General features: G+C 69.9%; 137 protein-coding genes and 4 pseudogenes (1 of these 141 only partly in view). 80 read left to right on the forward strand and 61 right to left on the reverse strand.

Annotation, left to right across the window (positions count from 1 at the left end; translation table 11 throughout):
- On the reverse strand, nt 1-508 hold the 5' portion of the coding sequence (locus WMF45_RS12230) for a sigma-70 family RNA polymerase sigma factor (protein WP_437284702.1). 368 nt of this gene lie to the left of the window's left edge; 508 of the gene's 876 nt are visible here — the first part of the coding sequence; the start codon lies at nt 506-508; its stop codon lies off the left edge, out of view.
- Between the two features lie 260 nt (nt 509-768).
- Here WMF45_RS12230 and WMF45_RS12235 point away from each other — a divergent pair, with 260 nt between their 5' ends.
- The gene (locus tag WMF45_RS12235; protein ID WP_437717083.1) at nt 769-5,394 is read left to right on the forward strand and encodes an nSTAND1 domain-containing NTPase; all 4,626 of its coding nucleotides are present in this window, start codon (nt 769-771) and stop codon (nt 5,392-5,394) included.
- 393 nt (nt 5,395-5,787) lie between these two features.
- Here the strand turns inward: WMF45_RS12235 and WMF45_RS12240 are convergent, their stop codons facing one another.
- The gene (locus WMF45_RS12240) at nt 5,788-6,276 is read right to left on the reverse strand and encodes a hypothetical protein (RefSeq protein ID WP_437717084.1); all 489 of its coding nucleotides are present in this window, start codon (nt 6,274-6,276) and stop codon (nt 5,788-5,790) included.
- A gap of 698 nt (nt 6,277-6,974) precedes the next feature.
- The gene (locus tag WMF45_RS12245; RefSeq protein ID WP_437717085.1) at nt 6,975-7,124 is read right to left on the reverse strand and encodes a hypothetical protein; all 150 of its coding nucleotides are present in this window, start codon (nt 7,122-7,124) and stop codon (nt 6,975-6,977) included.
- A 685-nt stretch (nt 7,125-7,809) separates the two neighbouring features.
- Here WMF45_RS12245 and WMF45_RS12250 point away from each other — a divergent pair.
- Nucleotides 7,810-8,430: a hypothetical protein gene (locus WMF45_RS12250; protein WP_437717086.1), complete on the forward strand. Its 621-nt coding sequence runs from the start codon at nt 7,810-7,812 to the stop codon at nt 8,428-8,430.
- Between the two features lie 594 nt (nt 8,431-9,024).
- Here the strand turns inward: WMF45_RS12250 and WMF45_RS12255 are convergent.
- Complete coding sequence (locus WMF45_RS12255) at nt 9,025-12,054, reverse strand: glycoside hydrolase family 3 protein (RefSeq protein WP_437717087.1); 3,030 nt, start codon at nt 12,052-12,054, stop codon at nt 9,025-9,027.
- 194 nt (nt 12,055-12,248) lie between these two features.
- Between WMF45_RS12255 and WMF45_RS12260 the strand changes: the two genes are divergently transcribed.
- The 8 genes and pseudogenes from WMF45_RS12260 to WMF45_RS12295 form a co-directional block, all read left to right on the forward strand.
- Complete coding sequence (locus tag WMF45_RS12260; RefSeq protein WP_437717088.1) at nt 12,249-12,449, forward strand: hypothetical protein; 201 nt, start codon at nt 12,249-12,251, stop codon at nt 12,447-12,449.
- A gap of 651 nt (nt 12,450-13,100) precedes the next feature.
- Nucleotides 13,101-13,424, forward strand: a complete 324-nt coding sequence (locus WMF45_RS12265; RefSeq protein WP_437717089.1) for a hypothetical protein — start codon at nt 13,101-13,103, stop codon at nt 13,422-13,424.
- Nucleotides 13,425-13,729: 305 nt separating this feature from the next.
- Nucleotides 13,730-14,101, forward strand: a complete 372-nt coding sequence (locus tag WMF45_RS12270) for a hypothetical protein (protein ID WP_437717090.1) — start codon at nt 13,730-13,732, stop codon at nt 14,099-14,101.
- Nucleotides 14,102-14,360: 259 nt separating this feature from the next.
- The gene (locus tag WMF45_RS12275) at nt 14,361-16,187 is read left to right on the forward strand and encodes a hypothetical protein (RefSeq protein WP_437717091.1); all 1,827 of its coding nucleotides are present in this window, start codon (nt 14,361-14,363) and stop codon (nt 16,185-16,187) included.
- A 19-nt stretch (nt 16,188-16,206) separates the two neighbouring features.
- The gene (locus tag WMF45_RS12280; RefSeq protein WP_437717092.1) at nt 16,207-17,634 is read left to right on the forward strand and encodes a hypothetical protein; all 1,428 of its coding nucleotides are present in this window, start codon (nt 16,207-16,209) and stop codon (nt 17,632-17,634) included.
- A 14-nt stretch (nt 17,635-17,648) separates the two neighbouring features.
- The gene (locus WMF45_RS12285; protein WP_437717093.1) at nt 17,649-21,965 is read left to right on the forward strand and encodes a molybdopterin cofactor-binding domain-containing protein; all 4,317 of its coding nucleotides are present in this window, start codon (nt 17,649-17,651) and stop codon (nt 21,963-21,965) included.
- A 111-nt stretch (nt 21,966-22,076) separates the two neighbouring features.
- A complete protein-coding gene (locus WMF45_RS12290; protein ID WP_437717094.1) occupies nt 22,077-22,679 on the forward strand; it encodes an XdhC family protein in 603 nt (200 codons plus the stop codon).
- Nucleotides 22,676-22,822 (forward strand): annotated as a pseudogene (locus WMF45_RS12295) (aminotransferase class V-fold PLP-dependent enzyme); the annotation flags it as partial. The gene WMF45_RS12290 and the pseudogene WMF45_RS12295, both read left to right, overlap by 4 nt.
- Nucleotides 22,823-22,886: 64 nt before the next feature.
- Here WMF45_RS12295 and WMF45_RS12300 read toward each other — a convergent pair.
- The gene (locus WMF45_RS12300) at nt 22,887-23,147 is read right to left on the reverse strand and encodes a transposase (RefSeq protein WP_437719697.1); all 261 of its coding nucleotides are present in this window, start codon (nt 23,145-23,147) and stop codon (nt 22,887-22,889) included.
- A 378-nt stretch (nt 23,148-23,525) separates the two neighbouring features.
- Between WMF45_RS12300 and WMF45_RS12305 the strand changes: the two genes are divergently transcribed.
- From WMF45_RS12305 to WMF45_RS12330, 6 genes are all read left to right on the forward strand, one after another.
- Nucleotides 23,526-24,188: a lectin-like protein gene (locus tag WMF45_RS12305; protein WP_437717095.1), complete on the forward strand. Its 663-nt coding sequence runs from the start codon at nt 23,526-23,528 to the stop codon at nt 24,186-24,188.
- A gap of 131 nt (nt 24,189-24,319) precedes the next feature.
- Nucleotides 24,320-24,442, forward strand: coding sequence for a hypothetical protein (locus WMF45_RS12310; RefSeq protein ID WP_437717096.1), 123 nt, complete (start codon nt 24,320-24,322; stop codon nt 24,440-24,442).
- 388 nt (nt 24,443-24,830) lie between these two features.
- Complete coding sequence (locus tag WMF45_RS12315; RefSeq protein WP_437717097.1) at nt 24,831-25,541, forward strand: DUF3556 domain-containing protein; 711 nt, start codon at nt 24,831-24,833, stop codon at nt 25,539-25,541.
- The gene (locus tag WMF45_RS12320; protein WP_437717098.1) at nt 25,436-25,864 is read left to right on the forward strand and encodes a DUF3556 domain-containing protein; all 429 of its coding nucleotides are present in this window, start codon (nt 25,436-25,438) and stop codon (nt 25,862-25,864) included. Before WMF45_RS12315 ends, WMF45_RS12320 begins: the two co-directional genes overlap by 106 nt.
- A gap of 94 nt (nt 25,865-25,958) precedes the next feature.
- Nucleotides 25,959-26,948 (forward strand): AraC family transcriptional regulator ligand-binding domain-containing protein, encoded by a 990-nt coding sequence (locus WMF45_RS12325; RefSeq protein WP_437717099.1) that lies wholly within the window; start codon nt 25,959-25,961, stop codon nt 26,946-26,948.
- A gap of 31 nt (nt 26,949-26,979) precedes the next feature.
- Nucleotides 26,980-27,882, forward strand: a complete 903-nt coding sequence (locus WMF45_RS12330) for an SDR family NAD(P)-dependent oxidoreductase (protein ID WP_437717100.1) — start codon at nt 26,980-26,982, stop codon at nt 27,880-27,882.
- Between the two features lie 102 nt (nt 27,883-27,984).
- Here WMF45_RS12330 and WMF45_RS12335 read toward each other — a convergent pair whose 3' ends face one another.
- Nucleotides 27,985-28,971, reverse strand: a complete 987-nt coding sequence (locus tag WMF45_RS12335; RefSeq protein ID WP_437717101.1) for a LysR family transcriptional regulator — start codon at nt 28,969-28,971, stop codon at nt 27,985-27,987.
- A 187-nt stretch (nt 28,972-29,158) separates the two neighbouring features.
- Between WMF45_RS12335 and WMF45_RS12340 the strand changes: the two genes are divergently transcribed.
- The 3 genes from WMF45_RS12340 to WMF45_RS12350 all read left to right on the forward strand — a co-directional run bounded on the left by WMF45_RS12340 (nt 29,159) and on the right by WMF45_RS12350 (nt 31,858).
- Complete coding sequence (locus WMF45_RS12340) at nt 29,159-29,743, forward strand: malonic semialdehyde reductase (protein ID WP_437717102.1); 585 nt, start codon at nt 29,159-29,161, stop codon at nt 29,741-29,743.
- A gap of 244 nt (nt 29,744-29,987) precedes the next feature.
- On the forward strand, nt 29,988-30,620 hold the full coding sequence (locus WMF45_RS12345; protein ID WP_437717103.1) for a glutathione S-transferase family protein: 633 nt from the start codon (nt 29,988-29,990) through the stop codon (nt 30,618-30,620).
- Nucleotides 30,621-31,093: 473 nt separating this feature from the next.
- A complete protein-coding gene (locus WMF45_RS12350; protein WP_437717104.1) occupies nt 31,094-31,858 on the forward strand; it encodes a hypothetical protein in 765 nt (254 codons plus the stop codon).
- A gap of 744 nt (nt 31,859-32,602) precedes the next feature.
- On the opposite strand, the gene WMF45_RS12355 is transcribed toward WMF45_RS12350, so the two are convergent.
- Nucleotides 32,603-32,821, reverse strand: coding sequence for a hypothetical protein (locus tag WMF45_RS12355; RefSeq protein ID WP_437717105.1), 219 nt, complete (start codon nt 32,819-32,821; stop codon nt 32,603-32,605).
- 118 nt (nt 32,822-32,939) lie between these two features.
- Here WMF45_RS12355 and WMF45_RS12360 point away from each other — a divergent pair, with 118 nt between their 5' ends.
- Nucleotides 32,940-33,710, forward strand: coding sequence for an alpha/beta hydrolase family esterase (locus WMF45_RS12360; RefSeq protein ID WP_437717106.1), 771 nt, complete (start codon nt 32,940-32,942; stop codon nt 33,708-33,710).
- Nucleotides 33,711-33,865: 155 nt separating this feature from the next.
- Here WMF45_RS12360 and WMF45_RS12365 read toward each other — a convergent pair whose 3' ends face one another.
- Both WMF45_RS12365 and WMF45_RS12370 read right to left on the reverse strand, forming a co-directional pair.
- Complete coding sequence (locus WMF45_RS12365) at nt 33,866-36,952, reverse strand: hypothetical protein (protein ID WP_437717107.1); 3,087 nt, start codon at nt 36,950-36,952, stop codon at nt 33,866-33,868.
- Between the two features lie 177 nt (nt 36,953-37,129).
- Nucleotides 37,130-38,101: a LysR family transcriptional regulator gene (locus WMF45_RS12370; RefSeq protein ID WP_437717108.1), complete on the reverse strand. Its 972-nt coding sequence runs from the start codon at nt 38,099-38,101 to the stop codon at nt 37,130-37,132.
- A 42-nt stretch (nt 38,102-38,143) separates the two neighbouring features.
- Here WMF45_RS12370 and WMF45_RS12375 point away from each other — a divergent pair, with 42 nt between their 5' ends.
- Nucleotides 38,144-39,235 carry an SDR family oxidoreductase gene (locus WMF45_RS12375; protein WP_437717109.1) on the forward strand — a complete coding sequence of 364 codons (1,092 nt, stop codon included), beginning with the start codon at nt 38,144-38,146 and terminating at the stop codon, nt 39,233-39,235.
- A 362-nt stretch (nt 39,236-39,597) separates the two neighbouring features.
- Here the strand turns inward: WMF45_RS12375 and WMF45_RS12380 are convergent, their stop codons facing one another.
- The 5 genes from WMF45_RS12380 to WMF45_RS12400 all read right to left on the reverse strand — a co-directional run bounded on the left by WMF45_RS12380 (nt 39,598) and on the right by WMF45_RS12400 (nt 44,668).
- On the reverse strand, nt 39,598-39,885 hold the full coding sequence (locus tag WMF45_RS12380; protein WP_437717110.1) for a hypothetical protein: 288 nt from the start codon (nt 39,883-39,885) through the stop codon (nt 39,598-39,600).
- Between the two features lie 46 nt (nt 39,886-39,931).
- Complete coding sequence (locus WMF45_RS12385; RefSeq protein ID WP_437717111.1) at nt 39,932-40,570, reverse strand: CAP domain-containing protein; 639 nt, start codon at nt 40,568-40,570, stop codon at nt 39,932-39,934.
- Nucleotides 40,571-41,762: 1,192 nt separating this feature from the next.
- Nucleotides 41,763-42,179, reverse strand: a complete 417-nt coding sequence (locus WMF45_RS12390) for a hypothetical protein (RefSeq protein ID WP_437717112.1) — start codon at nt 42,177-42,179, stop codon at nt 41,763-41,765.
- Between the two features lie 153 nt (nt 42,180-42,332).
- Nucleotides 42,333-43,661: a hypothetical protein gene (locus WMF45_RS12395; protein WP_437717113.1), complete on the reverse strand. Its 1,329-nt coding sequence runs from the start codon at nt 43,659-43,661 to the stop codon at nt 42,333-42,335.
- A 326-nt stretch (nt 43,662-43,987) separates the two neighbouring features.
- On the reverse strand, nt 43,988-44,668 hold the full coding sequence (locus WMF45_RS12400) for a hypothetical protein (protein WP_437717114.1): 681 nt from the start codon (nt 44,666-44,668) through the stop codon (nt 43,988-43,990).
- Nucleotides 44,669-44,898: 230 nt separating this feature from the next.
- Here WMF45_RS12400 and WMF45_RS12405 point away from each other — a divergent pair, with 230 nt between their 5' ends.
- The 9 genes from WMF45_RS12405 (at nt 44,899) to WMF45_RS12445 (ending at nt 53,570) form a co-directional block, all read left to right on the forward strand.
- Nucleotides 44,899-45,621: an SAM-dependent methyltransferase gene (locus tag WMF45_RS12405; protein WP_437717115.1), complete on the forward strand. Its 723-nt coding sequence runs from the start codon at nt 44,899-44,901 to the stop codon at nt 45,619-45,621.
- A 302-nt stretch (nt 45,622-45,923) separates the two neighbouring features.
- Nucleotides 45,924-46,784 (forward strand): hypothetical protein, encoded by an 861-nt coding sequence (locus tag WMF45_RS12410; protein WP_437717116.1) that lies wholly within the window; start codon nt 45,924-45,926, stop codon nt 46,782-46,784.
- Between the two features lie 8 nt (nt 46,785-46,792).
- The gene (locus WMF45_RS12415; protein WP_437717117.1) at nt 46,793-47,077 is read left to right on the forward strand and encodes a hypothetical protein; all 285 of its coding nucleotides are present in this window, start codon (nt 46,793-46,795) and stop codon (nt 47,075-47,077) included.
- Nucleotides 47,078-47,106: 29 nt separating this feature from the next.
- Nucleotides 47,107-48,222, forward strand: coding sequence for a type III polyketide synthase (locus WMF45_RS12420; protein ID WP_437717118.1), 1,116 nt, complete (start codon nt 47,107-47,109; stop codon nt 48,220-48,222).
- Nucleotides 48,223-48,226: 4 nt separating this feature from the next.
- Nucleotides 48,227-48,952, forward strand: a complete 726-nt coding sequence (locus tag WMF45_RS12425; protein WP_437717119.1) for a methyltransferase domain-containing protein — start codon at nt 48,227-48,229, stop codon at nt 48,950-48,952.
- Entirely contained in the window at nt 48,949-50,112 is a 1,164-nt protein-coding gene (locus tag WMF45_RS12430; RefSeq protein WP_437717120.1) for an NAD(P)/FAD-dependent oxidoreductase, read from the forward strand. The genes WMF45_RS12425 and WMF45_RS12430 overlap by 4 nt, the downstream gene beginning before the upstream one ends.
- Nucleotides 50,113-50,300: 188 nt before the next feature.
- Entirely contained in the window at nt 50,301-50,993 is a 693-nt protein-coding gene (locus WMF45_RS12435; protein WP_437717121.1) for an RNA polymerase sigma factor, read from the forward strand.
- Nucleotides 50,990-52,231, forward strand: a complete 1,242-nt coding sequence (locus WMF45_RS12440) for a FecR domain-containing protein (protein ID WP_437717122.1) — start codon at nt 50,990-50,992, stop codon at nt 52,229-52,231. Before WMF45_RS12435 ends, WMF45_RS12440 begins: the two co-directional genes overlap by 4 nt.
- Before the next feature lie 157 nt (nt 52,232-52,388).
- Nucleotides 52,389-53,570, forward strand: coding sequence for a hypothetical protein (locus WMF45_RS12445; protein ID WP_437717123.1), 1,182 nt, complete (start codon nt 52,389-52,391; stop codon nt 53,568-53,570).
- Between the two features lie 274 nt (nt 53,571-53,844).
- Here WMF45_RS12445 and WMF45_RS12450 read toward each other — a convergent pair whose 3' ends face one another.
- Together WMF45_RS12450 and WMF45_RS12455 are read right to left on the reverse strand one after the other, a co-directional pair.
- Nucleotides 53,845-55,191 (reverse strand): endo-1,4-beta-xylanase, encoded by a 1,347-nt coding sequence (locus tag WMF45_RS12450; RefSeq protein ID WP_437717124.1) that lies wholly within the window; start codon nt 55,189-55,191, stop codon nt 53,845-53,847.
- A 378-nt stretch (nt 55,192-55,569) separates the two neighbouring features.
- Nucleotides 55,570-56,628: an L-type lectin-domain containing protein gene (locus tag WMF45_RS12455; RefSeq protein ID WP_437717125.1), complete on the reverse strand. Its 1,059-nt coding sequence runs from the start codon at nt 56,626-56,628 to the stop codon at nt 55,570-55,572.
- A gap of 333 nt (nt 56,629-56,961) precedes the next feature.
- On the opposite strand from WMF45_RS12455, the gene WMF45_RS12460 reads away from it, so the two are divergent.
- Nucleotides 56,962-57,660: an alpha/beta hydrolase family protein gene (locus tag WMF45_RS12460; protein ID WP_437717126.1), complete on the forward strand. Its 699-nt coding sequence runs from the start codon at nt 56,962-56,964 to the stop codon at nt 57,658-57,660.
- A gap of 196 nt (nt 57,661-57,856) precedes the next feature.
- Here WMF45_RS12460 and WMF45_RS12465 read toward each other — a convergent pair whose 3' ends face one another.
- Entirely contained in the window at nt 57,857-58,978 is a 1,122-nt protein-coding gene (locus tag WMF45_RS12465; protein ID WP_437717127.1) for a hypothetical protein, read from the reverse strand.
- 1,090 nt (nt 58,979-60,068) lie between these two features.
- Between WMF45_RS12465 and WMF45_RS12470 the strand changes: the two genes are divergently transcribed.
- From WMF45_RS12470 to WMF45_RS12490, 5 genes are all read left to right on the forward strand, one after another.
- On the forward strand, nt 60,069-60,482 hold the full coding sequence (locus WMF45_RS12470; protein WP_437717128.1) for a helix-turn-helix domain-containing protein: 414 nt from the start codon (nt 60,069-60,071) through the stop codon (nt 60,480-60,482).
- On the forward strand, nt 60,479-60,823 hold the full coding sequence (gene tnpB / locus WMF45_RS12475; RefSeq protein ID WP_437714117.1) for an IS66 family insertion sequence element accessory protein TnpB: 345 nt from the start codon (nt 60,479-60,481) through the stop codon (nt 60,821-60,823). The genes WMF45_RS12470 and tnpB overlap by 4 nt, the downstream gene beginning before the upstream one ends.
- Nucleotides 60,824-61,079: 256 nt before the next feature.
- Nucleotides 61,080-63,122 (forward strand): IS66 family transposase, encoded by a 2,043-nt coding sequence (gene tnpC, locus WMF45_RS12480; protein WP_437717129.1) that lies wholly within the window; start codon nt 61,080-61,082, stop codon nt 63,120-63,122.
- 707 nt (nt 63,123-63,829) lie between these two features.
- Complete coding sequence (locus WMF45_RS12485; protein WP_437717130.1) at nt 63,830-64,036, forward strand: hypothetical protein; 207 nt, start codon at nt 63,830-63,832, stop codon at nt 64,034-64,036.
- Between the two features lie 17 nt (nt 64,037-64,053).
- Nucleotides 64,054-64,908 (forward strand): hypothetical protein, encoded by an 855-nt coding sequence (locus tag WMF45_RS12490; RefSeq protein WP_437717131.1) that lies wholly within the window; start codon nt 64,054-64,056, stop codon nt 64,906-64,908.
- A gap of 10 nt (nt 64,909-64,918) precedes the next feature.
- Here the strand turns inward: WMF45_RS12490 and WMF45_RS12495 are convergent, their stop codons facing one another.
- From WMF45_RS12495 to WMF45_RS12525, 7 genes are all read right to left on the reverse strand, one after another.
- Nucleotides 64,919-65,563, reverse strand: a complete 645-nt coding sequence (locus WMF45_RS12495; RefSeq protein ID WP_437717132.1) for a hypothetical protein — start codon at nt 65,561-65,563, stop codon at nt 64,919-64,921.
- Between the two features lie 3 nt (nt 65,564-65,566).
- Entirely contained in the window at nt 65,567-66,253 is a 687-nt protein-coding gene (locus tag WMF45_RS12500; protein WP_437717133.1) for a hypothetical protein, read from the reverse strand.
- Nucleotides 66,250-69,606 carry a DNA methyltransferase gene (locus WMF45_RS12505; RefSeq protein ID WP_437717134.1) on the reverse strand — a complete coding sequence of 1,119 codons (3,357 nt, stop codon included), beginning with the start codon at nt 69,604-69,606 and terminating at the stop codon, nt 66,250-66,252. The genes WMF45_RS12500 and WMF45_RS12505 overlap by 4 nt, the downstream gene beginning before the upstream one ends.
- 65 nt (nt 69,607-69,671) lie before the next feature.
- Nucleotides 69,672-70,292, reverse strand: coding sequence for a glutathione S-transferase family protein (locus WMF45_RS12510; protein WP_437717135.1), 621 nt, complete (start codon nt 70,290-70,292; stop codon nt 69,672-69,674).
- Between the two features lie 216 nt (nt 70,293-70,508).
- A complete protein-coding gene (locus WMF45_RS12515; RefSeq protein WP_437717136.1) occupies nt 70,509-71,012 on the reverse strand; it encodes a hypothetical protein in 504 nt (167 codons plus the stop codon).
- A gap of 234 nt (nt 71,013-71,246) precedes the next feature.
- Nucleotides 71,247-72,383 carry a hypothetical protein gene (locus tag WMF45_RS12520; protein ID WP_437717137.1) on the reverse strand — a complete coding sequence of 379 codons (1,137 nt, stop codon included), beginning with the start codon at nt 72,381-72,383 and terminating at the stop codon, nt 71,247-71,249.
- Nucleotides 72,383-73,054, reverse strand: a complete 672-nt coding sequence (locus WMF45_RS12525) for a hypothetical protein (RefSeq protein WP_437717138.1) — start codon at nt 73,052-73,054, stop codon at nt 72,383-72,385. Before WMF45_RS12525 ends, WMF45_RS12520 begins: the two co-directional genes overlap by 1 nt.
- Nucleotides 73,055-73,403: 349 nt before the next feature.
- On the opposite strand from WMF45_RS12525, the gene WMF45_RS12530 reads away from it, so the two are divergent.
- The 13 genes and pseudogenes from WMF45_RS12530 (at nt 73,404) to WMF45_RS12590 (ending at nt 83,558) form a co-directional block, all read left to right on the forward strand.
- Nucleotides 73,404-73,997 (forward strand): class I SAM-dependent methyltransferase, encoded by a 594-nt coding sequence (locus WMF45_RS12530; RefSeq protein WP_437717139.1) that lies wholly within the window; start codon nt 73,404-73,406, stop codon nt 73,995-73,997.
- Nucleotides 73,942-74,487 (forward strand): hypothetical protein, encoded by a 546-nt coding sequence (locus tag WMF45_RS12535; RefSeq protein WP_437717140.1) that lies wholly within the window; start codon nt 73,942-73,944, stop codon nt 74,485-74,487. The genes WMF45_RS12530 and WMF45_RS12535 overlap by 56 nt, the downstream gene beginning before the upstream one ends.
- Nucleotides 74,488-74,517: 30 nt before the next feature.
- Nucleotides 74,518-74,625, forward strand: a pseudogene (locus tag WMF45_RS12540) (Imm8 family immunity protein); the annotation flags it as partial.
- 304 nt (nt 74,626-74,929) lie between these two features.
- A complete protein-coding gene (locus tag WMF45_RS12545; protein ID WP_437717141.1) occupies nt 74,930-75,307 on the forward strand; it encodes a hypothetical protein in 378 nt (125 codons plus the stop codon).
- 96 nt (nt 75,308-75,403) lie between these two features.
- Nucleotides 75,404-75,970 carry a hypothetical protein gene (locus tag WMF45_RS12550; protein ID WP_437717142.1) on the forward strand — a complete coding sequence of 189 codons (567 nt, stop codon included), beginning with the start codon at nt 75,404-75,406 and terminating at the stop codon, nt 75,968-75,970.
- A 111-nt stretch (nt 75,971-76,081) separates the two neighbouring features.
- Complete coding sequence (locus WMF45_RS12555; protein ID WP_437717143.1) at nt 76,082-76,267, forward strand: hypothetical protein; 186 nt, start codon at nt 76,082-76,084, stop codon at nt 76,265-76,267.
- On the forward strand, nt 76,267-77,403 hold the full coding sequence (locus tag WMF45_RS12560) for a hypothetical protein (protein WP_437717144.1): 1,137 nt from the start codon (nt 76,267-76,269) through the stop codon (nt 77,401-77,403). Before WMF45_RS12555 ends, WMF45_RS12560 begins: the two co-directional genes overlap by 1 nt.
- A gap of 233 nt (nt 77,404-77,636) precedes the next feature.
- Nucleotides 77,637-78,140, forward strand: a complete 504-nt coding sequence (locus WMF45_RS12565; RefSeq protein ID WP_437717145.1) for a hypothetical protein — start codon at nt 77,637-77,639, stop codon at nt 78,138-78,140.
- Nucleotides 78,141-78,441: 301 nt separating this feature from the next.
- On the forward strand, nt 78,442-79,524 hold the full coding sequence (locus tag WMF45_RS12570; RefSeq protein ID WP_437717146.1) for a hypothetical protein: 1,083 nt from the start codon (nt 78,442-78,444) through the stop codon (nt 79,522-79,524).
- Between the two features lie 32 nt (nt 79,525-79,556).
- Nucleotides 79,557-80,996: a protein kinase domain-containing protein gene (locus WMF45_RS12575; RefSeq protein WP_437717147.1), complete on the forward strand. Its 1,440-nt coding sequence runs from the start codon at nt 79,557-79,559 to the stop codon at nt 80,994-80,996.
- Nucleotides 80,997-81,020: 24 nt separating this feature from the next.
- Nucleotides 81,021-81,893, forward strand: coding sequence for a hypothetical protein (locus tag WMF45_RS12580; protein WP_437717148.1), 873 nt, complete (start codon nt 81,021-81,023; stop codon nt 81,891-81,893).
- A 92-nt stretch (nt 81,894-81,985) separates the two neighbouring features.
- Nucleotides 81,986-82,564, forward strand: a complete 579-nt coding sequence (locus WMF45_RS12585; protein ID WP_437717149.1) for a hypothetical protein — start codon at nt 81,986-81,988, stop codon at nt 82,562-82,564.
- Nucleotides 82,565-82,691: 127 nt separating this feature from the next.
- The gene (locus tag WMF45_RS12590) at nt 82,692-83,558 is read left to right on the forward strand and encodes a hypothetical protein (RefSeq protein ID WP_437717150.1); all 867 of its coding nucleotides are present in this window, start codon (nt 82,692-82,694) and stop codon (nt 83,556-83,558) included.
- 80 nt (nt 83,559-83,638) lie between these two features.
- Here WMF45_RS12590 and WMF45_RS12595 read toward each other — a convergent pair whose 3' ends face one another.
- A complete protein-coding gene (locus tag WMF45_RS12595; RefSeq protein ID WP_437717151.1) occupies nt 83,639-83,869 on the reverse strand; it encodes a hypothetical protein in 231 nt (76 codons plus the stop codon).
- 218 nt (nt 83,870-84,087) lie between these two features.
- Here WMF45_RS12595 and WMF45_RS12600 point away from each other — a divergent pair, with 218 nt between their 5' ends.
- The gene (locus WMF45_RS12600; RefSeq protein ID WP_437717152.1) at nt 84,088-84,573 is read left to right on the forward strand and encodes a hypothetical protein; all 486 of its coding nucleotides are present in this window, start codon (nt 84,088-84,090) and stop codon (nt 84,571-84,573) included.
- Nucleotides 84,574-84,582: 9 nt separating this feature from the next.
- Here WMF45_RS12600 and WMF45_RS12605 read toward each other — a convergent pair whose 3' ends face one another.
- From WMF45_RS12605 to WMF45_RS12670, 14 genes are all read right to left on the reverse strand, one after another.
- Nucleotides 84,583-84,993 (reverse strand): hypothetical protein, encoded by a 411-nt coding sequence (locus tag WMF45_RS12605; RefSeq protein WP_437717153.1) that lies wholly within the window; start codon nt 84,991-84,993, stop codon nt 84,583-84,585.
- Between the two features lie 490 nt (nt 84,994-85,483).
- The gene (locus WMF45_RS12610; protein ID WP_437717154.1) at nt 85,484-86,059 is read right to left on the reverse strand and encodes an RNA polymerase sigma factor; all 576 of its coding nucleotides are present in this window, start codon (nt 86,057-86,059) and stop codon (nt 85,484-85,486) included.
- A 14-nt stretch (nt 86,060-86,073) separates the two neighbouring features.
- The gene (locus WMF45_RS12615) at nt 86,074-87,045 is read right to left on the reverse strand and encodes a helix-turn-helix transcriptional regulator (RefSeq protein ID WP_437717155.1); all 972 of its coding nucleotides are present in this window, start codon (nt 87,043-87,045) and stop codon (nt 86,074-86,076) included.
- Between the two features lie 97 nt (nt 87,046-87,142).
- Complete coding sequence (locus tag WMF45_RS12620; RefSeq protein ID WP_437717156.1) at nt 87,143-87,940, reverse strand: integrase; 798 nt, start codon at nt 87,938-87,940, stop codon at nt 87,143-87,145.
- A 231-nt stretch (nt 87,941-88,171) separates the two neighbouring features.
- Nucleotides 88,172-88,984, reverse strand: a complete 813-nt coding sequence (locus tag WMF45_RS12625) for a tyrosine-type recombinase/integrase (RefSeq protein WP_437717157.1) — start codon at nt 88,982-88,984, stop codon at nt 88,172-88,174.
- A 264-nt stretch (nt 88,985-89,248) separates the two neighbouring features.
- On the reverse strand, nt 89,249-90,229 hold the full coding sequence (locus tag WMF45_RS12630) for a hypothetical protein (protein WP_437717158.1): 981 nt from the start codon (nt 90,227-90,229) through the stop codon (nt 89,249-89,251).
- Nucleotides 90,230-90,259: 30 nt separating this feature from the next.
- On the reverse strand, nt 90,260-90,838 hold the full coding sequence (locus WMF45_RS12635) for a chemotaxis protein CheW (protein ID WP_437717159.1): 579 nt from the start codon (nt 90,836-90,838) through the stop codon (nt 90,260-90,262).
- Nucleotides 90,835-92,601: a methyl-accepting chemotaxis protein gene (locus WMF45_RS12640; protein ID WP_437717160.1), complete on the reverse strand. Its 1,767-nt coding sequence runs from the start codon at nt 92,599-92,601 to the stop codon at nt 90,835-90,837. The genes WMF45_RS12635 and WMF45_RS12640 overlap by 4 nt, the downstream gene beginning before the upstream one ends.
- Nucleotides 92,598-94,316 carry a chemotaxis protein CheA gene (locus WMF45_RS12645; RefSeq protein ID WP_437719528.1) on the reverse strand — a complete coding sequence of 573 codons (1,719 nt, stop codon included), beginning with the start codon at nt 94,314-94,316 and terminating at the stop codon, nt 92,598-92,600. Before WMF45_RS12645 ends, WMF45_RS12640 begins: the two co-directional genes overlap by 4 nt.
- Nucleotides 94,317-94,321: 5 nt before the next feature.
- Entirely contained in the window at nt 94,322-94,846 is a 525-nt protein-coding gene (locus WMF45_RS12650; protein WP_437717161.1) for a chemotaxis protein CheD, read from the reverse strand.
- Nucleotides 94,843-95,520, reverse strand: a complete 678-nt coding sequence (locus WMF45_RS12655; RefSeq protein WP_437717162.1) for a GAF domain-containing protein — start codon at nt 95,518-95,520, stop codon at nt 94,843-94,845. The genes WMF45_RS12650 and WMF45_RS12655 overlap by 4 nt, the downstream gene beginning before the upstream one ends.
- An 85-nt stretch (nt 95,521-95,605) precedes the next feature.
- Entirely contained in the window at nt 95,606-95,974 is a 369-nt protein-coding gene (locus WMF45_RS12660) for a response regulator (RefSeq protein ID WP_437717163.1), read from the reverse strand.
- Nucleotides 95,975-96,446: 472 nt separating this feature from the next.
- The gene (locus WMF45_RS12665) at nt 96,447-97,463 is read right to left on the reverse strand and encodes a hypothetical protein (protein WP_437717164.1); all 1,017 of its coding nucleotides are present in this window, start codon (nt 97,461-97,463) and stop codon (nt 96,447-96,449) included.
- A 253-nt stretch (nt 97,464-97,716) separates the two neighbouring features.
- Nucleotides 97,717-98,190, reverse strand: a complete 474-nt coding sequence (locus WMF45_RS12670; protein WP_437717165.1) for a hypothetical protein — start codon at nt 98,188-98,190, stop codon at nt 97,717-97,719.
- A 269-nt stretch (nt 98,191-98,459) separates the two neighbouring features.
- Between WMF45_RS12670 and WMF45_RS12675 the strand changes: the two genes are divergently transcribed.
- From WMF45_RS12675 to WMF45_RS12690, 4 genes are all read left to right on the forward strand, one after another.
- The gene (locus tag WMF45_RS12675) at nt 98,460-99,977 is read left to right on the forward strand and encodes an isochorismatase family protein (RefSeq protein ID WP_437717166.1); all 1,518 of its coding nucleotides are present in this window, start codon (nt 98,460-98,462) and stop codon (nt 99,975-99,977) included.
- Nucleotides 99,974-100,690: a glutathione S-transferase family protein gene (locus WMF45_RS12680; protein WP_437717167.1), complete on the forward strand. Its 717-nt coding sequence runs from the start codon at nt 99,974-99,976 to the stop codon at nt 100,688-100,690. The genes WMF45_RS12675 and WMF45_RS12680 overlap by 4 nt, the downstream gene beginning before the upstream one ends.
- Nucleotides 100,691-100,852: 162 nt before the next feature.
- Nucleotides 100,853-101,167 (forward strand): hypothetical protein, encoded by a 315-nt coding sequence (locus WMF45_RS12685; RefSeq protein ID WP_437717168.1) that lies wholly within the window; start codon nt 100,853-100,855, stop codon nt 101,165-101,167.
- Between the two features lie 274 nt (nt 101,168-101,441).
- Nucleotides 101,442-102,935 (forward strand): vWA domain-containing protein, encoded by a 1,494-nt coding sequence (locus WMF45_RS12690; protein ID WP_437717169.1) that lies wholly within the window; start codon nt 101,442-101,444, stop codon nt 102,933-102,935.
- On the opposite strand, the gene WMF45_RS12695 is transcribed toward WMF45_RS12690, so the two are convergent.
- Nucleotides 102,911-103,645, reverse strand: a complete 735-nt coding sequence (locus WMF45_RS12695) for a CPBP family intramembrane glutamic endopeptidase (protein WP_437717170.1) — start codon at nt 103,643-103,645, stop codon at nt 102,911-102,913. The genes WMF45_RS12690 and WMF45_RS12695 overlap by 25 nt on opposite strands.
- A 242-nt stretch (nt 103,646-103,887) precedes the next feature.
- Between WMF45_RS12695 and WMF45_RS12700 the strand changes: the two genes are divergently transcribed.
- Entirely contained in the window at nt 103,888-106,560 is a 2,673-nt protein-coding gene (locus tag WMF45_RS12700) for a DNRLRE domain-containing protein (protein ID WP_437717171.1), read from the forward strand.
- 81 nt (nt 106,561-106,641) lie between these two features.
- Here WMF45_RS12700 and WMF45_RS12705 read toward each other — a convergent pair whose 3' ends face one another.
- On the reverse strand, nt 106,642-107,520 hold the full coding sequence (locus WMF45_RS12705; protein ID WP_437717172.1) for an alpha/beta fold hydrolase: 879 nt from the start codon (nt 107,518-107,520) through the stop codon (nt 106,642-106,644).
- Between the two features lie 88 nt (nt 107,521-107,608).
- Nucleotides 107,609-110,380, reverse strand: a complete 2,772-nt coding sequence (locus tag WMF45_RS12710; protein ID WP_437717173.1) for an MXAN_6577-like cysteine-rich protein — start codon at nt 110,378-110,380, stop codon at nt 107,609-107,611.
- A 176-nt stretch (nt 110,381-110,556) separates the two neighbouring features.
- Between WMF45_RS12710 and WMF45_RS12715 the strand changes: the two genes are divergently transcribed.
- Nucleotides 110,557-113,082, forward strand: coding sequence for a DUF3656 domain-containing U32 family peptidase (locus WMF45_RS12715; protein ID WP_437717174.1), 2,526 nt, complete (start codon nt 110,557-110,559; stop codon nt 113,080-113,082).
- Between the two features lie 44 nt (nt 113,083-113,126).
- Here WMF45_RS12715 and WMF45_RS12720 read toward each other — a convergent pair whose 3' ends face one another.
- Together WMF45_RS12720 and WMF45_RS12725 are read right to left on the reverse strand one after the other, a co-directional pair.
- Complete coding sequence (locus WMF45_RS12720; RefSeq protein WP_437717175.1) at nt 113,127-114,323, reverse strand: vWA domain-containing protein; 1,197 nt, start codon at nt 114,321-114,323, stop codon at nt 113,127-113,129.
- A gap of 97 nt (nt 114,324-114,420) precedes the next feature.
- The gene (locus WMF45_RS12725; RefSeq protein ID WP_437717176.1) at nt 114,421-114,762 is read right to left on the reverse strand and encodes a dienelactone hydrolase family protein; all 342 of its coding nucleotides are present in this window, start codon (nt 114,760-114,762) and stop codon (nt 114,421-114,423) included.
- Between the two features lie 681 nt (nt 114,763-115,443).
- Between WMF45_RS12725 and WMF45_RS12730 the strand changes: the two genes are divergently transcribed.
- The 5 genes from WMF45_RS12730 (at nt 115,444) to WMF45_RS12750 (ending at nt 121,207) form a co-directional block, all read left to right on the forward strand.
- Nucleotides 115,444-116,472, forward strand: a complete 1,029-nt coding sequence (locus WMF45_RS12730) for an ABC transporter substrate-binding protein (protein WP_437717177.1) — start codon at nt 115,444-115,446, stop codon at nt 116,470-116,472.
- Between the two features lie 97 nt (nt 116,473-116,569).
- Complete coding sequence (locus tag WMF45_RS12735; RefSeq protein WP_437717178.1) at nt 116,570-118,108, forward strand: sugar ABC transporter ATP-binding protein; 1,539 nt, start codon at nt 116,570-116,572, stop codon at nt 118,106-118,108.
- The gene (locus tag WMF45_RS12740) at nt 118,101-119,183 is read left to right on the forward strand and encodes an ABC transporter permease (RefSeq protein WP_437717179.1); all 1,083 of its coding nucleotides are present in this window, start codon (nt 118,101-118,103) and stop codon (nt 119,181-119,183) included. The genes WMF45_RS12735 and WMF45_RS12740 overlap by 8 nt, the downstream gene beginning before the upstream one ends.
- 2 nt (nt 119,184-119,185) lie before the next feature.
- Entirely contained in the window at nt 119,186-120,190 is a 1,005-nt protein-coding gene (locus WMF45_RS12745; protein WP_437717180.1) for an ABC transporter permease subunit, read from the forward strand.
- Between the two features lie 24 nt (nt 120,191-120,214).
- Complete coding sequence (locus tag WMF45_RS12750; RefSeq protein WP_437717181.1) at nt 120,215-121,207, forward strand: NAD-dependent epimerase/dehydratase family protein; 993 nt, start codon at nt 120,215-120,217, stop codon at nt 121,205-121,207.
- A gap of 88 nt (nt 121,208-121,295) precedes the next feature.
- Here the strand turns inward: WMF45_RS12750 and galK are convergent, their stop codons facing one another.
- The 4 genes from galK to WMF45_RS12770 form a co-directional block, all read right to left on the reverse strand.
- Nucleotides 121,296-122,417 (reverse strand): galactokinase, encoded by a 1,122-nt coding sequence (gene galK, locus WMF45_RS12755; protein WP_437717182.1) that lies wholly within the window; start codon nt 122,415-122,417, stop codon nt 121,296-121,298.
- A gap of 411 nt (nt 122,418-122,828) precedes the next feature.
- Nucleotides 122,829-125,837 (reverse strand): nSTAND1 domain-containing NTPase, encoded by a 3,009-nt coding sequence (locus WMF45_RS12760; protein WP_437717183.1) that lies wholly within the window; start codon nt 125,835-125,837, stop codon nt 122,829-122,831.
- A gap of 234 nt (nt 125,838-126,071) precedes the next feature.
- Nucleotides 126,072-126,896 carry a shikimate dehydrogenase gene (gene aroE, locus WMF45_RS12765; RefSeq protein WP_437719529.1) on the reverse strand — a complete coding sequence of 275 codons (825 nt, stop codon included), beginning with the start codon at nt 126,894-126,896 and terminating at the stop codon, nt 126,072-126,074.
- A gap of 171 nt (nt 126,897-127,067) precedes the next feature.
- Nucleotides 127,068-127,970 (reverse strand): bestrophin family protein, encoded by a 903-nt coding sequence (locus WMF45_RS12770; RefSeq protein WP_437717184.1) that lies wholly within the window; start codon nt 127,968-127,970, stop codon nt 127,068-127,070.
- A 364-nt stretch (nt 127,971-128,334) separates the two neighbouring features.
- Here WMF45_RS12770 and WMF45_RS12775 point away from each other — a divergent pair, with 364 nt between their 5' ends.
- Complete coding sequence (locus WMF45_RS12775; RefSeq protein ID WP_437719530.1) at nt 128,335-129,540, forward strand: metallophosphoesterase; 1,206 nt, start codon at nt 128,335-128,337, stop codon at nt 129,538-129,540.
- A gap of 33 nt (nt 129,541-129,573) precedes the next feature.
- Here WMF45_RS12775 and WMF45_RS12780 read toward each other — a convergent pair whose 3' ends face one another.
- The 3 genes from WMF45_RS12780 to WMF45_RS12790 form a co-directional block, all read right to left on the reverse strand.
- The gene (locus WMF45_RS12780; protein WP_437717185.1) at nt 129,574-131,349 is read right to left on the reverse strand and encodes an ATP-binding protein; all 1,776 of its coding nucleotides are present in this window, start codon (nt 131,347-131,349) and stop codon (nt 129,574-129,576) included.
- A gap of 110 nt (nt 131,350-131,459) precedes the next feature.
- Nucleotides 131,460-137,333, reverse strand: a complete 5,874-nt coding sequence (locus WMF45_RS12785; protein WP_437717186.1) for an AAA family ATPase — start codon at nt 137,331-137,333, stop codon at nt 131,460-131,462.
- Nucleotides 137,334-137,821: 488 nt separating this feature from the next.
- Complete coding sequence (locus WMF45_RS12790; RefSeq protein ID WP_437717187.1) at nt 137,822-138,088, reverse strand: hypothetical protein; 267 nt, start codon at nt 138,086-138,088, stop codon at nt 137,822-137,824.
- A gap of 318 nt (nt 138,089-138,406) precedes the next feature.
- On the opposite strand from WMF45_RS12790, the gene WMF45_RS12795 reads away from it, so the two are divergent.
- From WMF45_RS12795 to WMF45_RS12805, 3 genes are all read left to right on the forward strand, one after another.
- Nucleotides 138,407-140,779 carry a glycoside hydrolase family 9 protein gene (locus WMF45_RS12795; RefSeq protein WP_437717188.1) on the forward strand — a complete coding sequence of 791 codons (2,373 nt, stop codon included), beginning with the start codon at nt 138,407-138,409 and terminating at the stop codon, nt 140,777-140,779.
- 75 nt (nt 140,780-140,854) lie between these two features.
- Nucleotides 140,855-142,879 (forward strand): bifunctional serine/threonine-protein kinase/formylglycine-generating enzyme family protein, encoded by a 2,025-nt coding sequence (locus tag WMF45_RS12800; protein WP_437717189.1) that lies wholly within the window; start codon nt 140,855-140,857, stop codon nt 142,877-142,879.
- Between the two features lie 238 nt (nt 142,880-143,117).
- A complete protein-coding gene (locus WMF45_RS12805; protein WP_437717190.1) occupies nt 143,118-143,540 on the forward strand; it encodes a hypothetical protein in 423 nt (140 codons plus the stop codon).
- Between the two features lie 53 nt (nt 143,541-143,593).
- On the opposite strand, the gene WMF45_RS12810 is transcribed toward WMF45_RS12805, so the two are convergent.
- Nucleotides 143,594-144,199 (reverse strand): ATP-dependent Clp protease proteolytic subunit, encoded by a 606-nt coding sequence (locus WMF45_RS12810; RefSeq protein WP_437717191.1) that lies wholly within the window; start codon nt 144,197-144,199, stop codon nt 143,594-143,596.
- A 123-nt stretch (nt 144,200-144,322) separates the two neighbouring features.
- Here WMF45_RS12810 and WMF45_RS12815 point away from each other — a divergent pair, with 123 nt between their 5' ends.
- Nucleotides 144,323-145,243, forward strand: coding sequence for a helix-turn-helix domain-containing protein (locus tag WMF45_RS12815; RefSeq protein ID WP_437717192.1), 921 nt, complete (start codon nt 144,323-144,325; stop codon nt 145,241-145,243).
- Between the two features lie 270 nt (nt 145,244-145,513).
- Nucleotides 145,514-145,915, forward strand: a complete 402-nt coding sequence (locus WMF45_RS12820; RefSeq protein WP_437717193.1) for a YciI family protein — start codon at nt 145,514-145,516, stop codon at nt 145,913-145,915.
- Here the strand turns inward: WMF45_RS12820 and WMF45_RS12825 are convergent.
- A pseudogene (locus tag WMF45_RS12825) lies at nt 145,851-146,096 on the reverse strand (NAD(P)-binding domain-containing protein); the annotation flags it as partial. The gene WMF45_RS12820 and the pseudogene WMF45_RS12825 overlap by 65 nt on opposite strands.
- A 103-nt stretch (nt 146,097-146,199) precedes the next feature.
- Here WMF45_RS12825 and WMF45_RS12830 point away from each other — a divergent pair.
- Both WMF45_RS12830 and WMF45_RS12835 read left to right on the forward strand, forming a co-directional pair.
- On the forward strand, nt 146,200-147,342 hold the full coding sequence (locus WMF45_RS12830) for a glycoside hydrolase family 16 protein (protein WP_437717194.1): 1,143 nt from the start codon (nt 146,200-146,202) through the stop codon (nt 147,340-147,342).
- A gap of 387 nt (nt 147,343-147,729) precedes the next feature.
- The gene (locus WMF45_RS12835; protein WP_437719531.1) at nt 147,730-149,208 is read left to right on the forward strand and encodes an FAD-dependent monooxygenase; all 1,479 of its coding nucleotides are present in this window, start codon (nt 147,730-147,732) and stop codon (nt 149,206-149,208) included.
- Between the two features lie 119 nt (nt 149,209-149,327).
- On the opposite strand, the gene WMF45_RS12840 is transcribed toward WMF45_RS12835, so the two are convergent.
- Together WMF45_RS12840 and WMF45_RS12845 are read right to left on the reverse strand one after the other, a co-directional pair.
- A complete protein-coding gene (locus WMF45_RS12840) occupies nt 149,328-149,747 on the reverse strand; it encodes a hypothetical protein (protein WP_437717195.1) in 420 nt (139 codons plus the stop codon).
- A gap of 175 nt (nt 149,748-149,922) precedes the next feature.
- On the reverse strand, nt 149,923-150,378 hold the full coding sequence (locus WMF45_RS12845) for a hypothetical protein (protein ID WP_437717196.1): 456 nt from the start codon (nt 150,376-150,378) through the stop codon (nt 149,923-149,925).
- A gap of 925 nt (nt 150,379-151,303) precedes the next feature.
- Here WMF45_RS12845 and WMF45_RS12850 point away from each other — a divergent pair.
- The 4 genes from WMF45_RS12850 to WMF45_RS12865 all read left to right on the forward strand — a co-directional run bounded on the left by WMF45_RS12850 (nt 151,304) and on the right by WMF45_RS12865 (nt 155,538).
- Nucleotides 151,304-151,750 (forward strand): YciI family protein, encoded by a 447-nt coding sequence (locus WMF45_RS12850; protein WP_437717197.1) that lies wholly within the window; start codon nt 151,304-151,306, stop codon nt 151,748-151,750.
- Nucleotides 151,751-151,855: 105 nt separating this feature from the next.
- Nucleotides 151,856-152,584 (forward strand): 2OG-Fe dioxygenase family protein, encoded by a 729-nt coding sequence (locus tag WMF45_RS12855; RefSeq protein WP_437717198.1) that lies wholly within the window; start codon nt 151,856-151,858, stop codon nt 152,582-152,584.
- 425 nt (nt 152,585-153,009) lie between these two features.
- Nucleotides 153,010-154,644 carry a hypothetical protein gene (locus WMF45_RS12860; protein ID WP_437717199.1) on the forward strand — a complete coding sequence of 545 codons (1,635 nt, stop codon included), beginning with the start codon at nt 153,010-153,012 and terminating at the stop codon, nt 154,642-154,644.
- Nucleotides 154,645-155,160: 516 nt separating this feature from the next.
- Nucleotides 155,161-155,538, forward strand: coding sequence for a hypothetical protein (locus tag WMF45_RS12865; protein WP_437717200.1), 378 nt, complete (start codon nt 155,161-155,163; stop codon nt 155,536-155,538).
- 48 nt (nt 155,539-155,586) lie between these two features.
- Here the strand turns inward: WMF45_RS12865 and WMF45_RS12870 are convergent, their stop codons facing one another.
- Nucleotides 155,587-155,748, reverse strand: coding sequence for an ATP-dependent Clp protease proteolytic subunit (locus WMF45_RS12870; protein ID WP_437717201.1), 162 nt, complete (start codon nt 155,746-155,748; stop codon nt 155,587-155,589).
- A gap of 13 nt (nt 155,749-155,761) precedes the next feature.
- Nucleotides 155,762-155,971 (reverse strand): annotated as a pseudogene (locus WMF45_RS12875) (enoyl-CoA hydratase/isomerase family protein); the annotation flags it as partial.
- A 79-nt stretch (nt 155,972-156,050) separates the two neighbouring features.
- Between WMF45_RS12875 and WMF45_RS12880 the strand changes: the two are divergent.
- Nucleotides 156,051-157,886, forward strand: a complete 1,836-nt coding sequence (locus WMF45_RS12880; protein ID WP_437717202.1) for a CotH kinase family protein — start codon at nt 156,051-156,053, stop codon at nt 157,884-157,886.
- On the opposite strand, the gene WMF45_RS12885 is transcribed toward WMF45_RS12880, so the two are convergent.
- A complete protein-coding gene (locus WMF45_RS12885; protein ID WP_437717203.1) occupies nt 157,840-158,901 on the reverse strand; it encodes a LysR substrate-binding domain-containing protein in 1,062 nt (353 codons plus the stop codon). The two genes, WMF45_RS12880 and WMF45_RS12885, sit on opposite strands and share 47 nt — an antisense overlap.
- Before the next feature lie 286 nt (nt 158,902-159,187).
- On the opposite strand from WMF45_RS12885, the gene WMF45_RS12890 reads away from it, so the two are divergent.
- The 4 genes from WMF45_RS12890 (at nt 159,188) to WMF45_RS12905 (ending at nt 162,719) form a co-directional block, all read left to right on the forward strand.
- Nucleotides 159,188-159,643 (forward strand): DUF6640 family protein, encoded by a 456-nt coding sequence (locus WMF45_RS12890; RefSeq protein WP_437717204.1) that lies wholly within the window; start codon nt 159,188-159,190, stop codon nt 159,641-159,643.
- 16 nt (nt 159,644-159,659) lie between these two features.
- Nucleotides 159,660-160,292 carry a HupE/UreJ family protein gene (locus WMF45_RS12895; protein WP_437717205.1) on the forward strand — a complete coding sequence of 211 codons (633 nt, stop codon included), beginning with the start codon at nt 159,660-159,662 and terminating at the stop codon, nt 160,290-160,292.
- Between the two features lie 881 nt (nt 160,293-161,173).
- On the forward strand, nt 161,174-162,571 hold the full coding sequence (locus tag WMF45_RS12900; RefSeq protein ID WP_437717206.1) for a GH3 auxin-responsive promoter family protein: 1,398 nt from the start codon (nt 161,174-161,176) through the stop codon (nt 162,569-162,571).
- The gene (locus WMF45_RS12905) at nt 162,468-162,719 is read left to right on the forward strand and encodes a hypothetical protein (protein ID WP_437717207.1); all 252 of its coding nucleotides are present in this window, start codon (nt 162,468-162,470) and stop codon (nt 162,717-162,719) included. The genes WMF45_RS12900 and WMF45_RS12905 overlap by 104 nt, the downstream gene beginning before the upstream one ends.
- A gap of 282 nt (nt 162,720-163,001) precedes the next feature.
- Here the strand turns inward: WMF45_RS12905 and WMF45_RS12910 are convergent, their stop codons facing one another.
- On the reverse strand, nt 163,002-164,219 hold the full coding sequence (locus WMF45_RS12910; protein ID WP_437717208.1) for a poly(ethylene terephthalate) hydrolase family protein: 1,218 nt from the start codon (nt 164,217-164,219) through the stop codon (nt 163,002-163,004).
- Nucleotides 164,220-165,024: 805 nt separating this feature from the next.
- Here WMF45_RS12910 and WMF45_RS12915 point away from each other — a divergent pair.
- Both WMF45_RS12915 and WMF45_RS12920 read left to right on the forward strand, forming a co-directional pair.
- A complete protein-coding gene (locus WMF45_RS12915) occupies nt 165,025-165,210 on the forward strand; it encodes a hypothetical protein (RefSeq protein ID WP_437717209.1) in 186 nt (61 codons plus the stop codon).
- A gap of 82 nt (nt 165,211-165,292) precedes the next feature.
- Nucleotides 165,293-165,466, forward strand: a complete 174-nt coding sequence (locus WMF45_RS12920) for a hypothetical protein (protein WP_437717210.1) — start codon at nt 165,293-165,295, stop codon at nt 165,464-165,466.
- A gap of 813 nt (nt 165,467-166,279) precedes the next feature.
- Here the strand turns inward: WMF45_RS12920 and WMF45_RS12925 are convergent.
- A complete protein-coding gene (locus tag WMF45_RS12925; RefSeq protein WP_437717211.1) occupies nt 166,280-167,560 on the reverse strand; it encodes a sigma 54-interacting transcriptional regulator in 1,281 nt (426 codons plus the stop codon).
- A 119-nt stretch (nt 167,561-167,679) separates the two neighbouring features.
- Nucleotides 167,680-168,693: a hypothetical protein gene (locus WMF45_RS12930; RefSeq protein WP_437717212.1), complete on the reverse strand. Its 1,014-nt coding sequence runs from the start codon at nt 168,691-168,693 to the stop codon at nt 167,680-167,682.
- Between the last annotated feature and the right edge of the window lie 268 nt (nt 168,694-168,961).

A 168,961-nucleotide genomic window follows, 5' to 3' on the forward strand; every position in this document is an offset into this window, starting at 1 on the left:
TGCTCGCCATGTCCGCCTTGCGCCGCCGCAGGTTGATCGCGGTGCGTACCGCGATCACGCGCAGGAAAGTCCGGAGCGGCGCACGCCCCGCGTACCCGGCAATCTTCGGCGTGGCCGAGGGCGGCGCGCTGAAGAGGCCCTCGAGGACCACCTGCCGGAGGTCGTCGGCGAAGGCGGGCGACGGCTCGACGCGGGCCGCCGCGCGCGCGATCACCCCGGAGAACTCCCGCTCGAACGCGGCGTGCGCACCCGGTACCCCGAGGACGCAGGCGCACGCCAGGTAGACGTCCGCCGCGAGCGACGGAGGCGGCAGCGCGCCGCCCGCGGCCGAGCAACGCTCGCCGAGGTAGCGCGCCAGCGCGGTCGCCTCGACGGCGATGGCCGGGAAGGCCGCCTGCCCCGCCTCGAAGAGCGCCGCGATCGTCGCGCCGGGATCGGCCTCGGGCATCACCCCGCCCCCGCCGAGGCCCGCCGCGAACGCAGAGGAGAGACCGCTCGCTCGATCCACCTGCGGAGAATGGCTGATGTCGGCGCGGGCCGTCAAGAAGGCGTGTCGCCTGACAGCCCCGCTCCGTGTGGTAAGAGTCGGGCACCATCGAGCCGACGTCGGACTGCCCCACGGACAACCAGCTCGCAGAGTACGCCGCGTATCCGTCAGGTTTCGAAGCGATCGCGCACCACATCGACGGATGTGCGGTTTGCCGCGTCATCGTCGCTCGGCTGGCCGAGCTGGAGTTCAGCAGCGTGGCGGTGCCTCCGGGAGAATCCTTGCGTGGCGTCGCCGAGGGATCGCCGCCGGGGGAGGTCCTTCAGACCAGCGATCAGGACGACGCGACGGGCGCCCTCGGTCGCGCGCGGATCGCCACCGCAGCCCTGCGGTCGCGACCCCTGCACCCGGCGGTCGCGGCTCCGCAGGTGGACTCCACCCTCAAGCACTACGAGATCATCCGCAAGCTGGGCCAGGGTGGCATGGGCGTGGTCTACCTGGCCCGCGACACCAAGCTGGGCCGACTGGTCGCCGTCAAGGTCCTCCTCGAGTCCGACGGCCGGAGCGCCGAGCGCTTCCTCGCCGAGGCGCGGTCCACGGCGCGCTGCAAGCACGAGAACATCGTGGTGATCCACGATGTGGACGAGGTCGACCGCGTTCCTTACATGGTGCTCGAGCACCTGGAGGGCCGCACGCTGCGCGCCTTCCTGGTCGAGCGAGGAGGGCCGCTGCCGCTGAGCCTCGCGGTCGAGCTGATGCTCCCGGTGGTGCGCGCGCTGGGCTGCGCCCACGCGCTCGGGATCGTGCACCGTGACCTCAAGCCGGAGAATGTCTTCTTGACCGAGGCGGGGCCGATCAAGGTGCTCGACTTCGGTATCGCCAAGCAGCTCGACGCCGACGAGATCGAGCGGCTCGCGGCCCAGGGCGCGAATTCGCGCTGGCTACCGGCGTTGACGCAGGAAGGAGCGCTCGTCGGCACCGTCCCGTACATGGCGCCGGAGCAATGGCGGGCGGAGAAGGTCGATCCCAGGACGGATCTGTGGGCCGTGGGGATCATGCTCTTCGAGCTCTGCACCGGGACGCACCCGCTCGCGCCGTTCGCGGTGGGGCAACTCGGGCAGGTTCGGCGTCTCGACGTGCCCATGCCGCGCGCAAGCGACACGCGTCCCGACCTGGGCGCGCTGGGCGACGTGATCGATCGCTGCCTGAAGAAGCGCCCGGACGAGCGCTTCGGCGGAACCGAGGAGCTCATCGCGGCGCTCGAGCCCTTGCTGCCGGGCGCGAAGGCGCCGGCGCTCCGCGAGGACGAGAGCCCCTTTGCCGGGCTGGGCGCGTTCCAGGAGGTGGACGCCGGGCGCTTCTTTGGGCGCGATCACGACGTCGCCGCGCTCGTCGGACGTCTTCGCAGCCAGCCGCTCGTGATGGTTGCCGGGCCGTCCGGCGCGGGAAAATCGTCGTTCGTGCGCGCGGGCGTGATCCCGGCGCTGAAGCGCTCGGGCGAGCCCTGGGAGGCGTTCACGCGCAGGCCGGGGCGAAGGCCGCTCCACGCGCTCGCCGACCTGCTCGCGCAGATCGCGGCCACGCCGGTGACGACGGGAGCTCCACCCGACGCGTCGAGCTGGCACGCCTTCTCCTCGGCGAGCGATCCCGACGCGCTCATCGCGGCCCTGCGCGCCCAGCCCGGCCTCCTGGGCGCCCGGCTGCGCGCGCGTTGCCGCAGCCAGAGCGCCGAGCACAAGATTCTCGTCTTCGTCGATCAGCTCGAGGAGCTTTACACGCAGGGCATCGATCCGGCGGAGCGGGCCGCGTTCGTCGCGTGCCTGGAGGGCGTCGCCGACGACGCGTTGTCCCCGCTCCGCGTCGTGCTCTGCATGCGCTCGGACTTCCTCGACCGGCTGGCCGAAGATCGCCGGCTCATGACCGAGGTGACCCGCGGGCTCTGGTTCCTGCCGCCCCTCGACCCGAACGGCCTCGTGGCGGCGCTGATGCGGCCGGTCGAGGCTCTCGGCTATCGCTTCGAGACCGCCGAGATGACGCTAGCGATGCTCCGCGCCCTGGAGAGCGCGGCGAGCCCCCTGCCGCTCTTGCAGTTCACCGCGACCAAGCTGTGGGAGGCGCGCGATCGTGGGCGCCGGCTCCTGACGCAAGAGAGCTACGAGAAGCTCGGGGGTGTCGCGGGCGCGCTCTCCACCCATGCCGACGCGGTGCTCGCAGGTCTCTCGGGGATCGAGCAGAGCCTCTGCCGGGCGATCTTCCTCCGGCTGGTCTCACCCGAGCGGACGCGCGCCGTGGTGAGCTTGCCCGACCTGCGAGAGCTCGACGAACAGTTAGACGCCGTGGACCGGGTAGTCTTCCGCCTCTGCGAGGCGCGGCTGCTCTTGATCGAGACCGCCGAAGAGCGCGCGTTCCCGACGGTGGAGCTCGTGCACGAGTCGCTGATCGAGAGCTGGCCCAAGCTCGGGCGATGGCTGGACGACAACCAGGAGGCGGCGGAGTTCCTCGCCCGGGTGCGCCCCGCGGCCAAGCAATGGGAGGCGAGCGGCTGCACCGACGGCCTGCTCTGGCGAGGCGAGGCGGCGGAGGAAGCCCGGCGCTGGCAGAAGCGGCAGGGCCCGGCGGCGGGCGCGCAGCAGGGCGCGCGGGAGGCGCGCTACCTCGCGGCGGTGGTGGCGCTGGGGGAGCGGGAACGACGGAGGAGGAGGCAGGTCGTCGCGGTGCTGTTCGGTGCCCTGAGCCTGGTCGTGCTCCTGGTCTCCGCTCTGGCGGTCCAATCGAAGCGGGCGGCGGAGAGGGCCGAGGCGGAGAGGGCCGAGGCAGAGCGCAGCGCCGCGAGCGCCCGGAATGCCACGCGGATGGCCGCGGCCCGCGAGTGCCAGGGAGACCCTACCACGATGCTCGCGCTACTCCGCGAGATCGAGCCGGGCCCGGCGCCGCCGGGATGGGGCGAGCTTGCGCGGTGGGCACGGGGTGCAGGCGTCGCCACGATGGTGCTCCTCCACGAGGATTTGGCCTGGTCTGCCGCATTCAGCCCCGATGGCCAGCGCATCGTCTCCGCTTCGTGGGACAAGACGGTGCGCGTGTGGAACAGTGACGGCTCGGGACTGCCCCTCGTGCTCCGTGGTCATGAGGACCACGTCTTCGCGGCGGCGTTCAGCCCCGACGGCCAGCACATCGTCTCCGCGTCGGCAGATAAGACAGTGCGCGTGTGGAACGCTGACGGCTCGGGACTGCCCCTCGTGCTCCGTGGTCACGACGCTGTCGTCTATGCAGCAGCGTTTAGCCCTGACGGCCAGCGCATCGCCTCTGCGTCGTGGGACAAGACGGTGCGCGTGTGGAACAGTGACGGCTCGGGACTGCCCCTCGTGCTCCGTGGTCACGACGACCGCGTCGATGCGGCGGCATTCAGCCCCGACGGTCAGCGCATCGTCTCGGCGTCGATGGACAAGACAGTGCGCGTGTGGAACGCCGACGGTTCGGGCCAGCCCCTCGTGCTCCGTGGTCACGACGATTTCGTCCTTACGGCAGCGTGGAGCCCCGACGGCCGACGCATCGTCTCCGGGTCCGAAGACAGGACGATGCGCGTGTGGAACGCCGACGGCTCGGGCCAGCCCCTCGTGCTCCGTGGTCACGACGGTAGCGTCTATGGGGCGGCGTTTAGCCCCGACGGCCAGCGCATCGTCTCCGCGTCTTTTGACAAGACGGCGCGCGTGTGGAACGCCGACGGCTCGGGCCAGCCCCTCGTGTTCCGTGGTCACGCAGACCGCGTCCCTACGGCGGCGTGGAGCCCCGACGGCCAGCGTATCGTCTCCGCGTCCGAAGACAGGACGGTGCGCGTGTGGAACGCCGACGGCTCGGTCCGGCCCCTCGTGCTCCGTGGTCACAGCGACTGCGTCAACGCGGCGGCGTTCAGCCTCGATGGCCAGCGCATCGTCTCCGCCGCTTCTGACAGGACGGTGCGCGTGTGGAAGGCGGACGGCTTGGGCCAGCCCCTCGTGCTCCGTGGTTGCGACCATATCGTTTTTGGGGCGGCGTTCAGCCCCGACGGCCGGCGCATCGCCTCCGCGTCGTGGGACGGGACGGTGCGCGTGTGGAAGGCCGACGGCTCGGGCCAGCCCCTTGTGCTCCGTGGCCATGACGGTGGCGTCAATCCAGCGGCGTGGAGCCCTGACGGCCAGCGCATCGTCTCCGCGTCCGAAGACAGGACGGTGCGCGTGTGGAACGCCGATGGCTCGGGCCAGCCCCTCGTGCTCCGTGGTCACGACGCTGTCGTCTATGGGGCGGCGTGGAGCCCCGATGGCGGGCGCGTCGTCTCCGCGTCGAAAGACAAGACGGTGCGCGTGTGGAACGCCGATGGCTCGGGCCAGCCCCTCGTGCTCCGTGGTCACGACGGTGTCGTCTATAGCGCGGCGTGGAGCCCCGATGGCCAGCGCATCGTCTCCGCGTCCGAGGACAGGACGGTGCGCGTGTGGAAGGCCGACGGCTCGGGCCAGCCCCTCGTGCTCCTTGGACACGACGACCCCGTCTACGCGGCGGCGTTTAGCCCAGACGGCCAGCGCATCGTTTCCGCGTCGCAGGACAAGACTGTGCGCGTGTGGAAGGCCGACGGCACGGGACAACCCCTCGTGCTCCTTGGGCACGACGATGCCGTCAACACGGCGGTGTGGAGCCCCGATGGAAGGCGCATCGTCACGGCCTCGGACGACAAGACGGTGATCGTGTGGAGCGACCTCGAGCCGCTCTCGGGCGCCGACGACCCGAAGCTGTGGACCGCGACCAACTACTGCATGCCGCTCGACATCCGCCAGCGCCTGCTCGGCTTCCCGGAGGATCAGTCCCGCGCCGACCACGAGCGCTGCCAGCGTCGTGTCCGTGAGGTCCAGACGCAAGCCGCCTCGCCCGGGCGCTGATGGTCCGTGACCACCGACCGGCGTCCCCCCGGGCGCTCCGCAGGATGGCGAGCTCGTCTTCGAACTGTCGGACCCCGAGCCCGGACAGCACACGTCGGTCATCTCGAAGGCCAGGTACGACCTGACAGGCTGCCACATCGCCATCGAGATCGTCTCGGGCTTCAACCCCGGCTCGAACGCGTACGCGCACGTCTCGGCGGTCACCGAGGACGCTCAGTACATCGAGATGGGGTTCGCCGGGACGCGGCTCGAGCGCGGGGCAGGCTCCGCACACCGTCCTCCCGGTGCACAGGTGTCTTCCCGTGAATCGAGGATGCTGGACCGCCGCTCGTGGTTCCGTGCGGGAAGCGGTGTGTTGCCGGGGCGCGGACTGCTCTGCGCCCGCGGGGCCTGTCAGTCTGGACGGGTCGGCAGGCCTCCGGTGGCGCGCGTGCTGTTCGGACTCATGCTCTTCGTCTTCGGGCTCAACGGCTTTCTGGGCTTCATCCCGCCCCCCGCGGTGCCGGAGCGCGCGGCGGCGTTCCTGGATGCCCTGACGGCGATGGGGTACATGGTGCCGCTCATCAAGGGCGTGGAGGTCGCCGCCGGGGCGCTGTTGCTCGCGAACCGCTTCGTCCCGCTCGCGCTGGTGCTGAAGGCCACCAGCCGACCCTCTTCGCAGCGCTCGCACCGGGGCCGCACGAACCCGCGGCAGAGCAGACCGCAGTCGAGGTAGGCTTCGAGCTCCTTCTTCGCGTGCTTGGGTATCCGGACGGCGATTGCGCCGTCGTCGATGGCCCCGTACAGCGTCTCCACGTTGTCGCGCACGATCTCGTAGAGCGTCGTCTTCTCCGGACGACGGCGCTCGTAGACGACGCCCGTGGTACGAGCCGCGCTGGCCACACGGCGCCGACACGGCACGCCGCATGCCACGCGGTGAGGGCGCGTTTTCGCCGCGAATTTCGACAACCCGCCGGGCTATCGCCCATGGCGGAGCGGCGGGCCGGGGGGGGGCGGGCCGCGACGCTCGCTGCCGCGGCGGCGGAGGCGCTCGCCGAGCACCCGCCTCGCGCTCGATATGTCGGCGCGCGAGAACGCAGAGCCGCGCAGTGTTGCAGGAGGAGATCATCCGGCTGCAGCAGAGCCGGCTAGCGGAGCTGTCCACGCCGATGATCTCGATCACCGAGCAGGTGACGGTCATGCCTCTCATTGGGACCATGGATGAGCAGCGTGCCAGGCACGTTCTTGAATCTGCGCTCTCTGGCGCCGAGGCGCTTGGTGCGCGTGCCGCCTCCGTGCCGGCATGCAGGAGCCTGTTCGCCACTCGTTTTCCCTCCGCTCCCCGTGGCGTCCGCAGTTCCGCCATGGCGTCGCCATGCAGCATCGCGGCGAGAGGGTCGTCGCCTGCGCACGCCGCCGCGCTTGCCTCCCGGCACAGGCCTGCTGCTTGCCGGCATCACTTTCCGGATGCCTGCGGGGCGCTTCGGCACGCAACCGCCGCGCGCGGGCGATCCCAGTAGAGCCTGCGGGCACTGGCGAGCGGCAAGGCTCCGGTAGCGAGTCGACGCGAGCGGCGGGCTCGACGTTCGGCCCAGGCCTGCTCACCCCTCCGGTGCCACCGGCAGCCCGAGCAGCCGACCGAGCGCCTCGTGAACGAGCCGGGCCGCCACCTCATCCCCGAGGGCGACGGCGCGGCTCAGGGTGCTGGCGAGCGAGGCGACCACGGCCGCCCGAGGCGACGGATCAGTCACGGCGAGCTCCCCAGGCCCGGAGCTTGACCGCTGGGCCCGGGTTGGGCCGATACCTCCCCTGGGGGTGCGATCCGTCGTCACGCACTCTGCCGGCCCAAGGACGTGCGGATCTGCCGCCGCGTGAAATGCGACCGGCAGCATCCGCTGGTTGGGCCGCTTGGAGGAGAACAGCGGATCTGCGATTGAACGATGCATGCGATGCTGGCGCCGTTGGATGTGGCGATTGGTGGTATCAGAGTCATTCGATGCCGACCGAGCTGCCTGCGTCGAGCGGCGGTGCGCTCTCCGTACAGATCGATGCGCGTCGTCTCGCCAAGCTCTTGCGCGGTAGCCCTGTACGCCGCGCTCGCCGGCCGCGCCATCCGCGGCGCGATCACCCCGAACATCGCCGCGGTGCTGCGCGGCGAGAAGGCGGCAATCCTACCATGCGATTGCGGCTCGCCGTGTGCCGGTTCAGCGGTCTCCAGCGCGGACATCGCGGGGGCTGTCGCGACATGTCACGTGACATGTCACGGCTGCAGCGTGACATGTCACGTGACATGTCGTGGCTGATGCGTGACATGCGGGCACCCTCCGCGGCCGCAATCGACGCCGCGCAGAGCAGCCCCTGGGTGGCATAGGATGTGCAAAGCGCGGCCAAGCAGCGGAACGGATCAACGCAACGACGTCGAGAGGTGTGACTCCTATGCAGATGCACAGCCTGATCATGCGGTTGGGGACGGTGGCCTTCCTTGCTCTGGCGGCGTCCGGCTGCATCATGGCCGAGGGCGCAGAGCAAGCCGAGAGCGAGGCGCTCGACTCGGCAAGCGAAGCCCAGATCGACACTGGATACAAGGCGTGGCGGCTGTACACGGTGACCTTCTCGAACGGTCAGCCGCTGTTTCAGGTCCTCGCGATCGGCGGGACCAACGTGGGCAACTACCAGGCGAACACCGAGTACTTCTCCGTGACCACGGCGAACCTGCAATACCTCGGTCAGAGCAACGTGACCTTCAGCCACACGGATGGCTACGGCACGCCGCCGTCGCAGAGCGGCTCGCAGCAGTTCCAGATGCCCCTGTCCTCGTCCTGGACGTCGTTCTCGACCGACCCGGTGAGCGGGGGATACCGCTACGACAGCGGCGACGTGCACCTGCGCATCGGCACGGGCAACGGTAAGATCACCCGGCTGACCTGGTACCAGGCGATCCCGACAGGGCAGGGCCCGACCAACGTCACGCCGAGCGGGACGTTCACGACCGGCACCGGCGCCGTGACGGTCCCGAGCGGGAGCGCCGGATACTACGCTGACAGCACGATCCAGTGACGCCGAGGGGCCCTCGCGCGCCGTCCGGCCGTCGTGGCGGCCGGGATGGCCGCTGCAGGGGGCCCGAGCTCCCCGCCTATCCTGTCCCGCGCGGTCCTCCACCGACATGAGTGGAGCGATACCTCGACACGGCGGCCTCCACGCCTGATCTCGGGCTGCTCAGGACAGGGATCCCGAGATGCCGAACGCGCTCGGCAGCGGGGGCCATCGACGCCCGCGGTCCCACCCTTTCGGTTTGCTGCGCTACACTGCTTCGCGCTGCGATCCGGCTTCTTTTACCTACGCGCTACGCGCGCATCGCCGGGTACACCACCCGAGCGGCGGCGGCGCGCGGCAGCGACGCCGGCCGCGGGAGGCGCCCGGCACGCGCGGTGGCGGCCCGGCCGGCGCTCCAGGGGTGAAGCGGGGCGCCCGAAAGGCGCCCGGGAGCGGTGCTCAGCCGCGTCCGGTACATGAGAAACAGAGCGGCGGTCACCCGCACAGGAGACGGGCCCAGATCGGCGTTTTCGGCGCGGAAGCGCACTCCGGTGCGCTGAGCACCGAAAACGTCGAGATGGGCCCGTATCCGAAGCGGGTGACCGCCGCTCTAGAGGATCAGAACGTGCAGGTGGGGGTGGGGCCGGCGGTGAAGGGCTCCCAGCGGACGTCCTCGATCGCCACGTCCATCGGCGACTCCGAGTAGAGGAGGAAGGGCGTGTTGACGTTGGTGATGTCGAGCCCGTTGTTCGTCAGGCACTTCAGCGGGACGGAGACCTCGTGCCACTCCCCGTCCGCGATGGAGGTCAGCGTATTGGCGACGTTGATGTCGCCGAGGCAGGGATACACGCAGTGGGCTGACAGCGTGACCAGCGGGCCCTCGGGCGGAGCATCGACGCGCGCCCGGAAGACGATCGAGGTCTCCGAGTTGTAGTAAGGCGACAGATCGACCCCGGGCGCGCCCGCCGAGACCTGCGCGTAGATCTGGCCCGTCGCGCTCCAGGTCACCTGCTTGGCGCTGCCCTGGATCTCGCCGTCGATCGTGCTCACGCTGACCTCGCCGCCGGGCAGGGTGGCCCCCATGCCCACGTCGATGCCGCCCCAGTTCGAGGGGCCGCCGATGCGCAGCACGTAGTCGCCCTTGTCCTCGCCATCCACGAAGATCTCGAGCGGCTCGCTCGTGGTGCCGGCCGCCCCCGGGTCCGGGGCATCGCAGCCGTGGCCCGTGGAGACCTCGGGCAGATCGTCGCCGAGCGCGTCGGCGTCGGTGGTCACGAGGCCATAGCCATACGCGAAGAGCGGCTCCTCGCCGTCTCCCCTGTTGATGGACGTCTGGCAGTCGGCCGAGGGCCACGAGAACGACAGCTTGCCCTGGAACTCGTGATCGCCGAAGAGCACGTCGGCGACGCCGCCGCCCTCGCTGCCCGGCAGCCAGGCCGCCACGAACGCGTCTGACCGGTTGAGCTCCTTGTTGGTGTGGAGCGGGCGGCCCGACACGAACACCGTGACGATGGGCACACTCGGCGCCTGGGCGCGGATGGTCTCGATGACGGCGAGGTCCTCGGGGTAGAGGTTCGCGTGCTCGAGCGTCTCGAACTTGCCTATATCGCCCTGGCCCTCGGCGTAGGGCGTCTCGCCGATGACCACGATCGCGGCGTCGAAGGTGTCGGCCGCGGCGGTGCCGTCGGGGCTCAGGGTCGCAGCGCCGCTCAGCCCGGCGGCCGTGATCGTCTCCTCGATGCCGGCGTAGATGGACTGCGCGTTCGGGAAATCGGCGTTGGTGTTGCCGGTGCCCTGCCAGGTCAGCGTCCAGCCGCCGGACTGGTTCTGGATGTTGTTTGCGGTCTTGCCGGCCACGAGGACGTTCATCGACTTGCTGAGCGGCAGGACATCGCCCTTGTTCTTGAGCAGGACGAGCGACTTGCGCACGGCCTCGCGCGCCACGGCCCGGTGCTCAGGCGCGGCGAGGAGCGCGGCGTCGCCGGCGACCGACCGGGTCGACGGGGCGCCCTTGCTCGCCCTGGGGCCGAGGAGGCCGGCCCGCATCTTCACGCGCAGGATCCGGGTCACCGCGTCGTCGATGCGGGCCATCGGGATCTCGCCGCTCTCCGCCTGGGCGATGGTGTTCTCGATGAACGCCATCCAGTCGTTGGGCACCATGATCATGTCCACCCCGGCGTTGATCGCCGCGGCGCACCGCGCGTTGTTACAACCCGGGAGCTGGCCGTGCCCGTTCCAGTCGCCGACGACGAAGCCGGTGAAGCCGAGCTGGCCCTTGAGGATGTCGGTGAGCAGGTACTGATTGCCGTGCATCTTGTCGCCGTTCCAGCTGCTGAACGACGCCATCACGGTCTGCGCGCCCGCCGCGAGCGCGGAGAGGTAGCCCTGGGCGTGGATGTCGCGCAGAGCCTCCTCGGAGCAGACGGTGTTGCCCTGGTCCTTGCCCTGCTCGGTCCCGCCGTCGCCCATGAAGTGCTTGGCGGTCGCGACCACGTGCGCGCCGTTGAACAGGTCCGCGCTGTCCGCCGGCCGGCCCTGCAGGCCCCGGATCATCCGGCCCGCGTAGCTCCTCACGATCTCCGGATCCTCGGAGTAGCCCTCGTAGGAGCGGCCCCACCGATCGTCCCGCACCACGGCGAGCGTGGGGGCGAAGGCCCAGTCGAGCCCGGTGACGGCGACCTCGGCGGCGGTGATGGCGCCGATCTCCTCGATGAGATCGGGATCGTTCATGGCGCCGAGCCCGATGTTCTGCGGGAACAGCGTCGCGCCGATCACGTTGTTGTGGCCGTGCACCGCGTCCACGCCCCAGATGACGGGGATGCCGAGGTGCTCGCCGGGCGCGCCGCTCGTGTCGATGGAGGCCGCGTAATAGGCGTCCGCGAGGTCGACCCAGTCGGCCACGGTCGCGTGCTTGGAGCGGCCCGGCCAGGAGCCGCCGCCGTTCAGCACCGAGCCGATGTGGTACTCCCGGACCTGGTCCGGCGTGATCGCCAGGATCTCGGGCTGGACCATCTGGCCGACCTTCTGCGCCACGCTCATCTGCGCGAGCAGCTCGGCGATGGCGTCCTCGATCTCCGGGTCGAGCGCGATCTCGCTCGTCACCGTCGGCCATTCGACCGACGCGCTCTCGCCGCCCGCGCCGCCGCCACCGGCGGTGCCGGTGGTGGAGCCGGCGCCGGAGCCGCCTTCGCCGCCGCCGGCGGTGCCCGTGGAGCCGGCGCCGGAGCCGCCCGCGCCGCCGCTGCCGCCGGTGCCGGTGGTGGTGCCTGCGCCGGAGCCGCCCTCGCCGCCGCTACCGCCGGTGCCGGTGGTGGAGCCTGCGCCGGAGCCGCCCTCGCCGCCGCCGCCGGCGGTGCCGGTGGTGGAGCCTGCGCCGGAGCCGCCCTCGCCGCCGCCGCCGGCGGTGCCGGTGGTGGAGCCCGCGCCGGAGCCGCCGTCGCCGCCGCCGCCGGCGGTGCCGGTGGTGGAGCCCGCGCCGGAGCCGCCGTCGCCGCCGCCACCGGCGGTGCCGGTGGTGGAGCCTGCGCCGGAGCCGCCCGACCCTGTCGCGTCAGCCGGGGGATCCGTGGAGTCGTCCCCGCAGGCGGGAACAGGGATGGTCAGGGCTGCGACCAGCAGCCATCTACCGTATTGGTTACAATGCTTCATACCAGCGCCGGAGCATGGTCCCGGCGCAGTGGGGCGTCAAATTTATAGTCCCGCAGTCTGCTTCTATCAGGACCTCTGTCGGCCATCGCTCACGCCACACCTACACGCAGACCACGATTCATCGCTTCTCGGCGGACCAGGACTTCGGTATCCTCGATCCTCCTCCAGCCACCAAGGCAGCAAGGAAGAACGCCATGTCGCAACATTGGACGATCGCGGGCGCGCTGCTCGCCTTTGCGCTGCTCGACGCCGCCTGCGCCGACCCCGAGCAGGACGCTTCCTCCGGCGCGGCGAGCGGCGGTTCCACCTCGGTGAGCCTGCACGTGGTCTTCCTCGACGGGGCTTATCACGAAGACGGCACCGAGCTCGTGTGGAACGAACCAAGGGGCGGATGAAGCTCGTCGCCATGGTGACCGAGCCAAGGAACATCGCCCGCTTCCTCTCCGCGCTCGGCGAACCGACCGACGTCCCAGCACGCTCTCCCAGCGCCGACGCAGCGGCCGCCGTACTGGAAAAGCACCGTTGTGCGCCGCAAGGCGCCCGGGGACTCGGAGGCTGCGTCCCTCGAGGAAGCGACGCGTCTCCCAAAGACGCAGGCTCCCGGAGACGCCTGCCAACCCGGAAGCCTCAGCCATGCGGCCTGCTACTGTCTGCGCGACCTTGCTCGCCCGTCCGCTGCTGGCGTCAGGCCGAGCAGCCGACCGGTCGCCTTGTGGACGACGCGCGCCGTCTCCTTATCCCCCCAGGCGCAGGCGCAGGCGCGGCTCAGGGCGCCGTCTCGGCCTGGGCGCCGTCTCGGCCTCGGCGCCGACGGGGCCGAGGCCGAGACGGCCAGTAGGCAGGATCCCAAATCGCGCTCGGGCGCGGCCATCCCTGCCGGGGTGGAGCTCGGTTTCGTGGGGATGCGCTGCTCGAGGCGGCCGAATCCGCTCGGAAGGATTGAGCTACCCTCCACGAAGCCGCATCGAGCCGTAGGCATGGACGCTGGCATGACGGTTGCTCCTGTGGGACCACAGAACGCGATACAGGTCGCAAGGAGAGCCATCATGGGATCCGACAAGAATACCCCGGGAACTGTTTTGCTTTCGAACGACGATCTCTACTACTTGCTGTATCGAGCCGCGCAAGAGTCGAGTAGTTTGGACGGGTTCAACAACAACGTCACGAGTCTCCTCGACCAGAAACTGGGGTCAGGCGCCTACATTCTCACCCTCGCCGTCAGCCAGGGGGGGCAAAACGGAGTGCTCTACAAGAAAAACCCCAGGCTCGATAGCAGCTCCTCCTGGTCGGGAGATACCGGGAGTCTGCCAGGGTCCGTGAGCAATTACGGCGTCTATTGCTTCGTGGCGTGGGGCAGCGCTCCCGGATGAAGGCGCCCTTCTCGCCTGCGCGGCGACGATACAGCCGAAGCGCCTCCCGCGACGGCGCCAGAGCCATCTCCTGAGGCGGATGCGCTCCCGGCGAAAGGGAGCCCGCCCTCCGGCCGAGCCTGTCGTTCACCGTGTCCGAGGTGAGATGCACCGTTACGGCACCACGCCGCTCCCCTCGTCCGACGGCTGAATCCGCTTGGAAGGGTCTTCTCGAAAAAAGCCGCGCCGAACCGTAGAAGGGCGGCAGGTATCGTTGTTGCTTTGCTAGACGACAGAACGCGACGCGCGTCGCAAGGAGAGTCATCATGAATACGCCGATGAAAGCCCATTCCTCCGTCACGGAAGCGGTCAAGACCAGGACGCTCGAGCAAGTCGTCGCAGCGGGGAGATCCGGTGCGTTTGCGGGAGATGATCTCTACTGGATCTTGTATCGAGCAGCGACAGAGGCATCGGACACGAATGGGTTCTATTTCGGGATCATCAGTCTGCTCGACCAGGCTCTGGGGCAAAACGCCTACATTTTCGCCTGGACAATCAGCAAGAACGGATACAGTGGCTCTATCGCTAATACTAATCCCCGGCTCCCCAATGGCCTCCAGTGGGCTGGAGACGCCGGGGTCCTGCCAGGAGTCGTGAGCGCTTACGCCGTCTCTGTCTTCGTGTTCTGGGGCGGCTGAAGCGCGCAGATGCATCGCCGGGCCCCCGCCGCGGGGGGCTCGGATCTCGACTGTACATGATACACCTCTGGCACAGCGGTGATACAGTAAACAGGACCACGATTGGCGCTGGGACGCGACCATCCCTACCGAGATGGGGCTCGGTTTCGCGGGATGCGCTACACGAGGCCTCCGCCGGTTTAGCGCAGGGGCTTGGCATGCCTCCTGCGAAGAGCTCACCAAGACGCGGGTCATCCGACTCGCGCACGACGAGATTACAATGAACCGAAACAGACTCATGCATGGTTGGCGTATTTCAGGACACGTATTGGTGGGTGCGGGGGCGTTCTTCGTGATGTCGTGTAAAGGAGCCGAGACGCAGCGCCCGGCGGCATCGACCTCCGCGGCGGTCCAGGCGCCGCGCCCGGAGAGGAAAGACTCCTGCGAGACCCAGCCCTCGTACATCAACGTCGCGGCCTGCGCGCCGCCCACGGATGTCGCTGCAGGCGCGGACCTCAACCAGGCTGCCACCTTCGCCTGGCAGGAGTTCATCTCGCTCAACTGGCCCGCGGTGAAGCAAACCTTCACGTCAGGTACGCGCGGACAGCTCGATGCCAATGCCCGGCTCGACGCCATCAACGACAAGAATGGCACCACGCCCACGTGGATGACCTACCGCCACAAAATCGAGGTCTTCCCGGGTGGGGGCAACAAGGACGGCGTGAAGCCGTACAACTACGACGATAAGCCGCAATACATCTACGATTCGAGGAAGGTGGGGGGGGATGGCACGATTCCCTTGTGCGACGGCGGGGACCCCCAGAACCTCAAGGACACCGAGGGCGCGCTCTTCCTCAACGCGGACGAGGCCACCCAGATCGGGCAGAACTCCATGTTCGCGGGCGTCGTCGAGGCGGCGAAGGTCGACCCGAACGACCCCGCGGCGTCCCAGATCGTGTTCATGGTGAAGGCCAATCCCATTTACGTCAAGTACGTGCAGCAAACCGGCTGGTTCACGGGCATTCCAAGTGATATCGAGACGAAGACCATGCAGTACGTGCAGGACAAGAAGAAAGACCCCGAGGCGGGGAGCACGGACCTGGTCAGCCTCCCCCTCAATACCATTCTCACCAAGTCGGCTTGGCGCCGCGCGGTCCCGGGGGACGAGCAGACCCACCTGGTCAGGCCCTTGCGCCGGTACAAGCTGAACGGGTCGAACTACTGCTACGCGGTCAACTATTACACGCTGGTCGCGCTCCACATCATCCAGAAGACCAATTCGGCGCCGCAGTTCATCTATGCCTCCTTCGAGGCCGCCGACAACATCCTCACCCAGGACGGGCAACGGGTCGAGGACGACAGCGGCCGCATCACGAGCCAGGGCCAACCTGCCCGTTACCCCGCGATCACCTCCGTTCCCGCCACCGGCTGGAACAAGGCGTCGCGCCAGAGAATCACGGCGGCCTCCGACGTCTGCAAGCCCGGCTCGAGCCTCTACTACGAGAACAACCCCAAAAATAAGAACATCCCCCAGGCCAAGGTGTGCGTCCGCGCGCGGCTGTCCCCGATCCCCCAGACCATCATCCGTGCGAACGACGCGGCGCACCAAGCCTTGGACAGCTACGCCGAACAGAATGGCTCCCCCAAGAGCGTCCTCAGGTACTACAAGCTCGTGAACGTCCAGCATGTCCCCGCCACGAAGGAGGCCATGGCGGAGTACACAGGTGGCGGTGGTGTCGAGCCCGCGACCTACTACATGGCCAACATGGTCCTCGAGACCAGCCAGGTCTTGCAGCATTTCTCCGGCGGCTTCGCGGGCAACCCGGATCCGAACAGCTCGAATGACCCGGCCGACGGCACCATCACCGACTATGCGTACGGCGGCGATACGCCTCAGGTGGGGCCGAACCTCGCCGTCAACGGCACGAACTACCTCATGGGCGGCTGCATGGGTTGCCACGGCCAGGCCCAGAAGGAAGGTGGCGGGTTCAGCTTCGCGCTCGACGGGATCGCCAAGGGCTTCAGCGCCAAGCCCGAGTACCCTCGCGGACCGGGTAACCAAAACGGATTCGACGACTTCGCCGCCCGCTGGCAAAGGCGACGCTGATCACCGAGGTGCTCTTCCGATGAAAAATTACGCTTTCGCGTCCGTGCTCCTCACCATCGCGGCGGGGGTATCCCTCGGCGCCTGTGGGAATGGGAATCAAGCCGGCCCCAAAGTCGTCGACGGAAAGGGCGAGCCCGAGGAGCTCGCCACGGCAAGGTCGCTCGCCTTCCGGGACGCGGTCAAGGCTCCCCCCGTGGGCTGGTCGGGGCCCGTGTTCAAGCTGAGCCACGACTATCCGAAGGAAAAGCCCACGTGCGACTCGCCCTGGCTGCGCCGCAACGTGGATTTCAGCGGCAAGAGCTCCACGTGGAACGCGGATTGGCAGGGCTACGTGCAGGACATCGTCAATTACGTCAAAGAGGGCCAGGAGCCGAATCTCCCCGATGACCCCGGCTGGCGTATTCAGGTGTCCGGCCAAACCCGCTGGTTCAACGTCCCCTGGATGGCCTACGACGGCGAGCGGGGCCGCGAGTTCGTGCATGGCTTGACCAACGAGCTGTCGACCGCGGAAACGGCCTTCATCGGGCGAGGCAGCGGCAAGCACATCCTGCCGGGCGCCAGGAAGAGCGGCGGCGACGACCCGCTCTTCGAGACCTGGTCGATCGGCTACTACAATCCCTGCGGCGCGTGGTCGATCGGGCAGCAGTGGCCCGAGAGCGGCGCGCCGGCCACCTACGAGGAGAACGGGCGGCTCCTGGCTCGCGGCATGCCGTTCCCGGAGGGCACCGTCGTCGTCAAGCTGCTCAATACCACGGCGACCGAAAAGGACGTGCCCTACATGAAGGGCTCCACCAACTGGCAAGCCAACGGCCACAAGCAGACAGGGCCGCGCACCTACGCGACGTGCGAGCGCGAGGTGCGCGAGGTCCACCTCGTGCAAATGGACCTCGCGGTCGTCGACACGCGCTCGCCCACGCGCTGGGTCTACAGCACGCTCGTCTACGACGGCACCCTGCCCGGCGCCACGATCTGGGATCGCATGCGGCCGCTCGGCGTGCAGTGGGGCAACGACCCCCAGACCTTCCCCGCGGTGCCCCTGGCCAACAGCAAGCCGCTGAGCCAGTCGGTCGCGGCCCCCGTCAACATCCACGAGCACTACGGTTGCTTCAAGCGCCTCGCCGGCGACGTGGACCAGAGCAACTCGAGCTGCACGTCGTGCCACATGGGCGCCTACGCGGCCGCGCCGGGGGTGGAGATCAAGCCGGGCGAGAACGTACCGCCGATCTTCAAATTCGATGGGATATGCGACACCTACAACGCGACGAACGCGAGTTATTTCGCTAACTATGCCTATCCGAGCCCGTTCCCTGGCAGCAGCGGCGATGTCGCGGCAGCGATCCCGCTGGACACCTCGCTGCAGCTCCAGGTCGCCTTCGCCCAGTACGCCTACTTCAAGAACAGCGACCCGAAAGTCGTACCCAAGTCCACCTGCCCACCGGCGCGCTGAGCGCGAGGACCACCATGACACAATCGCGATCTGATAGCGACGCAGGGTTCGCCACCGACCTGCAATTCGTCCTCAATGGCCAGCCGGTGGTGCTGAAGGACGTGGACCCGACCACGCTGCTCGTCGATTGGCTGCGCTCGCCCGAGGTCGGCCTCCATGGGACCAAGAAGGCGTGCGGCCAGGGCGGCTGCGGCGCGTGCACGGTGATGATCACGGAGCTGGACCCACAGACCGGGCAAAAGATGTTCCGCTCGATCAACGCTTGCATGCGCCCCATCTGCACGCTCGACGGCAAGGCGGTGACCACGATCGAGGGCACGGGCTCCACGACCACCTCGTTGAGCCCGGTGCAGTACCGCATTGCCAAGGAAAACGGCTCGCAATGCGGCTTCTGCACGCCGGGCTTCGTGATGAACATGCACTCCGTGCTCGCGACCGCGACGAGCCTGGGCAAGGGGCGGCCGACCAAGCTGCGTGTCGAGCAGGCCTTCGACGGCAACCTGTGCCGCTGCACCGGCTACCGCCCGATCCTCTACGGCATGAAGCACTTTGCCTCCGACTGGAGCGACGCCGACAAGCAGGGCTGCCTGCACACGGACGTCGACCCCGCCGATGAGGTGCCGCATTGCCATACCGTGCCCGCGGACTTCCCCAGCTCGCTCGAGGCCCCCCCGCGCGCGCTCCACTATCGGAAGGGTGTCTATGACTGGTACCGCCCCGTCACCCTGGCCCAGGTGCACGAGATCCAGCAGCATTACGACCCGAGCAGCATCAAGCTGGTGGTGGGGAACACCTCGATCGGGGTTTACGACAAGTACACCGAGGATCCCCACGTCCTCGTCGACGTCTCCCACGTGCCCGAGCTGCGGCGCAAGGACGTGGAGCCCGCGCAGATCGTGGTGGGGTCGGCCGTCTGCTACAGCGACTTGCTCGATATGCTCGACGCTCTGCTCGCGCAACGCGGAAAGGTCGAGCCGGGCACCGCGGGCGAGGGGTACGAGGCGCTGCATACCATGGTCCAGCGCACCGCGGGCCGCATCGTGCGCAATGCGGCCAGCCTGGGCGGGAACACCATGATGGTGGCGCGGCACGTCACCGAGGGCGTGCCGTTCCCCTCGGATGCCTTCACGGCCTACTGCACCCTGGGCGTCAAGGTGCTGGTCAGCACGGGCGCGGGCGCCCCGACCGAGTACCACATCCTCGACTTCGCACACCACTACGCGAGCTCGCCCGCGCTGCGCGCGACGGGGGTGCTCGTGAGCTACCGCATCCCCACCACACCACCGCGCGTGTTCGTGCGGACTTACAAGACGGCGCTGCGGCCCGAGAATGCGCACTCGATCGTCAACGCAGGCATGCTCGCGGGCTTCGACGAGCAGGGCAACGTCACCGGCGCGCGGATCGTGTTTGGCGGGGTCGGGCCGCTCGCTCTCCACGCCAAGCGGGCCGAGGGCTTCCTGGAGGGCCGCCCGTGGAATGCGGAGACCTTGGCCGGGGCCATCGATTGCGTGCGGCAAGACGTCTCGGAGCAGCTCACCCTGCACCACGACCGCATGGCGGCGCTGCCCGACGAGGGCTTCACCGACGCGTACAAGCTGTCGCTCGCCGAGGGGTACTTCTACCAGTTCTTCGTGTACGTGGCCGAGCAGGTGGCCCACCACGAGGTGTCCAAAGACGTTCGCTCGGCGGGCAAGCGCAGGGAGAGGCCGGAGAGCACGGGCAAGCAGAAGTACGAGCGCTACAAGGACGAGTACCCGGTCAACAAGCCCTACATCAAGCTGGGCGCGTTCCTGCAGGCCACCGGCGAGGCGCGCTATACGCACGACATCCCGCTGCCGGCCCGCGGCCTGGAGGCGGCGGTGGTGACCAGCATGAAGGCGCTGGCCCAGATCTCCTACCAGATCCCCAGCGGCGATTCGCTGGTGACCGCCACCGCTGCCGAGCTTTCGGCCTACCTGGCGACCCGCTATCCGGGCTTCGTGGATTACGTCACCAAGGACGACATCCCCCCCGGTGGCTCCAACGCCCAGGGCTTCGGCAACGACCTCCTGTTCGCCGACGGCATTGTGACCTCGTACGGGCAATGCATCGGCCTGGTTTTGGCGCAGACCGCCGAGCAGGCCATCAACATCGCGCAAGAGATCGCCACTCGCTGGGTCCGGTACGCGCCGGTCGTCGACGACGACCGTAAGCCCGTCCTGCCCACGCTGACCATCGACGAGGCCCGGGGCCAGGGCAAGATCTACCAGGACAGCCAGCACTACCCCGTGCACGTCTGGAAGATCCAGCGCCCCGGGACCAAGCTCGACTGGGTCGCGGGCGACGATTCCGGCAGCCGCGTCGTGCACAACGACGCCGTGCTCGACGGCGTCCAGTGCAAGGTGTTCCACGGCAGCGAGCGCAGCGGGGCGCAGCTCCATTTCTACATGGAGACGAACGCGTGCGTGGCCATTCCCGGCGAGCGCGACCGCATCGTGGTGCATTCGTCCACCCAGAGCCCCGACTCGGTGCAGAGCGGGGTCCGCGGCGCGCTCGGGCTCGCCATGAACCAGGTCGGAGTCGAGATCGCGCGGGTGGGGGGTGGCTACGGCGGCAAGACGACGCGCTCGCCCTACGTCGCCGGCATCACGGCGGTGGCGGCGTGGAAGCACCGACGCCCCGTGAAGCTGGCGATGCGCCGCGAGAATGACAGCGCGATGATCGGCCACCGGCACCCCTTGCTGGGCGAATACGCCGTCGCGATCGCCACCGGGGAGGGAGACCCGGATCAGCGCGGCCGGCTGATGGGCCTGAAGACGGACTTCTGGACCGACGGCGGCAGCACGCTCGATTGCTCGTTCGTCGTGATGGATTGTCTCCAGCTCCGGGCCGACAGCGCCTATAACATTCCCCACTACCAGACCAGCGGGGACGTCTGCCAGACGAACAAGGCCAGCAACACCGCAATGCGCTCGATGGGCTCGGTGCAAGCGCTGCTCGTGCAAGAGGACGCCATCGAGCAGGCCGCCCACGCAATCGGGATGCTGCCGGAGGACGTGCGGGAGAAGAACCTATACCAGCTCGGAGGGATGACCCCCGTCGGGCAGGTGCTCGATTACTGCTACCTGGGCCACGTGTGGGAGCGCATCAAGCAGAACTCGAAGTTCGCCGAGCGTCTCGCGGCCGTGCAGAAGTTCAACGCCGAGAACCGCTGGAAGAAGCGCGGCATCTCGATGATGCCCGTGAAGTACGGGAGCGGCTACAACGCGCCGATGCTCGAGCAGGCGGGCGCGCTCGTCGAGGTCTACGCCCAGGATGGCACGGTGCTCGTGCGCCAGGGCGGGGTGGAGATGGGCCAAGGGCTGCGGGTGAAGGTGGCCCAGGTGGTCGCCAAGGAGCTCAACATTCCCATGGGGCTCATCGAAATCGGCGACACCGACACGCAGGTGGTGCCGAACCCGGTGGGCACAGGGGCTTCGACGGGCTCGGGCTTCAATGCGGCCGCCGCCAAGAAGGCCTGCCGCGACCTGCGCGACCGGCTCCAGGCGTACTGCATGAAGAAGCTCGAGGAGAACGGCCTCGCGTGGTGCCAAGAGAACCACATCGACTTCTGGAACCACCAAGATGGGTGGCGCAAGGTGGTGCAAATCACGACGAACGGCAAGACGATCGAGAAGACGATCTGGCAGTGCGTCGTCGCCATAGCCCATAATGACCAGTTCAACCTCTCGGCCCAGGCGCGCTTCAAGCAGAAGGGCGGGGCCGAGATCGACACCGGTCTGATCTTCAAGCCGAACGCAGGCAGCGAAGTCGTTTATCACTTCACCGGGTTCACCTACAGCGCCGCCTGCACCGAGGTGGAGATCGACGTGCTCACCGGGGAGACCACGGTGCTCCGCGCCGACGTGCTCTACGACATGGGCGATAGCCTCAACCCGGCCATCGACATTGGACAGGTGGAGGGCGCCTACGTGCAGGGGCTCGGCTACGTGCTGAGCGAGGATGTGCTGTTCCAGCCCGACGGCCCCGACGCAGGCGCGCTCAACGCCGACAACACCTGGCGCTACAAGGTGCCGGCGACGACCTCGATCCCCATCGAGTTCAACGTCGACCTCTTCCCGCGCTCCACCGCGCCCGAAGTCCCCGAGAGCCCCTACGACCTCTACTCGTCGAAGGAGGTCGGCGAGCCCCCGCTGGTGCTTGCGATCACGGCCTTCTTCGCGCTCAAGCACGCGATCCTGGCTGCGCGGCAGGATCGGGGGCATAACGAGTGGTTCCAGCTCCAGGCGCCAGCCACCGTCCAGCGCGTGCAGCAGGCGTGCTTGGTGACCCAGGAGGATCTGACCCTCTGAGCAGAGCGGGCCGCGGTAGTGGCCCGCTCCTCGAGCCGCGAGCATCGCCACCATGACCCTTGCCTCCATGCCGCGCTGTTCGCGTGGTCAATCCACTCGTGGATCACGACGATGACCCCCTCTGATCCCAGGTTCTACGCCACGCTCCTCGAGATGCTCGGATCCGAACGCAGCTTCGCCGTCGCGACGGTCGTGAACGTGCGCGGCTCCGCGTCAGGCAAGCCCGGGGCCAAGGCGATCTTCGACGAGCACGGCCATAACCTCCACGGCTGGGTCGGGGGCGGCTGCGTCGAGCGCTTCACCGGCGAGCAGGCGGTCGCGGCGATCGCCGAGGGTCGACCGCGGCTCGTCGTGGCCGATCTCGACGACGAGGTGCTCGGCCTGGGCATGCCGTGCGGCGGCGTGATGGACATCTACATCGAGCCGGTGCGCCCGCGGCCGCCGCTGTTTTACGTAGGTCTGGTTGCCAGCGCCAGCCGGTCGCGGTTGATCCGCGAGCGGCTCCCGGGTTCGCTCGCGGATACGCTCGGCGTGCTGCGAGCCCCGGCCGGGCTGGCCATCGGGGCGCGCACGCCTGCCGAGATCGCGTTGAGCATCGTGGTCGAGATCCTTGCCTTGCTGCACGGCCGCAGCGGCCGCGCGCTGACTGCGCTCGAGGAACTCCCGGCCCGGCGCCGGGGCCCCTGCCCCGATGCGGGCGTAGGCGAGCGATGAGCACGGCCGTGGCAGCGCGCAGCGACTTCCCCGCGCTTGCGGCCCCGGGCTTCGTCTACCTCGACAACGCGTCGACCACCCAGGCGCCGCTCGCGGTGATCGAGGCCATCGCGGCCTTTTACCGAGACGGCCACGCCAACGTAGGCCGCGCATGGATCCGCTCTCGCTCCTGTGCCGCCTCGCGGCCAGCGTCCCGCCGCCGCGCTTTCACACCGCTAGGACCTGACCGACCTCGCGCGTTCGCAGGTGACCGAGTTCGTTCCACACGAGCTCGGTGCCGTCTTCGTGATAAGCCCCGTCGAGGAAGACCACGTGCAGATGCGGATTGAGCCGCATGTCGCCGGACGTGCGTTGCACGACGGTCACCGCGCCGCTCCTGACCGCGCCGCACGCGCCTCGGCGCTCGGCGCGCTCTTCGTAGAACCGCTCCACGCTCTCGACGAAGAGGCGCGTCAGCACGCCGAACAACGCCCCGTCCTGGGCGAGCCTGCGCCGCCACGGAAACGGAAGCGCGCGTGAAGCGCTGATTCTGGATCGTGCGCGGTCGGCAGGGCCGATTGGGGGGAGTCCGTCGGGACTTCCCTGGTTGCTCTGGCAGTTGCAGTTTCGACCTTGATCGTCGCCGTCGGAGGACGGCGGTGGGGTCAACCTGAACCGGGACCACCGAGGGGAGATCCGCGAACGGCTCGCGCCGATCGCCGATCGCCGAGCCCGTGGATTTGAATTGACACCGAAAATGTGAACGCTCACAATCGACACGATCTGTATCCCCATCCCCCATGAGTCCGGGTGCTGCGACGCGAACGCCACATCGGTCTTTTGCGGGTCGAATGCTGGAACGAATCGATGAAACTCTCGGATTTTTCTCTGAAGCTTTGGGGCTTCCTTGCCTCAGGACTGCTCGTCTCCTGCTCCTCGGACTCCCCGCCGGGCAGCAACGAAGGCTCGGCCGGGCAAGGCAGCGCGGAGGGCGGAGCCGTGACGACCGGTGGTGCCGGAACAGCTGGCTCCGCGACGGCTGGTGGTGGTGGTGGTGATGGTGATGGTGGTGATGGCTCCGGGCAAGGCGGCAGCGGAGGAACCAGCGGCGGTGGAGACGACGGAGGAAGCGCTGGTATGGGAACGGGCGGCTCGAGCTCGGGCGCGCATCCCGGCGACGCCGTGCAGTTCAACGGTCATTGGTACCGCCATACGACTGCAACCATCGATGCAGCGGCAGCTCAGGGGATCTGCTCCGGGCTGGGAGGCTATTTGGTCTGCATCGAGAGTCAGCCAGAAGATGCCTTCGTGCTGACGCTCGCGGGCACCACCCGCCCGTGGATGGGCATGAACAACTTGAAGGACGTCAATCACTACGAGTGGATCAATGGCAGCCCGGTGACCTACACGCACTGGCAGCCGGGCCAGCCGGACAACCCCGCGAACGAGCGCTGGGTGAAGATGGTCGCCGACGGCACCTGGGACGACGGCAACATCGACACCTCATACATTTGCGAATGGGACGACTGACGCCCAGAGTCTCGAGAAACCTGCGCAGATTTCCGCGTGGACGAGATCTTCGGACTCGACACCTCGATTGCGGTTTGAAGCGGGGACCAGAGCGAAGCTGGGTCGAGTTCGGCGTTCAGCGACGCGAGAGCGTGGAGACCGCGCTCGAAGGCATGCAAGCAGTCGTGTATCTGATGACGTGCCCACGCCGTTCGATGCCGCCGCGCGCCGAGCTCGGCCGCCGCTCGCGGCTGCTCGAATGGTGGCTGCAGTAGCTGGCGCGTCGCGTCTGAGCTCAGGTATGCTCGCGGTAGCCTCGCTCGCCAGCGCCCGCTGCTACGGCCGGTCGGGGAAGCAAGGTGGGCGCCGATTCCAGAGCAGAAGACGCCCACGGATATCGGCTACGATACGAAGCGTGGACGCGTCCTTGTGCCCCACGTCGTGGTGGACACGGTGGACGTCTACGAGCTGAGGTAATCAGCGGACGCACGCTGGGCCGCGCCTGCGGGTGGTGAGGGAGCTTGGGGTGCTCACCGGAGGGGCTTGCGTTCCGGCGAGCCACAAAAGGGGCTCGCCGGAACGCAAGCTCTCCCGCGACGAATGGCAGGCCCGCCGCGCGTCGACTTCGTGAGCCGGGGGACGCGTTCCGGTAGCATCGCGGCCGTGGCCCTGCTGCGTCCGCTCGCCCCGCCGTACGATCCGCTCGACTGGGTGAAGCGGCCGTTCCCCGAGCGCGCACGCATGGTCTGCGAGGCGTGGGCGCTGCAGGGCTCCGGTGCGCCGCTCGCCGTTTACGTGCTCCACGCGGTCAAGCTCGCCCTCTATGCCGGCGCCTGGGTCCTGTTCTGCAGCACCTCGCCGAGCCTCGGCGGCCTCTCGACGATCGGCGACTGGTGGCTGCGCCCGCTCGCGTTCCAGAAGGCGATCCTGTGGAGCATGCTGTTCGAGGGCCTGGGCTTCGGCTGCGGGTTCGGTCCGCTCAGCGGACGCTACGCCCCGCCCGTCGGCGGCGCCCTCTACTTCCTCCGCCCCGGCACCACGAAGCTCTCGCTGTTCCCGCGCGCGCCGCTCCTCGGCGGCACGCGGCGCACCCCGCTCGACGTCGCGCTCTACTTCGCGCTGCTCGCCCTGCTCGTGCGCGCGCTGCTCGCCCCCGCGCTCGGCGCCTCGCACCTCGTGCCGATCGCGGCGCTCGTGCCGGTCCTCGCCGTCGCCGATCGCACCATCTTCCTCGCGCTGCGCGCCGAACACTACTGGTGGTCTACGGCGTGTTCGCGCTGTTCTGGGCCCACCCCGGCGCGCACCCGTTCGACGTCGGCCCGCCTCAGCTCGGCGCGCTCCTCGCGATCATGCTTGTCGCTGTTCCGCTCCTAGGCAACATCGCGCCAGGGCGGATCTCGTTCCTGCTCGCGATGCGGTACTACGCCGGAAACTGGCCTTATAGCGTGTGGCTGTTCCGCGGCGACAGCTATCGAAAGCTCGACCGGCTCGTGAAGGCCGCGCCGTGGATCTACGACCAGCTCGACCGGCTCTATGACCACGCCACGTCGGTCGGCCTCGTCGGCAAGGTGCTCGCGTTCCGCCTCATGCACCTCCAGGGCCTCAGCTTCGATGTGGCCGTCGACGAGCAGGAGGCGAAGGGCAGCATCCTGTTCGGGGGCAAACTCTACAGCGTCCGACGGACGCGCGACCCCTGACGGCGAGCTTGCTGGCACCTCGCGCCGCGCCGTCGCCCTCTGGTTGGCGCGATCGGACTGGTCGTGACGGCTCGACCTCGCTAGGTTCTTCGCGATGAACGGTGACGTCGTCCGCCTCTCGTCAGCGGTGCGCGCTCGGCTCGCGCGCCTCGGCGCGAACGTGCCCCACGCGACCGCCGCCGCGCGGGCGCCGTCCAGCGGCGAGCTGAGCACCGCGCAGTTTTTCACCTTCTGGGAAGCGCTCGGCGCGTCGTCGCCGCACGACGTCGGGCTTCGTCTGGCGATGGAGACGCAGGTGCACGAGTACGACATCTCGTCGCTCGCGGCGCTGCACTCTCCCGACCTCGGCACCGCCTTGACCAAGCTCGCCCGCTACAAGCGGCTTTGCGGGCCGAAGGACATGGCCATCGACACGACGGGGAAAGAGGTGGTGATCCACACGACCTACCTGCACGCGCCAGGCCCCATGCCCCCGCGTCTGGTCGACGCATCGCTCGCCTCGCTCCTCGTGCTGTTGCAGCGAGGCAGCGGGCTCGCGCTCGCGCCGAAGCGCGTCGAGCTCTCTCGCGCGCGCAGCGACGAGCCGATGCTGCTGCGATTCTTCGGCTGTCCGCTGCGGTTCCGCGCGAAGCGCGACGCGCTCGTCCTCGATGAGCGTCTCCTGACGACGCCGTTCATCACGCACAACGCCGACCTGTTGCAGGTGCTCGTCCCCAGCCTCGAGCAGCAGCTCGCGCCCCTCGAGCACGGTTCGTTCGTCGAGCAGGTCCGCGCGGTGGTCGCTCGCCGCATGGCGGGCGAGCGGCCGAGCATCGCGAAGGTGGCGCGCGAGCTGTCGCTCAGCACGCGCACGTTGCAGCGGCGCCTGGGCGAGCTGGGGGTCAGCTATCAGCGCGTGCTCGACGAGGTCCGGCACCGCGCCGCGCTGCGCCTCCTGCGCACCGACGACGTCGACGTCAACGAGATCGCCTTCCTGCTCGGCTTCGACGAGGTCAACTCCTTCACGCGGGCGTTCCGATCCTGGGAGGGGACGACCCCGAACCGCTGGCGCGATTCGATTCATTTGTGGCGCGATCGGATTTGAACGCTGGCGCCTCGCGCACGATGTTTCGTGCATGACGGAGAACAACTCGCAAGTATGGTTCATCACCGGAAGCTCGCGGGGGCTCGGCCGCGCCCTCGCCCTCGCCGTGCTCGCCGCCGGGCACCGCGTCGTCGCCTCGGCGCGCAAGCCGGCCGATCTCGATGACCTCGTGAGACAGCACGGCGACCGCGTGAAGACGGTGGCGCTCGACGTCACGCAGCCCGAGCAGGCCGTGGGCGCGGTCAAGGAAGCGGTCGACGCCTTCGGTCGCATCGACGTGCTCGTCAACAATGCGGGCTACGCGAACGTCGACTCGGCTGAAGATATCCCGCTCGACGATTTCCGCGCGCAGATCGACACCAATTTCTACGGCGTGGTCCATGTCACGCGCGCGGTGCTGCCCGTGATGCGCGCGCAGCGCAGCGGGCGTATCCTGCAGATCAGCTCCATCGGCGGACGGCGCGGCGGCACGCCGGGTCTGAGCGCGTACCAGGCGGCGAAGTTCGCCGTCGCGGGCTTCAGCGAGGTCGTCCTCAACGAGGTCGCGCCGCTCGGCATCCAGGTCACCATCGTCGAGCCGGGCGGCTTTGGCACCGACTGGGCTGGCAGCTCGATGACGATCTACCCCTCGCAGCTCGACTACGAAGCCACCGTGGGCGCGACCAACAAGCGGCTCCGGGGCAACCCCGGCGCGGCGCGCGGCGTGCCCGAGAAGGCCGCGAAGGCGCTGGTCGAGCTTGCGTCGATGGACAGGCAGCCGCGGCGCCTGCTGCTGGGGAGCGACGCGTACGTGCTCGCCAGGCTGACGCTGCAAGAGCTCGGTGCCAGCGATGATGCCCACCGGGCCCTCAGCGCGAGCACCGACGCCGACGGCATACCCGACTTCGCCGACACCGACGTGGGGCGAGCGATGCTGGAGCTGCACCACAACTGACGAGAGCGCACAGCGAGGACACCATGGAACTTCACTCACCCCCGGATGTCGCGAGGGGCTCTATCGAAGGACCGCGTTCCCTCCACAGCCTGTGGGGCGAGGCTATCTGGAGGCGCGCCGGGCGCCGCCGGGCGTTCTCGAGCGCGGGCGCACGCCGCCCTTCGCCGCCCGCTTCGGCTTCGGCGCGTCCGCTCGTGGGGGGAGGTTTTCCCCTCCCCACGCCATCACCGCGTCGATGAAGGCGCGGAGCTGCGGCGGCATGAACTCGCGCTCCACGTAGACCACCGCGATGTGCGAGTCCGCCTGGATCGCGCCTGGCAGCACGTGCAGGAGGGCGCCGCTCTCGAGGTGAGGGCGCACGACCTGCTCCGGCAAGAGCGCGATGCCGAGGCCCTGGAGCGCGGCGTCGCAGAGCAGGAGGAGGTCGTTCGTGAAGAGCGCGCCCTCGACCTGGAACTTGCCGCCGGCGGACGGCCAGTGCGTCTGCGGCAGCTCCCCCCGGGCGAAGCCCATCATGCAGCGGTGGTTCCGCAGATCACGGCGCGTGCGCGGCGTGCCGCGGGCCTCGAGGTACGCGGGCGAGGCGACCGCGAGGAGCGGCATGCGCGCCAGCGTCCGGGCGACGAGGCCGGGCTCGAGCGCGCTGCTCGCGCGGAGCGCGACGTCGTAGCCGCCGCGCTGGAGGTCGACGTACTGGGTCGCGCTGTGGACGTGGAGGCGGACCTCGGGGTAGCGCCGCGCAAAATCGCAGAGCATCGCGTTGAAGCTCGTGTCCACCATCGGCGGCACCGAGACGCGCAGCTCGCCGCGCACGGCGCCGTCGGCCTTGCGCACGCTCGCCTCGGCGTGGTGGACGGCGTCGAGCACGGCGCGGGCGTGGCGGTAGAGCGCCTCGCCCGCGTCGGTGGGGGCGAGGCTGCGCGTCGTCCGGCGGAGCAAGCGCACGCCGAGCCGCTCCTCCAGCCGCGCGAGGCGGCGGCTGATGGTGGCGCGAGGGACGCCGAGCTCGGCGGCGGCGCGGGACAGGGATCCGGCCTCCACGGTCTTCGAGAAGGCGAGGAGCTCGGAGGTCTCGAGGGGTTCGTTCATCTGGATCAAATCCTGGCAGGTGCTTCCAACTGTTGATGCATTGTTACAGGCGTGTCCAGGCCCCAGAATCCTCGCTCATGAGCGACAAGGCACGCGGCCCGCGTCGGCGAGCACGCGCTCGCGACCTGAGGCGGGATCTCACGGAATGACCCGCCCCACCTCACCCACGTACCACCGAGAAAGCATCATGAGCGACCAACTCCTCCAGCAAGTCCTCCTCGAAGCCCGCACCCACAACGGCTGGCTCGCCGACTCCATCGACGACGCGACCCTGCACCGCCTCTACGAGGCCCTGCGCCTCGGCCCGACCGCGGCCAACAGCGTGCCGGCGCGGCTCGTCTTCGTGAAGAGCCCCGAGGCCAAGGAGCGCCTGCGCCCCTGCCTCGCGGAGGGCAACGTCGAGAAGACCATGAGCGCGCCCGTCACCGCGATCATCGCCTACGACACGCGCTTTCACGAGAAGATGCCGAAGCTCTTCCCGGCGCGCCCGACGATGGGCGAGGCCCTCGCCGGGATGCCGCCGGAGCAGCGCGACTTCTTTCTCCTCCAGAACGCCTCGCTCCAGGCCGGCTACCTGATCCTCGCGGCTCGGGCGCTCGGGCTCGACTGCGGGCCGATGGGCGGCTTCGACCGGGAGAAGGTCGACGCCGCGTTCCTGGCCGACGTGCCGTGGAAATCGATCCTCCTCATCAACCTGGGCCACGGCGACCCGGCGAAGCTCTACCCGCGCAACCCCCGCCTCGATTTCGAAGAGGCCTGCCGTATCGCGTAGTCGACCGGCCCCCGCCGGAGGTCCACGCGATGCTGCTGCCGTTCAGGGTGCCGGTGAGCGAGGCAACCACGACGGCCCGAGGCGACGCCATCGTTTTCCGCCTGTTTCTCCGCCGAGGGCGGCTCCGGTGCCGCCCATCGGGGCGCCCTCCGCACTGGCGCCGCGCCCAGCGGGGCCGGCCTCTGGTAGCCTCGGCCGCGCCGCCGACCGACCGGCGGAGACGAACGGAGAGAGAGACACCACCATGGCCATCGTTCTTTACCACCACCCCTTTTCGCGCGCCGCCAACACTGTGTGGATGCTCGAGGAAGTCGGCGTCGAGTACGAGCTCAAGTTCGTCGACATCATGGCCGGCGACCAGAAGAAGGAGGGCATCACGAAGCTCAATCCGATGGGCAAGCTGCCCTTGCTCGTCGACGGCGACACCGTCGTCACCGAATCCGCGGCGATCGGCCTCTACCTCGCGGATCGTTATGCCCCGGGCCGCCTCGCGCCGAAGCTCGACGACGCGGCGCGCGGCACCTATTTCCGCTGGTCGCTCTTCGCCCCCTCGGTCATCGAGCCCGGCTCGATGGCCAGGGCCGGCAACTGGGAGTTCCGCGCCGGCTCCGCCGGCTGGGGCAACTACGACGACATGATCGCGACGATGGAATCGGCCATCTCTGGCCGTGACTTCGTCCTCGGCAAGGAGTTCTCGATGGCCGACGTCATCTTCGGCGGCACCATCGCGTACATGCTCGACTTCAAGATGCTCGAGCCGCGCCCGAGCTTCACGGGATACGCCGAGCGGGTCAAGGCCCGCCCGGCGTACGCGAAGAGCGAGGCGCGCAACAAGGCCGTGATGGACGAGCGCGGCCTCAAGATGCCCGGGGCGTAGAGCGCCCTGACGGATTGAAGCGGAGCGCCTCGGCGAGCGCCGCAGGAGCGCCGCGTCCTCCGCACGCCTTACCCCGCCGGCGGCGAGCTCCCCGAAGAACACAGGCGCACGCTCGATCCCTTCGTCGCGCTGGTCGCAGCGTGACGAGATCGAAGCCAGGCCGAACGCGAACCACCCGCCCCCTGGACAGCGCGATCTCGAGCGGCTCCGCCACGACCGGCGAGGCGCCGGCCACCACTGCGCCGGCAGGAAGCGCGGCGCCTCCGTCGAGGACCACGGCAGGGGCTGCGAAGGTCCGTGGGCCCGCAGCTTGCAGCGGCACCGGTACAGCTGGTAAAATTGCGAGTCGCCGGGAGAGACCCTGGCCTTGCACAGGTCTTGAGCGTGATGCAGGAGTAGAGCGTCGAACTGGGCCTTGCGCTGGTTGAAGGTGATATATGCGTTTTCGGCGACATGGAACAGATGTTACGGATGTGACCATTCACCTATCGAGCACCGAAGGGAACTCTTCGGCCAGCATCGAGCTCGCCGATGTTCCACGCCCTGATGGCGTTCCCAGAATAACGAGCAGCGATCCTGATGTGGTCAGCGTCGATGGCGTGCCTCGCATACGCGCCGTTGGCAATTTTTCGTTTTACCTCAGCGCGCTGGCCACAACATCAGGTAGTGCCGCTGTGACGGTGACTGCGGCGACACGGTCCGGGATCCAGGCGACGCTGAGGGTCGCGGTCGACGTTGCGGTGGAGTTGCCGGATCCTGCTACTGAAGCTGGAGCCGTCGCCAGACTGTTGCTGTCGGAGGCCCGCGGTCCTTCCCACGCAGACTACCTGGCAGCAGACACATTGGAGAGTATGGTGTGGATGCAACGGGTTCTGGAGAATCGATTGGCGAGCGATCCTTCTCAGTTCGGGGCACGTGGGGCGAAAAATTTGATCGACATCATCCGCGGCGCCAATCAGTTTGATGGGTTTTCCGACTATCCGAACTACGATCAGGGGGTTCGTCGTCGGCTGCAGCAGATGGTCAACATCGCGAACAACGACAACGATCGGATGCAGTCGGATTTTCAAAGTTTTATACAGAATGCCATCGATGTGGCTCGGTTGCGGGTCGCCGTCCGGGACCCGAGCTCGACAGGCTTGTTCGGGTGGAGAGCCGCGGGGACTGGAAGTCCAGGGCCCAGGTTTTCGAGATTTCGCACGCTGGCTGGAAACACGTTCTTCACGTGGCGGCCATGATCGAGACCTCGACATGATCTGAGGTTCTCGCCTGCGTGCATGGGCGCACTCCGGCTGTGGCCAGCCGCGCGCCGTGCCAGGAAGCAGGGGTATGGTGCAGTTGCATGCAGCGCTGTCGAGGCATCGATGTGCCGTCTCGCATCGGATGGTGGGGCAGCGGCGGCAGCGCGGGCGACGGCGGCGCCGGCGACGAGGGCGGCGGCAACGACGTCGGCGGCCCGCCCGCGCCCCCGCGAGCGTGTACGTGGCCCCCAGCGACCACGGCGACGCGTGCTCGTGCGCTGCGAGCGGTCGGCGCCGACGTGGTCGGCTCGGTGACCATGGCGGCACGGTCTCCGCATCGGCCGCGGCAACATGACACGCTGGCAGTACGATTGTGGTCGGGCCGTCCGGCGATGGCCGCGGTCCGGCGTCCAGCCCTCTTAACGCGGCGCTCCGAAGGCGCCCTGCCAGCCACGCCCTCCCTCGGGCCCGAAGATACCCGCGGGCCGGTCGATTGGAATTGACACCGGCAATGTGAGCGTTCACATTCCAGTCGCGGGCCATCCTTTTGTTTCGGTTTGCTCGGGTCCTCCTGAGTACCGAGCTCTTCGTCAATCTGATCCACTCGGTCGATTTTTTACACCGATCCTGTTCGCTCTGTCGTCAGCGGAAGCGGAGTGTGGCGAGTCGCCCCTGATACGCCCGAATCGTTTTATTTTTCTTTTCACCTGATCCGGTACGTAGGAGACCTGTGATGCAATATCAAACGTTCAGACGACTCGCGTTTTGTGTCACCCTGGCGAGCTGGGCCGCGATTTCGTGCGCCCCCGCCGAGTCCGACTCGAACAACGACGGCGGGGGCGGAGCGACGGCGAGCAGCTCCGTCGGCAGCACGGGCGGCAGCGGCGTCGCGACCTCCAGCAGCAGCTCGAGCGGCAGCACGAGCAGCAGCAGCGGCGTTGCGAGCTCCAGCGGCAGCACCGCGGCTGGGACCGGCGGTGACGACAGCGGCGGGAGCGGCGGGGCTGAGCCGACCGGCACCGGCGGTGCTGGCACGGGTGGCTGGCCCGAAGGAGCCATCCCCCTGGGGAACGCGCCTGTGAAGAGCGCGGGGTGCGGCAAGGCGACCACGTTGACGAGCAAGGAGTATACGATCTCGAGTTCGGGCCAGAATCGCGTGTACTACGTCGATATGCCCCGGAACTACGACATGAACAAGCCCTACCGGCTGTTCTACACCTCGCATTGGATCGGCAGCCGCTACCAGGACGTCAAGGGGCAAGACTTCTACTTCCTCAAGCCGCAGCTGGAGGCCGACGGAGAGCAAGCCATCTTCGTGGCCCCCTCCTCGGACGGCGCAACGTGGCAAGAGAAGGATCACGCGCTGTTCGACGACATCATGAAGCTCATGAATGAAAACGTCTGCTACGACACGACCCGCGTGTTCGCGACCGGCTTCAGCTTCGGCGGGATGATCACCTATTCGCTGTCGACGAACCATCAAGCGGAGATCCGCGCGGCCGTGGGCATCGCCCCGGCCAACTACAACATCTGGTTGCCTCAGAAGACACGTAAGCCCATCGCTTGGATGCATACGACGGGCATGAGCGACGGGACGTGCCCCTGGGTGAACAACGAAGGTCAAAAGAAAGGGGCCAAGTTCATCGCCCTCGAAAAGGCCGAGGACAACGGCTGCACGATCCCGAACGACATCCCGACTTCAAACGGCAAGTACAGCTGCTTCGATTTCCAGGATTGCGATCCGGAGCATCCGACGCGGGTGTGCACCTTCGGCGGCGGGCACACGAACATCGACGGCAATCCGAACTGGATTCCGATCGAGTCGTGGAAGTTCTTCAAGCAGTTCTGACCTACGTCCTCGCCGCGGGCGGGACCCTCGCCCGCGCGTAGCGCCGCGCTCGGGGCGTCTCGCCTGCGGGAGAATGGGGGCCGCCTCCAAGCGCGCGGACAATCCCCGAACTCGGCGCGCGGCACCTCGACATGGCGCCCTTCCCGCCATGGGTTTCAGGGATTGAACGTCGCGACGAAGATGTCGGAGCCGCCGGCGTGGGCGATGGGGCCGGTCCCGAAGTCGACCGCCGCGCTCGCAGCCCCTGTGAGGGCGATCACGCCGCTCGGCGAGATCGTGATGCCGTGTGCGCTGGCGCCGAAGCCGAGGGTCCAGAGCTCGGCGCCGCTCGGGTCGAGCCTGGCGAGCCCGTCTCCGGCGACGACGATGTTACCAGCGGAATCGAGCGCGAGCGCGTCGCCGAAGGGGATCGAGTCGCTGAACACGTGGGCACCCGCGGCGTCCAGCTTGAGGAGCACGGGGCCGGCGGGCAGCAGGCCGCCGCCGAGATCGACGGTCCCGTCCGTGGTGCCGGCCACGAAGACCTCGTCAGCCGCATCGACGGCCACCGACCAGTCCGCCTTCCACGCGCCGCCAGGGGCGATCGACGGATCCGGCGCGAACGGGCGGCTCCAGAGCACGGCGCCGGTCGGGTCGAACTTGCTGACCGTGAGATACCCTGCGTCGGCCTGCGGTGCGGTCACGGTCAGCGCGTTGCCCGCGCTGTCGATCGCGAGATCGGCGTGGTATTCCAGGGTAGTGAAATAGTCCTCCTCGTCGGGAGGGGGCGTGATCCTGTGTTTCCAGAGGACATCGCCGCCAGGGGTCAGCTTCAACAGATAGGCACCGTTCGCCCAAAGGTCGGCGTAGACCAGGTAGGTGTTGCCGAGCGCATCGACGGCGATACGCTCGGGAACGCTGAAGCTGTCGATCACGTCCGACGTGTAGATGGGCGCTTGACTCCAGATGGCCTTGCCATCGCGGTCGAGCTTGGCCACGAAGCCCACGGTATTGTGGCCCGGTTCGAAGGGGGGGAGGCACTGGTTCAACACGCTGTCGGCGCCACCCGAGTAGGTGCCGGCGAGCAGGAGGTCGCCGTTGCCATCGACGGCCATGACGAGCGGGTGGCCGCTCGTCAGGCGCTCGCTCCAGAGCGGCGCGCCCGATGGATCGAGCTTGAGCAGGAAGTGGCGTCCGGGCGGGGAGGTCAGAGGGCCCGCGCCGAAGTCGACGGTCCCTGTGAAGCTGCCGGCGACATAGTAGTTGCCTGCGGCGTCGCTCGCGATGTTCAGGCCCTGGTCGGCGCCGGTGCTGCCGAACCCGCGCGCCCACGACAGCATGGGGCAATGGGGGTCGCCGTCGCAGTTCTCGTCCTCCGGCGTGGAGCAGAGCTCCTCGGCAGGCGTCACCTCGCCCACGCAGGGGCCGAAGCCGAGGCCGCTGGGCCGGCAGGTCTGCGTCCCCGCGGCGCAGGGTCCGACGCCCCTGGTCCCGGCAGCGCCGGAGTAGCACGCGATGACCGAGCCCGGCACGCACGTCTCGGACGGGCCTCCGCCGCCGCTGCCGCCGTCGCCGTCGCTGCCGCCGCTGCCGCCTCCCTCGCCGCTCGCCGGCGGATTGAATGTGGCAGCATAGATATCCCAGCCTTCTGTATACGCGATCGGGCCGGTCCCGAAGTCCACAGGGCCACTCACGACGCCGGTGACGGCGACCGCGCCGTTCGGGGAGATGGCTATATCCGCTACCGAGGCCGCGAAGTCGCGCGTCCAGAGCTCGGTGCCGCTCGGGTCGAGCATCGTGAGCCCACGCCCGCCGAGGAAGATGTTGTCGGCAGGGTCGACCGCGATGTTGCCGGTGTGGCGGGCGGGCTGGGTGAACACCTCCTCGCCGTCCTGATCCAGCTTGATGAGAGCTCCCTCGACCAACACGAGGGTCTCGCCCGCCGAGTTGACCGCCACCTTGCCACGGAAGCCGTAGTCGTCCAATCTCCGGGACCAGAGCAAATCTCCAGCCGGAGAGAGCTTCGAGACGTACGTGTAGAGGGCAATGTAGTCGCCACCGATACCTGCGTTGTTCACTGTCACCACGTTGCCGGCGCTGTCGAGCGCGAGGTTCATCTGGAAGCTCGGGCTGCCCGGAGTGCTACGCCTCCAGAGGACATTGCCCATCGCGTCCAGCTTCACCACCGCTGTCGCGTCCTCCAGCCCGACGGCGAGGTACGCGTCGCCGAGAGCATCGATGGCCACCTTCGTCGCCCAGGTAGGATGCGAAGGCCAGAAGAGGAATCCGTCGCTCCAGATGTGATTGCCGTCGGGGTCGAGCTTGGCCATGAATTGCCCGGAACGATCGGACGGAGCCGGCAGGGCGCACCCGCCGAGGCTGAAGTCATTGCCAATGCCAGAGAAGTCGTCCTCGTAGTTGCCGGCGATCAGGACGTTGCCGTTTCCGTCGATGGCCAGGGCATCTCCTGTCTCGCGCAAGGGGGTGCCGAAGCGCTTGCTCCAGAGCGGCGCGCCGGAGGGGTCGAGCTTGAGAAGGAAGATGTCGCTGTTACCGGCGCTGGTCAGAGGGCCGGTGCCGAAGTCGACCGTTCCTTTGAAGGCGCCGAGGATGTAGTAATTCCCCGTGGCGTCGACGGCGATGGTCGATGTGGGCGTGTTGGGCTCGATGCCGAACCCGCGCGCCCAGGCGGCGGGTTGCGGGCAATGGGGGTCGCCGTCGCAGCTCTCGTCCTGCGGCGTGGCGCAGACCTCCGCAACAGGGGTGATCTCACCCGTACAGGGCCCATAGCCGAAGCCGTCAGGACGACAGGTCTGCGTCCCGGCCGTACAGCGCCCGACGCCGTTGGTCCCCTCGGGGCCGGAGTAGCACGCGACGATGGATCCCGGCACGCATGTTGCCGGCGAGCCGCCGCTCCCGGTCGAGGTGCTCTCGTCGCCGCCGCCGTGGCCTGCGGAACCGCCGCTGCCCGTGGCAGCGGAGCCGCCGCCGCCGTGGCCTGCGGAGCCGCCGCTGCCCGTGGCAGCGGAGCCGCCGCCGCCGTGGCCTGCGGAGCCGCCGCTGCCCGTGGCAGCGGAGCCGCCGCCGTCTCCTGTGGTTGCGGAGCTGTACCCGCCGCCGCCCGCGGCGCCGCCGCTGCTGCTGCTGTCGGGCGCGCTCGGACCGCATTCATTCGTGCGGCCGAAGGCGGCGAGGAGCAGGGCGGCGGAGGCTCGCCGGTGAAGCCCGTAAGTCGAACCGATGGACTCGAACGGTCTTGCCATGCCGCCTCTGATGCTCGAGGCAGACGCCGCATTCATGCCGCGAGCGAGCGACGACGGAGGGGTAAGGAGACGCAGCCACAGCGCCGTCTCCCGCGCGTGATTCGTGGCCACGCCACGCCTGGAACGCGACCTCGTCTAGTGCCTGGGATGCCTCATCCCATCTAGAACATCCCCGGATCAAGCCGCGCCCCTTCGGACCAGGGCCCGCAGGCGCGGCGAGAGGGCGCGGCCCGAGAAGAAGAGGTCGCGGAACCAGCGCTGCGCCGGGTCGTCGTCGTGGCGCTGCGACCACACGGCCACGACCTGGGCGGCGGGCAGCTCGAAGGGGGGCGCGAACACCCGAAGCCCGAAGAGCTCGCGGGCGCGGTGGGCGACGCTGCTCGGGATCGTGCAGAGGAGGTCGGAGCTTCGCACGGCGATGGGCGCGGACATGAAGTGAGGCAGGCGCAGGGCCACGCGCCTGGTCTTGCCGAGGCGGGCCAGGGCGCGGTCGACGGCGCCGTCGCGGTGCCCCTCGACGCTGACGAGGACGTGGCCGAGGGCGACATAGGTGTCGAGATCGAGGCGCCGCTTGATCGCCGGGTGGCCTTTGCGGGCCATGACGGCGAAGGGATCCTGGTAGAGCGGCGCGCGGCGGAGGCCGGCGGCCGGCACCGGCTGCGAGGCGCCGAACAGGGCCAGATCGATGTCGCCGAGGACCAGGGCGGGGGTGACGTCAGGGGAGAAGCGCTCGATCTCCAGGCGGACGAAGGGGGCGTGTTCGCCCAGGTGGTCGAGCACGTCGGGCAGCGTCGTGAGCTCGAAGTAGTCGACCGTGGCGACGCGGAACGTGCGCGCCGAGGTGCGCGGATCGAAGGGCTCGGGGGAAGCCAGGGCGCGGCGGAGGTGCTCGAAGGCGGCGGGCAGGGCCGCGCGGAGCTGGAGCGCGCGCGGCGTGGGGGTGAGACCGCGGCCGAGAGGGACGAGGAGGGGATCGCCGAGGAGCTCGCGCAGGCGCGCGAGGGAGTGGCTCATCGCCGACTGGCTGACGTGGGCGCGGCGCGCCGCGGCGCTGACGCTGCCCTCGACGAGCAGCGCCTCGAGGGCGGGGAGGAGGTTCAGGTTGATGCTCCGGACATCGATCTCGCTCATGCCTGGCATGAGATACATCCCATTTTCCTCATGGGTCCAGCGACGCATGCTGTGCGGCCTATGAGAGCGTGCGATGTCGAGGTCGTGGTGACGGGGGGTACGGGATTCATCGGGCGCTGGCTGCTGGCCGAGCTGACCCGGACGAAGGCCGTGGCGGCGCCGGTGCGCCGGGCGCGGCAGCGGGCCGCCGAGCTTTCCGCGTTCGTCGACGCGCACGGCGGCGATTCGCGGCGGCTCCTGGTGGTCGAGGGTGATGTCGAGGCGGCGTCGCTCGGCCTGTCGGAGCGCTTCGAGCAGGTGCGCGACGTCTATCACCTGGCGGCGCGCTTCGCGTTCGGGCTCGGCGTGCAGGAGGCGCGGCGCTGCAATGTCGACGGCTCGCTGCACGCGGCCGAGTGGGCGCTCGGGCGGCCCCACCTGCGGCGCTTCGTCTACCTCGACGGCTACCGCATGATGCACGCGAGCGCCCGGCCGGGCGCGGAGAGCGTGCTGACGCAGCGAGCGCGGGACCGGCTCTACCGCCAGCACGGCGCGTACGAGGGGTCGAAGCACGAGTCGTTCCTCGCCGTGCGCCGCTTCGCGGCCGAGCGCGGGCTGCGCTGGACGGCCGTGCATCCGAGCAGCGTCATCGGCGACTCACGCACCGGCGAGACCTCGCAGCTCACGGGCGTCGGCGAGATGGTCGAGCAGCTCTGGCGGGGCCGCCTGCCGGCCCTTGTCGGCAGCGAGCGCACCTTCCTGCCGCTGGTGACGGTCGACTACCTGGCGCGCTTCCTGGCGAGCGTGCCCGAGCGCCCGGAGACCGCGGAACAGGACCTCTGCGTCCTCGACCAGGCGACTCCGCGGCTGCCCGCGCTGGTCCGCGGCATCGCCGCCCACCTGAGGCGCCGCCCCCCGGCGTGGATGCTGCCCCTCGGCCTGGTGCGCCTGCTGCCGGAGGCGCTCACCGGGGTGACGCGAGAGAGCCTGTCGTTCCTCGCCGAGGATGCGTATGACACGAGCGCGGCCGAAGCCCACGCCCGCGCGGTCGGTCTGGTGATGCCGCCGATCCACACCAGCGTGGAGCGCTGGTGCGACTACCTGGTGGCGACGCGCTTCGGCGCCACACCCGCGAATGCGCCCGACCGCCGGCCGGCGTCCTCCGTCGCCTGATCCGCGATCGGGGCCGCCGCCGGCGTCTTGGCGCCTCTCGCGCCCGGCCGCCGCTCCTCGGTTGCAGAGGGCGACGTGGGCGAGCCGATCGAGCGCGGCGACCTCCCGCGGTCGTAGGCATGACGCTACCGGCGCGAGCTCGCTCGCCCCTCCGCTGCTGGATCAAGACCGAGCAGCCGACCGATCGCCTAGTGAACGACCCGGGCCGCTACCTCATCCCCGAAGGCGACAGCGCGGCTCAGCCGATCTTGCACCTCTCCGGCCGGGAAAGAACTTGGTAGAAATTCGCTCGAACGTCCTGATCTCGGCCAAATTTTGAGGATCACGTCCGCTGACTCCCCACAAAAAGGGCGAAACCCGAGTCAGAACCCGATGTCCTCGCGGATGGCAACCACCATCTTGCAGTGGTTCACGAGATCGTCCGTCGTCTTGACCTCGGTCGTGTAGTTGAGACCATACGGCCAGAAGTGCGTCGAGTCCGTGTGCACGACGTCGCTCTCGTTGCCCGTGATGGCCCGGAGCTGGCGCGTCGCCGCCTCGCCCGCTCCCGCTGGCCGCTCTTTCAAAGCTGCAATGCCCTGCCTCGTGCTCGTGCCCACGCCCACGCTCGACGTCCACTCCGAACTCGGCCCCACCTCATCTTCATCCACCACCTCATCCCGAACCCGGCCTCGCCTCCACCCCCCACCCGCGCTCTCAGCGCGTGAAGTTCTGGACGGCCCAGACTTTGCCGCTGCTCGTCGTGTAGAAGCCGCAGGCGACTTGGGTGACGGAGTCGTCGGTCATGTTGATGAAGTGGCCGTACGTTTCGTAGCAGTCGTCGGTGCAGTTTGCGGTGGGTGGCGGGCCTTCGTCCCACATCTGTTGCATGCACAGGCCGATGACTTGCTTGTTGGAGGAGTAGCCAGGGCAGGAGTTTTGCGAGCCGCCGGGCTCACAGATTCTCGCTCGGATGCCGGCGTGAGCCATGTTGTGATCGGCGTCGTATTTCGCCATCTCGTTGGCGCAGGCTTCGCCGTCTTTGCGGCGCTTGAGCGCCGGCAGGCAAGCGCACTGCGTGAGGAACTGGTTGATGCGATCGACGCAGTCTTGCGCGAGGTCGCCGGTGCTCGGCGGTGGGTCCAGCTTGCAGGCGAGGTTCTTGACGCAGGCCCCGCCGCCGCCGGTTCCGCCGCTCGCTCCGCCGGCTTCGCCGCTCGCTCCGCCGGCTTCGCCACTCGCCCCGCCGGCTCCGCCATTCGCTCCGCCAGCTCCTGCCGACGCTTCGCCGCTCGCTGTGCCCGCGCTTCCCGAGGAGCCGCCGGCTGGCTCGCCGCCCGTCGACGCTCCGCCCATCGCGGCTCCTCCTGTCGTTGCGCCGCCATTCGTCGCATTGCCGCCGGCGCTCGTCGCACCTCCGTTTGGTTGGGTGACGCCGCCAGTGCCGCTCGTGCCCGGGGCGCCCGCGGCGGCGCCCCCTGCGCCTCCCGAGCCGCCGGGCTCGTCTGGCGAGCTGGAGCAGGCGAACGCGAACGCGAGCACGCCGAAGGAAGCGATACGCATACCTGCAAGTGTGGACCTGCTGCGACTAACCGATCAAGTAAAAGCAGCATGATGCGAGGTGTTTGAAAAATCCGCTGTGTTTGGACGAGATTCGCTTTCCACCGCTCGCTTCATTACAGACAGCTCTTGAGGTCGACGGACGCCGCGTAGATTTCTTTAGCAGCGCCCGCCCCCCGCCAGCAGCGCGCGAGAGTTCGTGAGCGGAGAGTCGGTCCTTTATCTCGGGCGGCAGTTCCGGCGCCGCTTGCTCCCCGAGCAGGACCCGCGCCCGGCGCGCAGGCAAATCAAGCCGGATCGCAGCGCGAGGAAGTGTAGCGTGGCAGAGCGAAAGGGTGGGACCGCGAGCGTCGTGATGGCTCGGTCCTGGGTCGAAAGAGCGTGGTCCGGGCGGCGCCGCGCGCGCTAAGGGGCGCATCGGCGTGCCGTGGGCACACGTGTCCGTCCGGACGTTGGTCTGGCCCGGGAGGCGCGTCGCGAGACGCTATACGGCGTCACCGAGCGCCTTGCGGCGCACAACGGTGCTTTTCCAGTACGGTGGTCCCCGGTTGGGAGAGCGTGCTGGAACATCGGTCGTCTCGCCGAGCGCGCATAGTAAGCGGACCATGTTCCGGGGCTCAGTGACCATGGCGACGAGCTTCATCCGCCCCTTGCAAGCTCGGCACTCGAGGACATCGATCGCAAATGTGCGGCGCAAGAGCTCGGCGCGCACGAAGCCCTCGCTCACCGACACCCGCACGACCCTCAGCTCCGCAAGATTCCCACGCCGCCTTCCCCCGCGCGGTCCGGCGATCGGGCTTGGCGCCGTCCGCCGATCGCCTACCATGGCCCCAATGGCCGCTACCTTCGCCACCTTCTCCCTGGAGGGCGACAAGCTCCCCGCGGACGTCGCCGTGACCCGCTTCGAGGCCGTCGAGGCGATCTCAACCCCCTACATGGTCGAGGTGCGCGCCGCGTGCGCGACAAAGGTCGCGAGGTGCTCGGCCGATCACTTGGGGGAGAAACGGATGGCCGCGAGCAGGGTATCGAACGCGGCGCGGTCGAGGCGGGGGGTGTAGATCATGTACCTGCGGCGCGCGGGAGGAGGACCCTCGAAGTGGGCGACGAGGACCTCCTTTTCATGGCCGAAGAAGTGGCTGGTGCGGCTGACGGTGGCATCGGCGGAGCCTACCTGGACCTTCCAGGTCTCCACGGCTTTCATGGGGCCTCGGTCGCGCGTGGGTGTACCTTCCCAGGCAAAGAAATAGAGGCCCTGTCCGGAGGCGTCCTGGTAGCTCCAAAAGTGCTCCACGGCGGGGCTCCCCGGGATGAGGGAGGAGACCTCCTCGCGGGTATCGGCCTGGAGGGTGAACCCGGTGGGAAGGGTCAGAACGAGATCGACGAAGGTAGGTGTGCTCGAGGTCATGGTCGGGCTGGTGCCAGGGGTGGAAGCGGCGGTGGTAGGTGGAGCAGCGTGTTCGGGCGAGGTGCCCCCAGGATTTCTCCGGCAGCGAGAACGGACCGGGCGAAAGCTCAACAAGTTCAACAACGCCGAGCGCGCCCGCGCTCGGGACGCCGATCAAGCACGCTTGCGTCGCCTGAAGGCGAGCCCGCCCGCGGCCGTCATGAGGAGTAGACCTGGGCGCCCAGGTGCCTGGCCACCCGGCATCGAGCATTCGCACCCACCGTCCTCCTCGGGCGTGCCAGTGCCGCCGGCACCGGCACCGGCGCTGGATGCGCTCGTCTCACCGCCTGATCCCTGGGCGTCGGAGCCGCCCATGCCCTCACCACCAGCGCCATCCAGTCCTCCGGCGCCTCCGCCGTCGCCGCCCGCGCCGCCGCCGCCGCCGCCCGCGCCGCCGTCGCCGCCCGCGCCGCCGCCGCCCGCGCCGCCGTCGCCGCCCGCGCCGCCGCCGCCCGCGCCGCCGTCGCCCGCCCCGTCGCCGCCCGCGCCTCCGCCTGCGCCGCCGGCGCCCGCGCCGCCGTCGCCGCCCGCGCCGCCGTCGCCGCCGCCTCCCGCGCTTCCGTCGCTGCTTTTGACAAAGGCCACGAACGTCTGCGAGCGCCCCAAGGAGAACGTGGTCACGCTGCTCAGCGTCTCGTCGGTCTGAATGACACCGCTGAGTCGGCTGCCCACGACGATCTTCCCGTCGTCGTTGAGATCGAGATCCGAGAGGCTCCCGAGGTCCACGATGATGCTGGCCACCAGCGCCCCCTCGGGATCGAAATGATAAATGCTCCCGTCCCAGGAGGCGCCGAAGACGTCTCCGGTGGCGTTGACGGCGATCCCGCGGCAGGGGAAGGCCACGTCGAAGGTCCGCACGCGCATGAGCGTGGACGGCGCATAGACCTCGACGCTGCGCTCCCCCGCGAGGACGTACAGCAGGCCGTCCAGCCCGAGCGTCAGATCGATGGGCGCGCTCCCGCTCGCGAACCTGGTTGCGGTCCCGGTGGCCAGCTCGAACCGGACGACCCCTGTGGCGGGATCCCCCCCCGTCGACATGTCGGTGACGAAGGTGTAGCCGCGGAAGGTGGCGATTCCGCCGTAGGACACATTGTTGGCCGTGCTCCACTCCGGGTAGGTCAACGCGGACCAGGTCGCGCCCACGGGGTCGAGGATGCTCAGGAATGGATCGAACGTCCCATCATAGGCGTGGACCAGCCCGGTCGCGTCCACCACGAGATCGCGGACCCACTCGGTTCCCGGCCGCGCGCCGCCCCCGCCGAAGGGCACCGCGAACGTTTGAACCACGGCACCCGCCGGGGTGCACTCGGTGATCGCGTTGTCCTGCGATACGAGCAGGTTCCCCTCCGTGAGGGGAGCCGCGTCGGCGCTCGCGGAGGAGACGGAGAAGACAAACGCAGTGACTGCAGCGTGCAGCGTGGGAAGACCTCGGCGAAGATGCATCACGTTCATCCTACCGGACCTCGTACCGCACGTCCGCAGTTCCGCCATGGTGTCGCCATGCTACATCGCGGCGAGAGGGGCGTCGCCTGCGCACGCCGCCGCGCTTGCCTCCCGGCACAGGCCTGTGCTTGCCCGCATCACTGCATCACGTTCCGGATGCCTCCGGGGCGCTTCGGCACTCAACCACCGCTCGAGCTTCTCGTGATGCTCCGAGGCGCGCTCGGGGGCGGCGGCCGAGGCGGAGGCGGACGGGGAAGCCGCCGACCTGCGCGCGTGACGCGGGCGCTCCCCCGCGCGAGGTCGTCCACCGCGGTGAACATCGCGGATCACGCCTCCGGTCGTCGGCCGTCGCCGATGTAGAGCGGCTCGTCGCTGGGCCGAAGCTCGATTGGCCGCGGCGACGCGCGATGGCCGTCCCGCTCGTCGTTCGCGTCGAGCCCGATCGATGCTGCGGCGGTGCCCGCGACGAGCACGGGCTGCCCCACCTCGATGACCGTCTCCCGATAGAGAACCGCGCTGTGAAAGCCGGCGAAGAACGACGCGCGCTCGTGGCCGTAGCGCTTGCGAAAGGTGTCGACGTGGCCGGCGGCGTCCGGGGGCGGTTCGGCGTCCACGAGGTCGAAGCGCACGTGGCCGCTCGGGCGGACGAGCGCCTGGCCCGTGCCGTCGTCGAGGGCAAAGTCGGGGGCCCAATCGGCGTCGTCGTCGACGACCCAGACGAAGCCCATGCCGTTGGGGCCGAAGCCGCCCTTGCGCTCCTGCCGCCAGCGCACGACCCGGAAGGCGACGCACGGGCGCCCGCTGAAGGGCGAAACGAGCGGCTCGCCGACGGGCACCGCGCGGCCCCTCGCGGCGGCAAAGCGGGCTGGCCGCAGCAGCGGGATCGATTCGACCCGCGCCCGGCGCAGGCGCGCTCGCTCGGCGCGCCCCAGCGCCCATCGAAGCCCGGCCCCGCCGAGGCCGAGCGTCAGCGCGACACCCAGCGCGGAGAGGAGCAGGGCTTCCACGAGGGCATGATCGCTCAGAGGGCCCCGCCTTGCCAGGGTAGAGAACCTTTCTCGATCGGGCCCTCCTGGAAAAACAACGCAGGCGCCTACGGGTGTGCTCAAGGCCGCGGAGGTCGCGACAGAAAGCCCCGCCAATCGGATCGAAACCCTCGCCCTGTCGAGGCTGCACGAAGGGTGATACTCCCCTGCTGAGGGCGGTCCGGGCGACCGTCCGCCGAGGAGAAGGCGTGATGAAGACGGACGAGCACGGGAAACACGCAGTGAACTTCGGGCGCGAGCGAGCCTTGGGCTACGACGACCAGGTGCGCCGCTTCTGGCCGGGTTATGGCGTCATGCAGCAGGTCATCGCCGAGGTGATCGCCGCTGCGCTCCCCGACGAGGAGGCCGCGTCGCTGCTGATCGTCGGCGTCGGGACCGGGAGCGAGGTGAAGCCGCTCGCGCGCTACGCGGGGGCCGGCGTTCGTTTCACGGGCGTCGACCCCTCGCCGGAGATGGTCGCCGTCGCGAGCGAGAAGCTCGCGGCGGAAGGCCTCCTCGAGCGGACGAGCCTGCATGCCTGCGAGCTGCGCGATCTCGCGCGCGGGCCCTTGTTCGACGGCGCCCAGATGATCGGCGTCCTGCACCACGTCCCGGGCGATGAGGCGCGCCTCGAGCTCCTGCGGGAGGTCGCCCGGCGCCTGAAGCCGGGGGCGCCCTTCGTGATCGGCTGTCGGACGGGAGACGATCCGCTGCTGAGCGCCGTCGAGGACCGGCGGGCCCTCGCGGAGGGGCGCCCGCCCGAGGCGGCGGAGCAACGGCGGAAGGCCATGGCGCCGTTGAAGATGCCGGCCTCGGACGCCGAGGTCTTCGCGCTCCTGGCCCAGGCAGGCTTCATTGCGCCTCGCCTGATCTTCTGCGAGCTGCAAATCAAGACCTGGGTGACGCGCTACGACCCGTCCACGCTCGGCGCGTGACGCGGCGACACGCGGGGCCGCGGCTCCGCCCGATGTCGCTCCTGGTCAACCCGGGCTCGACGCTGCGGTAAGGGAGAAGGGGAAGCGTGTGGCGGAATGCCGCAGTGAGGCACGTGTGCGGTTCGCGCGTGGAAGGGAATGACAGGCGATGAGGCGCGCTCATCGGGCGCGGGCGCGTTCACGCAAGCTCCTTCCGCGCGTCTCTCAACGAACGCTCAGCCCGCACGCCTGGACCGCGCTTTGCAGTTATACAAGGCATGCTGCAAAATATTCATCAGCACGCTGCGTTCATCGTGGGAGTCATGGGGTTCTCGCTGACGCTCGGCTGCGCCGGCGAGCCTGGAACAGCCGAGGCGCTCGGAGAGAGCTCCGATGCGTTTTCCACGGCACCGGGTGAGCCGAACCACGAAGAGATCACCAGCACCGCGCTGGCGTTCCTGAAGCCTGCGGTGATCGGCGCGCTGAAGATCGGCAATGTGTCGACGGACGCCGAGCTCCACTTCAGCAATGCTGCTCATTTCGACGACTGCAACTTCAGCGGAGGAGCCGCCTTCATCGCCGAGAAGCAAGCCGAGGCGGTGGCGGCGCTGGGCCCGGGCATCGCGCAGCTGAGTGGCGATGCGCTGGCATTGCTGGCGTTCTCCCGTTCGCTTCACGCGGTGCAGGACTTCTACGCACACACGAACTGGGTCGAGCTCGGGGGCGACGTCCTCGTGGACCAGTCGCTCACGGCCTTCCCCGCGCTCGCGCCGTACTCCGCGGTGCCGTCGACGGGCTTCATCGTCGTGCAGGGCCGACAGCCGAGGGGGGCGGCGGTGACTCGCGACAACGATGCGCCGTACCCGGAGTACGCGATCGTGACCTTCCGCCAGCGGCGGACGACAGCCCATGGCCTTGTCTCGGGCACGGTCGACTACGAGCCAGGCGACTACTGTCCGCCCCCGGTGGCGATGACCCACGACGAGCTCAGCAAGGACAAGACCTCCTTGACCGATCGCGTCGAGCAGCACCTCGCGGCGAAGTCGCTCGCCATCCGGCAGACGCGTCATGAGTGGTGCCGGCTCAATCAGCTCGCGCACGATGCGTGGGGCGACGCCGGGACCGCGCGCCTCGCGGCGTGGGTGGCCGACCCGAGCTCGGCGCCCGACTGCACCACCGAATAAGGCTTGTCATGAGGATGGTCTTCCGAGGCGGCGCGGCGTACGGCCCGAACGGGCGGTTCGGCGCGTGGGTGGTGAGCGTCGGCGCCGGGGGGAGCGTGACGCTCGCGGGCCAGGCGCTCGGGGAGGAGATCCATCGGGGAGGCAGACCGGCTCACGACGGCGCCGCCATGACAGCGGCCGACGTCTCCGTCGGCCACGCAGGGTCGACGTTGCGGACGCCATGTTCCATCTCCGTCGGTCGGCAGCGCAACACCGCAGGTGGCATACTCGATGCCTGCTTCTTGCGAGCGTGACCAATTTTAACGACTCACGAGGAGGCCTGGTGCAAGGCGAGGATGCCGGCCGGGGCTCGGCCGCGAAGGTACGGCCGCCGGCAACCGCCTACATCAACCGCATTGCCACGGCCGTGCCGCCGCATGACGTGCACTCCTCTTTTGTCCGCTTCGCGAGCACGCTGTTCGGCGACGAGCGCAGCCGCGTGCTGTTCGGGCGGATGGCGGACAAGGCGCAGATTTCACACCGGTTCTCCGTGCTGGCCCCGAGCGTCGAGGTGGGCGGCCCCTCGATCGACGCGGGGCGGTTCTACCTGCGCGGAAGCTTCCCGACGACCGCGGACCGCATGCGTTTGTACGAGAAGCACGCGCCGGAGCTCGCCGCGCAGGCCGTCTCCGGCCTCGACCTCGGGAGCACGGCGCGCCGGATCACCCATGTCATCGTGACGTCGTGTACCGGCTTTTCCGCGCCGGGCATCGACCTCGATCTCGTCGAGCGCTTCGGCCTCGATCCATCGGTCGAGCGCACGATGGTCGGCTTCATGGGGTGTTATGCGGCGATCAACGCGCTGAAGCTCGCGCGGCATATCGTGCGGTCGGCGCCCGAGGCGCGCGTGCTCGTGGTGAACGTCGAGCTGTGCACGCTGCACCTGCAGGAGGCCATCGCGATGGATCAGATGCTGTCGTTCCTCCTGTTCGGCGACGGCTGCGCCGCGGCGGTGGTCAGCGCCGAGCCGACAGGGCTCGGTCTCGACCGGCTCCACGCCGTCGTGGTGCCCGGGACGCGCGAGCTCATCACGTGGAACATCCGCGATCTCGGCTTCGAGATGTTCCTGTCCGGCCGCGTGCCGCGCGCGATCGACCGGGGGCTCAAGGCCGCCGCGGGCGCGATCCTCGACGGCGCCGCCCCAGGCGAGATCGACCTCTGGGCGGTGCACCCCGGCGGGCGGTCGGTGCTCGACGCCGTCGAGCACGCGCTCGAGCTCGGGCCGGCCGCGCTCGCGGCGTCGCGCGACGTGCTCGCGCGTTTCGGCAACATGTCCTCGGCGACCCTCATGTTCGTGCTCCAGTCGATCATCGCGGACACGCGGCCGGGCATGCGCGGATGCGCCATGTCGTTCGGTCCAGGTTTGACCGCCGAGACGATGCTGTTCCATACGGCCTAGACCGATGAGCGCCCTCGACTTCTCGCGCCGATCCACGCTCGACGAGCTGATGGATACCCAGCCCGTGGGCTTCGAGGAGTTCCGCGCTTGCCTCGTCGATCTGGCGCAGGTCAACCGGCTGACGCTCGCTTACCGGCCGACGTTCGCGTTCCTCGAGCGCCTCGTCGCGCGCGGCCTGCCCGAGAACCGGCCGCTGGAGGTGATCGACGTCGGCAGCGGCTACGGCGACATGCTGCGGCGGATCGACGTGTGGGCCAGAGAGCGCCGCATCGCCGTCTCGCTCACCGGCGTCGACCTCAACCCATGGTCGCGCCGGTCGGCCGCCGAGGCGACTCCGCCGGGCCGGCCCATCACCTGGGTCACCGCCGACGCCTTCGCCTACGAGCCGCCCGGCGGCATCGATGTCGTGTTGAGCTCGCTCTTCACGCATCATCTCCCCGATCCGGGGGTCGTCCGTTTCCTCGCCTGGATGGAGGCGAAGGCGCGGCTCGGCTGGTTCGTCAACGATCTGCACCGCCACCCGCTGCCGTATCACGTCTTCCGCCACCTCTCGCGCCTCGCGGGCTGGCACCGCTTCGTGCAGCACGATGGCCCGGTGTCGATCGCCCGCGCCTTCTCGGCGAGCGACTGGCGGCGTCTCGTCGCCGAGGCCGGGCTCGATCCGCGCGCCGTCGAGGTTCGATGGTGGATGCCGTTCCGGCTCACCGTCGGGAGGCTCAAGGTCCCGTGAACGACGCTGTCGTCGTCGGAGGGGGCCTGGCCGGGGCGGCGGTCGCGCTGCTCCTCTCGCAGGCGGGGCGCGAGGTCACGCTGGTCGAGCGCGAAGCCAGCCCGGCGGACAAGGTCTGCGGCGAGTTCCTGTCGCGCGAGGCCGCGCTCTACCTTGCGTCGTTCGGGCTCGATCTGCGGGCGCTCGGCGCGGTGCCCATCGAGGCCGTGCGCCTTGTCGAGCGCGATCGGGTCGCGGCCGCCGCGCTGCCGTTCTCCGCGCTCGGCCTGTCGCGCCGCGTGCTCGACGAGGCGCTGCTCGCGCGCGCCGCGGCGGCGGGCGCGTCGATCCGGCGGGGCGTCCGGGTCCAGGCGCTCACGCGGGCGGGCGCGGGCTGGGGAGCGCGGCTCGAGGACGGCAGCGCGATCGAGGCGCGCGCCGCGTTTCTCGCGACCGGCAAGCACGACGTCCGGGGCCTGAGGCGGCCTTCCGGGCTGCAGGACGATCTCGTCGCCTTCAAGCTGCACTGGCGGCTGTCGCCGCCGCAGGCGGAGGAGCTCGACAGGCACGTGGAGCTCGTGCTGTTCGAAGGCGGTTATGCCGGTCTGCAGCCGGTCGAGGGCGGCCGGGCGAACCTCTGCCTCCTCGTCCGCAAGAGCCGCTTCGCCGCGCTCGGGCAGCGCTGGGACCGCCTCCTTTGCGCGATGCGCGAGGGGTCGCCGCACCTCGACGCGCGGCTCGCGGGCGCGGAGCCGTGCCGGGAGCGGCCGCTCGCGCTCTCGGCGATCCCGTACGGCCATGTCCAGCGCCGCGCGGACGGGAGTTGGCGCCTCGGCGATCAGGCGGCGGTCATCCCCTCCTTCTCTGGGGACGGCATGTCGATCGCGCTGCACAGCGCGCGGCTCGCGGCCACGGCGTACCTCCAAGGGGCGAGCGCGGAGGCGTTCCAGCGCCGGCTCTCGCGCGACGTGCTCGGGCAGGTGCTGCTCGCGACCGCGCTCTCTCACGGCCTCGTGCGGCGGTCTGGCCAGGCGGCGCTCGGCGCGGCGGCGCGCCTTTGCCCGGGCCTCATGGCGGCCGTGGCCGGGCGCACGCGCGTGTCCGAGGCGGCGCTCGTGCGCGGAGGGCTGCCGGTCGCCGCGTTGCAGGGCGGGCTCGGGCCGCGCTGCGCGACACGCTAGCACCCGACAAGAGCTCAAAATTACTCTTCTTTTTTGCGTCTTTGCGTCTTTGCGTCTTTGCGTTGAAATCTCTCCTCGGATCCTGGCCGGACGCCCCGCTGGCGAAGCCAGGGGGCGGCGCGGCGGCATCGAGGAAGATCCTCCGCCGTTCAGCCTGCTTTCGGGCGGACCGGCTACTGTGCATGAGCATGGGAACCGCCGAGCCACACCCCGCCAGCCGCCGGCTCAGGCTCGTCTCCAGCCAGGGCGCCGGGGGCCAGCCCTCGCCCGCGCCCGCCAGCGACGAGGAGATCCTGCTCGCCTTCCAGCGGGGTGAACGAGGGATCGGCCTGCGGCTCTACGAGCACCTGCTGCCGGCCGTCGACCGGACCCTGTACCGGATCCTGGGTTGCCGCGAGCAGGACCACGCCGATCTCGTGCAGGGCGCGTTCGAGCAGATCGTGAGCACACTTACCAAACAGCGGTTCGCGGGGGAGTGCAGCCTGGCGGGCTGGGCGTCCGTCATCGCCTGCCATGTCGGGCTGAGCGCGCTGCGCGCCCGCCGGCGCGAGCGGAAGGTCATCGATCGCACGCCGGGGTCGCCGGAGCCTGGCGCCGGGCCCGAGCCGCCCTCGCAGGGCGCCGATCCCGAGCGCGAGGTGAGCGCGCAGCGCGATCTCGAGGCCCTGCGCCGGCACCTCGCGTCGATGGACGGCGACCGCGCGACCGCGCTGCTGCTCCACGCCATGGGCTATTCTCTCAAGGAAATCGCTGACTTGACCGGTGTTTCCGTGGCCGCGGCCCAGTCGCGGCTGTCGCGGGGGCGGCGGGAGCTCCAGGCGCGCTTTGAACCCGAGGCGGCGGCGCGACGCGACCCCGCTGGACCCGAGGAGCCACGATGAAGCAGGACGACGTTGACACCACCCCGGAGGATCGCGCCGCGGCGGCCGGCGTGGACGGCGTGGAGGCCTCGCTGCGGGCGCTGGTCGAGCAGCCGGTGCCGCCGCTGCCCAGGATCCAGGCGAGGCACCTCCAGCAGCGGATCGCCGGCCGCATCGACCAGCTCGTCGCCGACGCGGCGGAGCAGCGCGCCCGCGCCGCCCGGCGGAAGCGGGCCGCCCTGGGCGCGGCGGCGCTGGCGGCCGCCCTGACCGCGGCGGCCGCCGGTGTCTTCGTCGTGCTCCGGGCGCGCGACGCCCCGCCCGCAGCGGCGCAGGTGACGGCGCTCCAGGGCTCGGTCGAGATCGCGGCCGGGGGCGCGACCCGCTCGCCGCCGTCGCTCGCCCTCGTGCCGCTCGCGAGCGACGAGGAGCTCCGGACCGGCGAGGGCGCGCGGGCGAAGGCGTCGCTCGCGACGGGCGCCACCGTCGAGGTCGGGCCCTCGACGCGCGTGAGGTTCGCGCCGGTGGGCGCCGGGCGCGAGCGCGCAGGTGACGTCGTCGCCCTCGAGCAGGGCAGGATCGCCGTCGATGTGCCGCCGCTGCCGGCAGGCACGAGCCTGTCTGTGCGCACGTCGGACACCGTGGTCACCGTGCACGGGACGCGCTTCTCCGTCGAGCGGCGGCCCGACGCCGCGGGAGAGCCGGCCGAGACGCGCGTGTCGGTCGTGGAAGGGCGGGTCGCCGTGCACCGCGGCGAGGTCGAGCGCTTCCTGAGCCCAGGCGAGACGTGGTCGTCCCGCGACGAGGAGCGCCGGTCGGACCGGCCCGCCGAGGGGCGCCCGGGCGACGCGCCGGCGCCGCCTCGCGACCTCGGACAGGACAGCGCCGCCGGCGAGGGCGGCAGGGGCGACGGGGCAGGCGAGGGTGGCGCGGGGGAGCCGCGCGCGCCGCGCGACGCGCGCCAGGCCCCAGCGCGCGCCTCGCTCACGGCCGAGAACGAGCTGCTCCAGGGCGCGATGGCGGCGCGGAGGCGCGGGCAGCCGAGGCGGGCGATCGAGCGGCTCGATCTCCTCCTCGGCCGCTACCCGGACTCGCCGCTCGCCGAGATCGCCCGCGTGGAGCGCCTTCGCGCGATCGAGATGCTCGGCGACAAGGACCGGACGGCGGCCGAGGCGCGCCGGTACCTCAAGGACTACCCGCAGGGCTTCGGGCACGAGGAGGCCACGTCCGCCTCCCGCCCCGGCGGCGCTCGCCCCTGAGCGCCCGCGCGCGAGGCCGTGTCGATTTTTTGACGAAACCCTGCCTGCTCCCGGCGCCTCCGGCGACCTTCACTTCATCGAGGAGATCATCGCGCCGGCGATCGGGTTCGCCGGCTGCGCTCCAGGTCGTGCTTGCTTTCCAATTGGGAGGATCCCGATGCGTTCATTCGCGTTGACAGGGTGGTTCTGTGGTGGGCTGTTGTCGCTCGCGGCCTTCGGCGCGGGCTGTTCCCTATCGGGCACAGGAGACGCGGACGGCCGCATCATCTCCGGGGATGACTGCGTCCCTTCGGACGGCGAGGGCAGCGCGCCGGCGCCGAGCTTCCCGGGATCCGGCATGTCGGGCGCCGGCGATTCCATCACCGCGGACCTCGATCCGCTGTCGTGCGGCGCGAGCGCGCGGGGGGTCCCGGTGGGCGGGACCGAGCAGGTCGACTGCTATTACACGAACAATGACTCGACGACCCCGGTGGCCTTCGTCGAGCGGGTCGTCGAGATCGCCGAGAGCGAGGAGCTCGTGCACGTGCGGCTGACGCTCAACCCCGCGTTCGTCGACAACACGTATGGCGAGACGGCCATCGGGTGGGGCGACGGCGAGGAGCCCGGTGACGCGCCGAAGCCCGGTGACGCGCCGAAGCCCGGCGACGCGCCGAAGCCCGGTGACGCGCCGAAGCCCGGTGACGCGCCGAAGCCGAAGGGGAAGGGGGGCCACACGTTCAAGGATCTCGTGGGCAGCGACAAGGCCCAGTTCCAGCTGACGAACGGGCAGGGAGAGCTCGTGCTCGACTTCTACGTCGACTACATCTCGGTCGACGAGGCGAGCCCCTCCGGTTATGCGTCGCTCGGCGTGGTCGGCGGAGAGGGCAAGATGCTCCTCGGAGACGCCGGCGCCGTCGTCGCGGCGACCACCTCGCTCGACCGCGATCTCAACGCGTGCGGGTACGGCGCGTACCTCGAAGACTCCCCGGAGACGGACGAGAACTTCACCCCCAATTCGGAGACGCCGAACTGGGATTACCGCGTTGTCTACGACGTGTGGGTGAGCGCCTCGGCGTTCGGCGCGGCGGGCTTCGGCGACGCGACCATCAGCTACGTGCACGCCTCTCCGAGCAAGTACCCGTCGGACACGGTCACCGTGACGCGGGGGCCGTGCATCACGACGACGTGTGAGGGCGACGACCCGCCCGCCGGCGGCGGCGGCAGCGATGCAGGTGAGGATCCGGATGGAGGCGGGGAATGCAAGGAGTCGGGTGAGGCGTGCACGGCCAGCACGGACTGCTGCTCGGACACCGACGTGTGCGCTAGCGGGGTGTGCCAGCAGATCGTGATCCCGCAGTGAGCCGGTGAGTTCGCCGGCACCGGCGCGCCGGCGCGCCGGCGCCGGGGAGGTGCTGACGAGCGAGGTCATGGTCCTCGCATCCGGCCGCCGGCGGGGAGCCCGCAGCGCGAGAGGCCGATCCCCCGAGTTATTCGGGAAGATTCACAGCGAGGCGGGGAGACGGGGAGTGAAATCCCATCGATCTCCCCGTCTCCCCGCCACCCTGTTCAATTCTTCTCTGACAATGTGAACCGGTGGCCCCCGGCGCCGTGGCCGCCGCGGCTCGCGGAGGATGCTACTTGCCCAGCAGGGCGTTCATGACCCTGTTGTAGGTCTCCTTCTTCCCGTACTGGTCGTTGAAGAGCAGCGACTGCGAGCTTTGGCCGTTGCACAGCGCCCCGCTCCAGCTGTTGAGCCACGACCTGCCGTCGTTGATCCCCCAGAAGGTGACGGCGGTGCACTTGGGCTCCTTGAAGCAGGCCGCGACGATGTCGTGGTAGTACGTGAGCTGCTCCTCCGCCGTGATCACGCCGCCGCAGCGGTTGATGTCCATCTCGGAGATCAGCACCTCCAGGCCCAGGTCGGTGAAGCGCTTCAGGTTCGCCGCCACATCCGCTCCAGTGGCCTCGTTGTTCGGCGGCCCGATGTGCATCTGGAATCCGACGCCGTCGATCGGGACCCCCCGCTCGACCATCCCCTTGACCATGTTGTAGACGAACTCGACCTTGTCGTTGCGCGCGTCGATGCTGTAATCGTTGTAATAGAGCTTGGCCTTCGGATCCTGCTCTCTCGCGATCTTGAAGGCGAGGTCGATGTAGTCCGCCCCGATCTGGTTGTAGAACACCGAGGGCCTCATGCGAGCATTGCCGACCCCGGTGTCGCCGTCGGTCTGGACGGCCTCGTTGACGACGTCCCAGTGGTCGAGGCGGTCCTTGAAGTGCCCCATGACCTGCGTGATGTGCCTGCGCATGGCCGCCTCGACGTTGGCCTTCCCGGTCATGGAGCTCATCCAGCCAGGCAGCTGGTTGTGCCACACCAGGGTGTGGCCCTTGACCTTCATGTTGTTCTGGCGCGCCCAGTTCACGATGTTGTCCGCGGAGCCCCAGCTGAAATTCCCCGCGCTGGGCTCGAGCGCGTCCCACTTCATCTCGTTCTCCGCCGTCACATAGCTGTGCTCGGCGGCGGCGACGCGCTTGTAGTCGTTGTTACCGAGACCACCGCCGGAGATGGCCGCTCCGATCAGCAGCGGGGGGTTCGCCTTCTCACCGGCCTCCCTCAGCGTGCTGGCGCTCGCCGCGGGGACTCTGGCGCTGGCGCCGCCGCCCGTACCATCGCTGCCGCCCGTGCCCTCGCCGCCGGCGCCGCCGCCGGTCGTCGCGCCGCCGCCGCTGCCGCTCGTCGCGCCGCTGCTGGCGCTCGTCGTATCGCCGGTGCCGCTCGTCGCGCCGCTGCTGGCGCTCGTCGCCTCGCCGGTGCCGCTCGTCGCGCCGCTGGGGGTGCCGCTCGTCGTGCCGCCGCTGGTGGTGCCGCCCGTCGCGCCGCCGCTGCCGGTCGTCTCGTCTCCATTGCCCTCACCGCTGTCCGAGCAGCCGGCTGCACACAGGAACGCCGAGAGGAGAAGTGTAAAGGGTGCTGATCTCATGCTCGCATGCTCCAAAGTAAAATGTATTTACTAACTCACGCGACCTGGTGCCTTGATCATCCGCGGGGCCACGTCGCGCGCGGGCGGCACCCGAGGTGGTGCCGAACCGGCAGTATATCGGCCGCTGTCTCCCAAGCATACAGCTTCACGAGGCGGACCCGAAGGATAAGGGGCTCCGGAAGGGAATTCCAGGACCGTTCGAGATTTTTGACATGGGGATAATGTGCGTCCGAGACCGAGTCGGTGGGGCGCCCCACACGCGGCTCGCCGTGCTCCTGGGGTGCACCTGCTGCTGGGGCGCACCTGCTCCCCGGAACGAGCAGGAGGTCGCCGCAGACCTCGCCGATCGCGCGGCGAAGCGTCCTTTGGCGCCGGCGTTCAGAGGCAGCGGGGAGAGGGGAACGTGATCTTCACATTCCGGATCTCCTGGCGCGCGGTGGCGTCTCCCGTGCCCGCGGCGAAGCCATAAAAGAACTTCGACCCGACGGGGAAGCCGGGGATGGTGAACCCCTGGAACTGGCTCTTGCCGTCGATGATCAGGCTCACCTTGCCTTGGTTGAGCTCGATCTGCGCTTTATGGAACGCGCCGTCGCCGAGCGCGACGCCGCTCGTCCCCTGGCCCAGCGAGCCGAGCACGCCCCCGTCGCAAGGCTGCGTGAGATCGTCCACGCCCACGTGGTTCTTGTTGGCGTCTGTGCAACCGAGGTTGTGGTAGGTGTCGATCTCGACACCGTAGCCGGCGAGCCCGGCCATACCGAGGCCGCCGCCGCCGTCGCCCACGGCCGTCTCTCCCGTCGTCTGGAGCATGAAGCCCATCCCATCGCCGCCGCCGAGGCGGAACTCGAACGTTGCGGTGAAGACGTCGGCGGCGACGGGATTCCGGTAGATGATGGTGCCAGCCTGCCCGCGTTCGTCCTCGGTGAGCGCGCCAGCCAGCCTGTCGGCATCCCAGAAGGCGTCGCCATTGAAGGCCCACCCCTTCGGCGGTGAGGCCATGTCCGCGGCGAGGCTCACGGCGCAGGCGGTTCCAGCGGGGCATGTGTCCTCGTCCGTCTGCCCATCGCAATCGTTGTCGACGAGGTCGCACCCGTCCTCGTGCGCCGGCGTGCGCTCGCCGGCGCACGGACCCCACGCATCGCCGGAGCAGACCTGAACGCCGGCCTTGCACGCCCCGACGCCCTGGGTGCCCGAGGGGCCCGAGTAACAGCTCCGTCTTTCCCCCTCCGCGCAAAGGCAGCCTTCATCGACGACCTGGTCGCAGTCGTTGTCCAGGCCGTCGCACACCTCCGGCACCGGGACACACGCGGGGCCTGGCTCGTCGGGGCCTGGCTCGTCGGGGCCTGGCTCGTCGGGGCCTGGCTCGTCGGGGCCTGGGCCCTCCGGGCCTGCTCCCTCGATGCCTGGCTCCAGGAGGAGTTCGCTCCGACCGCCGCACATGGATACCGCGACGGCGAGCGCCGGGAGCAGGAAGAGGGCCTTTGCGCGCGCTCGCAGGCCTGCGCTTGCCGCGGCGTGTGAAGAGCGGAGTGGCTGTGAAAATGACATGTACTCTCGACCCTCGGCGCGACCACGGATTGTGTGGATGATGCAGTGCACCCTCGCCCCAGCAAGCCTGCGCCGCAGCCTACCAGATCGAGGCGATCGCCCCTCCAGGAATCCGGAGGGTGAAGGTCGGGATCCTGCTGAGCACGGCGCGGCCGCGCCCTCTCCTGGCGTTCGACCGGCGTGCGTCTCGACGAGCGGCGCCGGTCCATGGCATGGATGCGCCCCATGGCCGAGCGCTCCATCTCGATCCCGATCGTCGATAGCAGCCCTGTCTCGGGCGTGATCCACGCCCCGAGGACGAGGGCGAAGCGCTCCGGCGTGGCCGTCGTCCTCGGCCATGGCGCCGGCAACGACATGAACGCGCCCCTCGTGGTCGACGTCGCCCGGCGGCTTTTGGCGCGCGGGCACACCGTGCTCCGCTTCAATTTCGTCTACAAGGAGCTCGGCCGGAAGGCGCCCGATCGGCAGCCGCTCCTGGAGAAGGCGTTCGAGGCGGCGATCGAGAGGGTGCTCGAGGACGGGCCGGAGCGCCTCGTGATCGGCGGCAAATCGATGGGCGGGCGGATCGCGTCGCTCCTCGCGGCCCGCGGCGTCCGCGCGGACGGGCTGCTGTTCCTCGGCTATCCGCTCCACCCCGCGGGCAAGCGCTCCCCGCTCCGGGACGCGCACCTGCACGCGATCCCCGCGCCGCTCCTGCTCCTCCAGGGCACGCGCGATCCGCTGTGTGATCTCGGGCTCCTCCGGCCTGTCCTGAAGCGCCTCGGGCAGCGGGCCAGCCTGCATGTGATCGAGGGCGGCGACCACTCGCTCGATCTGCTCAAGTCCGCGGGGAGGACCAGGGAGAGCGTGCTGGAGGAGATCGACCTCGCGATCGACGGTTGGCTGAAGGCGCGGGTCCTCGCCGCGCGCCGGAAGGCGCCGTGACGGCGAGGGCCCGCCGCACGGCGCGCCGGATCTCGTTCGGATGTAGGAGAACGCGGCCCGAAGCGTGGTTAATGCGTAGGCGGCCGCGGCATGGGCTCGAAATGACGCTTCACACCGTGTGATCGGGCCGTCCGCGACGAGCGGCGTGCTCGATGAGCCGATGAGCCGCCGCCGTCGTCGCGCTCGCGGGGCGGCGTCAATTGATGATGGCCGGGTCCTCGATCGTGAAGCACTCGACGGACGACGCCGCGTATTTGATCGCGTTGTACCAGAACTGCGAGATCTGGAAGACCTGCGCCGCGGATCTCTCGTAGCAGGGGCTGTTCGGGTCCGTGTACATCTGCGGATTGAGGCACGCGGCCGTCCCGCGCCACTGGCCCGAGTAGGTCACCCACTCATCGCCGAACGCGACGACATGGCCCTTGCCGATCTCCTCGTGCACCGCGAAATTGTTCCTGCCGTCGGTGCTGTCGACGGTCGCGGTCGTCGATTTGATCGAGCGCGCGATGTAGGCGCCCACGCTCTGGATGTTCCTGCCGAGCGGCGTGTCCTGGTTCCAGTTGCCCACGGCCACGGGGAGGTCGCCGCCGAGCGGCAGCGAGCCGCCCCAGCAGTTGCAGTTCGCGCAGCCGTTCCGCGCGGGATCCAGGAGGCCGTCGGCGTTGAACTGGATGTCGGTGAACGAGAGGAGCTGGTTGGTCGCCGTGATGTCGTGGATGGTGCATCCCTGTCCATTGCACTGATAACCGCTCAGCGCGATGAGGCCGCCGCCGTTGTTGACCCAGTCCTTGAGCGCGTTCACCTCGTCCGGCGAGAACTCCCACGGCGCCCCGTCGTCGTTCTGGGCGCCCTTCGTCACCATCCACTGGAGGAGGATCACGTCGTACTTGGCGAGAAACTCCGCCGTGAGCGTGGGCTTCTCTCGGTTGTAGTTGTCGACCTGGGCCGTGCTCTGCGTGTTGAGCCAATCCTGGAGCGCCGTGGTGCTGTCGCTGCTGCACGGTCCCCAGACGCCTTCGCGGCCGATCGACGCGATGCTGATGCAGGAGCAGTTGCCCGCGTCGTCGCAGGTCGTCTGGTGACCGGCGTCGGGCGGCGGCTCGCCGCCCGGCCCCGTGCTTGTCAGCCCGATCTCGCCGCCGATATCGTCGCCGGTGCTGGTGCTGCTGACGCTGCCGCCGCCGGCGCCGCCGGCGCCCTGGCCGACCGCGCCGTTTGTCGTGGTGTTACCGTTGCCGCCCGATGAACAGGCGATCACGGGCAGCCAGAGCGCTGCGAGCACAGCGCAGCAACGCGTCGCGAAATGAAGTCTTGTCATGATCCCTGAGACTACCACTCCCCGCGCCTGGCCGGAGAGCCAAAATGGGGGAGGCTCTCCACCCGAAGCGCTACAGGCTGCTTGATTTCCAGCTCCACCCGCGCGAGCTCCCTGCGCGACAGCTCCGGCGTGAGCGTCGCCCCATGTTCAACCGGCCGGACAGGCGCGAGCAACGATACGAGCGAGGTGATCGACCCTCGCGCTGTCTTGGGCGCAGCCATGCGCAGGTGTGGCTGCGGGTGCGTGTGGTGTGGGCGAAAGAAAGCGGTGCTAGGGGAACGGTCGGGAGTGCGGGCGCCGGAAGCGTGCTGCGCGGTTTCGTGAGCTCTCGCAGGGCTTGCGCTTGGCACACAGCGTCAGACGTCGACGCGCCGGGTGTGCCGGGAGAATTGAAGTTCTCCCCGGAGGGGGTCGACACGTTGCCGGAGAGTTGAAATTCGATCTGGAGGGTGTCGACAAGGCGGTGGCCGGGCCAGGTCGGAACGGGCGGCCTGATATGCCGGAATACGCAATGCAGGATTCCATCTGGGCGAAATCCGTGAGACGAGCGGCTGTGATGTCCGACCCCCGTCTGTGCTTCACAGGCTGCGAGTAGGGCGGCGCTGCCGAGAGCTTGGCGGCCGACGCGGCGGCGCGACGACGCGAGCTCGTCCCGACATGTCCCTCGGTTCCGACAGCAATGTCGCTGAGGAGCTCGACGAGACCTGCCGCAAACGTTGCCGCGACCGAGCCAGTCGTTTATGTCTGGGAGGGGCCTTTCTGGGGGGGCCGGCGCCTGCGGGATGCGTTGAGAGGCCCTTCGCGACGCACCCCAAGGTCCAGAGTGTCGTCCCCTCAAGGAGATTTTCTCATGTGGCGCCATGAATTGAGGAACTGGATCGCTGCCTGGATCACCCGGACGGCGGTTCGGTCGGCATCCACGGTCATCGCCGCTGCTGCCGCGGCGCTCGCCCTCGAGGGCTGCACGTTCGGCGATGGCCCGCAGAGGTAGCCGCTCCGCAGACCGCGTCTTTCCCCTGGCCAGATTCGGTTACACGCTACGCGACGCCAGATGAGGGCCGTGCCCTCGCCGAGCGAAGAGGAGCGAGCGATGCCAGGAAGCAGGGAGCTGGTACAGCTGCGTGCAGAGCTGTCGAGGTATCGAGAGCAGAAGAGCCGTGGGAAATTCCCGAGCGAGCTGCGGGAGCGAGCCGAGGCCTACGCCAAGGCGCGCTCCCGCTCGGGGGCAACACCGACCGAGATCGCCACGGAGCTCGGTGTCCACAAGATGACTGCCGACCGATGGGTGGCTGACGGTGAGCGCGCAGACGAGGGTGCGTCGCCAAGAGCCCCCAAGGCGGCTCAGCAGGTTCCGTTCCTACCCGTCGTGGTGCGCCCGGAGCGCCGCGAGGCGCCCCCTTTGCGGCTCAACGTCGCGTTTGCCGATGGGACGCGGATGCAGGTATGTGGGATAGGCGCGCGCGAGCTCGTGGAAGCGATCGAAGCGTTGCGGAGGGGACGGTGACCCCCGCGACGATTGCCGTCTATCTGGCGGTCGGTCCAGTGGACTTGCGTGGCGCGTTCGACCGGCTCGCCGCGATCACCCGGCAGGTGCTTTGCCTGGACCCGGCCAGCGGCGCGCTGTTCTTGTTCCTCAACAAGAGGCGCAACCGGCTCAAAGCCCTTTGGTGGGATCGCAATGGATACACGATCTTGTATAAACGTCTCTCGAAGGGTGCATTTGCTCTGCCTTCGTTCACCGAGGCCGACGGCAAGTGTATCGAGCTGTCAGCACAGGACTTCGCGCAGCTGCTCGCCGGTCTGCCTGTAGATGAGCTGGCAAGCCGCCGCCGGCTGATCCACTGAGGCGTCTGCGCCGGCGCTCGTTCACCGCGCTGCCGGCGCCAGCGCGGCCCGATGGCGGCCGGCGCAGCCCGATGCGGAGATGGAGCAGGGCGCGCGCTGCATCGCGCCCGAAGACCTCGCGAGAGCGCGCCGCCGATGGCGCACCATGGCGGTCCTGCATTCCCGTCTTCGACGAGAAATTCTCATCAAAACCAGCGAATTTTCTCTGCACAAGGTACTTGTCAAGAGCAAGCGCAGGGGGCATCCATGGCGCGCCTTGACCTCGACGACACGCCCCGGTGAGACCGCGCTGCCGCAGTCGGCGGAGACAGAGCGCCTTGACGGCGCGGCGCTCGTGCTCGGCTATCTCCAGGCCAGGGGACAAGGACAGGGGAGCCCCGCTGGCCCCGCGTCGGTGGTCGACGCGCTGCTCCGGCGGGTGCAGGAGCTCGAGGCGAGGCTGGCCGAGCTCTCGACGGCGGAGCAGCAGGCCCAAGAGCTCGCTCGCAGCGTCGCGTCGCTCAAGGCGTACAATCAACAGCTGCAGGAGACGATTCGGACCCTGGAGATCGGATTCCGGCGCCACGTCTCCGAGCAGGTCTCGCCTGACCAGCTGCGGCTTTCGCTGGCCGGGGAGCCAGGTGCCTGTCCGGCTCCGACTTCGTCGCAGGCCGAGAGCATCGACGCCGCGCCCGAAGCGGACCCGGGCGAGGCCAGCAGCCCGCCGCCGGGCTCCGCGAGCCCACCGGAGCACGCGGGGACGGCAGAATCCTCCTCCGGCTCCGATCCCGGAGGTGGCAAGCCAGTCAAGCGCCACGAGCACGGGCGCCGCCGCATCGGTGTCATTCCGAGGGTGATCATCGAGTCGCTGCCGCAGGAGGTGCTGCTCAAAGGCCTCGAGCGCTTCGAGCGTGTGGGCGCCGAAGACAGCTCGAGCATCGGCTACCGGCGTGGAGGCCTCCTCGAGCTCGTCACGCGTCGCCTCAAGTACGTGGCCAAGGCGGAGGCACCGGCGGCGAGCAGCGCAGCTGAAGAGGAGCCGGCTCCTTCGCCAGCCGCCGGGCCGGTCTTGAATCACAAGCGCGGCGAGCCGCTCGTCGTGCAGGAGCACGAGCTCCTGGGGATCCCCGCGGACACGTCCTTCAAGCAAAGCCCCTTCGTCGACGGCGTCCTTGTACGCTACACGCCCGAGTCGGACGCTGCGGAGGACAGCGGACCGGTGAAGATCGCGTCGCTGCCGGAGCGCCCGATCGACAGGTGTCTTGCCGATCCGAGCCTCTTGGCCCATCTGTTCGTCCACAAGCTCGACTACCACACGCCGTACTATCGGCAAGAGGTGGAGTCGGATCGCCACGGCTTCCGCATCGGCCGCGGCAACATGACCCGCTGGCAGTACGAGTGTGGCGGCATCGCGATGCGCATCGCCGATGCCATCTGGAGCGACGCCCTCTCGCGGTCGTGGTTCGCCATGGATGCGACGGGCACCGCCATCCGGGCCAAGGACAAGCACCGCTATGGGCATGTCTTCGTCCTGGTCGCGCCCGGCGATGGGGTGCTGTTCCGCTATACACCGACGTACGACGGCCCCACCGTCGCGAAGCTCTTCGGCGGCTACCAGGGGACGCTCGTCGCCGATGCCTCGGCCAACCACAACGTGCTGTTCGGGCCGGGCAAGGCGCGCGAGGCCGGCTGCTGGAGCCATGCACGAAGGCGCTTCTTCAAGGCGTTCAAGGCCGGGGCGGGCAAGGAGGCGGCGTTCGCGCTCCAGACCCTCCAGGCGCTCTTCCGCGTCGAGGAGGAATGCGCCCTGTGCAGCCCGGACGAGCGCCTCGAGATCCGGCAGCGCAAGTCCGCACCGCTGATTGAGAAGCTCTTCGCCTGGGTCGAGGCGCAGCGGCAGGTCGTCCCGGAGCATTCGCCGTTGCGCGAAGGGCTGGTCTATCTGCACAACCAGAGGGAGGCGCTCTGCGAGTTCCTCTCCAACGGGGAGATCCCCATCCACAACAATGCCTCCGAGAGGGCACTGCGCCGCGTCGTCAAGGGACGGCGCAACTGGCTCTTCCACGGCAGCGACGAGCACGCTGTCCGGTCTTGTGCCATCTCGTCGCTCATCGCGACCTGCCAGATGCACGGGCTCGACCCCGAGCTCTACTTGCAGGAGATCCTGACCGTGGCTCCGAGCTATCCGCTCAGTCGCATCCTCGACCTGAGTCCCAAGAACTGGGTCGCGACGCGACAACGCCTCATCGCCGAGGGGCGGCTCAAGTACCTGGACCTGGCTCGGATCACCGGCTCGCGGCTCGCCTTCCGCGACCGCTGATCGCGCCGCGTCGCCCGCTTCCGTCGCGCCCACAGCGCTCGTCGCGTCCGGAGCGGCCGAGACCGGCGCGCGTCCTTTCCGCGCCGAGGTGCGTCGGCTCGTCGAGCCGGTGCTGTCGTCGCTTCGCCCGGCCGCCGTCGAGCTCGTCCTGGCGGGGCCCCTTCGGGTCGCATCGCTTCGGCGCTGCTTGTCCGCGTCTCGCGTCGGCCGCCGTCCGCTCACCTCCTCTGCGGACGGCTGGGCGGCGCTCTTGCGGCGCCGCACGCCGGCGGCCTCCGTCGCTCCCGAGCGCTCCTGCTGCCCGGCCGCGCGACGCGGGCGCCCGGTCGCGCGGCCGGGGGCGTCCTCGCGGCCTGGCCACGCGACGTGCGGCGCAGACAGCTTCAGCACCGCCGTCGTCAGGCTCGGCACTTCGACGCCTGCGTCCCCGCTCCGTCGCTCCGTCATCGCACCGCGACTCTACGCACGGGGCCGCCTTCCACAAGCACGCTTCGGAACGCGTTCTGCGGAGCGGCTACCCGCAGAGGGCGCAGCCCATCGTCGGGAACTGGTTCGATCAGCACTGCATCCCCGCGGAGTGCTTGCTCGAATGTTGCCAGGGGTGGAGTTATTCTAGAAAGCCGCTCCTCCACGGAGGACAGTGGTATGGCACTCAGTGCGAGAACGTTCGGAGTAAAAATGCTGCCTATTCGGAGTACGTTTCTCTGATGTTGGACGTCCAGAATTGGTGCACTGAGGACTTTACCTACTTCGAGTCGGGATACTGTGCAGTCGTTGAGCCCCCCGACGTCGTCAAAGAGTTCGGCCCCGATGGACAGCCCGTGTATGCAGGGTTGAGCTTCTTGGTCTGCCCGCCGAGGGGACAGCCAGCGGCGCACCCGATGGAGGATGTGGAGATCATCCCCGAGGAGTGAGGGGGGTAGTGATGGTCATGCCTGCGCGCATCCTCGCGACCGCCATCATCGTCGCCTCCGCCTTCGTCCGACCCTCGAAGGTCTTTGCCGACGAGGGCCCCTGCACGGCTCCCGAGCCCTTCAACGGGTTCTGGGGCGGTGGGCAGGTTCAGATGAGAGAGCGCGTGGCGGGAATTCCGCTCCTCGCCACGACACGCCTTTGGTACAGGCAGATAAGATACTCTCCCTGCGCCAGCGGGATTCCCGTGTTCCCTCCTGGGGTCGGCGAAGCGAGCATCAGCGTGGGGGTCCCTCTCTTCGACAACCGGCGCGGCGGGTTGCTCCTGCAAATGGCCGCCCGGGGGCAGGGCTCGCAGAGGTCGAACGAGCCCGTGAGCGGTGTCATCACCGGCGCGCCCGCCACCGCGGGCCACATCAATCTTTGGGAGACCTCGCTGCCGTTGATCCAGCTCACGGGGGCTGTGTCTGCGGCCATCATGCCACAGTCCTCAGACGTTCCCCTGTCGATTGCGTACTTGGGCGGTGTGCGGTTCTACGCTCTTCATAACCAGCACGCGCAAGCGAACTTGGGGATCATGGTCGGCGGCAAGAATGCCGTCGTCAACGCTGTCCCCTCACTCGCGGTCCGCGGCAGCGAGCTGGCGATATGGAGTCATAAGGTTGCGATCGGATTAGAGCTCCGCTCACCCATCGAGTTCTCTGGTGGCCCGATACCCGTTCGGTGGCGGCTCTGGGGCGCCTTGACCTTCGCGCTCGACAAGCTGGACGATCACGCGCGCGACACGCAAACGCACCGGACCTCCTTCGACCTGGTCCGTTCACCCGTCGAAGCTGCCCCACCCACCCAGACCGCCTGGGAGATGACGTTATGATCACCTCCGTTCATTCGGCAGACAGTCCGAATCTTTTGCGGCACCTGCGGAATGTCTCTTGCACCTCGTTGGCCAAGTTGTTCTTTGTCTTGATTGCGCGGTTTTGTTGTGACTGTGAGATTATGAATTTTTCTTCTTGCGTTAGCTCATCTTCGTTCAGGTGCTCTGGAAATTTCTCGAATTTCGAGCACTTTTCGAGGCTATTGACGAGAAATTCTCCAACCTCCGCCTCGTCTACACATGACGCGCTGTATGTCAAGACGAACAGCAGGTTGGTGTGATCTGTGATGGTGCCGCAAACATGAGCATTGGCCAAGGTCTCTCGTGCTGTGCATTCTTTTACCTCTTTTTGCAGTGCCTCGACCTTGGCGGTCTTCTCCAATCCGGCGTCGTCCGTTTCTCCCGGAGGAGACGCCGCCGTGGCCGGCGGGATGGCTGTCGGTTTCGCGCGCGCTCTCAATTCTCGCCGGCACGCGCCGAGCTCTCGCTTCACCTCCGCCTCAGGGATGGACGCCGCGCTCGTTTCCACGGCCGGAGGTCTGCGCTCCCGCGTCGCCCAGCCGACCAGCACGCCACCACCAAAGACGAGGCCGAGCACGGCCACCGCGATAAGGAGACGAACCATGAGGCCAGCGCTCTTGGGGCGTTCGCTCATGCGTCAATCTCCCTGAGGCTTCGGTGCCTGCTTCGGCATCGGAGGCAGCTTCGGGGGCGTCTCCGTGCACGTCCAGACGAACTCTTTCAGGCTGCGGAGGAGATCGTCTTCGGTGAGCGTCTCACGAACCCGGATCGCGTCCGCGATGAGGCTCGATTCTTCCTTGGTGAGATCGTTCGAGCGAAGATCCGCGGGAACGTCCGAAAGCGCCGCGCAGCTCTCGAAGTTCTTCTCGATGAGATCGGCAGACCTGGACTTCGGCCCGCACATCAACCCGTCCTTGGGCAATGCCAGCAGCGCTTTGAACTGGCGAGCCGCGGCGATGCAAAGCTCAGCGTCGACAAGGATCTCGCTTTTCCTGCACCGTTTCAGCTCCACCTCGAGCTCATCCACGGTGGCCGCCCGTTCGGGAGTGTCTTGTCTCTCTTCCCCCGGAGGAGCCTCGGCCGCCGAGGCGGTCGCTCGCGGCTCCGAACGGGCTGCCAGCTCTTCTCGACATGCAGCGAGCGCTCGCCGGTCTCTCCGCAACGAGGGATCCGAAGCGGGATCCGCTCCCTTCTCCTTCGCTGGCGGCCTCCGGTCCAGGAGGGATCTGCCGACCAGTACGCCAGCGCCAAAGGCAGGGACGAGCAAGAGCGTCGCTCCGAGAACACGCATGGCATACCCCGTTTTCTTGGCGCGCTCCGTCACGACCCGCCCTCTGCTCCAGCCTGCTCTTCCTCCGCGGCGCGCGCCTCGTTCAGCGCGAACAGCCGGTCGATCAGCGCGTCCTCGAACGCGCTCCGTGCCTGCCGCTCTCCCGGGGTCGCGGGCTCCGCGTACGGGGGGACATCCACGCCGCCGAACCCGTAGGCCGCCAGGACGGTCCGGTCCATCTCCTCGTGGAGGCCGCGCAGCTCGACGATGCTCGGCTCCTTGCACCTCGGGTCCTTGATGAGGTTGTACGTCTCCGTCAGCCCCAGCCGCGACGCCAGCATCCACCGCGCGCGGGCCGCGTAGAGGCGCTCGCCGGCGGCCTCGACGCGGCCGCCCTCGGCGAGGTGGTCCGGGCGAGGGAAGGGGAACGTCTCCACGCAGTCGGACGGCGCGTACCGGAGGCCCTCTCCCATCGTCGAGGAGAGCAGCCGTGCCCACGTCTCGTGCGCGCGCGACTGGAGCACGGCGAAGCGGGCATGGTCGTCGATCGCGAACACACACAGCTGGTCCGAGAACGTCCGGCCCGCGGGCTGGAAGGCGAAGCACAGGTGCTTCGTCACCCGCGCCGCGACGAGGCACCGCTCGAGCGGGGCGATCTTGCGCCGGAGCTCGGGCCGCGTGTTGGCGAACTGCCACCAGCGCGCCCGGTGACCCGCGTCGATGCCTGTGCCCTTCAGGCGATCCCGCGCCGGCTTCACCCGGCTCCGCACGATCGAGAGCAGCGCGGGCCACCGGCCGGCCTCCTCGAGCCCGCGCTCGCCGAAGTCGATGACGTGACGGTGCGGGCTGTGCGAAGGGGACGAGTTGACCTCCTCGCCGCCGAGGAACGGGCGGAGCACCTCGCCGGCCGCAGGATCGCTTGCGAGGAGCGCCCGCGCCTCGCCGTCCGTCAGGACGAAGCCGTCGCCCCGGAGGAAGCAGCCGATGAAGCACAGATCCCGGCTGGCCCCGAGCGGGCGCGGGTCGGGGCGCTCGGGCATCGCGCGCAGGTGCGAGTTGATGTGGCCCACGGGCACGCCGTCGAGCCGCGGCGGCGGCACGCCGTCGCCCGGCGACATGCCCAGCGCGAGGTGCACGACGGCGACGTGGACCGCGGCGTCTCCCGGCCACGGGACGCTGCGCACGGCGTGGTAGATGACCGCGCCCCCCGCCTCGACGAGCGGCCTGAGGCCCGAACGCCGGGTGTCGCCCTGAGCTATCGTGTTCGTGGCGATGAGCCCCACCGTCCCGCGGCCCCCGAGCAGCGCGGCCGCGCGGCGGAAGAAATGGGCGGCCAGATCGGTGTTCTTCGTGGCGCCGTGCAGCTGCTCGAGCCACGCGGCGTAGAGCTCGCCGTGATCCGTCGAGATCCGCTTCCCGCCCAGGAACGGCGGGTTCCCGACGAACGCGCCGAGCCGCGCCGGCCGCGGCTCGCGGGCGCCGCCGGGCCCGCCCGGGCGCGGCCCCTGGAACACCTCCGGGAGCTCCAGCGGCCAGTGGAACGCAGGCAGCGGCGGCGGCCCCCCGGGCGCCCCCTCGCGGAGCGCCCGCTGCATCGACAGGAGCTCTTCCGAAGGCGGACCGCCGCCTCGGAGCCACGCGATCGCGAGCTCGGCCCGCCGAGCGCGCTCCTTCAGCCGGTCACGGTCCTTCCCGTGCGCGAAGAACGCCCCCACGACGAGGTCGCCGAGCAGCCGCGCCCGGGCGATCGCCTCGTCCACCTCCTCGGCGAGCCGCGCTCGCCGGCGCGCGGCGTCGCTGTCGTCGCCTTCCGGGACGTCCGGCCCTCCCGGGTTTCGCAGGCTCGCCGGGAGCTGAGCTTCGCCGCCTTCCGGGACGTCCGGCCCTCCCGGGTCTCGCAGGCTCGCCGGATGCTCCGCCTCCTCGGCGAGCCGCCGCCGCAGCTCGAGCGCCCGCGCCACCGCGGCGTCGATCGCCTCGCACAGCGGCGGCGCCGGCGCCGCGGGCTTCCAGTGGAAGCCGCGCAGCTGGGCAAGGTCGAGCCCGACGAGCGAGTCGCCGTGCCGGAGGGCGTGATCGACGAACGTGAACGGCTCGTCCTGCGCGCGCGTCACGAGCCAGAGCGACAGCCTCGCCAGGCTCACCGCGAAGGGGTTCTTGTCGGCGCCGTAGAGGCAGCGCCGCGCGACGAGCCGGCGCGCGTGGCTCACGGCGCCCTCGCCCGGCAGGGCGAGCCGCGCCGCCGCCGCCGCGTCGCCGCGCGTGGCCTCGCGCGTCCAGGCGGCCACCACGTGGTCGGCCAGGTACCGGCACGCCTCCATGAGGAACGCGCCGGAGCCCATCGCCGGGTCGCAGATCGCGAGCCGGAGGAGCGCCTCGGACGCGGGCTCCTCGCCCAGCTGCCGGAGCAGCGGCTCGAGCGTCCGCGCGACGATCGGCGCGGACAGGCTCCTCGGGGTGTAATGCGAGCTCGTCCGCCGCCGCTCGGCGATCGGCTGGAGGAACAGCCGCCCCGCCCCGAGCACGTCGGTGTCCCTCGCGCGCAGCGGCCCGAGCGCCTCGAGGACGCCGGCCGCGGTCTCCGCGGCGACGAGCGCGCCCCCGAGCCTCCCCGCCTCCCGCCGCGAGATGCCCGCCCGCTCGGCGAGCCACGCCGCCCGTCGCGCCGTCGGCTGCGCGAGCGCCTCGGCCGCCCCCACCCAGACCCTGTCGGGCCGGAGGCACACCGTCGGCCCGGCGGCGCGCTCGACCCGGTAGCCCATGAGCGCCTCGTAGAGGCCGCCGAGCTGCTCGACGTCGATCGCCCGGTACGACAGCGGACGCCCGTCGAGCACGAGGAGCCGCTCGAGCACCGCGTGCACCGTGCCGTCGTCGACCGACGGCGCGCGTGGCGCCGCGGGGTCGTCCGGGGCCGCGGGGTCGTCCGGCGTCGCGTGCTCCAGGAACGGGTATCGCTCGGGGTCGAAGAGCTGTCCTCCCCGCGCCGGCAGGATCAGCTGGGGGCGGCGGAGCCCGTGGAAGATGGCGCGGAACAGCGCGACGAGCCGCGGCCACGCCACGAAGCGCCGCCGCGGTGCGCCCGGGCGCGCGCCGCGCTCCGCCGCGAGCTGCTGGAACAGCGGGCGCACGCCGAGGTGCGCGGCGTAGTACGGGTCCGAGGCCGGCAGGAGCCCGCGGTCCTCCGCGTGCAGCAGGAACACGAGCCGGAGGATCGCGGTGAGCAGGCCGCCGTGGAGGTGCTCCGGGCCGCGGGCGAGCGCGTTCTCGAGCGCGCCCGCCCCGTCGCGCTCGGCCGCGTCCTCGAAGCCGCGTAGCAGGACGCCGAGCGCGTCGAAGGCCCGATCCGCGAGCGCGCCCGCGACGTCTGCCTGCTGCGCCCTGCTGTCCCCGGGGACGGGCTGATCCATGCCGAGCGCCCGGAGTGTACGCGAGCGCCGGGCGCTTTGCTGCAGGTTCTACCTGCGCACGGCGTTCAGGGCTTGATCTTCGCCGCGAGCGCCCGTGTGACCGCCGGCCTCGCCTTGATCGCCTGCTCCCAGCGATCGAGGTTCGGATACGGCTCGATCGCGACCCCCATGCGCGCGGCCCCGGAGATCCACGGAAACGTGGCGATGTCCGCGATCGAGTACTCGTCGGCGAGGTACTCGGACTCGGCGAGACGGCCGTCGAGCACCTTGTAGATGCGGTCCTGCTCGTTCTGATAGCGCTCGATCGCGTAGGGGATCTTCTCGGGGGCGGCGCTGCGAAAATGGCCGAGCTGGCCGAGCATCGGCCCCACCGCGCCCATCTGGAACATCAGCCACTCGATGACGCGCGACCGGCCCGGCTCGCTCGCGGGCAAGAGCTTGCCCGTCTTCTCGGCGAGGTAGATGAGGATCGCGCCCGACTCGAAGACGGTGACTGGCCCGTTCGGGTGGTCGTGATCCTGCAGCGCGGGGATCTTCCCGTTGGGGTTGATGCGCAGGTACTCCGGCGTTTTCTGCGCGCCGGAGCCGATGTCGATCGGTTTGATCTGGTAGGCGAGCCCGAGCTCCTCGAGGAGAATGACGGGCTTGTAGCCGTTCGGCGTGGTCCACGTGTACAGGTCGATCATCTGGTGCTCCCTCCCATCCGCGGTGCCCCCGGCACCCGTCCCGGTAGCTGCGGGGGATGGTCCCCGGGTGACCCGCGGAGGTCAAGCGAGGGCTGAACCGGGCGGAGCGCCGAGACTCGTCGACCGCGGTCGAGAGGGAGCGCCCGGCTCGCCCGGGGCCGCATGACAAACGCCCTCACAGCGCGCGTGACCCTAGGCGGTAGAGGCGGGCTGCTCCTACCAGGAGAACCGACCCGCCACTGCCGGCTCCACGCTGACGCCAGACCATGCGAGCGTCTGGATGAAGCGGATGCCGCAGGTCGCTGCGACCGCCACGTGCTGCGTCGATTGGTAGGTCGCCCCGGCTTCCACGGCCGGGAAGAACCCATAGTACCGCGAGCACAATCCCCACGCGTTGCACACGGGGATGCGCCCGAAGTCGAGCCGCGTCGCGAGCTCCAACGACAAGGGGATGCGGAACGGCACGACGCGGACTGCCGCCGCCGGACCTCCCAGCACGCCGAGCCAGTGTGCGTCGCCGCTCAGACCGAACAGGCCCACTCCGGCTCCGATACCGACGTCCATGGCCTCACGTACGGGCCATCGGTGCAAGCCGGTGACTGACGGCATGATGCCACCCGTCGCCCGCGCGGCGCGGGCTCCCAGCACGACATAGGCCGCCTTGACGTCGATCTGCCATCGCGGCGGCGCGCCGTCTTCCGCTTGGGCGACCGTGGACACGAGCGAGATCGCGGCGAGCCCGGCGCAGGGACCGCTCAGAAAAAGCCCGAGCCATCTTCGGTGGACCATCGTGGGCCTGTGCCTTTCTCCGGGCACTGCGGACTACCGCGAGTCAGCGTGCCTGGGCCGGATAGCGATCTACGGCGGGGACTTCCTACAGAGCATATCCCATTCGTCGCGCTGTCACCGCGGCCGTGCCGAGCTCGCTCTCGCCTTCGGGCGCGTCATCGACCTTCACCGGAGCCAACGTCGCTTCGGCAGCTCATAGCCGGCCAGCGCCTTGGCGCGTGCCGCACGGGCCGCTGCGAGCCAGTGCGCCCGGTCCGGGTCGCTGTCCCACGGTGGGGCGTCCCGGTAGAGCGTATCCCAGTATTCGCGAGCTGCAGCTTCGGCCATTTCGAGCTCGCTCTCGCCTTCGGGCGCGTCATCGACCCGCTCCGCGAAAGCGCGCCAGGGCTCTAATTCCCGATCGGTGTGATTCGGCCACGTTCGTCCGGGCGCCCCGTCGAAGACGCCACCACTGCTCTGGAGGTAGCTCTCATAGGCGCTCCGAGCGATCGCCTCCAGGCGGCGGCGGTTGACGTGTCCGGTGCAGCAATCGCGGTACGCCTGAGCCCACTCGCGGTCCTCGTCCGGGACGTCCTCCCGCCACGCGCTGGCGTAGATCTCGAGCAGCTCCTGTTTGCGCGAGGCCCACTCGTTCCGATCTTTTGCGTCAGGTAGGGCGCGGATCGCTCGCTCCCGGGCGGCGGTCGGTCCGGGGTACTCCGGCAGCCCGGCCCCCCAGTACCACGGCGGCTCCAGCATCGGGGGGATCGGCCTCTGCATCGAACCCGACCTCCCGCGGCGCCCGAGCGCAAACCCCTTCTGGAAGGCGCGGAGCGCCACGCGCCCGTGCTTCTGGGCCGTGTCGCCGGACGAGAAGGCTTGCCACAGATAGGTCCGGTGGAGGCGCGACATCGCCTCGGCCGCCGCATCTTCGCTCTCACCGGCGGGCGCCGCTTCGAAGCCATCGAGGAACGAGAGGAACGCGGCCTCGACAGCGTCGAGCAACATGGGCCATGGTGGAGTGAACCGTTCGGGGACGGCGCTGTGGCCGCTCGGGAGGGCGCTCGCGGTCTCCTGCGGGCCGGTGCCGTTCGGCCTCGGCCCCTCGACCCACTTCCCGAATCGCTCGCGCCGCGCAGCCGCCCATGCCCGGTCCTCCTCCGGCAGGTCGTCATGCCATGCCTCGGCGCACAGCTTGCCGAGGTCCTCGAAGTACAGCTTCCATTCTTCGGGATCCCGGGTCGAGAAGAGCCCATATCCAATGGCCACCTCGCGCAGGAAGCGGCGTACGATGGGCTGCATCGCCCCCGCCGAAGGGCTCATCAATAGTCTCCCGGGTCTCCGCCAGTCGGGGTCGCAGGCTCTTCGCCGTCCGTATCGCTGGGCCTGGGAGGGCACCCCCAGCCCGGTCCGGCGCCGAGCGGGCAGAGGAGCGGGGCGAGCTGAGGAGCGGCCCATCCAGGAGGCGGCGCGGGCAAGGCGATCATCGCATCGATGATATCGTCCGCCGAGATCTCGTTGGGGTCGATCAGCTCAGGAGGCACCTTCTCCGGTTCGTAGCGAAAATCCCACACGTAGCGGCAATCGATGCTCGCGCCTCCAGGCACCGGCAGGCTGTTCTGGAGGTCGGTCTTCCTGAGCTGGCGCTCCACGGATTCCCATTCGTCCTTGCACATGACGTAGGTCACGGCAAAAGGTCTCCGAATGAGACATTCGAGCAGGTCGGCGACGGTGTGGGTAGGCTCCTGGTCGGTCCATTTGCTCCACTGACCGCCGGCCTGGTAGCGGCACTGGAGCTTGCCCACCTGATCACCGCGATACTTTCCGCGCAGCCAGTTTATCGCCTTGACGTTCATGATCGTCCGCTTCATGAGCGACATCTCGGCGGGAGGCAGCGTTGCGATTTGGCGTCTCAGCTCCTCGCGGTCGTCAGGATCGAGGATCGAGCAGCCGCAGGTGAGCAAAGCCATCAAGGCGCTCAGCACGTGTTTCATCGGTGTCCTCCCCCAAATCGACCGGTCCACACACCCGCAAGCGGTGGCCGACCGTACCAACACCATCCTGCGCCGGTCAAGCAGCCCAGGACCTACCTGGAGGACAGCCGTTCGGGGGCATGTTTATCGACCGTCCGGAGCGGACTCAAGGCGCTCCAGATCCCCGGAAAGGCAGCGACTGCCGCTCGGTCAGACGGATCTAGCCTACGGCGCCGGACAGCATTTGGCCCTTGTGGCGCAGAGCCGGTCCGTGAGATTTTTTCGCGAAGGAGGTCCCAAAGGCAACGAACTGGACAGACCTGGTCCCGCGTCTTCGGTCGACCAACGGAAAGGAGTGCCAAGCGAGAACATGAGCGCGACCGTCTATGACCGAAACGTCGATTTTTACATCGAGTTTGTCGATCGCGGGCTGAAGTCGAATCGTTATCTGCCGCTGCTCACGCTGATGACCGATCTGATCGGCGCGCGTCTCAACGGCGCGCGCGTCTGTGATCTGTGCTGCGGCGAGGGGTATCTCGGGCGCCATCTGATCGCGCACGGCGCGCATGAGGTTCTGGGCATCGACGCCTCAGCGGAATTGCTCGAGCGGGCAACGGCGCGCGTGATCCGCCGCTATGCGTCGGAGGGACACTTCAACTCCGGTGGCGACGGCGCGCGCGGGCACATGGGCTCGTATCACCGTATGCTATCCACCTATGTCAACGATCTCATTCGCGCGGGATTTGTGTTGGAACGGCTGGAAGAGCCTCTCGATGAGCCGGCGAACGGTGAGCTGTTTTCTGAAGTGCCGATGGTCCTCGTCATCGCCGTGCGGGCGATCTGGGCTGAGATCGCGATGACGCTGAAGCGCGTCAGGCAGACACGGCAACCCCGCAGGAGGTCCCCGCATGCCCTTCGAAATCCCGCCGCCCCTGCTCGAACGCCTGCGCGCTCGACGTCTTGAGCAACGTCAGCTGCGGGCGACCCGCAGTGCTGCCGGCGCGCCGCGCGAGCAGGCGGGCGGCAACTTCATCGATTCCATTCGACACCTCTTCTCCGGAGCTTCTTCCGTCGATCAGGCGGCCGGGCAGTACGTCGCGGCCATGAACTCCTGGCAGGACGAGGTTGAAGACAAGTACGACGCGTTCTTGCTCGACCCCGGCATGGGACCGATGACCTACCTGACCTCCGACGGCCGCGTTCTCGAGGACCTCCGTGGCTGGGACGGCGATGAGATCGTCGAGGTCGGGGGTTTGCACGCACATTCCGCGCTGATCGTCGGCGCCCGGAAGACGGGGATCGTCGAGCTCCTCGAGCTGATCCCGCAGCCTCCTCCTGGTTCGTCGGTCTGCTCGAAGTGCAACGGCAAACGCTTAGCTGAACCGGCCCCCGGATTCGGAATCGAGTTCCCGTGCAACGAGTGCGACGCGCGCGGCTGGATCGATGCTGGCTGACTCCCGGATGAACCCTACGATCTCTGGCGCTGGCTCGAGCAGACCGTCGCGTCCTGCGAGGTCGAGACCTGGCCCGCCTGCGTCGAGAACCTCCGGCGCTACTTCGGCTGGGAGTACGAGAGCTACCGGGAGCCGTGACACGACGCGCGCTCTCCTGTTTCGCCCCCGCTGCACGCCGCAGCGCCGGCGTTCGGCGCGCGCGGCGGCTCCTCCGGCCCGGCCGCCCTGCCGGCGCTCGCGGCCCTCGGAAAGGCGGCGAGCGCCGCCGGTGTCAGGCGCATCTACGCCGCCGCGCTGGACACCATTTGCGCCTTGCGGCGCAGAGCCGGTCTGTGAGATTTTGTGTGGGCGAGGTCCCAAAAGGTGACGAACTGGACAGCGCTGGTCCCGCGGCTTCGGTCGAATCTGCTGACCTTTGCGCCGCTTGTCCGAGGATAGAGAAATGAGGCTGACAATCTTTCTGGAGGAGTACGCGAAGCACACGGCGCTCAACATCGGGCAAGTGATGCAAGGCGTCCGGTACTTCTACTCTCATCCGGACTGTGATGATGTCGCGCCGCGAGGGACGTTCAAGCACTGTTTCTTGTCGATGTCCCTTCGAACGAAGCGAATCGCGAACGACCTCTTCTTCTCGGTGATTCCACCTCACTGGCATCACACGCCGGAGGAGCTCCGCGAGATGCGACCGATCCCGATCAAGAAGTGGTTCTTCTATGGATATTCAGCCTGGCAATTTGACGAGTCCGGGGAGGTCAGACCCGACCTCGACGGAACAGAGGATCGAAGATGGGATCCGCGATGCCAGAAGCCACAGACTTGACGGGTGGAGCGCCTGACGGCGGTTTGAGGCGCGCGGCATCCCCGTCGAGCACGTCTACGTGAGCGCCCCGGCGGTGCTCGATTGAGTCCGTTCGCCATGAAGGTAGAACCCTACAAGATCGGTTCGCTGGCACCCGATAACCGCTGGGTCGAGCATCGATACCCGGACGCGTGGGATCTCCAGGGCACCACGGGCCCTGATCGCCTGGTGCTCGCGCCGGCCGAACGCCAGGTCGACCTCATCCTCGATCTCCTGCGACCGTTGCCGGCGCCGTTCGGTGTTCTCCACGTGCTCTTGGTGTCCCGCTGCGGCAACGCGCCTGCGCGGCGGCAGGCACCAGCCCCGATGCAGTTGCGAGATGTGGCCGGCTTTCTTCGCGAATTCGAGGAGTTCTTCGAGCGCGATGGACGCCATCACGTCTGGGTCACATCCTTGCCCTCGCAGAGCACGATCGTTTACGACAACCACAACATTCTCTACGCGTACGGCCCGATTGAGCAGTTTGTCGGCCATGCTGAGGCGCGCGGCCTGGCACGGCGCGCGATCGAGATCCCTGTCCCGCACGATCACTGCTTCAATTCCGAGTATGACGATGCTGAGGCAGCGTTGCTCGAGCGCTTCGATTGGCTCGAGTTTCCGCTCCAGCCCGGAGACGACCCGTGATCGCGGAGGCTCTCGGGCGCGCACGGCGCCCCCGCTCGCGGCAGAGGGCCCGACGCCCGCGAAGAGCTGAGACGCCGGATCGCGGCGCTGCCTCCCGCCGAGATGTCGCTCATGAAGCGGACGATCATGAACGTGAACGCGATAAACTGGCTGCGCGGCAAGTATGAAGGCGATCAGATGGGCAAGCTCCAGTGCCGCTACCAGGCCGGCGGCCAGTGGAGCCAATCTCCCAGGCCCACCGATACGGACGGCGAAGAGCCTGCGAACCCGACTGGCGGAGAACCCGGAGACTATTGATGAGCCCGTCGGCGGGGGCGATGCAGCCCATCGTACGCCGCTTCCTGCACGAAGTGGCCATTGGATATGGGCTCTTCTCGACCCGGGATCCCGAAGAATGGAAGCCTTACTTCGAGGACCTCGGCAATCTGTGCGCCGAAGTATGGCACGACGACCTGCCGGAGGAGGACCGGGCATGGGCGGCTGCGCGGCGCGAGCGATTCAGGCAGTGGGTCGAGGAAGCGGGACCGAACGGCACCGGCCCGCAGACGACCGCGAGCGCCGTCCCAAGCGGCGAAAGCGCGGTCTCCGAACGGTTCACTCCACCATGGCCCATGGTGCTCGACGCTGTCGAGGTCGCGTTCCTCTCGTTCCTCGATGGCTTCGAGACGGCGCCAGCCGGTGAGAGCGAAGGTGCGGCGGCCGAGGCGATGTCGCGCCTCCACCGGACCTATCTGTGGCGAGCCCTCTCGTCCGGCGACACGGCCGAGAAGCACGGGCGCATGGCGCACCGCGCCTTCCAGAGGGGGTTTGCGCTCGGGCGCGGCGGGAGGTCGGGTTCGATGCAGCGGCCGATCCCCCCGATGCTGGAGCCGCCGTGGTACTGGGGGGCCGGGCTGCCGGAGTACCCCGGACCGACCGCCGCCCGAGAGCGAGCGATCCGCGCCCTGCCTGACGCAAAAGATCGGAACGAGTGGGTCTTACGCAGACAGGAGCTGCTCGAAATCTACGCTAGCGCGTGGCGGGAGGACATCCCGGACGAGGACCGCGAATGGGCTCGGGCGTACCGTGATTGCTGCACCGGGCACGTCAACCGCCGACGCCTGGACGCGATCGCTCGGAGCGCCTATGAGAGCTACCTCCAGAGCAGTGGTGGCGTCTTCGACGGGGCGCCCGGGCGAACGTGGCCGAATCACACCAGTCGGGAATTAGAGCCCTGGCGTGCTTTCGCGGAGCGGGTCGATGACGCGCCTGAAGGCGAGAGCGAGCTCGAAACGGCCGAAGCGGCAGCTCGCGAATACTGGGATACGCTCTATCGGGACGCCCCGCCGTGGGACAGCGACCCGGACGGGGCGCACTGGCTCGCGGCGGCCCGCGCGGCTCGCATCGAGGCGCTGGCCGGCTATGAGCTGCCGAAGCGGTGTTGGCTCCGGTGAAGATCGATGAAGCACCCGAAGGCGAGAGCGAGCTCGGCACGGCCGCGGTGACTAGCGACGAATGGGACATGGTCTGTAGGAATTCCCCGCCGCAGATCGCGATCCGGCCCAGGCACACTGACTCGCTGCAGTCCGTAGTGCCCGGGGAAAGGCACAGGCTGACGATGATCCACCGAAGATGGTCCCGACTATGTCCGAGGGCTCGTTGTGCCGGGTTCGCCGCGATCTCGCTCGTGTCCACGGTCGCCCGTGCGGAAGACGGCGCGCCGCCGCGATGGCAGATCGACGTCAAGGCGGCCTATGTCGTGCTGGGGGCCCGCGCCGCGCGGGCGACGGGTGGCATCATGCCGTCGGTCACCGGCTTGCACCGATGGCCCGTCCGTGAGGCCGTGGACGTCGGCATCGGCGCCGGAGTGGGCCTGTTCGGTCTGGGCGGCGACGTACGCTGGCTCGGCGTGCTGGGAGGTCCGGCGGCGGCAGCCCGTGTCGTGCCGTTCCGCATCCCCTTGTCGTTCGAGCTCGCGACGCGGCTCGACTTCGAGCGCATCCCCGTGTGCAACACATGGGGGTTATGCTCACGATACCATGGGTTCTTCCCGGCCGTGGAAGCCGGGGCAAGCTACCGATCGACGCAGCACGTGGCGGTCGCGGCGACCTGCGGAGTCCGCTTCATCCAGACGCTCGCATGGTCTGGCGTCAGCGTAGAGCCGGGAGTAGCGGGGCGGCTCTCCTGGTAGGGCAGAACCGTCTCCTGCGGGGTTCGTCCAAAGCGGCTTGCCTTCGCCGCTGACAGGGCGAATCACCACCGACCCCCTCCGGCCAGCGCCTGGAGCGCGTGGGCAGCGCTCTGGTGCCGCGCCGCATCGAGCGCCGCGTCCTCACTTTCCGTGACAAATCCGCACGGGCCGCCGCAATGCTCTCGGCCGTGGACCCGCCCATCCCGTCGGTATCCTGCCGCCCCAGGATGGTATAAAGGGGACGCCCCGCTGACCGGATCGGCGGGGCGTCGGGTCCCCCTCGTGTGGGCCGAGGAGTTCCATGGGTGCTTCTGGACTGACCGCTCGCTCCCTGCGAACGGCGACGCTGATCTCGCTGGCGCTGTGCTCCCTCTCCTCCCAGGTCCATGCGGAAGGACCGCCGCCTCGCTCGCCGGAGCTCCTGGCGCTGTTCCGCGCGGCCGACGAGGCGATGGCTCAGGCCGACGTGGGCGGCGCTCGCGCCATCTGGGGCCGGATCCACGTGCTCGAGCCCTCCAACGCGGCCCTGTGCCAGCTCGGGCAGCTCGATCGACGCCTCGAGCGCTGGGTGACGGCCGCCGGGGAGCTGTCCAGGTGCATCGAGCGGATGCCCGCGCCCCAAGATGCCAGGGAGCGCGGGCTCCACGAGGGTCGCCACGCGGACTTCGCCGCGGTGAGGCAGCACGTCGGCGAGCTCGATCTGAGCCCGCCCCCTGGCGCGGAGCGCGTCCTCGTCGCAGGAAAGGACGTGGACGTGAGACACAAGGTCTATGTGCCACCGGGCGAGCACGAGATCACCGCGATGGGCCCCCAAGGATTGTTCGCGCGGGCGCGCGTGAAGATCGAGGCGGGAGAGACGTTGAGGCTGCCCCTTACCGATGAGGTAGAACCCCCGGCGCCAGCGCCGGAACCGGCACCGGCGCCAGCGCCGAAAGCCCCCCCTTCGCCCGGACCGCACGACGCCCCAGCCGTCAAGGGTCCTGTGCTCGACAAGCCACGCCATGCGCCCAGACCGCCCCCTCCGAGCGCGGGCCAGGCGGGCCCGAACCCGTGGATCGTCGGGAGCGGTGCCTTCGTGGCCGCGAGCCTGGTCGGCACCGGGATCGGGCTCCACGTGGCCGCGAGCGACGCGAGCCAGGAGGCGACCCGGCTGAGAGGCGAGATCAAGGTCAGCGACCAGGAGCCGATACCAAGCGAATTCGCCGACCCCTACCAGCAGACGATCGACGCCCATGAACGCGCCAACCGGCTCCACACGTGGAGCTTCGATGTGCTCATAGCCGGGGCGGTGGTCGGCGCCGCGACGGTCGTGTACCTCTCCCTTCCGCGCAACGCAGAGATCCGGGCGCACGCAGGCGGCGCCTCGGTGCGCGTCGTATGGTAGCCGCTGGCGACCTGTGGGAGGGCCATGAGGTCATGCGCGAGCTCGAGCGGGGCGCGGTGGACACCTTTCTCGCGCGGCGGCTCGGAGACACCACCGGCCTCGTCCGCTTGCACATCCGGGAGGGCGCGCGGATCCAGCCCGAGCTGTTCGCCGCGGAGCTCGAGCGCCTGCAGCGCGTGGCAGTCGAGATCCCCGAGATCGTTCCCGTCCTCTACGGCGGCGTCGCCGGCTCCGTCGCGTGGGCGGTGTCGCCCGTGCACGAAGGCGCGGTCCGGCTCGTCGACGCGATGCGCGGGCTGGACCTCGGGCCGGCGGTTCTCAAGACGCTCATCGACCTCGGAGGCTGCCTCGCGCGCGCCCATGCGCTCTCCGCGATCCATGGCCTGCTGGGTCCGGATCGTGTCTTCGTCGTGGGCGAAGGTCGAACCGCCATCACCCATTTCGGCTTCGTCCGCCTCTTCGAGCTCGGCGCCGACGACGTGATCCTCGAGCCGAACTACGCGGCGCCGGAGCTCCTCTCCGGGGGTCGCCTGGGCTCCCGCGCGGACGTCTATGGATTCGGCACCCTCCTCTACGAGCTCGTGTGCCAGCACGAGTTCTCCGTCGAAGAGCGGATTCTCCCTCTCGTGCCGGAGACGGCGGCCGCCGCCCGTGACGCCGCGACGATCCCGACCTTGCTCCAGTGGACGATACGCCGGGCCCTCGCGGAGAACCCCAAGCGGCGGTACCCGAGCATCGCGAGCATCCTCGCGTTCTTGACGCGCTTCGCCCGCGAATGGGAAGAGCTGGGGGGACCGCCCGAGCTCCCCCATGACAACCCCTTCCTGGATGTGTCCGCCTCCCGGCGCCAGCCGCGCGAGACCGCGATGGACCTCGATCCCGACGACGAGGCGCCGCTCGCCTCCGGCGAACGGGCGGGAGCGACCGGTGAGCTGCCACCGTCGCTCCCGTCGGTGCCGCCGGACACGCTCAGGGCCGGGACGACGCCGCAGAACGACGTCGGCGCGCCCCACGGGCCTCCTGCCACGCCGCGGTTGCCCGTTGCCCTCGAGGTGCCAGAGCTCGATCCCTTGCCCCCGCCGCCGCCCGTCGTATCGCTCGGTGCGCGCTCGGGCGAGCGGAGACGCCTCAGCGGCCCCGTGCTCGGTCGCGCGCTCGCGCTGCTGTCCCTGCTGGTCGCCGCCTGGATCTTCGTCCTGTGGCAGCGCGCGCCTCGGCCCGTGCACCCGCGGCCACAGATCGTCCAGGTCGCGACCGCGCCGTCGTCTGCCGCTCCACCCGCGCCCGTTCCCTCCGGCACCGCCGAGGCGCCCTCGACGCTCGAGCTGCCCAAGGGAGCGCCACCGGAGCGGCCCGACGAGCGCCGCCGCGCTGTCTCTGCGCCACGACCGGTCGTCGGGTCGTCGATGTCAAGGCAGGAGCCGCTCGGCCACTCCCGGTTCTACCTGTCTGCCGGGAACACGGCCTACTGACAGACGGAGCGGAGAGGATCCACGATGCGATTCCGTCTACCGTTGGCGCTGGTCGCGATCACGCTCACAGCCTGCCTCGACCTGGGCGACTCCTTCCTCTATCCCCTGATAACAGAACCGCAGCCCATGTGGCTCTGGTCGGGCAAACACGGGGACGCCGCCCCTTGTCCGGAGGGTCGCACGATCCAATGGCAAGGATGGGCGGACGAGGAGTTTCCACCGGAGTGCGGCCCGTGCGCGTGCGGCCCAGCGCGCTGTGCCCTGCCTACGGGGATAACGACGCACGCGGCGGCGTGCCCGCACGAGGGGCCGCCGAGCTCGTTCGAGGCAGACGAGGTGCTCGACGCAGCGTGTGTCGTTCCCGCGCCTCCCATCCCGGAGAGTTCTTTGGCCTCGGTGACCTACCCGCCGCCGACCTTCGCCCCGTGTACGCCGTCGCCCACGCCCGAGCCGCCGCCCATCGACGGAATCTTCGCGAGGGCGTGTCAGGCAGGGCAAGAGAGAGACACGCCTCCGCCGGGCTGGTCCTTCTGCCTCCCGCCCGAGGACGACGGGACCTGCCGGCCCGAGTTCCCGATCCGGCGGGAATTCCGCACGCCGGGGCAGGATCATCGCACCTGTTCGCCGTGCGAGTGCGGCCCGCCGAGCGGGGGCACTTGCAACATGAGGATCACGCTGTACGGCGACACGGGCTGCGCCCGCCCGTTCGACAGCGCGGAGCTGTCCGACACCGACGTCCCGCTGTGCCACGACATCGCGGCGACGGCGGAGCTGGCTGCCCTTCGGGTCGACGTGATCCGGCGGGAAGAGGGCGCGTGTACGCCGAAGCGCGCCACGTCGACGGCCTCCGGCACCGTCGAGGAGGGCGAGCGCCATGTCGCATGCTGCCGCGACTGACCTTTGCCTGGCGGGAAACGATCAGGAGCGAACCAGGACGGCGCGCCGTCACGCGGCTCGTTCCAGAGGCGCAACAGCAGGAAAGTGAGCCGATGAAGAGCAGAGCCGCTTTCCCATCGAAGGTCTCGGAAAACTGGAGAGCGCGCCCTGGCCGGCTCCTGTACCTCGGCCTCACGGCGCTCGTGCTCGGGTGCAGCCAAGTGCCGGATCCCGAGGTCACGGGCATCGCCCAGTTCCTCCTCTTCGACGCGTTCGCGGGGGATCGTCGGTTCACGCTGGACACAGGCGCAGGTGGAACCCAGCCGATCCAGAGCGACGCCACATGGGACGTGGACTGCAACCTGAGCATGCCTGATTCCCCGTGGATGTACTTGGCCCGTAAGGATCACGCGGAGGTCGCCCAGCGCGACCCCCACGTCATCACCATCCTGGGTCTCGGGCCAAAGCCGGAGTCGTCCCCGGACCCGAACGTCGGCGCGATGCTCGGCGATTATTACTTCGTGTCGGACTCGGGCACGTGCGCGGTCACGTTCGCGGCGGCGGACGGCGACCCCGCCGCTGGCACGTTCTCGGCCGAGAACTGCGATGCGGCGACGCGGTTCGGGAACAAGGGCCGTCTCGAGTTCGCCAAGTTTCATGTCACGAACTGCAACACGGAGCCGTACAAATGAAGCGCGCCAATGGGCGTCGGGAAGGTCTCGGGCTCGCACGCGCCCTCACCGGCCCCCTCCTCTCCCCGTAGAACACCGGCCGCTCGGCCCAGAGAGCGGCCCACCGACAGCTCAGGAGCACCCTACGATGCGATCCGTCCTTCCGTTCGCGCTCGCTGGCGTCACCGCCGCGGCGTGCGCCCTCGATACACCGTACATCGAGCAGCCAAAGCCCATGTGGCTCTGGACCGGCGAAGAGACGGCGGTGCCCCCTTGCCCGGATGGCGCCGAGCCGGCCTGGGACGGCTGGCAGGTCGAGGACCCGTCGCCGGAGTGCGGCGAGTGCTCCTGCGCGCCGGCCACGTGCAAGCCCTCGACGGCGTACGAGACCTTCGGCGCAGCGTGCGGCGAAGAGACGGTGCCCACGAACCACGTCGACGACCTGCCCGAGGGCTGGGATGGTGCGTGTTTCGCCCCGCCGCTCCCCGTCCCCACGCTCTCTTACGAGTCGATCCTCTACCGTCCACCGTTCGTTGTGCCGTGCGAGCCCTCGCCCACCCCCGAGCCGCCGGCGCTCACAGCCGAGATCGGGAGGGCTTGCCGGGCGGACGCGGCGCTGGCGCCGCCCGCGGGCTTCGTGTCCTGCATGACCTCGACGGTGGGTGCCGCCTGCCCCGCCGAGTTCCCCCTTCGACGCGTGTTCACCGAGCACCGCATCGACTACCGCACGTGCTCGCCGTGCGAGTGCGCCCCGCCGAGCGAGCTGCAATGCACCGTGCACATCACGGCCTACGCGGACAGGGCCTGCGAGCAGGCGTTCGACAGCGCGACGCTCTCGTTCACGGACGGTCCCGTGTGCCATGACTTCCCGTCGCCATCTCGACCGAAATTCTCGGCGCTCCGGGCCGAGCCCGCGGCCCCCATCGCGGGCGCCTGCGCCCCCGTACAGCGCCGCTCCGTCGTCGTCGACGAGATCGTACGCAGCCCGCCGGAGTTCCTCTGCTGCGAGCGGTAACGCGATATCCCGCTCCGGCGCGCCACACCAGGCTGCTGGAGCGCCGAGCAGCCATCCCCTCTCCTCCTGGCCCGCGTGGATCATGGCTCGCCCCTTGGTTCCAGGTCGCCTTCGCGCTCCAGCACAGCGCGCAGCGCGGCGAGCGCCCTCGCGCGGTGCTTGTACAGCGTCGACAGGGGCAGCTTGGCCGCCTCCGCCATACGCGCCATGGGGATCCCCTCGAGATCGTGCGAGACGAGGACCGCGCCGAGCTTCGGGTCGATCTCTCCCAGCGCCTCGACGACGCGAACCTTGACACTGCCGCTCGCCATCGCGGAAGCGGCGTCCGGCGCGGGCTCGATGGGGTCCCCTCGGCCCGGTGCCGGAGCGCCGCTCGGACCCGTGAGGTCTCGCCGGCCCGTGCCACCTGCAGCCCGGGGAACCAGAGGCCGGCCTGTCCAAATTCACGCGGTTTCCGAGGAGCGTCGACACACGGGAGCGCTCCTTCCCCACTCAACCGGTTTGGCCCGCGGCCTGCATGGTCAAAATCATGCAGATCGGTCTGGTCATTTCTGCGGTTGTCTCTCTCTCATCGCTCGCTCTCTGTGTTGCCTCATGCTGGATGCCACCATCGGAAGCGACATCGGAGACGGAAGGCACAAAGAGCGAGCCAGGTGCTACAGAGATGGTGTTATCGGAACTGGAAGGCGCTGCGAGGGATCCAGAAGCTGCCGAGATGATGGATGGCGAAGCTGTGGACGACTCCATGGAGGAATCGCCGGACGCGATCGAGCCGCTGAAAATCATCCGTTGCAAGAAAGCCGATCGTGGCATCCCATGCATGATGCAGTGCGCTGAGGCAGGGATCTCTTGTGCTGCGAAGCGACCTCACCCGAGCGATCGCAACGTCGGAGACGGAGAGCTTGGGCAGTGCAGAAGTGCCAGCGTTGTCAATAGTTGTTGGTATCACTACCCTAATGGCCAGCTTTGCGTGTTCGTCTTGTGGAGGTCGTTCTGTCGCATTGATAACGACTGATGGCGAAGGCTATTGAACGGCATCACGCAAGCCGCGGGCAGCTTCTCGCGCGGCTCGCTCCCAATCCGAGCCGAGCAGACCCTCCATGCACTGGAGCGATAGCAGGTACAGCTCGGGCGGCCGCTCCGCTCCGGAGAGCGCAGCGGAGCCCATCATGTGAAGCCGGCGCATCCGCTCGACGTCTTCCACGGTGATGGTCGTGGGTCCCTGGATGCGCCCGTCCACATGCTCCATCATCGCCCATTCGACGGCACTCATGGTGTTCTCCCACCCGGATGGATGAACCCCAAGATCGGCGTCGCCGCGCTTCAGGGCGCAGGCAAGGATGTAGATATAGCCAGCAGCGAAGATCTCGGCATAGACCGCCCATGCAAGCTCTTCTTCCAGGTTTTCCGCGTCGGTCCGCTCGCCGCTGGTCATGGCGTGGACTGTACTCCGGTTCCTAGGGGCTGCCAGCGGGCAGAAGCCAGGACCACGTCTCCATCGGATCCGCGAATCCTGGTGGAGGGCCCCTGCACAGCGGGTCGGCGATCACTAGACGCACGCTGCGCCCCGCGCAGGTCGGCGACCAGTGCGGCGCCGGCCGGCGGCGCGAGCTCACCCAGGCGGACGCCGACACGGCGCTGGGTGCGCCGGCGTTGAGGTCCTGAAGCACGGCAGCAGCCGGTCATCGGACGCGGCGTGCCCACCGGCGAGCCCGAGGCCGGGCCAGCCCACCACGAGAGGCGAGGAACCCCTGACCCTCGAACCAGAGCGCGAACTCGTACGCGCGGCCCTTGTGGACGAGCGCGCCCCCGTCGTCGAGCTGGCCGAAACGCAGCACGGCCCAAGTCTGGCGCGAGAGCATCAGCGGCCCCAGCCCAGGAGGTAGGGGTGTTGCCGGACGCGACCAACTCTTGGTCCACTTGGATCATCGCTTCCCCCTCGGTTCCAGGTCGTCTTCGCGCTCCAACACAGCGCGCAGCGCGGCGAGCGCCCTCGCGCGGTGCTTGTAGAGCGTCGACAGGGGCAGCTTGGCCGCCTCCGCCACGCGCGCCATGGGGATCCCCTCGAGATCGTGCGAGACGACGACCGCGCCGAGCTTCGGGTCGAGCTCGCTCAGCGCCTCGACGACGCGAACCGTGACGCGACGGCTCGCCATCGCGTCCGCGGCGTCCGGCGCGGGATCAACGGGGTCCGGCAGGTCGTCGTCCATCAGCTCCTCCCACCGGTGCCGCGCGCGCTCGTGGTAGTGCGCCACGACGTGCACCGCGATCCTGTTCAACCAGCGCGCTGCGCTGCCGCGCCTCGGGTCGAACGTGCGCCAGCTCTTCCAGGCCTGCAGCCAGATCTGGCCAGCGACATCACCGCGATCTCGCGGCGGAACCCCGAGACGCGCGAGCCAGCACAACACGTCGCGACGGGCCCTCTCACCACCGAACAGGCGCGCTGCCGCCAGGGCCCGCGCCGCTTCGAGCTTCATCCCATCCATCGGATCGTCGCCCATGGCGAAACTCCGGCCTACACGCGCGGCTTGCTGCCCGTGCCGGGCAGGGTGGCCTCAAAGAGTGATTGCTCGACTTCGGCCCATCCGTCGCCGTCGCCAGGGCGAGCGTCTCCACGCAGGACCGGAAAGTCCGTGAGCGTGGAGGCTCGCCCGAGCGCCGGCGTCCCGCCCGGCGTCGGCGCGGCGCCCGGACGCTTGCCGCGCGGCTTCGGCGGTGGAGGCAGGCCGCCGAGCTCACGCCGTGCCGAGCTTACTCCCGCCGACTCGGAGACGGCGGGGCGCCACGCCTCCGCGGCGGCGCGCTGGGCGGGCGGAGCCGCGGGCGGCTGCGGTGCGACCGGGCGACTGACCGGCGGAACGCGTGGCGCCGCTGGCTCGGCGGCGGCGCGGCCGTGATCGACGAGCTGGAGCACGGGACGCGGCTCGGGCGGCGCCCCCTTGCTCCCGCGCTGCGCGCCGTCGATCAGCATCACGACCGTCTGATCCACCTCCGCGCGGTAGTCGTCGTGCAGCCGCCACAGGTGCTCCCAGAAGCGAGCGGGCGCGCCGGTGAACAGCTCCAGCTTCCGCGCGAGGCCTGGCCTCACCGGCAGCGCGTTCTTCAACAGCCTGTCCACCTCGCCCGGCTGGAGACCGGTGGTCCGGGCCAGATCTCGTTTCCAGTCGGCGTGCCAGGAGCACAAGCCCTCCAGGATCGCCCCCGGCGACGGGACGGCCCGCTCTCGAAACTCCGTCGCTTCGGCGACGATCGCGTCGATGTGGCAGTCGAGCAGGCGCCTGAAGCGGCCGATCTCCTCGAGCTCCCAGTCCTTGTTCGCGGCCAGCGTCTTGAGGGCCGCGTCGCGCGCCCGTTCCGCGGCCGCGCGGAGCCCGCGCTCCTTCCCCAGCGCCTCGCGCGCGGCGAGGGCCAGGCCGAACGCGAAACACGCCATGACCCCCAGCGCTATCGGCGATAAAGACACCATCGCATCGAGTACCCGGTGCATGCTTTGACCTCCAGAAGGCGCGGCGCGGCCCCAGCCGGCAGCCGCGGCGTAGTGCTCTTCGCTATCGGGTCCGGGCGCGGCACCGCCGCCGCGCCCGCTACAGAAGTCGGCGCTCGTCTCGCGAGCCCAGGTGAAGCGAATCCGCGCTGATGCCCTCGATCGACAGGCCCGCCTTGCGAGCCCTGGCCTGCACGATCAGGTTGACCCCGCGTTCGGACAGCCGTCCACCGCGCTGCCCCCATCGGTTGATCCCGACGAAGAGCGGCCCGTCGGGCACCAGCGCGGCGGCGTCGATCCACGACCGCACCGCGAGCGGCGTGCTCGTGATCGGATCATGCCCCGGCGCGATGAGGATCCGCCGCGCCGGCACCAGGAGCTCGATCCCTTCGCCGCGGCGGACGACATCGGCGACGTTCAGCTCGACGAGCTCCGCGGGTCGAAGCCTCGCCGCGAAGCCCACGAGCAGGAGCGCGCGGTCGCGAAAGGCGGCCAACTCCTCCCCCGTGGCGGCCATGATCTGCCGCAGCTGAGCCGCCGTCAGGCCGGCCGTTCTCTGCGGTTCGTGAGAGCATGTGTCCGTGAGGCGACGCCGCCACGTCATCACGAGCGGGTGGCTCGTGGGCGGAGCGTGGCCGCGCAGCTCGTGGATCTTGGCGATCGCGTTGCAGGCGACGTTCAGCATGGAAGCCGACGGGCGCTCCTCGGCGAGCATCGCGAGATAAAGGACCAGGAGCCGGGGCCGAGCAGGGAGCGCGCACGAAGGGCGCGCGGCGCACCAGCCGGCGAACCTCCGCCACTGAGCCGCGTAGAGCCGGCGCGTGTTGTCGGACAGCTCGACACCATCGAGCAGCCTTTGAAGCTCCGTGCTCGTCTTCGTGGCTTCGTCGCGATCCATGGTCGCCGGCCCCCCGTGAGCTGAACACGCCCCTTGACACACTGAGGCGCTGACGCGCCGACCCGTCGCCGCGCTCAGCCATCGCGGGTGGTCGGGAATGCGCCCGTCGCCTTGCCAGACTGTGCTTCAACATCGGAACCAACGCAAGTAATAACAGAAGTGACGGGCAGAAAAGCTGGCCCCGGCGACGCGTCCGGCACGTGCGCCGGTCGCGTCGCGAACACCGCCACGTCACAACAGCCGGCGCTCGTCTCGGGAGCCCACGCGGAGCGAGTCCGCGCTGATGCCCTCGATCGACAGGCCGGCTTTGCGGGCCCTGGTCTGGACGATCAAGCCGACGGCGCGATCGGACAGTCGGCCGCCCAGGTGACCCCATCGATTGATCCCGACGAACAGCGGTCCGCTCAGCGCGAGCGCGGCAGCGTCGATCCACGACCGCACCGCGCGCGCGGTGCACGTGTGCTGGTGACGCCCGGGAGGGATGATGATCCTCCGCGCCGGCACCAGGAGCTCGATCTCCTCATCGCGGAAGACGACGTCGGTGACATCCAGTCCGACGAGCTCCGAGCGCCGGAGCCTCGCCGCATAGGCGACGAGCACGAGCGCGCGATCGCGCAGGTCGGCCAGATCAGCGCTCATGGCCGCTGTCATCTGTGCGACCTGGGCCACTGTCAGCTCGACGGCCTTCTGGGACTCTTGATCGCCTGCTTCGATGAGCCGGCGCCGCCAGGCCACCACGATCGGATGGCTCGTCGGCGGCGCGAAGCCGCGCAGCTCATGAGCCTTGCCGATAGCGGTGCAGGCGCCTCGCAGCATTGAAGCCGACCGGCCGCCCTCGGCGAGCGCGGCGAGATAGGCGACCACGAGGCGCGGCCGAGCCGGAAGCGCGCGAGCCGGGCGCGCGAGTGAGGCGCGCGTGACGCACCAGCCCACGAAATGGTGCCATTGCGCGCTATAGACCCGACGCGTGTTGTCGGGGAGATCGACGCCGTCGAATACGCTCTGGAGATCAGTGCCATTCTTCGCGGCTTCGTCACAGCCCATGATCACCACCCCGGCGAGACGGACACGGTGCCCGGCGCACGCTCCTGACCCCGAGGTGATTCCGGAAGTGCCTGCGCCTGTGCCCGAACTGTGCCCCAATATCGGAGGCAACGCAAGCAATAACGGAAGCTATGACCAGCCCCATCGACTTCCAGGCCGGTCGCAACCCGCTTTCAGGTGCTGCAAGCCGGGTCGCGACCCGCTCGCAGCACCTGCGAGCTTACCGGCGACCTGCTCTCCGCTGCTGCAAGGAACCGCGGCGCCTCACGCCGGCTTGTCGCCCGAGGCCGCGTCGACCTCCTCGGCCTCGGCTCCCGCCTCTTCCGGCTCGGTCGCGGCGCTGGCCGCCGACGCCGGCGGGGGATACCGCTTGAGCAGTTCAAGGAACGGCCTGTGCAGCGCTTCGACCTGCTCGCGCTTCTTCCCCGCGGGCAGGTGCTCGAGGAGCCAGACCATCTCGTCGTGGATGCTGTTGAAGGCGGTCACACAGACCCCCATGGCCTCGCGCAGGCGCATCGACCGCGCGCCCGGCCGCTCCTCCACCGCGCCGCGACCCATCCCCTTCGCCAGCGCGTCGGTCGCCGCCTCGATCCGCTTGATGTGAGGGAGCGTGCCGATCTTCTTGAGATCGGCCTCCATGCGCTTGTTCTTGGCCGCTTCCAGCTGCGAGCGCCCGAAATCGACCTCGGCACCATAGGTCAGGGTGGTCTGCGCGGTGCCGCCGCCCTTCAGCATGGCGCGCCGGACCCGCGTGGCGGCCGTGCGCACGGCCGCGTCCTCGTGCTCCTCGGCCGCGGCCACCGTGAAATCGAACGCCCGCTGCGCCGAATCCCACGCCGCGTCGAGCGAGCGGAGCACGTCGTCCGACGCGACGGCCAGCACCTCGTCGAGCCGCGCGATGCTCCACCGCGCGCGCAGCTTCCACGCCACCGGCCGCGGCGCCTCCAAGAGCAGCGGCGTTACCTGATCCGGCGCGTCGTACTTGTCGATCGAGATCTCCTTCCACGCCCCTTCCTCGAGATCACCGAGAACGCGTGGAACCCCCGGTCGGGGACGTGACTGTACCCATAAGCCGCCATGTCTCTGCGCTCTCCTTTCGTCCTCCCCCGCAAGCGCGATTCTACGTTGAGCTCGGCCGGCGAGCGCAAGCGGATCACTCGTCGGGATCGAGCTCCCAGCCGAAGAGCCCCGGGGTGTGGGCGCGGTGCCCGCCGAGCGCGTCGCCGGGGGTCTGTCATCGATCACGGTTCGACATCCAGCCCACGGCGCAGAGGGTCACAAGGGGGATCGCGACGCGATCGAGGCCGACTGCGATGCCTCGGGCTCGCCCTGCGGCGGCGCGCCCGGCAGCGCCGCGCGGGCGCCGCCTTCGGCCTCGAGCGACGCGGCCGCGAAGAGCTCCTCCGGCGAGAGGACCCGGTCGATGTCGAGCAGCAGGAGGAGCCTTTCGCCCACCTTGCCGAGGCCGACGAGGTGGCCCTGGCGGGCCCGCATGCCGAACGGCGGCGGCGGCTCGATCGCCGCCGCGTCGAGGTCCACGACGTCGCCCACGGCGTCGATGAAGAGGCCCATCCGGGTGAGCTCGCCGTCGAACTCCGTCTCGACGATGAGGATGCAGCTCTGCCGCGTGATCACCGACGGCGGGAGCCCGAGCCGGACGGCGAGGTCGATGACCGGGATCACGCGCCCCCTCAGGTTGAGCACGCCCAGCACGGCCTGCGGCATCCTCGGCACCCGCGTGATCGCGGTGATCTCGACGATCTCCCGCGCGCGGAGGATGTCGAGCGCGAGCTCGTCGCCGCCCACGAAGAACGAGATGTACTGCGACGCTCGAGGCTCCGGCGCGGCGCTCACGGGACCTCCGCGCGCGCGGAGGCGGCCCGATCCGCGCCCCGCCGCGGAAAGCGCTCGAGCTCGGCGTCCTCGTGCGGGGCCGCGGGGGAGCGCAGGGCCCCGTTCGTCCTGGCCCGGGCGAGCGTCGCGAGCACGGCGGCGCCGTTCGAGGCGCCCGGCGAGGCCGCGGAGCCCTCCCGGGAGGGCGGCGGGAAGCGCCGCCCGTCGCCCGCGCCGGGGGCGCGCGGCACGCGGGGGCGCTCGGGGAACGCGAGCTCGTCGCCCACCTGGAAGAAGCGCAGCATGCCCGAGAGCGCGTCCGCCTGGCCCGCGAGCTCCTCGGCCGTGCTGGCGAGCTCCTCGCTGATCGCGGCGTTGCGCTGCGTCACCTCGTCGACGCGGCGCATGGCGCTGTTCACCTGACCGACCGCGTCGGCCTGGTTGAGCGAAGCGATCGCCACCTCCTGGGTGAGCGCCGAGGTCCGCCGGATCGAGGGCGTCATCTCCTCGAGCTGCTGCCCCGAGCGATCGGCGATCTGCACGCTCGCCGACGCGAGCGCGCCGATCTCCTTCGCGGCGGCCTGGCTCCGCTCCGCGAGGCGGCGGACCTCGCTCGCGACCACGGCGAAGCCGCGGCCGTGCTCGCCGGCCCGGGCCGCCTCGATCGACGCGTTGAGCGCGAGCAGGTTGGTCTGGTACGCGATCTCCTGCACGATCGAGACCTTCTCGGCGATGTCGCGCATCGCGGCCACGGTGCGCTGGACGGCCGCGAGGCTCTGCTCCGCGGAGGCCGCGGCGCCGGTGGCGAGCTCGCCGGTCTGCTGGCTGCTCTCGGCGTTCTTCTGGATCGAGCCGCTCACCTCCGAGAGGCTCGCCGACGTCTCCTCCACGGCGGCCGCCTGCTCGCTCGTGCCCTGCGACAGGTTCTGCGACGTGGCCGAGATCTGCGTCGAGGCCACTGCGAGCGACTCGGCGCCCGTGCGGATCTCGAGGAGGACGGTCGAGAGCTTGTCCGCCATCTCCCCCATCGCCTCCTCCAGCTGCCCGAGCTCGTCGCGGCCCGCGGCCACGCCCCGGTGCCGCAGATCGCCGTCGGCGATCCGCCTGGCGAGCCCGACGGCCGAGCTCAGCGGACCCGTGATGCTGCGCGAGACGAGGACGCTGACGAGCACGCCGACCGCCAGCGCCACGAAGGCGATGAGGCCCATGTCCCGCGAGGCGCGCTGCGCGTCGCCGCTCAGGGACGCCTCCATCGCCTCCATGTGCCTCGTGCGCGCCTGGGCGAGGCCCTCGGCCGATTCCTCGAACCGGTGGATCTCGTCCTTGTAGCCGGTCATCACGGCGTTCGCCGCCTGGGCCGTGGGCAGCCGCCCGGCGAGCGTCTCCTGCATCACGCGGCGAAAGCCGACGATGTAGCTCGCCAGGTCGCGCCGCATCGCGGCGACCGACTCCCGCTCGTGGGGCAGCGTCACGAGGCGGTCGAGCTCGTCCAGCCTGCGCTGGATCTGCGCCTCGAGCGCGTTCCACTTCTGCTGATACCCCTGCTGGACGGGGTGATCGCCCATGCTGAGGAAGCAGTCTTTCTCGTAGCGGCGGAGCTCCATGAGGTCCCGCTCGATCTGCATCGCGATCGCGAGCTCCGGGACGTCCGACACCAGGATCTCGTGTGTCTTCTCCGCGACGGAGGTCAGGCCGAGGTGCCCCGAGATCGCGATGGCGATCATGAGCATCGCCATGAACGCGAGCGAGAGCGAGAGACGCAGCGCTATCCTGAGCCGGTTCATCGTGTCCTCCCCTCCGGATCCCTGGCCCCTCCCCGCGCCTCCGAGGGGGGAGCCCGCCATCGATCCCTGGGCGCGAGCTCGCCGCCGCCGGCGCGGCCGCGGGTGAGGTCGTGCATCAGCGCGTCCACATCGAGGATCAGCGCGAGCCTGCCGTCGGCGAGGGCCGTGGATCCGGTGATGCCCCGGGTGCGGCGGAAGAGCCGGCCGAGCGGCTTGATGACCGTCCTGCCCTCGCCGTCGAGCGAGTCGACGACGAGGCCGGCCTGGCCCCCCTCGTGGGCCACCACGACCACGCTCTCGCGGGCCGGCGCAGGCCCGGAGAGCCCGAAGAGGTCGCGGAGCCGCACGCACGGCAGCGCGCGCCCGTGCACGTGAAGGAGGCCGCCCGGGCCCGCGGGGAGGGCGCCGCGCGGGAGCCCGACGCAGGAGACGACCGCGCGGAGCGGGATGACATAACGCTCGCCGGCGGCGCTCACCGAGAAGCCCTCGATCGTCGCGAGGGTGAGCGGGAGCCGGAGGATCAGCGTGGTGCCGACCCCCGCGGCGCTCTCGATCCCGATCGAGCCCTCCAGCGACTCGACGCGGCGCCGCACCACGTCCATGCCCATCCCCCGGCCGGACAGGTCGGAGACGGTCGTGGCGGTGGAGAAGCCCGGCTCGAACACCAGGTCATAGAGCTCGCTGTCGGAGAGCGCGTCGGCGTCCGCGCACCTGCCCTGCGCGCTGGCCCGCGCCGCGATCCGGGCGCGGCTCATCCCCGCGCCGTCGTCGGAGACGCGGAGCGCGATGCCGCCGCCCTCGTGCGTGGCGCGCAGGGTGATGGTCCCGCGCGCGTCCTTGCCGCACGCCTTCCGCACCTCGGGCGGCTCGAGGCCGTGATCGATGCCGTTGCGGATGAGGTGGGTCAGCACGTCGCGGAGGCGCTCGATCACCGCGGTGTCCACCTCGACGTCGCCGTGCACGACCACGAGGCGCGCGAGCTTGCCGTGCGACCGGGCGAGATCGCGCACGGCGCGCTCGTACTGCCGGAACCAGGGGCCGACAGGCACCATCCGCGCGCGGCGGATCGCCTCCTCGAGCTTTGTGTTGAGCCGATCGAGCTCCTCGAGGCCGTCCCGCAGCGCCGCGCCGACGGCGCCGCCCGCGAGCTGGACGTCGCGCGCGATCCGGTTCCGGGCGATCGCGACCTCGCCGATGAGATCGACCATGCAATCGAGCTTCTCGACGGTGATGCGGACGGTCTTCGCGCCCGAGCTCCGGTCGCCCTCGTCCCCGGCGCCCGAGGTGGCCCCCTTCGACGCAGGCGGGGTCCCCTCGCGCTCGGCGCGCCGGGCGCTCTTGAGCCGAGCGAGCACGCTCGCGGGCAGCGAGGTCGACCCCGGCGGCTCCTCTCCGGCGTCCATCTCCGCGAGCTTTCGGCGCGCCGAGTCGACCGTCTCCAGGAGCAGCGAGACCACCATGCCGGTCACCGGCAGCGTGCCCCGGTGCAGATCCTCGATCACGTCCTCGGCGGCGTGGGTGAGCTCGCTCAGCCCGTGGGCGCCGACGGAGCTGGCATTGCCCTTCATCGTGTGGGCGACGCGGAAGATGCGCTCCAGGAGGTGGCCGGCGTCGGGCCGCCGCTCGAGCTCGAGGAGCGCGCTCTCGAGCTCGTCGAGGTGCTCGGCCGTCTCGGCGGCGAACATCTGCATGAGCGCGGCCCGCTCGGCATCCATCAGGATCACAGGGGCTGGATGGCGGCGCTGCCGTCGTCGGTGCGGAAGATGAGCTTCCGGCCCTGGCTGCCGCCCGTGTCCTGCTGGACGACCCGGATCCCGGCGGCGCGCAGCACCATGACCCCGACCGCCACGTTCTGGTGTCCGAGGTGCGAGTCCCGCTCCCGGAAGGCGGAGATCATGCAGGCGCCGCCGACGATCCGGGCCTGGAGCGAGCGGGGCGTGGCGCCGAAAGCCGCCAGACGATCGAGGAGCTGCTGAAAGGCGGTGTCTCCGAAGCGCCCGAGCGGCAACGTGAGGTTGGGGCAGCTGGGGAGCACGTAGTGGTTCATGCCGCCCACGCCGAGCGCCGGCTCCCAGAGGCAGATCGCGACGCACGAGCCGACGATCGTCGTGATGATCGTCGGCTCGCCCGACGCGAAGACGTTGCCCGGCGTGAGGTAGTGGGGCTGCGGGCTGCTCGGGGGGGGCGCGCTCAGCCGCGCTCGTCCAGCGCCGTACCGCTGCGACGGGGGCTTGAGCATCGTCATCGCATCTCCAGGGCGCCGCAGCGCTCCCCCCCCGCGCAGAACGGCTCGGCGGCCAGCGTGCCGAGCGCTTCGAGAAGGCCCTTGTCGATCGGCCCGAGCTCGGGTTTCTGCGAGAGCAGATGGAAGACGGCGATGACGCCGACCACGCGCTCGTCCATCGTGAGCGGGACACAGGCCATGACGTCGCCCTCGCCGCGCGCGCAGGGGGCCTGGGGGGCGGCCGGGTCGCTGCCGAGCGCGGCGCCCTGCCGGAAATACGGCTCGATCCGCCGCGCCACGCGCCCCACGATGCCCTCTTCCGGCGCCAAGAGGACGGCGGACGACGGATCGACGCCGTAGGCCGCGACGACCCTCGCCGCCCCGCTGCCGTCGATCTCGAAGACGGCGATCTCCTCGGAGCCGACGAGGTTCGCGATGATGTCCTGGAGGGCGCGGCACGCCTCCTCACGGGTCCGGAGCGGCAGGAGCCGGCGGCTCGCGACATAGAGGTTCGCGAGCTGCGAGCGCTGCTGTTGCTCCATCGCGCATCGATCGGCGGCGAGCGCGAGCGCCGCCTCGGCGCGGACGGCGCGGGCTTCGAGGCGCCCGCGGGCCCTCCGGACCCGGCCGAGCAGCCGGCCGAGCGCGCGGGCGCGCCGCGCGAGCCGCTTCTTTTGCCCTTCGAGCGCGCTCACGTGCGCTCGTGACGATCGCTCGCGGCGCACCGCGTGCTCCACCCCGCGTTCCGCTTGTCCATCACGCGACATGTCGGTCTTCACCTCATTCGCCTAGACAGCTCTTGACCTTCTCGAGGAGCTCCAGGGAATCGATGGGCTTCGTGATGTAGTCGGAGCAGCCACAGCGAAACCCCTCTTCCCTGTGCGAGACCTCGCCTCGGCTCGTGACGAGGACAATGGGCGTCTCCCGCGTCGCCTCCTCCGATCGCAGCCTCCGGCAGGCCTCGAATCCATCCATGGCCGGCATGATCACGTCGAGCAGGATCAGATCAGGTCGCTCGGCGAGCGCCCTGGCCACCCCCGCGCTGCCGTCCCTGGCAGTGACCACGTCATAACTCTTCCGGAGGATCATCTGCTCCATCATCAGGACAGTCTCCGAGTCGTCCACCAGCAGGATCTTCTTTCGAGACACCGCCGCCTCCCCTCGCAGGCAATGAAGGCCACTCGAGCGCTCGCCCGCGCGGCTCGAACGCCCCCTCTCCCCAAGGGGCGTTGCCTTTGTTCAAGGTACGCTCGGGTCACGTCTCAAGTAAACACCAATCGAGGCAAGAACACTCGGACATACAGCATCTTTTTATCGGGCCGGCGGTCCGGCGGTCCGGCGGTCCGGCGGTCCGGCGGGCCAACGGGCCAACGGGCCGGCGCGTCGGCCCGCCGGCCTCGACCTTCTCGGCAGCGCGGATGCGAGGGCCGGACGCCACGGCGAGAGCGTCGGTGTCTGGCGGAGGCACAGAGACCCTTTGGAACGGGACGCAACAAAGTCACGAGGTCTGTACGACCCCTGACGACGTGGGCGGACACGTCAGAGCTCCTGCTCCCCTGGGTCGGGAGACGGTGTCCTCCGGTGAGCGCAGGCGGTCCGTTGTGGCGTTCAGGACAACGCTTCATGGCGCGACCGGCTCCCAGCGGGCCAGCGGCCCTCCGGGAATGACGCCTCCCGAGAGGGGCACGCTCGATCTCACGGCGAACGCGCCGTCCAGCGTGTGCAGGACGCCCGGCCCCGGGCGGTGGAAGCGCGGATCGACGGCCAGCCCGCGCGCGGCCCACTCCTCTGGTGTGTAGACAACGATGTCCTCTCGATCCGGGCGCGTGAAGGCCGGAGCATAGCCGCCCAGATGGATCAGGGGCACCGCTCCGCCCGCGAATCCGTCCTCGATCTGCAGCTCGATCGGGTCGTCCGCCGCGTAGATGACGAGCGCCCGAAACCTCGCCCCGGCGGCCACGCTGACAAGGGTCGCCTCCTCGAGGGCCAGGCAGAGGAACGCGTCGGGGTTGTCCGCGGTGATCTGCACGGTCCGCGGGGCGCTGTCGCCGCCTCGGCCCAGATAGCTTTGCACCTCCAGCTTGTCCGGCGTCGCGGCCGCGAGGGTCACCTGGTCCACGCCGGAGTCCGGCTGAACGAAGCGGCCGGTGGCGCCCGCGTAGCCGTCGAGACCGAGCGCGGCGGCGGTCGAGCGACAGGCTTGCACGCGGGCGGCGGCCTCGTCCGCGTCGGTCGCCGACAGCGCGAGGAGCGCGCCGTCGGCGCCGATCTCGATGCCCATCGTGGCCGGGGGCAGCGGCGCGAGCTCCGTCACCGCGCCGTCGGCGAGGCTCACCGCGAACAAGGTGTCGCGCAGCACGAGCACCCGCTGGTTTGCGGCGTCGAAGGCGAGATCCGCCGCCCCGGCCAGCCCCGTCTCGAACCGCGGCACCACCGTCTTCGCGGCGGGATCGATGCTGAGCAGGGAGAATGACCTCGGTCCACCGAGCGCGTAGAGCCGATTCGTCGCCCCATCCCAGGTGAGCGGACCCACGGCGCCGCTGCCATCCACGGCGTCCTCGATGGCGCCCGTCGTCGAATCCTGCAGGTAGCCTTCGGCGCAGCTCGCGCAGCCGATCCCGCCGTACCCGGACCGCATCGCTCCGGGTTGACAGCGCAGTCGAGCGGGATGAGCGCGCACTGGTTGCCGGTCAGCTTGTAACCGGACGCGCACGTCATGCACTCGGTGTCGACGAACCCCTCGGTGCACACGCAGGTCGGGCCCAGCGCCGAGCTGACGCACTCCTGCCGGGCGCTGCACATCTCGACGCCGCAGCTCAGAAAGCCCGAGACCGAGTCCTCGCACCCCAGAACGGAGAGGAGCAGGAGCGGCCAGGAGACGCGCAGGACCCTCATGGCACCTCCGCTACCCACGCAAGCGCCTTGCCCGCAGGCTCGTGCGCGAGGCGAACCTCGAGGGTGGCCTGAGACGCCCAGTCCATCAGCGCGAGGGTGGCGGCGCGCCGCTCGGGAAAGTTCGTGATGCTGTCGAGGGCCAAGGCTTCCCACGAGGCCGTGTCGCGCCCGGTGATGCCTTCGATAGGCCCCGAGATGCTGAGGCCCTCGTTGGTGTGGACGATGAAGCTGTAGCTCGCGTCGGCGGGGCGCGCCGTCGCGTCGACGCTCACCGCCCGGCCCGAAATGGCGTTCGCCGACGCGGAGAGCGCCCTGTTTCCGGCTGGATCCAGCGACAGCGCCCTCCCCAGATCGGCGTCCGCGCTCGTGAGATCCATGACCGCGTCGGAAGCGAGATCGAGGGTCGAAAGGCGCCCGCCGTTCAGCGCGAGCACGCGACCGGAGCCCGCGTCATAGGCGACGTCCGTCACGGTGCTCGGCACGCTCGCCAGCGGGCGGAACGACCAGTCGGGCGGGACGAGCGCACCGAGGACGCGCTGACATCCGTGTCGTTGGCGCTCTCGACGAGCTGTCGAGTCCCCGCTTCGACCTCTTCGATCGTCATGGAGGTCCACGCACCCCTGTTCGACGCTGGAGCCTCGATGATCCTCGGTGAGCTCGGCCTGGCGCTCTCTGTTGCGCGCCCCGCGTCGCGGCCCCGGAGCTTGGCCGAGCGACCGCCCGGTGGTACCAGGACACGATGGACGTGAGAGCTGGGGCGCCCTCCCAAGATCCTGCGCGCACGGCGCTGCTGATCATCGACATGCAGAACGACTTCCTCGCGGAGGGAGGCGCGTTCTCGAAGCGCCACTGCGATCCGCACCAGCTCGCGCAGACCGTGGCCTGGCTCGCGCGCGCGGCGCGAGCCCAGGGGCGGGTCGTGGTGTGGGTGACGTCGGTCTACGGCGAGATCGACGCGGCGCCGGACGCGCTCCGCGGGCAGACGCACACCGGCAGCGCGTGCTGCGCCCGCGGCACGTGGGGCGCCGAGCTGTTCCCGGCGCTCGTCCCGGTGCGCGGCGAGCGCCCCGCGGGGACCGCGGAATGGCACGTCGAGAAGCGCTGGTATTCGGCGTTCCGCGAGACCGATCTACACGCCCGGCTGGCGCAGGCGGGCGTGACCGCCGTGGTCCTGTGCGGCGTCGCGACCAACGTCTGTGTCCTCGCCGCCGCCCGCGACGCGCGCCGGCTCGGCTATGACGTCGACATCCTCGGGGACGCGACCGCGGCGGGGACCGCGGGCAAACAGGCCGTGGCCCTGCGCGAGATCGAGGGCCTAGGCGGCCGGCGCCGCAGCTGGGCCGACCTGCTCTCCGACGGACCCGGGCCCGTGCACATCGCCGGCATCGGGGCGGGCGAGACGGCGCTGTGGTGCGGCGTCCTCGACGAGCGCCTCGCCGGGGACGCCGGCGCCTTCGCCGCCGTCGAGCGCGAGGTCGCCTGGACGACGATGCGCCACCGCGGCGGGGAGGTGCCGCGCCTCGTCGCGATCCAGGGCGAGCGCTCGCCCGACGGCGCCATGCCGCTCTATCGCCACCCGGTCGACGAGCAGCCCGAGCTCTGCCCCTTCACGCCCGCCGTCGACCGCATTCGCAGGGAGGTCGAGCGCCGCGTCGGACACCCGCTCAACCATTGCCTGCTCCAGCTCTACCGCACGGGGCGCGACTGGATCAGCGAGCACTCCGACAAGACGCTCGACCTCGCGCGCCCGTCGTTCATCGTCAATGTCTCGCTCGGACGACAGCGCACCATGGTGCTCCGGCCGAAGCGCGCCGAGGACGGGAGTGCTGTCCAGAAGGTCCCTCTGCCGCACGGCTCGCTGCTCGTCATGGACCTGGAGACGAACCGCCGATTCTATCACGCCATCCGGCAGGAGGGGGACACGGAGGGTGAGGGCGGCGGCCCGACGTCGCCCTCGCGGATCTCGCTCACGTTCCGGCACATCGGCACGTTTCACGATCCGGCGACCGGCGCTGTCTGGGGCGTCGGGGCGCCGGCGTCCGATCGCCCCGAGGCCGAGGCGCGCGCCCGGGCCCGATCCGCGGTCGCCGAGCCGGAGCGCGAGGCGGCGGAGCGCGGCGAGGCAGAGCGGATGTTGCAGCTCTTCCGCGCCGAGAACATCGACCCCACCTTCGATGTCGCCGCGTACCGCCCGGGCTTCGAGGCGCTCAATTTTCGCACGCTCCGCGCGTCGGAGGAGCCCGGAGGCGACCGATGAGCGCTCAGCGCACGGTGTATTTCGTGAACGGCTCGATCTCGAGCTGGCGCGTCCTGATGGCGGCTCACGAGAAGGGCCTCGCCTTCGAGCCGCGCCGCATGCGCGTGATGCGGGAGCCCCGCGAGACGCGCACCCCGGAGTTCCTGGCCCTCAACCCGCGCGGCCAGGCCCCGGTGCTCGTCGAGCCAGACGGCGCCGTCATGAACGAGTCGCTGGCGATCCTGACGTACCTCGAGCTGCGGTATCCCGACCCGCCGCTCCTCCCGCCGCTCGCCGAGCCCGGCGCGCTCGCCCGCGCGCTCGCCTTCGCGCAGGAGTCCGAGGCCACCGCGTGTGTCTATGACCCGCTGGAGGGCCTCTTCGAGGCCGGCCCGGAGGCCGTGTCGCCGGACCGGCGAGCAGCCATCCTGGGCGCGCTCTCGGGCGTGGAGCGGGAGCTCGCGCTGTGGGATGCGCGGGCCCAGAAGACACGGTTCATCGCGTCGGACGCCTTCACGCTCGCCGACTGCGCGTTCTACCCGGTGCTCGCCTACATGCAGCGGCGCGGGCTGTCGCTCGCCGGTCATCCGGCGCTCGACGCCTACGAGCGCCGCGTGCGCGATCGCCCCTCGGCGGTGGCCTCGTACCCCGAGGGCTGGTCTCACGACCGGGCGCGCCCGGACCTGTTCGCGCAGGCGCGGGCGCTCGCCGCCGCCCCGCTGATCATCGGGTGAAGGCGGCCCGCTCGATGCGTGGGCAGGTCGGCGATACGGCGTCAGTTTCCCAGGAGGGCGGCGGGCTGCGGAGGGCAGCTGCCCGTCGCCTTCGCGGACGAGCTCCTTTGCGAGCACAGTGCTCTCTCCATAGACCGTGTCGCCGTGGAAGACCGGCGCGACATGGTGAACACCGAGGCGAGCGCTCTACCCAAGATCTCCAGGTTGCCCGACCCGTTCACGAGGCTCGACGGAACCAGCGTTTCCACCAGAGCAGAGTGGCACTGCCAGAGGCAGGAGATCCGCAAGCAGGCTGAGAAGTACATCTACGGCGAGAAGCCGACGCCTGACGTGGTGACCGGCACCGTCACCGAGAACAAGGTCTCTGTGCACGTGGAGGCCCAGGGCAAGAAGATCGACTTCAGCGCCGACATCGTGCTGCCCTCGAAGGGGGAGGCGCCCTTTCCCGGCGCTGGAATGATGGCACCCACAGCCTGACCTGGGCGCCCGGCTCCGCAGACGCGTGAGTCCGATGGATTCAGGGTGCTTGAGCCGGCGCGGTCGTCGCGAGCGGTGGCTCACCGGAGCGCCTGCGCCCTGACGCCGCTGTCATGCATCGGGCCGGAATGGCGCGTCGATGCGCGCCCGAACCAGACGAAGCGTGCGTCGCGGCGTTGGCACTGAAGCTGCACCGGTCGCGGCAGGACGCGGGGCGAGGACGTGTCGCGATCCTGCGCGAACCTGTCCGCCCGGCGTTCGAAGGAGTGATGGCATGAACCGATTCTTTGGCTTCATCATGACGGTGGCGTCGGGCATCGCGATGGTCGGCTGCGCAGAAATCGGCGCGAGCGATATGGGCTCTTTCGGCGGCACCGGCGAGTTCGGCGCGACGCCGGGGGGCGTGAAGGATATGGGCTTCGCACGGGGCCTCGTCGAGAACGGCAGGGTGCCGCCGGCCGAGGCGTTCCTCGTCGAGGCGATGTTCTCGGAGCACGATTTGCCGCTCCAGGGCGCGCCGTGCGCGACGCTCCTTTGCGTGCGCGCAGCGATGGGGATCGCCCCGGACGCGCAGGGCGAGAGCGCCGCGTGGGTGCAGGTCGGCATGTCGTCGACGATCGATCCCGAGACGTTCAAGCGGCCGTCGATGGCGATCGTCGCGACGGTCGACGTATCGGGCTCGATGTCGTGGGGCTACGGCGACGGCGCAGGCGGGACGCCCGCGGCGATCGCCCGCTCACTCCTCGGGAACGTGGCGAGCGGCCTCGACGCGGACGATCGCTTCGCGCTCGTCACCTATGGCTCGTCGGTCAGCACGCGGCTCGACTGGACGCAAGGGGACGACCCCGAGATCAAGCAGACCATCGACGGGCTCTCGGAGAACGGCTCCACCAACATGGAGGCGGGCCTCATCCGAGCGTACGAGCTCGCGCGCGAGGCGAAGGGCACGGCCGACGAGGTCCGCGTCATGCTCTTCACCGACGTTCAGCCGAACGTGGGAGCCACCGACGGCAGCGAGTTCGAGCACCTGGTCGCGGAGGGCGCGGAAGACGGTATCGGGATCACCGTCTTCGGCCTGGGCCTGGGGCTAGGCGTCGAGGTCATGAACCGGATGTCGCACCTGCGCGGAGCCAACGCCTTCAGCCTGATGGACGCCGACGAGGTAGGACCCTTCATGGAAGACAACTGGCCGTGGATGGCGACGCCGATCGCCCATGATCTCAGCCTCGTCGCGACCCCTTCGCCAGGCCTCTCCCTCACCCACGCGTATGGCTTCCCCACAGGGGAGGCCGGCGAGACGTCGATCGCCTCGCTCGACGTGGCGAGCGTGTTCCTCAGCAAGCGCAAGGGGGCGCTGCTCCTGTCGCTCACGCCGGCGTCGCCGGAGGAGATTGCCGGGTCGGAGGTGGAGGTCGCGCTCAGTTACGTCGACCGCTCGGGAGAGCCGGTCACGAGCTCCCTCTCGGCGCGCTATGACGGCGAGGCGCTCGACGAGCGCGGCGTGGTGATGCCGCAGGCGAGCGTCGAGAAGACGGTGGCGCTCGCGCTCCTCGTGCAAGCGATGCACGACGCGGCGCAAGCGTACGGCTCGGACCCCGCCGCGGCGATTGCCACCCTGGAGCCCGCGCTCGCGCGCTTCGCCGCCGACGCGGCGGCGATCGGAGACGCCGGCATCGACGCCGAGGCCGCGTTCTGGCCAGCGCTCCTGGACCTCATGAAGGCGGACGCTCCTCGTGGTGATCTTTATGGTGATTTCAGCGACAACTGACGCTCTCCGAGGGCTCGTGGTCCGGCGCCTCGTGTCTGCATCTGCATCCACCGAGCGGTGATGGCCGCGGCCACGAGCGCGACGATCGTCGTGACCAGGAGCGGCGCGGCGCCGTCGCCGGACATGTGCGCGCGAGAGACGTTGTCGAGGTGGATGCCGAGGTGCGCCGCCCACGCGACGAGCACGCTGCCGCCGGATCGGAGGTGCAGCGCCGTCATCAGCACGCTGAGCGACGTGATGAACACGAGGCTGAGCGCCCACGACCACCACGGGACGCCCGGCAGGCACAGGGCGGGCAGGTGCCAGAAGGTCCACGCGACGCCGAGGACGAGGCTGGCGCGCACGGGCCCCTGCGCCGGAAGGAGCCGCCGGAGGGCATAGCCGCGCCATCCCAGCTCCTGTGATGGCGTACGCGAGGACGAAGAACCGGGCCACGCAACGAGGCATGGACCGGCGGGACAGGGGCGCGCGCAGGATGTTCCGCGCGAGACTCGCGACGGAGAAAGTAGCCCCGCTCGACACGAAGGCCGGGATCGGGTCGCAGCGGGCCGGGCTCCGCTCGGAGCTCCCGTCCCGAGCGCGGGCCTCGCGCCGCCGCATGTGTAGTCCGCTGTCAACCCCGCAGCACGAAGCCGATATCGCCCGTGTCTGCGTAGGTCCCTGGAGGAGGGGATGCGCCGGCCGCGGTGCCCTGGATGCGCCGTGGTCACGAATGTGCGGGACGGCCGTCGTCAAGGTGCCTTTGCGACGCGCTGGCGCCGTCGACGGCTGTAATCGCTTGTCATCGTCGCTGTGACGGCACCTGTGATAGGCGTGTTTCCCGGGCGATCGGATCTGCACCTTGCCCCCGTGCGCTCCGGTGCGAGCGCCCCGAGACCCAGGAGGAACCATGCGCCGTCGTGTCAAAATTGGCTTCTTGTTATTCCGTACGCTTGGCTTGTTACTCGGCTGCGTGCTGTTGCCCGATGCGGCGCACGCGGCCACCACCGCGATCACGTACACCATCGGCCACGCGGACTGCGGCGTGAACAGCTTCGCGCTGTACATGAACGGCACGCTGCTCGACACCGTACCCAGCTCGAACGACTGCGGCTGCAACAGCACGCCGCTCCAGGTGAGCATCACCGATCCGGCGTTGCTCGAGCTCTACAACCCCGCGAGCTGTAATGACTTCCAGGTCGAGACGGTCGGTGACGATACCGTTGCGTGGGGCCACGTGCGCGTCGACGTCGCGTCGGACGAGGGGGCGGCGTCAGCGTGCCTGTTCGACGGCGACCCGGCCAACGCCAACCCGAGCTGCGCCGATCGGGAGCTCTGCGGCAGCTACACCTTCAACGTCGGCTCCGTGGGGCGTGCGGACGTGGATGGCGACGGCCTCGCGGTGGGCGCGGGCCAGGGATGCGACAACTGCCGCGCGACCGCCAACCCGGATCAGGGCGATGTGGATGGCGACGGGTTCGGCGACGCCTGCGACGCCTGCGCCGGGCCCGGGGGGTATGACAGCGACGGCGATGGCTCCTGCGATGGTGCAGACAACTGCTATTATTACAACCCTGATCAGAGCGACGCGGACGGCGACGGGATCGGGGACGCCTGCGACTACTGCGCAGGATCGGGATCGTACGACAGCGACGGCGATGGCTCCTGCGATGGTGCAGACAACTGCTATTATTACAACCCTGACCAGAGCGACGCGGACGGCGACGGGATCGGGGACGCCTGCGACTACTGCGCGGGCCCGGGGATGTACGACAGCGACGGCGATGGGCTCTGCGACTCGGCGGACAACTGCTACTATGCCTCCAACCCCGACCAGAGCGACGCGGACGGCGACGGCCTGGGCGATGCCTGCGACAACTGCGCGGAGGTGCCGAACCCCGGTCAGGAAGACAGCGACTGGAACGGCCGAGGCGACGCGTGCGACGCCTGCTACGCCGCCGGGGAATCCGACTGGGACTCCGACGGGACCTGCGACTCGGCGGACAACTGCGTGGACAACACCAACCCCGACCAGGCGGACAGCGACGGCGACGGCGTGGGCGACGCCTGCGACTCCTGCGCAGGATCGGGGGCGTACGACAGCGATGGAGATGGGCTCTGCGACGGCAATGACAGCTGCCCGTTCAGCTACAACCCCGACCAGGCGGACCGCGACGGTGATGGCCACGGCGACGCCTGCGATCCCTGCGGCGCGATCATCGATAACGGCAACGTCCAGCTCGGCGTCAACTGCGAGGGCCACCTGAACTTCCCGTTCCCCGGGGATCCTCTGGGCTTCGGGTACCTGGGGCTGCGTTACCTGCCCACGACCAACCCGTCGGTCGAGCCGGGCGCGCAGGCCGAGGGGTGGGGCGTCGGCGACGCCACCTCCGGGGTGACCGGCTATGCGAACGTGTCCCAGGACGGCGGCGCCGTGAACATGACGGTCCTGAGCTTCTCGTCCACGGGGAGCACCGCTGTCTCCACGGTCCAGGTGGGCTCGACGTTCATCGTCACGCACGACTACCGCCCGTCGGCGCTGACCCCCTGGCTCTACGAGGTGGTCGTGACCATCGACAACATCAGCCCGGATCCGGTGGATCTGCGTTACCGGCGCGTCATGGACTGGGACACCTATCCCACGCCGTTCGACGAGTACGTGACCATCGACATGGGGACGGCCTCGGAGCTGTTCCGCACGGACACCAATGGATTCAACAGCGCCAACCCGTTCTCGTTCACCAGCTTTCAGCCTGGCCCGGTGACCGACGCGGGCCCGACCGATCACGGCGCGCTCTTCGACTTCGACTTCGGCGAGCTCGCGCCCGGCGAGAGCAAGGTCTTCAAGACGTTCTACGGCGCCGCCGGCACCGAGGACGACGCCCGGAGCGCCCTGGCCGCCGTCGCGGCCGAGGCTTACTCGTTCGGCCAGCCGAACACCCCCGGCGGACCGGATCTCGGGGAGCCGAACACGTTCGTCTTCGCTTATGCGAGCGTCGCCGACGCGCCTGTCTGCGGCGACGGCATCCTCGACGACGGCGAGGAGTGCGACGACGGCAACACCGACGGCGGCGACGGCTGCGACGCCGACTGCACCGTCGGCTGCCCCGACGCGGACGGGGACGGCCATTGCGATGTCACCTGCGTGACGATCCGGCGGGGCGTCCACGGCCAGGTGGCAGACGCGACGATCTGGGCGCTGTACCCGAGCTACAACGAGGGCGGCTCACCCTACCTCCACACGGGGCTGAGCCGCGGCGCGGAGAAGAACGCGCTGTATCGCTTCGCGCTCGACTCCATCCCGTACGGCGCCACGGTCGAGTCGGCCACGTTCAGCACGACGCTCTACAGCTCCGGCACGGGCGAGATCCGGGTGCACCGCGTCAACGGCGCCTGGGAGGAGTCCACGGTCACCTGGAGCAGCTTCGCCGACGGCTTCGAGCCGGCCGTCGAGGCGACGCTCGTCGGGGCGTCGTCGGGCGTCGCGACAGTCGACCTGACAGCGCTCGTCCAGGCGTGGGTCGACGGCGTGCACCCGAACCACGGTCTCCTCCTGGAGGAGGACCTGACGGCGCTCACCAGCTACCGCTCGAGCGAGCACGGCATTCTCACCGACCGCCCCTCGCTCGAGGTGTGCTTCTACTGACCGCCCTCTGACCCCGGCCGCTTCCGCCGTCGGCGGCGACCGCCACGGCGGCCGGGGTCACCTTCGATCATCGCCAGGGGCTCACCGCCCGCGCGTGCGCCCGAGCAGCGAGCGCAGGATCTCCTCCGCATGCGTCCACAGCAGCGACCCTCCCGCCTCCGGGAGCACGCGCCGCTCTGCCGCGCTCAGCCGCCCGGCGAGCGACGCCCCGAAGTCCGGCGAGTGCACAGTGCTCGTGTCCCGCGCGCCGTACCACAGGTCGACCGGCGCGCGGATGCTCCCCGGATCGAACGGCCACGGGCTCATCGTGAGCACCGTGTCGCGCGCGTAGCCGGCCGGCCCCTGCGAGAACGCCTCATCCATCGCGCGCCGGTAAGCGCGCTCGAACACGGGGGCGGTGTACACCGCGCGGTCGACGTCCGCGAGCGTCGAGACGACGAAGCCCCACATCGCCTCTGCGCTGAACCCGCCGAAGAACGCCTCCGCGCGCCCAGCGTCGGTCGCCACCAGCTCCACGAGCCGCCTCACGTCCGGCGCCAGCGCATCGGCGAACACCGGATTCGCCAGCTCATCGGTCCCCGCGACCACGGCCACGCCATCCACGACGCCGGCCGCGGCGCAGGCCAGGGCGAACGGCGCGCCCGCCGAGAACCCGACGGCCGCCACGCCGGACAGCCGCCGCGCCTCGAGGAAGCGCCCTATGTCCTGCGCCCAGCCGCCGAGCGTGCGGCCCGGGGCCTGGTCCGACGCCCCGAGCCCCGGGCGATCCACCGACATCAGCCGCACGCCGAGCCCGTCGACGACGTCGCCCCCGAACCCCATCGACCGGCCCGTGGCGCCGCCGGGGCAGAGCAGCACGGGGATGCCGTCCTCCGGCCCCCACTCCGCCCAGCCCAGCCGCCGGCCGTCTGGAAGCGCCGTATCCCCGAGCCGGACCGGCTCCACCACACCGCTGATCATGGCCCCAGGGTAGTTGGCCTGGACCGAGGATGCCAGGCGCTCCGCGCCGCTCGACGGCGGCGGTGCGCGGTGCGCCGTGCGCGGTTGGTTACGGATGGATGTTGAGCTCGTAAACGCCGGATTCCTCGAACGCGCCGTCGACCACGATGACGATGGTCTGCCCTTCGTCGAGCGACACAGTGACCTCCGACGTGAACAGGTGCAGCTCGTCTCCGAGCACGTCGTCGCTGCACGCGATCTCCTCGCCGTAGCAGTCCCCGTCGAAGACGGCGAGCACGGTGTCGTAGTCCGAGCCGACCGTGTCGATCGTGTACGTCCCCGCCTCCGGCGCGGTGAACAGATAGGCCACCTCAGGCGCGTCGATGCCGCCGCAGCTCGCGTCCACCCTGGCGAGGCTCCCCTTGGTCGTCCCCGTCGCGGTCTGGGAGGCGAGGGGCGTGAGCTCGATGGGCTTATCGCACGTGCCGGTGCCGTCGAAGAGGTCCACGTTGAGCATGTAGTCGCCCTCCGCGCCGTGGCTGTCGACGCTGATCAGGGCGGTCTGGCCGGCGTCGAGCCAAACGAGCTTGCTCGAGTCCCTGCTATCCTTGACGCAGGCCATCTCGTCGCCATTGCACCCGCCGTCGCGCACGGACAGGACGGTATCGATCGTGGAACCCACGGTGTTCATGCGGTAGAAGCCATCCACAGGCGCGGTGAAGCTGTACGTCGCCTCGCCGCCGGGCGCCGTGGCGCAGGAGGGCGCCAGGAGATCGGGATAGCCCTCGGTGCTGCCCGTGACCGACTGCGGGACCACGGCGTCGAGCGCGAAGAGAGGGCACGGCGGCGCCTCCCGCTGGGTGATGTTGAGCGTGTAATCGCCGCTCGCCGACACGCTGTCCACGGAGACGATCACCGTCTGGCCGGCGGAGAGGAACAGGCTCGCCCGCGAGTGGGTGACGAGCCCCGCGGGGTCCACGTTGTCATTGCACCTGAGCGAGGGGCCAGAGCACGAGCCCTTCAGCACGTCCAGGACCGTATCGAGCGCCGAGCCCTCGGTGTCGAAGATGTAGAGCGCGTCGGCCGGCGCGGTGAAGCGATAGGTCGCCTCGGGGGCCCCGCGAGAGGCGCAGTCCGGCGCGAGGTGATCGGCGAGATCCGCGGTCGTGCCCGTGAGCGTCTGCGGCACCATCCGGCCGAGATCGATGAGCGGGCACTGCACCTCGTCGACCTCGAGCCTGTAGTCGCCCGTCGGGCCCGCGGTGTCCACGACGAGGATGACCGTCTCGTCGGCCGCGAGCGAGAGCGTGATGAGCGCCGGCTCGAACAGGCCGTCGACGCACGCGACGAGATCGCCGGCGCACGAGTCGCGGCGCGCCTCCATGAGGACGGGGAAGCTCGAGCCGCTCGCGTCGAACGTGTAGATGCCCTCGCGCGGCGCGGTGAAGCCGTAGGTCGCCTCGCCCCCGGTCGAGAAGGTCGCGCAGGCCGAGATCAGGTTGCGGAGGTGCTCGTTGTTCCCGGTCACCGTCTGCGGCAGGGTCGCGCCGATCTGGACGGCCGGGCACGGAGGGGCCTCGACGATCTCCAGCGTGAAGCTCGCCAGCGGGCCGGCCGGATCCGCCACCGCGACGAGCACCGTCTGACCGGCCTCGAGCGTCGCGAACGCGTTCGACTCGCCGGCGCCGTAGCGGCAGTGGAGCGAGCGGCCCGTGCACGTGCCGTCCTCGCGGACCTCGACGATCAGGTCCGACGGGGCGCGCCCGCTGAACACGTACGTGCCGTCCGACGGGGCCGTGAACGTGTACGTGGCGTCCGGGGTCGCGCTGATGTCGCAGTCGGCGACCACCGTGTCCTCGCGCAGGACGGTCGTGCCCGTCACCGTCTGCGGGACGACGGGATCGAGGGCGGTCGGCGCGCACTGGACCGGCCCGGGCTCGGCCACGCGGAGCGTGAAGTCGCCCTGCGCGCCGCCCGCGCCGCTCACCACCACGAGGATGCGCTCGCCCTCGGCGAGATCGACGGAGATCTGCGACTGGACGCTCCCCGCGTTGTCGTTGCAGGCCAGCTCCTCGCACGTGTCCGCCCGCAGCGCGCCGAGCGCCGTGTCGTACGGGGCCTCGAAGGTGTCGAACAGGTACGTCCCCGCGTGAGGCGCCGTGAACAGGAACGCCTGATCGGCTGCGCCAGGCCCCGAGCAGGTCAGCCAGCGGCCGTCGTCGGCGCCGATCGTCGTGCCGCTCACCCGCTGCGGGACGGCGGAGCCGATGTCCTGGGAGGGCTCCGCGCTGCACGCGCAGGTGCCGCCCTCGCAGGGGCGCCCGGGGTCGCAGGCGCGATCGCACCGGCCGCAGTGCTGCGGATCTGCGGCGAGATCCACGCAGCTGCCGGCGCAGTCGGTGAGGCCCGGGAGGCAGGTCTGCCGGCAGACCGATCCGGAGCACGCGCGGCCCGGCGGGCACTCCGCGCCGCACTTGCCGCAATGGTCCGGATCGGTGCGCGTGTCGACGCACTCGTCGCCGCAGCGCTTCACGTAGCGGCCCTCGCGGCACTCCGATGGCCCGCCGCCGTCGCCGCCACCCCCGTCACCGCCGCCACCCCCGCCGCCGCCGTCACCGCCGCCGCCGGTCCCCAGCGGCTCGCAGGCGCCCTTCACGCACGCCTCCCCGGCCGGACATTCCTGGCCGCACGCGCCGCAGTGCTCCGGATCGGCGTGCAGCGCCACGCAGGCCCCGCCGCAGACCGAATAGGGAGCCTCGCAGCGCGGCGCCGGGGCGTCGTCGTCGCCGCCGCAAGCGGGCGCCGCCGAGAGGAGCGCGGCAGGCAGCCAGAGCGCGGCCCTCGAGAGCGCGCGCCCGAAGCGAAATCCGTGTCTGTTCATCGACATCCCGGCCGGGTAGGCCGCTTCACGATCGTGCCTCACGTCGCGAAGCGAGGTCAAGGCGCGCCGTCCGGCAGGCTCTTCGGTAGGGATGGCCCGCGCCCCGCCCCACGCCCCACGCCCCACGCCCCACCTGGAGAGCGACAACCGCGCCACCCCTTGCTAGAACCGCCCGCATGTCGCGGCCCGCGCGCCCTGAAGTCCTCGCTCCCGCCGGTGATCGCGCCGCCATGGAAGCCGCCGTGCGCGGCGGGGCCGATGCCGTCTACTTCGGCCTCCGGGGGGGCGCCGCGGGCGGCGGCGCTGCGTCGCCCTTCAACGCCCGCGCGCGGGCCGCGAACTTCGACGCGGCGGAGCTCGAGGAGGCGGTGCGCTTCCTCCACGCCCACGGCGTGAAGGGCTACGTCACCCTGAACACGCTGGTGTTCGACGACGAGCTCCCGGCGGTCCGCGGCGCGATCGAGGCGTGCGCCGCGGCCGGCGTCGACGCGGTCATCGTCCAGGACCTCGGCGTGATGCGCCTCGCGCGGGCGCTCGCGCCCGGGCTCCCGATCCACGCCTCCACGCAGATGACCTGCACCGACGCGGCCGGCGTCGAGCTCGCGCGATCGCTCGGCGCCGCGCGCGTCATCCTCGCCCGGGAGCTCTCGCTCGACGACATCGCCGCCATCCGCCGGGCGACCGACGTCGAGCTCGAGGTCTTCGTCCACGGCGCGCTCTGCATCGCCTACTCGGGGCAGTGCCTGACGAGCGAGGCCATCGGCGGCCGCAGCGCCAACCGCGGCGCCTGCGCCCAGGCCTGCCGCCTGCCGTACCGCCTCGTCGTCGACGGCGCGCTGCGCGACCTCGGCGACGCGGCCTACCTCCTGTCGCCGGAGGATCTCGACGCCACCGACGTCATCCCCGACCTCGTCGCGCTCGGCGTCGCCTCGGTGAAGATCGAGGGGCGCCTCAAGGGCCCGGAGTACGTCGGCGCGACCGCGCGGCTCTACCGCGCCGCGATCGACGCGGCGCTGGGCGAGGGGGCGGGTCCGGGGCCCGCGGAGCGCGAGGCGGCGCTCCAGGCGTTCTCGCGGGGCTCGGGCCCCGGCTTCCTGCGCGGGGTCGACCACCAGCGCCTCGTCGACGGCCGCACCTGCGATCACCGCGGCATCGAGGTCGGCGAGGCGCGCGGCGCCGCGCGCCGGCGCGGCCACGAGGTCGTGGTCGTCCGCGCTACCCGGCCGCTCGCGCGCGGCGAGGGCATCCTCGTGGAGGGCGGGTTCGCCGGCGAGGGCGAGATCGGCGGCCGCATCTGGGGCCTGTGGGCCGCTGGCCGCGAGGTCGAGCGCGCGCCGGCGGGGGGCGACGTCGAGGTCTGGCTCGGCCCGGACAGGCGGCTGCCGGAGGACGTGCTGAGCGGCGCGCGGGGGCTGAGCGGGCGCCGGGTCTTTCGCACGAGCGACCCCGCCGGTGCGCGCGAGGTCCGCGATGCCCTCGACCGCGCCCAGCGCCGGGTGGCGATCGACGTCCACCTCGAGGGCCGCCTCGGCGAGCGCCCGCGGCTCTCGGCGGCGACGGAGGGCGGGGCGTCGGCCTCGGTCGAGCTCGACACGCCGCTCGGCCGCGCCGATCGATCGCCGCTCGACGAGGCCACGCTGCGCAAGCAGCTGGATCGGCTGGGCGACACGCCGTTCGCCCTGCGCGGCGTCGGCCTGTCGCTCGACGGGCCCGCGCTCGTGCCGCCGTCGGCGCTCAACCGCGCGCGCCGGGCGCTCGTCGCGGCGCTGATCGAGGCGTCGCACCGGCCCCATCCGTCGGCGCCGCTCTCGGCCGAGGCGCTCGTCGCGGGCGTCGCTCCGCCGGACGCGCCGCCGCCGGCGCCGGGCCTCTTCGTGCTGTGCCGCAACGTGGCGCAGGCGCGGGCGGCGCTCGACGCCGGCGCGAGCGGCGTCTACCTCGATTTCCTGGAGATGGTCGGCCTCGGCGCCGCGGCGCGCGAGCTGATGGCGGCCGGGGCCTCCGTCGGGGTGGCGCCCCCGCGGATCCGCAAGCCGGGCGAGGAGAAGATCGACCGCTACCTGCTCTCGCTCGGGCCGGCGGCGATCCTGGTCCGCGGCCTCGGCGCGCTGCTCGACGAGACGCCGGGCGTGCCCCGGATCGGCGATTTCTCGCTGAACGTCACGAACAAGCTGGCCGCGCGCGAGGTGCTCTCGCGGGGGCTCGCCGCGTTCACGCCGTCGTTCGACCTCGACGCCGCCCAGCTCGAGTCGCTGCTGGACTCGCCGTTCGGGCCGTTCGCCGAGGTGGTTGTGCACCACCCGATGCCGCTCTTCCACATGGAGCACTGCGTGATCGCGGCGACGCTGTCCGAGGGCAAGGATCACCTCACCTGCGGCCGCCCGTGCGACCATCACGCGCTGTCCCTGCGGGACCGGGCGGGCATGGATCACCCGCTCGAGGCGGACGTGGGGTGTCGGAACACGGTGTTCCACGCGGCGCCGCAGAGCGCGGCGCACCTCGTGCCGAGGCTCGCGAGCTGCGGCGTGCGGCGGTTCCGGATCGAGCTGGTGCGGGAGGACGCCGAGGGGGCGCGGCGGGTGGTGGAGGCGTACCGGCGGCTGCTCGCCGGGGAGGTGGCGCCGGCCGAGGTCGCGCGCGGGCTGCGCGCCGAGGGCAGCTACGGGGTGGTGCGCGGGTCGCTGCGCGTGCTGCAGGCGTGAGAGGAACGGCCATGGGCCAGCGGGGGCGACGAGCGGCGGTCCGATCAGAACACGAGCACCTCGCCGCCTGACGCGAGCTGGCACGCGCCGTCCTGGGGATCACCGCCGGTGCGGAGGATCTCGGACGGCTCCGGCTCGCGGTAGACGCCGGAGAGCGCGATGTCGACCATGCGCAGGATCGCGCGATCGAGCTTGGTGACGAAATAGCAGGGGATCGTCGGCTCCTTGTGCGCCCCGCCAACCCCGGAGTCGTCCGTCAGGAAGAGGTATCGGCCGCCCGTGAGCTGCGCGGCAGAGCGCATGCTGAGCTCGGTGAGCTCATCCACGCCGCTCGACGCGACGGGATAGACAGCCACCCCGAGGTCCTTCAGGGCTCGTATCCCGCTCGCCATCGCCGCGGCGTTCTCCTCGTGGTGGGGCGCGTCAGCGACCCAGAAGGCGAGGCGCGCGGTGTCGCCGCCCGTACGCCAGGAGAGGTCGGCCGCCTTGGAGAGCGCCATGTCCGGCGCCTCCGGGAAGTCGCCGCCGCCGCCGGCTGCCTGCTCGGCGAGCTTCTCCTGGAACTCGTCGGGATCGGCGCGGAAGTCGAACCACCGGACGATGTAGTCGTCCTCGGTGTCCTTGTACAGGACGAGCGACCAGCGCTGCTGGGCGTTCGGGTACCTGGCGAAGATGGAGTCGGAGAGCGCGATGAACTCCGTCTGGAGATACGTGATCTCATCGCTCATGCTGCCGGTCGTGTCGATGACGAGCGAGACGTCGAGCGTCTCCTTTTTTCCTGGAGGCGCCGAGAAGAGGCTGTGCGCGGCCTGGTGATCGGCCTCGGTGAAGGGCAAGACGCCCGGGAGCTGCTGCGAAGAGAGCGTGCTCCGGTACGAGAGGAAGAAGTCGAAGTTGCGGTTGTCGTCCCAGACGCCGGCGGTGAGCGTGCCAGGATCGATGCTGGCTCCGCCGCCAGCGCCGCCAGCGCCGCCAGCGCCGCCAGCGCCGCCTGTGCCCAGGCTTCCGCCGGGGGAGCCCTCGCTCGGAGGACCGCTTCCATCCGACACACCTCCCGAAGCGGCTGAGCCGACCGCGGCGCCTGTGCCGAAGGCCGTATCGGGATCGGCGCCGGGGTCGGCGCCGGTGCCCCTCCCGGGGATCTCTCCGTCACCGCCCTCTGCTGAGCTCGAGCCGCCCGAGCACGCTCCCAGCGCGAGAAGGCCTCCCACCATGAAAGCGAAGCGGAAACGGATGTGCATGTGGATCTCCTCGGCCGCCAGGGTCGTCACGCGCCGACGTCGGACGCGGCCGGGATGCCGCGATGCACGTCGCGTACCCGGTTAGAATCGAATGATTTCAAGTGTTTACGTAGCTACACGTGGTGCGTTCTGTGCCAAGGCGCGCCGGAGCGCGCCGAGGAGCGGCAGGCGCGCGCCCCTGGGATCGCCGCCGAGGTTGTGGGTGATCGCGGCCCGCTTCCCACTTGAGCGTCGCGTCGAACAGCGCGAGCAATGTCTGGTAGTGGCGCTCGGAGGCGGCCTGGTTGTACACCGCTGAATCGGAGGGGACCCAGCCGTGCTTCGCGCCTTCATACGTCTCGACCGCGTGCTGCACGCCCGCCTGCTGGAGGGCGCCGATCAAGCGCTGTTTCTGCTGGTGGCCATCCCGGGTCCTCAACGTGGCTGTAGCTCGTGACATCTGTTCCTCCTGCGTTTGCCGTGTGGATTACTCTCCTCCTCTCGCCTTGACAAGCGCAGTTGTCGTTCTGCGCCTCGAGCAGCAGAGTTGCTGATCCGCTGCTTCCCAGGCAGCAGCGTCGCGCCCCGAAGACGTCGTGTGAACGTTCACATTCCCGATGTCAACTCGAAACGGCCGCCAGCGACCGTCCTCGCGCCCCGAGGGCAGACAGGTCTCCTCCGGAGCGCCGCGTCAAGAGGGGCGATCGCGGTAGCGTGCCCGCGCCTCTTGCCGCGGCGCTCCGGAGGAGCCCCGCCCGCCTCGCGCTCCCTCGGGCTCGGGCTCGTTGCAGACCGGTCGATTGGAATTGACGCTGCCCATGTGATCGTTCACATTGCCTCGGAGGGGTATCCTTGTTGCTGCGCCTTGCTCGGGCCGACACACGTACCGAGGCCTTCATCGTCTGATCGATTTTTTCACCGACTCCGTTCGTTCGGTCGTCGCGGGAGCGATCGCCGGACGATGGGGATTGGCATCGAGCCGAGGGTGCTCCTCCGGAGAACACCGCATCCCGCCCTTGTTCGGCGGCTGTCGTGAAATCTCGAGTGCTGTTCACCGGAGATGATCCCTTCAAAGATCCGGCGGCGCTGGCGACGCTGCCGGAGGACAACCGTTGGGGCGGCGTGATCTATGTTGAAGAACATGAACCCACAGAACCACGTGTCACGGAGGATGTTCCTGGCCATCCTGGGCTCGGCGTCCGTCGCCGCCGGCTGCTCCCGCGAGGAGAGCGACGCCGCGGGCGCCGGCCAGAAGCCTGCGTCGGGCGCCGAGACCGCGCAGCGGAAGCCGAAGAAGCTGACCGAGATCGTTGTCGGCTTCTCGCAGACGGGCGCCGAGAGCTCCTGGAGGATCGCGCACAGCAAGTCGATCCAGGAGGAAGCGGAGAAGCGCCACGTGCAGCTCCTCTTCGCTGATGGTCAGAACGTGCACAACAACCAGGTCAACGCCGTCAACGGGTTCATCACCAAGGGCGTCGACGTCATCGTCATTGCGCCGCAAGAATCCGTGGGCTGGAAGCCGACGTTGAAGGAGGCCAAGCGCGCCGGGATCCCGGTGGTGCTCACGAGCCGGGGCGTGGACGCCGAGGAAGATCTGTACGAGACGGTGATGGTCGCGGATTTCGTCTGGGAGGGGCGGCGGGCAGGGGAGTGGCTCGCAAAGCAGACGAACGGCAAGGCGCAGATCATCGAGCTCGTGGGCACGCCGGCGGCGGACGTGGCGGTGATGCGCAAGACCGGCTTCGCCGAGGCCATCGCGAAGCATCCGGACATGAAGATCATCGCGAGCCAGAGCGGTGACTTCACGCGCACCAAGGGGAAAGCCGTGATGGAGACGCTGCTCTCGGCGCACAAGGGCGAGATCAACGCCGTCTACGCTCACAACGACGACATGGCGCTCGGGGCGATCCAGGCGATCCAGGCGGCGGGGTTGAAGCCCGGGCAGGATATCCAGGTGATATCGATCGACGCCGTGAAGCCGGCGTTCGAGGCCATGATGGAGGGGAAGCTGAACGCGACGGTCGAGTGCAACCCCCTTCACGGCCCCCTGCTCTTCGAGACGATCGACAAGATCGTGCGTGGTGAGAAGGTGCCGAAGCGCACGATCGTCCCTGGCCAGATCTTCGAGCGCGAGCAGGCGGCGGCGGCCATCGGCTCGCGGCCCTACTGAGGAGAGATCGGCGCCGGCGCCCCGCTGGGGCGGCGCGGGCGCCATCACGCTCGTGAGCTCGCTCGTCCGCGGCGCTCACGTACGGAGCAGCAGCCGCATGCCTGTCTCGAAAGCCTTGCTCTCTGTCGAGGGCCTCAGCAAATCCTTCCCCGGAGTTCGCGCTCTGCACGACGTGCACGTCGAGGCGCGCGCCGGCGAGATCCAGGCGTTGATGGGGGAGAACGGGGCCGGCAAGTCGACGCTGATCAAGCTGCTCACCGGCGTCTATTCTCCCGACGCCGGGACCTTGCGCCTCGGCGGTGCGGTGATCCGGCCGACCTCTCCCCGCCACGCAGAATCGCTGGGGATCAGCGCGGTGCACCAGGAAATCAGCCTCATCCCGCACCTCTCCATCGCGGACAACATCATGCTGGGCCGGCAGCCTCGGTCCTTCGGCCTGATCGACGGGCGCGCCGTCCGCGCGAAGGCGCGTGAGGCCCTCGCGCGCCTCTCGCTGGACCTCGACGTGTCGCGATCGGTGGCGGCGCTGCCCACCGCGCTGCAGCAGATGGTCGCGATCGCCCGCGCGCTCGCCGTGGACGCTCGGATCCTGATCCTGGATGAGCCCACCTCCAGCCTGGATGAAGCGGAGACGCTGCGGCTCTTCGACGTCATGCGGGGGCTGAAGGCGCAGGGGTTGGCGATCCTCTTCGTGACTCACTTCCTGGATCAGGTCTACGCGGTCAGCGACACGATCACGGTGCTCAGGAATGGCTCCTTGGTGGGGCAGTACGCGAGCAGCGAGCTGCCTCGCCTGGAACTCGTCCAGGCGATGCTGGGCGTCAAGCTCGGCGCAAAAGACAGGGCCGCGCCAGTCGGCCCTGCCGGTCCGGGAGGGGGGGCGAGCGCCGCGGAGCCGGCGCTCGCCGCGCGCGGCCTCGAGAGAAAGGGGGTCATCGGACCCATCGAGCTCGCGCTTCGGCCCGGCGAGGTGGTGGGGCTGGCGGGGCTGCTCGGCTCTGGTCGAAGCGAGACCGCCAGGATGCTCTTCGGGATCGAGCCCGCCGATCGCGGCGAGCTCGCGGTGAACGGACGCGCGACCGACATCAAGACGCCACGGCACGCGATCCGGGCCGGCCTCGCGTACTGCCCTGAAGACCGCAAGGTGGATGGCATCATCCCGAACCTCTCCGTGCGAGAGAACCTCCTGCTCGCCTTGCAGGCCTCCCAGGGGGCGCTGCGGGTGCTCCCGCGCCACGAGCGGGAGCGTCTTGTCCAGCACTACATCAAGACCCTGAGCATCAAGACGCCGTCCCCGGAGACGCCCGTCAAGCTGCTCTCGGGCGGCAACCAGCAGAAGGTGCTGCTCGCGCGCTGGATGGCCATGCAGCCGCGGATCCTGCTGCTCGACGAGCCCACGCGCGGCGTGGACATCGGCGCCAAGCTGGAGATCGAGGCGCTGGTGAAGTCGCTCAGCGAGAAGGGGGTCGCCACGGTCTTGATCTCGTCGGAGCTCGAGGAGGTCGCGCGCAACTGCTACAGGGTGATTGTCCTGAGAGACCGCAAGCAGCAGGGCGAGCTCGTGGGAGAGTCCGTGACGCCTTCGTCCATCATCCAGGCCATCGCCCATCAAAAGGAGGCGCCGCCCGATGCTTGAGAAGATCACGGAAGCGGCGCCCACGAACGCCAACCCCACGGGCATCGGGATCCTCCTCTTCACGGGGTGCGCGGGCGTCCTGCTGCTCCTGCGCAGGCGCCGCGAGGCCTGGCCTTTGCTCGGCCTCCTGGCGCTCCTTCTGTTCAACGCCGTCCTGTCCAAGAACTTCTTCTCCATCGTCGAGCGCGACGGGGCTTATTACGGCACGCCCATCAACCTGCTCAACCAGGGCTCGGAGGTGATGCTCCTCGCGATCGGCCTGACCCTGGTGATCGCCGTCAGGGGCATCGACCTGTCGGTCGGCTCGGTCATGGCGCTGTCCGGCGCCACCTGCGTGATCCTGATGAAGGAGGCTCACTTCGGGCCGCTCCTTGCCGCGTTTCTGTCCCTCGCCGTCGCCGCCGGCGTCGGTCTGTTCAACGGCGCGCTGGTGACGGGGCTGAACATCCAGCCCATCATCGTGACCTTGATCAGCATGGTCGGTGTCCGCGGCGTCGCCATGCTCATCACCCGCGCGGAGCCCGTGACGCACACGGACGCGACGTTTGCGTTCATCGGCAACGGTCACGTCGGCGGCTTGCCGTTCTCCATGGTGCTGGTGGCCGCCGTGTTCGTCGTCGCCGCGCTGCTCTGCCGGAGGACGGCGCTCGGTCTGTTCATGGAAGCGATCGGCGACAACGAGCGGGCGAGCCGGCTCGCGGGCGTCGACGACCGCCGCATCAAGCTCTGGTTGTACGGCTTTTCCGGCCTGTGCGCCGGCATCGCCGGGCTCGTGGCCGCCTCGTACATCTCCACGGCCGATCCCGACCGCGTGGGGCGCCTGCGGGAGCTGGATGCCATCTTCGCCGCGGTGATCGGCGGTACGGCGCTCACCGGCGGGCGCTTCTATCTTGGGGGCACCCTGATAGGCGCGTTGTTGATACAAACGCTCTCCACCACGATGTACATCCAGCACGTCCCCTCCGAGATCGAGCCGATGCCCAAGGCCGGCGTGATGCTGCTCAGCTGTCTGCTCGTCTCGGAGGAGTCGCGCCGGCGGCTCATCGAGCTGCTCGGGCTCAAGCGGGGGCAGTAGCGATGCTCAGCTGGGATCGGCGGGATCTGCCGCTCTTGGTGACCGCGGTCCTCCTGATCGCGCTCTACTCGGGGGTGCTGGTCTGTTACGACGCGGCGCGAAGCCTGCGTTTCCTTGTCGACCTGATCAAGGGGAACGCGGCGATGGGCCTCTGCGCGGTGGGCATGACCTTCGTCATCCTGTCGGGGGGGATCGACCTCTCGGTCGGCTCCGTCGTCGCGCTCACCACGGTCCTCGTGGGCACGCTGGTGGCCGGTGGTTGCCACCCGCTGCTGGCGTTCTGTATCGGCCTCGCGGTGTCGGTCGCGTTCGGCGCGATGACGGGGCACCTGATCCATCGCTTCTCTCTGCCCCCGTTCCTCGTCACGCTCGCGGGCATGTTCTTCGCCCGCGGCGCGGCGTTCCTCGTCAGCATGCAGCCCATCGGCATCGATCACCCTGTGCTGGACTGGATCGTCGATGAGCTCGGCTTCGCGCTGGCGATCCCTGGCCTGGACCGGACCTGGGTCCCGGCGACGGCGCTCCTGTTCCTTGTCGTCCTCGTGCTCGGCGTGGTTGTCGGCCGCAGCACGAGCTTCGGCCGGAACGTCCTGGCCATCGGCGGGGACAGGCAGGCGGCGCTGCTCATGGGGGTGCCGCTGGGCGCAACGACGGTGTGCCTGTACGCGCTGTGCGGCTTGTGCGCGGGCCTCGGCGGGGTCACGACGGCGCTGATCGACAGCGCCGGAAAGCCGAACATCGGCGCCGGCCTGGAGCTCGAGGCCATCGCCTCGGTGGTGATCGGTGGAACGCTGCTGACCGGGGGGGCTGGCAGCGTCGTCGGCACCGTGATGGGCGTGATGATCACGGGCATGGTGCGGGCGGTGATCAACCTGGATGGACGGCTGCCGTCGCCCTGGCACCACATCAGCATCGGGCTGCTGTTGCTCGTCTTCATCGTCATGCAAGAGGTCCTGATCCGCTCGGCCCCCGCAGCCAGGGGGGTAGAGTACGGTCGTCGTGGATGATGCTCGAGAACGAGGAGCGATAGAATGATCGAGACCAAGCGAATTCTGGTCACCGGGGCGGCGGGCAAGGTCGGCCAGACATTCATCCGCAGGTTCCTGTCGAACCCCGCGTTCGAGGGGTGGAAGGTCCGCGCGCTGTGCCATAACCGCATGCTGGAGCGGTCGGCGCGCGTGGAGGTGCTGCGCGGGGCCATCGAGGACAGGGCCGTCGTCAACGAGGCGATCGAGGGGGTGAGCCACGTGCTGCACCTGGCGACCAGCAAGGAGACCCCCGAGAGCATCATGGACGTGGCCGTCAAGGGCATGTTCTGGCTGCTGGAGGCCTGCCGCGTGAGCCCCGTGTTCGAGCAATTCATCCTGGTCGGGGGCGACGCCGGGATGGGCCACTTCTTTTATCCGCACCCCGTCCCCGTCACGGAGGCGCAGCGGCACAGCGCCTACCCGGGCTGTTACGCGCTGTCCAAGGTGCTCGAGGAGGTCATGCTCGAGCAGTACTATATTCAATATGAGCTCAACGGATGCTGCCTGCGCGCGCCGTGGATCATGGAGAAGGACGACTTCAAGGCGCAGCTATCCTTCGGGGACGACGTGTTCGGAGGGCCGAGGTGGCGCGATCTGGTCGGCGCCGAGGCGGCGGAGGGGTACGTCCGCTCGGGCGCCGTGCCGGTGATGCTCGACCGCCACGGCGAGCCGGTGAAGCGTAACTTCGTGCATGTGGAGGATCTGACCAGCGCGATCCTCAAGGCCATCCATCATGAGAAGGCTCGCCAGCAGACCTTCAACATCTGCATGGACGAGCCGGTGGACTACGGGGAGCTGGCGCGTTACCTGGAGGCGACGCGGGGCCTGCCGAGCGTGAAGGTGAAGACGCCCTTCCATTCGACGTGGCTGGACAACTCGAAGGCGAAGTTCCTGCTCGGCTGGCGGCCGCAGTACGACCTGGCGCGGCTCACGGACGCCGCCTTCGACTACGTGCGCGCGCCCGATGACCCGCGCGTCACGTGGTACCCCGGTTGACGGGTCCTGCGTCCCCGCGGCGGCCCCTTCCCGTGGTGGACGAGCCTGGCGATCACGCCGACGCCGGGCTTCGCTGCTAGATTTGCTGCTAGGAGACGGGCCCGCCTACAAGCACCTTCGCCCGGCGGCCCGGCGTGCGCGCGTAGGCCTCCACGACGGCCCGCCCAACGCTCGCCGCGCGCCCGCGCTTCACCAAAGCCACGATCGCGCCTCCGAAGCCGCCGCCGGTCAGCCGGGCGCCGAAGACGTCCGGCTGCGCCCGCGCGCTCTCCACCAGCTCGTCGACCGCCGGCACGGACACCTCGAAATCGTCGCGCATCGACCGGTGGGACGCGTCGAAGAGCTCGCCGAGGCGGCCCAGATCCCCGGCGCGGAGCGCGGCCACGGCGGCGAGCACCCGGGCGTTCTCGGTCACGACGTGGCGCGCGCGCCGGTCGAGCGGCGCCGGCAGCGAGGCGATGCGCGGCTCGATCGACGCGCGCATCGCGTCGACGTCCCGGAGCTCCGGGACGCCGAGCGCCGCGGCCGCGCGCTCGCACTCCGCGCGCCGCGTCTTGTAGTCGCCGCTCGCGTGCTGGTGAGCCACCCCGGAGTCGACGACGAGCAGCTCGGCCTCCGCGGGCAGCGGGATGCGCTCGAACGCGAGCGTCCTCGTGTCGATGAAGAGCGCCGTGCTCTCGTCGGCGAGGCTCGCGGCCATCTGATCCATCGTCCCGACCGGCGCGCCCACGAAGTCGTGCTCCGCGGCGTGCGCGATCCGGGCGATCTCCACGTCGTCGATGGACAGGCCGAGCATCGACCGCAGGGCGCGGGCGAGCGCCACGAGCAGCGAGGCGCTCGACGACAGGCCGCTTCCGAGCGGTACTGTCGACTCGATCCTCGCGTCGAAGCCGGGGATCGATGCGCCCCGGCCGCGGAGGACCGCGGTGATGCCCTGAATGTAGTCGAGCCACAGGCCGCGGCGCGCCTCCTCGCCGGCGCGGAACGAGAGCCGGGCGCCGCCGTCCACGTTCGCCGACGCGACCTGGATGAGCCTGTCTTCCCGGGGCGCGAGCTCGACGCGCGTCTTCTGCGGGATCGCCGTCGGCAGCACGTAGCCGCCGCTATAGTCGGTGTGTTCCCCGATCAGGTTCACGCGCCCCGGCGCCTCTGCCAGGACCTTCGCCGGACGGCCGAAGACGACCTCGAAGCCATTGCCCTTCACCGTCATCGCGGCGCACCCATGTTCACGGGGCGCAGGAAACCCAAATGTTTCGGGGGCGTCAAGCCACAACTGCGGGATCTGCGCCGGGTGTCGCCGTCCTTGATGACGAAGTCGAACGGCCGGTGCTCGTTGCTGACGTCGCGGTGGTTCTTGATGTCCTTGTATGCCGAAGGGGGCGGCCAGCGAGTCACATGCTTCCAGGCCGACACGAACCTCTGAATCGGGAGACATGCGCCCTTGGAGGAGGAGATGGAATTGACAGTCAAGCAGACTGACACCGACATCCCCGAGCCGCCGACCGCGGCACCTGCCCCGGAACGACCGGGCAACTGCTGACGCTCTACGACGTGCGTGGGGCGGCGGTGGCGAGCTTGGGGCGCGATCTGCGGCGCACCGGCACGACGTGCCCGGGGCGCCCTATCGTGATGTCTCGATCGGGCGGAACGGCGCATTCCACTGTGGCTTGTTGCTGTGCCGCACCTCCTTCACCTGCTTCCTCGCCTTGGCCTCGTTCTCCCGCGCCTTGTAGGCCTCTATGCGGGCGAGCTCCAGTTCGGCCTCGGCGTGCTTCCGGGCCGCCTCGGCTTCGAGGACCGTCCGCTCGGCCGACCTGCGCTTCTCCTCGCTGATCCGCAGATCGCGCTCCGCCACGCTCCTCGCCCAGGCCTCGCTCGCGGCCTTCAGCCACGATTGCTCGTGCTGCACCATGATCGCCCAGTTCTCGCGGGTCACCTTCACGAGGCCCATCCCCGAGACCACCACCAGCGACAGGGCTGCGATGACCCAGGTGATGAACCGGTGCCGCCGACGCCGCCTGTGATCGGCCAGCCGGAGCACCTCCTCCAGGAAGAGCCGTTCTCGCTCCGGCAGCTTCCCCCGGTAGCGCCTGCGAAGGCCGCGAGCCTCCTCGGCCATCTCGCCGCGCCAGAGCATGTCCACGGCCCGGTCGCTCGAATCCCACAGCCTCGCGGCCGCGCGCAACCGCTCCAGGAACACCGCGTCCTCCTGGCTCTCGTCGAGCCAGCGCTTGAGCGTCGGCCACCGCTCGATCAGCGACTCGTGCACCATCTCCACCGTGCTGCCCGCGCGGTCGCTCCCCCTCTCGATCGCCAGGAGCCGCCCGTCGGCGAGCAGGCCCACCACCCGCTCGATCGCGCCTGGATCCCCGGGCAGCTCGCACAGCTCGCTCAGGCTGGCCACGGCGCACGTCCGCTCCGGCGTCACCAGGCGCTTCAGGACCGCCCGCGCCAGCTTCGCCTGGCGCCAGCTCATCCCGGCCAACAACGTGTCGGCGTGGCTGGCCAGCGCGCCCGCCACGCCGCCGAGCGCCTCGTAGCTCGCCCGCGTGAGCAGCCGGCGCTTGCGATCGCGCATCTCCCACAGCCTGGCCGCCGTGAACTGGAGCAGCGGCAGCGCGCCGTGTGTCCTCTCCAGCGCGTCGAGGATACCCTCGATCATCGCCGGATCCTCGATCTCGTGCCGCGCCGCCTCGATCGGCCTCACCAGCGCCTCGCGCAGGTCCTCGCGCACCATCGGCCGGAGGAACACGAGGCCACGGAGCATCCCCGCCATGAAGCGCTCGTGCCCGGCCAGCCGCTCGATGAAATCCGACCGCACCGACAGGACGAGCCGCAGCGGCGACGACGCGTCGTCGGCGATGCCCTCGAGGCACGCGAGGAACGCCGCGCGCTCGTCGGCAGGGGCGCCGAGCGTGAACAGCTCCTCGAATTGATCGAGAAACACAACGAGGCGCTTCTGCGCGCGGACCGCCCACCCGCGGAGCGCGGCGCCGAGCAGGCCCGGCTCGGCGCGCAGCCGCGGGACCAGCGCCGCCCGCGCCGCCGCGGCGCCATCCGGGGCGAGCGCCTGGAGCTCGGTGCTCAGGGTCACGCCGGGGTTGGTGAAGAGCTCCGCGAGCGCCTCCATCGGCTCGCGCCCGGGACGCACGATGAGCGCCTCCCAGCCCTCGCCGGATCGCTTGAGCGCCGGGATCACCCCGGCCCGCACGAGCGACGATTTCCCCACGCCCGACGCGCCTGCGATCGCGAGCAGCGGCTGGCTCCGGAGGCGCGCGACCACACCCGCGACATCCTGCGCGCGGCCGAAGAAGCGGTCGGCGTCGGCCTCCTGGAAGGAGGAGAGGCCGGCGAACGGGTTCTCGTCAGCGCCGAGGTGGAGCTCCCGGCGCCCGGGCAGGAGGGGCAAGAGCTCCGCCAAGAGCTCCTCGGCGGAGGCGTACCGCTCGGCTCCTCGCTTGCGCAGGCAGCGATCGATGATCGCGCCGAGCACGCCGATCTCCGGGTGGCGCGCGCTGACCTCGGGGAGCGGCTCGTCGAGGACCGGCACGCTGAGGAGAGCCTCCCCGCTGCACGGCGCGAGCGGGTGCCTGCCGAGCACGAGCTCGTGCAGCATGATGCCCACCGCCCAGATATCGCTGGACGGATCGATCCCTGTTCCCTGCCACTGCTCGGGGGACATGTACGCCAGCGTGCCGATGATCCCTCCGTCGGGGGTGAGGCGCGTGTCCCCGGCGGAAGGGCCATCGGCTGCGAGGCTCGCCGCTTCGTCACGCAGCTTGGCGATGCCGAAATCGACCACTTTGATCGCGCCCGACGCGTCCAGCATGATGTTCTCGGGCTTGAGGTCGCGATGGACGATGCCGGACGCGTGGGCGCTCGCGAGCGCGCGCACGACGGGGGCCATCAGGTCGACCGCCAGGGCGGGCGGCAGCGGCGCAGTCGACACCTCCACGCCTGCCTCCGCGGGCCTGCGCCGCTCCATCCAGCCGCGGAGGCTCTGGCCCTCGATGAACTCGAGCACCATGTACGGGTAACCGTTGTGCTCGTCCACCTCATGGATCGTCACGATGTGCTCGTGCTTGCAGCGCGCGGTGGCCTGCGCCTCGACAAGGAAGCGCTGGACCCCGAGGCTGCTCAGGCGGGTGAGGAGCTTGATCGCGACGAGGCGGGCGAGCCGCGTGTCGCGCGCGAGGAACACAACGCCCATTCCCCCCCGGCCGAGCTCGCGCAGGAGCTCGTAATGGCCGATGCGGGTGCCGGCCGAAAGCGGCGGCCTCGCCTGCGATCGCTGCGAGGGCGGCGCGGCGGCCGCCGCGGTTGTCGCGTGGTCATCCGGCGTGCGAGCGGCCGCGCCCACGCCGCCGGCCTTGACCATCGCCCTGCGGCGCAGGGGGGCTCTGGAGGGGGCTGCGGTGGCGAGCACCGTGTTCGCTCGGGCCACGTCCTCGCGCGAGCGGTCGCTCTTCGCCGGACCTGCCGTGATCGTGCTCGACAGCGCAGAAAATCGACGGATCGGCTCCTCGGTGACTGTCGTGCCGGACATCTGCCCTCCTTCAATGCAATGCAGTGCGTCTAATCGACGCCTGCGCCGCGCATTCAATGCTGCAAAACGAACGAACGGGAGCATTTTGGTCCGATGATGTGAGACATCGTTCTGCGCGTATGTCCGCCGTTCACTCGGCTCATGCGGATGCCGCGGGACGGCCGCGCCCTTGGCGCCATGTACTTCGGCTGCCAGCGCTCGGGGAACTCCGGATGTCGGCTGAATGCCCCGGTCAGACCAAGAGGCGAGCACCTCGCTGCCTGACGTGAGCTCGCCGTGGTGGGCGCGTGCGCGACCCTGACGGCCCGGGCGCGCCGCTCAGGCTCCCCGCAGCGCAGCGATCACAGGCGCGGTGTCGGGCCGCATGCCGCGCCACAGGGTGAAGCACTCGGCGCCCTGCTCGACCACCATGCCGAGGCCGTCGGCTGTCTGACCCACGCCGGCCGCGCGTGCGGCCTGCACGAACGCGGTCGGCTCCTTCTTGTAGGCCATGTCGTAGGCCAGTGAGCCCTTGTCCCATACGCCGGCGGGAAGGGGCGGCACCTCGTTGGTCATGGAGGAGGCGGAGCCGTTGATGATCACGTCGAAGCGCCCGGCGATGTCGGCGAAGCCGCCGCCGGCGAGCTGGACGGCGCCGGCATGCGGGCCGAACTCCGAGGCGAGCTCCACGGCCTTGCTGGCGGTGCGGTTGGCGATGAAGATCTCGGCCGGCTGCTCATCGAAGAGCGGCAACAAGGTGCCGCGCACCGCGCCGCCCGCGCCGAGGAGCAGCACGCGCGCGCCCTCGAGGCGGCGGCCGAGGTTGTGGGTGATGTCGCGCACGATGCCGAAGCCGTCGGTGTTGTCGCCGAGGATGGTGCCGTCCGCGCGCAAGGTGAACATGTTGATCGCGCCGGCGGCGCGGCCGCGCGGCGTCAGCTCGTCGGCCAGCGCAAAGGCGTCGAGCTTGAAGGGCATGGTGATGTTCATGCCCTTGCCGCCGCTCTTCTGGAACCCGCGCACGGCGGCGGCGAAGCCATCCAGCTCGCCGAGGATCGCGCCGTACACCATGTCCTGCCCGCACTGCCTGGCAAAGGCGGTCTGCAGCGCCGGCGACTTGGTCTGGGAGATGGGATTGCCGATGATGGCGTAACGGTCAGTCATGGGTGCGTCCAGGCCTCGGCGACGCGGGGCCACGCCCGCGAGCGCCGCAGATCTACGATAGTGTGCAGCCGATTGCCAGGAGCGCGCGGCGGCGCCATGGCGGGTCGGATGCAGCGCGCCTTCCACCGCTCTGCTCGGGAAGAGGCGGGAAGGGCGCCGCCATCGCCGCGCTCACTCCTGGTAGCTCTCGGCCTTCGACGCCATCACCAGGTGGAGCGGCGACGACCCCAGGAGGTCGCGCTCGATGGTGTCGCAGATGCGCGTGAGGGGCAGGTCGTTCGGCTCGTGGCCGAACGGGTCGTCGAGCTCCCCGCCGAGCGCCTCGATCATCAGGACGGGATACGCCACCAGCATCGTCACGAAGGGCGTCAGCACCCCGAGCGCCTCGACGAGGGCGAGGGGCAGCGTGGCCAGGTAGAGCGCCACGCCCCGCTGGAGCAGCAGGATGTAGCCGAGCGGCGTGGGGGTCTTGAGGATGCGCTCGCAGCCACCGAGGCAGTTGACCAGGACGCTCAGCTGCTCCTCGGCGCACACCGCCATGTTGCGCTCGAGGCTCCCGGCCCGCACGAAGGCCGCGAGGCGCTCGGCGACCTGCTGCGCCGCGCGGAGCGGCGGGTGAGGGTGCGCGGAGAGGGCCTCGATCTGCTCCGCCGGGAGCAGCCGGTCGATCTCCGGGCGCTCGGCCTGCCCGCGCAGCGCGCGCCGCGCGGCGTGGACGAACACCACCACCCAGACGGCGACCTCGCGCGCCGCGCCCGGATCCACCGCGGCGTGCGCGTTCACGATGCGCGTGATGTTGCGGCTCGCGTTCACGATCGAGCCCCAGAGGGTGCGACCCTCCCAGAAGCGGTTATAGGCCGTGTTCGTCCGGAACGCGAGGATGAGCGCGATCACCGCGCCGGCGACCTCGTGAACGCCGATCGAGAGCGACACGCGGGGGATGTGCCTGTGCGCGAGCCAGAGCGCGGCGGCGATGACCCCGAAGGCCAGCACGCGACGCATCACGCCCGGCGACAGGGAGCCCCGCGGCGAGACCAGCATCGGCAGCCAAGCGCGCCTGGTGTAGGGGATCATCGGGGCGACCCTCGTGGCGATGCCCTCCCGGAGCACCGGAAGGAGCCATGGACGTGAAGAGGCCTCAGCCTCCCATCGAACGTGCCAGTCCTCGTGTGGCCCTGTCAGGATGGCCCTGATCGCCGGGATCCAGCGCGCGAAGCGCGTGGCTCACGAGGAGGAGCATCGCGCCTCCCTACCAGCGAGGTGCCTGTGTCGCAACGCCGCCGGGCGGCGCGGCGCACGCGCGTCACGCGCCTGGCGGTCGGCCTCCGGTGGCGCCTGGCGCGGACGCGCTGGACGCGGGACACTCCGCGTCCGTCCAGGCAGAGCAGACCGCGGTGGTCCTGTGCGCTGGGTCGTCTGGAGCCGTCGATTGAAGTTCGTGTCCCCCATCGTCCTGTTCTGGGCGGCCTCCGCCCTGGCCTGGCTCGTCGTCGTGGCAGCGGCGAGGCGCCGTCGGGGCGGGCTCTACGCGCGGTTCGTCGGCGTGCTGCTCGGCATCCACACCCTGATCTCGTGCGCGCTCGTCCGCCACGTCGGCCCGCTCGCGCCGGCGTTCGCCTACCTCCAGGGCGCGGTGTACCTGCACTTCCTCCTGCTCTCGCGCCCCCGGATGCGGCCGCTCGCCTACCGCGCGCTCGTGAGCATCCCCGCGTCCTACTTCGTGGCGGCGATCTTCCTGTCGTTCCCGTGGGCCATCGCGAGCGCGCTCGGGGCCACGCCGTACGGCCTCTGGGTGCCGTTCGCGCTCGCCGTCGTCGGTATCCTCCAGTCGCTCACCGCCCGCCGCGAGGAGATCGAGCTCATCGTCGACCGCGCCCCGGTCGACGGGCTGCGCCGCCACCCGCTCCCGCGCGAGGGGGCGCCCGGCGCGCGCCGGCCCCTCCGCATCGTCCAGATCACCGATCCGCACCTCGGTCCGTTCATGTCGGTCGCCCGGCTCCGCGGCATCTGCGAGCGCGCGGTGGAGCGCGATCCCGATCTCGTCGTGCTCACCGGCGATTACCTGACGATGGAATCGCAGCACACCGCGGATCACCTCGCCGAGGCCCTGTCCCCGCTCCGCGCCCTGGAGGGGCGTGTGTTCGCGTGCCACGGCAACCATGATCACGAGTCGCCCCGCCACGTCGCGACCGCGCTGGAGCGCGCTGGAGCGCGCCTGCTCGTGGACGACGCGGCGCTCGTCGAGACCGCCGCCGGGCCGGTCCAGGTCCTCGGGATGGACTTCCATTACCGCGATCGCGCCGAGCGCATGGCGGCGGTCTGCGCCCGTCACCCGCGCAGGAAGGGCGCGCTCCGGCTCGTCCTGCTCCACGATCCGGGCGCGTTCCGCCACCTCGGCGAGGGGGAGGGCGATCTCGTGCTCTCGGGCCACACCCACGGCGGGCAGCTCGGTCTTGTCAGCCTCGGAGGCTCCTGGACCGCCCTCCAGCTCTTCGTGAAGATGCCCGATCATGGCCTGTGGGCCCGCGGCCCCGATCGGCTCTACGTGCACCGCGGGACAGGACACTACGGGTTTCCCCTCCGGCTCGGCGTGCCGGCGGAAGAGAGCGTGCTCAAGGTCCACCTCGCCGGCGACGGCGCCTGACGGGCCAGGCGCCGTCGCCTTCCCGCTGCAGCGCTAGACCGAGCGCGCTTCCCCTGCGTCGGCCGGAGGCGGAGCAGCGGCCTCCTCGACCACCGGCATCAGCGGCAGGTCCACGATGAACACCGCGCCCCGACCCTCCCCGGCGCTTTCGGCGCGAACCTCTCCGCCGTGCATTCTCACCAGATCCTGCACGATGGAGAGCCCCAGCCCGAGTCCGCTGTGCCAGCGGGTGGTCGAGCTGTTTGCCCGGCGAAATTTGTCGAACACATGGGGGAGAAAATCCGCGCTTATCCCCTCGCCGGTATCGCTGATGCGGAGCTGAGTCTTTGCGCCCATCTCCTCCAGCGACACGGCCACGCGCCCGCCGGCGGGCGTGAATTTGACGGCGTTGCTCAGCAGATTGCTCACGATCTGCTCCAGGCGCCCGCGATCGCCCCAGACCCGGCCGGTCGCCGAGCGGAGCGACAGCGAGATGCAGACGTCCTTCGCTTCCGAGGCCGGAGTTACAGAGTCGATGATCGCCTGGATGACCTCGGCCATGCTGACCGGCTGCCGCTTCAGGTCCACCTTGCCGCAGAGGATGGCGGAGACGTCGAGCAGCGTCTCGACGAGCTTCAGCTCGGCCATGCCGTTGCGCTCGATCACCTCGAGGCCGCGCTGCACCCTGGCCGCGTCAGGCTTGTCCGTGCGGAGAAGAATGTGCGCCCAGCCGAGGATAGAGGTCAATGGAGTTCGCAGCTCGTGGCCGAGCGTGCAGAGGAACTCGTCTTTCATCCGGTCGGCGGCCTCGGCCCTGGAACGCGCCGCCTGCTCGCTGGCCAGCAGCTTCTCCCGCTCTTCCTCCGCCCGCTTGCGCTCGGTGATGTCCGTGGAGATGGCGCACACAGCATAGGGCTTGCCTTCCGCGTCGAACAGAGGGCACTTGACCGAGATATAGGTGTGCATCCCGTCGCCCTGCGGCACCACCTCCTCGGTCTCCAGGGGCTCCTGGGCCTCCAGCACCCGCCTGTCGAAAGAGCGGAATGTCTCGGCCTGCTCCGGGGGGAAGAGATCGTGGTCGGTCATGCCGACGATCGACTCGGTCGATTTGGTCGACTTGATCGACTCGGTCGACTCGATCGACCCGGTCGACTCCACCGTCGGTTGGAACAGCTGCCTGAAACGGCGGTTGCTCAGCAGGTATCGGCCCTGCAGGTCCTTCACGTAGACCATGGCCGCCGAATTGTCGATGATGGCCTGCAGCATGCCCTGGCTTTCGCGCAATGTCTCCTCGGCCCGCTTGCGCTCGCCGTTCTCCTGTTTCAGGAGATCGTTGGCCGCTGCAAGCTCGGCCGTGCGCTCCTCCACTCTCCGCTCCAGCTTGTCGTGGGCGCATCGCAGCGCGGCCTCCAATCGCTGGCGCTCCTCGATTTCCCGCCGCAGCTGCACGTTCTGCGCCTCGAGCTCCGCGCGCATCGTAGACAGTTCCAGGTGCGTCTTGATTCGCACCAACACCTCGTCGAGCTCCAGAGGCTTGACGACGTAATCGACGCCGCCGGCTTCGAACCCGGCCACCTTGTGGGCCGTCTCTTCCAGAGCGGTCATGAAGATCACCGGAATTCCCCTGGTGTTTTCAGACGCTTTCAGGCGCCGGCACGTCTCGAAGCCGTTCATTCCCGGCATCAACACATCGAGCAGGATCAGATCGGGAGAAAGGAGCTCGGCCCGCTCCAGCGCATCTTCACCATCCTGAGCGACAGCCACCCGAAAGCCTCGCTCCTCGAGCTGAGCGGCTGTCGAGGCCATGCTTTCAGGCACATCGTCGACCATCAGGATGGTATACGACGGGGCACCGGGCTCTGAGGTTGTGTTCATTGGAGACGATGGCAACGTAGCGCCAGCGTGAACCGGTCGCGACGACCTTCTAACTCATCCGCCCACTATGGTTTTTCGCCCGGGCGCGCTCGCCATGGCCGTCGTTCGGGCTGCGCGGTCGGAGGAGCTGTCGTGATGCCGTGCCGGAGCTGCGCCTGGAGCATACCGCGGAGCCGCTTGATCTGGAAGCTTCGCGCCACCGCGCGCACCTGCCCGCTCCACGCTCCGAGCTGCGGGTCGGCCTCCTCGAGCCGAACGAGCTCGTTCAGCACCTGGGAGATGAGCCCTCTGTCGGCCAGCTCGACGAGCCGAGCCAGCTCCTGGGCCGGCGGGGCGGGGAGCGTGCAGAGCTCCTCATCGGCCAGGGTGTGCATGGGCACGGCCGCGCTCTGCCCCGCTCGGCGCCGCCACTCGAGCTGGAGCGTGCCTCGGAGCAGCTCCAGAAACGCGCCGGCCTGTACCGGCTTGGACAGAAAATCGTCGCATCCCGCGCTCAGGCTCTTGTGCCGCTCGACCTCCGAGGTGCTGGCGGACGAGGCGATGATCGCGGTTCGGGCGAGCTCGGGCCTCTGCCGCAAGCGCCGTGTCGCCTCGTATCCGTCCATGCCCGGCATGGCCAGGTCCATCACGATGACGTCCGGCGTCCGGTCGAGGGCAAGCGCGAGCGCGCGCTCGCCGCCGTCGGCCTCCAGCAGCTCGAAGCCGAGCGGCTCCAGCAAGTCGCGCAGCAGCGCGCGGTTCTCGGCGTTGTCGTCCACCACGAGGATCGTGCGGCGCTCGCCCTCGTACCCGATGATCGCCTCCCACGACAGCCCCGCGCGCCCCTCGGGCGCGGTCGCCTCGAGCAGCCGGAGCGTCGCCGTGAAGACCGTGCCTCGGCCGAGCTGGCTATCGACCTCGATGCTGCCGCCCAGCCGCTCGATGAGCTTCTTCGTGATCGCCAGCCCCAGCCCCGTGCCCTCGGCGTGCCGCTTCTCGTCGCCGACCTGCTCGAAGGCCTCGAAGATGCGCTCGAGGTGCTCTGGGGCGATGCCGGGGCCTGTGTCCTCGATCTGGAAGCGCACCGTGCGCCATCGGTCCTCCGGCGGCTCCAGCACCTCGACGCGCAATGTCACCCCGCCCTGCTCGGTGAACTTGATGGCATTGCCCAGCAGGTTGAGCAGCACCTGCATCAGCCGCTTCTCGTCGGCGCGCACCACCAGCCGCTCGGGGCCGACACGCTCGTAAGCGAACGAGAGACCCTTCTCCTCGGCGCGCACCCGGCAGAGGTTGGCCACGGTCCGGAGGAGCGTGGGCAGATCGACGGCGGTCGGGCGGACGTCCATCTTGCCGGCCTCGATCTTGGCCAGATCGAGCACGTCATTGATGAGGCCGAGCAGGTGCGTGCCGGCGGTGTGGATGACGCGGGCCGCGTCGGCGGCTTTGGGGGGCAGGTCGGGCAGCCGGCCGAGCACCTGCGCATAGCCGAGGACGCTGTTGAGGGGTGTGCGCAGCTCGTGGCTCATGCTGGACAGGAACTCGCTCTTGGCGCGGCTGGCGAGGTCGGCCGCCTGCTTCGCGGCTGCCAGCTCGGCGGTGCGCTGCTCCACCTCGCGCGCCAGCCGCTCGCTGTAGGCCGAGAGCTCGGTGGAGAACGTGGCGTTCTCCACCGCCGTCGCCGCCAGCGCGCCGAGGAGCGTCACCAGCTCGACGCGCGCCTGGGGGAAGGCGTCCTCCACGCTCGGGTGCTCCAGGTACATCACCCCGGAGAGGCGCCCCTGGTGCACAAGCGGCACGGCGAGCACCGAGCCGGGCCGGCGGGCGAGCAGGTAGGGGTCCTCGTCGAAGCGGCTGTCGCACGCCGCCTGCCCGAGCACCACCGGCTCCTTGCCGCGCGCGACGTACTGCACAAGCGTCGCCGGCAGCCGCGTCGAGCCGGCGACGGGCTCGTTGAGCGCCAGCTCGACCTGCTGGGGATTGACGGTGAGCAGCGCCGCGATGACGAGCTCGCCGCCCTGCGTGAGGGCGAGCACGGCGCGCTCGGCGCCGGAGTACTCGGCGAGCAGGCGGAGCATGCGGGTGACGAGCGAGCCGAGGTTGCGGTCGCCGGAGAGCGCCTGCGCGGCGCGCAGCGCGGAGGCGATGTCCAGGTACGCGTGGAGCGCGCGGTCGGTGATGGTCATGCTCGTCGGCACGGGCGCCCCGTCCGGCGGCTCGTCCCCCGCGAGCGCCGGGCGGCCCGAAGCCGCGATGCTGTCCGGGTAGCGCTGGGCGAGCCGCGCGGCCGCCGCGCGTGCCCCCCAGCGCAGGTAGGCGTCGTGCGCGGCCGAGAGGTAGGCGCGGGCCAGGGCGCGGTGCCCGCGGGCGAGGCGGTGCTCGCCGGCCAGGCGCAGGCCGAGCGCCTCCGTGTTGACCCGATCCTGGTCGCGGGCCTGCTCGATGGCCTGGTCGTACAGCCGCCCGGCCTCCTCGTGCTCTTCCCGGGCGCGAGCGCGGCCCGCCTCCATCAGCAGGCGCACGGCCTCGAAGCTCTCGGGGCAGCCCTGGGCCCAGAGGGCGAGGCGCGCGCCGTGAAAGGCCAGCCGATCCTCGAGCAGCGCGCGCCGCTCGGCGGTGGCGGTGGGGAGGGCATGCGCTCCGGCGACGCAGAGCGCGAACGTCAGGGCGATGAGCATGGGCGTGCCCCACGAGACCTGCCACTCCGGCTCGACGACGAGGACCGCCTCGATCGCCCACGCGTCAGCGCCGAAATGGACCCCGGTCCACCCCGCCATGGCCATCGAGGCGGTCAGGAGCGCCATCGATTTCGCGTCCCGCGCGGGTCGCGCGATCTCCTCGAGCGCCTGCTCCAGGGCGCGCGCGGCCTGGGCCTGCGAGAGCGCGGCGGCCGAGCGGGCAAGGAGGTTCCGGAAGTCCATCGCCATCGGGTCGCGGTAGGCCATGCGGTCGAGGTCGCGCGTGACGCGATCGAGGTCATCTCCGGCGATCAGCTCGAACATCGCCCCCTGGATCTCGCTGAAGGCCTCGGCGACGAGGTCGCGCTCCTCGGCGGCGGTGCGCGCCGCGCGCGCGTACAGCTCCCTCATCTTCGGAGGCGGCGTCCAGTACATGGCGGCCACCGTGGCGTTGAAGCGCGCGGTGGCGCGCGCGACGTCGTACTGATCGACGAGCGCCAGCATCGGCTCGCTCAGCCGGCGCCCCAGGGGCAGCTTCCCCAGGAGGTAGGCCAGGAGCAACGCCGTGCACACGCAGCCCGCGAACGAGCTCTTCGTCAGCCCGTACCGCAGCGTCTCCAGCGCGAGCATCGGCGAGCAGCACCGGCTCAGCGAGGGCATCCAGAAGGAGGCGCAGGGCCCCAGCACCTCCAGGATCCTGCACCGCAGCGCGTGGGCGCGGTCGGTGCTCATCGGCAGCGCCTTCCAGTCCTCGACGGTCATGCGCTGCAGGGCGGGCTCGATCTCGGTGATGAGCGCGTCGAACAGCGCCCGCTGCTCCTCCTGGGTCGTCGGCAGCGGCCGCCCGAGCCACGCCATCGCCGAGAGGCCGAGCTCGATGCCCTGCGCGAAGCGGCCGGTGACATGAAGAAACACGATCAGGACGCCGGCCACGCGCGCGCGCTCGAGCGCGTCCCGCGATCGCTCCAGGCAGCGCTGAAAGAGCCGCTCCGCTTCGTCGACGCGCTCCGCGAGCCAGAGCGCCTCGGCCATGGCCAGGTGCACCTCGAAGGTCGTCTCCGGGGCCTCGGTCCACCCCTCGTCGCCCAGCTGCGACGCGGCCGTCCCGAGGAACGCCACGGCCTGCGCGTAGGCCGCGCTGGCCTTGGCCCGCTGCCCCGCGCGCAGGTTCTGCTCCGAGAGATCGCGCTTCTCCTGGGCGTCCGTCAGCCGCTCGGCGGCCCGGTTGCGGTGGTAGAGCGTCGCGAACAGCTCCCCATCGGCGCACGCGACGCCGTACCGAGCCCGCAGCGCTCGGCCGATCCACAGGTGCAGCGACAGCCGCTGCTCTGCCGTGAGCGCCTCGTAGGCGGCCTGCTGGACCCGGTCGTGCACGAAGGCATAGGCCTCGTGCCCCCGATCGGCCTCGTGCACCAGGAGCCCCTCGCGCGCCGCCTCGGCCAGGAGCGCGCTGACCGTCTCCGCCTCTTGCCCAACGAGGTGCGCCAAGAGCTCCGCGTCGAACCGGTCGCCGACGCACGCCGCCGTCTGCAGCGCCCGCTGCAGCTCGGGCGACAGCCGCTCCAGCCTGCGGGTCAGCAGCGCGACGACGTTGTCCGTGATCCCCGCCCGCTCGATCGCCTCGCGCTGCCATTGCCAACGCCCCGTCTCCGCGTCGCGCGAAAGCAGCTTCCGCTCGTGCAAGAGCTGCAGAGACTGCCCGACGAAGAACGGGCTGCCGTCCGTCTTGTCCTTGACCAGCCGCGAGAGCTCCTCCACCTCGGCCTCGGGCCGATCGAGCATGTCCGCGACCATCGCCGCGACCGCTTCCGCGCCGAGCGGCGAAAGCGCGATCCGTCCGGTCACGGCGCCCGGGGCCGCGGAGGCGGAGAGCAGCGCGTTCAACGGGTGCTCCGGGCTCACCGCCTCGTCCCGGTAGGCCCCCACCACGAGCAGGTGCTGGCCCGCGGGCTCGTTCAGAAGCTCGCCCAGGAGCGCCAGCGACGCCGCGTCCGCCCACTGCAGGTCATCGATGAACAGCACAAGCGGGTGCTCGCCCGTGGCCAGCGTCCGCACGAAGCGCAGCACCGTCGTCTGGAAGCGGAGCTTGGCCTCCATCGGCCCGAGCTCGACCAGCGGCCTCGGCTCGCCCAGGATGTGCACGAGCTCGGGCATGAGCTCGACGAGGATCTGCCCGTTCGGCCCCGCGGCTTCCTGGAAGGCCTGCCTCCAGCGCTCCAGCACCTCGGCCGGGTCCGCCAGCCGCCGCCGCACCACCGACCGCAGCGCCTGCGCCAGCGCCGCGTACGGCGTGCTGCGCTGCAGCTGGTCGAACTTGCCGGCGGCGAAGATCCCCCGCCGCGCGCGCACCTGGCCCTGCAGCGCCTGCACCAGCGCCGACTTGCCCACGCCCGACGGCCCTGCCACGAGCGCCAGGACCGTCGCGCCGCCGCACGCCTGGTCGAACAGCGCCGCGAGCGCGGCGCTCTCGCGCTCCCGACCGAACAGGCGCGACGGGGCTCGGACCCGATCGTCCCAGTCGCGCTTCGCCAGCGGAAACGGCGCCACGGTGCCCGTCTCGACCCAGGCCCGCGCGGCCCGCTCCAGATCCCAGGCCGCGCCGCTCGCCGTCTGGTAGCGGTCCTCGGGCCTCTTGGCCATCAGCTTGAGCACGATCCCGCTCACGGCCTCGGGGATGCTTCGCTCCGGCGCCCGCTCGTGCGGGGGCACCGGCGCCCGGGCGATGTGCGCGTGGATCAGCTCCAGCGCGTCGGCCGCGTCGAAGGGCAGCGCGCCGGTCAGCAGCTGGTAGAGCGTGGCGCCCAGCGCGTACAGGTCCGCCCGGGCGTCCGGCGCTCGGTTCATCCGGCCCGTCTGCTCGGGCGCCATGTACGCCAGCGTTCCGGAGACCGCCTCCGGCGACCTCTGCGCGGCGAGCTCGGGCGTCCACCGGGTCGCGAGCCCGAAGCCGATCAAGCAGGCGCGCGTCCGCTCGGCGTCGACCAGGACGTTATCCGGCTTGATGTCGCGGTGGAGGACGCCGCGCCGGTGCACCTCGCCCAGGCTGCGCGCAACCGCGGCGCCCAGGCGCAGCGCGCCCCCCACCGGCAGCGGGCCCTGGTCGAGCACGCGCGCCAGCGAGGTATCGACCCAGGGCTCCAGCACGAGGACCGGCTTCGCGAGCGCGCGCGGAGCCGGCGGCTCGCCGCAGGGAGCTCTCAGCATCGCTGGCGCGCTGCTCCTGGACTCGGCCGCTCGCGCGACGCACGTATCCGTGTGCAGGACCTCCCCCGTAACGTAGTCCATGTCGAATTCTCGACGATGCGATGGCGCTTGTCACTCGCTATCGTGAATGAGCTCGATCGCACGCGCCGGTGTCGAGGGTCGGGTCGGGAATGGCCGCGCCGCACAAGAGAGCTGGCCGGACAGAGCGAGTTTGCCAGCAGGGGTGGTGGGAGAAATACCCCACCCGGCCGGAACGATGAGCCGCCAAGCGCGCCAAGGACGCCGGGAAAAGCATAAAAATCCTGGCGTCTTATGGCGTCTTGCGTTGCGTTCTCGCCTCCAGCACGCGGCGAGGCATCACGCGGTGCCGGCCGGGACGCTGCCGGCCAGCACGAACCAGCGGTTCTCCCGGGCGAGCGCGTCGAGCTCGTCCACGAGGCGCGAGAGCGCCGCGTCTGGCACGATGAGGCCCGGCAGGTTGATGTCGGTGACCCTCGGGCCCTCGGGGCCGAGCCACCGCGCCCCCGCTCCGGGGCGGGGGCGCTCGCCGGCCTGCGCCCCGAGAGGGCTCAGGCCGTCTCGAGGAACTTGCGCACCTGGGACTCGATCGCGCTGCCGGGCACGATGAAGGGCTTGTCCGTGATGTCCACGGAGAAGCTCTGAGCTGCGACGGCATACGTCCCCTTCACGGTCCCCGCCGGCGTCGGGACCGAGAAGTCGCCCTTGCCCTCGTTGCCCGCGAACTTGCCGCCGGCCTTCTCGATCGCCGCCTTGGCCTTCGCGACGATGTCTTGAGAGGAACCGTTGAAGGGGACTGAGAAGCTGTGCTTTGCCATGTCGTCTCCTGAGGTGCTCGAGCGCCATCCTGGTACGGCGCGAGGTGCGCCGGAGGTTAGTGCGGCCCCGCCACGGGTACCAGCGCGAACTTGCTGGGCCCTCCGCGCGCGGCAGATCGCGCGGGATCGCTGCGCGCCGCAGGGCCGCGTGGGATGGCGGGTGATGGCAGCAGGCTGCGCGTCGCTGCCAGGCGAAGGTTGACGGGACGGCCGCCGCGGCGCCTCGAACCCGCGCGTCGGGAAGGATTGCGCTTGACAAGACGGACGGAATCGCCGCTTTCTATGCGCCGATTGCTCCCAGTCGTGAACCGAGGACTTATGAAGGACCTTTTTCTCAAGCAGTCGATCCTCCGCCGAGCGGGGCGGGTGTCCGCGCTCGCGCTCGCGCTCGGGCTGAGCGCTGGATGCGTGGTCACGCAGGGCCCCGGCGCGGGGGCCGCCCCTCCTGGCGGCGCGAGCCCCGGCGCGAACGGTGACGCGAGCGCCGCGGGGGGCTCCGCGCCCGCGCAGACCAACCTGCTCAAGGCATCCAACTTCGACGACAACAAGAGCCTGCCCTGGACCACCTCGTTCACCGCGCCTGGCGCGGGCAGCGCCGAGGTGAAGAAGGGGGCCTATTGCGTCACGGTGACGAACAAGGGGTCAAACAACTGGGACGCCCAGTTCCGCCACCGGGAGATGGTGATTCAGAAGGGGCACCGCTACACCCTTGAGTACAAGGCCTGGGCGTCCTCGCCCACGAAGGCGCGCCCGAAGGTCGGCATGTCGGGGCCGCCTTACGAGGAGTACTGGTCGGACACCGTGATCCTCGGGACCGAGCCCAAGACCTTCTCCGGCAAGTTCACGATGGGGAAGGCCGATGACGCCACGGCGGAGCTCGCGTTCCACATCGGCGGCGCCATGGCGTCGGCCAAGGAGCCGTTCGAGGTCTGCATCGACGACATCCGCCTGGACGACCCGCAGTTCAAGGCCGCGGCGCCCGTGACCGAGGCGACGGCGCCGAAGGTCGCCGTGAACCAGGTCGGGTATCTGCCCGGCACCATCAAGATCGCCACCGTGAACAGCGCGGCGACCGCGCCGGTCGCGTGGGAGCTGCTCGACGCCTCCGGCAAGTCGGTCGCCCACGGCCAGACCAAGGTCTTCGGAAAGGACGGCGCCTCGGGCGATCACGTCCACCTCGTCGACTTCACGGCCGTCAAGGCGCCTGGCCAGGGCTACGTGCTCAAGGTGGGCGAGGAGAAGAGCTTCCCGTTCGACATCGGAACGGGCCTTTACCAGAAGCTCAAGTACGACGCGCTCGCGTATTTCTACCACAACCGGAGCGGCATCGAGATCAAGATGCCGTTCGCCGGCAAGCCCGAGCTGGCGCGCCCGGCGGGGCACCTCCACGACAAGAGCACGCCCTGCCTGAAGGACAGCGGCTGCGACTATTCGCTCGACGCGTCCCGCGGCTGGTACGACGCCGGCGACCACGGCAAGTACGTCGTCAACGGCGGTATCTCGGTGTGGACGCTGCTCAACTGGTACGAGCGCACGAAGCACATCGGCGCCTCGAGCGCCGACTTCGCGGACGGCAAGCTCAACATCCCCGAGGGCAAGAACGGCGTGCCCGACATCCTCGACGAGGCGCGCTGGGAGCTCGAGTTCCTGATGGGCATGCAGGTGCCGGAAGGCAAGCCGCTCGCCGGCATGGTCCACCACAAGATGCACGACGAGTCGTGGACGGGCCTCGGCCTCGCGCCGCACGAGGACAAGCAGGCGCGCTTCCTCCACAAGCCGAGCACCGCGGCGACGCTCAACGTGGCGGCCACGGGGGCGCAGTGCGCGCGCATCTGGAAGACGGTGGACGCGGCGTTCTCGGCGAAGTGCCTGAAGGCCGCCGAGCGCGCCTGGGCGGCGGCGAAGCAGAACCCGGCCCTCTACGCGCCGCCCGGCGGCGACAAGGGCGGCGGGCCCTACGACGACAAGGACGCCAAGGACGAGTTCTACTGGGCCGCGGCGGAGCTCTTCGTCACGACGGGGAAGCCGGAATATAAGCAGTTCCTGCAGGCCTCGCCGCTCAACGCGCGGTTCCCGATGGAGATCTACTGGGGGGTCACGGACGGGCTCGGCCAGATCTCGATGGCGATCGTGCCCGGCCACGTGGACGCGGCGTGGCAGCAGCAGATCCGCGGCCGCATCGCGAAGGCGGCCGACCACTACCTCGCCATCGCGGACAAGGAGGGGTACCGGACGCTCGTCGCTCGGACGCCTGAAGGCAAGTACGACTGGGGCTCGAACTCGGCCGTGCTGAACAACATGCTCGTGGTGGCGCTCGCCCACGACTTCACCAAGCAGCCGAAGTACCTCGACGGCGTGGTGCTGGGCATGGACTACATCCTCGGGCGCAACCCGCTCGGGCAGTCGTACGTGACCGGCTACGGCGACAAGCCGCTCGAGAACCCGCACCACCGGTTCTGGGCGCACCAGGCGAACAGCAAGTACCCGAAGGCGCCGCCCGGCGCGGTCTCCGGCGGCCCGAACTCCTCGCTCCAGGATCCTTACGTCCAGAGCGCCGGCCTCAAGGGGTGCGTCGCGCAGCGGTGCTTCGTGGACAACATCGAGGCCTGGAGCGTGAACGAGATCACGATCAACTGGAACGCGCCGCTCGCGTGGGTGACCGGCTTCCTCGACGAGAAGGCGAAGCTGTAGCCGCCTTGGCCTGAGGGCTCCCGCCGCCCACGGTGCGGCCGCCGGCGCGCCGGTGGTACCATCCGCCTGGTCCTCGTGGAGCTCCGACCCGACGCCGTCATCGCGGACAAGCTGCACCTGCTGAGGCCTCTCGGGCAGGGCGGGATGGGCGTCGTGTGGGCGGCGCGGCACCTCGCCCTCGACACCGACGTCGCGGTGAAGTTCATCCGCCCCGAGCGGGCGGCGGAGCGTCCTGCCCTCGTCGCGCGCTTCCAGCGCGAGGCGAGGGCCACGGCGCGGATCGCGCACCCGCACGTGGTGCAGGTCATGGACTACGGCGTCGTCGACGGCGCCGTGCCGTACCTCGTGATGGAGCTCCTGCGCGGCTTCTCGCTGGCCGAGCTCCTCGAGCGCGGCGGCCGCCTCAGCTTCGCCACCGCGAGGTCGCTCGTGCGGCAGGTGGGGAGCGCGCTCGAGAGCGCCCACGAGCTCGGCATCGTGCACCGCGACATCAAGCCCCACAACGTCTTCATCACGGAGGGGGGCCAGGGATACCCGCTCTTCGTCAAGGTGCTCGACTTCGGCGTCGCGAAGGTGGCGGGCGACGCGGCGGTGCCGGCGGCGAACCCCGCGCTCACCGAGACAGGGATGGTGATCGGATCGGCGCCTTACATGAGCCCCGAGCAGCTCGAGGGGAGCAAGGACGTCGATCTCCGCTCCGATCTCTGGTCGCTCGGCGTCATCCTCTACGAGGCGCTGACCGGCGCGCTGCCGTTCCAGGGCAGCTCGTTCGTCGCCGTCGGCGCGGCGGTCCTGAAGGGGAGGTTCCGCCCCGCGAGCGAGCAGAGGAGAGGACTGCCGGCGTCGATCGACGACTGGTTCTCCAAGGCGCTCTCCGTCGATCCGACCTGCCGATTCCAGTCGGCGCGCGAGATGGTCGATGCGTTTCCGAGCCTGGAGGTCCGGACGGCGGGCGTCGACGCCCCCGCGGGCCGCCATCACCCGGCCGCGTTCGCCACGACCGTGGCCGCGCCGGTCGCCCTTCTGGGCGCGCCCGACGGCGCCGGCGAGCTCGCGAGAGAGCCTGTCACCTCAGGCACGCTCGCGAGCTCGAGCGCGCTCGCGGGCGACCCTGGGACGGCGGCCCCTGTCCCTGACACAGCGGCTGGCCACACCGTGCTCCACCAGCGCGCCGCGGAGCGGCCCGCGGCGCGGGGCCGCGGAGGCGGCGAGCCTGCGCGTGAGAGGCGCCTCCGCCGCGCCGCGCCGCTCGCCGCCGCCGCGTGCGCCGCGGGCGCGGGGGTGTACCTCTTCCTGCGCGAGCCGTGGGCCGGATCGGGCGGCTGCCCGGCCGGCATGGTGCTCGTCGAAGGCACCGAGTTCCAGATGGGCTCCGACGCGGACGCGGAGACGCCCAGCGACGAGACCCCGCGACATGGCGTGACCGTGGGTCGGTTCTGCCTCGACGTCACCGAGGTGACGGTGAAGGCCTACTCGGACTGCAAGGCCTGCGATCGCCCGCAGGAGACCGTCGAGTCGGAGGGGCTCACGCCCAGCGGCCGCTCCTTCTGGAGCCAGTTCTGCAACGGCCCCGAGGCGCTGGACCACCCCATCAACTGCGTCGATTGGTACCAGGCGAAGGCGTATTGCGCCGCCTCCGGCAAGCGGCTGCCCACCGAGGCGGAGTGGGAGCTCGCTGCGCGCGGCGAGGACGCTCGGACCTACCCCTGGGGCCACGCGCCTCCCTCGGGCGAGCGCCTCAACGCCTGCGGGCCCGAGTGCAGCCGGATGCTGACGGAGCGGCTCGAGAAGGTGGGGAAGGGGCCGTGGCCTCGCATGTACAACGACGGCGACGCGGCCCCGGCGACCGCCCCCGTCGGACGATCGCCGGCCGGGAAATCGCCCGTCGGCGCCCTGGACCTGGCCGGCAACGTCTGGGAGTGGACCGAGAGCCATTATTGCCCCTACGACAGGGACGATTGCGACGACTCCCGCCGTGTGCTCCGCGGCGGCGGGTGGGATACGGTCGAGAGCCAGTATGTGCGCTCCGCGCACCGCCGCCCGAGCGCTTCCACGGCGCGCGGCTGGAGCATCGGCTTCCGCTGCGCCAAGGCACCGTAGGTCCGCGGGTCGGAGCTCCCGGAAGCATGTCGACCTGAAGCTCGTCAGTTGAAGCTGGAGAGACTGAAGTTTCCTGACATCCACAGAAACGCTTGGACCTCCTGCCCGCCCAGGTTGGGCCGTGGCACACGCCGTCGAGCGCCTTCCGTTCCCGCGGGTGGAGCCTCATGACAGTCGAGTGGCCGCGCGGTGCGCCCGCGTCGCCGGCGACTGCGATCACGCGCGCGATGGAGGCAGCATGAAAACGAACCGGACTCGCCTGGGGATCTCTGCGCTCTTTGCCATGGCTTCCTTCGGGCTCGCGATCGCGGGCTTCGCCGACACGATGGAACGGCCGGAGGACGAGAGAGACGTGGACTGGAGGGCCTGCCAGCAGCTGCATGCCCGCGCCTCCGGCCAGGTGGAGCGTGTCCGGGCCGCTTACCAGGCATGTGCTTCCGACAACGATTGCGTCATGGTCGATACGAGCACCGAGTGCGGCGGCACTTGTGGCGAGGTGGTCAACCGGGCGGGCGTCCACCAGATGAGGCGCCTCATCGTCCACCTCGACGCGACCGTATGTCGCGAGCATCGGAGGATGGGCTGCCCCTACGGCACGCCTGCGTGCCTCGCGTCCAGGCCCGTCTGCGCCGCCGGTGCGTGCACGTTCGCCCCTCTGTAGGGGACGTCGCGCGACCCGGCGTCACCGCGCCGGCGCGGGCTGCCCGGGCGCGCTCAGACCTCCAGCGCGCTCTCGACGATGCGATGCACGAGGCCGTACTCCTGGGCCTCGCGCGCCGTCATCCACAGGTTGCGCTCGGTCTCCTGCGCGATCTTCGCGGGCGCCTGCCCCGTCGCCGCCGCGAAGATGCGGTTGAGCCGATCGCGCGCGGCCATGATCTGGGCCGCCTCGATCTCGATGTCCGAGGCGGGGCCGCGCACGCCGCCGAGCGGCTGGTGCAGGAGGAAGCGCGTGTTCGGGAGCGCGAACCGGTTCTCCCGCCGCGCGGCGACGAAGATCAGCGCGCCCGCGCTGGCGACCCAGCCGGTGCCGATCACCTTGACCTCGGGCCGGATGAAGCGAATCACGTCGTGGATCGTGTCCCCCGACTCCACGTGCCCGCCCGGGGAGTGGATCAGGATCCGGATGGGCTTTTCGCCGTCATCGCTCGCGAGGGCGAGGAGCTGCGCGGTGGTCGCCTGCGCCAGCTCGCTCGTGATCTCCCCGAAGATCAGGACGGTCCGGCTCCTCAGCAGGCTGCTCTGGATCTTGTCGGGCAGCGCGCGGGGGAGCGCTTCTTCGTTCGGCGTGGAATCCGGCGTGGAATCGAGGCGCGTCATGGCCCCGAGCTTCCGGCGGCCCTCGCCCGCGCGCCATGACCGCGAGGCGCGGAGTCATGCTCGCGCGTCTCGATCCACGAGCGAGCGCTGGACGAGCGGCCTCGGCGCGGGCAACCATGGGGCATGGCGGACGAGATGGAGCGGCTGCTTCCCCGCGGCGTGGTGGTCTCCCGGCATCGCGGCCACCCTGGCGCGCCCTGGCGCGCGGGCGCGGGCGCGGACGATCCGCCGAGCCTCCACGTCGTCGTGCAGGGCGCCTTTCGCCTCTCTCAGGACGGCGTGTGCGCGCTGGAGCTCGACGCCGGCGACGTCGTGCTCCTCGGGTTCGGCCCGCGCGGCGAGGGGCCCCGCGAGCAGAGCCTCCGCTGCGTCGCGCCGCCGCCCGGGCGCGCTCCCGCCGAGGCGGAGCTGATCTCGGCGACCTACGCCGCCGCGCCCCGCGGGGCGCTCGCCTCGCTCGCGCCCGTGGTCCACCTGCCTGCCGGCGAGGTGCGGCGCGCGCCGGGGCTCTCTGCGGTCGTGGGCCTGCTGCGCGCCGCGCTGGCGGAGGCTTCCCCGGGGCAGGCCCAGCTGGCGCGCTCCCTCCTCGATCCGCTGCTCGCCTACGCGCTGCACTGCCACGAGCATGCGCGCGAGGGGCGCGCGTCGCGCGCGCTCGACCGTCGCGGCGCGCGCGCCTACGACCGTCGCGTCGCGCGCGTGCTCCGGCTCATGCAGGAGAGGCCGGCCGAGCGCTGGAGCGTCGAGGCGCTCGCGAAGGCGGCGGGCCTCTCCCGCGCCGCCCTGGCGCGGCGGTTCCTCGCCGAGCTGGGGGTCCCGCCGCTCCGCTACCTCGCCGAGCTCCGCATGCAGCGGGCGGCCGAGCTGCTCGCCGAGGGCGACGGCTCGCTGGCCGCCGTGGCGGCCGAGGTCGGGTACGACTCGGAGTTCGCGTTCAGCCGCGCGTTCAAGCGGCACACGGGCGAGGCGCCGGGCGCGTTCCGCAGGCGCAGCCGCTCCGAGGGGGCCGCGTTTCGCCTGCCGCCGGTCCGCGCGGCGGCGTGACGTCGGCCGCGGCGATCCGGACGTCCCAGGCGTCGTCCTCGACATGCGGCGGCCGCGGCGCGACACGATGAGCACGGTACGGCGCTCTCGGCGTGGCAGGGCTGTTCCGGGGTGGGGGGCACGCCTTCCTCTCCCTCACGTCGTCTGCCGGCCGCCAAGAAACTTTTCTTTGAGTATCGTCCTCCGCGATGTCGAGAACGCCGCGTGGGTTCCGACTCCTCTGCGAACGCGCGCCCGATGCGGTGCGCGCACGCTGAAAGGGAGATGACGATGAAATACCTCCTGATGATGCACGTGCCGACCCGAGAGCCCTACGCGTTGATGAGCTGGCCGCCGAAGGACCTGCAGGCGCACCTCGCGTTCCTGAACAGCTTCAACCAGAAGCTCCGCGAGTCGGGCGAGCTCGTGGGGATCGAGGCGCTGACCGCGCCCGACCAGGCCAGGCTCGTGCGCGCCGGCAAGGACGGCAAGCCCATCACCGACGGCGTGTTCCCCGAGACCAAGGAGTTCCTCGCCGGCTTCTGGGTGGTGGACGTCGGGAGCCCCGAGCGCGCCTATGAGCTCGCCGCGGAGGCGTCCGCCGCGCCCGGGCTCGGCGGCGAGCCGCTCAACATGGCCATCGAGGTGCGGCAGGTGATGAGCGGGAGCGAGCTCCCCAGAGAGCTCCTGTGAGCTCACCCTCGCTCGGCGCGCTGAACGGGCCGCCGACCACGCTGAGCTTCGCGTACGCTCCCGCGGGCGAGGCGCCGACGTGCTTCACCGCGCCGCCCATGCGACCGAGGATCGGACGGAGCGGCTCCAGCACCGCGGCGTCTCCGCCGACGAGGAAGGTCAGGTTGCCCCTCTCGGCGTGTGGGCGAGAGCCGACTGCGGTGGCTCAACGCCAGCCGCGATCGTTGAGCGGATAGGAAGTCCAAGCGCCCGATGGGACGCTCATCCCGAAAGGAACAGTCTCGATGAAAAAGGATCGCGAAGGCCAGAGGATCGCTGCTTCGAACGAGGCGCCCCGCGGCGCGCGCTTCATCCACGCCGCGGGGGCGGCGCTCCTTGCGGTGCATGCGCTGGTGGGTTGCTCGAGCGAGCGCGACGTCCCTGCCGGCCATGGCGGCAGCGGCGCTGGCGAAGGGAGCGGCGGTGAGGGCGGCAGCGGCGAGGGCGGCAGCGGCACGGGCGGCGCGGGCGGCGGTGCTGGCGGAGAGGGCGGCGAGGGCGAGGGCGGCGGCGCTGGCGGTGCTGGCGGTGCTGGCGGCGAGGGCAGTGGCGCTGGCGGCGAGGGCGGCGGCGTCACGGTGTCGGCCGAGTTCTTCGACGACTTCAGCTACAGCGGCGTCGCCGACGACGGTCTCAAGAGCCGGTGGTGGGTACGGACGACCGACGGAGCGCCCGGGGTCGACGGCGCACAATGGCTCTCGTCCAATGTGTCGTTCATCGACGATCCCGATCTCGCCTCGAACAGGCTGCTGCGGCTCGAAGCGACCTCGCGTGGATCGGGAGCGAGCACCTCGCACGCGGAGATCCAGTCCAACGACGACAGGTTCCGCTTCGGGACCTACTCCGCCAGGGTGAGATTCCGCAACACGCCCCTGACCGGGACCCGGCACCTCGGCGACAAGCTGGTCGAGACGTTCTTCACGATCAGTCCATGGATCAACGACCCCGAGACCGATCCCAACTACTCGGAGCAGGATTTCGAGTACATGCCCAACGGCGGGTGGGGGCAGGGTGATACCAGCACGCTGTGGCTGACCTCGTGGGAGACGGCCACGCTCGAGAATACGCAGTCGAACCAGGTCGCGGGGGACCAGTCGGGCTGGAAGAGGCTCCTCCTCCAGGTCGACGCGTCCGGTATCCATTACTACATCGACGGCGCGCGGCTCTTCACGCACGACGCGACCTACGTCCCCGAGACGGACCAGCACCTCGACTTCAACCTGTGGTTCGACGAGCTCGCCGCCGGACAGACCGGCCCGCGGACGTACGCCGAGGACGTCGACTGGGTTTACTTCGCGAAGGACGTGCTCCTGTCGCAGGCCGAGGTGGACGCGCAGGTGGCCGGTTTCCGGGCGTCCTCGCGCGCCCTCGTGGACACCCTGCCGTAGACGATCGATCACGTTGGAGTCCCTGAGAAATCAACAGAAGGGAAGCGAAACCGCAAGGGGCGCGAGGGGCGCAACGCGCAGCGCGTCGAGGTCCGGTCGGACTCCACCCTTGTTTCCAAAGGCCTGAAAGAACGCGTGTACGACGGCGTCGATGGCGCGCTCGTCCTCGCTGCGGGTCATGGCAGGCCGGCCTCCCTCCAGGGGTCTTCCGAGATCACCTACGAACGCTCGACGATCGCAAAAATTCGGCGCGCCGCCGTGCGCGGCGAGGCGCGTGTGCAGCGAGGAAACGAGGGAGCTCCCCGCCCATCTCCAGCCCCAGCGTATACCAGACATGGGGGCTTGCCGGAAGCCCCCAGGCATGCCGCACCATGCTGCACCATGAAGATGCCGAAGCACGCCGTGGTGATCGCGGGTGGAGGTCCGACGGGGCTCATGTTGGCGGCCGAGCTGGCGCTGGCGCGGGTCGACGTCGCCGTCGTCGAGCGGCGCGAGAACCAGGACCTCGCCGGCTCGCGCGCGGGCGGTCTGCACGCACGCACGATCGAGGTCTTCGATCAGCGTGGCGTCGCGGAGCGCTTTCTCTCGCAGGGGCAGGTGATGCAGGTCGCTGGCTTCTCGTTCATCCCTCTCGACATCAGCGACTTCCCCGTTCGCCACAACCACGGGCTCGCGCTCCGCCAGAACAGGATCGAGCGCATCCTGGCCGACTGGGTCTCCGAGCTGCCGGTGAAGTTCTATCGCGGGCGTGACGTGACGGGGTTCGCGCAGGACGATACGGGCGTCGACGTCGAGCTGTCTGACGGCGCGACGCTACGAGCGAAGTATCTCGTCGGGTGCGACGGCGGTCGCAGCCTGGTCCGCAAGAGGGCGGGCATCGACTTCGCCGGATGGGACGCGTCGACGAGCTACCTGATCGCGGAGGTGGACATGGTGGACGAGCCCGCGTGGGGCGTCCGCCGCGGCGAAAAGGGCGTCAACGCGCTGGGTAAGCTGGAGGACGGAAAGCGTGTCGGTGTCGTGCTCGTGGAGCCGCACGTCGGCAAAGCTGACAAGCCGACGCTCCAGGACCTGCGCGATGCGCTCGTCGCGGTCTACGGCACCGACTTCGGTGTTCACAACCCGACCTGGCTATCCCGATTCAGCGACATGGCTCGGCAAGCGGCGTCCTACCGAGACAGGCGTGTCCTCCTGGCGGGCGACGCGGCGCACGTGCACGCGCCGGCAGGTGGACAGGGACTCAACATCGGCGTCCAGGACGCCGTGAACCTGGGATGGAAGCTCGCCCAGGTGGTGAGCGGCACATCGCCCGACAGCCTGCTCGATACCTATCACGCCGAGCGGCACCCCATCGCTGCCCGCGTGCTGCGCCTGACCATGGCACAAACAGCGCTCGGTCGCGGCGACGATCGAACGGAGGCCCTGCGCGAGACGGTGACCGAGCTGCTCAAGATGGACGAGCCTCGCAAGCGCTACGCCGCAATGATGTCTGGCCTCGACATTCGCTACGACCTCGGTGAAGGACACCCCCTGCTCGGACGTCGCATGCCCGATCTCGACCTGGTCACCGAGAGCGGACCGCTGCGAGTATTCACGCTGCTGCACGAGGCAAGACCGGTCCTGCTCAACCTCGGCGAGCCGGGGGCCTTCGACATCACTCCCTGGGCCGCTCGTGTTCGCCTGCTTGAAGCTCGCCCGGCTGGTGTGTGGGAGCTCCCGGTGCTCGGCGCGGTCCCTGCGCCGACTGCCGTCTTGATTCGACCCGACGGACACGTCGCGTGGGTCGGAGAAGGGACGGACCACGGCCTTCGCGACGCCCTCACCACCTGGTTCGGACCGCCCACCCGGCGGAGCGCCACGGCGTAGGGTGCCCCGGCAGCGAAGCGCACGAAAGCGCTCGACTTCGACAGTGAGCGGTACCACGAATCCAACGACGAGGAGCACATCGAGCGCCCAACTTGCAAGGGGCGTCGGAGCCGGTCCGGTCAGGGTTGGGCTCGCTGCGGCCCCTGGAAGCACACCACCCTGTCGGTCGCCACGCCATCGCCGTCCGCCGGGTGGGCGCAGGCGACGAGCTCGTCGTGCCCGCACCCGCTCACCTGGAACACGTCGAGATCGTCGAGCCTCTTCCTCGTCTCCGCGTCCTTCTCGGCGCGGTCTGCGTTCCACTTGGCGAGCCGTTCCGGGTCGTCCTTCACCTCGGCCGGCGGGGCCTCCGGCGCTCGGCCGCCGAGCACGACCGTGCCCCACTTGACGTCGGTGCGCTCGCGCACCTCGACCCTGTCCTCCGGGCAACTGTACCTCTTCGCGAAGTCTTCGCTGGCGCCTGTCTTGAGCCGCTTGCAGCCGGCGCTGGAGAGCATGACCAGGATAGCCAAGGGGTAGATCGAGAGCACCGCTCGCATTGTCCAAGGCTACACGAGCCCGTCTGCAGGCGGCAACTCCATCTACCAGCATGTCGTGGGCGTCCTGCGAGAGGACGGCATACGGTGCGGAGCTGCACGGGCATGGCGACGACGCGTACGCGCGGCGCCTCGCGCTCGATCGCGCGCAAGGCTTGCTTGAACCGCGGTATGGCTTTCACCCCACCTCGACGGTGAACGACCGTCCCACCATCGCCGATCCCGCCGTCCCCGTCGCTCCTCGCGGCCCCACGCGCACGCTCAGCAGCCCCTGGCCTGCCCGCTCCGCGCGCACCCGGAGCTCGATCACGATCGCCGGTCGCGGAGGGCGCGCCGCGGAGGCGCCTTCGGCCCGCTTCGCCGCGGGGGAGGCGGGCGCCGGCGGCTCCACCGGCCGGAAATCAGGCATCTCGATCTCGCTCGCTCGGTAGCGCGCCCCGTGGCGCGTCCAGCGCGAAAGGTGCCAGTTGTGCGGACGCTTGTAACTGTGGTGCGTGCGAGCGGTGAAGTGAGCCGCGCCGTCGGCGCTGGAGCCGGCGTCGATCAGACATCCTGTATCCTTGCCGAACCGGCGCGCCTCGAGCGCGGGCAGGGTGAGCGACTGGATCTGCTCTTCGCCCAGCGATTGGCTCACCAGCACGGTTCGCTCGTCCCACGCGAGCCCCGGCGAATCCGCGCCTCACGCCAGGTCGTTGCCAAACTGGTGACGATGCCCGCGCACCGCGCCGGACGTGTCGACGTAGACAAACTCGGTATGTCGAGAGCCACGAACGAGACGACCTCCGGCGGATCCTGGTCGCGCCGCAGCCCCTTCGTGGGAAAACGCAGCACCGTCTGCTTGCGATCCCGGCCCCCGCTCGATCGCGCGATCCCCCAGCGCGTGCAGAGCACGAAGTCGGTTCCGTTGGTCCAGAACGCCATGTGAGGGGCACAAGACGAACAAAAACTCTTCGAATCAAGCTGAATCGCCCACGCCCGAGCAGTCGACACAGATCGCCGCGCTGTCGCCGCGGCCCTCTGCACCGACGGGGGGCGTGCCTTCCTCGCCTTCTCGCGCACGACGAGCGGCCTCCTGTAGGGGGTGGCCGACTTCGCGCAGGGGTTCTCGAGCTGGACGCCATACAACACGCTCTTGCCGCGAAAGTTCGGAACGAGCCCTGCGTGTGCCATGATCTTCCCCGCCCCAACCGAGAGGCACTTCATCACGGCGGCGCGTGGGTCGACGGACCCCTCGAATCAGACGGACCGGAGGCTGTTCTGGAGCCAGGGCAGGTGGTCGGCGCGCGCCCGGCCGGCCCCGCTCCCCGGCCCGTGGCGACCCCGGAGAGCAGCCGGGGCCGCCCTGCCGGCCCCGGGACGGCGAGCTCCCCGTCCGGGCCCACCGTCCAGCTCCGCCCGTCAGAAGAAAACATCGTGATTACGAAGATTTAGGTGTAATTCAAAGAAAGATCGCCCCGCGTGTCGATCGCGTGGTCGCCCGTTCGTCGTGACGGTGGAGACAGGGCCGCGCGGTCGACGCCGCCGGGGCGCTCCTCTTCGAACCGGAAGGAAGCTCGACGATGCGATTCATGATCACCGCGGCACAGGCGACCGACGACGCGAAGCACGACGCACAGGCAGCGGCGGATGCGCCCCCGGACGAGGCGCTGTTCGCCGCGTACATGAAATACAACGAAGACATGCAAAAGGCCGGCGTGCTGGTCGCGTCCGAGGGCCTCAATCCCGCCGGGGCGCGCGCGCGCGTCGGGATTTCGGGGGGGAAGCGCGTCCTGCTCGACGGGCCCTTCGCCGAGTCGAAGGAGCTCGTCGGCGGCTTCTACCTGATCGAGGTGGGCTCGAAGGAAGAGGCGATCGCCTGGGCGCTGCGCTGCCCCGTCGGCTTCGGGAGCGCCGAGGTGCTCACGATCCACCAGATGACGGAGATCTCGGACATCCCGCCGCGGTTCAGGGAGATCATCGCCGAAGTGGCGCCGACGTGGAGCGTGTCCTTTTCGAGGGGGCAGTAGGCCGGGCGACGAGGCGCCGGCGTCCCTGGCCACCGACCGCCGAAGCCCGCGTTGCGCAGGTGCAGCGCGGGCAGCGCGGCCGGCTGCCTGGTAAACTCGCAGGCGATGGAACTCACGCCCGCCTTCACCTATCCCGCGCAGGTGCCCGTGCTGCTGCGCCAGCAGGGCTATGCGGTGCTCAGCCCGCAGGGCGTCGCCGAGCTCACGGGCTGCGACCTGGGCGAGCTGCATGCGCTGCGGCCCTCCTGGGACGACCTGCCGCCGGACCGCTACCTCAAGGACGGCGGGCACTACCGCAGCCGGCGGCACTCGTGCTTCGTGGTCGAAGGCGGCGCGGTGCGCCAGGCGCCGCGTCGCGCGCACTGGCAGCCCGTCGAATACAACGCGCTGCACGGCGGCATGCAGCGGTGGTTCGAGCCGATGCAGCCGCAGGTGGTGGATCCGCCCGCCTGGGCGCGCCTGCTGCGTGCGCTCGGCCAGGTCGCTTCCGGCCGCAAGGGCGAGCAGCCCTGGTTCGTCGAGGCGCACCAGTTCCGCATCGATACGCAAGGGGGGATCGGCCGCCCCACGCCGGAAGGCGCGCACCGCGACGGCGTGGATCTCGTGGCGGTGTTCCTCGTCGGGCGTGAGGGCATCAAGGGTGGCGAGACGCGTGTCTTCCAGGCGGACGGGCCCGCAGGCCAGCGATTCACGCTCACCGAGCCGTGGAGCCTGCTGTTGCTGGACGACGAGCGCGTGATCCACGAGACGACGCCCATCCAGCCCGCAGGCGAGCTCGGCCATCGCGACACGCTGGTGCTGACGTACCGCGCGGGCGGCTTCCAGGGCGCCTGAAGCGGCGGAGAGGCGGTCGTGCGCTGGCGGCAGGAGCGCAAGGGCGGCTTCGGCTCCGCCAACCTGGGCTTCGTCTGGGTCGTCGACGACGACGCGGAGTGGGCCCCCGACTTCGCCCTCGACGACGGCACGGGCCAGGCGCTCGTCCGCCCGAGCGGCCACGCGCGCTTCCGTAGCGTCAGAGCGACTCGAGGTAAGCCACGAGATCGTCGCGCTGCGCCGGGGCGAGCGCGGAGACGTCGCCGTGGCGGTCGCCTGGTCGAGGCCGAAGTTTTATCCACCCCGTCAGGCTCCGAATGCACCCGGAGCAGGAGGCGAACGACCCGCAAGTACGGCGAAAGTGGCGTGGCGCAGGCGCCGCCGAGTGGCATCGTTTGGCCCGTCCGCAGCCGGGAGTATCCGGCAAAGCACCGCGGAGGAGAAGAATGGCGAGAGTCAACGAAGGTACCCCCAAGGCCGTCGGCGCGGCGCTCTTCGTGCTGCTCACCGCTGCCACGACACATGCCATGCCGCGACCCGTGCCTCCCGATCCCGACCACGTGACGGTGGTGGGGAACGGCAGGGTCATCCGGGTGACGCCGGTGGGGCTGCAAGATCATTTCCGGCACATGGCGACCGACACGAGGAACCTGCAATGGGCGCTGAACAACGTGGCGCGCGGCGGCCGCATCGCGCTGGGCGCCGGCACGTTCCACGTGAGCGAGACGCTGGCGGCCGAGGGCCTGGACGCGGAGGTGCATGGCGCCGGCATGAACGATACCGTGCTGGTGGCGCGCGGCCCCGCCGCGAACGGCACGTACGTGTTCCCCCTGCTGAAGCAACCTTATCGTGATCGGCTGTTCGCACCGGGCTTTCCGCCGATCCTGGCGGTCTTCAACCAGCCGCCTTCGCGCAAGACGCCCTGGCAGCTGACCAGCACGAACCTCACGCTGCGCAATCTGTCGTTCACCGTCGAGGGCGAGGGGCCCACGTTGACGTACTACGGCACCGAGGTCAGACCAGTGTGGGCGGCCGTGCTGGTGACCGGATCCAAGGGCAACTACGACCCGACGAAGGACTTCAAGGTGGAGCATTATGAGGTGTCGATCAAAAACGTCGGCGTGTACGGCCATATCCTGAGCCCGACGTTGGGCAGCAATCTGATGGAGGGCCTGGTGTTCTTCGGCGGAGAACAGTGGCTGCCGGTCGAGCCCGGCACCGCCAACGGTGGCTGGAATGAGTTCGACCACCTTCCGGTGAACGGGCTCGTGACGGTGAAGAACTGCGTTCTCGAGCATACTCAGCTTCACTCGGTGGCCGTGGAGACGTTCCTGTCTCCGCCCGCCAGTCTGGAGGCTTTCGAGGCCCAAAGCGCCTTCCGCTTCCCGTCCCCGCCGCAGGACGTCTACCCGCAGGCGTTCGCCGATATCGAGAACAACGTCTTCGACGATTCGGGGCACGGCGTGGCGACGGATCCCTTTCAGATTGCCTTCGGGACGCTGCTGCTGAGCCCGTCGAACGCGCCGCTGACGGTGGAGCACAACCGCTTCCTCAACTCGAACGCGCACGCCGTGGGCGTGATCGCGGGCCAGAGCCTCACCGAGACGGCCGGCTGGCCCAAGGAGCCCTCGACGGTGAGCTTCGCCCACAACAAGATCCAGGCGGTGGCGGCAGGCGCCTTCAACGCGTCGTCCCTGTTCATCGCGGACCTCAGCGAGCTGGAGGGGGCGCCTCCGTACCTCCAGCCTTCGGTGCGCTTCAACCATATCGATGCGGCGCCGGGCTTTGGCAGCAGCCTCATCGAGCACCTGGTGGGCAAAGGCCTGGTGGCCGACCACAACGTGCTGTCGGGCAGCGCTCCGCTGGGCATCAGCGTGGGCGCGCTGGACATCATCGCGGGCAAACCGGCGTCCTGCACGAACGACCTGCTGACGCTGAACAACTTCGACAACTTCAGCGGGCAGCCCATCTTGCTGGGCCCTGGCTCGCGGTCCTGCACGGCGAAAGTCTTCAATGCCTCCGACGTCGTCGATAGGGGAATCAACAACACCATCGTGGTGGTCGGGCAGGGCGGCGGCTGATCCTGCGCGTCATCCTCGGAGCGCGCACGCTCGTCGAGGTAGCTCAGCGGCTGTCGTGTCCTCCAGCTCGCCGGCACAAGATCTCCTCGCTCGCCGCGGTGCGCCCGCGTGGATCCGCCTGCATGCCTCAGGACGCCTCGTGATGCGCCATGCGTACCACCCCTCGCGCGCCGCGGCGGGCTCTCCCCGCGCCTGCCCATGGCCGCCGTGATCGGCCCTGCCGAGGCCCTGCTTGCCGTCCGCGGCGTGCTCCTCGCTGTCCTGGCAATCTCGCTCCCGGAGATCCACCGCTGCCACTCTTTGCCGGCAAGGTCTTGCCCGCCGGCAAGGAGTTGCTGACCTATCGGGCGCGTGCACACGATCCCGGTGGGGTGAGCTGCGCCAGCGCCCCGAGAGGCCCCTGGCACGATCGCTGCGATGGCTGCCCCGCGTCGCACCGATGAAATCGCTCGCCGATCCTGCCGGAGAGAGGGCCCTGCAACGTTGGGTAAACACCCAGGAGCGATGGAGATTCACATGAAGCTCGTTCGTTTTGCCTTCCTCGCGTCCGTGATGGCCTCCGCTGTGGCTTGCGCCGCTTCGACCGACAGCTCGGGCTCCCTCGAGGAGAGCGTGGGCGTGGACGATGTGGACAGCGAGCGCGAGGTGGCCGAAGCGTCGTTCGCGCTCGGCGTGGCCACCAGGGTCGTCGGCGATACCGCCTGCCCCACCGGCTATAGCCTGGCCACGCCGGCCGAGGCGCTCGCGAACCAGGCGGCCGTCTGCAGCAAGCTGGGCACCTGGGACATCGCGCGGCTCTCGGGCGGAGGGTCGATGGATGGCCCCGGCTACGGCTGCGCGATCCGCGACTCGGATACGCGGACCCTTGGCAACGCGCTGTGCGGCGCCCTCTGAAAGGATCTCCGTCGTCCCAGCCGTCGCCGGCGCGGCTCGGGCCCGGTCTCAGACCTCCAGCGCCCTCGCGATCACGCGATGCACGAGGCCGTACGCCTGGGCCTCGCGCGCCGTCATCCACAGGTTGCGCTCTGTCTCCTGCGCGATCTTCGCGGGCTCCTGCCCGGTCGCCTCGGCGAAGAGGCGGTTGAGCCGCTCGCGCGTGGCCATCGAGCGATGCGAGCTCGTGCAAATCGAGCCCCGCGGACAGGCACTGTCCGGTGCCGCGGACGAGAACGCCGCTCACGGCGTCGTCCTGCGCAAGCCGCCCGAAGACGTCGGTCATCTCACGGAGCAACGCCTGGTTCATGGCGTTGACCTTGGGTCGGTTCAGCGTGATCTCGGCCATGCCGTCACGGGTGAGCACCTCGACGCATTGCATCGCGAGATGCATCGCGCAGCGCCGCTCATACTGCAAGATAGCGTGTCAGGCGGCCCCGCGGAGGCGGCCGGACGTGCTAGACACCTGCCTCATGGTACGGAAACACACAACCACGCTCGTTCGTGCACGCAGCATGCTCTCGGTGATGGCGTTGGCGCTGGCCCTCGGCGCGTCCGCGTGCGGCTCCGACCCGCCCCAGACGCCCGGCGAAACCCCCGACGCCTCCTCCGGCGGTGGCCCCCCCGGCGACGGCGGCGGCCCGTCCGGCGACGGCGGCGGCCCCGACACACCCGATCCCGACCCGAGCGACGCCATGTTCGATCCCGACCACGTCATCGAGGTGGGAATCACCCTGGCGCCCGAGGACTGGGAGACGCTCCGCCGCCAGTCCCGCGACGTCTCGGAGGTGCTCGGCGAGGGCTGCATGGAGGGCCCCAAGAGGAGCCCTTACACCCAGTTCCCCGCGACCGTCACCGTCGACGGCACCACGCTCGAGATGTCGTCCGTCCGCAAGAAGGGCTTCCTCGGTTCCGCCAGCCTGTCGAAGCCGTCGCTCAAGGTGAGCTTCGACGAACACGTGGACGGGCGCGAGTACGCCGGCCTCGAAGGGATGACCCTCAACAACGCCCGTCAGGATCCCTCGCTGATCAAGACGTGCCTCGCGTTCAAGGTCTTCCGCGACGCCGGCCTGCCCGCCTCGCGCTGCAACTTCGCCCACGTGACCGTCAACGGGCAGGACCTCGGCATCTACGCGCACGTGGAGCCGGTCGGGAAGCGCCTTCTCGAGCGCCATTTCACGGACGCGAGCGGCGACCTCTACGAGGGCCAGCTCAGCGACTTCCGCGACGGATGGACCGCCACGTACGAAAAGAAGACCAACGAGGACGACCCCGACCTGAGCGAGCTCGACGCGGTCTCCGCCGCGCTCCTGGCCAGCGACGCCGAGCTCGACGCGACGCTCGACGCGGTCCTGGATATCGAGACCTTCCGGCGGTACTGGGCCACCGAGTCGCTGATCGGCGCGTGGGACGGCTACGCGGGCAACACGAACAACCACTTCGTGTATTTCGACCCGGCGTCCGGGAAGATGTCCTTCTTGCCGTGGGGCCCCGACATGTCATTCGACGCGGACGACCCGCTCGGCCCGCCAGGGCGGCCGCAGTCGGTCTCGGCAAAGGGCGCCATCGCGAACCGGCTCTACCAGACCCCGGAGCTCCGCGCTGCCTATGCCGAGGCGATGATGGACCTCCTCGAGACGGCCTGGAATGAGGACGCGCTGCTCCTCGAGATCGACCGGATGGAGGAGCTCCTCGCGCCGTACGTGCGCGCGGACGCGGCGGCCGTGAGGGGGGCGACCGACGCGATACGGAGCTTCGTGAGCGGGCGCCGCGCCACGATCACCGCCGAGATCGCGCCGACGCCCCCCGCGTGGACGTTCCCGCAGCCCGCCATCGCGTGCCTGACGACGGTCGGGACCGTGAAGGGCACGTTCTCGACGACGTGGGGGTCGGCCACCGAGCCGGATCCCTTCGCCGCGGGGACGGGGACGTTCGACGCCGCGTTCCCCGCGGATGACCCGCAATCGGCCCCGAACGTCGGCTCCGCGGCGGGCTATGAAGGCTCCGAGCCAGGGGTCGAGTCCATCACGAGCGGCCGCGCCCAGGTGACGGTCGTCGGGAGCTTCCCCGACGGGACGGTGCGCGCCCTCGTGTTTTTCGTGGACCCGGAAGTCTTCGCCGCCGGAAAAGAGGGCCCGTACGACTGGCAATCGGTCATGGCGTTCGCGCTTGATTACACGCAGTCGCAGCCGGTGCTCACGGGCTTGTTCGGCGACGGCAAGATCCACTTCGACGAGGCCTCGACGGAGTCGGGAGCGCCGGTCACGGGCTCCTTCGAGGCGACCGTCCTCGGAAGCGGTCTATTCTGACGTGATGCCGATTCTGCTCCGCCCGGCAGGACGGCGCTGGTCGTCGCGCTCGGCCTCGGGGTCGTGATGCTCGGCGGGAGCCTGTTCGCGCTGTGGCCGCGGGGGTCGCCGCTCCCGCCGTGGTGGCCCGATCCGAGGAGCCGGATGCTAGCTTCACGAAGGCGCGTACAGCGCCGGCGGTCTCGTCAGCGCGGCCGATCAGGTGCAGCTCGGCGAAGACGTTCTTCGGGGCCACGAACGGACGATAGACGATGCGGGGAACCTTCACCTGAATCAGCGGTTTTGGAGCCAGCGCCACGCCCAGGCCTGCGCCGGCCAACGACAGCATGCTCAAGGTGGTGTCGGCGCGGTGGACCCGGCGCGGCTCGCGTCCTAGCAAGAGAATCAATCTCTTCAGCACGTCGCCACCGGTCTCTTCCAATGGGAACATGATGAGCGGCTCTCCGGCGAGCATCTTCGGCGTCACGCGCCTGTGCGCCGCGAGCGTGTGCTCCTCTGCCATCGCGACCACCAGCGGCCAGGCGCCGATCGGCTGGACGCTCAACCGCGGATCTACCTTGAGAGCGAACGCCGGGCAGTAGCCGACGTCAACCTCGCCGGTCAACACGGCTTCCGCCTGCCTCGAAGGTGGCATCTCGCGCAGCTCGATCTCCGCGGCAGGATGGGCTTTGCGGAACGCTCGCAGGTGGTCCGTCATCTCGCCAGTGAGGATCGCGTTGCCCGCGTAACCGATGCGAATTTTGCCGATGTCGCCGCGCAGCGATTGCTGGACGATCGCCTTGGCCCGCTCCGCCTGCGCGACCGCCCGCTGCGCCTCGACGACCAGCAATGCGCCGGCTTCGGTCAGCTCCACGCGCCGACTCGTCCGCACGAACAGCGCGCCGCCGATCTCGCTTTCGAGCGCCCGAATCTGCATGCTCAGCGCCGGCTGAACGATGTGCAGTCGCTGCGCGGCGCGGCCAAAATGGCGTTCTTCCGCGACGGCCAGGAAATAGCGAAGGTGTCGTAGGTCCACGACATTCGACCGTACCATGGATTAATCACCAGATCAAATCGATCGATTGGATCAATATATTGTTGTTCTTGTGAATGGGCGGCTATGGTCTTCCTGGCCGACGCGCCCGCCGCCTGCTGGCAATGCTGATAGCCAGCGGAGTCACCGGTGTGCGGGAGATGGGTGGCTCGTCACCGAAGCGATCCAGAACGCGCAGAAGCAAGTTGCTATGATTTTCAACGCAAGGTGGCCGCGCCGATGAGAAGAGCGGGCTATTTCAACCAATGTGAGTCAGGAGCCTATCACCATGAACCGAAGTACCCTGGGAAGAGTCGTTCTCACGTTCGTTCTGGCGAGCGGCGCCATCGTCGCCGTCGGCGTGGACTGGAATAAAACCCACCTGTTCAACCCTGCATGGCATGAGCATGCGCGCTTTCATGACGCCCTCATGCTGCTCATCCTGTGTGGCGTGACGATCGTCGGATTGTGGATGGTGTGGCGGCGGTCCATGGAGCCGCAGGTCGGGTTCAACGTGGCGGCCTGGATCGTCGTCATCCTCTGGACGCCCTTCTTCTACATCACGTGGCTCATCCCGGGGACCAGCCTGCTCGCGGGACCCGACGTGCCGCTCCCGGTCGTCGCGGGCATCCCGCTCTACCCGAACGTGCTCATCGCAGGTACCGAGCTCTTGCTCGCGGCGCTCGCCTACAAGCTCTTCCACGGCGATCCTGCATCGACGGCAGCGCGCGTGGCGAACGCCTGACGAGGAGAGGCGCTTCATGAAATCCACGATCCAAAACACGATGGGATGCGCTTCTTGTCCCGGCGCGCGCGCCCTGCTCGTCGCCATGCTCGTCTCGTGGCCCTCCGTGAGCTGGGCGCACCCGGGCGGCGCCGATGCGGGATTTCTGAAGGGCCTCTTCCATCCGGTGTTCGGCGCGGACCACCTGGTCGCGATGGTGAGCGTCGGTGTCGTCAGCTCGCAGCTCGGCGGAAAGCACCTCCTCCGGATCCCCGCTGCGTTCGTCGCCGCGATGCTGGTCGGCGGCCTCCTGGGGATGGCGCGATGGCCCATGCCCCTGGGTGAGCTTTGCATCGCGGCGTCGGTCGCGGCGCTCGGTCTCGGCATCGTCACCACGACCCGTGGCTCCTCACCATTCCTGCTCTCCGGATGCGTGGCGATGTTCGGTGTCTTTCACGGACATGCCCACGGCCTGGAGATGCCTCATGCGGTCAGCCCGACGCTGTATGCCCTGGGCTTTCTGCTGAGCACGACCGTGCTTCATCTCTGCGGTCTCGTCCTCGGCGAGCTCGCCGCGGGTCGAGAGTCCCTGTCGCGGGGGCTGCGCTATGCCGGCGCCGCCGTGATGGGGACGGGGATGGTCCTTCTGGTGCGCGGGGCCGGCATCTGACTGGAAGCCAACCACCAGCTCGAAGCGGCGAGGCGCAGGCTTGAGGAACGTGACGTCGACGCCCGGCGGCTGCGCGATCATCGCGCCGAGGCGTCGAAGGCATTGCCTCCGGCGGCACGGGCATCTCGACATCGAGCACGACGTCGAGGAGGACGACGAGCCCGAGGCAGCGCTCTGTGCCTCCGCCGTCTCGGGACGAGAGCCGCGCCATACGTCGTCGCCCCGCAATGGCTCCGCGGGCTCTCGCCGTCTTCTCCGAGCGCGCTCGCGTACGACAAGCCGCTGTGCGCTGCGCTCGACGGCTTCACCTTGCACGCAGCGACGCGCGCCGGTGCCCCCCCGGGCCAGACCAACGCCCGGACGGACACATGCGCCCACGGCACGTCGATGCGCCCCGTAGCGCGCTCGGCGCCGCCCGGACCACGCTCTTTCGGCCCAGGACCGAGCCATCACGACGCTCGCGGTCCCACCCTTTCGGTTTGCTGCGCTACACTGCTTCGCGCTGCGATCCGGCTTCTTTTACCTACGCGCGGAGGACGTGTATCAACGCGAGGCGCCTACCGGCAAGTGGCGGTACTATGACGGCATGCTCTACACGATGTCCTTGCTGCACTTGAGCGGGAAATTTCGCGTCATCATGCCGCCAGCGCAGCCCGCGGCGCCTGCTGCTGCAAGCAAGAACTAGCCCGGCAGGCGTGTGGGCGGTGTCGCGTGGGCGCTCGGATCACGCCTGGGATCGCGGGCGCCCAACGACGAGCGGCTCGACCTGAACGCCCTCACGCCGGCTGGACAGCATGTCGTCCCTTTGTTTCTCCAGCTCGGTCTGACACCGTGCGGCCCTCTCGCCGCGTTGTCCCGGCGTGGCTCGCAGGAGATCCCGGATGCGCTCGATCCTATCCACGTTGCTCCACTCCGCCTCTGTCGGCGCCAGCCGGCTCGTCAGGTTGCGCTTCGAGGCGCAGGCGCGCCGGGCGGGCGCGGTGAACGAACGCCTGCTCCAGCGCATCCTCGAGCGTCACCAGCACACAGAGTTCGGACGACGGCACCGCTTCAGCGCGATCCGGAGCGCGAGCGACTTCCAGCGGGCGGTGCCCCTCGGGACCTACGACGCCTTCCGCGCCGATATCGAGCGCGTCGCCCGCGGGGAGCGGAACGTGCTCACCGCGGATCCGGTCACCGCGTTCGCGCTGACCTCGGGCACGACGGGCACCCAGAAGCTCGTCCCGTTCACCGCGTTCACGGAGCGCAGGCTCTTGCAAGACCTCCTCGTCAGCCGCGGCGCCCTGTTCGCGGCGATCCCCGCCGCCCGCGAGGCGAGGCCCGCGGTGGCGTTGATGAGCGCGCTCCTGACGGGCCGGACCGAGGGCGGCTTTCCGACCGCCTCGGTCTCCACCATCATGATGCGCTCCCTGCTCCAGCGTCGCTCCGGACCGTGGACCTCCCCGCCGGAGGCCTTCCTCGTCCCGACGCAGGCCGACGCGTTCTACGTGCACCTCCTGTTCGCGCTGGCGGAGCCCGCGCTCGGAGCGATAGCCGCGCCGTTCGCCTCCGGCCTCCTCGATTTCTTTCAGATCCTCGGGGCGCGCGGGCCCGCGCTGGTGGAGGATCTCGGCCGCGGCTCGCTGCGCGGCGACATCGCGATCCCGCCCGAGGTCGAGCAGCCGATCCGCGCCAGGCTGCGGCCCCACCCCGAGCGGGCGAGGGCGGTGGCGAGGGAGCTCGAGCGCGGTATGGACGGCATCGCGCCGCGGCTCTGGCCAGGCCTCTCCCACCTCTCGGGCATCACGGGTGGCAGCTTCCGGCTCTACGCCGAGAAGCTCGCGCGTTACCGCGGCGGGGTCCCCATCCACTCGCCCCTCTATGTGTCCTCGGAGGCGATGATCGGCGTCAACCCGGGCGCGGCCGAGCCCGTCTATGCCCTCCTGCCGAGCTCCGCCTTCTACGAGTTCATCCCTGCCGACGAGCTCGACGCCGAGCGCCCATCGGTCCGGCGCATCGACGAGCTCTCCGAGGGCGAGCGGTACGAGCTCGTCGTCACGACCCACGGCGGCCTGTACCGCTATCGGATGGGCGACGTGATCGAGGTCGCGCGCCACCACCGTCGCGCGCCGGTCGTGGCGTTCCTCTACCGGCGAGGGAGCCTGCTCAACATCGCCGGCGAGAAGACGTCCGAGCATGCGCTCCATCACGCCCTGCGAGGCCAACCCCTATTACGCCACCCTCCGGGGGCGCCTCGGTCCGCTCTCGCTCCACCTCGTGCAGCCGGGGACGTTCCGTGAGCTGCGCGCGCTCATGATCCGCCGCGGCGCCTCGCCCAGCCAGGTGAAGGTGCCGCGCGTGGTGACCGAGGGGCCGCTGGCGGAGCTCCTGATGGAGCGCCGCGACGTCGCGTCGGAGCCCGCGGGCCGGCCCGGCTTACCGGCATAGAACAACGTAAAGCCCTCGCGCTAGTACAGAAGGCGTCAAGCTCCCGTTGCCCGCGGGCTTCCAGGGAGGCGTGCCGGAGCAAGAGTGACGAGGCCCGCGGCCTCGCCACGACGATGCTGTGCGAGGACCCGCGGCCAAAGGGCGTTCCTGGCCGCGGAGCAGCCCGTGATGGTAGGCCTGGACCATGCACGAGCTACACCGCTTCGCGCTGCGATCCGGCTTCTTTTACCTACGCGCCGACGTTCGTGAGTCAGTGAAGCCTAGCCAGATAGGCCCCGTCGCTCAGGGGACCTTCATCAGGGCGTTCTGCTCTGCTTGCACGCGGCCATCGGTGCAGAACTTGCAGTTGTCGCCGTAGAAGAAGTTCCTTTTCGCTGTGTCATCCATCAGATGAACGCGGAACCAGGCCGCGGCCGACGACAGGGACACGCCATTTGCGCCCTGATAGACCCAGCTACCGTGATCCGCGTTGAGCTCGTTGAGGAAAAACGCGGGCTGATCGGTGACCGTCTTGAAGACATCGTGGACCCCGCTGCATTTCACCGTGGAGTCCTTCCCCCCGCAGAAGAACAACATGGGGGTGTGCACTCCCTTGAGGGCAGTGGTGCCGCAAATCGTGCCGAGGGCCGAGAAACGGGGATCGGAGGCCGTCTTGCAAGTCGACATGCCCCCATAGGAATGGCCAAGCTGGCCGATCTTCGTGGTGTCGAGGGCGTGATAGTACGGGCTGCTCGCATCCTCGGCTTGTTCCAAGATCCAATCGAGGCCCGCGGTCGTGGGAAGAGGATCGCCTTCGGCGGTCGCGGTGCTGAGAGAAGCCACCACGACGAAACCGTGGGACGCGAGATGGTTGACGATCGGTCCGTATTGTCCGCACCACTGATTGCTGCCGGAGTTGACGACGCATTTCGGCGGCTTCTGCTCCGGATTGTCCCGGTAGCCATTGGCCCAGATCAGGATCGGATGGCAGTGGCCGCTGGTTGCGATATTGCTCGGGCGGTACACGTTGAAGCGCTGTTGCTCGTCCCCATAGATCGGATCGGGAACGACGCCGGCGAGGGGGCCGACGTTCTTGTCTGCGGTGACCGAGAAGGGGCCCGTCTTGGTAGGATCGGCCGTGGGGAACGGGTCGCCGACGCAGCTACCTGTCGTGCCGCCGCTACCGGTCGTGCCGCCACTACCGGTCGTGCCGCCGCTTCCGGCATTTCCTTGGCCGCCGCTGCCCGTTTGCCCGCCCGAAGCCGCGCCACCCGTGGCCCCACTCGAGCCGCCCGACCCCGAGCCGCCAGCCCCACCACTGGATGCGCCGCCGCTGGATGCGCTGCCGCTTTCGGCCGTTCCCCCAGAGCCCGTCGCACCACCGGAGGCCGTGCCCCCGCCGCCCGTCCCACCGCTGTCCGTGCCAACCGCGCCCCCGCTCGCGGCAGCGTCCCCATTCGATCCGTTACCACACGCCGCGGTGGAAACGCACACGCCCAAAGCCAGTAGCCAACGCCTCATGGTGACTCTGTCCTCGCCCAGCCGCTCAGCGTCGTCAAGCGCTTTGGCGGATAGGACAAGCAAACGCGTTCCGCAAAGTCAAGATTCTCGGAGCCGTTCCTGGCTCGTGCAGTCCGACTGTACGAGTTTATCGACAGAACGGGCCTTATGCGATCAGACAGGCCTTCCACTCGTGAAACGCCTGCGATTACCGCGACGTCGCACCAAGCGGAAGGCATCCTACCGTATAGCTGTACACTACTGAGCTCGTCCAAACGGCCGCAGTCGCGGTTCGCGGCGCGTCGTGATGGCCGGCGCACGCATCTCACGGCAGACCTCCCCCCGGCCACGTCGTCGAGCAGCGTCCCTCCCCTTTCAGTTTCGTCACGCGGGGTCCGCCGGGTACCGCGCGCGGCACTCCAGCGGCTCGGCGAACAGACCGAGGTGGCTCAAGATCTTCCTGCCATGAGTCGCATCCGCCCGCTGCATCGCGGGCACGCGAGAACATCTACTGCGTAAGTCCGCCGCAAAAGCTTCGCCCATTCGACGCGAGGCGACGTCGCCAGAAGGAGCCCATCCAGCAGCCGATCAAGATGCCGGACCGAGATCCCCTCCGACACGAATCCAACATCGGCCCACGGCAGTACAGCGCCCAGCGCAGTCGACAGCCGCTCGCGCTCGACCGCGGAGTGCGGCGTCAGCGATGGCGGCGATGGCTTCCAATGCCGAGGAGGCCTACGCGGGGCGGCGCGAGTTGTGTTGGAAGGGAAGCGTGCGCGTGGGGAGGCCGCGGCGCTCGCCTGGCCGGCATGGTAGGCTCGTGCCCGTGCCCCGCCGCCGCTCGGCCGCCGAGATCCTTTGCGCGGTCCCGCTGCGCGACCGCGCCGTGCTGCTCCAGCTCGGCCTAGATCTGGGCGACCCGGCGGACGCGGAGCTCTTCGTCTCGGGCGTGCGCGCCGCCGACGTGTCGATCGCCGAGCAGGAGCGCTGGGAGCAGGAGCGACTCCGTTGACGTTGCGCATTGCCGTCAGCGGTCTGGATTTTCCACATCCTGCACCGTCGATCCGTCGAGGGGCCCCTAGTAGCCTCCCGGCATGAGCCCCCGACGAGACAGCGCCGCGCTCGCGATGGCCCCCGACCTCGACGAGGAGGCCCCGGTCCTGCGGGCGTTCCGCCTCGCGCCCGTGGTCTACGACGAGCAAATCTCGGACGAGGAGCGCGAGGCGGTCGCGGCCGGCGCGGCGGGGCCCTTCATCCCGGATCGATGAGGCCGTCGAGCGCTTCGCCAAGACGGGCGAGGGCGACTTCTACCGGCTGCCGGAGGACGACGCCGTGACGCTGCGCCTGCGCATCGGGTCGTGCCGTGTGCGGCTGACGCGTGACGCCCGAGAGCGCGTGCTGCGGTGGGTGTACCGGGTGTAGGGGCCGTGCGCCGAGCGCGCCGGGCGCGGATCGTAGCGATACCGATCGGCCGCGCGGCTACCGTTCGGCGCAGAAGAGTAGCCCACGGGAGGCGCTTTGACTTCGCGAGCAACACCCCACCGAAGAGCCGATCCCAGTGGTGCACCGTGATGATGTTGAAGTCGACCTCCACGCCCTCGGCGATCTTTGGCGACACATCGCTCTCTGCGCCAGCGGCGACAGAGCGAGGAGTCGGCGAAGGTGCCAACGAAAGCGGCGCGGCGAAGGGTGAGCCGGTAGCGAAAACGGTTGTCAAGCGACGGCAACTTTTACTGACGCTCTACACCCCATAACTCCAGTCGTTGCGCCGGAAGAGTGCGGGGACGCAGGCACGATCCCGAAACAGGTGGCAGCGCATCGAACGGCCCGGCAACAGGGCGGCGAGCGGAGGAGAATCCCTCGGCGCTGCGCCGCCAGGCCAGTCGCCGACCCCGATCGGTGATGCCGCGGGCCCTTCACCGCGGGCGACGCGACGGCGGAGGGCGCCCCGTTGGGCCACACCGGAGCCGCCCTCGGCGGCGAAACAGGCAAAAACCATGAAAATCGCTGCTGTTTTCGGCGACCGCTCGCCATCCACCGGTTTCTCTGGCGGGATTTCCGACGCGCGGAGCCAGGCGCGCTCACTCCCCTTGCTGAGTGCGCTTGCGGAAGCGCAGCAGCTTGCCGCGCGAGACGCCGAGCCGCTCCGCGGCCGACGTCACGTTGCCCCCGGCGGCCGCGAGGGCGGACTCGACGCGCTCCTGCGTGAGCGCGGTCTTCTGCTCGTCCGGCGCTTTCCCCAGCGCCTCCTCGACCGCCCACAGCCGCAGCCCGGGCTCGTGATCGAGGCGGCGCACCTCCGCGAGGGCCGCGTCGAGCCCGCGCACGTTGCTCGGCCAGGGATCGAGCAGCAGCCGCTCCATCGCCTCGACCTCCACCGCTTCGGCCGGGAGCGCGACGCCCGCGCGCCGCGCGAGCTCGCCTGCCACGCTGAAGAGGTCCTCGCGCCGCTCGCGGAGCGCCGGCACGTGGATGCGGGCCATCGCGAGCCGCGCGAACAGGTCGCGCCGGAACGCCCCGCGCTCCACCATCTCCTCGAGGTCCCTGTGGGTCGCGGCGACGACCAGCACGTTCACGTGGACCGGCCGCTGCGCCCCGACCGGCAGCACCTCGCGGTTCTCCAGGAGCCGCAGCAGCTTCGCCTGGAGATCGGGATCCAGCTCGCCGATCTCGTCGAGGAACAGCGTCCCGCCTTCGTGGGCCACGACGATCCCGGGCGCGGCGCTGCGCGCGTCCGAGAACGCCCCCGCCACGTGGCCGAACATCTGGGACTCGAACACGCCGCGGGCGACGCCCGCCACGTTCACCGCCGCGAACGGCGCCGCGCGCCCGAGGGCCGCCGCCGTGGCGCGCGCGACGAGCTCCTTGCCAACGCCCGTCTCTCCTTCGATGAGCACGTTGCCGGGGCGGCTCCGCGGCAAGCCTTCGAGGGGCTGCGCCACGGTGCGCAGGCCGTACGGCCCGACGAGCCCGCCCACGGGCGGCGCCGGATCGAGCGGGCCGAGGAGCTCCTCGCGGAAGACGAACAGGACGCGCCCGAGCCGCAGCACCGCCCCGTCGTCGAGCGGCGTGAGGTCGCGCGGCGCGAGCCTCGACCCGTTCACCCACGTGCCGTTGCGCGACCCGACGTCCGCGACGCGCAGCGCGCCGCCGGCGCGATCGATCCTCAGGTGCTTGCCTGACACCTCCTCGTCGGCGAGGCCGCGCTCGGCGAGCCAGGCGCGGCCGATGACGGTCCCGGAGTCGGGCAGCGCGAACGCCATGGGCCGCGGGAACGCGCACACGAGCGCTGGCCTGCGCCTCCCGGCCTCGGGCCGCGCAGGGCTCCGGTGCTCGATGGTGCTCGACACGTCCTTGGCCATTCTCCTCGCAGGGTGCCATGCACCTCCGGAGCGTGGAAGCGCCGCGCCGGGGGGCGACGGTGATGTCGTTCGCCCGGAGAGCAGCGCGGCTTCCCGCGGAGAAGCGCGGCTTCAGCGCCTCACAGAGACCGCCCGTCGAACCCGCACATCGGGTCGCCCGGGTTCGTGCACCTGGGCTGCTGGGGCCCCACCCCCACCGGCGGTCGCGGTCCCGACGCCGCGGGTCGGGCGAGCGCCTCGCGCAGGTTGGCGAGCGCGCTCTCGTAAGCGCGGAGCGCGCCCTCGTCGGCGCCCGGCGTCCTCGCGCGCGCCGCGGCGACCTGGGCCGCCGCCGTGGCCTCGGGCCGCCGCCGCTCCGCGGCCCACGCGGCGAGGTCGGCGTGGCGCCGATCGAGCGCCGCGATCCTCTCGAGCGCGTCGAGCCGTGTCTCCAGCGCGTCGAGCGAGTCCCCGAACGCCCGCAGCCGGCTGTGGTCCAGGGCCCGAGGATCGAGGGCGTTCCGCGCCGCCTCCGCGGTCGCAGCCGCCTCCTCGGCGTCGCGGGCGAGCGGACGGCCGCGCAGCGCCGCATGGCGCCGGTCGAGGGCCGCGAGCTCGGCCGCCCTCGCGCTCTCGCGTTCGTCTGCCAGCGCCGCCTGTGCATCACGGAGCCGCTGGGCCTCCCGCTCCAGGCTCGTCACGTGCTGCGCGACCCCGTAGGCGGCCGCTGCGCCCCCGCACAGCGCGAGGCCGAGCGCGGCGGCGAGCGCGTGCGCCAGGCTGCGGCGCCGTCCCTCGGCCCGCGCACGGACGACGGCCAGCTCGTGCGCGCGCGCCGCGTTCTCCCCCTCGAGGCGCGCCTTCGCCTCGGCCTCGATGCGCGCCACCTCGAGCGCCGCCCGCGCCCGCGCTTCCGCGCGCGCCTCCGCCTCGGCCTGATCCTGCTCGCGCCTCGCCCGCGTCTCTGCCTCGGCCGCGGCCCGGGCCGCCTCCGCAGCGCGCCGGCGCGCTTCCTCCTCGCGCTGCTCGCGGGCTTCCTTCTCGCGCGCTCTCGTGCGCTGGAGGTGCTCCTCCCGCACGCGCGCCTCCTCGAGCTTCGCGAGCTCCGCGAGGGAGAACGTGACGGACGTCTCGGAGGTATCTCGGCTCATCATCGACATCGGGGCTCCTCTCCGAGCGCCCCCGTTGCAGCCCACGTGCCGACGATACTCCATGTAAATTCAACAACTTAGGCCCACGATTCGGCCCACGCGGCCGATCGCGATCGCGCCCGGCGCTGCCCATCGCGATCGCGATCGCGCGACGGCGACGAGACCTTCCTCTTCAGTCCGCCCGCCTCGTCCCGACCACTCCCTGACCGCGCCCGCGCTCTCCACCATTGGCGTTGACAGCCATGAGGTGCCCGTATAGGGTGCGCCTCTC

Source organism: Sorangium sp. So ce448 (assembly GCF_051520915.1).
Lineage (GTDB): Bacteria > Myxococcota_A > Polyangia > Polyangiales > Polyangiaceae > Sorangium > Sorangium cellulosum_B.

What these genes read in the sequence shown, in the direction of transcription:
- WMF45_RS12250 (WP_437717086.1), top strand. Translation starts at nt 7,810, where the DNA reads ATGCAGATGCACAGCCTGATCATGCGGTTGGGGACGGTGGCCTTCCTT.
- WMF45_RS12255 (WP_437717087.1), bottom strand. Translation starts at nt 12,054, where the DNA reads ATGAAGCATTGTAACCAATACGGTAGATGGCTGCTGGTCGCAGCCCTG.
- WMF45_RS12260 (WP_437717088.1), top strand. Translation starts at nt 12,249, where the DNA reads ATGTCGCAACATTGGACGATCGCGGGCGCGCTGCTCGCCTTTGCGCTG.
- WMF45_RS12265 (WP_437717089.1), top strand. Translation starts at nt 13,101, where the DNA reads ATGGGATCCGACAAGAATACCCCGGGAACTGTTTTGCTTTCGAACGAC.
- WMF45_RS12270 (WP_437717090.1), top strand. Translation starts at nt 13,730, where the DNA reads ATGAATACGCCGATGAAAGCCCATTCCTCCGTCACGGAAGCGGTCAAG.
- WMF45_RS12275 (WP_437717091.1), top strand. Translation starts at nt 14,361, where the DNA reads ATGAACCGAAACAGACTCATGCATGGTTGGCGTATTTCAGGACACGTA.
- WMF45_RS12280 (WP_437717092.1), top strand. Translation starts at nt 16,207, where the DNA reads ATGAAAAATTACGCTTTCGCGTCCGTGCTCCTCACCATCGCGGCGGGG.
- WMF45_RS12285 (WP_437717093.1), top strand. Translation starts at nt 17,649, where the DNA reads ATGACACAATCGCGATCTGATAGCGACGCAGGGTTCGCCACCGACCTG.
- WMF45_RS12290 (WP_437717094.1), top strand. Translation starts at nt 22,077, where the DNA reads ATGACCCCCTCTGATCCCAGGTTCTACGCCACGCTCCTCGAGATGCTC.
- WMF45_RS12305 (WP_437717095.1), top strand. Translation starts at nt 23,526, where the DNA reads ATGAAACTCTCGGATTTTTCTCTGAAGCTTTGGGGCTTCCTTGCCTCA.
- WMF45_RS12325 (WP_437717099.1), top strand. Translation starts at nt 25,959, where the DNA reads ATGAACGGTGACGTCGTCCGCCTCTCGTCAGCGGTGCGCGCTCGGCTC.
- WMF45_RS12330 (WP_437717100.1), top strand. Translation starts at nt 26,980, where the DNA reads ATGACGGAGAACAACTCGCAAGTATGGTTCATCACCGGAAGCTCGCGG.
- WMF45_RS12335 (WP_437717101.1), bottom strand. Translation starts at nt 28,971, where the DNA reads ATGAACGAACCCCTCGAGACCTCCGAGCTCCTCGCCTTCTCGAAGACC.
- WMF45_RS12340 (WP_437717102.1), top strand. Translation starts at nt 29,159, where the DNA reads ATGAGCGACCAACTCCTCCAGCAAGTCCTCCTCGAAGCCCGCACCCAC.
- WMF45_RS12345 (WP_437717103.1), top strand. Translation starts at nt 29,988, where the DNA reads ATGGCCATCGTTCTTTACCACCACCCCTTTTCGCGCGCCGCCAACACT.
- WMF45_RS12365 (WP_437717107.1), bottom strand. Translation starts at nt 36,952, where the DNA reads ATGGCAAGACCGTTCGAGTCCATCGGTTCGACTTACGGGCTTCACCGG.
- WMF45_RS12370 (WP_437717108.1), bottom strand. Translation starts at nt 38,101, where the DNA reads ATGTATCTCATGCCAGGCATGAGCGAGATCGATGTCCGGAGCATCAAC.
- WMF45_RS12375 (WP_437717109.1), top strand. Translation starts at nt 38,144, where the DNA reads ATGAGAGCGTGCGATGTCGAGGTCGTGGTGACGGGGGGTACGGGATTC.
- WMF45_RS12385 (WP_437717111.1), bottom strand. Translation starts at nt 40,570, where the DNA reads ATGGGCGGAGCGTCGACGGGCGGCGAGCCAGCCGGCGGCTCCTCGGGA.
- WMF45_RS12390 (WP_437717112.1), bottom strand. Translation starts at nt 42,179, where the DNA reads ATGACCTCGAGCACACCTACCTTCGTCGATCTCGTTCTGACCCTTCCC.
- WMF45_RS12395 (WP_437717113.1), bottom strand. Translation starts at nt 43,661, where the DNA reads ATGCATCTTCGCCGAGGTCTTCCCACGCTGCACGCTGCAGTCACTGCG.
- WMF45_RS12405 (WP_437717115.1), top strand. Translation starts at nt 44,899, where the DNA reads ATGAAGACGGACGAGCACGGGAAACACGCAGTGAACTTCGGGCGCGAG.
- WMF45_RS12410 (WP_437717116.1), top strand. Translation starts at nt 45,924, where the DNA reads ATGGGGTTCTCGCTGACGCTCGGCTGCGCCGGCGAGCCTGGAACAGCC.
- WMF45_RS12415 (WP_437717117.1), top strand. Translation starts at nt 46,793, where the DNA reads ATGAGGATGGTCTTCCGAGGCGGCGCGGCGTACGGCCCGAACGGGCGG.
- WMF45_RS12425 (WP_437717119.1), top strand. Translation starts at nt 48,227, where the DNA reads ATGAGCGCCCTCGACTTCTCGCGCCGATCCACGCTCGACGAGCTGATG.
- WMF45_RS12435 (WP_437717121.1), top strand. Translation starts at nt 50,301, where the DNA reads ATGGGAACCGCCGAGCCACACCCCGCCAGCCGCCGGCTCAGGCTCGTC.
- WMF45_RS12440 (WP_437717122.1), top strand. Translation starts at nt 50,990, where the DNA reads ATGAAGCAGGACGACGTTGACACCACCCCGGAGGATCGCGCCGCGGCG.
- WMF45_RS12445 (WP_437717123.1), top strand. Translation starts at nt 52,389, where the DNA reads ATGCGTTCATTCGCGTTGACAGGGTGGTTCTGTGGTGGGCTGTTGTCG.
- WMF45_RS12450 (WP_437717124.1), bottom strand. Translation starts at nt 55,191, where the DNA reads ATGAGATCAGCACCCTTTACACTTCTCCTCTCGGCGTTCCTGTGTGCA.
- WMF45_RS12455 (WP_437717125.1), bottom strand. Translation starts at nt 56,628, where the DNA reads ATGTGCGGCGGTCGGAGCGAACTCCTCCTGGAGCCAGGCATCGAGGGA.
- WMF45_RS12460 (WP_437717126.1), top strand. Translation starts at nt 56,962, where the DNA reads ATGGCCGAGCGCTCCATCTCGATCCCGATCGTCGATAGCAGCCCTGTC.
- WMF45_RS12465 (WP_437717127.1), bottom strand. Translation starts at nt 58,978, where the DNA reads ATGACAAGACTTCATTTCGCGACGCGTTGCTGCGCTGTGCTCGCAGCG.
- WMF45_RS12470 (WP_437717128.1), top strand. Translation starts at nt 60,069, where the DNA reads ATGCCAGGAAGCAGGGAGCTGGTACAGCTGCGTGCAGAGCTGTCGAGG.
- WMF45_RS12485 (WP_437717130.1), top strand. Translation starts at nt 63,830, where the DNA reads ATGTTGGACGTCCAGAATTGGTGCACTGAGGACTTTACCTACTTCGAG.
- WMF45_RS12490 (WP_437717131.1), top strand. Translation starts at nt 64,054, where the DNA reads ATGCCTGCGCGCATCCTCGCGACCGCCATCATCGTCGCCTCCGCCTTC.
- WMF45_RS12495 (WP_437717132.1), bottom strand. Translation starts at nt 65,563, where the DNA reads ATGAGCGAACGCCCCAAGAGCGCTGGCCTCATGGTTCGTCTCCTTATC.
- WMF45_RS12505 (WP_437717134.1), bottom strand. Translation starts at nt 69,606, where the DNA reads ATGGATCAGCCCGTCCCCGGGGACAGCAGGGCGCAGCAGGCAGACGTC.
- WMF45_RS12510 (WP_437717135.1), bottom strand. Translation starts at nt 70,292, where the DNA reads ATGATCGACCTGTACACGTGGACCACGCCGAACGGCTACAAGCCCGTC.
- WMF45_RS12520 (WP_437717137.1), bottom strand. Translation starts at nt 72,383, where the DNA reads ATGAGCCCTTCGGCGGGGGCGATGCAGCCCATCGTACGCCGCTTCCTG.
- WMF45_RS12525 (WP_437717138.1), bottom strand. Translation starts at nt 73,054, where the DNA reads ATGAAACACGTGCTGAGCGCCTTGATGGCTTTGCTCACCTGCGGCTGC.
- WMF45_RS12530 (WP_437717139.1), top strand. Translation starts at nt 73,404, where the DNA reads ATGAGCGCGACCGTCTATGACCGAAACGTCGATTTTTACATCGAGTTT.
- WMF45_RS12535 (WP_437717140.1), top strand. Translation starts at nt 73,942, where the DNA reads ATGCCCTTCGAAATCCCGCCGCCCCTGCTCGAACGCCTGCGCGCTCGA.
- WMF45_RS12545 (WP_437717141.1), top strand. Translation starts at nt 74,930, where the DNA reads ATGAGGCTGACAATCTTTCTGGAGGAGTACGCGAAGCACACGGCGCTC.
- WMF45_RS12550 (WP_437717142.1), top strand. Translation starts at nt 75,404, where the DNA reads ATGAAGGTAGAACCCTACAAGATCGGTTCGCTGGCACCCGATAACCGC.
- WMF45_RS12555 (WP_437717143.1), top strand. Translation starts at nt 76,082, where the DNA reads ATGAAGCGGACGATCATGAACGTGAACGCGATAAACTGGCTGCGCGGC.
- WMF45_RS12560 (WP_437717144.1), top strand. Translation starts at nt 76,267, where the DNA reads ATGAGCCCGTCGGCGGGGGCGATGCAGCCCATCGTACGCCGCTTCCTG.
- WMF45_RS12570 (WP_437717146.1), top strand. Translation starts at nt 78,442, where the DNA reads ATGGGTGCTTCTGGACTGACCGCTCGCTCCCTGCGAACGGCGACGCTG.
- WMF45_RS12575 (WP_437717147.1), top strand. Translation starts at nt 79,557, where the DNA reads ATGCGCGAGCTCGAGCGGGGCGCGGTGGACACCTTTCTCGCGCGGCGG.
- WMF45_RS12580 (WP_437717148.1), top strand. Translation starts at nt 81,021, where the DNA reads ATGCGATTCCGTCTACCGTTGGCGCTGGTCGCGATCACGCTCACAGCC.
- WMF45_RS12585 (WP_437717149.1), top strand. Translation starts at nt 81,986, where the DNA reads ATGAAGAGCAGAGCCGCTTTCCCATCGAAGGTCTCGGAAAACTGGAGA.
- WMF45_RS12590 (WP_437717150.1), top strand. Translation starts at nt 82,692, where the DNA reads ATGCGATCCGTCCTTCCGTTCGCGCTCGCTGGCGTCACCGCCGCGGCG.
- WMF45_RS12595 (WP_437717151.1), bottom strand. Translation starts at nt 83,869, where the DNA reads ATGGCGAGCGGCAGTGTCAAGGTTCGCGTCGTCGAGGCGCTGGGAGAG.
- WMF45_RS12600 (WP_437717152.1), top strand. Translation starts at nt 84,088, where the DNA reads ATGCAGATCGGTCTGGTCATTTCTGCGGTTGTCTCTCTCTCATCGCTC.
- WMF45_RS12605 (WP_437717153.1), bottom strand. Translation starts at nt 84,993, where the DNA reads ATGACCAGCGGCGAGCGGACCGACGCGGAAAACCTGGAAGAAGAGCTT.
- WMF45_RS12610 (WP_437717154.1), bottom strand. Translation starts at nt 86,059, where the DNA reads ATGGGCGACGATCCGATGGATGGGATGAAGCTCGAAGCGGCGCGGGCC.
- WMF45_RS12615 (WP_437717155.1), bottom strand. Translation starts at nt 87,045, where the DNA reads ATGCACCGGGTACTCGATGCGATGGTGTCTTTATCGCCGATAGCGCTG.
- WMF45_RS12620 (WP_437717156.1), bottom strand. Translation starts at nt 87,940, where the DNA reads ATGGATCGCGACGAAGCCACGAAGACGAGCACGGAGCTTCAAAGGCTG.
- WMF45_RS12625 (WP_437717157.1), bottom strand. Translation starts at nt 88,984, where the DNA reads ATGGGCTGTGACGAAGCCGCGAAGAATGGCACTGATCTCCAGAGCGTA.
- WMF45_RS12640 (WP_437717160.1), bottom strand. Translation starts at nt 92,601, where the DNA reads ATGAACCGGCTCAGGATAGCGCTGCGTCTCTCGCTCTCGCTCGCGTTC.
- WMF45_RS12645 (WP_437719528.1), bottom strand. Translation starts at nt 94,316, where the DNA reads ATGGATGCCGAGCGGGCCGCGCTCATGCAGATGTTCGCCGCCGAGACG.
- WMF45_RS12650 (WP_437717161.1), bottom strand. Translation starts at nt 94,846, where the DNA reads ATGACGATGCTCAAGCCCCCGTCGCAGCGGTACGGCGCTGGACGAGCG.
- WMF45_RS12665 (WP_437717164.1), bottom strand. Translation starts at nt 97,463, where the DNA reads ATGCGGTCCGGGTACGGCGGGATCGGCTGCGCGAGCTGCGCCGAAGGC.
- WMF45_RS12675 (WP_437717166.1), top strand. Translation starts at nt 98,460, where the DNA reads ATGGACGTGAGAGCTGGGGCGCCCTCCCAAGATCCTGCGCGCACGGCG.
- WMF45_RS12680 (WP_437717167.1), top strand. Translation starts at nt 99,974, where the DNA reads ATGAGCGCTCAGCGCACGGTGTATTTCGTGAACGGCTCGATCTCGAGC.
- WMF45_RS12685 (WP_437717168.1), top strand. Translation starts at nt 100,853, where the DNA reads ATGGTGAACACCGAGGCGAGCGCTCTACCCAAGATCTCCAGGTTGCCC.
- WMF45_RS12690 (WP_437717169.1), top strand. Translation starts at nt 101,442, where the DNA reads ATGAACCGATTCTTTGGCTTCATCATGACGGTGGCGTCGGGCATCGCG.
- WMF45_RS12705 (WP_437717172.1), bottom strand. Translation starts at nt 107,520, where the DNA reads ATGATCAGCGGTGTGGTGGAGCCGGTCCGGCTCGGGGATACGGCGCTT.
- WMF45_RS12710 (WP_437717173.1), bottom strand. Translation starts at nt 110,380, where the DNA reads ATGAACAGACACGGATTTCGCTTCGGGCGCGCGCTCTCGAGGGCCGCG.
- WMF45_RS12715 (WP_437717174.1), top strand. Translation starts at nt 110,557, where the DNA reads ATGTCGCGGCCCGCGCGCCCTGAAGTCCTCGCTCCCGCCGGTGATCGC.
- WMF45_RS12720 (WP_437717175.1), bottom strand. Translation starts at nt 114,323, where the DNA reads ATGCACATCCGTTTCCGCTTCGCTTTCATGGTGGGAGGCCTTCTCGCG.
- WMF45_RS12725 (WP_437717176.1), bottom strand. Translation starts at nt 114,762, where the DNA reads ATGTCACGAGCTACAGCCACGTTGAGGACCCGGGATGGCCACCAGCAG.
- WMF45_RS12730 (WP_437717177.1), top strand. Translation starts at nt 115,444, where the DNA reads ATGAACCCACAGAACCACGTGTCACGGAGGATGTTCCTGGCCATCCTG.
- WMF45_RS12735 (WP_437717178.1), top strand. Translation starts at nt 116,570, where the DNA reads ATGCCTGTCTCGAAAGCCTTGCTCTCTGTCGAGGGCCTCAGCAAATCC.
- WMF45_RS12740 (WP_437717179.1), top strand. Translation starts at nt 118,101, where the DNA reads ATGCTTGAGAAGATCACGGAAGCGGCGCCCACGAACGCCAACCCCACG.
- WMF45_RS12745 (WP_437717180.1), top strand. Translation starts at nt 119,186, where the DNA reads ATGCTCAGCTGGGATCGGCGGGATCTGCCGCTCTTGGTGACCGCGGTC.
- WMF45_RS12750 (WP_437717181.1), top strand. Translation starts at nt 120,215, where the DNA reads ATGATCGAGACCAAGCGAATTCTGGTCACCGGGGCGGCGGGCAAGGTC.
- galK (WP_437717182.1), bottom strand. Translation starts at nt 122,417, where the DNA reads ATGACGGTGAAGGGCAATGGCTTCGAGGTCGTCTTCGGCCGTCCGGCG.
- WMF45_RS12760 (WP_437717183.1), bottom strand. Translation starts at nt 125,837, where the DNA reads ATGCTCCCGTTCGTTCGTTTTGCAGCATTGAATGCGCGGCGCAGGCGT.
- aroE (WP_437719529.1), bottom strand. Translation starts at nt 126,896, where the DNA reads ATGACTGACCGTTACGCCATCATCGGCAATCCCATCTCCCAGACCAAG.
- WMF45_RS12770 (WP_437717184.1), bottom strand. Translation starts at nt 127,970, where the DNA reads ATGATCCCCTACACCAGGCGCGCTTGGCTGCCGATGCTGGTCTCGCCG.
- WMF45_RS12780 (WP_437717185.1), bottom strand. Translation starts at nt 131,349, where the DNA reads ATGGTCGACGATGTGCCTGAAAGCATGGCCTCGACAGCCGCTCAGCTC.
- WMF45_RS12785 (WP_437717186.1), bottom strand. Translation starts at nt 137,333, where the DNA reads ATGGACTACGTTACGGGGGAGGTCCTGCACACGGATACGTGCGTCGCG.
- WMF45_RS12790 (WP_437717187.1), bottom strand. Translation starts at nt 138,088, where the DNA reads ATGGCAAAGCACAGCTTCTCAGTCCCCTTCAACGGTTCCTCTCAAGAC.
- WMF45_RS12795 (WP_437717188.1), top strand. Translation starts at nt 138,407, where the DNA reads ATGAAGGACCTTTTTCTCAAGCAGTCGATCCTCCGCCGAGCGGGGCGG.
- WMF45_RS12805 (WP_437717190.1), top strand. Translation starts at nt 143,118, where the DNA reads ATGAAAACGAACCGGACTCGCCTGGGGATCTCTGCGCTCTTTGCCATG.
- WMF45_RS12810 (WP_437717191.1), bottom strand. Translation starts at nt 144,199, where the DNA reads ATGACGCGCCTCGATTCCACGCCGGATTCCACGCCGAACGAAGAAGCG.
- WMF45_RS12815 (WP_437717192.1), top strand. Translation starts at nt 144,323, where the DNA reads ATGGCGGACGAGATGGAGCGGCTGCTTCCCCGCGGCGTGGTGGTCTCC.
- WMF45_RS12820 (WP_437717193.1), top strand. Translation starts at nt 145,514, where the DNA reads ATGAAATACCTCCTGATGATGCACGTGCCGACCCGAGAGCCCTACGCG.
- WMF45_RS12830 (WP_437717194.1), top strand. Translation starts at nt 146,200, where the DNA reads ATGAAAAAGGATCGCGAAGGCCAGAGGATCGCTGCTTCGAACGAGGCG.
- WMF45_RS12835 (WP_437719531.1), top strand. Translation starts at nt 147,730, where the DNA reads ATGCCGAAGCACGCCGTGGTGATCGCGGGTGGAGGTCCGACGGGGCTC.
- WMF45_RS12840 (WP_437717195.1), bottom strand. Translation starts at nt 149,747, where the DNA reads ATGCGAGCGGTGCTCTCGATCTACCCCTTGGCTATCCTGGTCATGCTC.
- WMF45_RS12850 (WP_437717197.1), top strand. Translation starts at nt 151,304, where the DNA reads ATGCGATTCATGATCACCGCGGCACAGGCGACCGACGACGCGAAGCAC.
- WMF45_RS12855 (WP_437717198.1), top strand. Translation starts at nt 151,856, where the DNA reads ATGGAACTCACGCCCGCCTTCACCTATCCCGCGCAGGTGCCCGTGCTG.
- WMF45_RS12860 (WP_437717199.1), top strand. Translation starts at nt 153,010, where the DNA reads ATGGCGAGAGTCAACGAAGGTACCCCCAAGGCCGTCGGCGCGGCGCTC.
- WMF45_RS12865 (WP_437717200.1), top strand. Translation starts at nt 155,161, where the DNA reads ATGAAGCTCGTTCGTTTTGCCTTCCTCGCGTCCGTGATGGCCTCCGCT.
- WMF45_RS12870 (WP_437717201.1), bottom strand. Translation starts at nt 155,748, where the DNA reads ATGGCCACGCGCGAGCGGCTCAACCGCCTCTTCGCCGAGGCGACCGGG.
- WMF45_RS12880 (WP_437717202.1), top strand. Translation starts at nt 156,051, where the DNA reads ATGGTACGGAAACACACAACCACGCTCGTTCGTGCACGCAGCATGCTC.
- WMF45_RS12890 (WP_437717204.1), top strand. Translation starts at nt 159,188, where the DNA reads ATGAACCGAAGTACCCTGGGAAGAGTCGTTCTCACGTTCGTTCTGGCG.
- WMF45_RS12895 (WP_437717205.1), top strand. Translation starts at nt 159,660, where the DNA reads ATGAAATCCACGATCCAAAACACGATGGGATGCGCTTCTTGTCCCGGC.
- WMF45_RS12900 (WP_437717206.1), top strand. Translation starts at nt 161,174, where the DNA reads ATGCGCTCGATCCTATCCACGTTGCTCCACTCCGCCTCTGTCGGCGCC.
- WMF45_RS12905 (WP_437717207.1), top strand. Translation starts at nt 162,468, where the DNA reads ATGCGCTCCATCACGCCCTGCGAGGCCAACCCCTATTACGCCACCCTC.
- WMF45_RS12910 (WP_437717208.1), bottom strand. Translation starts at nt 164,219, where the DNA reads ATGAGGCGTTGGCTACTGGCTTTGGGCGTGTGCGTTTCCACCGCGGCG.
- WMF45_RS12920 (WP_437717210.1), top strand. Translation starts at nt 165,293, where the DNA reads ATGAGCCCCCGACGAGACAGCGCCGCGCTCGCGATGGCCCCCGACCTC.
- WMF45_RS12925 (WP_437717211.1), bottom strand. Translation starts at nt 167,560, where the DNA reads ATGGCCAAGGACGTGTCGAGCACCATCGAGCACCGGAGCCCTGCGCGG.
- WMF45_RS12930 (WP_437717212.1), bottom strand. Translation starts at nt 168,693, where the DNA reads ATGATGAGCCGAGATACCTCCGAGACGTCCGTCACGTTCTCCCTCGCG.